Raw genomic sequence first — 230,686 nt, 5'->3', positions numbered from 1 at the left:
GAAGACGACCGTGAGGAAGCCCGCCCCTCCATCGGCCGCGCCCTCCAACAGGCGCGCATCGCGGCCGGGCTGACCGTCGACGATGTCAGTAGTGCCACCCGCGTCCGCCTCCCCATCGTGCACGCCATCGAGGCGGACGATTTCACTCCGTGTGGTGGGGATGTGTACGCGCGGGGGCACATCCGCACGCTGGCCAAGGCTGTCCACCTCGATCCCGCCCCGCTGCTGGCCCAGTACGACGACGCCCACGGCGGCCGTCCGGCTCCCACGCCGGCCGCACCGCTGTTCGAGGCGGAACGCATCCGTCCGGAGCGGCGCGGGCCGAACTGGACCGCCGCCATGGTCGCCGCGATCGTCGCCGTGGTCGGCTTCGTCGGCTTCACCGCGTTCAAGGGTGATGGCGACGACGGCTCGAAGACGCAGGTCGCGGAGGGATCCAAGCCCTCGACCAGCACGTCTCCCTCGCCCACGCCGAAGAACGACAAGCCCGAGGCCCCGAAGCCCGCGCCCTCCGACAGCGCGATCGCCGCCGCGCCCCAGGACAAGGTGACCGTCCAGGTCACCGCCGCCGACGGCAAGAGCTGGATCCACGCCAAGGACCACAACGGCCGACAGATGTTCGACGGTCTGCTCGAGCAGGGCGAGTCCCGGACCTTCCAGGACAGCGAGAAGATCAACCTCGTCCTCGGCGACGCCGGGGCGATCCAGCTGTACGTGAACGGCAAGAAGATCGACGACGACTGGGAGCCGGGTGCCGTGGAACGGCTCACGTACACCAAGGGCGACCCCCAGGCGGGCTGAGGGATCCCTTCGGACGCGTTCGGTACGGGGTTGGCCAAGATCGGCCAACCCCGTCGACGTGGGCTGTCAGTGAGACAAAGTAGTCTTGAGCCCATGCCTGAACGCCGTACCGTCGCACTTGTCACTCTTGGCTGCGCCCGCAACGAGGTGGACTCGGAGGAGCTCGCAGGCCGTTTGGAGGCGGACGGCTGGGATCTCGTGGAGGACGCCGCGGACGCGGACGTCGCCGTCGTGAACACCTGCGGATTCGTCGAGGCCGCCAAGAAGGACTCCGTCGACGCCCTCCTGGAGGCGAACGACCTCAAGGGGCACGGCAGAACCCAGGCCGTCGTGGCGGTGGGCTGCATGGCCGAGCGGTACGGCAAGGACCTCGCCGAGGCCCTCCCGGAGGCCGACGGTGTGCTCGGCTTCGACGACTACACCGACATCTCCGACCGCCTCCAGACCATCCTGAACGGCGGCATCCACGCCTCGCACACCCCGCGCGACCGGCGCAAGCTGCTGCCGATCAGCCCCGCCGAGCGGCAGGGGTCGGCCGCCTCCGTCTCGCTGCCGGGGCACGGGCCGGCCGTGGAAGAGCCCCAGGCGGCCCCTGCCGACCTTCCGGAGGGCCTCGCTCCGGCCTCCGGCCCCCGGGCGCCCCTGCGGCGCCGTCTGGACGGCTCCCCGGTCGCCTCGGTGAAGCTCGCCTCCGGCTGCGACCGGCGCTGCTCCTTCTGCGCCATCCCGTCCTTCCGCGGCTCCTTCATCTCGCGCCGCCCCTCCGACGTCCTGAACGAGACGCGGTGGCTGGCCGAGCAGGGCGTCAAGGAGATCATGCTGGTCTCCGAGAACAACACCTCCTACGGCAAGGACCTCGGCGACATCCGCCTCCTGGAGTCCCTGCTGCCCGAGCTCGCCGAGGTGGACGGCGTCGAACGGGTGCGGGTCAGCTACCTCCAGCCGGCCGAGATGCGGCCCGGGCTGATCGACGTGCTGACCTCCACGCCCAAGGTCATGCCCTACTTCGACCTGTCCTTCCAGCACTCCGCCCCTGGTGTGCTGCGCGCGATGCGCCGCTTCGGCGACACCGACCGCTTCCTGGAACTGCTCGACACCATCCGGAGCAAGGCCCCCCAGGCCGGAGTGCGCTCCAACTTCATCGTCGGCTTCCCCGGCGAGACCGAGGCCGACCTCGCCGAGCTGGAGCGCTTCCTGAACGGCGCGCGGCTGGACGCCATCGGCGTCTTCGGGTACTCCGACGAGGAGGGCACCGAAGCGGCGACGTACGACAACAAGCTCGACGAGGACGTCGTCGCCGAGCGGCTCGCGCGGGTCTCCCGACTCGCCGAGGAACTCGTCTCCCAGCGGGCCGAGGAGCGTGTGGGCGAGACCGTCCAGGTGCTCGTGGAATCGGTGGACGACGAGGGCGTGTACGGCCGGGGCGAGCACCAGGCGCCCGAGACGGACGGCCAGGTGCTGCTCACGAGCGGCGCGGGACTGCGTGTCGGTCGTATGGTCGAGGCGAAGGTGGTCGGTACCGAAGGCGTCGACCTGGTGGCCGAGCCGCTCGAGGGCTCGCTCGGGTGTAGTGAGGAGGCGGGCAGATGACCGGAGTTCCGGCGTCCGCCGCGGGTGGCTCCTCGGCTGCCAAAGGCGCGGCCCCGGGCGCGACGGCCGCGGGGGCCGTTCCCGCCACCGGTGCGGTCTCCGGGGCTTCTGGGGCTGCCGCCGTCTCGGGGGCTTCCGGTGCCGTGGTCTCCGGCGTCTCCGGCGGTGATTCCGGTGCCAGGTCCGCGCGGGGCGGGAAGCTGACGGCCGCGGCCGTCAACCAGGCCAGTGTCTGGAACATCGCCAATCTGCTGACCATGCTCCGGCTGCTCCTCGTGCCGGGCTTCGTCGCGCTGATGCTGGCCGACGGCGGATACGACCCGGCGTGGCGTTCGCTCGCCTGGGCGGCCTTCGCCATCGCCATGATCACCGACCTGTTCGACGGGCATCTGGCCCGGACCTACAACCTCGTCACCGACTTCGGGAAGATCGCCGACCCCATCGCCGACAAGGCGATCATGGGAGCGGCGTTGATCTGCCTGTCCGCGCTCGGCGATCTGCCGTGGTGGGTGACCGCCGTGATCCTCGGCCGGGAACTCGGGATCACGCTGCTGCGTTTCCTCGTCATCCGCTACGGCGTCATTCCGGCGAGCCGCGGCGGGAAGCTGAAGACCCTCACGCAGGGCGTGGCCGTAGGGATGTACGTCCTGGCGCTGACGGGGCCGCTGGCCACCCTGAGGTTCTGGGTGATGGCTGCGGCGGTCGTCCTGACCGTGGCGACCGGGCTCGACTATGTGAGACAAGCCATTGTGCTGCGCCGGCAGGGAATCGCCGAGCGCGAGGCGGCGTTGGAGGAGACGGAAGCGTGAGTTCCCCGGCCACCGAAGTGGTACGACTACTGACGGTGAAGGGCGAGACGCTCGCTGTCGCCGAGTCGCTCACCGGCGGACTGGTTGCGGCGGAAATCACAGCGGCCCCTGGGGCGTCCAAGGCGTTCCGGGGCTCGGTGACGGCCTACGCCACCGAGCTCAAGCATCGACTGCTGGGTGTGGATGCCACTCTGCTGGCCGCACGCGGAGCGGTGGATCCGCAGGTCGCGGCCCAGATGGCGGCCGGAGTGCGCAAAGCGCTCGACGCCGACTGGGGCATCGCGACCACCGGAGTCGCCGGTCCGGAACCGCAGGACGGGAAGCCCGTCGGGACGGTTTTCGTGGCCGTCGACGGACCCTTCGAGGGTGCGTCCGGCACGTCGGGTGGCGGGAAAGTGACCGCATTGCGGTTGAACGGCGACCGCGCGGAAATTCGTATGGAGAGTGTACGGAGCGTACTCGCACTGCTCCTGACGGAGCTTGTGAGCGAATCGACTGGGAATGAGCGGGCACAGGATACGGAACGGAACGGGGGGTTTTGATGTTTGCAGCCCTGAGTGAACACGACATCGCTCCCCGCACGGCCGCGGCGCAAGGCGGTACGGTGGGGCGTAATGGATGCGGCTACGCGGTCCGAGGAGGGAGCCACCGATGATTCTGCTCCGTCGCCTGCTGGGTGACGTGCTGCGTCGGCAGCGCCAGCGCCAGGGCCGTACTCTGCGCGAAGTCTCCTCGTCCGCCCGAGTCTCACTCGGCTATCTCTCCGAGGTGGAGCGGGGGCAGAAGGAGGCTTCCTCCGAGCTGCTCTCCGCCATCTGCGACGCGCTGGACGTACGGATGTCCGAGCTCATGCGGGAAGTGAGCGACGAGCTCGCCCTCGCCGAGCTGGCCCAGTCTGCTGCGGCCACCCCCAGCGAACCTGTGAAGCCGGTTCGCCCGATGCTGGGTTCCGTCTCGGTGACCGGTGTGCCGCCGGAACGGGTGACGATCAAGGCGCCCGCCGAAGCGGTGGATGTCGTGGCCGCGTGATGTTCGCGCGGGTGTGCGCATGAGCTGACGATGCGCCGAAGACGTGTGCGAGGCCCCGGCCGGGGGTTCTCCGGATGACCTGTGACAGGTGAACCGGAGAGGCGCCGGTCGGGGCTTTCGTGCATCGTGGGCCAGGGGTGTCTGGCGTCGGGCTGGAGGTGGGTCCATGGCACGTCCGGCGGTGGGCTGGAGAACCTGGGGGACCCGGGGAGCTGTTTTCGGGTTGGGGGCCTTGTGGTGGTGGGCCGTGCTGCGGCTCGCGCTGTCGCCCGACGCGGGGGTGCTGGAAGGGGCGGTCGCCGCCGGGGGGTGGGGGCTGAGTCTGCTGCCGGTGCACTGTGTGCCGAAGGCACGGGCGGTCGGGGCCGTGGGGGATGGGCGGTGGCGGGCCGCGTGGCGGGGGGCATCCTCGGCGGGCGCGGGCGCGGGCGCGGGCGCGGGTGCGGGTGCCTGGCCGGACCGGGGTGCGCGTGGGGAGTCCGGTGGGGTTACCAGGGCATGGTCACGCCGCCGTTGGGGCGGAGGATCTGGCCCGTCGTGAAGGACGAGGCGTCGGAGGCCAGGTGGAGTACGGCGTGGGCGATGTCCTGCGGGTCTCCGACCCGGCCCAGGGGTGACATCCGGGCCATCAGCGATTCGGTGTGCGCCTGTGCCTCGGTGTCGTGGCGGTCGGTCATGGGGGTGCGGATCCAGCCCGGTGCGACCGCGTTGACCCGGATGCCGTGCCGGCCGACCTCGGTCGCCAGGGTCTTCGTCAGCTGGACGACGGCCGCCTTGGCCGCGCCGTAGCAGAGCAGGCCCGGCCCGCCGGTGTCCACGGCGCCGGAGGCCATGGTGACGATGCTGCCCCTGGTCCCGTGGGCGAGCATCAGGCGGGCGGCCTCCTGGCAGGCGTGGAGCACGCCTTTGAAGTTGACGTCCAGGACCCGGTCGAGGTCTTCGTCGCGGGTCTCCAGGACCGGGCTGCTGTGCATGATCCCGGCGATCGCGGCCAGGACGTCCAGACGCTCGCAGGAGGAGATGGCCCGGCGGAGCCGTTCGCGGTCGGTGACGTCGAGGTGGTGGGTGTGGGCGGTGCCGCCGGCCTCCTTGATGTGCCTGGCCGTCTCTTCGAGGCCCGCCGTGTCGAGGTCCGCGCAGTGCACGGTGGCGCCCGCTTCGGCGAGCAGGACTGCCGAGGCGCGTCCGATGCCGCTGGCGGCGCCTGTGACGAACGCGGTGCGGCCGGTGAGGTCGTACGCCTTGAGAGGCATGAGGGGACGGTACGAGGGTTTCTGACGGGTCGTCAATTGGTCGTACGGGGGCGGGTTCCCGGGGTGCGGTGGGCGCCCGGTGTCGGGGCGGGGCCCGGCTGGCAGGTCGGGCACCAGTAGGTGGGGCGTTCACGGGAGCCGTCGCCCTGGTCGGCCACTCTGATCGGGGTGTGGCAGCGGAGGCAGGGGCGGGGTGCGCGGCCGTAGACGAACAGGTCCTGGCCGCGGCGGCCCGTGGTGGTGCGGATCGGGCGGTCGCGGTTGGCTTCCAGGAGTTTCTTGGCCAGGGCGGGCAGGTGGGTGGCGCGGTCTGAGGGGAGGGCGCCGATGGGCAGCCACGGGGTGACGCCGAGCAGGAAGCAGAGCTCGCTCTTGTAGACGTTGCCGATTCCGGCGAGATTGCGCTGGTCGAGCAGGGCCTCGCCGAGGGGGCGGGCGGGGTCGGCGAGGAGGTTCGTCAGGGCCCGCTCCGGGTCCCAGTCCGGGCCGAGGAGGTCGGGACCCAGGTGGCCGACGGCGCGGTGCTCGTCTTTGGTGCGCAGGAGTTCGAGTACGGGGAGGCGGTAGCCGACGGCCGTGCGGTCGGCGGTGCCGAGGATCGCGCGGATCTGGTGGGCGGGGCCGCCGGTCCAGCGCTGGTGGGGTGCGTAGACCTTCCAGGAGCCGTCCATCCGCAGGTGCGAGTGGAGGGTCAGGCCGCCTTCGACGCGGGTGAGGAGGTGTTTGCCGCGGGGGGTGACGTCCAGGACGGTGCGGCCCGTGAGGTCGGCCGTGGCGTATCTGGGGACCCGCAGGTCGCTGCGGGTCAGGACCTTGCCCGCGAGGGCGTCGTCGAGGCGCTTCGCGGCCTGCCAGACCGTGTCTCCTTCGGGCATGGGTCAAGGGTGGCACGGTGGGGAGGTGGGGGCGGGGGCTGGCGTTGCTCGTTCGGCTTCGCTCGTTCGGCTTCGCTCCCTTGGGTTCGTCCTTCGTGGTGACTTCACGCTCGTAGGCGTAGGCCGCGCGGGGTGGCGATGAAGCCCGCTCCTTCCAGGAGGGTGCCGAGGGGGGAGGTCAGGGCCGAGGCGCCGTTGACGCGCTCCACCGTCACTGTGCCCAGGGATCCGGCCTTGGCGGCCGTGGCGAGGGCCTCGGCCGCTGCCTGGAGGCGGGGGTCGTCGGTGGGGTCGTCGTCGGGGGTGGTGGGCCAGGCCAGGAGGGTCTTGCCGCCGCGCTCCATGTAGAGCGTCAGGTCGCCGTCGACCAGGACGACCAGGGAACCCGCCTTGCGGCCCGGCTTGTGGCCGGCGCCGGTGGGGGGCTCCGGCCAGGGGAGGGCGGCGCCGTAGGCGTTGGCGGGGTCGGCGGCGGCCAGGACGGCGGCTCGGGAGGCGGCCCGGGTGGCGGGGGTGGGACGGCCTTGGGTTCGGCGGTCGGCGGGGAAGCCGTTCCCGGGGGCGCTGTAGGGGGCGTACGGGTTCTCGTACTGGCTGGTCGCGGGGCCGTTGTGGGAGGGGAAGTCGCGGGGGGAGATCCACTCGCTCGGTGTGGTGGGGGAGGGGGGCCAGTCGTCGCCGGAGGCGGGGTCTGGGGTGGGGGTGGGGGCGTACGGGTTCGGGGTGCCGTCGGCCGGGGCCGGGCCGTTGGCGTCGAACGGGTCGGGGAAGCCATCGCTCCGGGCTGGCACCGGCAGGGTTTCGCCGCGGTCGCGGGCGTTCGCCACCGCGCGCAGGCGGTCGACCGCTCCGTCCATCGCGAACTGGGCGGCGCCGAGTCCCTCGACCACATAGCCGCGGCGGGCCTGACCGCTGTCCTCGAAGGCGGACAGGATGCGGTAGACCGCAGAGAAGCCGCCCTCGACTCCCTCGGCGGAGACCGCCCCCCTGGTCACCACGCCGTGCCGGTCGAGGAGGACCCGGGCCAGGGCATGGGCGCGGACCGTGGGGTCTGCCTCGCGCCCGGGGAGCAGGGACCAGCGGCCGGCGACGGTCGGAGGGCCGGTGCGGGAGGTGGGGCGGGCGGCGGCCGTGAGGGAGCCGTAGCGGCCGCGTGGGACGGTGCGCTTGGCGCGGTGGGCGGTGGAGCCCGCGGTGCGGCCCGAGCCGAGCAGGGCGCGCATGGGGGCGAGCGTGTCGTTCGTGAGCCGTCCCGACCAGGCCAGGTCCCAGACGGCGTCGGCCAGTTGGGGATCGGTGGCGTCCGGATGGGTGGTGGCGCGGACCTGGTCGGCGATCTGGCGGAAGAACAGGCCATAGCCGCCGGACAGGGTGTCCAGGACGGACTGGTGAAGCGCCGTCAGCTCCAGGGGGTGGGGCGGGGGGAGGAGCAGAGGGGCCGCGTCCGCCACGTAGAGGGAGACCCAGCCGTCCTTGCCAGGGAGGGCTCCGGCGCCGGCCCACACGAGTTCACCGGCCGCGGTGAGCTCGTCGAGCATTGCCGGGGTGTAGTTCGCCACGCGGGACGGCAGGACCAGCTTCTCCAGGGCGGACGCGGGCACGGACGCGCCCTGCAGCTGCTCCACGGCACGGACCAGTCCGTCGATGCCGCGCAGACTGTGGCCCTTGCCGATGTGCTGCCACTGGGGGAGGAACTGCGCGAGCGCGGGCGCCGGCACCGGCTCCAGTTCATGGCGCAGGGCGGCCAGGGAACGGCGGCGCAGGCGGCGCAGCACCGTCGCGTCGCACCACTCCTGGCCGATGCCGGCCGGGTGGAACTCGCCCTGGACGACCCTGCCCGCCGAGGCGAGCCGCTGGAGGGCGCCCTCGGTGACCGCCACGCCCAGGCCGAAGCGGGCCGCCACGGTGGTGGACGTGAACGGGCCGTGCGTGCGGGCATAGCGCGCGAGGAGGTCGCCCAGCGGGTCCTTGACCGGCTCGGTGAAAGCCTCGGGGACACCGACCGGGAGTGCCGTGCCGAGCGCGTCGCGCAGTCGGCCCGCGTCCTCGATCGCCGCCCAGTGGTCGGCGCCGGCGATCCTGACCTTGATCGCGCGACGGGCCTTGGCGAGGTCCTGCGCCCACTGCGGCTCGGCGCCCCGCTCGGCCAGCTCGGCGTCGGTGATCGGGCCGAGGAGGCGGAGAAGGTCCGCGACGCCCTCGGCGTCCTTGACCCGGCGGTCCTCCGTGAGCCACTGGAGCTCCTGCTCCAGCTCGGTCAGCACCTCGGCGTCGAGCAGCTCGCGCAGTTCCGCCTGGCCCAGCAGTTCGGCCAGCAGGCGGGAGTCGAGGGAGAGGGCGGCGGCGCGGCGCTCGGCGAGGGGTGAGTCTCCCTCGTACAGGAACTGGGCGACGTACCCGAAGAGGAGGGAGCGCGCGAACGGGGAGGCCTCGGGGGTGGTGACCTCGACCAGGCGCACCTTGCGGGACTCCAGGTCGCCCATCAGCTCGACCAGGCCGGGGACGTCGAAGACGTCCTGGAGGCACTCGCGGACCGCCTCCAGGACGATCGGGAACGAGCCGAACTCGCTCGCGACCTGGAGCAGTTGGGCGGCGCGCTGGCGCTGCTGCCAGAGCGGGGTGCGCTTGCCCGGGTTGCGGCGCGGCAGCAGCAGCGCGCGGGCGGCGCACTCCCGGAAACGGGACGCGAACAGGGCCGAGCCGCCGACCTGGTCGGTGACGATCTGGTCGACCTCGCCCTTGTCGAAGACGACGTCCGCGGCGCCTACGGGGGCCTGGTCGGCGTCGTACTCCGTGCCGAGTTTCGTCGGTTCCTGGTCGAGCAGGTCCAGGCCCATCAGGTCGGCGTCGGGCAGGCGGAGCACGATGCCGTCGTCGGCGTGCATGACCTGGGCGTCCATGCCGTAGCGCTCGGATAGCTTGGCGCCGAGGGCGAGGGCCCACGGGGCGTGCACCTGGGCGCCGAAGGGGGAGTGGACGACCACGCGCCAGTCGCCGAGTTCGTCGCGGAAGCGTTCCACGACGATCGTGCGGTCGTCCGGGATGTGGCCGCAGGCCTCTCGCTGTTCGTGCAGGTAGGACAGGACGTTGTCGGCGGCCCAGGTGTCCAGGCCCGCGGCGAGGAGGCGCGAGCGGGCCTTGTCCTGCGGGAGCGAGCCGACCTCGCGGAGGAACGCGCCGAGGGCTCGGCCCAGTTCCAGCGGGCGGCCCAGCTGGTCGCCCTTCCAGAAGGGGAGCCTGCCCGGTACGCCCGGCGCGGGGGAGACCAGGACGCGGTCGCGGGTGATGTCCTCGATGCGCCAGGAGCTGGTGCCGAGCGTGAAGACATCGCCGACGCGGGATTCGTAGACCATCTCCTCGTCGAGTTCGCCGACGCGGCCGCCGCCCTTCTTCGGGTCGGAGCCGGCCAGGAAGACGCCGAAGAGGCCGCGGTCGGGGATGGTGCCGCCGGAGGTGACGGCGAGCCGCTGTGCGCCCGGGCGGCCGGTGATCGTGCCGGCGACCCGGTCCCAGACCACGCGGGGGCGCAGCTCCGCGAACGCGTCGGAGGGGTAGCGGCCGGCGAGCATGTCGAGGACCGCCGTGAAGGCGGACTCGGGGAGCGATGCGAAGGGGGCGGCTCGGCGGACCGTGGCGAGGAGGTCGTCGAACTGCCAGGTGTCGAGCGCCGTCATGGCCACGATCTGCTGGGCCAGGACGTCCAGGGGGTTGGAGGGGATCCTCAGGGACTCGATCGAGCCGGTGCGCATGCGTTCGGTGACGACCGCCGCCTGGACGAGGTCGCCGCGGTACTTGGGGAAGACCACGCCGGTCGAGACCGCCCCGACCTGGTGTCCCGCGCGGCCCACGCGTTGCAGGCCGGAGGCGACCGAAGGGGGTGATTCGACCTGGACGACGAGATCCACCGCGCCCATGTCGATGCCGAGTTCGAGGCTGGAGGTGGCCACGACGGCGGGCAGGCGGCCTGCCTTGAGGTCCTCCTCGACGAGGGCACGCTGTTCCTTGGAGACCGAGCCGTGGTGGGCCCTGGCGATGACCGGAGGTGCGCCCTGCGCGGCGCCCGAGCCGCCCATGAGCTCCGCGGGGGCGTGGTGTTCGTCGAGGGGTTCGCCGGTGGCTCGTTCGTACGCGATCTCGTTGAGGCGGTTGCAGAGCCGCTCCGCGAGACGGCGGGAGTTGGCGAAGACGATCGTGGAGCGGTGGGACTGGACCAGGTCGGCGATGCGCTCCTCCACGTGCGGCCAGATCGAGGGGCGTTCCGCGCCTTCGGTGGCCTCGGAGACCGGGGAGCCGCCCAGTTCGGCCAGGTCCTCCACCGGGACCACCACGGAGAGGTCGAATTCCTTGCCGGACTTCGGCTGGACGATCTCGACCTTGCGGTGGGGGGAGAGGTAGCGGGCGACCTCGTCGACCGGGCGGACGGTCGCGGAGAGGCCGATGCGGCGGGCCGGCTTCTTGAGGATTTCGTCCAGACGTTCGAGAGAGAGTGCGAGGTGGGCGCCTCGCTTGGTGCCGGCCACCGCGTGGACCTCGTCGAGGATGACGGTTTCGATGCCGGTCAGGGCGTCGCGGGTGGCCGACGTCAGCATCAGGAACAGGGACTCGGGGGTGGTGATCAGGATGTCCGGGGGACGAGTGGACAGGGCGCGGCGCTCGGCGGCGGGGGTGTCGCCGGAGCGGATGCCCACCTTGACCTCCGGCTCGGGGAGGCCGAGGCGGACGGATTCCTGGCGGATGCCGGTCAGGGGGCTGCGGAGGTTGCGCTCCACGTCCACGGCCAGGGCCTTGAGGGGGGAGACGTACAGGACGCGGCAGCGTTTCCTGGGGTCGGCGGGTGGGGGTGTGGAGGTGAGCTGGTCCAGGGCGGCGAGGAAGGCGGCGAGGGTCTTGCCGGAGCCGGTGGGGGCGACGACGAGGACGTCCGAGCCCTCTCTGATGGCTTGCCACGCGCCTGCCTGGGCGGTGGTGGGCGCGTCGAAGGCGCCCGCGAACCAGCCGCGGGTGGCGGGGGAGAAGCCGTTCAGGGCTCGGGGTGTGTCGCTGACCATGTGTCCATCGTGCACCTCGGGTCTGACAATGGGGGTGCCATCGGTGGGGGTGTGCGATGCCTGCGGCGCGCTGTGCGGGTTCGGTGGGGGCGGATGTAGCGCCTGCGGTCCGGTGGGTGGGTCGGGGCCGGGTCGGGGGGTCTCCGTCCTCGGTCCGGCGGAACTGTTCTGCCAAGGGGTACGGCGTGTCGGACGCCGGCCGCTGCGGGCGGACACCCCCGCCCCGTCCCCTTGCCGCCGTGGGCGAGTGCGTCTCCGACGCCAACTGGTTCCACCCAGGGGCGCGGGGAACTGCGCGACCAGCCACTACGGGCCTGTAGACGCTCTACGACCTTCCGCGGCGCCCTGTCCGGGCGGCCGCTGTAGGGCGTGATCGCCGATCAGAGGTGTCTCCCGGGGTGTATCGGCGGGAGCGCAAGGGCGTACAAGACGTGCGGGGGCGGATTCGTCTACCTTCCGATGTGTGACGGAGCGGACAGATCTGCCGGATGCGCATGGCGACGGTGGGGGTAGGGGGGACTCCGCTGTCGTGAGGGATGCCCTGGGTGTGGGGGTGGCCGTGGGGCTGTCCGGGGTTGCCTTCGGGGTGACGTCGGCCGGGAGTGGGCTGAGTGTGGTGCAGAGCTGTGCGCTCAGTCTGCTGGTGTTCACGGGAGCGTCGCAGTTCGCGCTCGTGGGGGCGCTCGCGGCGGGTGGGGGGCCGGTCACCGCTGCCGCGGGGGCGTTCTTTCTGGGGGTGCGCAATGCGTTTTACGGGGTGCGTCTGGGGCAGTTGCTCGCTCTTTCGCGCTTGGTGCGGCCGTTCGCCGCTCACTGGGTCATCGACGAGACGACGGCTGTGGCGTTGGCGCAGCCGACGCGGCGTGGTGTGCGGATCGGGTTCGTGGTGACCGGGGCGAGTCTGTTCGTGCTGTGGAACCTCACGACGTTGTTGGGTGCGCTGGGGGCCGAGGCCATGGGGGACACCGAGGTCTGGGGGCTCGATGCCGCGGGGCCCGCTGTATTTCTGGCGTTGCTGGCGCCGATGGTGAAGAGCGCTGTCGAGCGGGCGGTCGCCGGGGTCGCCGTTCTGCTGGGGCTCGGGTTGCTGCCCGTGCTGCCGGCCGGGGTGCCGGTGCTGGTGGCCGCGCTCGCGGCGCCGGTCGTGCTGTGGGTGGCGGGCCGTCGGGGGAGTGGGGAGGGCGGGCGGTGAACGTCTGGATCGCGATCGGTGTGACCGCCCTGGGGTGTTACGCCGTCAAGCTCGCTGGGCTGCTCGTGCCCGCCGGGGTTCTGGAGCGGCCCCTCGTCAGGCGTCTCGCCGCTCTGTTGCCCGTGGCCCTGCTGGCGGCCCTCACGGCCCAGCAGACCTTCGCCGACGGGCGGGTCCTGGTGCTCGACGCGAGGGCCGTGGGGCTTGCCGCGGCCGCCGTGGCGCTGCTGTTGCGGGCGCCGTTCCTGGTTGTTGTGGCGGTCGCGGTGCTGGTGACTGCCGGGGTGCGCGCGATGGGCGGGTGAGTCACCGGTCCGTTCGGTCGATGGGACGGTCGTACGCGTGCAGGGTGCGCAGGGCCGTGATCGTCACCATGGGGCGTGCCTCCAGGGCCGTGCTCGGGGCCCAGTGGCGCCGGCGGACGGGCCAGCCGCCGTCGTCCTCCTGCTCGTCCAGGAGGTGGTTTAGGGAGCGGGACATCTCGTCGTCCGTGAACCACGCGCGCGCGAGGGAGTCCGGCGTGCGAGCGTAGTCGTACGGGAAGTGGTGCTCGCCGGGGGCGTAGCCCGGGGGGACCGGATGCGCGTCGAGGTGGTCCGGGTCCAGGGCCGCGAGGTGCTGGTCGCGCACCAGGCGGCCGAGGCGGTCGGCCACCGCCTCCGCGCGCGGGCGGTCGGGCGCGGAGTCCAGGAAGGCCACGGCGGCCTGGATCTCGTACGGGTGGGACCGCTCCAGGGACTCGACCGCCTGCCAGCAGAAGTCCGTGGCCCGGAACAGCCAGGCGTGCCACACCTCGTTGCGGTGCAGGAGGCCCACCACGGGGCCCGTGGCGAGGAGTTCGCTCGGTGGGTCGTCCAGGACCGGGATGAAGGGCGCGGTGGGGTAGTCGCGCTGGCCGGGACCGATCGCCGGAAGCGCGCCGTCCGGTGTGGTCACGGACGTCAGGTACCGGCAGACCCGCTCCACGCGCTGTCCGCCGCAGCGCCCGATGGCGTCCAGGACCCGCAGGGCGTGGCCGGTGTGCAGCGGCTGGCTGAGCGGGCCCCGCAGATCGGGTTCGAGCCCGTGTCCGTAGCCGCCGTCCGTGTTGCGGTAGGCGTCCAGTGCCGTCTCCACCGGGTCGGCGTCCCCGTCCAGGAAGTGGTACGCGAAGAGGCGCTGTTCCAGTACCCGCGCGGTGAGCCAGACGAAGTGCTCGGCGCGGGCGAGCGGGGAGTGCGCCGGGGGCGTCGGGGGGCGTGGGGAAGCTCCTGTTTCGGCCATGCGTCAGACCGTAGGACGGAAAGCGGTCTCGGCAAGCGGTCCCGGCTCAGGCCCACTCTCAGGGGCGGGATACTGGAGTCATGCGGTTGACGGTCTTCTGGCAGCGGATGGCGGAACACTTCGGTCCGGCCTACGCCGACACCTTCGCGCGCGACCACGTGATGGCGGAGCTCGGCGGGCGCACGGTGCACGAGGCGCTGGACGCCGGCTGGGACGCCAAGGAGGTGTGGCGTGTGGTCTGCGGCGTCATGAGTGTGCCGCGCGAGAAGCACTGAACGCGAGGCCGGTGTGCCGACGGGAGACCGTGAGGGGACACGGCTGAGGCACTGATCGGTCACGAAGATCAGGGGCGGGCAGCCGATTGTCCGTGGTGTGGGCCAGACTTGCCCCGTGGCACCCACTGACGAGGCCGGCCAGGTCGCCCGGCACGCATCTCCACTCGGCACGACGCCGCCCACCCGGCCCCCGGCCGACGGCGCGGCGGGGCCGAATGCCCGCATGCCCCGCTGGCTGCCGCGTGCCATGGTGCTCGCGCTCGCCCTGATCGCCGTCTTCCAGCTGGGAAGTTGGGCCTTTCACCAGCTCACCGGCCTGTTGATCAACGTCCTGATCGCGTTCTTCCTGGCCCTGGCCATCGAACCCGCGGTGAGCTGGATGGCCTTGCGCGGGATGCGCAGGGGACTGGCCGCCTTCCTCGTCTTCTTCGCCGTGCTCATCGTGTCCGCGGGCTTCGTCACGCTGCTCGGCTCGATGCTCGCGGGACAGATCATCAAGATCGTCGAGGACTTCCCGAACTACCTCGACTCCGTCATCAACTGGATCAACGCCCACTTCAAGACCGACCTGAAGCGGGTGGACGTCCAGGAGGGCGTGCTCCGCTCCGACTGGCTGCGCAACTACGTCCAGAACAGCGCCACCGGTGTCCTGGACGTGTCCGCGCAGGTCCTCGGCGGGCTCTTCCAGCTGCTGACGATCGCGCTGTTCTCGTTCTACTTCGCCGCGGACGGCCCGCGACTGCGCCGCGCGCTCTGCTCCGTCCTGCCGCCCGCCAAGCAGGCCGAGGTGCTGCGCGCGTGGGAGATCGCCGTCAACAAGACCGGCGGTTACATCTACTCGCGCGGTCTGATGGCCCTCATCTCCGGCGTCGCGCACTACATCCTGTTGCAGGTCCTGGACGTGCCGTACGCGCCCGTGCTGGCCGTGTGGGTCGGATTGGTCTCGCAGTTCATCCCGACCATCGGCACGTATCTCGCGGGCGCCCTGCCCATGCTGATCGCCTTCACGGTCGATCCCTGGTACGCGCTGTGGGTGCTGGTCTTCGTCGTGGTCTACCAGCAGTTCGAGAACTACGTCCTCCAGCCCAAGCTGACCTCGAAGACCGTCGACATCCACCCCGCGGTGGCCTTCGGCTCGGTCATCGCGGGCACCGCCCTCATGGGGGCGGTCGGCGCGCTGATCGCCATTCCCGCGATCGCCACGCTCCAGGCCTTCCTGGGCGCTTACGTGAAGCGGTACGACGTCACGGACGATCCTCGGGTCCACGGGCACCGGAGACGGGGAGAGGGCCCGGCTCTCTTCACGCGCGCGCGTGCGCTCTGGGAGCGGCGGCCGGGGGAGCAGGAGCCCGGCGGCGGCTCGTCCCGGGACTCCTCCAGCGGTTCCTCCTGAGCCAGGCGGGTGTGCCGTTCCGCCCCGTGCGGCCGGCCGCGTGGGGTGTCTCTTCCGGGGGCTCCGAGGGCTCGCGGCCCGGCGTCCGTGGCGTCGGGGGAACCGGGACGTAGTCTCGGAGGTGCGCGTGGTGCGCTTGACACGAAAATCGAACATCCATTCTCATGAAGGCTCCGGCGAGGCGCTCGACGGGGATTTCAACACGGTTTCGGTGGAGAAGTGCCCGAGTTATCCACAGGCCGGACGGGCGTCGGGGCCCATTGTCAGTGGCAGGCGTTAGCGTCTTTGACGTGAAGCGATCGACTCAAGCAAATCGGGTGGAACCCATGGCAGGAACCGACCGCGAGAAGGCCCTGGATGCCGCTCTCGCACAGATTGAACGGCAGTTCGGCAAGGGCGCGGTCATGCGCATGGGTGACCGCTCGAAGGAGCCCATCGAGGTCATCCCGACCGGGTCGACCGCGCTGGACGTGGCCCTCGGCGTCGGCGGCCTGCCGCGCGGCCGCGTCATCGAGGTCTACGGCCCCGAGTCCTCGGGCAAGACGACCCTGACCCTGCACGCGGTGGCGAACGCGCAGAAGGCCGGTGGCCAGGTCGCGTTCGTGGACGCGGAGCACGCCCTCGACCCCGAGTACGCGCAGAAGCTCGGCGTCGACATCGACAACCTGATCCTGTCCCAGCCGGACAACGGCGAGCAGGCCCTGGAGATCGTGGACATGCTGGTCCGCTCCGGCGCCCTCGACCTCATCGTCATCGACTCCGTCGCCGCGCTCGTCCCGCGCGCGGAGATCGAGGGCGAGATGGGCGACAGTCACGTCGGCCTTCAGGCCCGTCTGATGAGCCAGGCCCTGCGGAAGATCACCAGCGCGCTCAACCAGTCCAAGACCACCGCGATCTTCATCAACCAGCTCCGCGAGAAGATCGGCGTGATGTTCGGCTCCCCGGAGACCACGACCGGTGGCCGGGCGCTGAAGTTCTACGCCTCGGTGCGACTCGACATCCGACGCATCGAGACGCTGAAGGACGGCACCGACGCGGTCGGCAACCGCACCCGCGTCAAGGTCGTCAAGAACAAGGTCGCGCCGCCCTTCAAGCAGGCCGAGTTCGACATCCTCTACGGCCACGGCATCAGCCGCGAGGGCGGCCTGATCGACATGGGCGTGGAGCACGGCTTCGTCCGCAAGGCCGGCGCCTGGTACACGTACGAGGGCGACCAGCTCGGCCAGGGCAAGGAGAACGCGCGCAACTTCCTGAAGGACAACCCCGACCTGGCCAACGAGATCGAGAAGAAGATCAAGGAGAAGCTGGGCGTCGGGGTCCGGCCGGTGGAGCCGACCGCCGAGCCGGGCGCGGACGCCGCGGTCTCCGCCGCACCGGAGGATGCCGCGAAGGTACCGGCTCCGGCAGCGGCGAAGGCGGCCAAGATCAAGGCTCCGGCTGCCAAGAGCTGACACCGTGACACGACGAACCGACTGGGCCGAGTACGCCTACCCCGACCCTCCGCGCGAGCGGAGACGGGGCGGCGGCGAGGGGTCCACCGGGGCGGGGAGCGAGGCGTACGGGGGCGACGACCGCGCGGGCGGCCGGCCCGACCGTGCGGAGCCGTACGGCGACGACAGGCCGTACGGCGGCCAATCGGGCGGCGAGGCATGGCCGGACGGCGGTTCGGCGCACGGCTCCGGGTTCCCCGGTGGGGACTCGTGGCACGGCAGTGGTGAGATTCGTGGTGGCGCGGCCCGGGAGGGCGGCGCGGCCATGAGCGGCGGTGGGTCCCGAGACGCGGACGGTCCCCGTGGGCGGCGACGGCGTCGACGCGGTGAGCCGTTCGGTGAAGACGGAGGCACCCTCTCCTCGTCGAGGGCCGAGAAGAAGGAGCCCCCGGCGGACCCGGTGGAGCGGGCGCGGGCGATCTGTCTGCGCCTGCTCACCGGGACCCCGCGCACGAGGAAGCAACTCGCGGACGCCCTGCGCAAGCGGGAGATCCCGGACGAGGCGGCCGAGGAGGTGCTGTCCCGGTTCGAGGAGGTCGGGCTGATCAACGACAGCGCGTTCGCGGAGGCCTGGGTGGAGTCCCGGCACCACGGCCGAGGACTGGCCCGGCGCGCGCTGGCCCGGGAGCTGCGGACCAAGGGCGTCGAGTCCACGCTGATCGACGAGGCCGTCGCACAGCTCGACTCCGAGCAGGAGGAGGCCACCGCCCGGGAGTTGGTCGCCCGCAAACTGCGGTCCACCCGCGGCCTCGACCGCGACAAGCGACTGCGCCGTCTCGCGGGCATGTTGGCACGCAAGGGCTACCCCGAGGGCATGGCCCTGCGCGTGGTCCGGCAGGCGCTCGAAGAAGAGGGCGAGGACACGGAGTTCCTAGAGGACGGTGGGTTCTAGGGACGGTGGGTTCTGGGGTCGGAGGGTTCTGGGGACGGTGGGTTCTGGGGACGGTGGGTTCTGGGGACGGTGGGTTCTGGGGACGGAGGGTTCTGAGGACGTTTCGGGGTGTCCATCCGGGGCGAGCCGGGGCCGGGTGTATGTGACCCTCTCCGACCGCTCAGACCACCCAGAGTCCCGCCGCCCGCCACGCCTGGAAGCCGCCGACGAGGTCGGTGGCGCGGCGCAGACCCAGGCTGTGCAGGGAGGCGGCGGCCAGGCTGGAGGCGTATCCCTCGTCGCAGATCACGACGACACGCAGGTCGTGGCTGGTGGCCTCGGGGAGGCGGTGGCTGCCCAGGGGGACGAGCCGCCACTCCAGTTCGTTGCGCTCGACGACGAGGGCGCCGGGGATCAGCCCGTCCCGCTCACGCAGCGCCGCGTACCGGATGTCCACCAGCGGGCCTCGATCCGCTCGTAGCCCCCGCGTACCCGTTCCAGCAAGCCGTCGATGCCGAGGGGCCGTTCACCCGGGGAGGCTGCCGCGTGGTCGGCCTGCCAGGTGTCCGACCGGCTCACTGCCAGTCCTCCGGGCGCTCCACCTGCTCCAGGCGCAGGAGCGGGCCCGTGCGGCTGTAGCGGCGGATCCGGGGCAGGGGCGGGTAATAGGCGTGGACGGAGATGGCGTGCCGCTCGGTGGACTCGTTGAGCACCTCGTGGACATGGTGGCGGCCGAAGGCACGGCCCTTGCCGGCCGGCAGCCGGCGTTCCCGGTCCACGTCCTCGGTCAGTTCCAGGGTCTTCCAGCCGTCGGTGGGCAGCCGGGCGGCGAGCGAGTACTCCTTCAGCTCACCGGCGGCCGTGATGAAGGCACCGACCGACTCGGCGTGGTCGTGCCAGCCGGTGCCCGTGCCGGGCGGCCAGCCGATCAGCCAGGCCTCGCTGCCGCCGGGCCCTTCCAGGCGTACCCAGGTGCGGCCCTCGGGATCGAGCGGCAACGAGTCGATCAACTCGGCGTCGGCGGCCGTACGTCGTACGAAGGCGAGGAGGTCGGCCTCGGTCGGGGCGGAGAGGGCAGGCGTGGCGGAGACAGAGGGAGAGGGGGAGGGGGAGACAGACACGGGCACCGTCCTGAGAAGCGTTCGCGTGAGAGCGCGCGGCGGCAGGGAGGCGGCGCGCGCACGAAGGAGGGGGAGAGAGCTGCGAAGTCAGCAGGACGGACGACACACGCAGCCCGCATAGCGGACGAGGTCCATATGGACCCTCCGCCACAGGCGCACACAGGTGTCGGTCACGATCGGGAGTACACCACGAGGGTGGCGAGCGGTCAACTCACTGTCACTATGTGGACGCTCTGTGGTGGACACAGAGTGACGGCGGGCGCCCGCATGCCGATGCGAGACCGCCCGCACGTATCAACCCACGTCAGCGCGCCCCGGCTTCCGCATCGGCCTTGGCCGCGCCGCCGAGGGTAGCCTCCGCCGCCGCGTACAGGTCGGCAGGCCGCACCCCGCTGAACGCCGTGACCAGATGACCGTCCGGCCGCACCAGAAGGACGGTGTGCGGGGCCGCGCCCGGGTACTCCTCGGCGACCAGCAGCTCGGCGGGATGCGGCAGCGCGGTCACCGCCGCGGCGAGCCGGGGCATGACGCCTGCGCTCACCCAGTGCTTGCGCTCCCACACGCCCGTGCCCGGCGCGACCAGGACGACCAGGAGCGCGCCGCGACCGAGGCGGTCCCGCAGCTGTACGAAGGAGCCGTCCTCGGCGGTGACCCGCACATCGGCGACGGGCGCGCCGGGAGGCGTGTCGACCGGGGTCTCGCCTTCGAGGTGCCGGGGTGCGAGCGGCGAGTCGGCGTACGCCCCCGGCGCACCGAGAACACCGCGCCCCAAGTGACCGTCCGTGAGCAGCCCGTCGTGGCCGCGCGCCGAGCCGGGAACGTACGCCCGCAGGCCCCCGCCGCCACGCAGCAGCGGCAGCGCCTGGTCGGCGGCGCGCAGCCGGGCGGCGACCACTCCGCGCCGCTCCGCCTGGTAGCTGTCGAGCAGCGCCTCGTGCGGCCCGTGATGCCAGGTCGACGCCAGCTTCCAGGCGAGGTTGTCGGCGTCCCGGAGACCCTCGTCGAGCCCCTGCGTACCGAGCGCGCCCAGCAGATGCGCGGCGTCCCCGGCGAGAAAGACCCGGCCGACCCGCCACCGCCGCGCCAGCCGGTGGTGCACCGTGTGGACACCGGTGTCGAGAAGTTCGTACGGCGGTGTCGTGCCATCGGTCCAGCCCGCCAGAGTCTCCCGGATGCGGGCCACCAGCAGCTCGGGCGTGACCAGGTCCTTGCCCGGCGGCAGCAGCCAGTCCAGGCGCCACACGCCGTCCGGCAGGGGGCGCGCGGTGATCTCGCCGGCCGACGGGCCGGAGGTGCGCCACGGGGGCGTGCGGTGCAGCAACGCTTCGCCGGTCCAGGGGAGTTCGGTGCGCAGGGCCGCGACGGCGTGCCGTTCGACGGCCGTACGGCCCGGGAAGCGGATGTCCTGGAGCTTGCGCACGGTGGAGCGCGGGCCGTCGCAGCCGACCAGGTAACTGCCGCGCCACCAGGTCCCCTTGGGGCCGCGAGTGTGGGCGGTGACGCCCGAGGGCTCCTGCTCGATGCCGTCGAGCCGGCTCTCCACGGCCAGTTTGACGAGCCGTTCACCGGCGAGGGCGGCACGCAGGGCGCCCGTCAGCACGTGCTGGGCGATGTGCAGCGGGGCGGGGACGGCCTCGGCGGTGTCGTCGAGTGCGGCTTCCTCGAACGTGACCTCGCGCATCACCTGCTTGCGCCGCATCGACCGCCATCCGGCCCAACGCGCACCGGCCTCGGCCAGCGGCACCCCGGTCAGCCGCTCCATGAGCGCGGCGGTGTCCTCACGCAGTACGACGGTCCGCGCGGGACGCGGTTCGTCCTTGCCCGGTCCCTCGTCGAGGACCACGGAGGGCACTTCCTGACGCGCCAGCGCAAGGGCGAGCGTGAGCCCCACGGGCCCCGCTCCGACGATGATCACCGGGTCCACGGCGCGGCGCCCCCTGCCCGCAGCTGTGTCCCGAGAGACGTGGGTGAACAGGAAGGTGGGGCAGGGTGCACGATCACAGAACGTATGCAACAGATTGCCGGTGCTTGCGTCAAGTGACGGAGGGCAGTGGCGATCATGCCACTGCCCTCCGTGCGGAATACGGTGCTTGACTGAGCGTCAGACTCCGCTGCCCGCTCCCGTCGCAGCCGAGCCCGCGATGGCCGCGTCGTCCGCCTTGAGTACCGCGCCGGTGCTCTTCTTGCCGCGCCTGAGCCGCCGTTCCAACCAGCTCGCGAAGCTCGTCAGCGCGAAGTTGATCGCGATGAAGATCAGGGCGACGACCGTGAAGCTGGCGATGACGTTGGCGCCGTAGTACGAGCTCATCGGGCTCACCGCCGCGATCAGATCGGGGAAGGTGAGCACGCCGCCGCCGAGGGCGGTGTCCTTCACGATCACGACGATCTGGCTGACGATCGCCGGCAGCATCGCGGTGACCGCCTGCGGCAGCAGGATGGTCCGCATGGTCTGGCCCTTGGTCAGGCCGATCGCCAGTGCGGCCTCGGACTGGCCCTTGGGCAGGGCCAGGATGCCGGCTCGGACGATCTCCGCGAGGACCGCCGCGTTGTAGAGCACCAGGCCCGTGACGACCGCGTACAGCGGACGGTCGTCGGAGCTGACGTTCGTGTACTCGGAGTAGAGCGCCAGTCCGAAGATCATCAGAACCAGGACCGGGATGGCGCGGAAGAACTCCACGATGACCGCTGCCGGTACTCGGACCCAGACATGGTCGGAGAGTCGGGAGATGCCGAGGACGGCTCCCAGCGGCAGGGCGATGATCATGGAGAGCGCCGCGGCCTTCAGCGTGTTCTCAAGACCAGGCCAGATGTATGTGGACCAGGCCTCAGTGCCGCTCAGAAAGGGCTTCCACTTCTCCCAGTCCAGCTGCTGCTTGTCCTGAAGAGTGCCGATCACCCACCACATCAACGCCGCGACTGCGACCACGAAGGCGATTGTCAGGATGACGTTGCGCCGCTTGGCGCGGGGCCCCTGGGCGTCGTAGAGAACGGAGCTCATCGCTTCACCGCCACCTTCTTGCCCACCCAGCCCAGGATCAGGCCGGTCGGCAGCGTCAGACACACGAAGCCGAACGCGAAGACCGCGGAGATCAGGATCAGCTGGGCCTCGTTCTCGATCATCTCCTTCATCAGCAGGGCCGCCTCGGCCACGCCGATCGCCGCGGCCACCGTGGTGTTCTTGGTGAGCGCGATGAGGACGTTGGCCATGGGGCCGACCACCGAGCGGAACGCCTGCGGCAGCACCACCAGGGTCAGCACCTGGGAGAACTTCAGGCCGATCGCGCGCGCCGCCTCGGCCTGGCCGACCGGCACCGTGTTGATGCCGGAGCGCAGTGCCTCGCAGACGAAGGCCGAGGTGTAGGCCACGAGTCCCAGCACCGCGAGCCGGAAGTTCAGTGTCTCGAAGTTGTTCGCCGCGCCCATGGTGGCACCGAGCGTCTGGTTCAGGCCCAGCGAGGTGAACAGGATGATCACGGTCAGCGGGATGTTCCGCACGATGTTCACGTAGGCGGTACCGAAGCCGCGCATCAGCGGCACCGGGCCGACGCGCATGGCGGCCAGCAGGGTTCCCCAGATCAGGGAGCCGACGGCCGAGAGCAGAGTGAGCTGCACGGTCACCCAGAAGGCACCCAGCAGGTCGTAACCTTCAAGAAAGTCGAACACGATCTCCCGCGCTTCCGCGTGTCGAAGCCCCGGTGCGCCGGTCCGGGATCGGTCCGGCGCACCCGTCAGGCGTTACTTCAGCTCTTGATGTCGCCGATCTTCGGCGCGGGCTCGTTCTTGTAGCCGGCCGGACCCAGGTTCTTGTCCACGGCCTTCTGCCAGGAACCGTCGGAGACCATCTTCTCCAGGGCGGTGTTGATCTTCGCCTTCAGATCGCTGCCCTTCTTGACGCCGATGCCGTAGTTCTCGTTGGTCATCTTGAAGCCGCCGAGCTTGAACTTGCCCTTGAAGTTCGCCTGCGAGGCATAGCCGGCGAGGATCGAGTCGTCCGTGGTCAGCGCGTCGATGGCCTTGTTCTGGAGACCGGAGAGGCACGCCGAGTAGGTCGGGTACTCCTGGAGCTGGGCCTTGGGCGCCAGCTTCTCCTTGACGTTCTGCGCCGAGGTCGAGCCGACGACGGAACACAGCCTCTTGCTGTTGAGGTCCGAGGGCGACTTGATGGAGTCGTCGTCGGCGCGGACCAGGACGTCCTGGTGGGCCAGCAGGTACGGGCCGGCGAAGTCGACCTTCTTCTGGCGCTCCTCGTTGATCGAGTACGAGGCGGCGATGAAGTCGACGTCACCGCGCTGGAGCATGGTCTCGCGGTCGGCGCTCTTCGACTCCTTCCACTCGATCTGGTCCGCGTTGTAGCCGAGTTCCTTGGCGATGTACGTGGCCACGTCGACGTCGAGGCCCGCGTAGCCCTGCGGGGTCTTCTGACCGATGCCGGGCTGGTCGAACTTGATGCCGATGGAGATCTTCTTGTCGCCACCGGAGGAACCGGAGCCGTTGCTGTCGCCGTCGTCGGAGCCGCACGCCGTGGCGGTCAGGCCGAGCGCGAGGACGGCGGCCGTGGCGGCGGTGACCTTGCGGAGCTTCATGGTGAACATCCTTTGCGTGGTGAAGAGATGCGAGCCGTCGAGGCGGGTGACTCAGGTCGTCGGGCGCGCGGGGCGGGCCGTGGGTGGTGCGGGATCACGGTCCAGGATCAGTGGTGCAGGATCTTGGACAGGAAGTCCTTGGCGCGGTCGCTCCGCGGGTTGCTGAAGAACTGGTCCGGCACAGCCTCTTCGACGATGCGGCCGTCGGCCATGAACACCACCCGGTTGGCGGCCGAACGGGCGAAGCCCATTTCGTGGGTGACGACGATCATCGTCATACCGTCCCGGGCGAGCTGCTGCATGACCTCCAGGACCTCGTTGATCATCTCGGGGTCGAGCGCCGACGTGGGCTCGTCGAAGAGCATGACCTTGGGGTCCATCGCCAGGGCACGCGCGATGGCGACACGCTGCTGCTGGCCGCCGGACAGCTGTGCGGGGTACTTGTCCGCCTGTGTGGCCACGCCCACGCGGTCGAGCAGGGCGCGGGCCTTCTCCTCGGCCGCCTTCTTGTCGGCCTTGCGGACCTTGATCTGGCCCAGCATCACGTTCTCGAGCACGGTCTTGTGCGCGAAGAGGTTGAAGGACTGGAACACCATGCCGACGTCGGCGCGCAGCCGGGCCAGCGCCTTGCCCTCCTCGGGCAGTGGCTTTCCGTCGATGGCGATATCGCCGGAGTCGATCGTCTCCAGGCGGTTGATGGTGCGGCAAAGGGTGGACTTACCGGACCCGGAGGGCCCGATGACCACGACAACCTCGCCGCGGGCGATCGTCAGGTCGATGTCCTGGAGTACGTGCAACGCGCCGAAGTGCTTGTTGACGCTCTTCAGGACGACCAGTTCTCCGGTCGCGGCCACATCTTCCTTGGCCACCGATACTTCGGTCATCGCTCTCTGGCTCCGTCCTCCTCGGTTTCGGAGGACCTTAGTAACCCATGCCACCTGCGTCATTACATCTGAGGGGAATCTGAGGATCACGATCCGATAGCAATCGGACACATGTCGTAGCACTTGTGAGCTGGGCGCGTATCGGCCGGGTAACGGAAGCCGTGCGCAACCGGAACCCTCTTGACGCCGTCCTCGTCCATCAGCGTGACTGCCATGTGCACCCGCGCGCGTGTTCGCGTTTTTGCACCATCCTGAGTACGCGTTCCGCGTACTCATCCTGATCGTACGTCCGATGAACGAAGGGGGCCTGGGTGAGACTGCTCCTTGTCGAGGACGACAACCATGTCGCCGCAGCCCTGTCCGCTGTACTGGCGCGGCACGGCTTCGACGTCACTCACGCCCGCAGCGGCGAGGAGGCCCTTCAGGCCCTCGTCCCGGAAGGCGCGGGCTTCGGAGTCGTTCTCCTCGACCTGGGACTGCCCGACCAGGACGGTTACGAGGTGTGCGGCAAGATCCGCAAGCGCACCAGCACGCCGGTGATCATGGTCACCGCGCGTTCCGACGTGCGCTCGCGCATCCACGGCCTCAACCTCGGCGCCGACGACTACGTGGTCAAGCCGTACGACACCGGGGAGCTGCTGGCCAGGATCCACGCCGTCAGCCGGCGCACCCCCCAGGAGGACGCCCACGGGGCCGGAGACGGCGCGCTGAGGCTCGGGCCGGTGCGGATCGAGCTGCCCACCCGGCAGGTCAGCGTGGACGGCTCGGTGGTCCAGCTGACCCGCAAGGAGTTCGATCTGCTCGCCCTGCTCGCCCAGCGGCCGGGCGTGGTCTTCCGGCGGGAGCAGATCATCAGCGAGGTGTGGCGCACCAGCTGGGAGGGGACCGGACGCACCCTGGAGGTGCATGTCGCGTCCCTGCGCGCCAAGCTGCGCATGCCGGCGCTGATCGAGACCGTACGCGGCGTGGGCTACCGGCTCGTCGCCCCGGGCTCGTAGCGGGGTCGGGTGCGCACTCGTCTGCTCCCGCTGCTCATCGTCCTGATGGCGGCCGTCCTGCTCGCGCTCGGCATCCCGCTGGCCGCGAGCGTGGCGGCCGCCCAGCAGCAGCGGGTGGTCGTCGACCGGATCGACGACACGGCACGCTTCGCGGCCCTCGCCCAGTACGTCACCGCCCCGCCCGAGGAGCAGAGTGAGCGCCGGGAGACGCTGAGCAGCGAACTCGCCAGCTACCACGACGTCTACGGCATCAGCGCGGGCGTCTTCTACCGCAACGGCACCGACATGGCCAAGGCTCCGGCGAGTCTCGTCCTCCCGGGCGAGAACGAAGTGAGCGAGGTACGCGCCGCGTTCGACGAAGCGCTGACCGGCCGGCGCAGTCACGACCCCAAGCAGGTGTGGCCCTGGCAGCGGCACAGCCTGGTGGTCGCCTCGCCGGTCATCCGGGACGGCGACGTCGTCGCGGTCGTGCTCACCGACTCGCCCACCGGGCCGATGCGTTCGCGGATCCTGCACGGCTGGCTGGTCATCGGGGCCGGTGAGATCGCCGCGATGCTGCTGGCCGTGGGCGCGGCCCTGCGGCTGACGGGCTGGGTGCTGCGGCCCGTGCGGGTCCTGGACGCCACCACCCACGCGATCGCCAGCGGTGCTCTGAAGTCCCGGGTGGCGGCCGCCGGCGGGCCGCCGGAACTTCGGCGCCTGGCTCTCGCGTTCAACGAGATGGCGGACAACGTCGAGGACGTGCTGGAGCAGCAGCGCGCCTTCGTCGCCGACGCCTCGCACCAGCTGCGCAACCCGCTCGCGGCGCTGCTGCTGCGCATCGAACTGCTCGCTTTCGAACTTCCGGAGGGCAACCAGGAGATCGCTTCCGTACAGGCCGAGGGCAAACGGCTGGCGCAGGTCCTGGACGACCTGCTCGACCTGGCCCTGGCCGAGCACACCGAGGCGACGCTGAGCATCACCGACATCGGCGAGCTGGCCGCGGAACGCGTCGCGGCCTGGACGCCGACGGCCGAGGCCAAAGGGGTACGCCTGGTGGCGGACTGCCCGGCCACGACCGCCTGGGCCGACCCGGTCACCCTGTCCAGCGCACTGGACGCGGTCATCGACAACGCGGTCAAGTTCACACCGAAGGACGAGACCGTCGAGGTCATCGTCGCCTCCAACGGTGAGGCCTCGACCGTCGTGGTCACCGACCGCGGCCCCGGTCTGACCGACGAGGAACTCACCCGCGTCGGCGACCGCTTCTGGCGCAGCGGCCGCCACCAGAACATCAAGGGTTCGGGCCTCGGCCTGTCCATCTCCCGGGCCCTGCTGGCCGCGGGCGGCGGCTCGATCGCCTACGACCACCATGAGCCGCACGGCCTGAAAGTGACGGTGACGGTCCCGCGATCACGGCCGCTGAGGTGAGACGCGGCACGACACGATGACCGGGTTCCGTACGCCGTACGCGTGAGGGATGGGGCCCGTCGGTCGCCGTCGTGCGTACGTCCTGTGCGTGAGCCCTTCTCCGCCGTCCCCCGGGGCGTCGTACGCCAAGTGCGGGGTGTGGTCTACGGCTTGACGGAGCGGTAGTAGCGGCGGGCGCCGTCGTGGAGGGGGAGCGGGTCGGTGTAGATCGCGGTGCGCAGGTCGACGAGCTGGGCGGAGTGGACGACACCGCCGATGCCGTCGCGGCTGCGGATCACCGTCCGGGTCACCCATTCGGTGAGCCGGGGGTCCATGCTCTTGCGGGTGATCAGCAGGTTGGAGACCGCCAGCGTCGGCACGGTCGCCCCCTTCTGGATCGAGGGGTAGGCCGACTCCGGCATGTTGGTGGCGCGGTAGTAGTGGGTGGCGCCGCCCTGGGCGTGCAGCTTGGACACGAGAGCCGGACGGATCGGTACGAACCGGAAGCTCCGCGAGTCGGCGAGATCCTCCAGCCCCCTCGTCGGCAGGCCGCCCGACCAGAAGAACGCGTCGATGCCGTTGCCCAACAGCTCGGGGCCGGTGTCGATGCCCTCGGACGAGGCCGTGATGTCCTTGCCGGGGTTGATGTCCGAGGCCTCCAGGACCCGGTCGGCGATCAGCCGTACGCCCGACTTGGGGCGCCCTATGGCGACGCGCTTGCCCTTCAGATCGGCGACGGAACGGATGCTCGAGTCGGTCGGCACGACGAGCTGGACGTAGTCGTCGTACAGACGGGCGACCCCGCGCAGCCGGTCCGCGAGCTCCGGGTGCTCGAACTCGAAGGTCTCCACGGCGTCGGCCGCGACGATGGCGAAATCGGCGTCCCCGTTCGCCACGCGCGCGACGTTCTCCTGCGACCCGTCACTGGTGAGCAGCTTCACCTTCAGATCCGGCATGTCCTTGGCGAGCTGGGGGCGCAGCTCGGTGCCGTACTGCTGGTAGACCCCGGCCTCCGATCCGGTACTGATCGTGATCGTCCCGCTCGGGGGGGCCTCGCCCAGGGGCAGCAGCCACCACAGCAGCAACCCGAGAACGACGAACCCGGCGGCGGCACCTTGCAGGGCCCGGCGCCTGCCGATACGGGGGAACACCTTGGACATGCGCGTGATCCTGCCAGCCGGTGCGCGGTGCTGACCAGGGGCGGCGGGGGAGGGGCGGGCGTGCGTGGGTGTCCGGGGGCGGTGGGGGCGTCCTGCGTCGGCCGGTTGTCAGTGGTGGTCGTTAATGTCGGTGCATGAGTTCTTCGCCCGTCGACCTGGTCCGTGAATTCCATCTCGCCTTCGGGCTGGACGCCCGCACGTCGCCCACCGAGGTCCCGCCCGAGCTGGCCGCCCACCGCGGCGAACTCCTCGCGGAGGAGGCCGCGGAGGTCGCCGAGGTCTCCATCACCGGCCCCCTTGACAGGCTCGCGCACGAGCTGGCCGACGTCGTCTACGTCGCGTACGGCACCGCCCTCGTCCACGGCATCGACCTCGACGCGGTCATAGCCGAGATCCACCGCTCCAACATGACCAAGCTCGGCCCCGACGGCCGCGTCGCCCGCCGGGCCGACGGCAAGGTCCTCAAGGGCGAGCACTACGAGGCTCCGGACGTGTCGGGGGTGCTGCGGCGGCAGGGGTGGGCGCCGGGCGGGGCGTGAGGGGTCGCGGCGGCTTGGGCTTCCCAGGGACACGGGGGCACGAGGACGGGGGACGAGGACTCCGGGCGTGTGGGCCGTCGCCGGAGCGTGGCCGTGAGCGGCGGCGGCCGGGGGTTTGTACGGCGGGGCCGTCAGACCGTCGGTTGCCGCGTCCCGGCCCCTTCGCCTGCCCCGCAGGCCCTGCCTCCGTCTCCGCCCCCGCTGCTCCGAGTGCCCCGCCGGTCTGTCGGACCGTCGGTCATCGCACCCCGGTCCCTCCGTCACCCCCCACCGACGCCTGCGTCCCGGGGTCTGCGGCCGGTGCCGAGGTTCCGGAGGGGCGGGGGGCCTTGCCGCTGCGGCGGGCGGTCCAGCGGGAGGCCAGGGGTTCGGTGTAGCGGGCGGTGAGGGGGCCCAGGACGACGAGGATGAGGACGTAGGCGGTGGCGAGGGGGCCGAGGGAGGGCTCGATGCCGGCGCTGACCGCGAGTCCGGCGATGACGATGGAGAACTCGCCGCGGGCGACGAGCGCGCCGCCCGCCCGCCAGCGGCCCTTGACGGAGACACCGGCCCGCCGTGCCGCCCAGTAGCCGGTGGCGATCTTCGTGGCCGCGGTGACGAGCGCGAGGGCGAGGGCGGGCAACAGGACGGGCGGGATGCTGGCCGGGTCGGTGTGCAGGCCGAAGAAGACGAAGAAGACGGCGGCGAAGAGGTCGCGCAGAGGGCTCAGCAGGGTGTGCGCGCCCTCGGCGACCTCCCCGGACAGCGCGATGCCGACCAGGAAGGCGCCCACCGCCGCCGACACCTGGAGCTGCTGCGCGATGCCCGCGACCAGGATCGTCAGTCCCAGTACGACCAGCAGCAGCTTCTCGGGGTCGTCGCTGGAGACGAACCGTGAGATGAGCCGGCCGTAGCGGACCGCCACGAACAGCACCAGACCGGCCGCGCCCAGCGCGATCGCCAGAGTCACACTGCCCGCCATCAGCCCGGCGCCGGCGACCAGCGCGGTGACGATGGGCAGATAGACCGCCATCGCCAGGTCCTCCAGGACGAGGACGCTGAGGATCACCGGCGTCTCCCGGTTGCCGACCCGGCCCAGGTCGCCGAGGACCTTGGCGATGACACCGGACGAGGAGATCCAGGTGACGCCCGCGAGGACCACGGCCGCCACCGGGCCCCAGCCCAGCAGCAGCGCCACCGCCGCGCCCGGCAGGGCGTTGAGGGCGCCGTCCACGAGACCGGCCGGGTAGTGGGACTTGAGGTTGGTGACCAGGTCACCGGCCGAGTACTCCAGGCCGAGCATCAGCAGCAGGAGGATGACGCCGATCTCGGCGCCCGTCGCGACGAACTCCTCGCTCGCCCCGAGCGGCAGCAGACCGCCCTCGCCGAAGGCCAGCCCGGCCAGCAGATACAGCGGGATGGGCGAGAGCCGGAAACGGGCGGCGAACCGTCCGAGCAGGCCGAGGCCGAGGATGATGGAACCGAACTCGATCAACAGGACCGCGGAATGCACCGGTTCACTCCCGCCCGAGTATGGCCGCGGCGGCGTCGACGCCCTCACGGGTGCCGATCACGATGAGGGTGTCCCCGCCCGCCAGCCGGAAGTCCGGCGCCGGCGACGGGATCGCCTCGGCCCGCCGCAGCACCGCCACCACCGAGGCGCCGGTGTCGGTCCGCATCCTGGTCTCGCCCAGGACCAGCCCGTTCCACCGTGAGGTCGCGGCGACCTCGATCCGCTCGGCGACCAGCCCGAGGTCCGTGGTGTAGAGCAGGCTCGCGCTGTGGTGCGACGGCTTCAGCGCGTCGATCAGGGCGCCCGCCTCGGCACCGGTCAGCCGTGTGGACTGCGCGCAGGAGTCCGGGTCGTCGGCCCGGTACACGCTCACCGTGCGGGCCCCGTCGCGGTGCGCCACCACGGACAGATGGCGGTCTTCGCGGGTGACGAGGTCGTACTGGACCCCGATACCCGGCAGCGGCGTCGCCCTCAGGCGTGGAGCAGACACGTTTCTCCCCTAGCTTCTCGGTGCGGTCGGACAGCACGCGGGTTCCTGATGATCACGAGTGCCCGGTCTGCATGCTGCCACCCACACGTACGGTGGCGACATGGGTGTCGTCACGGATATGCAGGGCCGGCCGGGGGCTGCGAGGCTGGCCACGGAGGGGTCGGGTGCGCAGGCCGGGAGGAGCGGAAAGAGAACCGTGTCGCTGTTCTGGCGGATCTTCTCGCTCAACGCCGTCGGCTTGTTCGTCGCCGCGGCACTGCTGCTGGGACCGGTCACCGTGTCGACCCCCGTCCTGCCGGGCGAGGCGCTGGCCGTGGTCGGCGGCCTCGCGGCGCTGCTGGCCGCCAACGCGCTCGTGCTGCGGGTCGGGCTCGCCCCGCTCAAGCGGCTGGGCGGGGCCATGTCCACCGCCGACCTGCTCCGGCCGGGAGCCCGCGCGCCCGTCGCCGGGCCCGCGGAGACGGCCGAGCTGATCACGACGTACAACACCATGCTCGACCGGCTGGAGGCCGAACGCGCCGCGGGTGCCGCCCGCGCGCTCTCCGCCCAGGAGCGCGAACGGCACCGCATCGCACAGGAACTGCACGACGAGGTCGGCCAGACGCTGACCGCGGTCCTCCTCCAGCTCAAGCGGGTGGCCGACCGGGCGCCCGGGGAGCTGCGCGAGGAGGTGGGCCAGGCGCAGGAGGCCACCCGTGCGGGGCTGGACGAGATCCGCCGGATCGCCCGCCGGCTGCGGCCGGGTGTCCTGGACGAACTGGGACTGTCCAGCGCCCTGCGGTCCCTGGCGGCCGAGTTCACCACCCACGGGCTGACGGTCCGCCACCAGATCGCCGGCGACCTGCCCCATCTGACCGAGGAGTCCGAACTCGTGCTCTACCGGGTGGCCCAGGAGGGCCTCACCAACACCGCCCGGCATGCCGCCGCCGACCGCGCGGAGATCCGGCTGCGGCCGGTCGCCGACGGTGTCGAACTCCTCGTACGCGACAACGGCAGGGGTGTCGGCGGGGCGCCGGAGGGCGCCGGGATCAGCGGTATGCGCGAGCGGGCGCTCCTGATAGGAGCGGTCCTCTCGGTCGGGGCCGCGCCCGGCGGAGGCACGGACGTCCGGCTGAGCGTCCCGCTCACCGCCGTGGGCGGCCTGTGATGCCCGGGCCGGGGCCGATCCGGGTCCTGCTCGCCGACGACCACACGCTCGTCCGGCGGGGAGTGCGGCTGATCCTGGAGGGCGAGCCGGACATCACGGTCGTCGCCGAGGCGGGTGACGGGGCGGAGGCGGTCGAGCTGGCCCGGGCACAGGAGGTCGATCTGGCGGTCCTGGACATCGCGATGCCGCGCATGACCGGCCTCCAGGCGGCCCGCGAGCTGTCCCGGCGGCTGCCGGGCCTGCATCTGCTCGTGCTGACCATGTACGACAACGAGCAGTACTTCTTCGAGGCCCTCAAGGCCGGGGCCAGCGGTTACGTCCTCAAGTCCGTCGCCGACCGGGACCTCGTCGAGGCCTGCCGCGCCGCGGTCCGCGACCAGCCCTTCATCTACCCCGGCGCCGAACGCGCCCTCGTCCGCTCCTACCTGGAGCGCCTGCACCGCGGCGACGGGCTGCCCGAGCGCGCCATCACCGAGCGCGAGGAGGAGATCCTCAAGCTCGTCGCCGAGGGCCACACCTCCAAGGAGATCGGCGAACTCCTCTTCATCAGCGCCAAGACCGTCGAACGCCACCGCGCGAATCTCCTCCAGAAACTCGGCATGCGCGACCGCCTGGAGCTGACCCGCTACGCCATCCGGGCGGGCCTCATCGATCCGTGAGGCGGGGAATCACCCCTTGCGCGAACCGACGGCATCGCGCCGTCGCCGCACGACATACGCCCCCGCGAGACCGACTGCCCCGGCCGCCAGAGCGATCCCCACGGTCCGCTGGAACTCGGCCGGTCCCACACTGCCGCCGACGCCGCCCTGGACACCTCGGGTCGGGAGAGGCGTCGCGGGTGTCACGGCGGCCGTCCCTCTGCGGGGCAGGACCTCGCACGCCATGCCGTCGTCCACGCCCTGGTCCTCGTCCAGCCGGTTCGGGTCACTCGGGTCGCGGTCGAACTCCGCCTGCGCGTCTTCCTGGTAGACGAAGTCGGCGCAGTCCAGGTCGGTTTGAGCGTGTGCGACGCCGGTCAGTGGTCCGGTGGCCAGGATGACCGCCACCGCGCCGGCGAACGGGGTGCGTATCCCGATGGTCCGTTTCCGCATGGTCCTGCCTTTCGGGCTGAGGAGGCCTTCACGGCCGTCCCTGCGACCCTAGAAAGGCTTCTCACGCCCCGGCCCGCACTGCTGGGCCGAACGGGCGACAACAGCCCCGGCAGGCGCCTACAGCAACGCCTCCCAGTCCCCGTCGAAGTCCGCCGGATTCACGAACAGCAGCTCGGGGTCGACGGGTGCGGGGCGGTCGGGGGTGTCCGGGTCCGGGAGGGACTGTTCCGTCCAGATGCACTTGCCGGTGGGGGTGTAGCGGGCGCCCCAGCGCTGGGAGAGGGCGGTGATGAGCTGGAGGCCGCGGCCGCCCTCGTCGGTCTCGGTGGCGCGGCGGATGCGGGGCATGGTCTGGCTGCCGTCGTAGACCTCGCAGATGAGGTCGGTGGAGTGCAGGAGGCGCAGCCGGACCGGTCCGCGGGCGTGGCGTACGACATTGCCCACGAGCTCGCTGACGAGGAGCTCGGTGGTGGGGGCGAGGTCGTCGAGGTCCCAGGCGGTGAGCTGGTCGCGGACGTGGCGGCGGGCCTGGCCGGCCGCCCGCGGATCCTGGGGCAGTGACCAGGAGGCCATCCGCTCCGCCGGCAGGGCGTGCAGCCGGGCGACGAGGAACGCGGCGTCGTCGGCGGCCTGGTCGGAGGGGAGCAGACCGGCCGTCAGCTTGTCGCACAGGTGTTCAAGATCCGTCGCCGTGCCGTCCGCGTGCGCGGCGCTCAGCAGCCGCGCCAGATCCGCCATGCCCTCGTCGATCTCCCGCTTGGCCGACTCGACCAGCCCGTCGGTGTAGAGCACCAGCAGACTGCCCTCGGGCACCTCCAGCTCGACCGTCTCGAACGGCGGATGCGCGGCGCCCAGCGGCGGATCGGCGTCCGGCAGGGGGAAGTGCACGGTGCCGTCGGGACGGACCAGGGCGGGCGGCGGATGTCCGGCCCGGGCCAGGGAGCAGACCCGGGTCGTGGAGTCGTAGAGCGCGTACAGGCAGGTGGCGTACGAGTCCTCGCCCATGCCGGCGACGATGTCGTTGAGGTGGCCCAGGATCTCGTCGGGCGGCAGTTCGAGGTCGGCCAGGGTGTGGACGGCGGTACGCAGCCGACCCATGGTGGCGGCCTCCGGCAGCCCGTGCCCCATCACGTCACCGACGACGAGCGCGACCTGCCCGCCGGACAGCGGAATGATGTCGTACCAGTCACCGCCGACGTCCGCGCCCTGCCCGGCCGGCAGATAACGGGCGGCGGCTGTGCACGCGGGCAGGTCGGGCAGGGCCTGGGGGAGCAGGCTGCGCTGGAGTTCGCGGGAGCGGCTGCGCTCGGCGTCGTAGAGCCGGGCCCGCTCCAGGGACTGGGCGACGAGGGCGCTGATCGTGGTCAGCAGCGCGCGCTCCTCGTCGGTGAGCAGCCGCGGCCGGTCGAAGGACAGCACGCACACGCCGAAGGTGTGCCCGGAGGCCGTCAGCGGCAGGAACGCCCAGGAGTGCCTGCCCGAGTGCTCCGGCAGGTCGGCCGCCGCGGGGAAGCGCGCGGCCAGCTCCTCCCGGGAGGACAGGAACAACGGCGTCCCGGTCTCGGTCGCGCCCCAGGCCGGGGCGGCCAGCGTGCGGGGACGCCGGTCGACGAGGTCGAGGAAGTCGTCCCGGTAGCCGACGGCTCCCACGTGATGGAGCCGGTCGTCCTCGGCGACCTGGACCAGGAGCCCCGTGGCGGCGAAGGGCGGCAGCACCCGCCGGGCGACCGCGTCCACCACGTCCTGCGAGGTCGTCGCCTTGGCGAGCTCCGCGGTCAACTCGGCTATCCGGGCGGCTCGTTCCGTCGCGGACCGTTCGGCGGCCTGGCGTTCCTCCGCCAGCCGACGCTTCTCGGTGACGTCCTGGAAGTACAGGGTGCGCCCGTCCGGCCCCGGCACCAGCCGCAGATGGAAGCGCTGCTCGGAGTCCGGCAGATGCACGTCGAAGCCGGCGGGCTTCTCCTCGGCCGCGGCCGCGAGGCAGCGCTCCTTCAGACCGGGGACCTGCCGGGCGGTGGGCAGCGCCCACAGCAGCCGCCCGAGCAGTTCCTCCTCCGAGAAGCCCAGCAGCCGCTGCGCCTCCAGGTTGGAGAAGGTGATCCGCCACTCGTCGTCCACGGCCAGGAAGCCGTCACTCATGTGCTTCAGGGCCCGGCCGAGCGCGTCGCGGGCGGTACGCGCCTCGTTGGTCTCCCAGCCCACGCCGATCATCCGGTGGGGCTCGCCGTGCTCGTCGTAGGTGGCCCGGCCCCGCGCCCGCGTCCAGCCGTAGGTGCCGTCCAGGCGCCGTACCCGGTACTCGGCCTCGTAGACGCTGTGGTCGAGGATGGCCCGCTGCGCCGCAGCCAGGGTCGGTGCCAGGTCGTCGGGGTGGACGATCCTCATCCAGTTCTCGATCTTGCCGGTGAAGTCGGCGGGGCGGGTGCCGTAGAGCGCCAGGGCCGCCTCGTCCCAGATCAGGTCACCGGTGCGGATGTTCCAGTCCCACGATCCGACCTCGACCTCCTTCAGGGCCTGGCGCAGGCGCTCCCCGCTCGGCTCGGTGTGCGCGGGCCCGGACGGCGGCGGCGCCTGGGCCATGCGGTCCTCGGTCCAGGCCACGACGGCCCGCAGGAAGTCCCAGTGCTCCGGCGCGGGTTCGCCCCGCTCGCCCGCCACGACCGTCAGCGCACCGATGCTGCGCTTCCGGCCGAACACGGGGAAGGCGGCGAAGCCGGTACCGGGCCACGGCGTGCCGTGCGCGTCGGAGGGCATGGCCTGCCCGTGGGTCGGCGTGCCGTGCCCGTCGGAGGCCGTGGCAGGCCTGCGGGTGGGCGTGCCGTGCTCGTCGGTGGACGTGCCGTGCTCCCCGGAGGGCAGCGGCACCCACACCCCGCTGCCGCGGTGCAACGCGCGGGCCGGGGCCAGGGGCCCCTCCTGGTCGAGGATCTCCCAGGAGCGGGTGAGGGCGGGAGGCAGCCCGGCGGCCGACACCAGCCGCAGCGCGGACATCGGACCGCGCAGATGGATCGTGCCGCCCAGTGCGCCCAGCTCGCCCACCGCGTGGTGCAGCGCCAGCCGGAAGATCTCGCTCTCCGTGATGCCCGGGGCCACCGTGTCGAGCAGAGCGAGCCGTGCGTTCATGCGGGGAACCTATCGTCGCGCGGGGCGGCCGAAACCTGTTTCACAGATTCCGACGTGCGGCTCTCCTTCACTGTCACGCCTCAACAGCCTTGCAGATATAGAGAGTTGTTGACATTTCGCCGGTGTAGCGTGCCGTCGCACGGGCAGGTTCCGGATCATGAGGAGCGGCATGGACATCGGTGTCTTCATCCCCATCGGCAACAACGGCTGGCTCATATCGAAGAGTTCCCCGCAGTACCTGCCGAGCTTCGAGCTGAACAAGGCCGTCGTGCAGAAGGCCGAGGAGCACGGACTCGACTTCGCCCTGTCGATGATCAAACTCAAGGGGTTCGGCGGCGACACGGAGTTCTGGGACCACTGCCTGGAGTCCTTCACGCTGATGGCGGGCCTGGCCGCCGTCACGGAGCGGATCAAGCTGTACGCCTCCACCCCCATCCTCGCCCTGCCCCCGGCGATCGCCGCCCGCATGGCCGTCACGGTCGACTCCATCGCCCCCGGCCGCTTCGGCGTCAACATCGTCACCGGCTGGGCGCCCGGCGAGTACACGCAGATGGGCGTCTGGCCCGGCGACGACCACTTCGCCAACCGCTACGCCCGGGCCGTCGAGTACGTCACCGTGATGAAGGAGCTGTGGAGCGAGGGCGTCAGCAACTTCAAGGGCGAGTTCTACGAGATGGAGGACTGCGTGCTCTCCCCGCGCCCGGCGGACGGGCACATCGACATCGTCGCCGCCGGGCAGAGCCGTACCGGGATGCAGTTCGCCGCCGACCACGCCGACTACAACTTCATCCTCGGCAGCGGCGTCAACACCCCGCTCGCCTTCGCGGACACCACGGCCACCCTGGTGGAGGCGGCGCGCGAGAGCGGCCGTGACGTCGGCGCGCTCTCCCTCTTCATGGTCATCGCCGACGAGACCGACGAGGCCGCCCGCGCGAAGTGGCAGGACTACCACGACAACGCCGACCTCGCGGCCCTCGCCTACATGGCGGGGGAGTCCGCCACCGACACCAGCGCCGACGACTCCTCCACCGCCCGGACCATCGTGCTCCCCGAGGGCGCCGTGAACTTCAACATGGGCACCCTCGTCGGCTCCTACGAGACCATCGCGAGGATGCTCGACGAGATCGCCGAAGTCCCCGGCACCAAGGGGATCATGCTCGTCTTCGACGACTTCCTCGAAGGCATCGAGAACTTCGGCACCCGTATCCAGCCCCTGATGAGCTCCCGCTCGGACCGCGTGAGCGCGGCCTGAGCATCCCTGAGTGCCGGCTATCGGGCCAGTGACTCCTCCCGTGCTCCCGGCAGGGGGAGTTCCAGCCGCGGCCAGGCCCGGATGTCGCGCTGCATCTGGCGGTCGTGCGTCGCCAGGACGACGGCCGCGCCGGTGGCCCTGAGCGCGTCCGTGAGCTCGTCCACCAGGGCGATGGACAGATGGTTGGTGGGCTCGTCGAGCAGCAGCAGGTGCGGCCGGGTGGCGAGGGCCAGGGCGAGGTCGAGGCGGCGCTGCTGTCCCATGGACAGCTCCGCCACCGGCTTGTTCGCGTCGCGCGAGCCGAGCAGGCCCAGGGCCGACAACGGCGTGACCTCGCTGTCGCGCAGGACGCCGGCGGTGACCAGACGCGCGGTGTGCGCCTGGTAGACGTCGTGCGCCCGGCGGCGCGTGGTGTGCGGCGACTCCTGGCCGAGCAGATGCAGCCGCACCTTGCGCGCGTGCCGTGCGCGGCCCGTGGTCGGAGCGAGCCGTCCGGCCAGGACGGACAGCAGCGTGGACTTGCCCGCCCCGTTCGGCCCGGTGACGGCCAGCCGGTCGCCGGACGCCAGCGACAGACTGGTCGGCCGGTGCAGCCGCCCGTCCACGGTGACCTCCTCCGCGTGCAGCAGGACCACACCGGGTCGCGCGGGCAGCTCCGGCGGGGTGAAGCGCCGGGGCGGCACGGGCGCGGTGATCCGGTGCTGTTCCAGGTCCTCCTGGCGCCGGTGCACGGAACGGACCAGCGCCGGGGCGCGGGTGGCGCGCTGGTGCTTGCCGGCGCCCTTGGGCGGCCGCCAGCCGGTGCTCAGCCGGTTCTGCGCCTCCGACAGGGACTGCTGCAGACGGGCGTGTTCGGTCTGCTGCTGCTCGTACTCGGCCTCCCAGCGCAGCAGTTCCGCCTCGCGCCCCTCCCGGTAACCGGCGTATCCGCCGCCGTACACCTGGGGGCGGCCGTCGCGGGTGGGGTCGAGGTCGAGGACCGTGGTCGCCAGGTCCGACAGCAGGGCCCGGTCGTGGCTGACCACGACGACGCCGCCGGGGTGGGCGCGCAGGCGCGCGGTGAGATGGTCGAGCCCCTCCAGGTCGAGATGGTTGGTCGGCTCGTCCAGCAGCAGGAAGTCGTACTCGGCGCCCAGCAGACAGGCCAGCCGGATCCGGTAGCGCTGCCCGACCGAGAGCGTGGCCAGCCGGCGCGTGCGGTCGCCGACCGCCCCGAGTCCGGCGAGCGCCACGTCGACCCGGCGGTCCGCGTCCCAGGCGTCCAGCGCCTGCGCCGCCTCCAGGGCGTCGGTGTACTCGCGTTCCGCGCCGGGCAGTCCCTCGGCGAGGGCCGCCGCGGCGCTGTCCAGCCAGTGGAGCGCGGCTCGGGCGTCGGCCAGGTGTTCGTCGATGACGTCACCGACCGTCCGGTCGTCCTCGGCGGGCATCTCCTGCTCCGCCAGGGCGAGCGTGCCCACCCGCTGCACGCTCCCCTCGTCCGGGGCCAGGACCCCGGCCAGGACGTGCAGCAGGGTCGACTTCCCGCGACCGTTCTCGCCCACGACGCCCCAGCGCGACCTGGGGGAGACCTTCATCTCGACATGGCGCAGCACGGTACGGCCACCGCGCTCCACGCGGACATCGTCGCAGGTCAGCTGGGCCCGATCGCGTGCGGGCAGGGAAAAGGCGTTCACGTCTTACGTCCTCCGGTTTTCCGGATTCTCCGGAAGGAGGCACACCGCACCCACGCGCGAGACGCGGGAAAGGGGCGGATCAATGCCTCGGATCTGACGATCGGCCGGACCCGGAACAGGTCGGCCGCGGGCGGCGGTGAAGGCTCGGAACGCGCCTCGCCGTGATGCGAGGGGCGGAGCCTGCGGCCCGGTCAGATGTAGAAGACGTAAATCATGCGGCCATTCTAGCGATGCCCGCGTTGGCGCGCCGAGATTTTCCGGGCGCGTGCGGTCGGCCGTGCGGTCGGCGGGGCCTCACCCGGGCACCCTGACAGGGGCCCGCCCGGGACGACCTACCCTTGACGCATGACCAGCAGCAGCGACCGGAGCCCGGCAGTGGATGTTCACTCGTCCAAGACGTATGAAGTGCGCACCTACGGGTGCCAGATGAACGTCCACGATTCCGAGCGATTGTCCGGGCTGCTCGAATCGGCCGGTTATGTGAAGGCCCCCGAGGGGGCGGACGGTGACGCGGACGTCGTCGTCTTCAACACCTGCGCCGTGCGGGAGAACGCCGACAACCGGCTCTACGGCAATCTCGGCCGCCTCGCCCCGATGAAGACGAAGCGGCCGGGCATGCAGATCGCGGTCGGCGGCTGTCTCGCCCAGAAGGACCGCGACACCATCGTGAAGAGGGCGCCCTGGGTGGACGTCGTCTTCGGCACGCACAACATCGGCAAGCTGCCGGTCCTGCTGGAGCGCGCCCGCGTCCAGGAGGAGGCGCAGGTCGAGATCGCCGAGTCCCTGGAGGCGTTCCCGTCGACGCTGCCGACGCGCCGCGAGAGCGCCTACGCGGCCTGGGTGTCGATCTCCGTCGGTTGCAACAACACCTGCACCTTCTGCATCGTCCCTGCGCTGCGGGGCAAGGAGAAGGACCGCCGCACCGGCGACATCCTCGCCGAGATCGAGGCCTTGGTCGGCGAGGGTGTCAGCGAGATCACCCTGCTCGGCCAGAACGTCAACGCGTACGGCTCCGACATCGGCGACCGTGAGGCGTTCAGCAAGCTGCTGCGGGCCTGCGGGACGATCGACGGCCTGGAGCGGGTCCGCTTCACCTCGCCGCACCCGCGCGACTTCACCGACGACGTCATCGCCGCCATGGCCGAGACCCCGAACGTGATGCCCCAGCTCCACATGCCCCTCCAGTCCGGCTCGGACACGGTCCTGAAGGCGATGCGCCGCTCCTACCGGCAGGAGCGCTACCTGGGGATCATCGAGAAGGTGCGGGCGGCCATCCCGCACGCCGCGATCACCACCGACATCATCGTCGGCTTCCCGGGCGAGACGGAGGAGGACTTCGAGCAGACCCTGCACGTGGTCCGCGAGGCCCGCTTCGCCCAGGCGTTCACCTTCCAGTACTCCAAGCGGCCCGGCACCCCCGCCGCCACCATGGAGGGCCAGATTCCCAAGGAGGTCGTCCAGGCGCGCTACGAGCGTCTCGTCGCCCTCCAGGAGGAGATCTCCTGGGAGGAGAACAAGAAGCAGGTCGGCCGCACCCTGGATCTGATGGTCGCCGAGGGCGAGGGCCGCAAGGACGGCGCCACCCACCGCCTCTCCGGCCGCGCCCCCGACAACCGCCTGGTCCACTTCACCAAGCCGGACCAGGAGGTCCGCCCCGGTGACGTCGTCACCGTCGAGGTGACCTACGCCGCCCCGCACCACCTCCTCGCGGAGGGCGCCGTCCTCGACGTGCGGCGCACACGCGCGGGTGACGCGTGGGAGAAGCGGAACGCCACCGAGGCCGCCAAGCCGGCCGGAGTCCTGCTCGGCCTGCCGAAGATCGGGGTCCCGGAGCCGCTGCCGGCGGCGACGGGCGGCTGCGAGCTGGACTGAGCGCACGCGCGCACCCGCGGCGAGCAGGGAACTAGGCTCCCGATCATGCTTGTCGCCGCCGCTGTCTGCCCCTGCCCGCCCCTCCTCGTGCCCGAGCTCGCCGCGGGCGCCGCGTCCGAACTGGATCGCGCGCGTGCCGCCTGCTCGGACGCCCTCGGCGTCCTCGCCGCCTCCCGGCCCGACCGGCTGGTCGTCGTGGGGCCGGCGGACCGGGACGGGCGTGGCCCGCACCCGGAGGGGGCGCCGGGTTCCTTCCGGGGCTTCGGCGTGGACCTCGACGTACGGCTCGGCCGGGACACCGGTACGGCGGTGGAGCGCCCGCTGCCGGACTCACTGGCGGTCGCCGCGTGGCTGCTGGAACGCGGCGGATGGTCCGGCGCCCCGATCGAGGGACTCGGCGTGGGGGAACCTCTCGGGGCCGAGCGGTGTATCCAGACGGGGAGGGAGATCGCCGGCGCGGACGAGCGGGTGGCACTGCTGGTGATGGGCGACGCCAGTGCCTGCCGCACGCTCAAGGCGCCGGGCTACCTGGACGAGCGGGCGGCACCCTTCGACGCGGAGGTCGCACGTGCGCTGGGCGCGGCGGACGTGGCCGCCCTCAAGACGCTGGACACCGAGCTGGCGTACGAACTGAAGGCCTCCGGCCGGGCCCCCTGGCAGGTCCTGGCGGGCGCCGCCGAGGACGCGGACCTCGCCGGCGCGCTGCTGTACGAGGACGCGCCGTACGGGGTCGGGTACCTGGTCGCCACCTGGTCGTAGGGCGGCCGTCCGCGCCGGCTGGGGCGAAACGGCGGACGGCCGGGAGCATCGCGCTCCACGGCCGTCCGTCGATGTGCCGTGCCGGTCAGGAAGCCGGCGGGGGAGAGGAAGGTGGCGAAGAGGCCGGTGGCGTGTCGGTGGCGCCGCCCGCGTCCGTGCCGTCCTTGTGCGCCAGTCGGTCCATGGCACCCTTGGCCTTGCCCGTGCCCGTCTGGATCTTGTCGCTGTACTTGCCCTTGGTCTTCTCGTCGACGACCTTCGCGGCCTTGTCCAGGCCGTGCTGGATCTTGTCGCCGTGCTGCTGCGCGAGACCGGAGACCTTGTCCTTGGCCGGGTTGAGCTTGGCCTTCAAATTGTCCAGGAGACCCATGGTCCACCTTCCCTGACGGGCTGGTTACGTGCGGGCGCCTTCGCCGGCCTCGCTGTCGGCGACCTCCTCGGCGGACTGCTGCTTGGGGATCTCGACGCTTTCGCCGGACGTGTCCTTGTCGGCTGCCGCGGTCTTCTCCTCCGCCGTGTCCCCGGTCCCAGCCTTGGCCTTGGCTCCGACTTCGGCGCCGGCCTCGGCCGACTCCTTCGTCTCTGCCGCCTCCTCGGCCTGCTCGCCCTTCTCGTCGGTCGACGCGTCGGCGGCCTGCACCTCGGCGGCCGTCGCCTCCTCGGTGGTCTTCGACCTCCGGAGAAGTCGTGCGAAAACGCCCATATCCACTCCATACGTTACTCGTGCGGGCGAAATCCCGCGTCGTCCGGTGCGCCCGTTTGCGTCGCCCGGGCCGCCGCCCCTGCGATCCGGCGGCGGAAAACCTCGCAACTGGGAACGACCCCGGCCCGGAGCCGTCACGTAACTCGTTCGAGGTCACCCGTGGAGGTTTGGGAGGATGGTCCGGTGAGCAGCGCACCCCCCGCCCCCCGCGTCATCGCCGTCGTCGGACCGACCGCGGCCGGAAAGTCCGATCTGGGCGTCTTCCTGGCCCGGCGTCTCGGCGGCGAGGTCGTCAACGCCGACTCCATGCAGCTCTACCGAGGGATGGACATCGGCACCGCCAAGCTGACGCCCGAGGAGCGCGCCGACGTCCCGCACCACCTCCTGGACATCTGGGACGTGACCGTCACGGCGTCCGTCGCCGAGTACCAGAGGCTGGCCCGCGCCCGGATCGACGCCCTGCTCGCCGAGGGCCGCTGGCCGGTCCTGGTCGGCGGCTCCGGCCTGTACGTCCGGGGTGCCGTCGACAACCTGGAGTTCCCCGGCACCGACCCCGAGGTCAGAGGCCGTCTGGAGGAGGAACTCACGCTGCGCGGCTCCGGCGCGCTGCACGCCCGTCTGGCCGCCGCCGACCCCGAGGCCGCGCACGCGATCCTGCCCAGCAACGGCCGCCGTATCGTCCGGGCCCTCGAAGTGATCGAGATCACCGGCAAGCCCTTCACCGCCAACCTCCCCGGCCACGACTCCGTCTACGACACGGTCCAGATCGGCGTCGACGTGGCGCGGCCCGAACTCGACGAACGCATCGCGCGCCGGGTGGACCGGATGTGGGAGGCCGGTCTGGTCGACGAGGTGCGCGCACTGGAAGCACGGGGGTTGCGCGAGGGGCGTACGGCCTCACGCGCGCTCGGCTACCAGCAGGTCCTCGCCGCGCTCTCCGGCGAGTGCACGGAGGCGGAGGCGCGCGCGGAGACCGTACGGGCCACCAAGCGCTTCGCGCGCCGTCAGGATTCATGGTTCAGGCGCGACCCGCGGGTGCACTGGTTGAGTGGGGCCGCGGCGGATCTCACGGAACTTCCGCAGCTCGCGCTGTCGTTGGTCGAACGACCGGTTACAGCCTGATCACGTCATGGCATCGGGACGCTCCGGCCGTCATCGCGGCCTCCGGGGGCGTGCCATCATCGAGCTTCGATCGACCAAGTGGAGTCCAAGTTGGGAGGGCGCGTGGCGATGGAGGCCGGCCCTCGTGACACCGCACAGGACACCGAGCACCTCACCGTGGACAACGGCGAACCGGAGCAGGACGACGACCGTCTGAGCTCCGACGGACCCGATGACACGCAGGGCGGTGTGACGGACGACGGTCCCGAGCCCGAGGAGATGTTCGCGGGCGGCCCGGAGGTCGAGGTCGAGCTGCGTCCGCAGCGGCGGCTGCGCATCTGGCAGCTCGCCCCCATCGTCTCGCTGGCCGCGGTCGGTTCCCTGATGTTCGCCTTCCCGCTCGCCTTCGACTTCGGCGACAGCGGCGCCGTCATCGCCATGCTCGGCCTGCTGATCTGCTCCTGCGCGGCGGGCTGGGGCATGATGGCCGCCCGCCGCGTTGGTTACACGTGGCCTGGTCTGCCCCAGCGGGGTTCGGGCCGCCGCCCGGACTGGCGGGTGGTGCTGGCGTACGCGCTGATGGTGGCCGTGGTCGTCGTCCTCGCCGTGTGGCGCGTGGCGCGGTTGCGCTGAGGCGCCTCTTCAAGGGTGCGGGGCTGTCCCAGTGAGCGGCCCCGCCGCGCGGGCGCGATCAGCCCCCACCGGGCCGCGCCGTACGATCGAGGCATGAGCACCCGGATCGCCTTCCTCAAGGGTCACGGCACGGAGAACGACTTCGTGATCGTCCCGGATCCCGAGAACACCCTCGACCTGCCCCCGGCCGCCGTCGCAGCCCTCTGTGACCGCCGCGCGGGCATCGGCGGTGACGGCCTCCTGCACGTCGTACGGTCCGCGTCCCACCCCGAGGCCCGGCACATGGCGCCCGAGGCGGAGTGGTTCATGGACTACCGCAACGGCGACGGCTCGATCGCGGAGATGTGCGGCAACGGCGTCCGGGTGTTCGCGCGCTACCTCCAGCACGCCGGGTACGTGACCGAGGGCGACCTGTCCGTCGCCACGCGCGGCGGCGTCAAGAGCGTGCACATCGACAAGGCCGGCGACATCACCGTCGGCATGGGCCGGGCGCTGCTCCCCGAGGGGGACGTCACGGTGAGCGTCGGCGAGCGCAGCTGGCCCGCGCGGAACGTGAACATGGGCAACCCGCACGCCGTGGCCTTCGTGGACGACCTCGCCCACGCCGGCGACCTGTACTCCCCGCCGCCCTTCAGCCCGGCCTCCGCCTACCCGGACGGGGTCAACGTCGAGTTCGTCGTCGACCGCGGTCCTCGCCATGTCGCCCTGCGCGTGCACGAGCGCGGCGCCGGGGAGACCCGTTCGTGCGGCACGGGCGCGTGCGCGGTCGCCGTCGCCACCGCCCGCCGGGACGGCGCCGACCCGGCCGTGACCGGCGCCCCGGCGACGTACACCGTCGACGTGCCCGGCGGCACCCTGGTGATCACCGAGCGGCCCGACGGCGAGATCGAGATGGCCGGGCCCGCGGTGATCGTCGCCGAGGGGGAACTCGACACGGAGTGGCTGGAAAGGTCCGTACGCTGACCGATCTGTTGTCACTTGGTGCGCAATCGTAAACCTACAAACCTTCGCTCGAATGGGTGATCAGTTTCACGCTCGACGAGAGACGGTCAGTCGGGCGTGATGGGCTCGGTAGCATCAAGCACCGGCCCGGACGGGGGACCGATGCCATCCCCTGAGCCGTGTCAGCCCTGGGGCACCCGTCCGCCGGTCCACAGCCGGAGGTGCCCATGAGCGCGGATGCCGCGAATCCTGCGAACTCGGGCCCGGTGGTCACATCGGGTCCGACGGCCTCGGGTGCTGTCCTGCCGACAGCGCCCCGCAGGAAGGCCCGCTCCCGGCTGGACCTGCGACGCCTCGGCCGTGCCGCGCTGCTCGGACCCGCCGCCCGTGACCGGCTGCCCGACGCCATCGGCCATGTGGCCGAGGCCCATCGCGCCCACCACCCCGACGCCGACCTCGAACCGCTGCGCCGCGCCTACGTCCTGGCCGAGTCCTCGCACCGCGGCCAGATGCGCAAGAGCGGTGAGCCGTACATCACACATCCCCTCGCGGTGACCCTGATCCTCGCCGAACTCGGCGCCGAGACCACGACCCTGACGGCCTCTCTGCTCCATGACACCGTCGAGGACACCGATGTGACGCTCGATCAGGTCCGCGAGGAGTTCGGCGAGGAGGTCCGCTTCCTCGTCGACGGCGTCACCAAGCTGGAGAAGGTCGACTACGGCGCCGCCGCCGAGCCGGAGACCTTCCGCAAGATGCTCGTCGCCACCGGCAACGACGTCCGCGTGATGTCGATCAAACTCGCCGACCGGCTGCACAACATGCGCACCCTGGGCGTGATGCGCCCCGAGAAACAGGCCCGCATCGCCAAGGTCACCCGCGACGTCCTCATCCCGCTCGCCGAACGGCTCGGCGTCCAGGCCCTCAAGTCCGAACTGGAGGACCTGGTCTTCGCGATCCTGCACCCCGAGGAGTACGAGCACACCAGGGAGCTGATCGTCGACAACGCCTCCCGCGCCGACGACCCCCTGGCCGAGATGGCCGACGAGATGCGCGTCGTCCTGCGCGACTCCGGCATCCAGGCCGAAGTCCTCATCCGGCCGCGGCACTTCGTCTCCGTGCACCGTGTGGCCCGCAAACGCGGTCGCCTGCGGGGCTCCGACTTCGGCCGCCTGCTGGTGCTGGTCAACGAGGACGCCGACTGCTACGGCGTCCTCGGGGAGCTCCACACCTGTATGACGCCCGTCGTCTCGGAGTTCAAGGACTTCATCGCCGTACCGAAGTTCAATCTGTACCAGTCGCTGCACACCGCCGTGGCCCGCGAGGACGGCCAGGTCACCGAAGTCCTCATCCGTACGCACCAGATGCACAAGGTCGCCGAGGCCGGGGTGGTCGCGCTCGGCAACCCCTACGCGCCGCCCTCCGACGAGCCGGTCGACGGCGAGGGCGTGGGCGGTGGGGGCGTGGACGGTGAGCGGGCCGACGGTGAGCGGGTGGATCCGACCCGCCCCGGCTGGCTCTCCCGTCTCCTGGAGTGGCAGCAGGGCGCGTCCGACCCCGACACCTTCTGGTCGACCCTGCGCGAGGACCTCGCCCAGGACCGCGAGATCACCGTCTTCCGGCCCGACGGCGGCACGCTGGGACTGCCCGAGGGCGCGACCTGTGTGGACGCCGCCTACGCGCAGTACGGCGAGGACGCGCACGCGTGCATCGGCGCCCGCGTCAACGGCCGCCTGGCGACGCTGAGCACCGTCCTGCGGGACGGCGACACGGTCCAGCTCCTCATGGGCCAGGACCCCGCCTCCGAGCCCTCCAGGGAGTGGCTGGAGCACGCCCACACCCCGGCCGCCCGGATCGCCATCCAGCGCTGGCTCTCCACGCATCCGGCACCGGCCGCGGCGGCTCCCGAGAGCGCGCGGGACACCGGTGTACGTGCGGGTGCGGGTGCGGGTGCGGGTGCGGGTGCGGGGGACGGTGGCGTGGCCCCGGCCGTCGCGCCCGGCTCCCGTCCTGCCGAGCGCACCGCCGACGCGGACGTCGTCGTGGACGAGCCCGGCGCGAGCTCCGTCCGGCTCGCCGGCTGCTGTACGCCCGTACCGCCCGACGAGGTGACCGGATTCGCCGTACGCGGCGGAGCGGTGACCGTCCACCGCGTGGAGTGCGCGGCGGTGGCGCGCATGAAGGACGCGGGGCGCGCGGAGATCGGTGTGCGCTGGGGGAACACCACCGGGTGCCGGGTCACGCTGTTCGCCGAATCGTTCGGCCGCCCTCATCTCCTCGCCGACCTCACCGAGGCGATGGCCCTGGAGGGCGCGGAGATCGTCTCGGCCACCGTCGAGCCGCCGAGCCGCCAGCGCGTACGCCACACCTACACGGTCCAACTCCCCGACGCGGCCCGCCTCCCCGCCCTGATGCGGGCCATGCGGAACGTGCCGGGCGTGTACGACGTCAGCCGGGCGCAGCCGCAGGCGCTGGAGGACTGAGGCGCTGGGGGACTGAGCGGCCCCTCCCCGGCGGCCCGGTCCCCCGATCGCCGGGACCGAGCCACTCGCCCGCTCCCGCGCACCCCTTCGAGTGGGCCGGTCGCGCGCCGCCGCCGCACGGCACGCGCGCGCTGGTAGCGGTGGTGCATGCTGCTCAACCCCCGCACACCGGTGTCCTTTCCCAACCAGGCCTCGCCCCGGGTCCGTCTGAGTGCCTCCGGACGCCGGAAGGCCGCCGCGCTGCTCGTCTCCGCCGTCTCCGTCTGCCTCCTCGCCGCGAGCGCCCCGGCCGCCCCGCTGGGTGTCGGCGACCGGCTCTTCCCGTACCTCGGCAACCCCGGGTACGACGTGGCGTCGTACGACCTGTCCTTCACCTATTCCGGCACCAACAGCAAGCCGCTCCGGGCGGTCACCACGATCGACGCGTGGACGACCGCACCGCTGGAGCGTGTGAATCTCGACTTCGCGCACGGCGAGGTCGACTCGGTGGAGGTCGACGGCGCGCCCGCCGCCTTCACGAGCGCCGGTGAGGACCTGGTGGTCACCCCGGAGCAGCCACTGCCCCGAGGCAGCTGGATGCGGATCACCGTCCGGCACACCAGCGACCCCGTGTCCGCCGCGGGCCGGGACGGCGGCTGGGTGCGCACCGACGACGGGCTCGCCATGGCCAACCAGGCCGACGTGGCCCACCTGGTCTTCCCGTGCAATGACCACCCCTCCGACAAGGCCATGTTCACCATCCGGGTCACCGCGCCCAACGGCTACACGGCCGTCGCAAACGGACTGCCGACCCATGTCGACCGGGCGGGCAAGGCCACCACCTGGACCTACCGCACCCAGCACCCCATGGCCACCGAGCTCGCCCAGGTCTCCGTCGGCCGCTCCACCGTGCTGCGCCGCACCGGCCCCCACGGACTGCCCGTCCGGGACGTCGTGCCCACCAAGGACCGCACCAGGCTGGAACCCTGGCTGAAGAAGACCCCCGGCCAGATCTCCTGGATGGAGGAGAAGGTCGGGCCGTATCCCTTCGAGACGTACGGCCTGCTCGTCGCCGCCGCCGACACCGGGTTCGAGCTGGAGACGCAGACCCTCTCCCTGTTCGAGCGGGACCTGTTCACCGAGCCCGGCTTCCCGGAGTGGTACGTCGACTCGATCATGGTGCACGAGCTGGCCCACCAGTGGTTCGGCGACAGCGTCAGCCCGCGTACCTGGTCCGACCTGTGGCTGAACGAGGGGCATGCCACCTGGTACGAGGCCCTGTACGCGGAGGAGAAGGCCGGCCGCACCCTCCAGGCCCGTATGAAGGCGGCGTACGGCGCCTCCGACCGCTGGCGGGCGGCCGGCGGACCGCCCGCCGCCCCCAAGGCGCCCGACCCCGGCCAGAAGATCGGCATCTTCCGCCCGAACGTCTACGACGGCGCCGCCCTCGTCCTCTACGCCCTGCGCCAGGAGATCGGCCGCCCGGCCTTCGAACGCCTGGAACGTGCCTGGGTGACCCGCCACAAGGACGGCGTCGCCACCACCGCCGACTTCGTCGCCCTGGCGGGGGAGATCTCCGGACGGGACCTGGGCGGGTTCTTCGAGGGCTGGCTCTACGCCGAGAAGACCCCGCCGATGCCCGGACACCCCGAGTGGAAGTCGGTCGCGCCCCGGGCGACCCCAGCGAAATAACACAGTGACGAGACGCCCCGTGCCGTGCGACCATCTTCAGGTCGGCGCGGCACGGGACACGGGAATCTCCCGGGGTACTCGTGCGTTGTGCACTGTGACGGCTGATTGCCGTGGTGATCGATTGCTGTGGTGACCGATTGCTTCGGCGGTCGTGAAAGCAGTGAGCCGTGGCGATCGTGATCGCAGTGCGACCGCCGCATCGGAATCCCCAACGACGTAAGGACCCAATGACCTCCTCTTCATCCCCTTCCCAGGACACTGAGCGCGTCGCGCATGCCTACCCCGAAGGTCTTCGGGCCGATGCCCTGATGGAAGAGGACGTCGCCTGGAGCCACGAGATCGACGGAGAGCGGGACGGCGACCAGTTCGACCGCTCCGAGCGCGCGGCCCTGCGCCGCGTGGCGGGCCTCTCCACCGAACTCGAGGACGTCACCGAGGTCGAGTACCGCCAGCTCCGTCTGGAGCGGGTCGTGCTCGTCGGCGTCTGGACCTCGGGGACCGCGCAGGACGCGGACAACTCCCTCGCCGAGCTCGCCGCCCTCGCGGAGACCGCGGGCGCACTCGTGCTCGACGGTGTGATCCAGCGCCGCGACAAGCCCGACGCGGCCACCTACATCGGTTCCGGCAAGGCCGACGAGCTGCGCGACATCGTGCTGGAAACCGGCGCGGACACCGTCATCTGCGACGGTGAACTCAGCCCGGGCCAGCTCATCCACCTCGAAGACGTCGTCAAGGTCAAGGTCATCGACCGTACGGCCCTGATCCTCGACATCTTCGCCCAGCACGCCAAGTCCCGAGAGGGCAAGGCGCAGGTCGCGCTCGCGCAGATGCAGTACATGCTGCCGAGGCTGCGAGGCTGGGGTCAGTCGCTGTCCCGTCAGATGGGCGGTGGCAAGGGCGGCGGCCTCGCCACCCGTGGTCCCGGTGAGACCAAGATCGAGACGGACCGGCGTCGGATCCGCGAGAAGATGGCGAAGATGCGCCGGGAGATCGCGGACATGAAGACCGGCCGCGAGATCAAGCGGCAGGAGCGCAAGCGCCACAAGGTGCCGTCCGTGGCCATCGCGGGCTACACCAACGCCGGCAAGTCCTCGCTGCTCAACCGCCTCACGGGCGCGGGCGTGCTCGTCGAGAACGCCCTGTTCGCGACCCTCGACCCGACCGTGCGCCGGGCCGAGACCCCGAGCGGCCGCCTGTACACGCTGGCCGACACGGTCGGTTTCGTCCGGCACCTGCCGCACCACCTGGTCGAGGCGTTCCGCTCCACCATGGAGGAGGTCGGCGAGTCCGACCTGATCCTGCACGTGGTGGACGGCTCGCATCCGAACCCGGAGGAGCAGCTGGCCGCCGTGCGCGAGGTGATCAGGGACGTCGGCGCCACCGGCGTGCCCGAGATCGTCGTGATCAACAAGGCCGACGCGGCCGACCCGCTGACGCTCCAGCGGCTGATGCGGATCGAGAAGCGCTCCATCGCCGTCTCGGCCCGCACCGGCCAGGGCATCGAGGAACTGCTCGCTCTGATCGACAACGAGCTGCCGCGCCCCTCGGTCGAGATCGAGGCGCTCGTGCCGTACACCCACGGCAAGCTGGTCGCCCGTGCGCACGACGAGGGCGAGGTGATCTCCGCGGAGCACACCCCGGAGGGCACCCTGCTCAAGGCCCGGGTGCACGAGGAACTGGCGGCGGATCTCACGCCGTACGTGCCGGTGCCGGTCGCCTGACCTACGGGGTACCGCGGCGGTCGGCCGGCCGAGGTGGTGCCCCGTCTCGGTCGCTGGACCGGGGCGGGCCCGGGACCGGCACAGCGCTCCGGAAAGCGTGCCGAAGGCCATGAAGGCCCGCCCCTGTCTGTCGCGGGGGCGGGCCTTCGGCGTGTGTGCGGTCACCGACCGCCGTATGTCGTGCTCATGTTCTCGTAGAGCGCCTCGGCCTCCTGGCCGAGCTGCGGGCCCGCCAGCCAGGTGTTGTCGAGGGGGCCGATCGACGTGTTCGAGACCAGCTTGGTCGTGCCGCCCACCACCCGGAACCAGCCACCACCGGACGAACCGCCGGTCATGGTGCAGCCGATGCGGTACATCGTCGGCAGGGTCGTGCCGAGCGAGAGGCGGCCCGGCCGGTCGAGGCACTTGAACATCTTCAGGCCGTTGTAGGGCTCCGCCGCCGGGTAGCCCCAGGCGCCCATCGTGGAAACGTCGGTCGCGGACGGGGCGGAGAAGTCGACGTCCAGGGCGCCCGTCGTCTCCTCCAGCGACCTGGAACCGGACTCCGGCTTCACATGCAGTACGGCGTAGTCGTACGTCGCCCCCGCGCCGCCCGTGTCCGAGCCGCCCTGGATCCACTCGTTCGAGGTCGAGGCCCAGTCGGCCCACCAGTTGCCGTAGGGCGTGACCTCGGAGGCGGTGGCGTTGGCCAGCTGGGCCTCGGACTTGCCCAGGTCGTTGTAGGCCGGGACGAAGACGATGTTGCGGTACCAGCCGCCGCTGCCACCCGCGTGCACACAGTGCCCCGCGGTCCACACCAGGTTGGACTTGCCAGGGTGGTTCACGTCCTTGACGACCGTGCCGGAGCACACCTTCGGGCCGTCGGGGGAGTCGAAGAAGATCTTTCCGACCGGAGCCGCGTTCACGTGGTACGGCGTCTTCTCGGCGGTCGCCTCGACGGGCGCCGGATCCGGGTCGCTGACACCCTGGTCGGCGGCCGCGTCCTTGGTCGAGTAGGTCTTGTTGGCCTCCGTCGCGGACTGCATCCGCTCGGGCTTCCACAACCCCTCGATCACCGGGTTGACGAAGTCCTTGGCCTCACTGAGCCACTTGTCCTTGTCCCAGTTCTGCCAGCCGCCGGCCGCCCACTTGTCGACATCGACGCCGCGCTCCTTGAGCTTGTCGGCGAGGGCGGCCGGAATCTTGACCTTGCCCTCGGCCGCAGGGGAGGCGCTGGAGTCGGCGCCGGCCTTGTCGGCGGTGCCCTCGTCCGAGCCGTTGCAGGCGGTCGCGGTCAGTGCCAGGGCGGCGACGAGCCCGGTGGCGGCGAGGAGCGTGCGGTTGCGCCGCCCGCGCCGTGGCGCTGCGGGCGTACGTGTGGAACGCATGGTGCGGTAACCCCCGTGGGAACGTGCGAATGTCGTGTGCGTGTCACATGTGGGGATCCACAGGACTGCGGGCCTGTGGGTCTGCGAGCCTGTAGGTCTGCGGGTCTGTGGATCTCCCCTGAGGACGACACCCCACTATGCCCGGGCGGTTGAGGGCGAACGGCGGCGAGGTGGTGAAGGTTTCTTCGAGACACCTCACCGCCGTGCCGGGAGATCACTGAACGGTCACTGGCCTGCGAACTTCTGGCTGACCGAGTCGTACACACCCTTGGCCGCATCCCCCAGCCGCGGACCGGCCAGCCAGCCCGCGGTCGCCGGGCCGATCGAGGTGTTGGAGACCAGCGCCGGCTGACCGTCCGAACCCGTCGCGACCCAGCCGCCCCCGGACGAACCGGCCGTCATCGTGCAGCCGATGCGGTACATGGTTGGGTCCGGCGCACTGATCGACAGCCGACCCGGCTTGTCCTGGCACTGGTACATCAACTGCCCGTCGAACGGCGCCGCCGCCGGATAACCGGTCGCCGTGATGCTCTGCACCTGCGGTACGGCCGGAGCCTTGAAGTCCACCGGCAACGCCGAACCGACCGTCTCCTCCAGGGACTTGCCGTCGCCGCCCTCCTCCGGGGTCACATGGATGACCGCGAAGTCGTAGGAGGCGCCGTCACCGCCCGTCGCACCGCCCTGTTCGATCCACTGGTCCGAGGTCTGCGCCCAGTCACCCCACCAGACACCGTACGGAGCGGCCTCCTCCCGCGTGGCGTTCTGCAACTCCGCGGCCGTCCGCCCCTCGTTGTTGTACGACGGCACGAACGCGATGTTGCGGTACCAGCCGCCGTTCTTGCCCGCGTGCACGCAATGCCCCGCCGTCCACACCAGGTTGGACTTGCCCGGGTTGGCCGGGTCCTGCACGACCGTCGCCGAGCAGACCATCGAGCCCTCGGGGGAGTCGAAGAACACCTTCCCCGCCTCGGGAACGCTGTCGTGATACGTAGGCGACACGGCCTTGGCGTCCACGGGCTCGGGCGTCGGGTCGGTCACCCCCTGGTCACCGGAGAGGTCGCTGTCGTCGACGGCGTTGTCCGGGTCCTCGGCCTTCCGCATCCGGTCCGGGTTCCACAGCCCCTCGATGATCGGGTTGATGTACTCGTCGGCCTCACGCAGCCAGTCGTCCTTGTCCCAGTTCTTCCACTCACCGTTCTTCCACTTGTCGATGTCGATCCCGTGCTCTTTGAGCCTGTCCCTCAGGTTGTCGGGGATCGTGATCTTGCCGTCGCCCTCGGACGGGGCGGAGGAACTGGCCTCGCCACCTGCCTCGGCGTTCCCCGAGTCGCAGGCGGTGGCGGTGAGCGCGAGCGCCGAGGCGAGCGCGACGGCGGCCAGGACGGGGGAGGTTCGGCGACGCGCGTTCCCCCCTCGACGAGCGGTGAACGACGGCCGGATGGATCGCATGTCTGACTCCCCCAGAGTGGATGAACGTGGTGCTCCGGCCGTGAACCGCGGGCTGGACTCCGCGGATCTCACGTCGATCTCACGCCGAGTTCATACCGGTCTCACGGACTTCGGGAACGGCATCACACGATATGCGCTCCCCGTGGGGGACTTCCCGCGGAACCGCAACGGTTTCGCTACGAGCTGTCTGACCTGGCAACCCTCTTCCTCTCCAATGACTCAGCGGCCTCTCGCGTCCGTCCCCGCTGGGCAGTTGGCCTCCTTCCGCGATGCGTCTGGCATCAACAAGTGACGTCAGTCACGTGCGTTGACAGCTCTCTCCGAGCGGCTGGGACGGAGAGCGGCCGGGAGCGCACCGTCGCCGTGGCGTCTCCCGCGGTGATGCGCCGCCTGCGGGCGCCCCGGCCGGACCTCCACCTGCGGTTCTCCACTCCAAGGATCTTGAAGCGACCCGTAACCCGGTGAGAGGCCCGGGGTTGGTAGCAGTGGGGGCGTGATGCGGGTCGTCGGCCGGCCCGAGCCCGAATCCCCGGCGCATTCGAGTGAAGACTCGCGGGGTTTCGTATGTCGAGTCGGGCGAGGAAACGAGGCACTGCTCGCCCTGGACAGCGGGAGGACGGGGAGCACCGTGGCCATGACCGGGAGCGGGACCGGGGAGAACACCGCGACTTTGTCCGGTGAGGACGCGTTGTCAGGGGGGTCTGCTGTGGTGGGTGGGGACGCTTGGGTCGAGGAGGCCGCGTCGGTGAGCGGTCCAGCGTCGGTGAGTGGTCCTGCTTCGCTTCGGGGGGCGGCTTCGGCGAGTGATGATTCTTCGGGGGGTGCAGTCGCCCGTGCCGTTGCTGGGCCTACTGCTCGATCCATTGCCAGATCCAACGCTGAGCCGAGTGATGGGCCCCGTGATGGGCTCGTCTCGACTGGATCCGACGGTGCGGTTGTGGGGCGCGCTGTTGCCGAGGGGTCGGCAGGAACGCGCTCGTCCCACGATGCGACCCTGCGGCGCCAGGCGGCGCGCGAGTCGGCGGCACGTACCTATGCGCGCGCCCTGCCCATCGTCCCGGTACGGGCCCGCGGGCTGACCATCGAGGGTGCGGACGGCCGTCGCTACCTGGACTGCGCCTCGGGCGCCGGGACCCTGGCCCTCGGCCACAACCATCCCGTGGTCCTGGAGGCGATCCGCACAGTCCTCGATTCGGGTGCCCCGCTGCACGCCATCGACCTCCCGACCCCCGTCCAGGACGCCTTCCTCGCCGAGCTGTTGCCCACCCTGCCGCCCGGCCTCGCCGGCCGGGCACGGGCGCAGTTCTGCGGACCGGGCGTCACGGATGCGATGGAAGCCGCCTTCGGTCTGGTCCAGGCCGCGACCGGGCGCAGGGGACTGCTCGCATTCTCGGGTGCCCGCCACGGCCTGCGGGTGGGGGCGCTCGATCAGACGGGGGTGCTTCAGCCGCCTGGGCGAGCTGGGGTGCCGGCGGTGCCTGGGGGAGCCGGGGGATTCGATGCCTGCGGGGCGGCTCGGATGGTGGAGATGTCCGGGAAGGCCGGGGTACTGCAAGGAACTCGGGACGCAGGCAAGGGAGTCGAGAACACGCGCGAGTTGCAGGGGCCCGACCAAGCTGCCGGGATTCAGGTGCCCGCCCGCGCCGGTGAGTTTCCGGGGGCTGGGCGAGCCTTGGACGCACGGCTCGCACACCTGCCCTACCCCCAGGACTACCGCTGCCCGTTCGGCGTCGGCGGTGCGCGGGGCGCCGACCTCGCGGCCCGCTGGACCGAGTCCGTTCTCGACGACCCCAGGACGGGGACCCCGCCGCCTGCTGGGATGATCTTCGAAGCGGTACAGGACGAGGGTGGGGTGCTTCCCGCCCCCGACGACTGGATGCGGCGCATGCGCGAGATCACGACCGCCCGGTCCGTCCCGCTGATCGTCGACGAGATCCAGACCGGGGTCGGCCGTACAGGCGCCTTCTGGGCCGTGGACCACAGCGGCATCGCTCCCGACGTGATGATCCTCTCCAAGGCCATCGGCGGCAGCCTGCCCCTGTCCGTGGTCGTCTACAGCGACACCCTCGACGTCGGCCAGCCCGACCTCCACCCGAGCCCCTACCGCGGCAACCAACTCGCCATGGCCGCGGGAACGGCGACCATGGCCTACGTCCGCGAAAACCACCTCACGGAACGCGCGGCCGCACTCGGCTCCCGCATGCTCACCCAACTCCAGCGTCTGGCCCAGCAGTTCGCGATCGTCGGTGAGGTGCGAGGGCGGGGGCTGATGATCGGCATCGAGATGGTGGAACCGGTGGAGGGTGAGGAAGACGGGGAGACCGGCGGGGGAGCGTTGGGTGCGGGTGCGGGTGCGGGTGCGGGTGCGGGTGCCGGTGGGGCGCGTGGTGTGGTCTCCGGAGCCGATATCCGGCTCGCGGACGGCAACGTCCGTTCCGGCGGAGGTGTGGAGCTGATCGTGGAACGCGAGCCCACCCATCAACCACGCCCCGCCGCGCCCGCCCTCGCGGCCGCCGTCCAGCGGGAATGTCTGCGCCGCGGCCTGATCGTCGAACTGGGCGGCCGCCACGGGAACGTCGTACGGCTGCTCCCGCCGCTGACGATCAGCGACGACCAGGCGGCGGCGGTGCTGGACCGACTGGCCGACGCGATGGAGGCGGTGGCCCGCAACCGCACCTACGGCGACCAGCAGCGTCATCGGCAGGCGGGCTAGGCGGGCTAGTGCGACGGCCGCGCCCCCGCACGTCCGCGAGGCTTGGCACGTCCTCGGGGCGTCGCCATCCCCCACTCGTCCTCGCTCCCGCCAACGCGAAGGGCCGTACGCACGCGACCACTTCGGACTTCCGCGACTGACACTCCCGAACACCGGTCACCTCCAACGGAATTCATCGACTCCAACATCACTCAAGCCCGGTCCGAGGAACACGTCTTGAACAGCACCCCCACACCAGACGGTCGCATCTCCACCCCTGGGGAGGTTCCGCCGTCAGGCACGGCCTCACCGACCTCTGTCGCCAGATCGATCTCCCGACAGACTCCGCCTGAGCCTGCCGTGCCGAATGCACGTCGTGCACCAGCCGTATCCGCCGCCCTGGCCGTCCCGCAGTCCAAGTCGCTGCCCGGCGCTTCCGGTGACCTCCTGGACCACCCCGACCCGCACATCGCAGCCGAGGCCTCGGCCGTGGAGAACCTGCTGCGCTGCTGGGTACGCGAAACCGATCTCCCCGCCCCCGACGATGGCGTCCTCCGTATCCCCCTCCCGTCGAGCGGCACCGCCCTGCTCGCCCCCGTTCTCTACTGGTCCCCGACCGGGTGGCACCGCTTCGGCCTCCCGCACCTCGCCGATGCTCCGCAGCAGACCCCGCCTGCCGACGCCGTCACGGTTGCCGCTCTGCTGAGCAGGGAGAAGCTCGGCGAAACCGAGACCGTCCACGGGCAAGTGCAGGTCTCTCAGGGGCAAGGACCAGCCGCCCGCGAGCAGGACCCGGCCTCTGCCCTGTCGCCGCCTCCCACCTCCGCCGCTTACGGTGCCGCCGACCTCGTTGCACGCGTGGCAGACTCCGTCCGCCGAACCGCGACCTTCATCAGCGACCGCCGGAAGCACCCCGCCGACGTGCCCGACCTCTTCCTCGCCGCCGAACAGGCACTGGTGCTCGGGCACCCGCTGCACCCGACCCCGAAGAGTCGCGAGGGCCTCTCCGAGGCTGAAGCTCCCCTATACTCACCCGAGTTGCGCGGCTCCTTCCGCTTGCATTGGTTGGCGGTCGCGCCCTCCGTCCTCGCCACCGACTCGGCCTGGACCGAACGCGGTCGTCCCGTCGGCGCGGCCCAGCTCACCGCTCGGCTCGCCGGTGCCGGACTGCCGTTGCCCGACGGCCACGCGGCCCTGCCTCTGCACCCATGGCAGCTCCGCGAGGTCCGACACCGCCCCGAGACAGCGGCGCTCTTCGAGGCAGGACTGCTCCGAGACCTCGGCGCCCATGGCTCCCCGTGGCACCCCACCTCCTCCGTACGCACTGTCCATGCTTCCGGCGCCCCAGCCATGCTCAAGTTGTCTCTGGGCGTACGCGTCACCAACTCCCGTCGTGAGAACCTCCGCAAAGAACTCCACCGTGGCGTCGAGGCCCACCGCCTCCTGCGTAGCGGCCTGTTCAACCAGTGGCAGGCGACCCATCCCGGATTCGACATCGTCCGCGACCCTGCCTGGCTCGCCGTCGACGGGCCCGGCGGCGAACCTGTGTCCGGGCTGGACGTGATGATTCGGCACAACCCCTTCCGCCCTGCGGACGACGTCACCTGTGTCGCCGGCCTCGTCTCGCCCCGACCTCGCGTGCCCCTGGGCTCCGCGGTCGGCAGTCGGGACGCTGATCGGCCCGTCATGCGCTCCCGGTTGGCCGTAATCGTCGGGCGCCTCGCCGCTCGGACAGGCCGTCCCCGAGAAGCCGTTGCCGCCGAGTGGTTCCTCCGCTACCTCGAACAGGTCGTCCGGCCGCTGTTGTGGCTGGACGCGGAGGCGGGGATCGCTCTGGAGGCGCATCAGCAGAACACGCTGCTCCTCCTGGACGACCAGGGCTGGCCGTCCGGCGGCCGCTACCGCGACAACCAGGGCTACTACTTCCGCGAGTCCCGCCGCGAGGAGCTCGACGCCCGGCTGCCCGGTATCGGCCACCGCAGTGACACCTTCGTCTCCGACGAAGTCACCGACGAACGCTTCACGTACTACCTCGCCATCAACAATGTCCTGGGACTCATCGGAGCGTTCGGTTCCCAGCGCCTGGCCGACGAGCGGCTGCTCCTGGCCGCCTTCCGCCGCTTCCTCGACGACGTGGCGACCGGCCCCGACCGACTGCGCAGCACCCTGCCCACCCGCCTGCTCGACGCACCCGTCCTGCGCTGCAAGGCCAATCTGCTGACCCGCCTGCATGGTCTCGACGAGTTGGTCGGTCCGGTGGACACCCAGTCCGTCTACGTCACCATCGCCAACCCCCTGCGCACCTGACCGACATCCCGGCCCATCGCCAACCTCCTCGTACCGCACCGAGCCTTCGGTGACCGGCACTCGCCGTCACGCCTGCTCCGGACCACCGACAGACCGCAACCCCCTTCACTTCCGAGGAACATGACCCACCCTGTCTCCTGAGAGGAGCCCCTTCGTGTCCGCCCCCGAGCCGAGTGCCGACGCCGGTACCGCCTCCATCACCGGCATCGGTCCCGACACTGCCGGCACGCCTGGGTGCGGCACCGACAGCACCGACACGGGTCCGCGGACGGGCCGTCTGGCCGACGACGGGCTCGGAGTCCGCGTCCCGGACCAACGCCGAGCGCTCTTCCAGAAGGAGGGGAGCAGCACAGCGGGGGCACGGTCTCGACCGGAAGGCACCACACCCCCGACTCCCCTCAAGCCGCCGGCTGACGACATGATCGGTGGAGTCGCCGCGTGGGGGCCGATCGCCACCCCCGTGGGCATGTTCCGCCTGGTCCCTGTCGGAATTGAACGGGACCTACGGCTCGTCAACCGTTGGATGAACGACCCCGCCGTCGCGGAGTTCTGGGAACTGGCCGGTCCCCAGAACATCACCGAGGAACACCTGCGGGCCCAACTCGCCGGCGACGGCAGCAGCGTGCCGTGCCTCGGCGTGCTCGACGGCACCCCCATGAGCTATTGGGAGATCTACCGCGCCGACCTCGATCCGCTGGCCCGCGACTATGCCGCTCGGCCGGACGACATCGGTATCCATATCCTCATCGGCGGTGCCGCCGACCGTGGGCGAGGGCTTGGCAGCGCTCTGCTGAGAGCCGTAGCCGATCTCGTACTCGTCAAGCGCTCCTCCTGCGCCCGTGTCGTCGCGGAACCCGACCTGCGCAACATCCCCTCCATCGCCGCCTTCCTCAGCGCAGGCTTCCGCTTCTCCGCGGAGGCCCACTTGCCTGCCAAGCGAGCCGCTCTCATGGTCCGAGACCGGTGCCTGAGTCATCTGCTGTAACGCCACGTCGCGACGTCATCACTTTTGGTACACCGCTCGCGGCGGTCCGGTTCCCACTCCCTCCGAAGAAATTTCCAGCCGCCCCGACTCCTGCCGAGATCGGTTCGACCGAGGCCTCGCCGAAACCGGCGGGCGAGCCGAATCACCCGACCTTCCGCACCGATCCGCACGCCGCCCGAACCACAGCCACGTCAGACCGAACTTCACCCGAGCCAGACCGAAGCGATCCCACCCGGTGCAATCCCGAGCAATCTCGACCCCGCAAACGACTCACGCCACGACCCAACGGGCGGAATCCGGATCTGCCCGAACCAACCCGATCTCGACCGAGGAATCATCAGTCTTGTTCCAAGCCTTCGCCCTCGCCTTGATCACCCGTTTGTCAGTGCCGAGCCGTAGGGTGGTCGCGCTATGACGAAGCCCTCACTCCCCGAACTCCTGCATGCTGCCGTCACTGCCGTCGGCGGTACGGAGCGTCCAGGCCAGGTGACCATGGCCGAAGCCGTCGCAGACGCGATCGACGACGGTTCCCATCTGCTGGTGCAGGCCGGCACCGGCACCGGAAAGTCGCTGGGCTATCTGGTGCCCGCGCTGGCGCACGGGGAGCGCGTGGTCGTGGCGACCGCGACGCTCGCCCTTCAGCGCCAGCTGGTGGAACGGGACCTTCCGCGCACGGTCGACGCGCTGCACCCGCTGCTGCGCCGCCGCCCGGAGTTCGCGATGCTCAAGGGCCGGTCGAACTACCTGTGTCTGCACCGCCTCCACGAAGGAGTCCCGCAGGACGAGGAGGAGGGGCTCTTCGACCAGTTCGAGGCGGCGGCACCCACCAGCAAGCTGGGTCAGGACCTGCTGCGGTTGCGCGAGTGGTCGGACGAGACCGAGACGGGTGATCGTGACAACCTCACGCCCGGTGTCTCCGACCGCGCCTGGGCCCAGGTGTCGGTCTCGTCGCGGGAGTGTCTGGGCGCCTCGAAATGCGCGTACGGCGCCGAGTGCTTCGCCGAGATGGCGCGTGAGCGCGCCAAGCTGTCCGAGGTCGTCGTCACCAATCACGCCCTGCTGGCGATCGACGCCATCGAGGGTGCTCCCGTCCTCCCGCAGCACGAGGTGCTGATCGTCGACGAGGCGCACGAGTTGGTTTCCCGGGTCACGGGGGTGGCCACCGGCGAGCTGACCCCTGGCCAGGTGAACCGAGCGGTGCGCCGCGCCGCGAAGCTGGTCAACGAGAAGGCGGCCGACCAGCTCCAGACTGCCGCCGAGGGCTTCGAGCGGCTGATGGAGCTGGCCCTGCCGGGCCGCCTGGAGGAGATCCCCGAGGACCTCGGCTATGCCCTGATGGCTCTGCGCGACGCCTGTCGCACCGTGATCTCCGGGATCGGCGCGACCCGCGACAAGTCCGTCCAGGACGAGGACGCGGTCCGTAAACAGGCGCTGGCATCCGTGGAGACCGTGCACGACGTGGCGGAGCGGATCACGAACGGCTCCGAGTGGGACGTCGTCTGGTACGAGCGTCACGACCGCTTCGGTGCCTCACTGCGCGTCGCTCCCATGTCCGTCTCCGGCCTGCTCAGGGAGAAGCTCTTCACGGACCGGTCGGTGGTCCTCACGTCCGCGACCCTGAAACTGGGCGGCGACTTCAACGGAGTCGGCGCCTCGCTGGGCCTCGCGCCCCAGGGCACGGAGGGCGAGGACATCCCCCAGTGGAAGGGCGTCGACGTCGGCTCGCCCTTCGACTATCCGAAGCAGGGCATTCTGTACGTCGCGAAGCACCTGTCGCGCCCCGCGCGGGACGGCGACCGCGCGGACATGCTCGACGAACTCACCGAGCTGATCCAGGCGGCAGGCGGGCGGACGCTCGGCCTGTTCTCCTCGATGCGCGCAGCCCAGCTGGCAGCCGAGGAACTGCGCTCCCGCATCCCCGAGTTCCCGATCCTGCTCCAGGGTGAGGAGACGCTCGGCGAGTTGATCAAGAACTTCGCGGCCGATCCGAAGACCTGCCTCTTCGGCACGCTGTCACTCTGGCAGGGCGTAGACGTGCCCGGTCCCAGCTGCCAGCTGGTCGTCATGGACAAGATCCCGTTCCCGAGGCCGGACGACCCGCTGATGAGCGCCCGCCAGAAGGCGGTCGAGGACGCCGGCGGCAACGGCTTCATGGCGGTCGCCGCCACGCATGCGGCACTGCTCATGGCCCAGGGCGCCGGGCGCCTCGTCAGGGCTTCGGGGGACCGTGGGGTGGTCGCCGTACTGGACCAGCGGCTGGCCACGGCACGCTACGGGAGCTATCTGAAGGCGTCACTGCCCGACTTCTGGTACACCACGGACCGTAATCAGGTCCGCAAGTCGCTGGCTGCGATCGACGCGATGGCCCAGCAGGCTGAAGCGGCGGGGGCCGAGGGGGCAGAGGCGGAGCAGCCCGAGGTGTGAGACGCATGGGTTGGTCCGACCGGCAGCGGTCGGACCAACCCACGTTGCTGCGCAAGATGCCGGACCTTCCCCGGACATCACAGGGCCCCGGAACCGGCGCAGGGGTTCCGGGGCCCGGTCAGGGGGCGAGCCTCCCAGGGTGTTCGGGAGTCTGCCCGCCGCAGCCGTCAGACGCGGCGCAGCACCGCCACCACCTTGCCGAGGATGGTCGCGTCGTCGCCGGGAATCGGCTCGTAGGCCGAGTTGTGCGGGAGGAGCCAGACGTGGCCGTCCTCGCGCTTGAAGCGCTTGACGGTGGCTTCGCCGTCCAGCATCGCGGCCACGATGTCGCCGTTCTCGGCGACCGGCTGGCGGCGGACGGTGACCCAGTCGCCGTCACAGATGGCGGCCTCGATCATGGAGTCGCCGACGACCTTGAGGACGAACAGTTCGCCGTCGCCGACCAGCTGGCGGGGCAGGGGGAAGACGTCCTCGACGGATTCCTCCGCGAGGATCGGACCACCGGCGGCGATACGACCGACCAGTGGGACGTACGACGCGGCGGGCTTGCCCGCGGTGTCCGTGGGCTGGGCCGACGATGCCTGGTCGGAGCCGCGCACTTCGTACGCGCGCGGGCGGTGAGGATCACGGCGCAGGAAGCCCTTGCGCTCCAGTGCCATCAGCTGGTGGGCCACGGACGAGGTGCTGGAGAGGCCGACGGCCTGGCCGATCTCCCGCATCGACGGCGGGTAGCCGCGCCGCTGCACGGAGTCCCTGATGACCTCGATCACTCGGCGTTGCCGGTCGGTGAGTCCGGAACTGTCGGCCCGGATGCCTGGAGGTCGGCCAGGCAGGGAGCGCTTGTGCCCCTCGGGATTCGTGGCTTCGTTCATCGCATGCACCGGCTCAAGTCGGCCCTGGGAGCGGTCCTGGGCAGTGATGGTGGCACTGTCTGCGGTGGTGGTCACGTCGGCCCCTCTCGATGGTCTCCCTGCTGGACAACGGTAGTTGCTTTCGAAAGGTTGCGCCAAACACACGTTCGAGTGAAAAAACGCGAATCGCCTGACTTGATCATGTGTCCGGGTGTATGGCTAACGCGGCGCCTGGCAGACAAAAGGGCTCATTGCTGTACTCTTCACCGCCGAGGTGGCGACCTCGCGGGCGCTGACCCAGTCTGCCATCCGCCTGCCCGTCGACCGGGGATCGGTCCCCATCTCTGCGGGAACGCCACGCGGCCTCCCTGCGGTGCCCACGGTATCTCCGCATGTGTCGAGGCGATACGGGTGCGCACCCCGTGTGTCGCTGCTGCGTACGGGGCGGTGGCACATGCCAATGTCGGCGCGACACGCGTGTACGGCGTGTATGTATGAGCCAATCCCCACATGTAGTGGTTGGATTGCAGTAGTGGCCCAGAAGTTGTGGTCCCCCGGGTCTTCAGGCCCCCGGCGATCGCCTATGCTTGGGGCTGCTTCGTGGGGCCCGAGTGGCCTCCTGAGGCTATTGAGTCTGCTGTGAGGAGGGTTGGAAATCATGCACTGCCCCTTCTGCAGGCACCCCGACAGCCGTGTCGTCGACAGTCGTACGACCGATGACGGCACGTCGATCCGCAGGCGCCGCCAGTGTCCGGACTGCTCCCGTCGTTTCACGACCGTGGAGACGTGCTCGCTGATGGTGGTGAAGCGGTCCGGAGTCACCGAGCCTTTCAGCCGTACCAAGGTCATCAACGGTGTGCGCAAGGCATGCCAGGGACGACCTGTCACCGAGGACGCGCTCGCCCAGCTCGGCCAACGGGTCGAGGAGGCGGTGCGGGCCACCGGGAGTGCCGAGCTGACCACCCACGACGTGGGGCTGGCCATACTCGGCCCGTTGCAGGAACTCGATCTCGTCGCCTATCTGCGATTCGCCTCCGTCTATCGGGCGTTCGATTCGCTCGAGGACTTCGAGGCCGCGATCGCGGAACTGAGGGAAGAGACGGGACCCCCCGACGCGGACGACGACGTCCGCGAGGGCGCTGCCGACGGCCAAGGCGCTGTCGCGGGAAGCCAGGAAGACGACGGCGGGCCCGGAGGGACCGCGCAGGTCCCCGAGCCCGCGCGCGCCGCCGACTGACCGGCGCGCCGGACCGGGGTTTCAGGCCCCGGGCCCGGCCGGACGGCGGCGAACCAAGACCTGTTGCGGGCGGGAGCACGTGGGATGCCCGCAACACCAGACAGAACACCGTGCCACGGGAACATCGGGGCACTTCAGGGCGTTTTAGCCCGTACAGGGAGGCGGCATGACAGAGACGGCGAGTGGTCCGGCACGGAGTTCCCGCGCCAAGGGCACCAAGACGGCCAAGGGGCTGCGCATCGAGCGCATCCACACCACCCCCGGAGTGCACCCGTACGACGAGGTGGCCTGGGAGCGCCGTGACGTCGTCATGACCAACTGGCGCGACGGCTCGGTCAACTTCGAGCAGCGCGGCGTCGAGTTCCCCGACTTCTGGTCGGTGAACGCGGTCAACATCGTCACCAGCAAGTACTTCCGCGGTGCCGTCGGCACCCCGCAGCGCGAGGTGAGCCTCAAGCAGCTCATCGACCGCATCGTGAAGACGTATCGGAAGGCCGGCGAGGACTACAAGTACTTCGCCTCGCCCGCCGATGCCGAGATCTTCGAGCACGAGCTGGCGTACGCCCTCCTGCACCAGATCTTCAGCTTCAACAGCCCTGTGTGGTTCAACGTCGGCACGCCCCAGCCGCAGCAGGTCTCGGCCTGCTTCATCCTGTCCGTCGACGACTCCATGGAGTCGATCCTCGACTGGTACAAGGAAGAGGGCATGATCTTCAAGGGCGGCTCCGGAGCCGGCCTGAACCTCTCCCGCATCCGCTCCTCCAAGGAACTGCTGTCCTCGGGCGGCAACGCCTCCGGTCCGGTCTCCTTCATGCGCGGTGCCGACGCCTCGGCAGGAACGATCAAGTCGGGCGGCGCCACCCGCCGTGCCGCCAAGATGGTCATCCTCGACGTCGACCACCCCGACATCGAGGACTTCATCGAGACCAAGGTGAAGGAAGAGGAGAAGATCCGCGCCCTGCGCGACGCGGGCTTCGACATGGACCTGGGCGGCGACGACATCACGTCCGTCCAGTACCAGAACGCCAACAACTCGGTCCGCGTGAACGACACGTTCATGAAGGCCGTCGAGAACGGCGGCAAGTTCGGCCTGACGTCCCGCATGACCGGTGAGGTCATCGAAGAGGTCGACGCCAAGACCCTGTTCCGCAAGATGGCGGAGGCCGCCTGGGCCTGCGCCGACCCGGGCATTCAGTACGACGACACCATCAACCACTGGCACACCTGCCCGGAGTCCGGCCGTATCAACGGCTCGAACCCCTGCAGCGAGTACATGCACCTGGACAACACGTCCTGCAACCTCGCCTCGCTGAACCTGATGAAGTTCCTGAAGGACGACGGCAAGGGCAACCAGTCCTTCGAGGTCGAGCGCTTCGCGAAGGTCGTCGAACTCGTCATCACCGCGATGGACATCTCCATCTGCTTCGCGGACTTCCCGACCCAGAAGATCGGCGAGAACACGCGCGCGTTCCGCCAGCTCGGCATCGGCTACGCCAACCTCGGCGCCCTGCTGATGGCGACCGGTCACGCCTACGACTCCGACGGCGGCCGCGCCCTTGCCGGCGCCATCACCTCCCTGATGACCGGCACGTCCTACAAGCGGTCCGCCGAACTCGCCGCGGTCGTCGGCGCGTACGACGGCTACGCTCGCAACGCCCAGCCGCACCTGCGTGTCATGAAGCAGCACTCCGACGCCAACAGCGTGGCTGTCCGCGTGGACGACCTGGACACGCCGGTCTGGGCCGCCGCCACGGAGGCCTGGCAGGACGTGCTGCGCCTCGGTGAGAAGAACGGTTTCCGTAACTCCCAGGCGTCCGTCATCGCCCCGACCGGCACCATCGGTCTGGCGATGTCCTGCGACACCACCGGTCTTGAGCCCGACCTCGCGCTGGTCAAGTTCAAGAAGCTGGTCGGCGGCGGTTCGATGCAGATCGTCAACGGCACCGTCCCGCAGGCCCTGCGCCGCCTGGGCTACCAGGAGGAGCAGATCGAGGCGATCGTCGCCCACATCGCCGAGAACGGCAATGTGATCGACGCCCCCGGCCTCAAGCACGAGCACTACGAGGTGTTCGACTGCGCCATGGGCGAGCGCTCGATCTCCGCCATGGGCCACGTCCGCATGATGGCCGCGATCCAGCCGTGGATCTCCGGCGCGCTCTCCAAGACGGTCAACCTGCCGGAGTCGGCGACCGTGGAGGACGTCGAAGAGGTCTACTTCGAGGCCTGGAAGATGGGCGTCAAGGCGCTCGCCATCTACCGCGACAACTGCAAGGTCGGCCAGCCTCTCTCCGCCAAGACCAAGGAGAAGGAGAAGGCCGAGGTCACGGAGAAGGCCGAGGCGACCATCCGCGAGACGGTCGAGAAGGTCATCGAGTACCGCCCGGTCCGCAAGCGTCTCCCGAAGGGCCGTCCCGGGATCACCACGTCCTTCACCGTCGGTGGCGCCGAGGGCTACATGACCGCCAACTCCTACCCGGACGACGGTCTCGGCGAGGTCTTCCTGAAGATGTCCAAGCAGGGATCCACCCTCGCGGGCATGATGGACGCCTTCTCCATCGCCGTCTCGGTGGGTCTCCAGTACGGCGTCCCGCTGGAGACGTACGTCTCGAAGTTCACCAACATGCGCTTCGAGCCGGCCGGTATGACGGACGACCCGGACGTGCGGATGGCCCAGTCGATCGTCGACTACATCTTCCGCCGCCTGGCGCTGGACTTCCTGCCCTTCGAGACGCGTTCCGCGCTCGGCATCCACTCCGCCGAGGAGCGTCAGCGTCATCTGGAGACCGGCTCCTACGAGCCGACCGAGGACGAGGTCGACGTCGAGGGCCTGGCTCAGTCGGCGCCGCGTGCCCAGGAACTGAAGGCCGTCGCCACGCCGAAGGCCGAGGTCGAGGCGGCCAAGCCCGCCCCGCAGCAGGCTCACACCAGCGCCGAGCTGGTGGAGATGCAGCTGGGCATCCAGGCCGACGCCCCGCTGTGCTTCTCCTGCGGTACGAAGATGCAGCGGGCCGGTTCCTGCTACATCTGCGAGGGCTGCGGCTCGACCAGCGGTTGCAGCTGAGACAGGACGGGGCCCTGTCCCCGACTGACGGGTAGTGCCTGAAGAGGGGCGCCGACCATGTGTCGGCGTCCCTCTTCCTCGTGGAGGTGGGTGATGTTGCCGTATGCGATGGGGTGCGGGTTTCCAAGCCGTCGCCGGCAGCCTGGGCCTCAGGCCCGGCGTGTCCGGCCCATTGTCGCCGTGAAGGTCGCCGGATCGTCCTCGAAGCCCTGGACGCCGGGGTGGAACTCCCAGGTGCTGCCGTCGCGTACGAACTCGGCTACGGTCGCCGCCGTGGCCCCGAGCACGCCACCGAAGTCGTCCTCGGCGAGGTCGGTGTAGCCCTCGCGGATGCGGAGCGAGGGGTTGCCCACGCTGACGAAGGTGCGCTCGCCGGGGCGCTGCTGGATGACGACGCCGACCACCACGCGCGCGTAGCGGGGATCGAGCCGCTCGAGCTCGACCGTGAGAACCTCGTCCCAGCCGAAGCCCTTGCCGTCTTTGCTGTCCCGATTGAGGTAGATGGTGCCGTCGGGGGAGCGGCTGTCGAAGTGCACCACATAGGCCGGATCCCCGTGGGGATCGCTCGCCAGGTAGGTCGCGGCCACCACGTCCAGATCGGTCGCCGGCTGCCCCGCGGGACTCGGGTCCCACTTCAGGGCCACCTCGACCTTGCGGATCCCCTTGCTGAGGCCGTTCACCAGAAGACTTCCCTTTCCCCTGAGTAGCCGGCCCGAACTGCCGGGCAGGCGGAGCCGGTTGCCCATCCTGCCACGCGCGCGCGGGAGTTCGTGGAAGAGCTCTCGGTGCGAGCGTGACCGACGCCACGCTCCGTGGCCTTACCATGGCGCGGTGCTGGTCAAGTGGATTCGCTGCACCGTGGTGGACCGCCGCGGTTTCGAGCGGGGGCAGCGAAAATGGGCGGGGCTTCTGGGAGAGCCGGGGTTTCGGGGACAGGGCGGTGGCTGGAGCAGGGGGCGCCAGGGGGTGGCGCACATTTTCGCGTTCTGGGAGAGCCGTGCCTTCTACGACTCCTTCATGGCGCGGTCCCACGACCGGCTGGCTGCTGCCCAGTCGGGCACCTTCAAGGACATCGAGGCCAAGCTGTTCGACTACCGCTTCGACGTGAAGACCGGCTTCGAGCCGCGCTTCACGGACGCCGACCTGGTACGTGTCGCCCACTGCCGCGTCCACGAGGAGCGTGCCGAGCACTTCATGCTGATGCAGGAGAAGGTCTGGAACCCGGCGATGGCCGGTTCGCCGGGCATGGTCCGCGGCTTGTTCGGCGAGGCGCCGGGCAACGAATTCCTGGTGCTGTCGATGTGGCTGTCGGCCGCCGAACACGGAAAATACCGCACCGAACGCGTGGAGCGCCTCGCTCTGCGCGCCCAGCTCGAGGCGGACGTCGCCTCCCTCACCGGTGACATCGTCCAGCTCGAACCAAGCTGGACGGTTTGACTTCCGGACTCGCTACGAGCGCCTCCTATGGTGGCCTCTGGGCCGAAAAGTATGTGACCTACGCCGTATGGGGCCCCTACGAGTGCTCGATCAGGCCTCACCCGATCTAGGGTTTTGGCATGGCACGACCACGGCGCATCGTCCTTGTCCGACACGGGGAATCAACGGGCAATGTTGATGACACCGTCTACGAGCGTGAACCCGACCATGCCCTGGCTTTGACGGACCGGGGTTGGCAGCAGGCGGAGGAGAGCGGAAAACGGCTGCGCGAGGTGTTCGGCCGGGAGCGCGTCAGCGTGTACGTCTCTCCCTACCGGCGTACGCACGAGACCCTGCGGGCCTTCCACCTGGATCCCGAGCTCATACGGGTGCGAGAGGAACCCCGGCTGCGCGAGCAGGACTGGGGAAACTGGCAGGACCGTGACGACGTCCGCCTCCAGAAGGCTTACCGGGACGCCTACGGGCACTTCTTCTATCGCTTCGCCCAGGGTGAGTCCGGTGCCGACGTCTACGACCGCGTCGGCGGCTTCCTGGAAAGCCTCTTCCGCAGTTTCGAGGCCCCTGACCACCCGCCGAACGTTCTCCTGGTCACCCACGGACTGGCGATGCGGCTGTTCTGCATGCGCTGGTTCCACTGGACCGTCGCGGAGTTCGAGTCGCTCGCGAATCCGGGGAACGCGGAGATGCGCATGCTCGTTCTGGGGGACGACGGCAGGTACGCGCTGGACCGGCCCTTCGAGCGCTGGCGGGATCCGGAGCCGTACGGGATCACCGGATAGAGTGGCAGGGCGATGACCAGTGACTTCTCTCCCGGCGGACGGCTGGACCGCGCCCTGGCCAGCCTGCGCGGGCTGGCGCTGGGGGATGCGCTGGGATCCCAGTACTTCGTGCCGGTGAACTACCCGCTGCTCAAGCGGCGCGAGCTGCCGTCCGGCCCCTGGCAGTGGACCGACGACACGGAAATGGCCTGCTCCGTGGTCGCCGTGCTGGCCGCCCACCACCGGATCGACCAGGACGCCCTGGCTCGCTCGTTCGCCGATCACCATGACTTCGACCGTGGCTACGGTCCCGCGGTCAACCGCCTGCTCCGGCTCGTCCGGGAGGGCGGGGACTGGCGCGAGCTCGCCGCCGGGCTCTTCAACGGGCAGGGGTCGTGGGGCAACGGCGCCGCGATGCGGATCGCACCCCTGGGCGCTTGGTACGCGGACGATCCGGAGCAGGCGACCCACCAGGCGGAGATCTCGGCGTACCCCACGCATCAGCACCGCGAGGCCGTGGTCGGCGCCATGGCCGTCGCCGCGGCCGCCGCGATGGTCGGCGCACCCGACGGCCCACCGAGCGCCGAGGAGCTCCTCGACGGCGTCATCGCGCTGATCCCGAAGAGTGCCGTCGGCGCGGGGCTTCGACGGGCCCGGGACATGCTCGACTACGCCGACGCGGCCACGGTCGCCGCGGTACTGGGGTGCGGACGCCGCACGACGGCCCATGACACCGTGCCCTTCGCGCTCTGGTCGGCGGCGCGCTCCCTGAACGATTACGAGCAGGCGTTCTGGACGACCGCGCAGGTCGGCGGCGACGTGGACACGACGTGCGCCATCGTGGGCGGAGTGCTCGCCGCCGGGAAGGTGGGGACACCACCGGCCGGATGGATCGCGCAGGTGGAGGCCTTGCCGGAGTGGGTTCCCGCTTTTGCCTGATTGGGCCTGGGAAAGCCGCGGCGACTTTTGAGAACTCTCCGTATGTGGTGGGAACTCTGTGTGACCGCCCGGGCGTTCCTCTGACAACTGATGTGTGATGCGTGGGCTCGCACGGGCCAGTGACACGAGAGAGCGGCTGGAGGCGGGCATGCGGGTGGTGAGGGATCTGCTGATCCTGTCGGCTGTATCGGCTGTCCCTGCCGTGCCGTTCGCGGTGTGCGCAGGGTCGATGGCCGGACCGGCGCCCTCATCGGGGTTCGCCCGGGCGCGGTCCGGCCATCCACGGCTGTGTTCTCTGTACGGGGGCGGATCAGCCCAGGCCCGGTCCCGCCGTGCCGGCGAGAGCCTCCAGGTCGCTCTTGCGGACCCTGATCACCAACCAGGCCGTCACCAGGGCGAGTACGGCCATCGCCGCGGCCGCGACGAACCCCGTCGAGATGCCTTGGGCGAGGACCTCGTGCCCCCACGGAGCGGGCAACTGCTGTGTCTTGGCGAACTCCGCCTTCTGCTCCGCCGATCCGTCGGCGAGGAACTGCGGCACCTGTTTCTCCGCCTCGTCCCTGCTGGCCGTGCCGAACACCGTCGTCAGGATGGAAAGGCCGAGCGAACCGCCCACCTGCTGTGTGGTGTTGAGCAGACCGGACGCCGCACCGGCCTCGTGCTGGGCCACCCCGGAGACGGCGGTGAGCGTCAGCGTCACGAAGTTCAGACCCATGCCGAAGCCGAACACCAGCATCGGACCGAGGACTCCGCCCGCGTAGGAGCTGTCGGAGCTGATCAGGCTCTGCCAGGCGAGGCCGATCATCGCGAGCGCCGAGCCCACGAGCATGAACGGCTTGGGCCCGAGCACGGGCAGGAACCGCTGGGACAGACCGGCCCCCAGCGCGATCACCACCGTCACCGGCAGGAACGCGAGACCGGCCTCGATCGGGGTGTACCCCAGCACGTTCTGCACGAAGAGCACGATGTAGAAGAACATGCCGAACATCGCCGCGGCGAGGCTCAGCATGATCACGTACGTGCCGGAGCGGTTGCGGTCGGCGAACATCCGGAGAGGCGTGATCGGTTCCTTGGCGCGGGACTCGATGAGCGCGAAGGCCGCCAGCAGGACCACGGCGGCACCGAAGGAGCCGATGGTCAGGCTGTCACGCCATCCTTCGTCCGCGGCACGGATGAAGCCGTAGACGAGGGAGGCCATACCCGCCGTCGACGTCAGTGCTCCGGCGATGTCGAAGCGGGCCGAGTGCCGTTCGGACTCGTTGATGTACAGCGGTGTGAGCACGGCGATCAGGACACCGATCGGCACGTTGACGAAGAGCACCCATCGCCAGTCGAGCCACTCGGTGAGCATGCCGCCCGCGAGCAGTCCGATGGCACCGCCACCTGCGGAGACCGCGGCGAAGACACCGAAGGCCCGGTTCCGTTCGGGCCCCTCGGGGAACGTGGTGGTGATGAGGGCCAGCGATGTCGGCGACGCGATGGCACCTCCCACGCCCTGGAGGACCCGGGCGGCCAGCAACTGCCAGGGTTCCTGGGCCACTCCGCCGAGCAGCGAGGCGAAGGTGAACAGCAGGATGCCGGCCATGAAGACCCGGCGTCGGCCGAGGATGTCGCCGGCCCTGCCGCCGAGCAGGAGCAGCCCTCCGAAGGTGAGTGTGTAGGAGCTGACGACCCAGGTGAGGTCGGTGGTGCTGAACTTGAGCGCGTCTTGAATGTGCGGGAGTGCGATGTTCACAATCGTCGCGTCGAGTACCACCATGAGTTGGCAGGCCGCGATGACGGTGAGCGCGATGCCGGGATGTCCCTGCCGGCGGGCCGCACCTGGTTTCTGGTCCGGGATCAACTGAGAGGTTGTCACTATGGGTCCCCCACAACAGCTTTAGTGAACGGTCGCGTTCACTGGCGCGTCAACGGTAGTGAGTATCTGCTAGTGAACGCAAGCGTTCACTTGTGTTGTCGTCGCGTGACACGTCCCCCCTTGCTGTCGCGCAGCGCCCCCCATCCCCGGAATCCCCGCTTCCCTGCTTGCTGGAGACGCTCAGATGGTTACCTCGCGCTGGACGGCCGCCCCCGCCCAGGCGGCCGCCTCACGCCGGCGTGGCGCCGTACTCGAACGCGCGATCCTCGAGGCCGCGCTGGACCAACTCGGGACGGTCGGCTGGAAAGGTCTCACGATGGAGGGTGTCGCGGCAGGCGCCCAGACCGGCAAGGCCGCGGTGTATCGGCGCTGGCCGTCCAAGGAGGACCTGGTCGCGGACGCGCTCCAGGCCGGACTGCCGCGGCTGGAGGAGGCGCCCGATCTGGGCAGCGTGCGCGAAGACCTGCTGGAACTGTGCCGGAGGGCCCGGGAGGCGATGTTCTCGCGACCGGGATTCGCGCTTCGGGCGGTCATTCACGAATGTGACCCAGTCCAGGCGGAGCGCTTCCATGGTGTGATCTTCGAAGGGGTCGTGGAGCCGGCCATCGGACTGATCCGCGAGATCGTCACCCGCGGAATAGAGCGAGCGGAGGTGCGATCCGACGCGGCGAACAGCTACGTCTTCGACGCCATTCCGGCGATGATGATGTACCGCTCCAAGGTGTACGCAAGCGAATGGAGCGATCGGGACATCGAAGAGATGATCGACCGGTTGATGGTTCCGCTGCTGCGGTCGACCGTCGGCTGAACCGAGGCGTGCGGTGCCGGTGAAGCCGTTCGGGAAACCAGGGTGTCGGACGATGATCCGGGCGGCGTAGGCTAAGGGCGCCATGCCGTACGAACCGCCTACTCACACCGTCGAGCGCTCCCTCCGCGCCACGACCGGAGCGAAGATCATTGCCGGTGTCGACGAGGTCGGGCGCGGCGCTTGGGCCGGTCCCGTCACCGTCTGCGCGGCGATCACCGGACTGCGTCGGCCTCCCGACGGTCTCACCGACTCCAAACTGCTCACCGTGAAGCGACGCACGGAACTCGCCGCGATACTCCAAGGTTGGGTGACGTCGTTCGCCCTCGGGCACGCCTCGCCCGAGGAGATCGACACGATGGGCATGACGGCCGCTCTGCGCACGGCGGCCGTGCGAGCCCTGGAAGCCCTGCCGGTCCGCCCCGACGCGGTGATCCTCGACGGGAAGCACGACTACCTCGGGACGCCCTGGAAGGTCCGCACCGTGATCAAGGGCGACCGGTCGTGCGTCGCCGTGGCGGCGGCCTCCGTGATCGCCAAGGTTCAGCGCGACAAAATGATGGCCGAACTGGGTATCGACCATGCAGACTTCGACTTCGCGGCCAACGCCGGGTATCCGTCGCCCTCGCACAAGGCCGCACTGGAGGAGCGGGGCCCCACCCCGTTCCACCGCTTGTCGTGGGCGTACCTTGATGCGCTGCCCCAGTGGCGGCACCTCAAGAAGGCCCGCAGCTGGGCGGACGGAAACGTTCCGGAGATCGAGGGGCAGCTCGGCTTCGACTTCTGACGATTCCGCTCGCACTCATGTGCCACCCGCTCACGCGAGCCGCACCAACGTTTGATAAATATCAACTCATGCCTCTCATTCCCGAGGAGCCTCAGATTCACGAGAGTGCCCAGGGTCCCCGCGCCACTCCGGCCACCGGCCGTACCGCGCCGACCCCCCGCCCTGTACCCGGCCCCCGCCCCGCGGCTCACCCGCGCCCCGGTCGTCCCGGCCCGCTGCGGCCCGCGCCGCCGGTGCAACGTACGCCGCACGACGTGGCGGTGGCCACGCCCGGTCCGTCGGTTCCTGCCGCCCCTGTCGCGGCCGCTCCGGCTACCGCGATCCCGCAGATCCAGCTGATCCCGGCCTCGGCCGAGGGCGCGCTCGATGCTGCCGAAGAAGCCGTCGACCTGCTGTTGGACTCGGGGCGTGCTCCCGGTGACGTGCTGGTGATCACCACCGGCGAGCAGCATCCGTGGGCGGCCCACGAACTGTCCTTCGGAGAAGCCTCCTACTGGGCGCAGCACGACTCGGGCGACGACGTCTTCTACGCGGATGTCGCTGTGGCCTCCCGTGCCGCGTCCCGCCCGGTGGTCGTGGTCGCCGTCAACGGCGGCCCCGCCACGGCTGCCGCCGACGCCCTGCCGTTGGCTCACGCCCGGGCCGGCGCGCTGCTGATCGTCTGCGGTGATCCGCAGCAGATCAACGCAGTCCTGGGCGCGGGCGTCTGACCCGTATCCGGTCCGTCCGGGGGACGCCTGGGGGCGACGAGGGTGCCGTCACGGCGGCACCTGTACGGCGGGCACTTCGGCCTGCGTGGGTTCGCCCGACCTGGCTGTCCTCTCCGTACGGGCGGGGCCTTTCGTCCGTGACCTGGAAGAGCTGACTGGCGTCCCCGTGGCTCCGAGCGGCCTCAGGGCGTAACGCCGCTTCGAGTCAGCGGGCCGCGGCGCGGCGCAGAACCTCCGAGGCGGCGCCCCCGGTGCGTGGCAGTGGCGGTGGCGCCTCGGACAGGCCGAAGGGTTCCGGCGTGGAGTCCGTGTTGGGCCGACGGCCGCCGCGGCCCTCGCCGAGGACCTGCCAGCCGTCGCGGGTCAGGGTGATGTAGGCCCCGCAGCGCAGTCCATGCAGAGTGCAGGCGTCACGCAGCCCCCACATCCACGCACCGTCCTCCTCGGTCCAACGCGCGTCCCCGTCACGGCAGTAGAGCAGCACGGCGGTGCGCACCGGTGTCCGGCGCCGCAGATCGTGCGGGATCACCCGGCGCAGTTGGGCGAGCAGCACATTGCGGAACATCCAGCCATCGGCCGGAGCCGGGCGGCGGGTGAACGACGCACTCGCCCGCAGCCGCTCGTCCGGGTCGAGGACCGCGACGATGGCGGTCGCGGGCTTGGGGCGATGGCGGGTGTGCAGCCCGCTGACGACCTCGCGAGGGTTGCGCAGCAGAGGAATTCCGGCGGCGGCCCACTCCGCGGGTTCGAGCATACGGGTCAGAGGGTTGGCGGATGCGGCGGAGAGGTCGGTGGATGACGACGTCGACGCCGCGGAGGACGGAGCGAATCCGAAGGTCACGGTCCTCCCTTCGGCTACGCGCCCACACTGCGGGCGGGGTCTGGTTCGGGGGAGCGCGCACCGCAGCAAAGCCCTACCGGACCACAGGCGAGCCGTGCGGGGAGCGGACCCCAATTCTTCCTGTCGAACTTGGTTGCGGCAACGAGCAATTGGGCCCAGCGGGCCTTATTGGCCGGTTTGCTGCTTATATCCCTACCCGGCGGGTCGACATGTGACGCATGGGACGTTCGAGCGCGGCACGTTCGTGCGCAGACCGGGGTTGTTCTCGCGTGTTGCCGGCTCATCCCCGAACCGCGAGGACCAGCGGCAACACCCCCTGTGCGCCGGAGCGCAGAAGGAGCCGGGCGGCCACGGCGAGGGTCCAGCCGGTCTCGGTCATGTCGTCGACGAGCAGCACCGGGCCGTTCGCGGCCTCGAGAGCGGCCTGTAGCGCGGGTGGGACGGTGATGGCTCCGTTCAGGGCGCGGAGGCGTTGGGCGCTGTTGGAACGGGGCAGGGGCAGATCCGCCAGGTCGTCCGTGTACGCCAGGGAGCCCAGCAGCGGGAGACGGCCGATCGTGGAGATCCTGGACGCGAGCGACTGGATCAGCTGCGGCCTGGTCCGTGAGGCCATGGTCACGACTCCGGCGGGACGCGGCGGTGCGTCCGGCGCGCCCGAGGCCCAGCCGTCCGGCCCCTTGGCCCAGTCCGCCAGCACGGTGACGACCGCGTTGACCACGTCGTCCGGCGCCGGGCCGTCCGGTGTCCGGGGCGCGAGCAGCGGGCGGAGCCGGTTGCCCCAGCCGATGTCGGAGAGCCTGCCGAGTGCCCGGCCCTGCGTGGCCTGTTCGCCGGGCGGGATACGGCCCTTGAGGTTGACGCCGACGGCCGGGAGGCCGGTCGGCCACATCTTGCGGGGTTCCACGACGACGCCGGCGCGGGCCAGCGAGCCGCCGGCCGTGTCCAGGGCCGCAGGGGAGACGTCGGCCGTGAAACGAGGACCGGCGCAGTTGTCGCAGCGGCCGCAGGGAGCCGCCTCCTCGTCGTCCAGCTGGCGTCGCAGGAACTCCATGCGGCAGCCGGTCGTGGTGGCGTAGTCGCGCATGGCCTGCTGCTCGGTGGCGCGCTGTTTGGCGACCCACGCGTAGCGCTCGGTGTCGTACGACCACGGGTTGCCGGTGGCGATCCAGCCGCCCTTGACGCGATGGACGGCGCCGTCCACGTCCAGGACCTTGAGCATGATCTCCAGCCGCGTGCGGTTCAGCTCCACGAGCGGTTCCAGGGCGGGGAGCGACAGCGGGCGGTCCGCGCGCGCGAGGACGTCCAGGGTGCGGCGGACGGCCTCCTCGGGCGGGAAGGCCACGGAGGCGAAGTAGGACCAGATCGCCTCGTCCTCGCGACCCGGCAGGAGCAGTACCTCCGCGTGCTCCACACCGCGTCCCGCGCGCCCGACCTGCTGGTAGTAGGCGATGGGCGAGGAGGGTGAGCCGAGGTGGACGACGAAGCCCAGGTCCGGCTTGTCGAACCCCATGCCGAGCGCGGACGTGGCGACGAGCGCCTTGACCTTGTTGGCGAGCAGCGCTTCCTCGGCCTGCTGACGCTCGGCGTTCTCCGTCTTTCCCGTGTACGAGGAGACGGTGTGCCCGCACTGCCGCAGGAAAGCGGTGATCTCCTCGGCGGCGGCCACGGTGAGGGTGTAGATGATCCCGGATCCCGGCAGATCTCCCAGGTGATCGGCGAGCCACGCCAACCGGTGGGCCGCGTCGGGCAGTTGAAGTACGCCCAGGCTCAGGCTCTCGCGGTCCAGCGGCCCGCGCAGGACCAGCGCGTCCGAGTCGGTCCCCGTGCCCAGTTGCTCGGCCACATCCGCGGTGACCCGCGCGTTGGCGGTCGCGGTGGTGGCGAGCACCGGGACGCCCGACGGGAGGTCGATGAGCATGGTGCGCAGCCTCCGGTAGTCGGGACGGAAGTCATGGCCCCAGTCGGAGATGCAGTGCGCCTCGTCGACGACCAGGAGACCGGTGGCGGCGGACAGTTCCGGCAGGACGTTGTCGCGGAAGTCCGGGTTGTTGAGCCGCTCGGGGCTGACCAGCAGGACGTCGACCGTACTCGCGGCGACCTCGGCCCGGACGGTGTCCCACTCCTCCGTGTTCGAGGAGTTGATCGTCCTGGCGTGGATACCGGCGCGGGCGGCCGCCTCGACCTGGTTGCGCATGAGCGCGAGCAGGGGAGAGACGATCACGGTCGGTCCCGCGCCGCGCTCGCGCAGCAGGGCGGTCGCCACGAAGTACACCGCGGACTTGCCCCAGCCCGTGCGCTGCACGACCAGGGCCCGGCGCTTGTCGGCGACCAGCGCCTCGATCGCCCGCCACTGGTCCTCGCGCAGCCGGGCGGCGCCGGTGTCGTCCCCGACGAGCCGGGCGAGGACCTCATCGGCCGCCGCTCGCAGTTCCGCGTTGCTCGTGTGCGTCATGCGTCCCATACAACAGGACGCCACTGACAGACGGACGGGGCGGTCGCCCGAAAAGGTCGGAGCAACGGGCTGTCGGCTCCTCCGCCGCCTTGTACTGATGTGTTCCTGATGAGAGTTATCCACAGGGTCGAGCGGACTTTCACGATTCGCGAGATCGTCTGCGCATGACGAACCACAGCGAAATGACTGGATCCGCCGGGAACGACGACATCAGCGGACGAGACGGATATAGGACACGCGGACATCGCGACGCCGACAGCGGGCGCTCCCAGGACGGCGAGCACGTCGAGTGCGTCACGTACGACTCACACGGAAGCGACCATCAGGTCACCCTGCGCACCCCGGCCGAACTGGCCGACGCCCTGCCGTATCTGCTCGGGTACCGCCCGGAGGACAGCATCGTCCTGGTCGCCCTGCACGACCGGGGCGGGCGGGGACGGTTCGGAGGGCGGGCTCGACTCGGCATTCCGACGAACGAGGACGACTGGGAGTCGGCCGCCCGACAACTGGCGCACGGCCTGATCACGGGCAGCGAGCGAAGGGGCGTCAAGCCCGAGCAGATGGTCGCCTATCTCTGCCAGGAGCCGGCGAAGGGAGAGTCGGGACAGCAGGTCACGCAGCGGCTGGCCCGCTTGGCCGGGCTGCTGCGTACGGAGTGCGGCCGGCTCGACGTGCCGGTGATCGAGGCGCTGTGCATTTCCGGCGGACGCTTCTGGTCGTACTGCTGCCCGAGCGAGGGATGCTGTCCCGCCGAGGGGCTTCCGATGGGGCTGCCCGGCACGTCGGTACTGGCTGCCGCGGCGACATACGCCGGACTTCAGGTGCGCGGCACGCTGCGCGAGTTGCGGGCCCGGCTGTTGCCCTGGGAGACCGCCGCGGCGCTGGAGCAGGAGATCGCCCTGGACACGACCAGCATGGCGCAGGTCCCCAGGATGTTCGACGAGGCCGGCCGCGTGGCCGTGGCAGAGGAGACGGTCGCACTCGCCGAGCGGATCATGAAGCGGTTCGCCGAGGCGCCACCCGTTTCCGGAGCCCTTCAGGCGGACCTGCGCGACGACGTGCTGCTCGGACATGAAGAAGCGGCCACGCTGATCCTCGGTCTGCAGGACCGCACGACCCGTGACCGGGCGGCCGAGTGGATGGAGGGCGAGGAGGCCGGCCCGGCCCTGCGGCTGTGGCGTGGCCTGGCCCGCCGCTGCGTCGGTCCGTACGGCGAGCACGCGGCGGCGCCGCTCACCCTCGTCGGCTGGGTCGCCTGGTCCACCGGTGACGACATTGAGGCCAGGGAAGCCCTGGCCATGGCTTTGGGTGCCGACCACGGCTATCTCTTCGCCCGCCTTCTGCACCAGGCATGCAACGAGGGACTGGACCCGGAATCGATCCGCCGCTGCCTGCGCGCGGAACGCGAGGCGCGGACGGCCCGTGCCCGCTCCGAAGCCGGGGAATCGACGGTCCCGGCAGCCGAAGAACCGGCACAGCCGGAGATGCCGTCCGGGCGGCCACAGACGCGTACTCGCCGTAGGCGACGGGACGGGGCGAGCAGCACCACGCGCCCGGGTGCTGCGAAGCCGGGGTCGGTGCGTCCCGGGGCGTCGGGAAACCAGGGCGCGCAGCCACGGCCGTCGGGGAAGACCGACATGCGTCTGCGCGGCGCCTGTTCCAAGGAAGTGCGGTCGAGTGGTGAGGCCCGCGGAGAAGTGCGGTCGGGGGATGAGGCCCGCGAGGGACAGACGTGAGCGAGCTACCGAGGGCCGACTTCATGGCATCGGAGGCCGACAGCAGGCGATGCCTGCGGACGAGGACGCCTCCCCCGGCCACCGGACAGCAGACCCGCCGCCATTCGGTCGGCTTCCGCTGCCGTGGGCGTGACCCCGAAGTGGTCCGTCCCGTTCACCTGAGTGGCGGAACGCCTGGACGGGCCGTACCGCCCTACCGCCCTTGTCCCTCAGGAGCCCCGCACCCGGCGTCGCACACGCCCGAGGCGCACAGAGCGCAGAGGAAGCCTCCCCTTGCATCAGCCGACTCCGCCCTCCGCCGCCGACGACGACCGTCCGGTTCTCGGCATGGACGCTTCGCCCCGGAGAGGAGGCGCCAGCCCGCCGCAGGACGGACCCCGCCGTTTGCCTCCGGCTCAGGCCGAGCCGCTCAGGAGCCCGGACAAACCGACTCCGGAGGCGGGGGTGCCGCTCGCCGACCGGCCCCAGCCGCCTACCGGGCAGGGCCGAGGCTCGCCCCCATGGACGGGGACCGGCCGACGCCTGCCCACCCTTGCCGGGAAGAGCCAGTCCTCGTCTCCCACGGGACAGAGCCGGTCATCGCCTCCCTCTGGACAGAGTCTGCCCTTGCCGCCAACGGGGCAGAGCCGGCCCTCTCCTTCGGACCAGTCCGACCCGGACGTGACACCGATGGCCCGGGGTCGCGCCCCGTCACCGCCGACGGGGCACCGCCCCGCACCGACCGCTCGGCAAGGCCGTCCGGCCGCCCCGTTCCCGGTTCCTCGGGGATTGGCCGACCTGCCTCCCACCCACACCGCGCTCATCTGCGTCGCCCTGCCAGGTCTCGCCATCTCCACGGACCAGGGGCAGTTGACCGGACGCGGTCTGGAGGGCTTCTACCGCGCGGGCCGACGTGTGCTCTCCCGCTGCCAGGTCCGGGTCGCCGGGCGGGAACCTCTCGCAGTCCAGGCTCGCAGGACCGCGGCGGACCGGGCACGGTTCGTGGGAACGGTGCGTGCCTCTCCTGGCAACGGTCCGGACCCGGACGTCATGGTCGAGCGCACTCGCCACGCGGACGGCACGGAACGCATTACGCTGCGCAGTGCGGCCCTCCGCCCGTTGCGCCTGCCGGTGGAGGTCGCCCTCGGCACCGACCTGGCCGACCTGGGCGCCATCGCGTCCGGCCGCGCGGGTCCCGAACTGCCCGCCAGCGTCCACGATTCGGGTCTGCGCTGGTCCTCGGCCGTAGGGAGCACGTCGGTCACAGCCGACCCGCCGCCCTCGGACGCACTGGCCTCCGCGGGGCTGCTGCGCTGGGAGTTCGATCTGCTCCCGGGCGGCACGGCCAGTGTGGAACTGCGGGTACAGGTGGACGGTGCGGGGCCGGTCAGGGCGGCGGGGCGCGCGGCCACGAGTCCGCTGGCCCCGGCGCAGGCGACGGGTGACCACCCCGGTATCCGGACCTTCCTGCACACGAGCGTCGAGGACCTGCAGGCTCTGTTGCTGCGCGATCCGGCGCATCCGACCGACACCCATCTGGCGGCGGGAGTCCCCTGGCGCTGTGGCATGGCGCCGGCCGACGCCCTCGCCGCAGCCCGGATGACACTGCCCTTGGGCACGCGTCTCGCGGCGGGCACGTTGCGCACCCTGGCCCGGACGCAACTGCAGGGCGCCGGGTCGCAGTCGGGCATGATCCCCGGTCCGCTTCGGGACGCCGGACCGCATCTGCCGCCCAGTTGTACGGGTACGGAGGCGACCCTGCTCTTCCCCACGCTGCTGGCCGAGGCTCGCCGATGGGGCCTTTCGCGGCAGGAGACGGAGGAGCTGCTGCCCACCGCCGAGCGCTGTCTGTCCTGGCTGCGAACGACGGTGGGCGAGGGGACGTATCTGTGTGATCCGCACCCCGGCGGCCCGGTCCGCTGCGAGACACAGGCCCATGCCCACCGCGCGGCACTGCTGGGCGCCGACCTGCTCGACGTGTACGGCAGGAAGGGGGCCGCGGAGCTGCGGCAGTGGGCCCAGCGGCTGCGGTCCGCGTTCCGCGAGGACTTCTGGGTCGAGGACCGCGGCGGTGGCCGGCCGGCGGCTGCCCGGACTCCGGACGGACGCCAGGTGCCGCAGCTCGGCGCCGCGGCCGCCCACCTGCTCGACACCGGCCTGCTCGGCGGTGGCGACCTCGCCCCGGGGCTGCTCGACAGGGTGCAGACCGAACAACTCGCCCGGCTGCTGGGCAGCCCTGCTCTGGACTCCGGATGGGGCGTGCGCGGGCTGGGGGTGAAGGAAGCGGGCTACAACCCGTTCGGTCACCGCGCCGGAGCCGTCCGGGTCCAGGAGACGGCGGTCGCCGTGGCGGGTCTGGCGGCGGCCGGCTACGAGAAGGAGGCCGGATCCCTGCTGCGGGGTGTCCTGGCGGGCGCCGAGGCCTTCGGCCACCGGCTGCCGGAGATGTACGCGGGGGAGCAGCGCACAGACGGGAGCGCTCCCTCACCCCACCCGGCGGCCTGTCACCCCTCGGCGACGGCTGCCGCCGCCGGCGTACTGCTGCTGACCACCCTCGCGGGCCTGCGCCCCGACGCCCCCGCCGGCACGGTCACGCTGCGCCCGGTGCGCAGCGCACCGCTCGGTGAGATCGTCCTGACCGGGCTGCGGGTCGGGGGCGCCCCCTTCTCGGTGCGGGTCAGCCGGCTCGGCCTGGCCATGGTCGAGGAGGCGGCGGACGGGCTCCAGCTGGGGGCGTGACCTGGAACGACGCGGTGCCGGATCATGAACGAACACGTCACGAACGCGTTCACTGTCCGCAGTGGACCACCCTCCGATGCGGTTGGCGAAGGGCGTGTTTATCGTCAAGCAGACGACTATGATCGCCGCATGCCCTACGACCCGTCAGCCTTTCCGCCATTCGCCGTCACCGTGGACCTGGTCGTGCTGACCGTGCGTCGCCATTCCTTGTGCGCGCTGGCGGTACGCAGGGGTGAACCGCCGTTCCAGGGTCGATGGGCGCTTCCCGGCGGATTCGTACGGGCCGACGAGGACCTGGCGCAGGCGGCGGCGCGCGAGCTGGCCGAGGAGACCGGGCTGCGCGCGCACGACCCGGCCGTCCCCGTCCAGGACAACGGCGCGCACCTGGAACAGCTCGCGACCTACGGCGACCCCAAGCGCGACCCGCGGATGCGTGTCGTCAGTGTCGCCCACCTCGCCCTGGCTCCCGACCTGCCCGCCCCCCGGGCGGGCGGGGACGCCAGCAATGTGCGCTGGGCACCCGTGGAGGAGTTGCTGCAGCGGGGCGGTTACGGGCGGGACGGCGAACCGGTCGCCCCGCTCGCCTTCGACCACGCCCAGATCCTGTCGGACGGCGTGGAACGCGCCCGCTCCAAGATCGAGTACTCGTCGCTGGCCACCGCGTTCTGCCCGCCGGAGTTCACCGTCGGCGAGCTGCGCCGTGTCTACGAGGCGGTCTGGGGCGTCGCTCTCGACCCGCGCAACTTCCATCGCAAGGTGACGGGCACACCCGGCTTTCTGGTTCCCACCGGCGGGACGACCACCCGCCAGGGCGGCCGCCCGGCCCAGCTGTTCCGCGCGGGCGGCGCCACCCTGCTCAACCCCCCGATGCTGCGCCCCGAGGTGTGACGCGCGACTGAAGGACCGCAGGAACCGACAGCGAAACGGTCCCTGTTCCCAAGGGCGAAGATCCGAAGGGCGAACAGAGGTCCGAGGACGCTCTCAGCCTCTGCGGGCGGGCCTTGCGATGACCGAAAAAACGGACATAGCGCGCTATCTTGCTACGGGTGATCCAGGCCTTCGGACTGACCAGCAACTCCCGCAAGGGCGTTCCGCCCGCTGTCGACGACCTCTCCTTCGAAGCGCGCGCAGGCCGTGTCACCGCACTCCTGGGAGCGCAGGGCGCGGGAAAGACAACGGCGCTCAGACTGATGCTCGAACTGCAACAGGGCCGTGGCGTCACCTACTTCAGAGGCCGGCCCCTGCACCGCATCGCCCACCCCTCCCGTGAAGTCGGCGTGCTCCTGGGGGATGTGCCGGGCCATCCCGCCCGTACGGTCCGCGGTCATCTGCGCATGCTCTGTGCCGCAGCCGGAGTTCCGGTCCGGCGGGCCGACGAAGTCCTCGAGGTGGTCGGGCTCGTCAGCCTGCGCGACGAGCGGCTCGGCACCCTCTCACGCGGCATGGACCGCCGCCTGGGACTGGCCTGCGCGCTGCTGCCCGACCCGCACACGCTCGTGCTCGACGATCCCGCCGACGAGTTGTCCACCCGCGAGTGCCACTGGCTGCACGGCATGCTGCGGGCCCACGCGAGCCAGGGCGGGACGGTCCTGTTCACCACGTCCGATCCCAAGGAGGCCGCGCGCGCATCCGACCGTGTCGTCACCCTGGAGAAGGGCACGTTGGTCGCGGACCAGGAGGCCGCGGACTTCGCCCGGACCAGACTGCGGCCGCGTGTGGCCGTCCGCACCCCTCACGCGGCCCGTCTCGCGGCTCTGCTGGCCAAGGAGGCCCGCGCCTCGCAGCGCTCCGTCGAGGTCGTTCGGGAGGGTGGCAACCGGCTGTCCGTGTACGGCAGTACATGTGCCGACGTCGGCGAGACCGCCTTCCGGTACGGCGTCCTGGTCCACCAACTCGCCGACGAGATCGGAGACATGGGGCCGGGAGCGGGGGAGTCTCCCGCCGAGACCCCAGGTGCGTCCGAGGGGGCGCACCCGGACGTCGGCCCGACGGAACAGGAGCACACCGGGCCCCCCGCGAGCGGCACCTCCGGTCGGCCCGTCGGCACGGTCGAAGGGAAGGACCGGCTCCCAGCGGCTGCGCGCTCCGCCGGCACCCTCAAGGCCGTGGAGCCGCTGTCCCCTCTGCCACCCCCCATCTCCGTCCGCTCGGCACCCAGCCCGTTGCGTCCGCTGCGCTACGAACTGCGTCGCGCGGCCGGCGTCGGCACCGGATTTCTCATCGGGGCCGCCGTCCTCGTCACCTCCGCTCTCGCCGCCGTTCTCCTGGCCCGAATCGGGCACACGCCACAGCATCGTCTGCTGGCCGCATGGCCACGGGAGATGCCGCTGCCGCCGGCCGCCCTCGGCGCGGGGCTGCTCGGGGCGCTCGCTTTCGGCGACGAGTTCCGCCACCCCGCCCTGGCGACGGATCGCGGCACGGTGCCCCGCCGACTGGGCCTGCTCGCCGCCAAGCTCGTCGTCACCGGTGCCGCCGCCCTGCTGCTGGCCTTTCTGACCGTGGGGTGCGACGCCGAAGCGCTCTATCTCGTCTACGGTCGGGAGCTCGCCGAGGTTCCCGACGACTGGATGTCGCTGAGTGCGAGTTGGCTCGGGCTCATGGTCGGGTGCGCCTGGGCCGGTGTCCTGGCCGCGGGCGTCTTCCGCTCCACCACGGCCGGACTCGCGGTGGTGGTCGCCGTACCGGTCCTCGTCGTGCCCCTCGCACAAAAGGTCCTGGAGGGAGCTGCTGTGCGGACGGCGGCCGCCGGACTTCCCGCGCGCCTGCGCGAGGTGTTCCTGCTTCAGTGGCCCTTCGGTGGAGAGCGCTATCTGTCGGCCGTGGCACGGGTCGTGGCTCAACCTGTGGGCGGAGCGCTGACGTTGTCACTCATGGCGCTGCTCTGCGCGTATGTGCTCACGACCCTGCGCAGCAGGGTCCGGTGACGACCGTCCGCGGTCTCCGGGTGAACCTTTGCGCACAACTCCGCACGGAAAGCCCATTTCTTTCCGATAAGGCGTCAATTGCGACGGGGTGAGCGATCACCCTTTCGTGTGCTTTTCACCAAAGACCTCAAGGGAGTTGGAGACGGCGCCGACAAAGGATCCGTGAGTACCCTTGCGCACACCATGATGACCGCCGCCCGCTCCGCAGACTCCGGTCTCGCCGGCCCGGGCGAACTCGACCGCTACCCCTACGCGGAGGCCCCCACCGTGGACCGCGTCGGAGCACCTGCCTGGGACGTCGCGGACCCGGAGCTGGGCCGCGTGGGCCGACGCGCCGCCGGCAGTCGCGGACGCGGACTGCACGGCCAACTCGTCCAGCAGCTGGGTCAGATGATCGTCTCCGGTGACCTGGGTGCCGACCGCCCGCTGGTCCCCGAGGAGATCGGCCAGCGCTTCGAGGTCTCCCGCACCGTCGTCCGCGAGTCGCTCCGCGTGCTGGAGGCCAAGGGCCTGGTCAGTGCCCGCCCGAACGTCGGCACGCGCGTGCGCCCCGTGAGCGACTGGAACCTGCTGGACCCGGACATCATCGAGTGGCGGGCCTTCGGGCCGCAGCGCGACGACCAGCGTCGTGAGCTGAGCGAGCTGCGCTGGACGATCGAGCCGCTCGCCGCGCGTCTCGCCGCCGGGCACGGACGCGAGGACGTGCAGCAGCGGCTCGGCGACATGGTCGAGATCATGGGTCACGCCATGGCGCAGGGTGACGCGCTCACCTTCTCCCGGGCCGATGCCGAGTTCCACTCCCTGCTCATCCAGGTCGCGGGCAACCGGATGCTGGAGCACCTTTCCGGGATCGTTTCGGCCGCCCTTCAGGTCTCCGGCAACCCGGTCACCGGCTGTGACCGGCCGACCGAGACGTCGTTGGCGCACCACGGCCGGATCGCCGACGCCCTCGCCGCCGGAGACGGCGCGGGGGCCGAGATGGCCATGCGCCAGCTGCTCACCGTCCATCCCGAGGTGGAGCGCGTGGTGCCCGCGCCGCGCGAGCACTGACCGCGCACCATGGGCGGCGCGGCCGGGCATGCCTCTTCCCTCCTGTGGCATCGCCCGGTCGGCGAACCGCCTCCCGTCGGACCCCGCGGAATCCTCAGGGATGCTGCGGGGTCCGACGGCGCGACGGGGCCGCAAGACTCGTCGAGATGTCCAGGTCGAGGCTGTTGCCGACGCCCTATGCCCGTGTCTGACCGTTTTTGAGTACGTACGAGGTGTGACTCGGGCCACGCAGATTGGGCGTAACGCTCGCGGGAACAGCGCGATGACCTAAGAGGTGACAGCCGCGGAGGGAATACGGACGCCGTTCAAGGCGCTGTGCATCTTCCCGGCCCCCGCCCGCACCGTCGGCCCATCCCCACGGCCGGTGGTCGGTTCCTGTCCATCCCGGACGGGGCCGGAAGCCGTTTTCCAACGTTCCGAGAGGTTGTTCGTGTCGGCCAGCACATCCCGTACGCTCCCGCCGGAGATCGCCGAGTCCGTCTCTGTCATGGCGCTCATTGAGCGGGGAAAGGCTGAGGGGCAGATCGCCGGCGATGACGTGCGTCGGGCCTTCGAAGCTGACCAGATTCCGGCCACTCAGTGGAAGAACGTACTGCGCAGCCTCAACCAGATCCTCGAGGAAGAGGGTGTGACGCTGATGGTCAGTGCCGCGGAGCCCAAGCGCACCCGAAAGAGCGTCGCAGCGAAGAGTCCGGCCAAGCGCACCGCCACCAAGACGGTCGCGGCGAAGACGGTGACCACCAAGAAGGCCACCGCCACCGCCACGCCCGCGGCGCCCCCCGCCGAGCCCGCCGTCGAGGACGAGACGCCCGCCAAGAAGGCCGCGGCGAAGAAGGCGGCGCCCGCCAAGAAGGCGACCGCGAAGAAGACCGTCGCCACCAAGAAGACCGCGGCGAAGAAGACGACCGCCAAGAAGGACGACGCCGAGGTCGGCGAGGAAGAGGTCCTCGAGGACGCCAAGCCCGGCGACGAGCCCGAGGGCACCGAGAGCGCCGGTTTCGTACTCTCCGACGAGGACGAGGACGACGCGCCCGCGCAGCAGGTCGCGGCCGCCGGTGCCACCGCCGACCCGGTCAAGGACTACCTCAAGCAGATCGGCAAGGTCCCGCTGCTCAACGCCGAGCAGGAGGTCGAGCTCGCCAAGCGTATCGAGGCCGGTCTGTTCGCCGAGGACAAACTGGCCAACGCCGACAAGCTCGCCCCCAAGCTCAAGCGCGAGCTGGAGATCATCGCCGAGGACGGCCGCCGCGCCAAGAACCACCTCCTGGAGGCCAACCTCCGTCTGGTGGTCTCCCTGGCCAAGCGCTACACCGGCCGCGGCATGCTCTTCCTGGACCTCATCCAGGAGGGCAACCTCGGTCTGATCCGCGCGGTCGAGAAGTTCGACTACACCAAGGGCTACAAGTTCTCCACGTACGCCACCTGGTGGATCCGTCAGGCGATCACCCGCGCCATGGCCGACCAGGCTCGCACCATCCGTATCCCGGTGCACATGGTCGAGGTCATCAACAAGCTCGCGCGCGTGCAGCGCCAGATGCTCCAGGACCTGGGCCGCGAGCCCACCCCGGAGGAGCTGGCCAAGGAACTCGACATGACCCCGGAGAAGGTCATCGAGGTCCAGAAGTACGGTCGCGAGCCGATCTCCCTGCACACCCCCCTGGGTGAGGACGGCGACAGCGAGTTCGGTGACCTCATCGAGGACTCCGAGGCCGTCGTCCCGGCGGACGCGGTCAGTTTCACGCTCCTCCAGGAGCAGCTGCACTCCGTCCTCGACACCCTCTCCGAGCGTGAGGCGGGCGTCGTGTCCATGCGCTTCGGTCTCACCGACGGTCAGCCGAAGACCCTCGACGAGATCGGCAAGGTGTACGGCGTCACGCGCGAACGCATCCGCCAGATCGAATCCAAGACCATGTCGAAGCTGCGCCACCCGTCGCGTTCCCAGGTGCTGCGCGACTACCTCGACTAGGTCGTAGCCGTACGAGGTCGAAGGCCCGGCTCCCGAGGGGGAGCCGGGCCTTCGTGCTGCGGGGCAGCGCGCTCTGGATGACTCTGGGTGTCCGATCAACACCCTGGAGTGAGGAGCGAGCATGCGTTGTCGCATCGCTCGGGCGCTGGCCCGGCCGCTGGTTCTGGTGGCCGCCGCGACCGCCATACCGCTGGTGTCCGCCGTTCCCGCGGACGCCGACGGCATCATCGTCGGAGGTTTTCCGGTCGACGTGTCCGAGAGTCCGTGGACAGTGGCACTGTCCAGCCGTGACCGGTTCGGGGGTACGCGCGCGGGGCAGTTCTGCGGGGGCGTGGCCGTGGGCCGCGAGACGGTGCTCACCGCGGCGCACTGTCTGAGCGAGGAGGCGCTGGGCGCGCCTCCGGACCGCGTCCGCGACCTCAAGGTCATCGCGGGCCGCACGGATCTCCTCTCCGGCGAGGGCCAGGAGATCGCCGTACGCGCGACCTGGGTGAACCCCGACTACGACAGCGCCAGCAACTCCGGGGACTTCGCCGTGCTCACCCTCGCCGAGCCCTTGTCCCAGGGTTCGACCGTCGCCATGGCAGGCGGAGGCGATCCGGCGTACGAGCCGGGGAAGGCGGCCGTGGTGTACGGGTGGGGGGACGTCACGGGTGGCGGTGACTATGCGCGCAGCCTGCGGGCCGCCCGCGTGCACGTGCTGGCCGACGCTCTGTGTGAACGGGCGTATCCGGGGAGCTCCGACGGCACGTACCTCGCCGACACCATGCTGTGCGCCGGTGAGGAGGAAGGGGGCCGGGATGCCTGCCAGGGGGACAGCGGAGGGCCGTTGGTCACCGGGGGCAAGCTGATCGGGCTGGTGTCCTGGGGCAGTGGCTGCGGCCGCCCGGGCAGCCCTGGCGTCTATACGCGCGTGTCCGACGTCGTACGGGCGCTGGGCTGGGGCGGCGGCTCCAGGGGGTATGCGAGGCCGTCAGACGCCGACTGAGGGCCTTCCTGGGCGGTCGTTCACGGTTGCCCAGGGTGGAGCCGTCCGGCGCCTCCTGGAGATATGAGCGCGGGCGGGGCCCCTGAGAGCAGGGGCCCCGCCCGTCAACCGGCCTGTGCCGGAGCTGGCTCGTCGTGGATGCGAGGTATCAGCGCTCTTCTTCGACGGCGGCGGGAACGGCCGTCAGCCGCTCCGTCTCGTCCTGTATCTCAGCGGCGATCTTCTTGAGTTCCGGCTCGAACTTGCGCCCGTGGTGGGCGCAGAAGAGCAGTTCTCCGCCGCTCACCAGGACGACGCGCAGGTATGCCTGGGCGCCGCAACGGTCGCAGCGATCGCCGGCCGTCAGCGGGCTCGCGGGGGTCAGAACAGTAGTCACGTCGCCTCTTCTCTAGCTCGACGAGCTGTCGTACCAGGGTCAACATCCAACCAGCCCTAAAACGTTCCCGCTCGGGGCTCTTCCTCAAAAAAATCTTTCGAGGCCGGCTGTCTGCTGCCGGTTGGCGGCGAATGTGCCGTATTGCGTGTCTGTGTGTCTTACGGTTTCGCGCTGTCGGTCAGGGGTTCGTCCCGCCGGCTGGGTTGCCGGTTGTTCATGAGGACGTGCCCGGAGCCTAAATGGTTCATGCCTGGAAGGGAACGTGATATGTACTTCACTCCATCGAGGGATCGAACATGTATGCGACTCTGGACTACTGTGAGTTCAGACGAGGGTGGCGTTACAACGGCTCTACCAGGCCTCGGTACCCTCTGAGCGGCGACCGAAGCCGCGCCCTTACCCATCAGGGCGCCACCTGAAATTCAGCGAGGAGCGAACCGCGTGACCGCCGAGACGTCCGTGCCGTCCACAGCGCTGCTGGCAGGAGCAGACCGGGACGGTTCCAACTACACCGCGCGGCACCTCCTCGTCCTCGAGGGGCTCGAAGCCGTGCGCAAGCGCCCGGGCATGTACATCGGGTCGACCGACAGCCGCGGTCTGATGCACTGCCTGTGGGAGATCATCGACAACTCCGTCGACGAGGCCCTGGGGGGCTATGGCGACCACATCGAGGTGATCCTGCACGACGACGCCTCGGTCGAGGTCCGTGACAACGGCCGCGGCATCCCGGTCGACGTCGAGCCCAAGACCGGTCTCTCCGGCGTCGAGGTCGTCATGACCAAGCTGCACGCCGGCGGCAAGTTCGGCGGCGGCTCGTACGCGGCCTCCGGCGGTCTGCACGGCGTGGGCGCCTCCGTGGTCAATGCCCTGTCCGCGCGGCTGGACGTCGAGGTGGACCGCAACGGCCACACGCACGCGATCAGCTTCCGGCGCGGTGTGCCGGGCGCCTTCGCGGCGAACGGGCCCGACGCCAAGTTCGAGGCCGGCAGTGGTCTGCGCAAGGCCAAGAAGATCCCCAAGAACCGCACCGGCACGCGCGTGCGGTACTGGGCCGATCGTCAGATCTTCCTCAAGGACGCCAAGCTCTCCCTGGAGAACCTCCACCAGCGTGCCCGCCAGACCGCGTTCCTGGTGCCCGGCCTGACCATCGTCGTCCGTGACGAGTACGGGCTCGGCGAGGGCGGGAGCAAGGGCGAGGAGTCCTTCCGTTTCGACGGCGGCATCAGCGAGTTCTGCGAGTACCTGGCCACCGACAAGCCGGTCAACGACGTCCTCCGCTTCTCCGGTCAGGGCAGCTTCAAGGAGACCGTTCCGGTCCTGGACGAGCACGGTCAGATGACCCCCACGCAGGTCACCCGCGAGCTCGACGTCGACGTCGCGATGCGGTGGGGCACGGGCTACGACACCACCCTGAAGTCGTTCGTGAACATCATCGCCACCCCCAAGGGCGGCACGCACGTAGCGGGCTTCGAGACGGCCGTGACCAGCACGCTCAACGAGGTCCTGCGCGCCAAGAAGCTGCTGCGCGTGGCCGAGGACGACATCGTCAAGGACGACGCCCTGGAAGGCCTCACCGCGGTCGTCACCGTGCGACTCGCCGAGCCGCAGTTCGAGGGGCAGACGAAGGAGGTCCTCGGTACGTCGGCGGCCCGCCGCATCGTGAACACCGTGATCGCCAAGGAGCTCAAGGCGTATCTCACGTCCACGAAGCGGGACGCGGCGGCCCAGGCCCGGGTGATCCTGGAGAAGGCCGTCGCCGCCGCCCGGACCCGGATCGCCGCCCGCCAGCACAAGGACGCGCAGCGCCGGAAGACGGCCCTGGAGTCCTCGTCGCTGCCGGCCAAGCTCGCCGACTGCCGCAGCGACGACGTCGATCGCAGTGAGCTGTTCATCGTCGAGGGGGACTCCGCGCTCGGCACGGCGAAGCTCGCCCGGAACTCCGAGTTCCAGGCGCTGCTGCCGATCCGCGGAAAGATCCTCAACGTCCAGAAGTCGTCCGTCACGGACATGCTGAAGAACGTCGAGTGCGGCGCGATCATCCAGGTCATAGGGGCGGGGTCCGGCCGCACCTTCGACATCGACGCGGCCCGTTACGGCAAGATCATCATGATGACCGACGCCGATGTCGACGGCTCGCACATCCGATGCCTTCTGCTGACGCTGTTCCAGCGCTACATGCGGCCCATGGTCGAGGCCGGCCGGGTGTTCGCCGCGGTGCCTCCGCTGCACCGCATCGAGCTGGTCCAGCCGAAGAAGGGCCAGGACAAGTACGTGTACACGTACTCGGACCGCGAGCTGCGCGAGAAGCTGATGGAGTTCCAGACCAAGGGGGTCCGGTACAAGGACTCGATCCAGCGGTACAAGGGCCTCGGCGAGATGGACGCCGACCAGCTGGCCGAGACGACGATGGACCCGCGGCACCGGACCCTGCGTCGGATCAATCTCGCCGACCTGGAGTCCGCGGAGCAGGTCTTCGACTTGCTGATGGGCAACGACGTGGCGCCGCGCAAGGAGTTCATCTCCGGGTCGGCGGCGACGCTGGACCGGTCGCGCATCGACGCCTGACGCCTGACTCCGACGGGGCTGGGGAGGGCGTCCCCGCCCCGGCCCCACTGCCGACGGGCGGGGTCTCCACCCACGGGTGGAGACCCCGCCCGTTCGAGGATCCACCCATGATCCACCCCCGCTCCGATCTGCTGACCTGCACATTTCCGTAGCGTCGAAGGGGTCGGCGGCATCCGCTGCCGGCAGACCCTTCTTCGCCCACGGAGGCTGTGATGTCGGGGCTCGTCGATGCGTTGCTGATCGTGGCCGTGGCCGTTGTGGTGATCGCCCGCCAGTTCCGCGCAAGCCGGATCGACACCGGGCGGCGCTGGTGGTTGCTGCCCGTCGTCCTGGCGGTGGTGGCACTCCGCGAGCCGGGGCTGGTGGACGCCCGGCACCACGCCGCGTCGGTCACCCTGCTCGCCGCCGAACTGCTGACCGGCCTCGCCGTCGGAGTCGGCTGGGGCTGGACGACCCGGACATGGGTGGAACCCGACGGCGCGGTGTGGAGCAAGGGCACCAGAGCGACCGGGATCGTCTGGGCCGTCGGCATCGGACTGCGGGTCGGTCTCTTCGCGCTCGGGGCCGCGCTCGGCGTCCACCAGGGCTCCTCCGCCCTGTTGCTCGCCCTGGCGGCCACGCTGATGGTCCGCTCAGGGATCCTCGTCCGGCGCGCACAGTCCACGCGCCCCACCGCCGCACATTCCCCGGCGTACGGTGACCCCACGTTCGGGTCGGCGGGGAAGGAGCGTGCGTGACGGAGAACGCCTGGACACGGTGGCCCTCCCGGGAGGCGCTCGGGCGTACGGAGACCTCGGGCCCGCGACGCCTGCTCGGCCGGGTGGTGCGGGCAGTGGTGCTCGCCATGCTTCTCTACAGTGCGCTCACCAGCAGTCATGTGCGTGGCTGGGGCGCGCTCGGAGCGGCGGCCGGCGTCCTCCTCGCCGCGCTCGTCGCGTGGGCCCTCTACCGCACCACCCTCGCGCACCGGCTCGGGCCCTCCCTCGCCCTCTTCGGCGTGCTCCTGGTGATCGCGGCCACCGCGCAGACCACCGAATTCCGGGTCGGAGCCCTCGTCCTCTGGTGCGGATGCGCGATCACCGCGCTGGAGCGGCTGCCGCTCGCGTCCGCCCTGCCGGTGACCGCGCTCGCCCTCGCGTCGTACGCCGCGGTCAACGACGACGTCTGGCTGACCACCGCGGCCACGACCGCCGGGCTCGCCCTGGCCGGGTACGTCCTGCGGCTGGACGCCGAGGCCCGCGGCAGTGCCCAGCGGCTGCTCGCCCAGGAGCGGGCCGCGCGGGCGGCGGAGGCGGAGTCGGCGGCCCTCGCGGAACGGGCCCGCATTGCGCGGGAGATCCACGACGTGCTGGCGCACAGCCTCTCCGCGCAGCTCGTGCACCTGGAGGCCGCGCGGCTGCTGATCGAGCGGGGCGCCGACCGGGACCGGATCCTCGAACGGGTGGTGGCGGCCCGGGGCATGGCCCGTGACGGTCTCGCCGAGACCCGGCAGGCGCTGTCGGCGCTGCGCGGGGAACTGACCCCGCTGGAGGACTTCCTGACCCGGCTGGTGGGCGCGACCGATGGTGCCGAGACCACCATTACGGGTGAGCGCAGACCCCTGTCGGCGGAGGCGTCGCAGACCGTGCGGAGAGTCGCCCAGGAAGCCCTGACCAACGTCCGCAAGCACGCGGCCGGGGCCAAGGTGCGGGTGCTGCTGGAATACGGCGAGGACCAGGTGAGCCTGGTCGTGCGGGACTCGGGAGGCTCAGCGGGCGAACTCGGCGCGTCGGGAGCCGGGTACGGTCTGCTGGGCATGCGGGAGCGTGCGGAGCTGCTGGGCGGCTCGCTGGAGGCCGGGCCGGACGAGGAGGGGTTCGTGGTGGCGTTGAGGGTCCCCGCATGACGGAAGGGGCGGAGGAGAAGCCCGCGCGGGTGGTGGTGGCGGACGACCAGACCGTGGTGCGCGAGGGCATCGTCATGTTGCTGGGGCTGCTGCCGGGAATCGAGGTCGTGGGATCCGCGGGGGACGGGGACGAGGCGGTGAAGCTCGTCGCCGAACTCGCCCCGGACGTGGTGCTGATGGACCTGCGCATGCCGCGGTGCGACGGCGTGGAGGCCACCCGGCGCATCCGGGCGGACCATCCCGGGACGCAGGTCGTGGTCCTCACGACCTTCGCGGACGACGAGTCGCTGTTCCCGGCGCTGAGAGCCGGGGCCCGCGGCTATCTCACCAAGGACGCGGACGGCGAGGAGATCGTGCGGGCCGTGCGGAGCGTGCTGTCCGGGGACGCGGGGCTGTCGCCGAGCATCCAACGCCGGTTGCTGGAGCGCCTGTCGGACGCCGAGCCCCGGGTCACGGCATCCGAGGAGGCTTCGGACGGCCTCACAGCGCGGGAGACCGAGGTGCTGGTGCTGATCGCCGAGGGGCTCAGCAACCAGGAGATCGCCCGCGAGCTGCATGTCTCCACCGCGACTGTGAAGACCCACATCAACAATCTCTTCGCCAAGACGGGACTCAAGGACCGGGCTCAGGCAGTGCGTTACGCATACGCGAAGGGCCTGGTGCGGCCGCCCGCGGGCTGAGTCACCTGATGGGGTGAAGAGCGCGGGGAAGAAGAGTCGGGGATCTTCCCGTTCTGTCCATCCTTGGGCATGCAGTCAAGCAACGGTCGCCCGCGCGGTGGCGGGGGTGGTGTCGAGCGTTCGTTCGGCAACCACGACGGTCAGGATCCGGCTTGCACCGATGCGGTCGCAAGCTCCGGGAGCGTGCGCTACGACGATCCCTGGTACGACGCACTCGCCTCCGGCTGGGGCGAGTCGGACGGCGTGGCCGCGGGCGGGCCCGAGGGTGCGTCGGCGCGCCAGGAGCGGGAGACCCCGGCCGTGGCCGCGGCCGACGTGTACCTGGAGGTGCAGCGCAGCGCCGCGTTCCAGGAGGTACGCAGGCGCTACCGAAGGTTCGTGATCCCCGCGGGCGCCGCGTTCTTCGCCTGGTACGTGGCCTATGTGGTGACCGCCACGACCGCACCCGGTCTGATGGCGCGGCCCGTGGCGGGCGCCGTGAACGTGGCGATGGTGGCGGGTCTCGGTCAGTTCCTGACGACCTTCCTGCTCACCTGGGCCTATGCCCGGCACGCGAGGCTGCGCCGGGACCGGGCCGCACTCGAACTGCGGTGGGACACCCAGGAACTGACGCGTGGCGTCCGGGGCGGCGCGTCGTGACGGGAAACCATCAGACCCTGGCATTGCTGCTGTTCAGCGCCTTCGTGGCCGTCACGCTGGCGATCACGACCTGGGTGGGTCGGCACCGGCGCGGTTCGGCCGAGGAGTTCTACGCCGGCGGTCGGCTCTTCTCCCCGATGGAGAATGGTTTTGCCATCGCGGGCGACTACATGTCGGCCGCCTCCTTCCTCGGCATCTCCGGGCTCATCGCGCTCTTCGGCTACGACGGGCTGCTGTACTCGGTGGGCTTCCTCGTGGCCTGGCTGGTGGTGCTGTTCCTGGTCGCCGAACTCGTGCGCAACTGCGGGAGGTTCACGCTCGCCGACGTCGTCGCGGCCCGGATGCGGGAGCGCCCGGTACGGATCGCGGCGGGAACTTCCTCGGTCACCGTGTCCGTTCTGTATCTGGTGGCGCAGATGGTGGGGGCGGGCAGCCTGGTCGCGCTGCTGCTGGGAGGTACCGGCGAGGCGGCCCAGTCCTGGACCGTCATCGGCGTCGGTGCGCTCATGGTGATCTATGTGTCGTTGGGAGGGATGCGGGCCACCACCTGGATCCAGATCGTCAAGGCGGTCCTGCTGCTGGGCGGCACCGTCACGCTCACCGTGCTCGTCCTGGTGCGCTTCCACGGCGACTTCGACCATCTGCTGCTCACGGCGGCCGAGCGCAGCGGCCACGGCGAGTCGTTCCTGGCGCCGGGGCTGAAGTACGGCGGGGACTGGACCGCGCGGTTCGACTTCATCAGCCTCGGACTCGCGCTGGTGCTGGGCACGGCCGGGCTGCCGCACATCCTGTCCCGCTTCTACACGGTGCCCACCGCACGGGCGGCACGGCGTTCGGTCGTCTGGGCGATCGGGCTCATCGGTGGCTTCTACCTGATGACGATCGTCCTCGGGTTCGGCGCGGCGGCCATCGTGGGACCGGATGCCGTACGCGGGTCGAACGCGGCGGGGAACACGGCGGTTCCGCTGCTGGCGCTCGATCTCGGCGGGGGCGCGGGCTCCACCGGAGGAACGGTTCTGTTCGCGATCGTCGCCGCCGTGGCCTTCGCGACGATCCTCGCGGTGGTCGCCGGGATCACGCTCGCCTCCTCGGCGTCCGTGGCCCATGACCTCTACGCCTCCTTGCGCCGTCGGCGCGCCAAGCCGCGCAGCGAGGTCGCGGTGGCCCGTACCGCGGCGGTCGGCATCGGGGTGGTGGCGATCGCCCTCGGCCTGCTGGCACGGGATCTCAACGTCGCGTTCCTCGTGGGCCTGGCCTTCGCCGTCGCCGCGTCCGCCAATCTGCCGGTGCTGCTCTACTCGCTGTTCTGGCGCGGGTTCACGACACGCGGTGCCGTGTGGTCGGTGTACGGCGGACTGGTTCCGGCGGTGCTGCTCGTGGTGCTGTCTCCGGTGGTGTCGGGCAGCCCCGAATCACTGTTCCCCGGGGTCGACTTCCAGTACTTCCCGCTGCAGAACCCCGGGCTCGTCTCGATCCCGCTCGGCTTCGTCGCCGGCTGGCTGGGCACCGTCACCTCGGCGGAACTGCCCGACGAGGCCAAGCACGCGGAGACCGAGGTGCGGTCGCTGACGGGAGCGGGAGCGGTGTGACAGGCGAGGCCTCCGTCGTCGTACGAGACACGGCGGTGCGGGACGCATACGACGGGCGGGACTGACATCTGCGGGGTTCGCGTCCGTATGTAAGGCGGGCACGGTTCCTTCCCCCGCCCCCACGGGCCGTGCCCTCAGGCGCGGGTCGCCCACACGTAACGGTGTTCCGGGCGACCCGCGTCGCCGTACTTGAGGGTCAGCCTGGCCCGTCCCGTGCGTTCCAGGAGCTTCAGATAGCGCTGGGCGGTCTGGCGGCTCACGCCGGTCCGTTCGGCGATCTCCTGGGCCGAGAGGGGGCCGTCGGCGTTCATCAGGGACCGGCGGACGAGCTCCGCGGTGGTGGGGGAGTGCCCTTTGGGCAGTTCGGGCTCCGACGATGCGGACAGCGCGCCGAAGATGCGGTCCACCTCGGCCTGTTCCGCCTCCCCGCCGCCGTCGATCGTGCGGCGCAGCTGGGCGTACGCCTCCAGCTTGGCGCGCAGGCCCGCGAAGGCGAAGGGCTTGACCAGGTACTGAACGGCGCCGTGCCGCATCGCCGCCTGAACGGTCGTCACGTCCCGGGCGGCCGTCACCATGATCACGTCCGTCTGGTGGCCGCGGCGGCGCATCTCCTGGACGACCGAGAGGCCCGTCTCGTCGGGCAGGTAGTGGTCCATGAGGACCAGGTCCACGTGCGGCAGCGTCGCCAACCGGTCCAGGGCCTGCGCCGCGCTGTGCGCCTCGCCGGCCACGTGGAAGCCCGGCACTTTCTCGACGTAGGCGGCATTGACCCGGGCGACCCGGGTGTCGTCGTCCACGACCAGGACCTCGATCATCGCGACTCCTCCTCGGTGACGGCCCCTGCGGCCTGCGGTGCGGTGAGCGCGGGCTCCGGGCCCGGCTCCGCCAGGGCGTCGGGCAGGACAACGGTGAACTCCGCGCCTCCGCCGCCCGCCTCGCCGACCGTCGCGCTGCCACCTTGCCGCTCGGCGAGCCTGCGCACCAGGGAGAGCCCGATGCCGCGTTCCCGGTGCGCCGGGGGCTTCTTCGTGGACCACCCTTCGGTGAAGATCAACTCCCGGTGCTCGACCGGGATTCCCGGCCCGGTGTCGCGCACCCTGAGCACGGCGGTGCTGCCCTCCGTGCGCAGTTCGACCTCCACGCGCGCGTGCGGCGTGCCCGCGGCGGCGTCCAGCGCGTTGTCGACCAGGTTGCCGAGGATCGTGACGAGCCCGCCGGGATCGACCAGCCGGTCCGGCAGCCGGGTCCGGTCGGAGACCCACAGCGCCACCCCGCGCTCGGCCGCGACGGTCGCCTTGCCGACCAGCAGCGCGGCGATCAGCGGGTCCTCGATCTTCTCGGTGACCTGTTCCGCGGTGGCGCGATGGTCGCCGACGACCTCTCCGACGAACTCCACGGCGTCGTCGTACATGTCCAGTTCGAGCAGCCCGAGGAGCGTGTGCATGCGGTTGGCGTGCTCGTGGTCCTGGGCCCGCAGGGCGTCGATCAGGCCGCGCGTGGAGTCGAGTTCCCGGCCCAGCTGTTCCAGCTCGGTGCGGTCGCGCAGGGTGGCGACGGCGCCGCCGTCGTCGGTGGGCATGCGGTTGGCGACCAGCACCCGCTGGCCGCGCACGGTGAGCAGATCGGTGCCCGTCACCCGACCCGCCAGGACGTCGGCGGTACGGCCCTCGCCGAGCGCCTCCTCCGGGGAACGGCCCACGACCTCGTCGCCGATGCCCAGCAGCCGCTGCGCCTCGTCGTTGAGCAGGCGGACGCGACCGGCGCGATCCAGGGCCACGACGCCCTCCCGGATGCCGTGCAGCATCGCCTCGCGCTCGGCGAGCAGCCCTGAGATGTCCGAGAAGGCCAGGTCGCGGGTCTGCCGCTGGACCCGGCGGGAGATGAGCCAGGCGGCCAGCGCGCCCACGGCGAGGGCGCCGCCGGCGTAGGCGAACAGTCCGGGGATCGCGTGGATCAGCCGGGCCCGCACGCTGTCGTACGCGATACCGACCGAGACCGCGCCGACGATCTCGCCGTCGCTGTCGCGCAGGGGCACCTTGCCCCGGGCGGTGCGGCCCAGGGTGCCACTGTCGATCTGCATGACCTCCCCGCCGGCCAGGGCCTGGCCGGGGTCGGTCGAGACGGTCCTGCCGACCTCGCTGGGGGTGGGGTGCGACCAGCGCACGCCTCGCCAGTCCATGACCACGATGTACTCGGCGTGGGTGGCCCTGCGGATCTGCTCGGCCTGCCGCTGGACGGGGCCGTCGGTCAGCGGAGGCGTGTTCTTGACCTCCTCGGCCAGCCGTGGCTGGGCCGCGGTGGTCTGCGCGATCGCCAGGGCACGGCGCATCGCCTGGTCGTCCAGCTGGTCGCTGAGCGGTGCCAGGAACAGCCCGGTCGCGAGCACCGCGACCCCCGCGGCGATCGCCAGCTGCATCAGCAGCACCTGGGAGAACGCCCGCCGCGGCAGCCCGACACGCAGGCGGCGGACGAGGGGAGTGGGGCGGCTCATACCCATGACGGTACGTGGGTGTGCCGGAGCTGCCGCAGGGGGTGTGGTGTGGATCTCTTGATCAATGTCTTGATCGCGATACAGGGTCCCGACCGGTGGACCGCGGGAGCCGCGCCCGTGAAGGCGGTTCCGTCAGCCCGCGGGCGCGGCCGTCGTCGGCAGCTCGTGCACCGCCACCACCTCCATCCGGGCGGGCGAGCCGAGCACCGACGTCCCGCAGGTCTCCGGGCGGGGCGGCAGGGCGGCGTCCTGGGACACCGAGACGCGCCAGCGGCGCCCGTCGACATGGGCGACGGTCACCTCCCAGCGCGGTGCGGCGCCCTCCGTGCGGACGACGGTCAGCGCCTCCGCCGTGTACTCACGCGCCGCCGTGCGCACGGCCAGCTCGGCCGCCTGGCCGGGCCGCTCCCAGGCGGAGTTCCCGCGGCACCCCTCGACCACGACGCGCCCCTCCTGGACGCTGTGCAGGACCTGCTTGACGGCATGCGCCTCGGCCCGGCCGTAGGCGTATCCGTACGGCAGTACGAGCAAGGTCGGCGAGAAGCGGTGACCACCCAGATGGGTGACCTCCCAGACGCCGTCGACGCCGGAGGAGGCCAGTTCGGTGGCGAGCGGACGACCGAGGAGCGCGCAGCAGCGGTCGCGCTTGCCGTTGGTGCACACGAGGGCGAGCGGTTCGCCGGTGTGCGGGCGCCCGTCGAGCGCCGCGTCGAAGGTGCGGTGGTCGCCCCGGCCGAGCGCGGCGAGGTCGACGTCGAGGAGGCGGTGCGGGTCGCGGGTGGTGGCGGTCCGCAGCCACACGTTCCCCGGCACCGTGTGGGCCGCGTACACCTTCCGGGCCTCCGGAGTACCGCTGTCGGCGTGACGCCCGGGGCGGCGGATGAGGGCCACGCGTACGCCCGTGCCCTTCGCGGCCGTCTCCAGGGCGCGGCCCAGTACGGGGTCCAGGTGGCTCGAAGTGAGCGCCTGGGCACCCCAGGGACCGGGCTGTTCCAGGAGCAGCCAGGTGGTCGCCGTGACCGCGGTCCCTGAAATGGGCTCGTCGAGCTCCCGGGAGACGGTTGAGCACATACTCACAGAGGTGAGCCTAACCTGACTTGCGCCAGGGCGACTTCCGGAGGGCCGGGTGTCCTACTCGGGCAGGGGCTGCGGCGGGCGCGGCCCCACGTAGTGACCGCTCGGGCGCATCCGCAGCGGGCGCTCGCCGTACTCCTCCAGGGCGTGGGCGATCCAGCCCGCCGTACGGGCCACGGCGAAGACGGTCTCACCCGCCGTGGCGGGCATGCCGGAGGAGGCCGTGAGCACGGCGAGCGCCAGGTCGACGTTGGCGTGCAGGGGAGCGTGGCGCGCGGTGGTGGCGACGATGTCGCGGGCCGCCAGAAGTGCGGGCTCGGCGCGCGGAATCTCCTCCAGGAGGGCGAACAGGGCACGCGCGCGTGGGTCCTCGCCGGGGTACAGCCGGTGTCCGAGCCCGGGAATGCGTCGCCCGGCCCGTAGTTCGTCCGCGATCACAGGGGCAGCGTCACCCCGGTCCAGTACGTCGAGCAGGAGCCTGTGGGCCAGGCCGCTGGCCGCGCCGTGCAGCGGACCCTCCAGCACGCCGAGCCCGGTGGAGACGGCCGCGTAGGCGTGGGCGCGGGCCGAGGCGGCGACACGCACCGCGAGAGTGGAGGCCGCCAGGTCGTGGTCGACGAGCAGTGCGAGCGCCCGGTCCAGGGCGCGCAGGGACGCCTCGTCGGCGGGCCGGCCGCTGAGCCTGGTCCACAAGCGGTGAGCCAAAGGACCGCCCTCCTGGTCGTCGTACCCCATCGGAGGGAGGGCGGCGACCAGGGTGGGGATGAGGACGCGCGCCGTGCCGAGCACGGCCTCCTCCGAAAGATCGAAGCGCAGCGGGTCCGCGACCGCGGCGGCGATCGCCGCGACCCGCAGCCGGTCGGTGGGCGCGGTGTGTTCGGGCAGTGCGTCGACGGCCCGGCGGGCGACGGCGACGGCGGCCTCCGGTGCCGTGAACGTGGCGCCGGGGCGCAGTCTGCCCGTCCACAGCCACTCGGCGACCTCCTCGTAGGAGTGCCGTGCGGCCAGCTCGGTCGCGTCCACGCCCCGGAAGTAGTACCGGTCGGTGTCGATGAGTGTGAGGCGGGTCCGTACGGCCGGCTCGCCACCGGATCCCGGACTCCCGCCGCTCTCACGCCTGTTGCGCCGGGCGAGCGCCTCCACCTCCTTGGCGTCGAAGGTGCTGCCCCGGCCGCCCGGTACGCGACGGCTGGAGAGCTGGCCGCGGCTCACATAGGCGTACACGGTCTCGGGTTTCACGCCCAGCAGTTCGGCGGCCTCCTTGGTGGTCAGCCGCTGTTCGGCGAGGTCGGGGCGGGGCTCGTGATCGCGCATAAGAGGTCACCGTATCCGCAGCTCGGCATGTTGATTCGTGAAGGTTGATTCAATCAATATTGACAGAGATTAAGTCAATCATGGACAGTCAAATCAATCTGAAGGGGAAGGATTCAAGGAGGAATCATGTCCGTCAAGAGTTCGGCCAACAGCTCCATCAACGGGTCCGGAGGCGTGCTCGTCGACGTGCCGCGAGGGCTCGCGGGGGTCGTCGTCGCCGACACCGAGATCGGTGACGTGCGGGGAGCCGAGGGGTTCTACCACTACCGCCAGTACTCGGCCGTCGAACTCGCGCGGACCCGAGGGTTCGAGGACGTCTGGCATCTGCTCGTCCACGGTGAGCTGCCGGACGCCGCCCGCTCCGCCGCCTTCGCCGCCGAGACCGCCGCGCTGCGTCGGCTGCCCGCGGAGGTGTCGGCCGCCCTGCCCGCCATCGCCGCGGCCGGTGCGGGGTCGGGGCCGCTCGCGGGGATGCGTACGGCGTTGTCGTTGCTGGGTGCGGCGAAGGGCTTCCGTCCTGTCTACGACCTCGATGCGGACCGGCGGCGTCGGGACGCGCTGGTCGCCGCCGCGGCTGTGCCGACGCTGCTGACGGCGTTGCACCGGTTGGGGAGGGGGCTGGATCCCGTCGAGCCGCGGGAGGATCTGTCGTACGCCGCGAACTACTTGTACATGCTCACGGGGGCCGAACCCGATGCCGAGCGGGCCCGTGCCATCGAGCGGTACTTGATCTCAACCATTGATCACGGCTTCAACGCATCAACCTTCACGGCGCGGGTCATCGCGTCGACGGGTGCGGATGTGGCGGCCTGTCTCGTGGGGGCGGTGGGGGCGTTGTCCGGGCCGTTGCACGGTGGTGCTCCCAGTCGGGCGCTGGACACCCTGGACGCGATCGGCACGCCCGACCGCATCGACTCCTGGATTCGTGAGCGTGTGCTGGCCGGCGAGCGGATCATGGGCTTCGGTCACGCCGTGTACCGCACGGAGGATCCGCGGTCCCGGATGCTGCGGGAGATCGCCGAGCGGTTCGGGGGTCCGCGTGTCGCCTTCGCGGTCGAGGTCGAGCGCCGCGTGGAGCGCATCCTGGCCGAACTGAAGCCGGGGCGGGAGTTGCACACCAACGTCGAGTTCTACGCGGGTGTGGTCATGGAGCTGTGCGGTCTGCCTCGCGAGATGTTCACCCCGACGTTCGCCGCGGGGCGGGTCGTGGGCTGGAGCGCCAACATCCTGGAACAGGCGGCCGACCCGAAGATCATCAGGCCGGCGGCTCGGTATGTGGGGCCGGGGGCGCCGGTGGCGGTGCCGGGGGTTGCCTGAGGGCTTGGGCGCTCCCCTGTCCGCGTCCGCTTCCGATGTATAAGGGCTCGGCACCGCCTGGTGCCGAGCCCGGGATGGTACGTGTCAGCGAGCCGCGTGATCAGGCATCGGGGATGTCCCTCTTCGCCTCGATCAGAGTCTCCCGGCTGATGACGACGATGCGCTCGTAGTCGGCGCGGGAAGCGTCGGCGGGCAGTTGCCGGTCGAGTGCTTCCGTGGCTTCCGTGCCGATGATGGCGAAGTTGCCATCGCTGAGTTCGAAGATGTCCGGGCAGGTTCCTGCGTTCAAGCTCGGGGATGACCGGCGTTGCCGGGGCGCCTTGCCGAGCCGTCGTACGACTTTCACTTCCGCGTCCACCTGGTGTTGGCCTCCCCTGTTTGCGGGCTTGAGCGCTGCCCTGGAACCGTCGACGTGTGAGTCCCCTGCGCGGAGCAGGGCCACGGGTGTGCGAGAGCTTCCGGCGCCAAGAGGAATGTCGGTCTTGGCGTGAATCAGGGTTTCACGTGTGACCACGACGATGCGGTCGTCCTTGGTCAGGGGTGTACCGGTCGGAAGGTGTGCATCCAACCCGTTCGTGGCGTCGGTTCCGATAACGGCGAAGTTACCATCAGCCAACTCGAAGATATCTGGGCAATTCTGTCCGGACACACTTCCGCGAGCTCTGGGAGAAGTGCCGAGCCGACGGACGATCTGAATCACTGTTCAAGTTCCCCTTGGTCTCAAGGTCTGGGCGCCTGCGCGCTGCGCGGTGCGATGCGACCCTGTGGGGCTGCTACCTCGACGACCGAGCGGCATGGAGCGACGGTTCAACGGGGGTCGACCCTTAACGCGATCGCGGAGCAGTCAACCCTGTTGGCATCAGGGGAAACGCGTGAATTTGCCAGTTCGTTATCGCCCGACGGTGTGATGCACCCGGAACGGCACATCGGTGGACGAAACTTCACGTCGGGGGCGATGCGGAGTCGGTGCTAGTCGGCCGGGGGCTCGCCCACGACCCACCACTCATCGCTGTCTGCTTCCTCGAGTTGGCGCAGCAGGTCGTCAACCAACCGTCCGAGTTCCGCCTCTTCGGATGCATCGATCAACGTGGCCCGATGAGGGCGAGTGGCCCGCCAATACTCCCTGAAGATGGGATTCTGCAGGATTCCTCGGGCAAATCCGAAGAATTCCTCGCGGCTGATGTTGCCAATGCGGTAGTAGCAGAGGGCATTGGTGTAGAGGGCGTTGGCGAACAGGTACTGGCGCTGCTTCTTGGCGGAGACGGCTTCCTCGTAGGTGTCGAGCACCTCGGCGAGTTCGGGATCGTCCATGGCCTTGCTCAGTAGCTCCCAGTGCAGGCGCTGCTGCTGGGCGATATTGGTGTCGCGCTGAGCCTGCGCGGCCTGTTCCAGGTGCTCCACGCGCACGCGCAGCGAGTCGATGGCCTGGCGCTGTGCGGTCAGGAGCGCAAGGGCTCCCGTCGCCAGGCCCAAGCCTGCCGCCGTGACTGCCCCCCATCCCCGTATTGCACGCTTCTGTGTGGCCATGTCAACCCCCGAATCAGGCGGCCGTCCGCCGGTCGTCGGGGTGCGGGTCGACTGTAGGGGACCGGCGAGCGGTGGGCGGCGCTTGCCGTCTCCCAGGGTGCCGAGCGGCTCTGATCGGCGGGGGAGGCGGAGACGAGGCGCACGGAGGGATGTGAGGGTCGCACGAACCGGCGCCTTGACGAACGTCTGCCCCGCAAGTGCTGCTAACAATCGTTCACTTCGCGGTGATTCTTCCGGCTCGTATCCTGGGTGCGCATTCAATCCTCGTACGTGCGCAAGGGGACGGACCGGCGCACGCGGTGGCGTGAGAGAGGGAGCGCGTTGAGTCGGAGTCGGCAGCAGATCCCGGTGGTCGTCCTGGCCGGATTCCTGGGTTCCGGTAAGACCACGCTTCTCAACCACCTCCTCCATCGCAGCGGCGGCAGCCGTATCGGGGCCATCGTCAACGACTTCGGTGCCATCGAGATCGACGCGATGGCGGTCGCCGGCGCGCTCGGCGACTCCACCGTCTCCCTCGGCAACGGCTGCCTGTGCTGCGCGGTGGACGCGAGTGAGCTCGACGTCTATCTGGAGCGGCTGGCCCGGCCCGAGACCGGGATCGACGTCATCGTCATCGAGGCCAGCGGTCTCGCCGAGCCCCAGGAGCTGGTGCGGATGCTGCTCGCCAGTGACCATACGGGCGTTGTGTACGGCGGACTGGTCGAAGTGGTCGACGCCGCGGAGTTCGACGCGACGCGCGCGAAGCACCCCGAGATCGACCGGCACCTCGCGCTCGCCGACCTCGTGGTGGTCAACAAGCTCGACCGGGCCGACAGCGGCGAGCGGGTGCTCCGTCAGGTCGGTGAGCTCGTCGACCGGGCCGCTGTCGTCCCCGCCACCTACGGCCGCGTCGATCCCGAGTTCCTCTTCGACTGCCGGCCGAGCGAGGAGCGCATCGGGCAGTTGTCCTTCGATGACCTGCACGATCATCACCGCGGCGAGCACCGGCACGACGACGATGACCACTCAGGCCATCTCCACGCCTCCTACGACACCCTCTCCTTCGCCTCCGAAGTCCCCCTCGACCCGCGTCGGTTGATGGGGTTCCTCGACAGCAGGCCCGAGGGGCTGTACCGGATCAAGGGGTACGTCGACTTCGGGGCGTACGACCCGCGGAACCGGTACTCCGTCCACGCCGTCGGCCGGTTCCTGCGGTTCTACCCGGAGCCCTGGGCTGCCGCCGACCCCCGCCTCACTCAGCTCGTGCTCATCGGCTCCGGGATCGACGCGCCCGCGCTCGGCAAGGAGCTGGAGGCGTGCAGGAGCGACGCCCCGCACACCGCCGACGAGCACGGTATGTGGGGCGTCCTGAGGTACGTACCGGATCCCGACGAGGGGGATCCTGAGGAACGGCGTCCGGAGGATCCGCCCGCCTAGACCGGTCCCGCCACCACCGACACCGTCTTCGCCAGGGACACGCCCGAGCCGTCACGGCGGGGGTCCATCTCCGGGAGGTCGGCCGGGGTGCCGTTCTTCTGGGCCGCGCGGGCCGGGACGGGGCCCGCCCAGGCCAGGGAGAGACAGTCCTCGCCCTTCAGGAAGCGCTGGCACCGTACGCCACCTGTGGCGCGGCCCTTGCGCGGGTACTGGTCGAACGGCGTGAGCTTGGCCGTCGTCTGGACGGAGTCGTCCAGGGTGCCGCGCGAGCCCGCGACCGTGAAGACGACCGCGTCCGCCGCCGGGTCCACCGCGGTGAAGGAGATGACCTTCGCGCCGTCGGTGAGCTTGATACCGGCGACGCCGCCGGCCGGACGGCCCTGGGGCCGGACCTGGGACGCCTGGAAGCGCAGCAGTTGGGCGTCGTCCGTGATGAAGACCAGGTCCTCCTCGCCGGTGCGCAACTCGACGGCGCCGACGATGCGGTCACCCTCCTTGAGGGTGATGACCTCCAGCTCCTCCTTGTTGGACGGGTAGTCGGGGACGACCCGCTTGACGACGCCCTGCTCGGTGCCGAGCGCGAGGCCCGGGGAGGACTCGTCGAGCGTGATCAGACAGGCGACCGTCTCGTCGCCCTCCAGGGAGACGAACTCCGAGACCGGGGCCCCGCCCGAGAGGTTCGGCGCGGCCGTCGTCTCCGGGAGCTGGGGAAGGTCCACGACGTTCACCCGGAGCAGGCGCCCCAGGGACGTCACCACGCCGATCTCGCCGCGCGCCGTGGCCGGTACCGCCGAGACGATCACGTCGTGCTTGGCGCGCTTGCCGTCGCCGTCCTCCGGGAACGGCTCGCCGTTCGCCGTACGGGCCAGCAGGCCCGTCGAGGAGAGCAGGACGCGGCACGGGTCGTCCGCCACCTGGAGGGGGACGGCCGCGGTCGCGAGGCCCGCCGCGTCCAGCAGAACCGTACGCCGCGGGGTGCCGAACTTCTTGGCCACCGCGGCCAGTTCGGCGGAGACCAGCTTGCGCAGCTCGGCGTCCGAGTCGAGGATCCGGGTCAGCTCGGCGATCTCCGCGTTGAGCCTGTCCTTCTCCGACTCCAGCTCGATGCGGTCGTACTTGGTGAGCCGCCGCAGGGGCGTGTCCAGGATGTACTGCGTCTGGATGTCGCTCAGCGAGAAGCGCTCGATCAGGCGCTCCTTGGCCTGCGCGGAGTTGTCGCTGGAGCGGATCAGACGGATGACCTCGTCGATGTCGACCAGGGCGGTGAGCAGGCCCTCGACCAGGTGCAGCCGGTCGCGCCTCTTGCCGCGGCGGAACTCGCTGCGGCGCCGCACGACCTCGAAGCGGTGGTCGAGATAGACCTCCAGGAGCTCCTTGAGGCCGAGGGTGAGGGGCTGGCCGTCCACCAGCGCGACGTTGTTGACGCCGAAGGACTCCTCCATCGGGGTCAGCTTGTAGAGCTGCTCCAGGACGGCCTCCGGGACGAAGCCGTTCTTGATCTCGATGACCAGACGCAGGCCGTGCGCCCGGTCGGTGAGGTCCTTGACGTCCGCGATGCCCTGGAGCTTCTTCGAGCCGACCAGGTCCTTGATCTTGGCGATCACCTTCTCCGGGCCGACCGTGAAGGGCAGCTCGGTGACGACGAGGCCCTTGCGGCGCGCGGTGACGTTCTCCACCGAGACCGTGGCGCGGATCTTGAAGGTGCCGCGGCCCGTCTCGTAGGCGTCCCGGATGCCGGTGAGGCCGACGATCCGGCCGCCGGTGGGCAGGTCGGGGCCCGGGATGTGCTTCATCAGGGCGTCCAGATCCGCGTTCGGGTAGCGGATCAGGTGGCGGGCGGCGGAGATGACCTCGGAGAGGTTGTGCGGCGGCATGTTGGTGGCCATGCCGACCGCGATGCCGGAGGCGCCGTTCACCAGGAGGTTCGGGAAGGCGGCGGGCAGCGCGCCCGGCTCCTGCTCCTGGCCGTCGTAGTTGGGGGCGAAGTCGACGGTGTCCTCGTCGATGGACTCCGTCATCAGGCTCGCGGCCTCGGCGGCGCGGCACTCGGTGTACCGCATGGCGGCCGGCGGGTCGTCGTTGCCCAGGGAACCGAAGTTGCCGTGGCCGTCGACCAGCGGGACGCTCATCGAGAACGGCTGGGCCATGCGCACCAGGGCGTCGTAGATCGACGCGTCGCCGTGCGGGTGCAGCTTGCCCATGACCTCGCCGACGACACGGGCGCACTTCACGTAGCCGCGGTCGGGGCGCAGGCCCATCTCGTTCATCTGGTAGACGATGCGGCGGTGCACCGGCTTGAGACCGTCGCGGGCGTCCGGCAGGGCGCGGGAGTAGATGACCGAGTACGCGTACTCGAGGTACGAACCCTTCATCTCGTCCACGACGTCGATGTCGAGGATCCGCTCCTCGTACGAGTCGTCGGGCGGCGGGGTCTTCGTGCTGCGGCGGGCCATCGCTGCCGGCTCCTCTTTTCTGGTCGCTCGCCTACGGGTCGCTCACGTCGGCCCTTTGGCTCACTCTTGCTGAAGCGTGAACGGGATCTGACGCGGACCATTGTGGACCGCGGCACTGACAGTCCGGGCCAGGACCCGGCTGAGCCGCCCGGCCCGGCGCGACACAGTGCCTCCCTCACGGTTGCCCGCAGGCTACGCGATCCGCTGTGGGCGTACGTGCTCCGGGAACTTCGCCGAGCCTCCGCACGCTTGCATACAGTGGCAGGACCGGCAGGAAAACCGCGGTTTCGACGACCGCGTCAGCCATTGAAGGGACGTACATGCCCATGGGTCACACGGCCACAGACCAGGCAGGCACCGGGGGCCTGACAGCGACCGAGCACCGCCTGGCCAACGGGCTGCGGGTGGTGCTCTCCGAGGACCACCTGACCCCGGTCGCGGCGGTGTGCCTCTGGTACGACGTCGGCTCGCGCCACGAGGTCAAGGGACGTACCGGCCTGGCTCACCTTTTCGAGCACCTCATGTTCCAGGGCTCCGGACAGGTCAAGGGCAACGGCCACTTCGAGCTCGTCCAGGGCGCCGGCGGCTCGCTCAACGGCACCACCAGCTTCGAGCGCACCAACTACTTCGAGACCATGCCCACCCACCAGCTGGAGCTCGCCCTCTGGCTGGAGGCCGACCGCATGGGCTCCCTGCTCGCCGCCCTGGACGACGAGTCGATGGAGAACCAGCGGGACGTCGTCAAGAACGAGCGCCGCCAGCGCTACGACAACGTCCCCTACGGCACCGCCTTCGAGAGGCTGACCGCCCTCGCCTACCCGGAGGGCCACCCCTACCACCACACCCCGATCGGCTCGATGGCCGACCTGGACGCGGCCACCCTGGAGGACGCGCGCGCGTTCTTCCGCACGTACTACGCGCCGAACAACGCCGTTCTGTCGGTCGTCGGCGACATCGACCCCGAGCAGACGCTCGCCTGGGTGGAGAAGTACTTCGGCTCCATCGCCTCGCACGACGGCAAGCCCACGCCGCGTGACGGCTCGCTGCCCGACATCATCGGGGAGCAGCTGCGCGAGGTCGTCGAGGAAGAGGTCCCCGCGCGCGCGTTGATGGCCGCCTACCGGCTGCCGCACGACGGCACGCGCGCGTGCGACGCGGCCGACCTGGCTCTCACGATCCTCGGCGGCGGCGAGTCCTCCCGCCTCTACAACCGGCTCGTGCGCCGCGACCGTACGGCGGTCGCGGCCGGATTCGGTCTGCTGCGGCTGGCCGGGGCGCCCTCCCTGGGCTGGCTGGACGTGAAGACCTCCGGCGACGTCGAGGTGCCGGTCATCGAGACCGCCATCGACGAGGAGCTCGCCCGGTTCGCCGCCGAGGGCCCCACGGCCGAGGAAATGGAGCGCGCCCAGGCCCAGTTGGAGCGCGAGTGGCTGGACCGGCTCGGCACCGTCGCCGGCCGTGCCGACGAACTGTGCCGGTACGCCGTGCTGTTCGGCGACCCGCAGCTCGCCCTCACCGCCGTCGGGCGCGTCCTCGACGTGACGGCCGCGGAGGTCCAGGAGGTCGCCAAGGCCCGCCTGCGCCCCGACAACCGCGGGGTCCTGGTCTACGAACCGACCGCCCCGACCGAGATCGCCCAGAGCGCCGAGGACGCCGAGGGTGCCGACGACCCGGAGTCCGCGGCGACCGTGGAAGCCACCGACCAGAACGAGGAGGCGGCCAAGTGACCGAGCTCGCCACGATGGAGTTCCACCCCCAGCCGCAGGCGGGCGAGCCCAAGGTCTGGGCCTTCCCCGCTCCCGAGCGCGGGACGCTCGGCAACGGCCTGACGGTCCTGCGCTGCCACCGCCCCGGCCAGCAGGTCGTCGCCGTCGAGGTGCTCCTGGACGCCCCCCTGGAAGCCGAACCGGCCGGCCTGGACGGCGTCGCCACGATCATGGCGCGCGCCTTCTCCGAGGGCACCGACAAGCACGACGCCGAGGAGTTCGCCGCCGAACTGGAGCGCTCCGGTGCCACCCTCGACGCGCACGCCGACCACCCCGGTGTCCGGCTGAGCCTCGAAGTGCCCGCCTCGCGCCTGCCCAAGGGCCTCGGTCTGCTCGCCGACGCCCTCAGGGCGCCCGCGTTCGCCGACAGCGAGGTCGAGCGGCTGGTCCGCAACCGCCTGGACGAGATCCCGCACGAGCTGGCCAACCCGGGCCGTCGCGCGGCCAAGGAGCTCTCCAAGGAGCTGTTCCCGGCGACCTCGCGCATGTCCCGGCCCCGCCAGGGCACCGAGGAGACGGTCGGGGCCATCGACGCCTCGGCCGTCCGCGGCTTCTACGAGAAGCACGTCCGCCCGGCCACCGCCACCGTCGTCGTGGTCGGCGACCTCACCGGCATCGACCTCGACGCGCTGCTCGGCGAGACCCTCGGCACCTGGACCGGCTCCACGGCCCAGCCGCGGCCCGTGCCGCCGGTGACCGCCGACGACACCGGCCGGGTCGTCATCGTGGACCGCCCCGGCGCCGTCCAGACGCAGCTGCTGATCGGCCGGATCGGTCCGGACCGGCACGCGCGCGTGTGGCCCGCGCAGGTGCTCGGCACGTACTGCCTGGGCGGCACCCTGACCTCCCGCCTGGACCGCGTGCTGCGCGAGGAGAAGGGCTACACCTACGGCGTGCGGGCGTTCGGGCAGGTCCTGCGCTCGGCCCCGGACGGCTCGGGTGCCGCGATGCTCGCCATCAGCGGCTCCGTCGACACCCCGAACACCGGCCCGGCCCTCGACGACCTGTGGACCGTGCTGCGCACGCTCGCGGCGGAGGGACTGACCGACGCCGAGCGCGACGTCGCCGTGCAGAACCTGGTCGGCGTGGCCCCGCTGAAGTACGAGACGGCGGCCGCCGTCGCCGGCACCCTGGCCGACCAGGTCGAGCAGCACCTGCCGGACGACTTCCAGGCGACGCTGTACCAGCAGCTCGCCGCCACCGGCACCGTCGAGGCCACCGCGGCCGTCGTGAGCGCCTTCCCGGTGGACCGTCTGGTGACGGTCCTCGTCGGGGACGCGGCAGCGATCAAGGAGCCCGTCGAGGCCCTCGGTATCGGCGCCGTCACGGTCGTGACGGCAGAGTGACGACAGAGTAGGGACACACACGCCGGGCCCTGGTGACTGATGAGTCACCAGGGCCCCCGTATGTCCGAATTAGGGGAGAGGTTGCCTGTCTGCCCTGTGGCATGCGCTACAAAACCCGCGATCTGTTTGGGGATTGAAAGTCGCCCCGCTTAGCGTCTTCCGGGCTGTCCGTCAGGCACCGCGCCGCATCCGCGGCACCGGACAGTCATCGCCGAGTCCCCGTACGGCGCGAGCCAGGGGAGCCGGGGACCCACACCAAGTCCCTGGGGTGAATCGGACGCCCGCGCACCGCGAGGGGGTCCGTAGGAGACCTTCCTGCTCCGAACCCGTCAGCTAACCCGGTAGGCGAGAGGGAAGGAAAGGACCAGCCACTCCATGGCGTTCATCTGCGCCACCGGGAAGCACCGTCGTCCCAGTCGGACGAAGCGCACCACCGCCCGGGCCGCGAGCGTCGCAGCGCTCACCACCACCGGCGTCATCGGCACCCTGGCCGCCCCGGCGCTCGCCGCCGAGCCCGCCCCCGAGCAGACCGGTCTCATCCCCGTCGTCACCCTCGGCGACTCCGTCGCCGCCCAGATCGACGCCCAGGCCGACGCGCAGAAGCAGGCCGCCGAGGAGGCCGCCCGCAAGAAGGCCGCGGAACTCGCCCGCAAGAAGGCGGCCGAGAAGGCCAAGAAGGAGCGCGAGGCCGAGGAGCGCGCCGCCCGCGCCGCCGCCGAGCGCGAGCGCCTCAACCGCTACGTCACCCCGATCTCCGGCTCGTACATCTCGACCGGCTACAAGGCCGGTGGCGCCGTCTGGTCCTCCGGCAGCCACACCGGCGTCGACTTCCACGCCGCGAGCGGCACCGCCGTCCACGCGGTCGGCTCCGGCACCGTCGTCGAGGCCGGTTGGGGCGGGTCGTACGGCAACAACATCGTGATCAGGATGAACGACGGCACCTACACCCAGTACGGCCACCTGTCGTCCATCGCCGTCTCGGTGGGCCAGACGGTCACCCCGGGCCAGCAGATAGGCCTCTCCGGCGCCACCGGCAACGTCACCGGCCCGCACCTGCACTTCGAGGCCCGCACGAGCGCCGAGTACGGCTCGGACATCGACCCCGTCTCCTACCTCCGCTCGCACGGCGTGAACGTCTGACGACGGACGGCGTGAACGTCTGACGACAGGCGGCAGGACCCCGAGGCCCCGGCTCCCGAGCCGGGGCTTTCGCCGTTTCCGGGGGCCGTCTGTCCAAAAAATATCCATGGATTCCGGTCCGCCGTCGGAAATTCCCGCTGATTGCAATAGAGTCACGGAACACGCGTCCATCGTCGACGTTTCACGGGGATTAAAGCGGAGGTCGGTCATGCGTATTCCGGCGCACTCGGTATGCACGGCGATCCGGGACGACATCGTCGCGGGTGTCTACGAGCGCGGCAGCCGGCTCACCGAGGAACTGCTCGCGCGCCGCTACGGCGTCTCGCGCGTCCCCGTCCGGGAGGCTCTGCGCACGCTGGAGGCGGAGGGCTTCGTGGTGACCCGGCGGCACGCGGGCGCGTGCGTCGCGGAACCCACCGAGCAGGAGGGCGCCGACCTGCTGGAGATGCGCCTGCTGCTGGAGCCGCTCGCCGCCTCCCGGGCCGCCCAGCGGCGCACCGAGGCCCACCTGAAGGTGCTGCGCGGGCTGGTCCGGCTGGGCCAGGAGCGGGCCAGGCGGGGCAACAGCGACGACCTGCGCTCGCTGGGCGGCTGGTTCCACGAGACGCTCGCCCAGGCCTCCGGCAGCCCCGCGATGTCCTCGATGCTCACCCAGCTGCGGCACAAGATCGCCTGGATGTACACGGTGGAGGCGCCGGCCGACCCGGTGGAGTCCTGGGCGGAGCACGGCGCGATCGTGGACGCCGTGGCGCGCGGCGACGGGGACCGCGCGCGGGCGATCACGGCACTGCACACCGAGCGCTCCACGGCCGCGCACCGCCCGCGGTTCGGCTCCGGCCCGGAGCGCGGGGAGCGTGTGAGGAACTCGCAACATCCCGTAAACATGTCCGGCCTGCGGCATTAACACGGGCGCCGTATACAAAGAGCAGGTAATTCGCGGGGGATTATTTCCGCTGCCTGTTTGCGGAAAATCAGGGTGTCCGTGAACGGGAAAGCGTGTGTCCGCGAACGGGAAATGTGAAGGGCCCGCCCGATAATTCGGACGAGCCCTTCGGTGCTGCGTTACGGCGTCTTTCGCCAGGTGGCTCAGACGGTCTCCGGAAGCTCCTCCAGCCCCTCGGAGACCAGCTTCGCCAGACGGTCGAGGGCCACGTCCGCGCCCTCGGCGTCGGAGGCGAGGACGATCTCCTCGCCGCCCTGTGCGCCCAGGCCGAGGACGGCCAGCATGGAGGCCGCGTTGACGGGGTTGCCGTCGGCCTTGGCGATCGTCACCGGGATACCTGCGGCCGTGGCGGCCCGGACGAAGATGGAAGCGGGGCGGGCGTGAAGGCCCTCGGCCCAGCCGACGTTGACGCGGCGCTCAGCCATGTGATGCTGCCCTTCGGTGTTCAGGGTTGTCTAGACCAGTGTTCCACAACGTGAAGCATGCCCGGAGAGGTGTTCGAACCTCCGGGTGTGACTGTCGGACCGCGGCCTCGGCCCGACAACCGTCCTCCACAGACTGCCTCGCGCCGTTGTCGGACGCGAGCCGTACTCTGGGGCCCATGCAGACCTCGCCGGACCGGCACGAGTACCCCGCCCATTGGGAGGCCGACGTGGTGCTGCGCGACGGGGGTACCGCGCGCATCAGGCCCATCACCGTCGATGACGCCGATCGCCTCGTCAGCTTCTACGAGCAGGTGTCGGACGAGTCGAAGTACTACCGCTTCTTCGCGCCCTACCCTCGTCTGTCCGCCAAGGACGTCCACCGCTTCACGCACCACGACTTCGTGGACAGGGTGGGACTCGCGGCCACCATCGGCGGCGAGTTCATCGCCACCGTACGCTACGACCGCATCGGCGCCGACGGAATGCCCGCGTCCGCCCCCGCCGACGAGGCCGAGGTCGCCTTCCTGGTCCAGGACGCCCACCAGGGGCGTGGGGTCGCCTCCGCCCTCCTCGAACACATCGGGGCGGTCGCCCGCGAGCGCGGCATCCGCCGCTTCGCCGCCGAGGTGCTGCCCGCCAACAACAAGATGATCAAGGTGTTCACGGACGCCGGGTACACCCAGAAGCGCAGCTTCGAGGACGGCGTCGTCCGCCTGGAGTTCGACCTGGAGCCGACGGACCGCTCCCTCGCCGTGCAGTACGCGCGCGAACAGCGCGCCGAGGCGCGGTCCGTGCAGCGCCTGCTCAGCCCCGGCTCCGTCGCCGTGATCGGCGTCGGCCGCTCGCCCGGCGGCGTGGGCCGCAGCGTCCTCGGCAACATCCGGGACGCCGGGTTCACCGGCCGGCTGTACGCCGTGAACCAGGCCCTGCCCGAGGAACAGAAGGAACTCGACGGGGTCCCCGCGTACCGCTCGGTGCGGGACATCGAGTCGCCCGTGGACCTCGCCGTCGTCGCCGTCCCGGCGGAGCACGTCCCCGACGTCGTCGCCGAATGCGGCCGGCACGGCGTGCAGGGACTCGTGGTGCTCTCCGCCGGGTACGCCGAGAGCGGTCCCGAGGGGCGCGAGCGTCAGCGGGAACTCGTCCGGCACGCGCGCGCGTACGGCATGCGCATCATCGGTCCCAACGCCTTCGGCGTCATCAACACCTCCGCGGACGTACGGCTGAACGCCTCCCTGGCCCCGGAGATGCCCCGGCCCGGCCGGACCGGTCTGTTCTCCCAGTCCGGCGCCATCGGCATCGCCCTGCTGTCCCGGCTGCACCGGCGCGGCGGCGGCGTCACCGGCGTGACCGGCGTGTCCACCTTCGTCTCCGCCGGCAACCGCGCCGACGTCTCCGGCAACGACGTCCTCCAGTACTGGTACGACGACCCCGACACCGACGTCGTCCTCATGTACCTGGAGTCCATCGGCAACCCGCGCAAGTTCACGCGCCTCGCCCGGCGTACGGCGGCGGCGAAGCCGCTGGTCGTGGTGCAGGGCGCCGGTTCCGCCCCGCAGGGACACGCCGTCCGGGCGACCCGGCTGCCGCACGCCACGGTGTCCGCGCTGCTGCGGCAGGCCGGGGTGATCCGGGTGGAGACGATCACGGAACTGGTGGACACCGGCCTGCTGCTCGCCCGGCAGCCGCTGCCCGGCGGCGCGCGGGTGGCGATCCTCGGGAACTCCGAGTCGCTGGGGCTGCTGACCTACGACGCGTGCCTGTCCGAAGGCCTCAGGCCGCTGCGGCCGTTGGACCTGACCACCGGTGCCTCGCCGGAGGACTTCCACGAGGCGCTGTCACGGGCGCTCGCCGACGACGCCTGCGACGCCGTGGTGGTGACCGCGATACCGGCGGTGGGCTCGGGCACGGCCGGGGACGCGGCGCTGGCCGAGGCCCTGAGGTCGGCGTCCGAGCCGGTCCCGGGCAAGCCGGTGCTCGTCGTGCACGTCGAGTTCGGAGGACTCGCGGAGGCCCTGTCGGCCGCGACCAGCACCGCACCGCAGCCCCGCGCGAGCGAACCGGGCGCCGGAAGCCCGGCCGACTCCTCCGGCACAGCGACCGAAGCCGGCCCGCCCGGCTCCCGCCCCTCCGGGTCCCACTCCTCCGCATCCCGCCCCTCCGCCGGCCCGTCCGGCCCTCGTCCCCCCGGCTCCGGAGCCGCCGCCCGCCCCTTCTTCCGCCTCGACGCACCGGCACCCCAGCGCGCCGCCGACGCCCCGGACGACTCCGCCGTCGAGAACCGCTCCCGGCTCATCCCCGCCTACCCCGCCGCCGAGCGCGCCGTACGAGCCCTGTCCGAAGTGGTCCGGTACGCGCAGTGGCGGCACGACGCCGCCGAGCCCGGAAGGGTGCCCGAGTACGAGGACATCGACGAGAAGGGCGCCGCCGAGCTGATCGACGGACTGCTGGCGCGCGGCCAGGGCCTCACCCTCGGCACCGACGAGACCTGCGAACTCCTCGGCAAGTACGGCGTCCAGGTGCACCGCGCCCTGCCCGCCCCCACCCCCGACACCGCCGCGGAGGCCGCCCGCACCCTCGGCTACCCGGTCGCCCTCAAGGCCACCGCCCCGCACCTCAGGCACCGCGCCGACCTGGGCGGCGTACGCCTCGACCTCGCGGACGAGGAACAACTGCGGCGCGCGTACGGCGAGTTGACCGATCTGTTCGGCACGCCGGAGGAACTGCGGCCGGTCGTGCAGCGGATGGCACCGCGAGGAGTCGACACCGTCGTCAGGGCCGTCATCGACCCGGCGGCCGGAGCCGTGCTGTCGTTCGGACTCGCCGGAGCCGCCTCCCAGTTGCTCGGCGACATGGCGCACCGCCTCGTCCCGGTCACCGACCGGGAGGCGAGCTCCCTGATCCGGTCGATCCGGACGGCGCCGCTGCTGTTCGGCTGGCGCGGCTCCACCCCGGTCGACACGCCTGCCCTGGAGGAGCTGCTGCTGCGGCTCTCACGCCTGGTCGACGACCACCCGGAGGTCGTCGCGGCCACCCTGGAGCCGGTGGTCGTCGCCCCGCGCGGCCTGAGCGTCCTCGGCGCCTCCGTCCGCCTGGCGCCTCCGCCCGCCCGAGACGACCTGGGCCCGCGCACGCTTCCCGCCTACTAGCCCGCGCCGGGCGGCACCGGAAGCGGGGCCGCGCGCCGACCTGAGCGCGCCGGGGGAACCCGGTCGTGGCACGGCACCGGATCGCGGGAACCCGGTGCTGTTCGAACGTTCCGGGTTGCCCCTGACTGGCCCGGAGCGGCCTTACCCGGGGCTTAGGATGGACGTCATGGCCAAGACCAGTACGACGACCCAGGGGCTGCGAGCGGCGATCGAGCGCAGCGGCTACTACCCGGCCCTCGTGGCCGAGGCGGTGGAGGCCGCCGTGGGCGGCGAGCCCATCCGGTCGTACCTGGTCCACCAGGAGACGACGTTCGACCAGAACGAGGTGCGGCGGCACGTGACCGTCCTCGTCCTCACCGGCAACCGCTTCATCGTCAGCCACACCGACGAGCAGGCCGCGGACACCACCTCCCCGACGCCGTACGCCACCACCTCCACCGAGTCGGTCAAGATCGGCCGGATCTCCTCGGTCGTGGTCAGCCGGGTCGTCGCCAACCCGGAGCAGTACCAGCCGGGCACCCCGCCGCGCGAGGTCGTACTGACCATCGGCTGGGGCGCGGTCTCCCGCATCGACCTGGAGCCCGCCGCCTGCGGCGACCCCAACTGCGAGGCCGACCACGGCTACACCGGCAGCTCCACGGCGGACGACCTGAGCCTGCGCGTGAGCGAGGCCGGGGACGGCCCGGAGACGGTGCGCCAGGCGCTCGCCTTCGCGCAGGCCATCTCCGAGGCGACCGCGGACGTCACCCGCTGATGGCGCAGCCCGCCTCCGCCTGGGACCACCATCCGGAACCCCTCGCTCTCGACTCCGCGCCCGTCCCCGCGTACGGCACCGGTTCCCTCGCCGACCTGCTGCCCACGCTGGCCGCCGGCATGGCCGTACCGGACATGAGCGCGACGATCCCGGAGCTCACGCCCGCCGACCGGAACTGCGTGTTCCTGATCGACGGGCTCGGCTGGGAGCAGCTGCGGGCGCATCCGGACGAGGCGCCCTTCATGACCTCCCTGCTGAGCACCTCACGCGGCGGTACCGGGCAGCCGCTCACCACCGGCTTCCCGGCGACCACCGCGACCTCCCTCGCCTCCGTCGGCACCGGACTGCCGCCGGGCGCCCACGGCCTGCCCGGCTACACCGTCCGCAATCCAGACACCGGCGAGCTGATGAACCAGCTGCGCTGGCAGCCCTGGACCTCGCCGGCCGCCTGGCAGCCGTACCCCACGGTCTTCCAGCTCGCCGACCGGGCGGGCGTGCACGCCGCCCAGGTCTCGGCGCCCACCTTCGAGAACACCCCGCTGACCAAGGTCGCGCTCAGCGGCGGCACCTTCCACGGCCGGCTGACCGGCGAGGACCGCATGGATCTGGCGGCCGAGCAACTGGCCGCCGGTGACCGGTCCCTCGTCTACACGTACTACGCCGAGGTCGACGGCGCGGGCCACCGCTTCGGCGTCGACTCCGACACCTGGCGCGGCCGGCTCGTGTACGTCGACCGGCTGGTCCAGCGGCTGGCCGAGCAACTCCCGCCGCGCACCGCCCTCTACGTCACCGCCGACCACGGCATGATCGACGTCCCCTTCGACGAGCAGCACCGCATCGACTTCGACGAGGACTGGGAACTGCGCGCCGGAGTCGCCCTGCTGGGCGGCGAGGGCCGCGCCCGCCACGTCTACGCCGTCCCGGGCGCCGCGAACGACGTCCTCACCTGCTGGCGCGAGGTCATCGGCGAGCAGTTCTGGGTGGCCTCGCGCGACGAGGCGATCGCGGCGGGCTGGTTCGGGCCGCCCGACCGGGTCGAACGCCGGGTGTACGACCGCATCGGCGACGTGGTCGCCGCCGCCCGCGACGACGTGCTGATCATCGCCTCCGAGCGGGAGCCCAAGGAGTCGGCGATGGTCGGCAACCACGGTTCGATGACCCCCGCCGAGCAACTGGTCCCCCTGCTCGAAGTACGCTCCTGACGCCTGCGGGCCGCCCCTCCACCCGACCGAAAGGTGCTCGACCCACCATGCCCGAGCTGGTGTTCTTCTCCGGAACGATGGACTGCGGGAAGTCGACCCTGGCTCTCCAGATCGAGCACAACCGCTCGGCACGCGGCCTCACGGGCATGATCTTCACGCGTGACGATCGGGCCGGCGAAGGCAAGCTGTCCTCGCGGCTCGGCCTGGTCACGGACGCGGTCGAGGTCGAGGACGGCCAGGACCTGTACGCCTATCTGGTCGACCACCTCTCCCAGGGCCGGCGCGCGGACTACGTGATCGCGGACGAGGCGCAGTTCCTCGCCCCGGAGCAGATCGACCAGCTCGCCCGCGTGGTCGACGACCTGGCCCTGGACGTCTTCGCCTTCGGCATCACCACCGACTTCCGCTCCAAGCTGTTCCCCGGCTCCCAGCGCCTCGTGGAACTGGCCGACCGCGTCGAGGTCCTCCAGGTCGAGGCCCTGTGCTGGTGCGGTGCCCGCGCCACGCACAACGCCCGCACGATAGGGGGCGCGATGGTGGTCGAGGGCGCCCAGGTCGTCGTCGGGGACGTCGACCAGGGCGACGACATCGGCTACGAGGTCCTGTGCCGCCGGCACCACCGCCGCCGCATGACCGCGGCGACCGCCCACGCGGCGGCCCTGTCCCCGGACGTCCTGCCCGTCTCGTCGTCCTGAGCCGGACCGCGGCCCACCTCGGAGGCCGGTCCCTTCGGACTCAGTGCGCGGACCGGAGCGGCTCCAGCAGGCAGAAGCGCGCGCCCTCGGGGTCGGCGACCGTGGTGACGCGGCCGTGGGGAGTGTCGTGGGGTGACGCGAGGACGTGGCCGCCGAGGTCGGTGAGGCGGGTGAGCGTCTCGTCCGTGTCGGAGACCTGGAAGTACGTGACCCAGTGAGGGCCCCGGTCACGGGGGAGGGCGGTGCCGACGCCGTGGATGGCGGCGATGGCACGGTCGCCGAGGCGGAGGGTGACATGGTCGCCGTCGGAGGAGTCGGCCGGCTGCTCCTCGTGGCCGAACACCGTCTCGTAGAACTTGGCGACGTTCGCGGACTCGTAGGTCAGCAGCTCGTGCCAGGCCGGTGTGCCCGGCACCCCGAAGACGGCCGTGCCCCGGTGGGCCGCCGCCTGCCACACGCCGAACACCGCGCCCGAGGGATCCGAACCGATCATCAGCCGCCCGGCCTCGTCGGCGTCCAGCGGCCCCACCCCGACCGTGCCACCGCACAGCCGTACCGTCTCGGCCGTCAGATCCACGTCGTCCGAGGCGAGATACGGCGTCCAGGCCACGGGGAGATGGCGGTCGGGCGGCAGCTGGCCGATGCCCGCCACCTCGTGCCCGTCGAGCAGCGCCCGCACATAGGGGCCCAGTTGCCGCGGCCCCGGCGCGAACTCCCAGCCGAACAGCGCTCCGTAGAACTCCTGGGTGGCGGCCATTCCGTGCACCATCAGGCTCACCCAGCAGGGCGAGCCGGGCTCATACCGGACGGGCGTCTCGCCGTTCGGGCCTGCCGACCCCCTTGCCTCGGTCATCGTCCCTCTCTCCTCGGCCTCTCGCGGCGGCCGTCTCGCTTCGCTTCCGACTGACGCACCCCCGTACTCACGGACTTCGTGCCGATGCTCGCACCACCCGCGGCGCCGAGCCCTCCGGGCGCGCCGCCGGAGCGGCGCCCACCACGCCCAGGAAGAATGCCCGCCGTGTGCGTTCCCGTCCGTTTCCGCCCGGTGGCCGACGGGTGTCGATCGGTTGTACAGCATGTGCCCGGTCCCGTACGCCTCGTGATCGGGCCTGCCCGGCCGAGCAGAGTAGCCGGACATGGACGGTGCGGCCACCCCGTGCGCAAGGATGGTGGCCATGAACGCCATCATCACCGCATCCGAACTCGTGAGCGACCTGGCGGGCGACACCCCGCCGCTCCTGCTCGACGTCCGCTGGCAGCTGACCGTGGCCAAGGCGGCCGGGGAGCCGTCGTTCGACGGCCGGGCCGAGTACGCGGCCGGGCACATTCCGGGCGCCGTCTTCGTCGACCTGGACCGGGAGCTCGCCTCCGCGCCGGGCGAGCACGGCCGGCACCCGCTGCCCGACCTCGCGGCCTTCGGCGCGGCCATGCGCCGCGCGGGTGTCTCCTCCGGGACGCCGGTGGTCGTGTACGACGGCGGACAGGGCTGGGCGGCCGCGCGCGCCTGGTGGTTGCTGCGCTGGACGGGTCACCCGGACGTGCGGGTCCTCGACGGCGGGTTGCCGTCCTGGCCGGGTGACCTCTCGACCGACGTACCCGAACCCGCCGAAGGTGATTTCGAGCCGGTTCCGGGCCCGACGGGACTGCTCGACGCGGACGCCGCCGCGGCTCTGGCCCACTCCGGTGTCCTGCTGGACGCGCGCGCGGGGGAGCGGTACCGGGGCGAGGTCGAGCCGATCGACCGCGTCGGCGGCCACATCCCGGGCGCGCTCTCCGCGCCCACCAACGACAACGTGGGCCCGGACGGCCGCTTCCTGCCCGCCGAGGAACTGGCCGCGCGCTTCAAGGCACTCGGCGCGTCCGACGGCACGGAGGTCGGCGTCTACTGCGGCTCCGGCGTGTCCGGCGCCCACGAGGTCCTCGCCCTGGCGGTCGCGGGCATCCCGGCCGCGCTGTACGTCGGTTCCTGGTCGGAGTGGTCCTCGGATCCCGCGCGCCCGGTCGCCGTGGGCCCCGATCCCCAGTAGCGGTACGGCGGGAGGGCCCGCTCCGGCGGGCCCTCCCATGTTCGTGCCGTACGCCGTACGAGGGAACCGGCGATGAACACCGCGGGCCGGAAACCCGTACTCAAGGATGTACGTCCGCACGGTGTACGGCCGACCCGACGGACGTACGGCGTCCTACTCCCGCTCCTGCTACTCCTGCTTCTTGCGCCGCGTCCCGAACACGATCTCGTCCCAGCTCGGCACGGCCGCCCGGCGGCCCGGGCGGACGCCGTCCGCCTCGGCCTGACGGTCGGTCGAGCCGATGAGACGGTCGCGGTGACCGCCGACGGAGCGGGGCATGAGGACGTCCGCGTACGCGGAACCGGCCGAGGCCGCGGGAGCCGGGGGCTCCTCCTCGTCGGGCTCCGGGACGGGTTCCTCCGCCTCGGGGACCACCTCGGCGGGGCGCTCCGGCACCACCAGGTCGCCCCGGAAGCTCGGCACCGCCTCCAGCAGGCTGGTCAGTGAGTCCCGTTCGCTGCTGCTCTCCTCGACGGCTTCGGGTGAGGCCGCCGGCAGACTCGGCCGCTCGCGGTCGAGGGCACGGTCCAGCGGGCGGTCGCGCGGCAGCCGGGCGATCCGCGGTACGAACGGAAAGCTGGGCTCCGGCGAGGCGGCGAGGTCGTCGGACTCGCCGATCAGCGAGCGTGCCTCCTCGTCGACGGCCTGGACGAGCCGCCGGGGCGGGTCGTACGTCCAGCTCGCCGAGTGCGGTTCGCTCGCCACCCGGTAGACCAGCAGGACCTCCCAGGTGCCGTCGTCGCGGCGCCACGAGTCCCACTGGACGCTGTCCTTCTCGGCACCGCGCAGCGTGAGCCGTTCCTGGACGGCCTCGCCGAGCTGCGGCCCGGCGTTCTCGCCGGGCCGACGGACCGGGGTCTTGCGGGCGCGCTCGGCCATGAAGGCACGCTCGGCCAGCACGGGACCCTCGAAGCGCCGTACGCGGTCGACGGGGATGCCCGCCATCTGCGCGACTTCTTCCGCCGTGGCGCCGGCGCGTATGCGCGCCTGGATGTCGCGGGGGCGGAGATGGCTCTCCACCTCGATCTCGATCTGGCCGAGGCGCGGACGGTCGCCGCGCACGGCGGCGCGCAGGCGTTCGTCGATCGGAAGCGTGTACTCCGTAGAGTCGGCAGCCTTCAGCACCAGCCGTGTGCCGTCATTGGAGACGGCCACGACACGCAGTTCGGGCATGGGGACCTCCCGGGTGGTGCCTGCCGACGTCACGTGCGTCGCTGCTTCCGCTAGTCGAGTGTGGCCTGCCCGGGTGCAGCCTGCCACAACCTTGCCGAGTTGCCCGGCGTGTCGGGCACGGGCCCTGGACCGCCGTTATGGCACGGTTACCTATTCGCAACGCTAAGTGACCAACTCCGTCACCCTGTGCAACTAGCCCCCTCCCGGCGGTCCTTGAAGGTCGCGGACGCCCTGGCGGGAGACCGAACCCAGGGCTCGCAACAGTACTCCATTTGGGCCACGTGCGTGGATTGGCACGCCACCCAACTTCGGTCATGAGGCGGGAGATCGCCGCCGTCGCACGGTTTCCCGGATCTTGAACGTGGCGTACTTCACGCAAACGTCAGAAACGGAACTATTGGCTTCGCGTGTACGTCCGTCCGCGGCACGGGTGTCGGAGCCGCCGGCGCGCCCGTCGGAGCCGCCGGTGCGCCGCTACGCCCCCAACACCCGCCGCAGATAGTCGTTCTGGAAGAGCCGGTCGGGATCGAGCCGGTCCCGCAGGGCCGTGAACTCCCCGAAGCGGGGATAGACGCCGGCGAAGTACTCGGCGTCCCGCGTGTGGATCTTGCCCCAGTGCGGACGGCCCTCGTGCGCGGTGAAGATGTGCTCGGCGGCGGTGAAGTACCGCTGGTAGGGCGTCCCCTTGACCATGTGGACGGCGATGTAGGCGCTGTCCCGGCCCGAGGCGGTGGAGAGCGTGATGTCGTCGGCCGGGGCGGTGCGCACCTCGACGGGGAAGCTGACCCGCAGGCCCGACCGGTCGATCGTCGCCTTCAGCTCGCGCAGCGTCTCGGTCACGGCCGCGCGCGGGACGGCGTACTCCATCTCCACGAAACGCACCCGGCGCGGCGAGGTGAAGACCTTGTAGGGGATGTCGGTGTAGGTCCGCGAGGACAGGGCCTTGCTGGAGATCTGCGCGATGGCCGGGATCGTGCCGGGCACCGCGCGGCCGACCCACTGGGCCACCTGGAACACGCCGTTGGAGAGGAACTCGTCCTCGAACCAGCCCTGGAGCTGCGGCACCGGCTTCTCCGGACCGGCGCTGCGGTTGTTGCGCTTGGTGTTGGTGCTGCCCGTGTGCGGGAACCAGTAGAACTCGAAGTGCTCGTTCTCGGCCCACAGTTCGTCGAACTCGGCGAGGACCCGGTCGAAGGGCATCGGTTCCTCGCGGGCCGTGAGCAGGAAGACCGGCTCCACGGCGAAGGTGATCGCGGTGACGATCCCGAGCGCGCCCAGGCCGATGCGGGCGGCGGCGAAGACGTCCGGATTCTCCTTCTCGGAGCAGGTGAGCACCGCGCCCTCTGCCGTGACCAGCTCAAGACCCCTGATCTGGGCGGCTATCGACCCCGACTCGCGGCCCGTGCCGTGCGTTCCGGTGCTGGTGGCGCCGGAGACCGTCTGCTCCATGATGTCGCCCATGTTCGTGAGCGACAGACCCTCCCGGGCCAGGGCCACATTGACTCTCTTGAGCGGGGTGCCGGCCTCGACCGTGACGGTCATGGCGTCACGGTCAATGTTGCGGATACCGGTCAACAGTTGAGGACGGATCAACACACCGTCGGTGGCGGCGATCGAGGTGAAGGAGTGCCCGCTGCCGACGGCCTTCACCTTCAGACCGTCCTCGGCTGCCCTGCGCACGGCGTCGGCCAACTCGTCGACCGAGGCGGGCGTGACCTCCCGCGCGGGACGGGCGGCGACCGTGCCGCCCCAGTTACGCCACGTGCCGTTCTTCCCGCTCGCTGTGCTGCTCAACGGTGCCTCCCCGACGTGGAGCCGGCCTGCTGAGCCGGCGGTACCCCAGGAAACCGACCGCGACCGCGACGGCCCCGGACACCGCCGGAACCCCGTACCCGGCCTGCGCACCGGCGGCGTCGATCACCCAGCCGGCCACGGAGGAGCCGAGCGCGACCCCGACCGCGAGCCCGGTGCTGATCCAGGTCATGCCCTCGGTCAGTTGCGCGCGTGGTACGTGCTGTTCGATGAGGGACATCGTCGTGATCATCGTCGGAGCGATGGACAGGCCCGCAACGAACAGCGCCACGGCCAGAAACGGCAAGTTTCCGACCAGTAGGAGGGGGATCATACTCACGGCCATCGCGCATATTCCCAGCAGCCAGCGAGGTTCGGGCGCCCCCTTGAAGCGCAGCAGTCCGAACACCAGGCCCGCGGCGCAGGAACCCGCCGCGTACAGCGCCAGTACGACGCTCGCGGCGCCCTTGTGCCCCTGCTCGTCGGCGAAGGCCACCGTGACCACGTCGACCGCCCCGAAGATCGCGCCGGTCGCCACGAAGGTCGCCACCAGGACCTGCAGGCCGGGGGAGCGCAGCGCCGTGCCCTTGGTGCCGTGTTCGCGTGGATGCGGGGCGGGCTCGGTTCCGCGCTGGGCGGTCAGCCAGAAGACGCCGGCCGCCAGGAAGCACGCCGCCAGCAGCGGGCCCGCCTCCGGGAACCAGATCGTGGACAGTCCGATGGAGATGATCGGCCCGAAGATGAAACAGACCTCGTCGATCACGGACTCGAAGGAGTACGCGGTGTGCAGTTGCGGGGTGCCCCGGTACAGGGCCGCCCACCGCGCGCGGATCATCGCGCCGATGCTCGGCACGCACCCGATGCCCGCACTGAAGACGTACAGCGTCCAGTCCGGCCAGCCGTAGTGCGCGGCGAACAACAGCCCCGCCGCCGCGACGAGCGAGATCAGCGTCGCCGGACGCAGTACCCGCCGCTGCCCGTGCACGTCCACCAGGCGCGAGACCTGCGGGCCCGCCACCGCCGCGGCGAGCGCGATGGTGGCCGACAGGGCGCCCGCCAGCCCGTACCGCCCGGTGAGCTGGGAGACCATCGTCACCACGCCGATCCCCATCATCGACAGCGGCATCCGGCCGAGGAACCCGGCGGCGGAGAAGGCCTTGGAGCCGGGGGCGGCGAACAGGGCGCGGTAGGGGCTGGGCACGGACGGCTCCGGTCGGGGGAAGAGCGGTGGGGCTCGCGGGGGCGAGGAGCGCGCAGGAGTGCGCGCGTAAGGCGTGAAGACAGCTGATACAGCTTACAAGTGGGGTGACCCTAACGCACCGGGGTGGACGTCCTGGCGCCCCAGGGCGGACGAAACGGGAACCCCGTCGGTCACCCCGCCGTTTCCCGGCTGTCAGTACCGGATGACAGGATCGATCCATGCCAGACGCGCGCGATGCCACCCCCTACGACGCCCTGCTCCTGCTCTCGTTCGGCGGCCCCGAGGGCCCGGACGACGTGATTCCGTTCCTGGAGAACGTCACGCGGGGGCGCGGAATCCCCAAGGAACGCCTCAAGGAAGTCGGCGAGCACTACTTCCTCTTCGGTGGCGTCAGCCCCATCAACGACCAGAACCGCGCCCTTCTGGACGCCCTCCGCAAGGACTTCGCGGACCACGGCCTGGATCTGCCGATCTACTGGGGCAACCGCAACTGGGCGCCCTACCTGACGGACACCCTGCGCGAGATGGTCGCCGACGGCCGCCGCCGCGTCCTGGTCCTCGCCACGAGCGCCTACGCCTCCTACTCCGGCTGCCGCCAGTACCGCGAGAACCTCGCCGAGTCGCTGGCCGCCCTGGAGGCCGAGGGCCTCGAAGTACCCCGCGTCGACAAGCTGCGGCACTACTTCAACCACCCCGGCTTCCTGGAGCCGATGATCGAGGGCGTGCTCGCCTCCCTCGCCGACCTCCCCGAGGACGTCCGCGACGGCGCCCACCTCGCCTTCTCCACCCACTCCATCCCGAACGCCTCGGCGGACACCTCCGGCCCGGTCGAGGAGCACGGCGAGGGCGGGGCGTACGTCAGGCAGCACCTGGAGGTCTCGCGGCTGATCGCCGAGGCGGTCCGCGAGCGCACCGGCGTCGACCACCCCTGGCAGCTCGTCTACCAGTCCCGCTCCGGCGCCCCGCACATCCCGTGGCTGGAGCCCGACATCTGCGACCACCTGGAGGAGCGGCAGGAGGCTGGCGTCCCGGCCGTCGTGATCGCCCCCATCGGCTTCGTCTCCGACCACATGGAGGTCCTCTACGACCTCGACACGGAGGCCAAGGCCAAGGCGGAGGAACTGGGCCTGCCGATGCGCCGCTCGGCCACCGTGGGCGCCGACCCGAGGTTCGCCGCCGGGATCCGCGACCTCGTCCTGGAGCGGGCCGCCGTCGAACGCGGGCAGGAGGTCAGCCCCTGCGCGCTGGGCGCCCTCGGGGCCGACCACAACCTCTGCCCGATCGGCTGCTGCCCGGCCCGCGCGCCCAAGCCCGCCGCCGCGGGCGTCGACAGCCCCTACGCGTGAGGAGCCCCGTGACCGACCCCCTGCACTCGGACCTGCTCGACCTGGCCCAGGAGGCCGCCCGTCGCGCGGGTGCCCTCCTGAAGGACGGCCGCCCGGCCGACCTCGCGGTCGCCAGGACCAAGTCCAGCCCGATCGACGTGGTCACCGAGATGGACATCGCGGCGGAGAAGCTGATCACCGACCTGATCTCCGAACACCGCCCGGACGACGGCTTCCTCGGCGAGGAGGGCGCCTCCACCGAGGGCACCAGCGGGATCCGCTGGGTGATCGACCCGCTCGACGGCACGGTCAACTACCTCTACGGTCTGCCCACATGGGCCGTCTCCGTCGCCGCCGAGCAGGACGGCGAGACCGTCGTCGGAGTGGTCGCGGCCCCGATGCGCGGCGAGACCTTCCACGCGGTCCGCGGCGGCGGCGCCTGGGCCACCGGCGCCTGGGACGGCGAGCGCAGGCTGGCCTGCCGCCCCGCGCCGCCCCTGGAGCAGGCCCTGGTCTCAACCGGCTTCAACTACGTCGCCGAGGTCCGCACCCACCAGGCCGACGTCGCCCGCAAGCTCATCCCGCTCCTGCGGGACATCCGGCGCGGTGGCTCGGCGGCGGTCGACCTGTGCGACGTCGCCGCCGGCCGCCTCGACGGCTACTACGAACGCGGCCTGCACCCCTGGGACCTCGCCGCGGGCGACCTCATCGCCCGCGAGGCGGGCGCCCTGACCGGCGGACGCCCCGGAGAACGCCCCGCACACGGTCTGACGGTCGCGGGCACCCCGGGCGTCTTCGAGCCCCTCCAGCGGCTCCTGGAGGACTTCGGCGCCTGGCACGACTAGGCGGTTGCCCGGACCAGCACCCGGACAAGACAAGCACCCGGACATGCAGCAGGGCCCGGCGCTGGATTCGCCGGGCCCTGCTGTCATGCGTGCGCGCTGATCAGACGCTGGTACGCGCGACCTCCACACCGTGCTCGGCCGCGAGGCGGCGCAGGTCGTCGAGTTCGCCCTGCTCCACCTCGACGAGGAAGTCGTCGCCCTCGTCGCGAGCCCGCGTCAGGTCGGACTCGGTCGCCCTTATACGCTGCAGAAGCCCTGCGGTGAATGCGTCCATGCTGCGCCCCCTCGTCCTGGGTCGTGGGTCGATGGCACGGGGGTGTGCCGTTCGGAAGGGGCGATCACGTCTCCTGCGGGTGCCCAGCGCTGCCCCTGCTGGGCGGCGACGGTGCCGGACACCCACGCCCACTCTGCGGAAGCGGGTCGCGGAGTGCCGCATGGTGGTACGGCACATGCAGAGCGTGATCGCGGGGTGTAAAGCCGTCCTCCCCCCGCTCCCTTCCACGGAAACCTCAACCCGCCGAGAAAATCTCGCATTCCCGGGCCTCACACCCGTCCTTCAGGCGGCGCTCACTCGTCTTACAGCCGACTTATGGCCGAAAAGGGCAGGATGGAGGTCAACACACTCACCGAAACCTGCCCGCACGGGCGCCAGAGCGCTACGCGGGTGGACACAGGAAGGACAAGCGACGTGCGCGTACTCGTCGTCGAGGACGAGCAACTGCTCGCCGATGCGGTGGCCACCGGACTCCGCCGGGAGGCCATGGCCGTCGACGTCGTGTACGACGGTGCGGCCGCCCTGGAACGCATCGGCGTCAACGACTACGACGTGGTCGTCCTCGACCGCGACCTCCCGCTCGTGCACGGCGACGACGTCTGCCGCAAGATCGTCGAACTCGGCATGCCCACCCGCGTGCTGATGCTCACGGCCTCCGGTGACGTCAGCGACCGTGTCGAGGGACTGGAGATCGGCGCCGACGACTATCTGCCCAAGCCTTTCGCGTTCAGCGAGCTGACGGCACGCGTGCGTGCGCTGGGACGGCGCACCAGTGTGCCGCTGCCGCCAGTCCTGGAGCGCGCCGGGATCAAGCTCGACCCCAACCGCCGCGAGGTCTTCCGCGACGGCAAGGAGGTCCAGCTCGCGCCCAAGGAGTTCGCCGTCCTGGAGGTGCTGATGCGCTCCGAGGGCGCCGTCGTCTCCGCGGAACAGCTCCTGGAGAAGGCCTGGGACGAGAACACCGACCCGTTCACCAACGTCGTGCGGGTCACCGTCATGACGCTGCGCCGCAAGCTGGGCGAGCCCCCCGTGATCGTGACCGTGCCCGGCTCCGGCTACCGGATCTGATCCCCCCATGGCAGCGACCCCGGCGCCTCCCCAGGCCCCCCCGAAGCCCACCTGGGACCCCCGCAGGCCGGAACCCCCCTTCCCGTGGCTGCGCCCGACCATTCGCATAAGGCTCACGCTGCTCTACGGCGGCATGTTCCTGATCGCCGGCATCCTGCTGCTGTCGATCATCTACCTGCTGGCCGCGCAGGCGCTGACCTCAGGCAATCAGCCGCCTTTCAAGATCGCCGGCGGCGAGAACATCAGGGTCATCAGCGACAAATGTCCAGCGGTCAACGGCGCGACGGATCTGCCGCTCGACACGTTCAACACCATCATCAGCAAGTGCATCGACCAGCAGCGGCACGTGTCCCTGGACAACCTCCTCAGCCGCTCCCTGCTCGCCCTGCTGGGCCTCGCGATCATCGCCTTCGCCTTCGGCTACGCGATGGCCGGGCGCGTGCTGTCGCCGCTGGGCCGGATCACCCGCACCGCGCGCGCGGTGGCGGGCTCGGACCTGTCCCGCCGGATCGAGCTGGACGGCCCGGACGACGAGCTGAAGGAACTCGCCGACACCTTCGACGAGATGCTGGAGCGGCTCCAGCGGGCCTTCACCGCCCAGCAGCGCTTCGTCGGCAACGCCTCGCACGAGCTGCGTACACCGCTGGCGATCAACCGCACCCTGCTGGAGGTGCATCTGTCCGACCCGGGCGCGCCGGTGGAGCTCCAGCAGCTCGGCAAGACGCTGCTGGCCACCAACGAGCGCAGCGAGCAGCTCGTCGAGGGCCTGCTGCTGCTCGCCCGCAGCGACAACCAGGTCGTCGAGCGCAAGCCGGTGGACCTCGCGGAGGTGGCCGAGCAGGCCGTCGACCAGGTGCACGGGGAGGCCGCGGCCAAGGGTGTGGTGATCCGCGGCGAGCAGAAGCCCGCGGTCGTCCAGGGCAACGGCGTGCTGCTGGAGCGGATCGCGCTGAACCTGGTGCAGAACGCGGTGCGCTACAACGTGCCGGAGGGCGGCTGGGTCGAGGTGACCACGGACGTCCAGCACGGGCAGGCGGTCCTCGTGGTGTCCAACACGGGCCCGGTGGTGCCGGCGTACGAGATCGACAACCTCTTCGAGCCCTTCAGGCGGCTGCGTACGGAGCGCACGGGCAGCGACAAGGGGGTGGGCCTCGGCCTGTCCATCGTGCGGTCCGTGGCCCGGGCGCACGGCGGACACATCTCGGCTCAGCCGCGTGAAGGGGGTGGGCTCGTGATGCGGGTGGCCCTTCCCATCTGAGATCATGGCCCCCGCACACGGATCGATATATGAGGATGTTCGCTTTGCGCGGAATTTTCGGGGCACCCGTCGGGTACCTCCGTGTGTGATCGATCACATGGGCGATTTTCCGGCCATCTACTCTCCGTGATCATGCGGGCGGTCGGAAAGCCGGGAAAATCCGGGTTTTCCGGGGTCCTGATCACGGGAAGTACACGGTGAGACGCCTTTGAAGTGCGGGATTCGGACCGTGTACGGTCCCGATCGCCATCCAACCCGATCACTCAAGAGGAGTCCGGTTGGGTGTCGATTGAGTAACAGACCTTGATGTGAGGCAAAATCTCCGCCTCAGGTCGGGCACAAGTCCGGCCTCTCACGCGTTACGTGCGCTGGAGACACCGCAGACACCCAGAGGGGGAGAGCGACATGGCAACCGACTACGACACCCCACGCAAGACCGATGACGACGTCGACTCGGACAGCCTTGAAGAACTGAAGGCCCGGAGGAACGACAAGTCGACCTCGGCCGTCGACGTCGACGAATTCGAGGCCGCCGAAGGTCTCGAACTGCCCGGCGCCGACCTCTCGAACGAGGAGCTGGCCGTCCGTGTACTGCCGAAGCAGCAGGACGAGTTCACCTGCATGAGCTGCTTCCTGGTGCACCACCGCAGCCAGCTGGCCAGGGAGAAGAACGGTCAGCCGATCTGTCGCGACTGCGACTGAGGAGGGGTCGGCCGTGACTGGCTCGACCCCTCCCCGGAAGCGCCGCTTCCTCGCGCGGGGAGCGGACAAAGGACCGTCCGAGGGACGGTTCAGCGCGCGTGACGACGAGCGGGGCTCATCCGACACCGGGTCGGCCTCGCTCGAACCGGCGGTCGACCGGGCTGACCTCCCGGTGTCGACGGACCATCCGGCCCCCGTCGCCAAACGGCGGGCGGCCGCGATCCGGGACAAGGCCCGGGAAGGCGTCCGCAAGGGCGGCAGCCGCGCCAGGGCCGGTCTGGCGTACCTCGCCGACCGGATCATCGACAACGCCCCGCGGATCCCCGTACGCGACCTCGCGACGCTCCGCAGGCAGTTCCCCGGCCTCGGACCCGAGGAACTCGCCGACAAGCTCGTGGCGGGCGCCTGCCGGGCGACCGCGACCGTCGGAGCGGGCGTCGGCGCCGCGGCGATGATGCCGGTCCCGCCGGCGATGCCCACGGAACTGGCCGCCGAGATCACCGGTGTGGCGGCGATCGAGCTGAAGCTGATCGCGGAACTCCACGAGGTCTACGGCGTACGACCGCCCGGCGGTCTCAAGGAGCGCTCCACCGCGTATCTCAACTCCTGGTCGGGAGAGCGCGGCATCGACGTGACCAAGCCGTCGACATACAACTCGGCGCTCAACAGCCGGATGAAACAGCAACTGCGGCAGCAGATCATGAAGCGGATGGTGCGGAACCTGCCGAACCTGATGCCGTTCATGGTGGGCGCGGCCGTGGGAGCGGTCATGAACCGCAGGGACACCAGAAACCTCGCCGAGCGCATCCGGGCCGACCTGCGCAGGACGCAGGTGCCGTGGGACGCGCTGCCCGAGCTTCCGGCCCTGGAGACACCCTCGGACCCACTGGAACTGGGGGACGGCCGCAAGGAACTCGGGAACTGACCCGCCAGGACCGAGGGGCCCGGACCCCGGTAAGACTTCCGTGAGACTTCGGCGGACCCCACCGCTCGGGTGAGACTCCGCGCAAACGTCCTAGGCGGCGGCCGATCGCGCCGTCTTCAAGGCGTCCGCCAGCCGCTCGGGCTCACGCGTCGACAGGTACAGGTACGGCGTGGGGTCCTCGGGGTCCGTGACCTCCACCCGCAGGGCGGTGGGGATGTACGCGCGCAGCAGCAGGAAGGCACGGGTGTCGGCCTTGTAGGTGCGCCAGGCGCGGGCCTCCTCCGGGTCCAGGACCTCGGCCTCGCCCAGCGCCGACACCGGGATCTTCGCCTCGCCGGCGATCAGGAAGCCGCCCACGACACGGATGCGCTGAGCCCCGTACGCGCTGGCCACCACCGCTGCCGCCGCCGTGCCGCCGACCAGGCCGCCGAGCAGCGGCAGGGTGCCGAACGGGAGCAGGATCAGAGCGAACGAGACGCCGACGAGGAAGGAGATCAGCCACCACGAGCGGGGGGTGGTGAGGCGTTCTTCGTACGGGGCGGCGGAGGACTGCATGGAGCCAAGCTTGGCATGGTGTCCGGAACGGGCCGCTGTCAGGGGGAGCCTGCGCGTAGCGCTGTCGGGCAGGATGGCCGGTGGGTGACGGGCGGGCGGGTAAGGTCTGCGGCTGTGAGTGGTACTTCCGCAGCTCTTCAGCCTCCGGCCGACGCCGTGAAACCGGTGCGCCATCCCGATGCTCCCGCGCCCGGTGAGCTGCTCGGTGCGCACTACGGCCAGTGCTTCGGCTGCGGCGGGGAGCAGCCCCACGGGCTGCATCTGGCGGCGCGGGCCGGCGAGGGTGTGAGCATCACCGCCGAGTTCACCGTGCAGGCCGCCCACCAGGGCGCCCCCGGGCTCGCGCACGGCGGGGTGCTCGCCAGTGCCCTCGACGAGACCCTCGGCTCGCTGAACTGGCTGCTGCGGACCATCGCGGTGACCGGGCGGCTGGAGACGGACTTCGTGCGGCCGGTTCCGGTCGGCACGGTGCTGTACCTGGCGGCCGAGGTGACGGCGGTGGCGGGACGGAAGATCTACTCCTCCGCCACGGGCCGGGTCGGTGCCCCCGACGGGCCCGTCGCGGTCCGTGCCGACGCCCTGTTCATCGAGGTCAAGGTGGACCACTTCGTGGAGAACGGCCGCCCGGAGGAGATCCGGGCCGCCATGGACGATCCCGACCAGGTCCGCCGTGCCCGTGCCTTCGAGGTGAACCCGTGAGCCGTACCCCTCGTCAGGAGCTCGGTGTGCTGATCCGGCGCGTCGATCCGGACGTACCGCTTCCGGCGTATGCCCACCCGGGCGACGCCGGTGCCGATCTGCGCACCACCGAGAGCCGTGAACTGAAGCCGGGGGAGCGGGCCGTGCTGCCCACGGGGGTGGCGATCGCCCTCCCGGAGGGGTACGCGGCCTTCGTGCATCCCCGCTCCGGTCTGGCCGCCCGCTGCGGTGTCGCTCTCGTGAATGCCCCGGGGACGGTTGATGGCGGGTACCGTGGGGAGATCAAGGTGATCGTGGTGAATCTCGACCCGCGCGAGTCGGTGCGGTTCGAGCGCTTCGACCGGATTGCCCAACTGGTCGTCCAGCAGGTCGAGAGGGTCCGCTTCCAGGAGGTCGCGGAGCTTCCCGACTCGGCACGGGCCGAGGGGGGCTTCGGGTCCACCGGTGGCCATGCCGCGGTGGGCGACGGGGGCGGCACAAACGGTCATGCCGCCGTGGGCGGCGCGACGGGTGGGAATCGATACGCTTCGGTCGTATCCGACCGGGAAGGACAGTGACGTGTTCGGACGTCGCAAGAAGAAGGGTGCCGCCGAGGACGCGGCCGGCGAGGCCGAGCAGGTCGTCGACAGTGTCGACACTGAGGCGGACGAAGAGGACGCGGCCGAGCGCGAGCGCGTGAGGCTGGAGCCGGAGCCGCGGCCCGACGGGCCCTGGGACAGCACCGAGGTCCGTGACCCGGCCGAGGGCCGGGTGGACCTGGGCGGTCTGTTCGTACCGGGTGTCGACGGCATGGAACTGCGGGTCGAGGTCGCGGGCGACGCGATCGTCGCGGCCACCGTGGTGCTGCGCGACAGCGCCGTCCAGCTGCAGGCCTTCGCCGCACCCAAGCGCGAGGGCATCTGGGGCGAGGTCCGCGAGGAGATCGCCACCGGCATCACCCAGCAGGGCGGCATCATCGACGAGGTCGAGGGCCCGCTCGGCTGGGAGCTGCGCGCGCAGGTGCCGGTGCAGCTGCCGGACGGCACGGGCGGTTTCCAGGTGGTGCGGTTCGTCGGGGTGGACGGCCCGCGCTGGTTCCTGCGCGGTGTCATCTCCGGCCAGGGCGCGGTGCAGCCGCAGGCGGCCGGCCTGCTGGAGCAGATCTTCCGCGACACCGTCGTGGTCCGTGGTGAGGGACCGATGGCGCCCCGCGACCCGATCGTCCTGAAGCTGCCGAACGACGCGCAGATGGTGCCCGAGGGCATCCAGCAGCAGGAGGAGGGCTCCCGCTTCTCCGGCGGCATGGGCCAGCTCCAGCGCGGACCGGAGATCACCGAGGTCCGTTAGCAGGTCCCGGCGACAGCGAAGGGCCGCACCCCGTCAGGGGATGCGGCCCTTTGTCGCGCGGGGCCCCTCCCGTGGGTGCCCGGGAAACCCTCACCCGCGGGGACGACCCGAGCCGAAAGCGTTGATCTCCGGGCGCCGGCTGGTGATACTGGCGCCCGGTTCACGGGGGAGGGCGCATGACTCAGGTGGTCACCGAGACCATGGTGCGGGTGGAGAACGTACACAAGTCCTACGGCGACGGAGCGGGCGCCGTGCACGCGCTGCGCGGGGTCTCCTTCGAGGTGCCGCGCGGTGAACTCGTCGCCCTCAAGGGGCGGTCCGGCTCCGGCAAGACCACGCTCCTGAACATCGTCGGCGGTCTGGACACGCCGGGCCGGGGGCGGGTGGAGGTCGACGGACTCGACCTCGCGGACCTCGGTGAGGACGGCTTGCTCGCCCTGCGCCGGGACCGGGTCGGCTTCGTCTTCCAGTCCTTCGGCCTCATCCCGATCCTGACCGCCGCCGAGAACGTCGGCGTGCCGATGCGTCTGCGCCGCGCCGACGTGCGTGAGCGCGAGGAGCGCGTCGATCTCCTGCTCTCCCTGGTCGGCCTGTCCGGGCACGCCCGGCAGCGGCCCGGCGAGCTCTCCGGCGGCCAGCAGCAGCGGGTGGCCATCGCCCGTGCCCTCGCCAACAGCCCCTCGCTGCTCATCGCCGACGAGCCCACCGGCCAGCTCGACGCCGAGACGGGCCACTCCGTGATGGAGCTGCTGCGTGCCGTCGTCCGCAGCGAACAGGTCACCGCCCTCGTCGCCACCCACGACACGAACCTGCTGGACCTGGCCGACCGGGTGCTGGAACTGGGCGACGGGGAGATCGTCGAGTCCTAGCGTCCGTCCGCCGGACCGACAGTGGGCGTCAGGGTTGCGTCAAAGAGGGCCCGTGGGCCGCCCCTGACCCCATATGTCGGGATTGCTGGTCGTAGGGTCGACGCTGCGCAGGCAGGATCGACCGGAAGACAATAGGGCCATGGGACGCGGCAGGCTTCGGATCTACCTCGGTGCGGCACCGGGCGTCGGCAAGACGTACGCGATGCTCTCCGAGGCGCACCGGCGTGTCGAGCGCGGCACGGACTGTGCGGTGGCCGTCGTGGAGCACCACGGCCGGCCCCGCACCGAGGTGATGCTGCACGGCCTGGAGCAGATCCCGCGCCGGGAGCTGGAGTACCGCGGTGCCGCCTTCACCGAGATGGACGTCGACGCCGTGCTGCGCCGGGCCCCCGCCGTCGCCCTGGTGGACGAACTCGCCCACACCAACATCCCCGGCTCCCGCAACACCAAGCGCTGGCAGGACGTGGAGGAGCTGCTGGCGGCCGGGATCGACGTGATATCGACCGTGAACATCCAGCATCTGGAGTCGCTGGGGGACGTGGTCGAGTCGATCACCGGGGTGCGGCAGCGGGAGACCGTGCCCGACGAGGTCGTGCGGCGGGCGGACCAGATCGAACTGGTCGACATGTCGCCCGAGGCACTGCGGCGGCGCATGGCCCACGGGAACGTCTACAAGCCGGACAAGCTCGACGCCGCTCTCTCGAACTACTTCCGGCCGGGCAACCTCACCGCCCTGCGCGAGCTGGCGCTGCTGTGGGTGGCCGACCGGGTCGACGAGTACCTGAACGCCTACCGCAGCGAGCACCGCGTGTCGCGGATCTGGGGCTCGCGGGAGCGGATCGTGGTCGGGCTGACCGGCGGGCCGGAGGGCCGCACCCTGATCCGCCGCGCCGCCCGGCTGGCGGAGAAGGGCGCCGGGGGCGAGGTGCTGGCGGTCTACATAGCGCGCAGCGACGGGCTGACCGCCGCCTCGCCCGAGGAACTCGCCGTACAGCGCACCCTGGTCGAGGACCTCGGCGGAACCTTTCACCATGTGGTGGGCGACGACATACCGGCCGCGCTGCTGGACTTCGCGCGCGGGGTCAACGCCACCCAGATCGTCCTGGGTTCCTCGCGCCGCAAGACCTGGCAGTACGTCTTCGGACCCGGCGTCGGCACGACCGTGGCCCGGGACTCGGGGCCCGACCTCGACGTGCACATCGTCACGCACGAGGAGGTCGCCAAGGGGCGCGGACTGCCGGTGGCCCGGGGGGCTCGGCTCGGGCGGGCCCGGATCGTCTGGGGCTGGCTGGTCGGCGTGGCCGGGCCGGTGATCGCCGCGCTGCTGCTGAGCACCGTGCGGCTCGGCCTCGCCAACGACATGTTGCTGTTCCTGACGATCGTGGTGGCGGCGGCCCTGCTCGGCGGGCTGTTCCCGGCGCTGGCCTCGGCGGCGATGGGCTCGCTGCTGCTGAACTACTTCTACACACCGCCCCTGCACCACTGGACCATCGCCGACCCGAAGAACATCGTCGCCATCGTGATCTTCGTGGGCGTCGGCGTCTCGGTGGCCTCGGTCGTCGACCTCGCGGCCCGGCGCACCCATCAGGCGGCCCGGTTGCGGGCCGAGGCGGAGATCCTGTCCTTCCTCGCGGGCAACGTGCTGCGCGGTGAAACCGGACTGGAAGAGCTGCTGGAGCGGGTCCGCGAGACCTTCGGCATGGAGTCGGCGGCCCTCCTGGAGCGCGCCGGTGACGTCGATCCCTGGACCTGCGCGGGCCGGGCGGGCCTCGGGCCGGCGCTGGAGCGGCCGGAGGACGCGGACGTGGACATGCCGGTCGGCGACCACATGGCGCTCGCGCTGAGCGGCCGGGTGCTGCCCGCCGAGGACCGGCGGGTGCTCGCCGCCTTCGCCGCCCAGGCCGCCGACGTCCTGGACCGCAGGCGCCTGCAGGAGGAGGCCGACCGGGCCCGGACCATGGCCGAGGGCAACCGCATCCGCACCGCGCTGCTGGCCGCCGTCAGCCATGATCTGCGTACGCCACTGGCCGGGATCAAGGCGGCGGTCACCTCGCTCCGGTCCGACGACGTGGCCTGGTCCGAGGAGGACCGGGCCGAGCTGCTGGAGGGCATCGAGGACGGCGCCGACCGGCTCGACCACCTGGTGGGGAACCTGCTCGACATCTCCCGCCTCCAGACCGGCACCGTCACGCCGCTGATCCGCGAGATCGACCTCGACGAGGTGGTGCCGATGGCGCTCGGCGGGGTGAGCGAGGGCAGTGTGGAGCTGGACGTCCCGGAGACCCTGCCCATGGTCGCCGTGGACCCCGGGCTGCTGGAACGGTCGGTGGCCAACCTGGTCGAGAACGCCGTCAAGTACAGCCCCGACGGCAGGACCGTCCTGGTGTCCGCCAGCGCCATCGCCGACCGCGTCGAGGTCCGGGTCGTCGACCGCGGGCCCGGCGTCCCCGACGCGGCCAAGGAACGCATCTTCGAGCCCTTCCAGCGCTACGGCGACGCCCCGCGCGGGGCCGGCGTCGGCCTCGGACTCGCCGTGGCACGCGGCTTCGCCGAGGCCATGTCCGGCACGCTCACCGCCGAGGACACCCCCGGCGGAGGCCTCACCATGGTGCTGACGCTCCGGGCGGCGGGACTGCCGCCCGAGGAGCCCGTTCAGCCCGTACGACCGGAAAGGCAGGCCACATGGTGAGTCCGGCCGGGGGGACCCCCCAGACCGCGACGAGGGTCCTGGTGATCGACGACGAGCCGCAGATCGTGCGCGCCCTCGTGATCAACCTCAAGGCGCGCAGGTACGAGGTCGACTCGGCGCACGACGGCGCCACCGCCCTCCGGCTCGCCGCCGCCCGCCACCCCGACGTGGTGGTGCTCGACCTGGGTCTGCCCGACATGGACGGCGTCGAGGTGATCAGGGGGCTGCGGGGCTGGACCCGCGTGCCGATCCTGGTGCTGTCCGCGCGGCACTCCTCCGACGAGAAGGTCGAGGCCCTCGACGCCGGCGCCGACGACTACGTCACCAAGCCCTTCGGCATGGACGAGCTGCTGGCCCGGCTGCGCGCCGCCGTCCGCCGCGCCGAGCCCACCGGGGGCGGTGAGGACGAGGTGCTGGTCGAGACCGACGAGTTCACCGTCGACCTGGCCGCGAAGAAGGTCCGGCGGCACGGCAAGGACGTACGGCTGACCCCCACCGAATGGCATCTGCTGGAGGTGCTGGTGCGCAACACCGGCCGTCTCGTCGGGCAGAAACAGCTGCTCCAGGAGGTGTGGGGGCCGTCCTACGGGACGGAGACGAACTACCTGCGGGTCTACATGGCCCAGCTGAGACGGAAGCTGGAGGCGGACCCCTCGCATCCCAAGCACTTCATCACGGAGCCGGGGATGGGGTACCGGTTCGAGAGGTGAGCTGTCGGACGGCCGGGGGTCCGGGGGTTGTCCCCCGGGGGATGCAGCATCACGGAGCCGGGGATGGAGTACCGGTTCGAGCGGTAGCAGCGCGGGTACGTAGCTGTCGGTGGGCCCCGGTACGCTTCAGGCATGAGTGCTGTTCCTCGTTCCGAGAAGCCGGTGGGCCGGTTCCGGCGCATGCTCGACCGGCTTTCCTCGTCGCAGGAGGACCTGGAGTCCGAGGAGCTGCGGGAGGATGCCGCGACCGCCGGCTGTGTCCGGATCGGCGACTGCCAGGACCGTCAGGTCGTCACGGTTACTGGTACCTTGCGCACGGTCACCCTGAGGCCGCGCGCGGGAGTCCCGGCCCTGGAGGCCGAGCTGTTCGACGGCTCCGCGGCTCTGGACGTGGTGTGGCTCGGCAGACGCTCCATCGTGGGCATAGAGCCGGGGCGCAAGCTGATCGCATCGGGCCGGATCTCGATGAGCCGGGGCCGCCGGGTGCTGTTCAACCCGAAGTACGAACTGAGACCCCTCGGACGGGAGTAGCCGGTGACGTCGCTCGACAAGCCGACCGAAGACACCCAGCAACACGATGCCCGGGCGGTGACCGAGGCCGCGCTCTTCGAGGCCTTCGGCGGGGTCCGGGGCATGGTCGAGACGGTGCTGCCCGGCCTGCTGTTCGTCACCATCTACACCATCAACAAGGACCTGCACCTGTCGGCGATCGCCGCCCTCGCGGTGTCGCTGATCCTGGTCGTGGTCCGGCTGGTGATGCGGGACACCGTCAAGCACGCCTTCAGCGGGGTCTTCGGCGTCGCGTTCGGTGTCGTCTTCGCGATGATGACCGGCAACGCCAAGGACTTCTACCTGCCCGGCATGCTCTACACGCTGGGCCTGGGCCTCGCCTACATCATCACCACGCTGTGCGGAGTCCCGCTGATCGGCCTCATCCTCGGCCCGGTCTTCAAGGAGAACCTCTCCTGGCGCACCCGCAACCCCGGCCGCAAGAAGGCCTACGCCAAGGCCAGCTACGCCTGGGGCGCGATCCTGCTCGCCAAGTGCGCGATCCTCTTCCCGCTGTACTGGTGGGCGGACACGACCCAGCTCGGCTGGGTGCTGGTCTCCCTGAAGATCCCGCCGTTCCTGCTGGCCGTCTGGCTCACCTGGGTCTTCCTGGCGAAGGCGCCCGCGCCGATCGACGTTTTCGCCGAGATGGAGGCGGAGGAGAAGGAGCGGGAGGCTGCTGCTCGGTCGGTCGAGTAGGCACCCGGCGTGGGGGCGGGCTCGCCGGGGGCTGCGCCCCCAGACCCCCGCTTCGGCCCTGAAGGGGCGTCGTCCTAGATCGCCGTCCTCAATCGCCGGACAGGCTGGTGGACCAAGGGCGCCCCGCTTTCGCAAGGGCGCCCTCCGTCGTCGTAGCGCTTGAAGGCGCTCAGCTCGTCGCGTCCTCCCGGCGCACCGAGAGCAGGTCCTCCAACTGCTCCTCGCGGGCCTGCGCGGCCACGAAGAGGAGCTCGTCGCCCGCCTCCAGGGAGTCCTCGCGGGTCGGGGTGAGGACGCGGGTGCCGCGGATGATGGTGACCAGGGAGGTGTCCTCGGGCCATTCCACGTCGCCGACCTGGGTGCCGGCCAGGGCCGACTCCTCGGGGAGGGTCAGTTCGACCAGGTTGGCGTCGCCGTGGCTGAAGCGCAGCAGCCGGACCAGGTCGCCGACGCTCACCGCCTCCTCGACCAGCGCCGACATCAGACGCGGGGTGGAGACCGCCACGTCCACGCCCCAGGACTCGTTGAAGAGCCACTCGTTCTTGGGGTTGTTGACGCGGGCGACGACCCGCGGAACCCCGTACTCGGTCTTCGCCAGCAGGGAGACGACCAGGTTGACCTTGTCGTCGCCCGTCGCGGCGATCACGACGTTGCAGCGCTGGAGCGCGGCCTCGTCCAGGGAGGTGATCTCGCAGGCGTCGGCGAGCAGCCACTCCGCCTGCGGGACGCGCTCGACCGAGATGGCGGTCGGCGCCTTGTCGATCAGCAGGACCTCGTGGCCGTTCTCCAGCAGCTCGCCCGCGATCGAGCGGCCCACCGCACCGGCACCGGCAATGGCGACCCTCATCAGTGACCGCTCTCCTCTTCGGGACCCTTGGCGAACGCCGCCTCGACCTTGTCGACCTCGTCGGTGCGCATCATCACGTGGACCAGGTCGCCCTCCTGGAGCACCGTCTGCGAGGTGGGCAGGATCGCCTCCCCGAGCCGCGTCAGGAACGCCACGCGGACGCCCGTCTCCTCCTGGAGCGTGCTGATCTTGTGCCCGACCCAGGCGGTCGAGGCGTGCACCTCGGCCAGCTGCACCCCGCCGGTGGGATCGCGCCACAGCGGCTCCGCGCCCGAGGGCAGCAGCCGGCGCAGCATCTGGTCGGCCGTCCAGCGGACGGTCGCCACGGTCGGGATGCCCAGGCGCTGGTAGACCTCGGCGCGCCGGGGATCGTAGATCCGGGCCGCCACGTTCTCGATGCCGAACATCTCGCGCGCCACCCGGGCGGCGATGATGTTCGAGTTGTCACCGCTGGAGACGGCGGCGAACGCGCCGGCCTCCTCGATGCCCGCCTCGCGCAGGGTGTCCTGGTCGAAGCCGACTCCGGTGACACGCCGGCCGCCGAAACCGGAGCCCAGTCGTCGGAAGGCGGTGGGGTCCTGGTCGATCACGGCGACCGTGTGCCCCTGTTGCTCCAGGGTCTGGGCGAGAGCGGAACCCACTCTCCCGCAGCCCATGATGACGATGTGCACGACCGTCCTTCCGGTGTCAAGAGTTACTGCTCAGCCACATCAGGGTCTCAGACCGACGCCCAAGCTACACACGCGCGGTAGGACGGCGGCACCCCCTTGCATGGTTGCTTCCCAGCTGGGAGCGGTTCAGCGGCGGCCGATGCTCCGCACACTGGCGAGAAACAGGATTCCGAGACCGACAAGGGTGGCCGCGGCCCCGATCAGCTCTGCGGTCGCGTGCATGGAACCTCCGAGGCGTCGACGGGCGGGGTTTGTCATATAGACATGGCGACCGGTCCGGCTACGGAATCCGCAGCGCTGGGCGTCCGTTATTTCACCCGTGAGGCAGATGAGAGGCGGTTGAGGGGTGGCGGGTGGGCGGGCGCCAGTTCGACGCCTTACGATCCTCTGTTGTGTCCAAACTGACCGACGTGCCCAAACGGATCCTGATCGGGCGCGCACTGCGCAGTGACCGGCTCGGGGAAACGCTCCTGCCGAAGCGCATCGCACTCCCTGTCTTCGCCTCCGACCCGCTCTCCTCCGTGGCGTACGCGCCCGGCGAGGTGCTGCTGGTCCTGTCCATCGCGGGCGTGTCGGCGTACCACTTCAGTCCCTGGATCGCCGTCGCGGTCGTCGTACTGATGTTCACGGTCGTCGCCTCCTACCGTCAGAACGTGCACGCGTACCCGAGCGGCGGCGGCGACTACGAGGTGGCCAACACCAACCTCGGCCCCAAGGCGGGCCTCACGGTCGCCAGCGCGCTGCTCGTCGACTACGTCCTGACCGTCGCCGTCTCCATCTCCTCGGGCATCGAGAACCTGGGCTCCGCGGTCCCGTTCGTGGTCGAGCACAAGGTGCTGTGCGCGATCGCCGTCATCGTCCTGCTGACGCTGATGAACCTGCGCGGGGTCAGGGAGTCCGGCTCGCTGTTCGCGATCCCCACGTACGTCTTCGTCGCGGGCGTCTTCATCATGATCGCGTGGGGTGCCTTCCGCGGGCTCGTCCTGGGCGACACCATGCGGGCGCCGACGGCGGACTACGAGATCAAGCCGGAGCACCAGGGGCTGGCCGGGTTCGCCCTGGTCTTCCTCCTGCTGCGCGCCTTCTCCTCCGGCTGTGCCGCGCTCACGGGCGTCGAGGCGATCTCCAACGGCGTCCCGGCCTTCCGCAAGCCCAAGTCGAAGAACGCGGCGACCACGCTCGCGATGATGGGCCTGCTCGCCGTCACGATGTTCTGCGGCATCATCGCGCTGGCCGCCGTGACCAAGGTCCGCATGGCCGAGAACCCGGCCGTCGACCTGGTCCACAACGGCGTGGCCCTCGGCGCCGACTACGTCCAGAACCCGGTGATCTCCCAGGTCGCCGCGGCCGTCTTCGGCAAGGGCAGCTTCCTGTTCATCGTGCTCGCCGCGGCCACGGCGCTGGTGCTGTTCCTCGCCGCGAACACCGCCTACAACGGCTTCCCGCTGCTCGGCTCGATCCTCGCCCAGGACCGCTACCTGCCCCGCCAGCTCCACACCCGCGGCGACCGCCTCGCCTTCTCGAACGGCATCGTGCTCCTCGCGGGCGCCGCCGCGCTGCTGGTGTGGATCTACGGCGCCGACTCCACGCGGCTGATCCAGCTCTACATCGTCGGCGTGTTCGTGTCCTTCACGCTCAGCCAGACCGGCATGGTCCGCCACTGGAACCGCCACCTGGTCACCGAGAAGGACCAGGCCAAGCGCCGCCACATGCTCCGCTCCCGCGCCATCAACGCCTTCGGCGCCTTCTTCACCGGCATGGTGCTGGTCGTCGTCCTGGTCACCAAGTTCACCCACGGCGCCTGGGTCGCGCTGCTCGGCATGGTCATCTTCTACGCGACGATGACCGCCATCCGTAAGCACTACGACCGGGTCGCCGAGGAGATCGCGGCCCCCGAGGGCCCGAGCGACGACATCGTACGGCCGTCCCGCGTGCACTCCGTCGTGCTGATCTCCAAGATCCACCGCCCCACCCTGCGGGCGCTGTCCTACGCCAAGCTGATGCGCTCGGACACCCTGGAGGCGCTCAGCGTCAACGTCGACCCGGCGGAGACCAAGGCGCTGCGCGCCGAGTGGGAGCGACGGGGCATCACCGTGCCGCTGAAGGTCCTCGACTCGCCGTACCGCGAGGTCACGCGGCCGGTCATCGAGTACGTGAAGAGCCTGCGCAAGGAGTCGCCGCGGGACGTGGTCTCCGTGATCATCCCCGAGTACGTGGTCGGCCACTGGTACGAGCATCTGCTGCACAACCAGAGCGCGCTCCGGCTGAAGGGCCGGCTGCTGTTCACTCCGGGTGTCATGGTGACGTCGGTGCCCTACCAGCTCCAGTCCTCCGAGGCGGCCCGGAAGCGGGCCCGCAAGCGGCAGGAGTGGAACGCGCCGGGCGCGGTGCGGCGGGGGCCCGCCGAGCAGCGGGCCAAGGAGACGTCGGCGCCGAAGTAGACTGGTGGGCTGTTGTTCGGCCCTTCCCCCTCACGCATCTGGAGTCACCCCCGCCATGCAGGCAGAACCGAAGAAAACGCAGGCGGGGTCGACGGTCGAGTCGCCGGAATCCCCGGAGGGCTCCCCGGTGAACTCCGCGGACGGCTCCCTGGTGGGGGAGGAGTACGAGGTCGAGGTCGGCCCCGTCGCCCACGGCGGGCACTGCGTCGCCCGCACGGCCGACGGCCAGGTGCTGTTCGTCCGGCACGCGCTGCCCGGTGAGCGGGTCGTGGCCCGGGTGACCGAGGGCGAGGAGGGGGCCCGGTTCCTGCGCGCGGACGCGGTGTCCGTCCTGTCGGCCTCCAAGGACCGCGTCGAGGCGCCCTGCCCGTACGCCGGTCCCGGCCGGTGCGGCGGCTGCGACTGGCAGCACGCCAAGCCGGGCGCCCAGCGCCGCATGAAGGGCGAGGTCGTCGCCGAGCAGCTGCAGCGCCTCGCGGGCCTCACCCCCGAGGAGGCCGGCTGGGACGGCACGGTGATGCCGGCCGAGGGCGACAAGCTTCCCGCCGGCCAGGTGCCGCAGTGGCGGACGCGTGTGCAGTACGCGGTGGACGCCTCCTCGGGCCGGGCCGGTCTGCGCCGCCACCGCTCGCACGAGGTGGAGCCGATCGACCACTGCATGATCGCGGCACCCGGAGTGAGTGAACTCGGCATCGAGCAGCGGGACTGGACGGGCATGGAGTCCGTCGAGGCCATCGCGGCGACGGGTTCGCAGGACCGCCAGGTGATCCTGACGCCCCGTCCGGGCGCCCGGCTGCCCCTGGTGGAGCTGGACAGGCCGGTGTCGGTGATGCGGGTGGAGGAGAAGGACGGCGGCGTCCACCGCGTCCACGGCCGCGCCTTCGTCCGCGAACGCGCCGACGGCCGTACCCATCGCGTCGGCAGCGGCGGCTTCTGGCAGGTCCACCCCAAGGCCGCGGACACCCTCGTCACGGCCGTCATGCAGGGCCTGCTGCCCCGCAAGGGCGAGATGGCCCTCGACCTCTACTGCGGCGTCGGCCTCTTCGCGGGCGCCCTCGCCGACCGGCTCGGCGAGCAGGGCGCGGTCCTCGGCATCGAGTCCGGCAAGCGTGCCGTCGAGGACGCCCGCCACAACCTCGCCGCCTTCGACCGCGTCCGTATCGAGCAGGGCAAGGTCGAGAGCGTCCTCCCGCGCACCGGCATCACCGAGGTCGACCTCATCGTCCTCGACCCGCCCCGCGCGGGCGCCGGCCGCAAGACCGTCGCCCACCTCGCCTCCCTCGGCGCCCGCCGCATCGCTTACGTCGCCTGCGACCCGGCCGCGCTGGCGCGGGATCTGGGGTACTTCCGGGACGGGGGGTATCGGGTGCGGACGTTGCGGGTCTTCGATCTGTTTCCGATGACGCACCACGTGGAGTGCGTCGCGATCCTGGAACCCACTGGAAAGGGATCTTGACCTGCGGTTCTCTGACTTCTTTCGTCGGCTCGACCTGTTTGGCAGGTGGGAACGGGTGAAGGCGGACGCTGTCGCGTGACCTGCGCATTCGTCTGAGAGGGAGAGGCGCGTGGCGGTGGCGGAGCCCGTTGATTGTTGCGGTGTGACGCACGAATGACGCACGGGCTGAAAGGCCGTCAGGTCGTTGGAGAGCCTGGAACAGGTGCGGAGACGAGCTGGCCGGCTCCCTCGTATGCGCGCATTTGTCTTGCTGCTGGGCCGCAGCAGGGCAGCGCACGTGCGACGGGTCTCTTGGCCCGGCTTGTCGCGCGCGGGAGGCGAAGTCGACCGTGATCCGGCGGGCGGCGGCACCCCAGGCCGTCCACTGGGCCATGAGGCGTTCCAGGTCGCTGCCCGCGCCGCTGATCACGGTGGACGTGGGGGCGGACAGGACGGCGATGTCCGAGTCCGTCCGGCAGCGGTGGCGGGCCGCGAACCGTGAACGCCCATCACCTCCCTCATAGAGCCCGATCCGGGCTCGTGGCCTCCAGGGCCGGTGTGACTCCTTGCCCCTGTCCTCGATGATCCGGGGTGCCGGTCTTGGCGGCACCGGACGGTCGCTGGTGGAAGTGATCGCCGACAGGCAGGGCTGCGTGATGTGACTGCCGATCTCCGGTGCCGCAGCGGGCCACTGCTTGACCCGGGGAGGGAAAGCATGGTGACCAGCAGATTCCGGGATGGATTCAGCTCACATGCGTTATCGCTCGGGCTTGTTCGGCGTGGGTAGCCGCTTCCCGAAAAGACTGCCGTGGTCGGAACCCGCCCTGTCCAGCGGCACGTCGGGACCGGCGGCCAGGTTCAGTCCGTACCACAGGACCGCTTGGTTGGCGGTGATCACAGGGAGCCCCAGCTCCCGCTCCAGGGGTACGACCGCGCCCTGGGCGCGGAAACCGCTGCCGGGGACGAGGATGCCGTCGATGGGGTCGGGGCCGGAGTCCACGTCGGCCTCGACCGTGTGCACGGCGGTGAGTGTCTGGCGGTGTACCTCGTCCGAGTCGACGACCCAGCGGGCGCCCTCGTCGAAGGCGTTGTACTTGGGGGAGCCGGCCCACTCCGGGCCGAGGTCGAACTGGGCGATGCGGACGCGATTGACGCCAACGGTGGCGAGGTATTTCTCAGTGGCCGCGAAGGTCGGGGGAGTGAACCAGGGCGGCATCATCACCAGGGGACGACGTACGCCGGAGGCCCGCAGTGCGGCCGTGATCGCCACGGCGGCGGTGTGGACAGGCGTGCCGTGGGAGTACGTCTCTGCCTCCGCGATGAACTCCGTGTCGAAGGACGGCCCACCGAAGAAGCTGCTGGATCCGAAGCACAGCGCGATGCTGTCCGCGCCGAGCCGCCCGAGGTGATCAAGGCCCCGGGCCACCTCGGGGTCCGAGGCGAAAGCCCGCGCAGGGCTGCCGACGTACTCGGTGTCGACGTGCCGGGGGCACTCGAAGCGGGCGGTGTGGACGGAGGCACCGGGCGGGGCCATCGCCCATATCTCGGTCTCGGGAACAGGGTCGTTGTGGATGACGAGGATGCCGATGCGTGGGCCGTCCACTCGCCTGGTGGACACCGGAATTGACGCTACGTCAGGTACTGCGCGCCTCGTCATGACGTCCTCCCCTTCTCGCGCGCTGTGACCGGGTCTCCGGCCGGCTTCTGCTCCGCTCCTCCTGCCTGCGCAGCCGGGACACCGAAGCCCAGCCACGACCACACCGCGCCAGCCAACGCGACCACGCCCGCCAGCAGGAACGCGGGCAGGAAGGCGCCGTCGTCCGGGTTCGCGCCGAGGATGATGACCAGGATTGCCACCCCGAAGGCGCCGCCCGCGTACTGGGTGGTGGTCATCAGGGCGCCGGCGACGCCTTGGTTCTCGTCGGCCACGTCTCGCGTGCCGCCGACGAACATAGAGGTGTAGATCATGCCGTGGCCGAGCCCACTCACGATCAGACCGGGCAGTATGCCCAGCCAGTACGAGTGGTTGTGCACGGAGACCGCGAGCAGCAGTAGGCCCACCGCGCCGACCGTGAACGCAGACGGCAACGTGCGCCCCACGCCCAGGGTGGTGACCAGCCGGCCCGCGATGATGTTGCCAAGGGTGATGCACACGGCCAGTGGCAGGAAGGCGATGCCCGCGGCGAGCGGTTCGAAGCCGCGCCCCTCCTGGAGGATGAGCGTGACGAGGTAGAACTCCGAGCCCGCCACGCTCGCCATGTAGAGGGCGGAGCAGCCGCAGCCGACGAGGAGCGTGCGGGTCCCGCGCAGCGCCGGTGCCACCAGCGGCTGAGCGCTGCCTCGTTCGCGGACGACGAAGAGGAAGAGGAGGACAATGGCCGCGCCGAAACTGCCCAGTGTGAGCGGGGCGGTCCAGCCGAGGTCTGCGGCCAGAGTGAGCCCCAGCACGGAGACGAGGACGGTCGCGGCGCAGAGCACCGCGCTGAGGACGTTGAGCGGGGACGACGTACGCGGGCCGTTTCCGCCCGGCAGCAGGCGCGGGGCCGCCAGTACGCAGACGATCGCGAAGGGCAGGTTCACGAGGAAGGTCCAGCGCCATGAGAGCGTGGTGAGCAGCCCGCCGAGGACGACGCCGGCGGCGAGGCCACTGGCGCCGACCGTGCCCCAGACGGCGAGGGCGCGGGTACGTTCACGGCCCGGTGCGAAGGAGGTGTTGACCAGGGCGAGGATCGACGGTTGGAGCGCGGCGGCTGCAACGCCCTGTGCGCCCCGGGCGATCAGCAGCAGCGCGGGGTCCCCGGCGATGCCGCCGATCAGCGAGGCGACGCTGAACAGCAGAAGCGCGGCGACGAACATGTTGCGCGCGCCGATCCGGTCGGCGGCCCGTCCGCCGACCACGAGGAACCCGGCGAAGAAGACGGAGTAGGCGCTGACCACCCACTGGGTGGCGCTGGGGGACAGGTCGAGATCCGTACCCATGCTGGGCAGGGCCACGAAGATGACCGAGAAGTCGAGCGCGATGAGGAACTGGGCCGCGGAAAGCGTCACCAGCCCCCCGATCGGACTGCCCGGCGCCGCGTGGTCCGGTGTCGTGGGTGGCGTCATTTCTTCGTAACCGCCTTATCGTATCGTTCCGTTATGTGTAGATATTGGTGCCGGTGTGGATGTCGCCATGCCGGTGCGCCGATACGTGTCATGGCTTTACGTATCTGCCCGGATGCGATCAGTGATCACGGTGGAAGATCGAAGACCATCCAGAGCTTCGCTGAGTGCCCGCACCGATTCGGCCACCGATTCCGCCCCCGCGGAGGTCAACTGCTCCGCCGTGGCAACCCCGTACGTCACTCCGAGCGCACGCATCCCGGCCGCACCGGCCATCCGTACGTCGTCCACCGCGTCGCCCACGACCACGCACGCGCCGGGTTCGCGGCCCAGCTCTCGCGCGGCGAACAGGGCCGGATCGGGGTGGGGCTTGCCCTGAGGGGCCATCCCGTGACAGACGACGGCGTCGAAGTGGTGCGTCAGCCCGGCCGGTTCGAGGAGTTCCAGGGCGCTGACCCGGATCTTGCTCGTCACAATGGCCAGAGCGAGCCCTTCTGCCCGCAGTCGCACCAGCAGCTCCGGTACGCCCGGGAAGATCAGAGACCTCGCCCTCGGGACCACGTCCTCGCGGAACAACTTTCGGAAGCGGTCGACCGCCCGAGCCACCTCGCAGTGCTCCTGCTCCAGCTCCAGCAGCTCGGCGAAGGCCGCCGCCAGCGGCCTGCCCACGGTGGCCCGCACCCGCTCCCGGGGCGGCACGGGCCGGACCGACTCAGCGAGGACCTTGTTCACTACGGACACGATGGCGCCCGGGGTGTCCAGCAGCGTGCCGTCGAGATCGAACAGTACGGCCGTTGTCCGATTGCCGCTCATACGGGCGCCTCCCGCCTGGTGATCTCCTCCGCGAGCCGGACGGCGAACTCGCCCGCCAGCGCAGTCGTCGACAGCAGCACCGAACGGTTGGCGGCGGCCGTCCGGCCCTCCGTCGCCCGCGCGATTGCCTTCAGGAGGTACGGCGTGATGGCCGGGCCCGTGATGCCGTCGCGCTCGGCGAGTGAGGTGGCGTCGGCGACAGCCGCCTCGACGTCCTGGGACGGGATGCCGTCGGCCTCCGTGATCGGGTGCGTGACCAGCACCGAGGTCTCCGTGCCGGTGTCCCAGTGGGCGAGGGCGGCCGACGCGACCAGCCCGAGGTCGTCCAGCCGGTGGGGATTGCGGACCCCGCTGCTCACGCTGAAGTACGCCGGGAAGTCGTCGCATCGGTAGCCGATCACGGGGACCCCGGCTGTCTCCAGCCACTCGACCGTCCACCGCGGATGCAGCATCGACTTGGCCCCGGCGCACACCACGGCCGTACGGCTGCGTGTGAACTGGACCAGGTCCGCCGAGATGTCGAAGGTGAGCGGGGCGTCCCGGTGGACCCCGCCGATGCCGGCGACCGAGAACACCCGGATGCCCGCGAGGTCGGCGGCCACCAGCGACGAGGACACGGTGGTCGCGCCGGGCCCGCCGCCCGCCACGGCGATGCCCAGGTCACGGGTGCTGACCTTGGGGATGCCCGGGGCGGCGGCGAAGCGCTCCAGATGCTCCGTGGTCATACCAACGAGAATCCGGCCGTCGAGGATACCGACCCGGGCCGGGACGGCGCCCGAGCCGCGTACGGCGTCGTCGATGTCATGGGCCAGGGCCAGGTTCGCCGGGTACGGCAGACCGTGCGGAATCGCCGACGATTCGAGGGCGACAACCGGCCGCCCCTCGTGCAGGGCCTCGGCGACCTCTTCGTCAAGAGCGAGGGGTGCGGTGCGGTGCGTACTCATATGACTCTCCTCGGGTAGATGTGCGACTCGGGCCTCAGGCATGGGAGTTGGCCTCAGTAGCCAGTGATCCGCCAGCGACCGTGCTCAAGCCGTCGAGGAAGCGAGGGTGCAGGAGGCGCATGCTGGACATCACGAACTCGTACGGCAGGTCGTCGAATTCGCCATGCTCCTTGAGGAACTCCATCTGGGCAGAGGTTTCTTGTGAGCTGTCGTACGGGTGGTACTGGCTGTCCGTGACCCCGTCGAAGTCCAGCGCGGGCATCCCGTACAGCCGGCACAGCAGCTCGTTGAAGACCGGGGTCGCTCTGAGCCAGCGCCCGCCCAGGTACACGGACGTCAGCGAGTGGAAGAAGACGTCGCCGCCGATCAGTTCCTTGAGGCGGTCCGAGGCGAGATGGTTGCGGACGTCGGCGTACACCAGCCTGCTCGGCACGCCCACCGCACGCACCGCTGCGGCGAACAGCACCGACTTGTGCAGGCAGAAGCCCTGTCCGGCGGCGAGGACCGAGCTTGCGCTCAGGCCCGTTCGAGACAGGTCGGCGCCGTACACCTCGTAGAACAGGCCGTCGCGTACGGCGTAATAGAGGTCTACGACCTGGCGTACGGGGTCGCCCGCCGAGGAGTCCTGGACGGACCGGGCGACGAACTCCCGTATCCGGGGCGACTCGTGGTCCAGGAACTCGGTGGCGCGGAGGCATGGGGTCATTTCGTCGTCGGACATGGGTAATTCCCTTCTCTCACAGGCCGAGCATCGCGGCGATGCGGGTGCGCTGGATCTCGGACGTGCCCGAGTAGATGGTTCCGGCGAGGGCGTTGCGGACGTCCTTCTCGATGCCGTACTCGGTCATGTAGCCGTAGCCGCCGAAGATTTGGAGGGCGGACAGGGCGCTCGCGGTGTTGCCCTCGCTGGTGAGGATCTTTGCGATGGCCAGGTCCACGGTGACGTCCTCGTGGCGCAGCAGCTTGGCGGCCGTGTCGTACAGCCACTTGGCGGCCGTCTCGGTGGCGATCTTCATCTCGACGATGCGGTGGGACACCGACTGGAACCTGCCGATGCTCTGCCCGAACTGCCTTCGCTCGCCGGCGTATTGGACGCACCGGTCGAGCCGGTGCCGCATCTCGCCCAGGTTGACGGCGAAGGAGCAGAGGATCTCCCACTTCATCACATGGTCGAGGACCAGGAACCCCGCGCCGGGCGCGCCGACCAGATTGCGGGCGGGGACCCGGCAGTCGTCGAGGAACACCTCGGCGAGCGGGGAGGTCTTGAGGCCCATCTTCTCAATGGGCTCCCCGACGGTCAGTCCGGGCGTCCCGCGTTCGACGAGGAAGGCACTGAGTGCGGCCGGGCCGGGAGCGGTTCCCGTGCGGACGTAGACCGTGAACAGGTCGGCGACCGGCCCGTTGCTGATGAAGATCTTGCTTCCGTTGAGGATGTAGTCGTCGCCGTCGCGCACGGCAGTGGTCCGCATGCTCATCGCGTCGGAGCCGTGGTCGGGCTCGGTAATGGCATGCGCGCCGATCGACGTGCCGTCGCAGATGCCGGGCAGATAGCGGTACTTGAGGTCCCGGGAGCCGAAACGCTGCACCGGGACGCCGACGCTGACCATGTGTGTCGTCACCGAGAAGCTCAGGCCTCCGTCGCGGTTGGCCTCGCCCAACCCTTCGAGGACGTACATGGTGGTGAGGAGGTCCTGGGCGAGTCCGCCGTACTCCTCGGCGAAGGGCAGCCGCAGCAGGTCGGACTTCATCACGGTCCGCCACTTCTCCCGGGGAAACTCCCCTCGCCTGTCCCACGCGAGGTGGTCCTCGCCCAGCGCGTCGAACACTGGCCGCATGGTGCCGCGGAGTTCTCGCTGCTCGTCGTTCCAGATGGTCATGGTGTGCTCCCTGGCTCAGTAGCAGGAGAAGCCGTCGGCCGACAGGTCGTGGGCCTCGTCACCGCGCAACGCCGGGGTGAAGACGCACACCAGCCTCAAGTCCTCGTCGGCAGCGGCGAGTTCGTGGGCGTCGTTTTGGTCGAGGGCGTACAGGGTGCCGGGCGTTATCGGGTGCTTGACGCCATCGGTGGTCATGACCCAGCCACGGCCCGAGATGCAGTAGCAGGCTTCCAGATGGCGCTGGTACTGGAGGTTGGAGGAGGTGCCGGCGCGGACGACGGTGTCGGTCACCGAGTAGCCCATGCCGTCCGCCTCCAGCAGGAAACGGCGGCTGATGCCGTTGCCCCAGTCGACGGTTTTGACTTCGTCCAGGCTGCGAACGATCATTTTGTGTCCCTTTTACTACTGTTGTGGGGTGCGGCGGCGCTTTCCACGAACGCCTGGATCGCGTTGACGCTGCGAAAGTTGTCAGGGGTGAGCTGGACCTCGCCCGGTGGGATGCCGTTGGCATCGCAGACCCAGGCGATCAGCCGTAGTAGACGCAGACTGTCCACCAGCCCGCTGTCGATCAGGTCGTAGTCGTCGTCGAGTTCGGCGGGTGTGATGTCGGGTACGAACTGCTGGACGATCCAGGCTTTGAGTGGCGCGGAGTTCATGCTCATCCCTTCGCGAGCCAGCGCTCTTTGATGGATTGGCGGTCGGGCTTCCCCGTTGACGTGCGCGGCAGCGGCTCATCGGTGATGTTCAGGGAGCCCGGGATGGCGGTCCGGGGCAGATGCCGGGCGCAATGGCTTCGCAGAGCAAGGCTGTTGAGGCGTTCGCCGACGCGGGTGAGCCGTATCACCGCGTGCAGCAGCACCCCGGCCTCCGGGTCGGGCAGTGCCACGACCACGGCCTCTTCGACGTCTGGGTGCAGGAGCAGGGCCTGTTCGACGTCCTGCAGATTGGTCCGTACGCCACGCACCTTGACCTGGAAGTCGGCCCGGCCCCGCAGGGTGAGTGCGCCGTCGGCAGTCCGGTGGGCGAGGTCGCCGGTGCGGTAGTGCACGGCGCCGCCGCCCGGCGGACGCAGGAAACGGTCCACGTTCAGCGCCGAGTCGAGGTAGCCGTCGGTCTGGAAGGGAGTGCGCACGACGAGTTCGCCAGTGCCCTCGCCTGTCAACTCCCTTCCCTCGCCGGTGAGAAGGGTCCAGGTGACGCCGGGCAGAGGTACCCCCAGGGGCAGTTCCGCCCGCTCTTCGGCGCGGTCGACCTCGTACACGAAGCTGTCGTTGGTCTCCGTGCAGCCGTACACGTTGTGGATCCGGGCCGCCGGGAAGAGCCGCGCGGTCCGCGCCAGTAGCTCCGGCGGCGTGGCCTCGCCGGTCAGCAGGACGTGCCGGACGTCGGGCAGGGTCCGGCCGGCGCCCTCCGCCGCGTCGGCCAGCAGTCGGAACAACATCGGTACGGACTGCACCAGTTGGACCCGCGTCGCGGCCAGTGTCTCCAGCAGGTGCGGCCCGTCGGTGGCCCGCTCCGGCGGTACGAGGACGACGGTGCCGCCCGCGCCGAGCGTCGCCCAAACGTCGAGGAGCGAGAGGTCGAAGTTGAGGGGTGCGTACGACAGCACCCTGGTCCCCCGCGCCGTCCCGAAGTGCGCGGCGGCCCACGTCATGAAGCGGTCCATGCCGTCCTCGGGCAGCGGCACGATCTTGGGCAGTCCGGTCGATCCGGACGTGGTGAGGAGGAGCGGAGAGGTGCGGGGTGCGAGACCGCTCCGCGGCGGCAGGACGGACGCCAGGCGTACGACGGACAACGCGCCGGCTGCCTCGCCGGCCCCGTCCGCCGCGTCCTTCCCGGCCGCCCCGTCGGACCCAGTCGACACTATGTGTGTGCAATGCGCCTGGCTCGCCAGTCGGCGCAGTGCGTCGGCACCCAACTCTGCTGATGGGAGCAGGACTTGGCGGTGCTGCTGGAAGCAGGCCAGCAGGAGTGCGACTGCTTCGGGTGACTTGCGGGCCGACACGCACAGCAGGCCGGTGTCCGGCGGCAGTTGCCGACCCAGTTCGTGGGCTCGGTCGGCCAGTTGACGGTAGGTGAGTCGGGTGCTGCCGGACACCAGGGCGTCGAGGTTGGGCGACTCCCCGGCGTGGCGGTTCAAGGATGCGACGAGACTGCTCGTGGGCACGGCCGTCTCCCTTCTGGACCGAATGTCGGACGGTGGCCGGCTGGCACCTTCGCGGGCCGCGATGGTGTGTCTCCGACGATCTGGGTAAGAGCATGCGCCGCCATCCATGCCCGTCACGTCCGCCTCTGCCCCGATCTGTCGCGTCGTCCTCAGGGTGTACGCGGGCCGCCGGCGTCATCGGCTCCCTTGACCCGCCGGATACGCCACAGGGCTGTCGCGCGGCGCGGGCGAGCGCGAGGACAATCGGTGAAGGAGAAAGGGTTCGGCTGCTCCCGGAACCCGATGCCGGACCGTCGTCACCCTCTTGGTGGATGGACATCGGGGTTTTCCTGCCGGTGTGATGTTGAGGTTAGTTACACAGCGTGTTCACACGAATACGTCGGCATTTGCCAACCCTTCCGCTCTCCTCTCCCCTGGAGTCCCTCATGACCACTCCCCAGTCGTCCGTCGACGGACCGCTCGTGACCATCCAGACAGCCGACATCCCGGCCGTGCACGGTGTTCTTGTCGCGGACGAGACCGTGTTCGTTCCGCATCCACCGCCGGCCCTGGTCACCGCGTCGAAGCTGAACGCCCTGATCAAGCCCGGCACGGACGACGGAACGCGGGCCGAGTCCATCGACGTCACGGACGTTCGTGTGATGGGCCTGGACGACGGCGAGACCAGGGCCTCGCTGGCGGTACTCACTCTCGCCGAGCCGTCCGCCCTTCGCCGGAAGGTGCCGCAGTACTCTGCGGCGCAGCTCGGCGATGCCATCGCGAACCACGCTGGTGATCTGTGGGCCGCGCTGGCCTCGCTCGGCTACGAGGTGCCGACCGGCGCGAGCCGGGACAGCGCCCCGGAATCCTCGGCGGACCTCCGGACCTTCGCGGGCCCCGGGGCGTCAGCCGTCGAAACGCACGACAGCATCGAGGCGTTTGCCGACAGAGGGTGTCTGTACTGCGGATGCTGCTTGCCGCCGAAGCCCCCGGCTGACGGCCGTTGACCATGACGCGCGCGACTCGCGTGGGACGTATACCGGCCCAGGACTCCTGGCGGGCACTGGCCGTGGTCGTGCCGGACATGCTGGCGTTCGGTCGCCTGGCGGCGCCGGACACCACCGGCCAGCAGGCCCTGATCACGGTGCTCGCGGCCGTCCCGGCCTGCGCGGCCCTGCGCCTGCTCCGGACCGAGCCCGTAGCCGGGTTCTGCGCGTTGTGGCTCCACGCCGTGGCCTGCGGCCTGATCAGCCTGGTCACAATGCTCGACTACATGCCCGTCTTCACCGTGCTGGCAGGGCTCTTCAGCGTGGTGGTCGCCCATCCCCTGAGGACCGCACTGGCGGCACTGGCCGTGTCGGCCGTCCCGATGGGGCTGACGATCTGGGGCGACCTCGTACATGTGGCCACCGAACGGCGGCTGTCCGCTCTGGTCGGGCTGGTGACGTTCTTTCTGTCCCTGTACCTCGAAGTGTTCTTGCTCGGCCGCTGGATCCGGGCGAGCGAGACCGAGGCGGAGCGCACCCGGAACCGGCTCGCCGAGGCCCAGCGGGCCATCACCGACGAGCGTGTCCGCGTCGCCCGTGAACTGCACGACATCGTGGCCCACTCGGTGACGGTGATGGTCCTTCAGGCGGCCGGTGCGCGGCGCGTGCTGCACACCGACCCCGATCGGGCTGCCCTGGCTCTCGGCGACATCGAGAACCAGGGCAGGAACGCGATGGGCGAACTACGCCGCATGTTGACGCTGCTGCGCACGGCGGAGCACCCCGCTGCCTCCTCCGCCGACTGCGGACTCGCCGGACTGGACCGTCTCTTCGAGGGCGTGCGGCGCACCGGTGTCTCCGTCACGTCCGAAGAGCGCGGGAACCGCCCCTGGCTGCCGGAGAGCCTGGACCTCACCGTCTACCGAGTGGCCCAGGAGGGGCTGACCAATGTCACCAAGCACGCCGGGCCGGGCACCCATGCCGTCGTGCGGTTGATCTGGGACTGCTCCCTGCTCCGCGTCGAGATCGACGACGACGGGGCAGGAACACCCTCCACCCAGCCGGGTGAACTGTCCACGGGGCATGGCATCGCCGGTCTGCGGGAGCGCGTCGAGGTGTTCGGCGGCAGTCTGTCGACGGCCCCGAGCGGCGGTGGCCACCGGCTCTCGGTGACGCTGCCGATCCCCGGAACGGCACCGTACAGCCCGACTCTGGAAGGAACTGATCCGTGATCCGCGTGATCCTGGCCGACGACCAGCCCCTCGTACGCTCCGGCATCGGCATGCTGCTCTCGGCGGAACCTGACATCGAGGTCGTCGGTGAGGCTCACGACGGGGCCATGGCGATCGACCTCGCCGAGCAACTGCAGCCCACCGTCGTCCTGATGGATGTCAGGATGCCCGGCATAGACGGCGTGGAGGCCACACGCCGTATCACTGCGGATCGGTTCCTGAGTGAGCGGGGCGCACCGGTACGCGTGCTCGTGCTGACGACGTACAACGTGCACGAGTCGGTGATCCAGGCACTGCGCGCCGGAGCCTCCGGGTTTCTGCTGAAGGACGCCGCACCGGAAGAGCTGGTCCGCGCCGTGCGGGCGGTCGCCGACGGCGACGCGTGGCTGGACCCGTCGGTCACCCCGGAACTGCTGCGCGAGTTCGCCGCACGTCCCGACCGGCTACTGCCGACGCCGGCCGAGATGGAGAACCTCACGGCACGCGAGCGCGAGGTGCTGGTGCTGATCGCCCACGGGATGTCGAACGCCGAGGTCGCCCAGCACCTGGTGATCAGCCAGACGACCGTGAAGACGCACTACAGCAGGATCGTGATGAAACTGGGGGTGCGGGACCGTGCCCAGGCGGTCGCGGCGGCCTATCAATGCGGCCTCGTCCAACTGGGCAGCACACCTCCCCCACGAAGCTGAGACGGCTCCTCGGTCCTCGCCACCAGCTCGTCCGCGTACGTCCGGCCCTCGGCGAGGAACAGGTCGGTCAGCTCGAAGGTCGGGGAGGCATGCAGACCCAGGGCCGCCTTTGCCGCGTTCGGGTGAGGGTTGCGGTACAGGCGTTGCGAGGCGTCGCGCAGTTCCACCATCAGCGGGACCACGTGGTGCATCAGGTCGCTCCGGCCGTGGAAGGTCTTCTCCAGTACGGCGATGAGCTTGGCGTACGTCTTGTTGAACAGGACCGCCTGCGTCTTGAGTTCGGGACTGTCGCGGTAGTCCTCGATCTTTGCCATCGGGTCGATCGGATAGGCATCCGCCCAGGTGATGTCCAGGAGTGGGCCACTCGGCGAGGTCCGGGGCAGATCGTGCCTGCCGTATCTGCGGCCCTTGTGGATCTCGTTGAAGCGGAAGTAGTGGGCGACCTGCCGCTCCTCACCGAAGATCTTGTCGTCGCTGTCCCAGATGGTGTCGTGGGCGCCCTCGCCCTGGTCGCTGATCACCTCGATGGCCAGCAGCGCGGTCTTGAGGCCGGTGACGGCGAACACCTCGCCGCCCGAGTTGTAGAAGTCACGGGGGCCGATCTGGTCTCCCGCCACGCCCGTGAAGATGGTCGACGGCGGCTCCTGCTCGCGTGCGGCCTGCTCCAGATCGGTCACACCGCGCCGGATGGCGTCGTAGAACTGACCGATGGACGTCCAGCCGGTTGGCTTCTGTCCGTTCGGCGGTACGAACGACTGCGGCCGTTCGATGTCCAGGAAGGTCACTAGTGCCTCGGGTGAGTAGTGCCGCAGCCGGACCTCGGGCACACGCTTGTCGGCGAACGGGAGCCTCGCCGGGTACTTCCTGACGAACTTCGACACGTCCGCCTTCCCACCCACCGCGGTGAGCAGGTTCGCGGCCAGCGTCATGTGGAGCATCTCCTCCAGCAGCACGCTGCGGATGACGCCGTACGCGTACGCGTTGGTCCCGGGCTTGATGGAGTACATGCCCGTCAAATAGACGGGAATGGTCAGGTGCTCGACCTCCAGGGCCGCCTGGAGGTACCTGCGCAGCTCCGGAACGTCCTTCGGCTGCCGATAGTCCTGCTGCGCCAGCTCGTACATCGTTGTCATTCGGCTGCCCTCTTTCCGGCCAGGTGGGAGGTGGCCACCGTCACCGGTTGGTGCAGTTCCGCGAGGTCGCGGTGGATGCGCTCGGCGCTGCGCAGCGCGAGTGCCGCCATGGTGAGCGTCGGGTTGCTGGTGCCGATCGAGGGCATGCTGCCGCAGCCCACCGCGTAGAGGTTCGGATGGTCGTGGGTGCGCTGGTCGGCGTCGACCACGGACGTGGACTTCCGGGTGCCCATGATGTGCGTGCCGGCGGCGTGCCCCGGACCGCGATAGCCGAGGTCCTGCGGGGGCAGGTCACCGCCCGGAGTGTGAGTGAAGTATCCGAGCGGATGGCTGCCGTCGTCCTGAACACCCAGGTTCGTGTGGTCGGTGGCGTTCAGCAGCTTGAAGATCGCCTTGGACACTTCGCGCGCCGCGTACAGACCGTCCTTGACCCGGTGGTCGAGGTCATAGTGGATGATCGGCCGCGGGTTGCCCATGCCGTCGCGGTACCGGGCCGGGTCGATGGTCACCCGGTTGTTCCGCTCGGCGTGCTGCTCCATCGCGATCTGCAGCTGGATCTGGCGGTTGACCTGCTGCCCGAGGTCGCGGCGCAGCTTCGGGCCGAAGTAGCCGCCGTGCCGGACCTCGCCGTTGGCGTCACCGCCGAGACCCAGCATCCGGGCGACGCTGCTGAGCGGGGCGCCGGTGGACCAGCCCCAGCCCCAGTTGCTGATCTCGATGCGGAACGGGGCGCGCTTTCGCCGCCCCTGACCCGTTCTGAAGCACTCCAGGCCCGAGGTGTGGCCCGGGCCGCGGAACGCCCCGACCGGATCGTTGGCCGGCATCTCCGCCCAGGCCAGCAGAGTGGGGTGGTCCATAAGGTGCCGGCCGACGTTCCCGCTGCTGTTCGCCATCCCGGAGGCGAGCAGCAGCACCGCGTTCTCGATGGAGTGGGCGGCCAGGACGACGATGTCGGCCTCCACGGTGTATGGCCGGCTGCTGGGGGTGGCCGGGTCCCCGTACTCGCGGAACTCCACACCACGGACGGTGCCGCCCCGTCCGGGCAGCACCCTGCTGACGACGCAGCGCGTCGCCAGGCGCACCGAGTCGGTGAAGTCCTGCTGGAGGCGCAGGGGATGGGACTTGGCCTGGACCGGGCAGATCGGCGTACAACTGGCGTTGCCGACGCAGCGCTCACCGAAGTTGGGCATGCCGACGGCGCCGCGCGGTCGGTACGGGTTGCCGCTGCCGTCGTCCCAGGCCGGGTTCGGCGTGCTGTTCCGGGCCTGCGGAAGCCCGTAGACCTGGAGTGTGTACGCGCTCTCGGCGATCTTGTCCGTGACGGACCTGCCGTCGAGCAGTCGGTGGAAGCGGGCGTCCAGGTAGCTCGGCGGGATTTCCTCCATCGGGTACTGGTATTCGGGGTCCGCGACGACGCCGAGCCGGTGCTGCTCGGCGCCGTCGCCGGCCGTGCCGATCAGCAGCTCCGCCTCGCGCACGTGCCGCTCCAGGTCCATGGCCGTGACCGGCCAGTCGGCGCCGTAGCCGAAGTTGGTCCTGGTCGCGAAGTCCTCGGGGAACATCCGGGGCACGGCGCCAAACCAGTGCATCCCGGTGCCGCCCAGGGCCCGGAGGTAGTCCCCGGCGTACGGGAAGGGCCCGGTTTGTTCGAAGTGGCCCGAAGTCGTATAGCTGGAAGGGCCCGTCGAGCGCAGGTCGAGGACGTCGGGGAACGGGGCGGCGGCGCTGGTGCGGTAGGCCGCGTTCGATGCCTTGACGACCGCGGCCGAGAACGTACGGACGGTGTCCTGGAACCCTTCCCACGTGTCGGTGCCGCCGTTGCCGGCTTCGAGAACCAGCACGCGCCAGTTCTGCCGGCCCAGGTGCCGGGCGAGGAGACTTCCGGCCCAGCCGCTGCCGACGATGATGACGTCGAAGTGGCGTCCGTCGACAGCGGATCCGGTGGTGTTGACGGTCATCGTTCACTCACGTCCTTCGCGGGGGATCCGCTGCCGGTTTCCGGGGGCGGCGCCGCGCACGGTACGGCGGATGGCGGCACCGAGCGGGTGACGCACGCGCCGGGCAGCAGGTGAGGGGGCACCGACTCCTCGTCCAGCAAGTTCGCGAGGGCCCCGTAGGCAGTCGGGTCGTACGGGCGGGTCGCGGTCGCTGCCGACTGCGTGATCGACTCGGCGATCTCCGCCTCCGTCGGCAGTGTGGGCGGGGGATACGACCAGGTACCGAAGCCAGGGGGTTTCGCCCCGCCTGGGTGACCGCCGAAGGCTCGCCAGACCAGCCCCTCCGGATAGCTGGTGGCCGAGGCCATGGACTCCCCATTGGGACGGTCGCGGCGCAGCTCCGCATGGACGGCGGGTGCGATGCGGGGCCAGGCGCCCGTGTACCAGAGGTAGACGAGTGCGCGGGCGATCTCCCGTTCCGTCGGGGGGAGTTCGGCGGGTCCCTTGCCCTCGGCCTGGGCCTGCTCCCAGCGGGAGAGGAAGTTTTCGAGGTGGCCCTCGCCTAGTTCGCGCCGGGTTGTGTCGAGGTAGAGCGGCGCCATGCCGGTGCCGTGCAGATCGAAGGCGCTGAACCCGGTGAGCGGCACGCACAGCCGGACGAATCGCTCCAGCGGGGCCGATGGCGCTTCAAGGTGCGTGTCAGCGTTCGGGGCAGCCGCTCCAGCGTTCGTTCCGTCAGTCATGGACTGCTCCCGCGACCGCGGCCAGCAGGTGGTCCGCCAGGCGCTGGACCGGGGCAACAGCGGTCGGCGTCGGCTTCCAGGACGTGGACGTGGGGAAGGTGCCGGCTCCTCCGACATACACCTTGCTCACCGTGTGGAGTTGGCCGTGCAGGTTTGTCATGCACTCCGCGGGGTTGGAGCCCAGACACAGTGTTCCGGAATTGTGCACAAGCGCGTCCTTGAGCCGGGTGTCCGTGATGCCGGGCTGCCAGCCGCCGGGCCGCCCGTCGGTCGAGGGACGCCACTGATCGATCGCGGTCGAGCGGTCCTTGGCGAGTCCGTCAGTGACCAGCTTTTGCGTCGCCTCGTCCATCTTGGCGCGCACGCTCAGGTCCTTCGTCGAGGGCGCGAAGCGGAGCACGGTGGTCTCGTGGTCGACGTGGACGCGGCTGCCGTTCAGGTCCTCGGGACTGCTGCGCCACTCGCCGAGGGCGTGCACCGTGAATCCGATGTGCTGCTTGCTCGCGAGTTGGTTCAGGTGCTCCTGGTCGAATGAGTCCGGGATCAGCCGGTGCCGATCCGCCTCGGACGGGCCGGGCCGGGGGGTGGACACGACCGTCAGATGGATGTGGGAATTCTGCTTTCCGATCTTCATGGCCACGTGGCCCCGCAGGCAGGGGTAGCCGGTCTGGAGCCTGTCGGGATTCGTCGGCTTGGGCCAGGCCGCGCGTGGTACCCAGGCCGAGAACCAGGAGGTGACGTGCCCGCCGAGGTTGGTGCCGGTGAAGTCGGGGAGCACGTCGGTGAAAGGGCGCTGCAGTGGACCCGCGGGCTTCACGATGCCGTTGGCGAGGACGACCTTGGCGCGCGGACCGAGCCGGGGGACACCATGGCTGGTGCTCCAGAACTGTGCCCGGCCGCCGGGACAGAGGATCTGCGGGACAAGGTCGAAGGACCGCCCCCTCTCCAGCACCAGGCACTTGACCTTCTTGTTCGGCCCCATGCCTTGGAGCGGCCGGCCGAGAACGGCCGCGCCGACTGCGCCACCGCCCACGAGCACCATGCCGTACTTCTTGGCGGCGATGTTCTTGAGGGTCTTGCAGCAGGACGTCGCCCCCGGGTCCTGGTAGGCGACATCGAGCAGAGTCGTCCCGTCAGCGACGACGGCATCGGAGCCGTGTGGGGGGTTCGGTTCGGGCACGTGGCGCCTCCTCGTGGCCGGCGATGATTCGCCAACGGGAACTTTCTGCCATACACGCGATGGGTCGTAAAGACGTCGATCGCAAATCTCGGCAGGGGAATCGGGTGCTGATTCCGTGCGGGAGTCCGGTAAACCGGCGGATGCAACGATTCTCCAGCCGGTCCGGGCGTTAGCCAGATGGTCCGGAGTTCCACTCCCAAGGGTAGCGAATCGGATGTTTGTTCGTCTTGTTGTGATTCCTTTGAGGTTAATTTAAAAAGCTCGTTCGGAGTTGACGTGCATCAATTTTCGAGTTGATTACTCAGTTATTCTGATTGCGTGTGAGGGGAAAGGGTTGGGCGTGCTCGGGTCAGCCCGCCTGCGACGGCAGCCATTCCTCACCGTGAAGTTGTCTGCCTGGTGGTGTATCGCGCGCTCCGCGCACCCGTCCGCCTCGATTTCACCGGGCAGGCGGAGTGCGGCTCCGGCATCTCCGTCACGCGGCTGCCCGGGTGTGAGAGGCGAGCTGAGGCGGAGGGAAGGCGTCAGCTGTTGCGATAGCGAAATGACCATCGGGCAGGCACCGTCGGAGAGGCCGAGGCGTACTCGGACATAGGTGGGCGACGCGCGCTCGGGCGAGGCGGAGTGGCCTCTCGGCATCTCCCCTTCGAGGGGTGGGTCGTCTGCTTGCATCGCTCTGTGTCTGTGCCACAGCCCCTTCCATCTGCCCCCTGATCTGGCCCCTGGCCAGGGCGGTTTGGGTTGCCGCCAGGTACGCCGTGGCCACAGCCATGGCCGTGGTATCGGCGTCCGCGACGCAGGTTTACGGCTGTGACGCACGTATGACGCACGGAGCTTTCCCTGGGGCCTGGCTGGAACTCAAGAACGCATCTGGCCTGCACGTTCTCTGGAGTGGGCCAGACTGCACATCTTTCCGATGACTCATCATGTGGAGTGCGTTGCCATCCTTGAACCGGCCGCGAAGGGCTCCTGACCTCCGAATTTCGTGTGTGCGCATACCCCGACGCCGTCGATCGGTCCTCCCGCGACGGCGCCGGCCGCCGCGTGTCACGTCGCCGGGAGGCCCTCGCGGTCTTCGAGGGCGCTGATGGCGGTGGCGGTGAGGCTGTGGGTGATGTGGCCTCGCATCAGTTGGGCGGCTTCGGTGGCGCGGCCGTCCACGATGAGGGTGACGAGCTGGTGGTGTTCCTGTAGGTCCCGGGTGCGGGGTTCGTCGCCGGGCGGGAGTTCGAGGCCGAGGCGCCGGTAGCGGTCGGACTTGTCCCAGAGGTCGTCCAGCAGGCGGATGAGGACGTCGTTGTGGGAGGCCCGGTACACCGCCTGGTGGAAGGCGCGGTGGGCCGTGAGGGCCTCTTCCCCCCATTGGCGGGTGACGGGGAGGAGTTGGTCGACGGCGGCCCGCATCGTGGCGATGTCGTCGTCGGTCCGTCGCCGGGCGGCGAGTTCGGCGGCGGTCGGGTCCAGGGACAGGCGGACCTCGAAGAGCTGGCGGGCCTCGACCGAGTTCATGGCGGAGACCCGGACGTCGCGGTGGGTGTCGACGGTGACGAGTCCCTCGCTGCTGAGGCGGCGGATGGCCTCGCGCAGGGGCGTGATGCTCATGTTGAGGGACTCGGCGAGGTCGTACTGGGCCAGCCGTGACCCGGCGGGGAGGGTGCCGAAGAGGATCCGGTCGCGGAGCTCCGCGTAGGCGAGATCGCTCTTGCTGAAGAACAGGTTCTGTCCTGCCATGGCCCCCTGACCGTTCCCTTCCGGGGATTCCCCACCCCTTGACATCCCGCGTCGGGCCAGCCCAGTCTAACAGCCGTCGCATCTTATAAGATATGAGAAAGGCTCCGCAGTGAAGATCACCCACGTCCACGAGGGCGTCGTTCCGATCAGCTCCTCGATCCGCAACGCCTGGATCGACTTCAGCTCCATGGACTGCTCGATCGTGGCGATCGAGAGCGACGTCATCCGGGACGGCAGGCCCGTGGTGGGCTACGGCTTCAACTCCAACGGCCGCTACAGCGCCGGCGAGATCCTGCGCCGCCGGATCCTGCCCCGCCTCCTCGACGCCGAGCCCGGCAGCCTGCTCGACGAGCGGGGCGGCCTGGACCACGCCAAGGCGTGGGACGTGATGATGCGCAACGAGAAGCCCGGCGGGCACGGCGAGCGCTCGGTCGCGGTCGGTGTGGTGGACATGGCCCTGTTCGACCTGGCCTCCAAGATCGAGGGCAAGCCGCTGTACCGCTATCTGTCCGAGCGCTACGGCGACGGGCAGCCCGACGACTCCGTCTTCGTCTACGCCGCCGGCGGCTACTACGCCCCCGGCAAGACCCTCACCGACCTGCAGGACGAGATGCGCGGCTTCCTCGACCTGGGCTACGACGTCGTCAAGATGAAGATCGGCGGCGCCGACCTGGCGGAGGACCTGCGCCGTATCGAGGCCGTCGTCGACGTCCTGGACGGCGACGGCTCCCGGCTGGCCGTCGACGTCAACGGCCGCTTCGACCTCCCCACGGCCCTGGAGTACGGGCGGGCCATCGAGCCCTACGGGCTGTTCTGGTACGAGGAGATCGGCGACCCGCTCGACTACCACCTCAACGCCACCGTCGCCGAGCACTACGCCGGCCCCATCGCCACGGGCGAGAACCTCTTCTCCCTCCAGGACGCCCGCAACCTGATCCGCTACGGCGGCCTGCGCCCCGACCGCGACACCATCCAGGTCGACCCCGCGCTCTCCTACGGCCTGGTGGAGTACCTGCGCATCCAGGACATGCTCCGGCAGCACGGCTGGTCGTCCCGGCGCTGCATCCCGCACGGCGGGCACCAGTTCTCCCTGCACATCGCCGCCGCCCTCAAGCTCGGCGGCAACGAGTCCTACCCGGGCGAGTTCCAGCCCACCGGCGGCTTCGCCGACGACGCCGTCGTGGAGAAGAGCCGCGTCGGCCTGACCGACACCCCCGGCATCGGCTTCGAGAGCAAGGCCGCCTTCTACGAGGTGCTGCGCGCCCTGCACAGCTGACCGCCACCCCGCCCACTGCGGACGTGCCCGCCACCAGGGCGGGCGCAACCTGCGCAAGGCGGGCCGGATCGGTGTGAAGGCGATCGGCTACCGAACTCTTGCCCAGTGCTCCACCCTTCGGGGTGGAGGTGTTGGGCATTCTGTCGCTGGCGGTCCGGAGGGCCGCAGATTCATGGCAGGATCACCTTGTCCGACAACGTAGTTGTCGGACCTACCGCCGGACGGGCGGGAAGTCAGGCCTGTGGAGGCCGTGTAAGACCGACCCTCACCGGTCGGCAGTGGCCTGTGAAACAGGAACCCGAGGTGGTACCGCGTAGCGGTACGGACCGGAATCTCCTGCCCTCGGGCAGGGGAGGACGTCAATTCCTGGTGCTGTCCCTGGCATCCATGCTGACCGGGCTGGTCGTCGCCAACATCTTCCAGCCCGGCTCCGGGCTGCACGTCGACCCCTCGTCACTGAACGCCGACGAGGTGCCCAGGACTGCCACCGAGCACGCCACCTTCACCGGCTTCGTCTCCTCCCTCATCTCCGCCTCCCTGCTGGGCGCGATCACCGGGGACGCGATCCTGTCCGCGCTGATGGTCTCGATCGTCTTCGGGGTGGCCCTGAACATGGCCGGCGAGGAAGGGGCACCGCTGACCCGCGGCATCAAGGCGCTGTCGGACGTCGTGTTCCGCATCGTGGGCTGGGTGATGCGGCCCGCGCCCCTGGGCACCTTCGGCGCCCTGGCCACCGTGGTCGCCACCTACGGCGCCGAGAGCCTCAAGCAACTCGGCTACCTCATCGTCCTGTTCACCGCGACCTGCGTCGTCTACGTCCTGGTCGTCCTCGGCGCCATCATGCGGGCCTGCCGCCTGAGCCTGTTCGGCCTCATGCGCTTCCTCAAGGCCGAACTGCTCGTCGCCCTCAGCACCTGTTCCAGCGAGGCCGTCCTGCCCCAGCTGGTACGCAAACTGGAGATCCTCGGCATCGGCCGGCCCGTGGTCGGCATCGTCATCCCCTCCGGGTTCTCCTTCAACCTGGACGGCTCCGCGGTCTACCTCACGATGGCCTCCCTCTTCCTGGCCCAGGCCATGGGCATCGACCTGTCCTGGCAGCAGCAGCTGATCATGGTCGGCGTCATGATGCTCACCAGCAAGGGCACCGCCGGGATCGCGGGCGGCGCGTTCATCGTCCTCGCCAGCACCGTCACCGCGGTCGGCCACATCCCGCTCGCCGCCCTCTCGCTGATCGTCGGCATCGACCGCATCCCCAACGAGGGCCGCGTCTTCATCAACGTCCTCGGCAACGCCGTCGCCACCATCGTGATCGGCGAGTGGGAGAAGGACCTCGACACCGAACAGGCCCGCAAGGTCCTGCACTCCCGCACCGCCACGCCGCCGCGGGGCGAGGTGGAGACCGCCGAGGTCGGCGCGGGTAAGTAGCGGTACCCGTCGAGTGCGGTCACCCCAGCGATGCTCTCCACCAGGCAGGGACCGCCGATCCATGGACAAACCTTCCTCTCCCGCCCCGGCGCGGGCGCTCCTACGGTCGAGGGCGCGGGTGCTCAACGGCCCGCCGTAACGAAGGAGCGAGACCCCCATGAAGATGACCGGTAACACGATCCTGATCACCGGCGGAACCTCGGGCATCGGCCTCGGCCTGGCCCTGCGCCTGCACGAGGCCGGCAACAAGGTGATCGTCGCCGGCCGGCGCAAGGAACTCCTCGACGAGATCACGGCCGAGCACCCGGGCATCGACGCGCTCGTCCTCGACGTCGCGGACCCCGACTCGATCGCCCGGGCCCGTGAGACCGTGGCGGTGAGCCACCCGGGGCTGAACGTCCTGGTCAACAACGCCGGCATCATGCTGCGGGAGAACCTCCTCGACCCGGCCGGGCTCACGGTCGCCGAGGATCACGTCACGGTCAACCTGCTCGGCACGATCCGGATGACGTACGCCTTCCTGCCGCTGCTGATGGGCAAGGACGACGCGGTCGTCATGAACGTCACCTCGTCGCTGGCGTTCGTACCGTTCCCGAGCACCCCGACCTACGCTGCGACCAAGGCCGCGCTGCACTCCTTCTCCGAGAGCCTGCGCATCCAGCTCACCGGCGCTGACGCCGGTGTCCAGGTGATCGAGGTGGTCCCGCCGGGCGTGCGCACGACCCTGTTGGACCAGCTGGACGACGACCGCGCCATGCCGTTGGACGACTTCCTCACCGAGACCCTCGACCTGCTGCGGGAGAAGCCCGAAGCGAAGGAGATTGTCGTCGAGCGCGCGAGGTTCATCCGCGACGCGGTGGCAGACGGCTCCTACGACGACGTCCTCGTCATGATGAGCGGCGGCTGACCGACCTGTCATGCCCGATGCGGAAGGAGACCGCTCATCCATGGATCGGCGGTCTCTGGATAGCCGCGCGCGATGCGGCGAGGATGAGGGCATGGACAAGAAGGAACTGGCGGCATTCCTGCGCCACCGGCGTGAGACGCTGCGCCCTCGCGACGTCGGGCTGGCCGAGGGCTCGCGCAGGCGTACCCAGGGGTTGCGTCGCGAGGAGGTCGCGCAGCTCGCCGGCATGTCCACCGACTACTACGCCCGGCTGGAGCAGCAGCGTGCTCCGCAGCCCTCCGTCCAGATCACCGCGGCTCTCGCCCGGGTGCTGCGGCTGTCCCTGGACGAGCGCGACCATCTCTTCGTGCTCATCGGCCACAACGCCCCGGCCCGCTTCCACCGCTCCGAACATGTCAGCCCGCCGCTGATGCGGGTCCTGGACCGTCTCGACGACACCCCGGCCATGGTGCAGACCGACCTGCTCGACACCCTCGCGATGAACCCCGTGGCCGTCGCGCTGCTCGGCGACCAGACCCGCCACACCGGTCTGGCGCGCAGCGGCTACTACCGCTGGTTCATGGACCCGGCCGAGCGTCTGATGGTTCCCGAGGAGGCCCGCGAACGCCACGGCCGTGCCCAGGCGGCGCGCCTGCGGGCCGCGCTGACAGCCGGCAGCGACATGCCCCGGGCCGCCCGGATCCTCGCCGAACTCCAGGAGCACAGCCCCGAGTTCGTCCGCATGTGGGAACTCCAGGAGGTCGCTCAGAGCTACGAGGACTGCAAGATCATCCTCCATCCCGAACTCGGCCACATCGAGGTCGACGCCCAGATCCTTTACACCGAGAACCGCGCCCAGACCCTGGTCGTGCTGACCACGCGCCCCGGCACGGAGAGCCACAGCAAACTCGAACTGCTCTCCGTCATCGGCCACCAGCAGCTCACCCCCTGACGTCCCGGGCCGGGGACGGCCGGGAGTTCGGCGCCGCTCCGGCCCAGGCGATCCATCCCGTGGCCCGGCCTTCGATTTGACCGGACGCAGCCTCCGTTTTACTCTCGAATGCATACGGAGGCAGCATCCGTTTTGATGCGGCCGCAGGATCAGGCGGGCAGGAGGGCGCATGAGCGCCGGTGAACTGCGGGGACGCAAGCCCCGCGCGGACGTCCAGCGCAATCGCGCCGCCCTCCTGGAGACCGCGCAGCGTCACTTCCTGCAGCACGGGGTCGGCACCTCCCTGGAGGCGGTGGCCAAGGAGGCGGGCGTCGGGCCGGGCACCCTGTACCGGCACTTCCCGACCCGGGAGGCGCTGCTGGCGGCCGTGCTGCAGACGCGCTCCGAGGAGCTGGTGGCCCGGCAGACGGACATCGAGCGGCTCGACGACCCCGCCGAGGCGCTGGAGCAGTGGCTACGGGCGATGGAGGAGTACTTCAGCGCCTTCAGCGGGCTGCCGGACCCGCTCATGGCCGCGGCCCGGGCGCAGGAGCCGGACAACCCGCTCACGATTCCCTGCGACATCCTCATCGCCGCCACCGATCAGTACGTGCGGGCCGCGCAGCTCGCGGGGCGCGTGCGCGCGTCGGTGCGCGGGCAGGACCTGTTCCTCGCGGCCTGTTCCGTCGCCTGGATCAAGGGCACCGGCACCGAGGAGGAGCCGCTCGACCGGCTCCGCACGCTCATCGCGAGCGGCTACCGCGAGCCGGACACCCAGGCGTAGACGCCAGGCGCCCAGGCCCGATCCCCACACCACCGGGTGGCACCCACCCCCGCCCGGCCGTCACCTCGCGCTGCCCTCAGGGGCAGTGCGACCGTCCGAAGGACAATTCATGAAAATTACTGTCATAGGCGCCGGTGCCATCGGCGGGAACCTCGCCGTCAAGCTCAGCGCGGCCGGTCACGACGTCCAGGTGGCCGACGCCCGCGGCCCCGAGGCCGTCCGGGCGGAGGTGCTGGAGTCCGGGGCCCGCGCGGCGGAGCTCGCCGACGCCGTCCAGGACCGGGACGTCATCGTCCTGGCCATCCCCTTCGGGGTGGTGGGGAAGCTGGCGGACCTGTTCGCGTCGGTCCCCGCCGAGACGGTGGTCATCGACACCTCGAACTACTACCCCGGCATGCTCAGCGAGCCGATCGAGGCGGTGGACAACGGCCAGGTCGAGAGCGTGTGGAACGCCGAGCAGCTGGGGCGCCCCGTGGTCAAGGCGTGGAACGCCGCCCTGGCCGAAACCCAGCGGACCCGGGGCCTGCCGGCCGGGACCCCGGGCCGTATCGCCATCCCGGTCGCCGGCGACTTCGAGGAGGCGCGGCGGGTGGCCATGCGGCTCGTGGACGACACCGGCTTCGACGCCTACGACGCCGGCCCCCTGGCCGACTCCTGGCGCCAGCAGCCGAACAGCCCCGCCTACTGCACCGAGCTGACCCTCGACGAGCTGCCGGCGGCCCTGGCCGCGGCCGACCGCGCCAAGGACGCCCGCATCCGCGACAGCGTGCCGGACCGCTTCGCCACCCTCCCGGCCGACGCCACCCTGGCGGACGTCGTGGAGATGAACCGCGCCGCCCACCGCTGAGCCCCCGACGCGCCCCTCGTTCACGCGACGGCACGAGGGAGGCAGCGCCGGCCCGCCACGAACACACCATGGAGAGGAACAGCCTTGCCCGGCACCGCATCACCCTTCACCGACATCGCCCGCTCCCGGCGCTCTCCCCGTCGGTTCCTGCCCGCCGCCCTGTCCCCCTCGGACATCCGCGGCGTGCTGGAAGACGCCCAGACCGCCCCCTCGAACAGCAACACCCAGCCGTGGACGGTGCACGTCGTCTCGGGTGCGGCGCGGGACGCCCTGGGCAAGGAGCTGCTCCGGGCCGAGGAGGAGGGACGGACCTCCCCGGACTTCACCGATGGCTACGGCGACGGCATCTACCTGGAGCGGTCGCGGGCCCTGGGCGCGCGTGTCTACCGGTCCCTGGGCGTCGAGCGCTCGGACCGGGACGGCAGGAGGGCGGCGGTCCGCGAGAACCTGGAGTTCTACGGCGCTCCCCACGCCGCCTTCCTGTTCATGCCGGCGCTCGGCGACGGGGTGCGGACGGCCGGCGACATCGGCATGTACGCGCAGAACTTCCTGCTCTCGCTGGCGGCCCGGGGGCTGGCCGGCATCCCGCAGACCATCCTCGGCGTCTACGCCGACACCGTCCGCGAGTTCCTGGACGTCCCCGCGGAGCTCAAGCTGCTGTTCGGCATCTCCTTCGGCATGGCCGACCCGGCGGCACCGGTGAACTCGCTCCGCACGGAGCGGGTTCCGCTGCAGCGGAGCGTGGTCCTGCACGACACCCCGGGAGTCCTGAAGCAACCGTGACATGACCACCACTCGAGAGGTCCGGCTCAGGCCAGGGACTCGTAGTACGCCTTCTGCGCCGGGTAGTAGTCGTCGAAGTCGGGTCGGGGCGTTCCCGTGCGGGCGGCGGTGAGCATGTCCAGGTAGTACTCCCAGCCGGGGCCGGTCGCGCCGAGGGGGTCCGTGGAGGTGAGGTGGTGGATCAGCCGGAGCTCGGTGGTGCCCGCTGTCTCGGCCAGCAGCAGCTCCAGTGACCAGGAGCCGGCTTCGTCCTCCATCGAGACGGCGAGACGGCGCGGCGGCTCACAGGCTTCGATCCGCATCGGGCACCAGGGCGCCGACTCCTCGAACGCCATCTGCACCTCGATGGTGCGGTCCGGTCCCGCCTCGCCGCGCCAGGCGCCGAACCAGCGGGCGGTGCGTTCGGGTTCGGTGACGCTCGCCCAGACGTCGTCGGCGGAGGCGCGGTAGGTACGGGTGAGGATGAGGTCGTATCCGGACGGCGTGGTGACGAGTCGCCCGGTCGGTTCAAGGGTCATGCCGTGTCCTCCCTGGGGTGGGGCGCGGTGTGCGACGTGCTGTCGGGCGCGGCCCGTTCGCGGTCCCTGCGGGTGCGGTGGACCTCGGTCTCCAGCGCCGCGAGACGCTGCGTCCAACCGGGCTGCCGGGTGTCGAACAGGGCGAGCCACGCGGTGAGCCGGCCCAGCCGGTCCTGCGTGAGCGAGTACCGGCGGTGGCGTCCGATCTGCTCGTCCCGGGCCAGACCGGCTTCGCGCAGCACCCGCAGATGGCGGCTCACCGCGGGCCGGCTGATGGGGAACCGGGCCGCGATCTCCCCCGCGGTCAGCGGGGCGTGGCGCAGCATGAGCAGGATCTCCCGGCGCACCGGATCGGCGATCGCCTCGGCCACCTCGCTGAGCTCGTCCACGCCAGAAGCGTAACCCATCGGTTACGCGTTGACCCGGGCTTCAGGGGAAGCGCCCGCGTGAGCGATGCGAGTCGGGGCATCCGTATCCGCACAGCCGGTGGGGAAGCGCGAGGAGGAGCGGAGAGCGCATGGCCTATGCCCTGGATCCCGAACTGGCCCCCTGGGCCGAGCTGCTTCCCGCGATGCCCTTTCATGACGTGGCCGAGGCCCGGGCGCTGGAGTCACGGATTCTCGACGCGATGCCCGAGCGGGAGACGCCGGTGCCCGTGGAGGTGAGGCGGTCGACGGTGGCCGGTCCGGAGGGAGCGGGTCGGGTGCCGGTGTGGATCTACACCCCGCGGGGCGGCGACGGGCCCCGGGCGGCGTTGGTGTATCTGCACGGAGGCGGGTTCTGTCTGGGCGGTGTGGAGCTGTCCCACGGTGGGTGTGCCGTGTTCGCCGCGGAGACGGGGGCCGTCGTCGTGTCCGTGGAGTACCGGCTGGCGCCCGAGCATCCGTTTCCGGCCGGGCTGGAGGACGGCCACGCCGCCTTCGTGTGGACCGTGGAACACGCCGCCGAGCTGGGGGTCGACGCGGCGCGGGTCGGGGTGGGCGGGGACAGTGCCGGGGGTGGGCTCGCGGCGGCGTTGTCGCTGGTGGCGCGCGACCGGGGTGGTCCGGCGCCCTGTTTCCAGTACCTGGGGATTCCGGCACTGGACGACCGGCTCGGGACGCCGTCGATGCGTGCGTTCACCGATACGCCGGGGCTGCGGCGGGGCGATGTCGAGGTTATCTGGGACCACTACCTCGGCGGGCCCGGGGTGCGGGGCGGTGAGGACGTCTCCCGCTATGCCGCGCCCGCGCGGGCCGAGGATCTCGCCGGGCTGCCGCCCGCCTACGTGGCCGTCTGCGAGTTCGACCCGCTGCGCGACGAGGGGCTGGACTACGCCCACCGCCTCGTCCGGGCCGGCGTACCGACCGAACTCCACCTGTTTCCCGGCACGTTCCACGCCTCCACGCTCGTCCAGGACGCGGAGATCAGCCGACGCATGACCACTGAGGCGATCGGTGCGATGCGACGCGGACTGCGTACCGGGAGCGGGCGGTGAGGTGCCGAGGGTGATTCGGGCTGGGGACGGGCGCCGGCCTGCGGTCCTCTCTCGCCGCGCACGACAGCGCCCGGGCCGGCCCCTGCGGGCCGACCCGGGCGTGGTGTCGCTCAGGCCGTGACCGGGTCTCAGACCAGGTCGTACCGGTCGAGGTCCATGACCTTCGCCCAGGCGGCGACGAAGTCCGTCACGAACTTCTCCTTGGCGTCGTCGCTCGCGTAGACCTCGGCGAGCGCGCGCAGCTCGGAGTTCGAGCCGAAGACCAGGTCGGCACGGGTGCCGGCCCACTTCAGCTCGCCCGTGGCGGCGTCGCGGCCCTCGAACGTGGTCTGGTCCTCCGACGTCGACTTCCACGTCGTACCCAGGTCGAGCAGGTTGACGAAGAAGTCGTTGGTCAGGACACCGGGCGTCGAGGTGAAGACGCCGAGCTGCGACTGCTGGTGGTTCGCGCCCAGGACCCGCAGACCGCCGACCAGGGCCGTCATCTCGGGAGCGCTCAGGCTCAGCAGGTTGGCCTTGTCGAGCAGCAGGTACTCGGCCGGCAGGCGGTTGCCCTTGCCCTGGTAGTTGCGGAACCCGTCGGCGGTCGGCTCCAGCGCGGCGAACGACTCGACGTCCGTGTGCTCCTCGGTCGCGTCGACGCGGCCCGGGGTGAAGGGCACCTGGACCTCGAAGCCGGCCTCCTTGGCGGCCTGCTCCACCGCGGCGGTACCGCCGAGGACGATCAGGTCGGCGAGGGAGACCTTCTTGGCGCCGGAGTTGAACTCCCGCTGGACGCCTTCCAGGGTGCGCAGCACCGTGGCGAGCTGGTCGGGGTCGTTGGCCTCCCAGCCGCGCTGCGGCTCCAGGCGGATACGGGCGCCGTTGGCGCCGCCGCGCTTGTCGCTGGCGCGGAAGGTGGACGCCGACGCCCACGCGGTGGAGACCAGCTGCGAGACGGTCAGACCCGACTCCAGGAGCTTGGCCTTGAGGGCCGCGATGTCACCGGCGTCGATGACCTCGCCCTCGGCCCGCGGCAGCGGGTCCTGCCACAGCAGGGTCTCCTCCGGGACCTCCGGGCCGAGGTACAGCGACTTCGGGCCCATGTCACGGTGGGTCAGCTTGAACCAGGCGCGGGCGAAGGCGTCCGCGAACTGGTCCGGGTTCTCGTAGAAGCGGCGCGAGATCTCGCCGTAGATCGGGTCGAAGCGCAGCGACAGGTCGGTCGTGAGCATCGTGGGGAGCTGCTTCTTCGACGCGTCGTGCGCGTCCGGGATGATCGCCTCGGCGTTCTTCGCCACCCACTGCTTGGCGCCGGCCGGGGACTCGGTCAGCTCCCACTCGTACTCGAACAGGTTCTTGAAGAACCCGTTGCTCCACTGGGTCGGCGTGCTGGTCCAGGTGACCTCCAGGCCGGAGGTGATGGTGTCGCCGCCCTTGCCGGTGCCGTAGGTGGACTTCCAGCCCAGGCCCTGCTCCTCCAGCGAGGCGGCCTCGGGGTCGTTGCCCACGTGGTCGGCCGGGCCGGCGCCGTGGGTCTTGCCGAAGGTGTGGCCACCGGCGATGAGGGCGACGGTCTCCTCGTCGTTCATCGCCATGCGCCGGAACGTCTCACGGATGTCGCGGGCCGCGGCCAGCGGGTCCGGGTTGCCGTTCGGGCCCTCGGGGTTGACGTAGATCAGACCCATCTGGACCGCGCCGAGCGGGCTCTCCAGCTCACGGTCGCCGGTGTAGCGCTGGTCGTCCAGCCAGGTGGTCTCGGGGCCCCAGTAGACGTCCTCCTCGGCCTCCCAGACGTCGGCGCGGCCGCCGCCGAAGCCGAAGGTCTCGAAGCCCATCTGCTCCAGGGCGACGTTACCGGTGAGGATCATGAGGTCGGCCCAGGAGATGGACTGGCCGTACTTCTTCTTGACCGGCCACAGCAGACGGCGGGCCTTGTCCAGGTTGGCGTTGTCGGGCCAGCTGTTCAGCGGCGCGAAGCGCTGCTGGCCGGCACCGGCGCCGCCGCGGCCGTCGCTGATGCGGTAGGTGCCGGCGCTGTGCCAGGCCATCCGGATCATCAGCGGGCCGTAGTTGCCGAAGTCGGCCGGCCACCAGTCCTGCGAGGTGGTCAGCACCTCGGCGATGTCGCGTTTGACGGCGGCGAGGTCGAGGGACTTGAACGCCTCGGCGTAGTCGAACTCCTCACCGAGCGGGTTCGCCACGGCGGGGTTCTTGGCGAGGATCTTCAGGTTGAGCCGCTCCGGCCACCACTGGCGGTTGCCGCCACCCTGGGTCGGGTGTGCGGCGCGCCCGTGCGCGACGGGGCAGCCACCGGCCTCCTCCGGCTTCTGGTCTGTGACGACGGCGTCGTGGTTGTCAGACATGGGAGTCCTTCCGTACCAGGTGGATCACGTGCTCAAAAACTGCGGGCGGGGGAACAGTCGGGGCACAGGCCCCAGTAGATGACCTCGGCCTCGTCGACGGCGAAGCCGCGGTCGTCGGCGGCGGTGAGACAGGGGGCGTGACCGACCGCGCAGTCGACGTCCACGACGACACCGCACGACCGGCACACCAGGTGGTGGTGGTTGTCACCGACGCGTCCCTCGAACCGGGCCGGGCTGCCGGGCGGTTCGAGACGGCGTACGAGTCCCACGTCGGTCAGTGCGTGGAGGGCCTCGTACACGGCTTGGAGCGATATGTGGCCCACCCGGTCGCGCACACCGGCGGCGATCGCCTCGACACCGAGGTGGTCACCGGCCCGGACGGTCTCGAGCAGAGCGACGCGGGCGGCCGTCACCCGCAGGCCGGCACCGCGCAGCTCATCAGCGCTGGTCGGGGGCTGGGGTGAAGTCATGGCGCCCAACCTACCCTCATAAACACGAATGATTCAAGAAAACGAACGCTCCAAGTCTGCTGTGTCGCGGAGAGGCCCTCGCCGATCGTCCGCGGGGCCGGTGAAGCCGGGGTGAAAGGGCGGTGACCTGGCGGTGTTCGGTACGGGGGAGGGGGCCGGTGCCCGCGCGGGCACCGGCCCCCTCCCGTCCGTCCGTCAGTTCTTGCCGAGGAGCTTGTTCATCTCGGTGATCTCGGCGGTCTGCGCGGCGACGATGTCGTCGGCCATGGCCGTGGCGGGGCCGTAGCGGCCCGACTTCTTCTCGGTCTCGGCCATGTCCACGGCGCCCTCGTGGTGCTCGATCATCATCGTCAGGAACATGGCGTCGAAGTCCTTGCCGGACGCCTTCTTCAGGTCGGCCATGTCCTCGTCGGTCATCATTCCGGGCATCCCGGAGTGGCCGCCGGAGTGGTCCATGCCGGGCATGGAGCCGGCCGGGACCTCCTCGCCCCAGGACGTCAGCCAGCCGCTCATGGTCCTGATCTCCGGGTCCTGGGCCTTCTCGATCCGTGCGGCGAGGTCCTTGACCTGCGCGGACCCGGCCCGGTCGGCGGCGAGCCCCGCCATCTCCAGGGCCTGGCGGTGGTGCGGGATCATGCCCTGCGCGAAGGACACGTCCTGGGCGTTGTGGGCGCCTTCGGAGGCCGCGGTGCTCGCCGACGGCGACGAGGAGGACGAGGGGGACGAGGAGGAGTCGTGCCCTGCCCCGTGGGAGTTGCCGCCGTCGTCGTTGCCGCAGGCGGCGAGGAGGAGGGCGGCGGTGACGGACACGGCGGCCAGGGTGACGCGGCGGGGTGCGGTCCCGGGGAGGGTGTTGCGGGTCTTGCGCATGGGGGAACTCCTGCTGTGCGAGATCGGTGAAAGACGGTGACCGGATGGATCCGGGCGTGCCGAGGGGCACCGCGTCGCCGGTGTGCGGGGCGCGGTGCGGCGTGGTCTCTAGATCCGCAGGAGTTGGAGTTCCGCCAGGGACGGTGGGGCGCGGGCGCCGTCCGGGGCTGTGCCCGGGCGCGTGCGTACGGCGTCGGCGTCCACGAGGGTGGTCACCGCGTCGGCGACGAGGACGGGCAGTGCGGGGCCGCCGCTCACCGTGCTCGCCTTGCAGGTCGGATCGGCGTGGTGGAGACCGCCGCCGCCCTCCCCGTGACAGCCGGCCTGGACGGTGCTGACACCGACCGTCCGGTGCTCCGGCCCGTGCTCGTGTCCGGTTCCGGCGCCCGTCGGAGCCAGGCCGTGCATACCCAGCAGCCCGGCCAGCAGTCCGAGCACGAGCAGCGCCCGCCACCGCCCGAGGGGCGGGGGCGCGCCGGGTCGCTGTGCGCGGGCTGTCACGCGGCACAGCTTACGGAAACGGAGCCGCCGCCACCGGCAGGGGGTCGAAGAGCCAGGTGGGGGCGGGGTGTTGGGCCGGTACGTCGTACGGTGTCTTCCGTGCTCCTCGGTACGGTCGGCCAGCCGTACCGCGCCACCCTCGAACAAGGAGGCCGTGTCCCATGCGGCACTTCGGCCCGGACGTCCTCACTGTCGCCGACGAGCTCACCGACGCCTACGTCGAGATCTTCACCGCGCCGCCCTGGGAGCCTCGGGACGCGGAGGAGACCCGGAAGGAGTTCCGTGAGCGGCTGGAGAGAGATGTCCGCCGCCCCGGGTTCCGGGCCCTGGTGGCCCGGTCCGCCGACGGTGGGGTGGACGGGTTCGTCACCGGCTGGATCACCCAGGCCCCGTTCCGTACCGACCGTGCCTACCCGAAGGTCACCGCGGCGCTCGGGGCGGACCGGGTCGACCGGTTGCTGGTCGGGGCCTTCGAGATCGATGAACTGGGCGTACGGGAGCGGGTCCGCGGCACCGGTCTCGGCCGCCGGCTGCTGTCCGGCCTCACCGCCGCGGCTCCCGGCGGCCGGGCCTGGCTGATGACCTGGGACCAGGCGCACGACACCCTCGCGTTCTACCGCCACCAAGGCTGGCGGGAACCGGAGCTCCTGCCGGGCGCGGACACGGACGTCGTGGTGTTTCTCTCCCCGGCCTGAAAGCGTTCCGCGCTTCGCCCTCCACGGACCGGACCACCCGTTGCGTCGAGCGGCCGCTCGGGCGGTTGGCGTGGCCGTCGGCTGGTGTGCGGCCGGGCGTGACCGCGGCCTGTCGTCGAGGGGCGCCGTCGTGGTCACCGCTCGGACGGCCCTCCACTCGGCGCTCTCCCTCGTGCGGCGGACGACGCCGGACCCGGAGTCCGGCGGGCCCGCGCGAGAAGTCCACGTTCCGGCTGCCGCGTGCCCGCGCAGGCCGGCCGGGCCGCGGCGGCGGCCGGTGCTCGCCCGCCCGCCACCTTGCAGCGCCCGCACACCGGGCCCCCGGCGGGTGGGGAGCGGCCCCCTCCGTGCGCCGAGGGCGCCCAGGGCGTCGGGAGTGTCGAATCAGCCCTCGGATCAGCCGCGCAGCCGTCGCAGCACCCCCGCCGCCGCCCTCACCGTCGCCAGCCCCGCGAGGCCGGTTCCGGTCAGGGTGAGGGCCTTGGTCGGGCCGGTGGGCGGGGTGGGGCGGGCGCCGGGGGCGACGCCGTAGGCGCTGCGGGGGACGGTGTGGGGACGTGGCCCGCCGGGCCCGTCGGCATCCGGCAGGGCCGATGCCAGCAGTTCCGCGACGTGCACGCCCTCGTGGCCGCCGCTGTCCAGCTCGTGGATCTGGGTGCGGCAGCTGAAGCCGTCGGCGAGGACCACGGTCTCGGGGGGTTCGGCGCGCAGGCGGGGCAGGAGGACGCGTTCCGCGCACGCCGTGCTGACGTCGAGGTGGCCGGGTTCGAAGCCGAAGTCGCCGGCGAGGCCGCAGCAGCCGGAGTCCAGCCGCTCGACGTCGACGCCGGCGCGACGGAGCAGTCGTTCGTCGGCCGTCCAGTCCAGGACCGCGTGCTGATGGCAGTGCACCTGGGCCACCGCCCGCGCGGAGCGGTCCGGTACGTGCGGGGGTTCGTAGCCGGGGGAGTGCTCGGTCAGGAGCTCGGCCAGGGTCACCGTCTGGTCGCGCAGCCGCCGCACGTCCCGGTCGCCGGGGAACAGCTCGGGGGCGTCGGCCCGGAAGACGGCCGTACAGCTGGGCTCCAGGCCGACCACCAGGCCGCCCGCCCGGACGTGTGCGGCGAGATGCCGCACCGTCCGCGTCAACACCCGCTCGGCGACGCCGAGTTGCCCCGTGGAGATCCAGGTCAACCCGCAGCACAGCGGCTCCTCGGGGAGGACGACCCGCCAGCCCGCGTGCTCCATGAGCGTCACGGCCGCCTGTCCGACGTGCGGATGGAAGTGGTTGGTGAAGGTGTCCGGCCACAGCAGGACGGTCCCGCGCGCCCCGTCGCCGTACGGCTCGTGCCGCGCGAACCACCGCTGGAGCGTCTCCCCGGCGAACAGCGGCACCTCACGGTCCTCGACGCCCGCCACCGCCACGGCCGCCCTCGACAGCGGAGGCGTGTGCGTGAGCGCGTTGACGACCGGTCCGAGCCGGGCACGCCCGACGGCCTGGGCGAGGACGGGCAGCCACCCCATCGAGAGGTGGGCGCGGGGCCGGCGCCACCACCGGCCCTCGTAGTGGTGGGACAGGAACTCCGCCTTGTAGGTCGCCATGTCGACATCGGCCGGGCAGTCCTTCTTGCACCCCTTGCAGGCCAGACACAGGTCGAGCGCGTCCCGTACCGCCTCCGACCGCCAGCCGTCGCGGATGGCGCTGTCCCCGTGCCCGTCGAGCATCTCGAACAGCAGCCGGGCCCGCCCGCGCGTGGAGTGTTCCTCCTCCCGGGTCACCTGGTAGGAGGGACACATCACCGCGCCGCCCTCGGTGGTGTGCTGTCGGCACTTGCCCACGCCGACACACCGGTTGGCGGCCTCGGCGAACGACCCGCCGTCGTGCGGGAAGCGGAAGTGCAAGTCGCGCGGATCGTACGGGGCCCAGTCACCGCCGAGGCGGAGGTTCTCGTCGAGGCCGTACGGCGCCACGACCTTGCCCGGATTCATCCGGTTCAGCGGGTCGAAGACGGCCTTGAGCCGCCCGAAGGCCTCCACCAGCCGCTCCCCGAACATGCGCGGCAGCAGCTCGCCCCGGCTCTGACCGTCCCCGTGCTCGCCGGAGAAGGAGCCGCCGAACTCGGCGACCAGGTCGGCCGCCCGCTCCATGAACCGCCGGTAGGCGGCGACCCCGTCGGCGGAGTACAGGTCGAAGGGGATCCGGGTGTGCACACAGCCCTGCCCGAAGTGGCCGTAGAGGCTCGGCCCGGTGTCGCTCTGGTGGCCGAACTCCTCGTACAGGCCCCGCAGTCGGCGCAGGTACTCGCCGAGCCGGTCGGGCGGCACCGCCGAGTCCTCCCAGCCCTCGAAGGTGTCGGGACGGCCCGGGATGTGCGCGGTGGCGCCGAGGCCGGCCTCACGGACCTGCCACAACTCCTGTTCGTGGACCGGGTCATCGAGGAAGGCCACCTCCGGGTTGTGCTCGGACTCGTGCAGGGCGTCGAGCATCCGGTGCGCCCGCTCGTCGGCCTCCTCGATCGTGGCCGCGCCGAACTGGACCATCAAGTAGGCCTGTCCTTCGGGGAGTTCGGCGAGCGCCTTGGGGTTGAGGTGCTTGATCCGCTCGTCGCGGACCAGCAGGGAGTCGACACCCTCCAGTGCGATCGGCTCGTACGGCAGGACGGCCGGGACCGCGTCGGCGGCCGTCGCGATGTCCGGGAAGCCCAGCACCACCAGGGTGCGTTCGGGCAGTACCGGCACCAGTTCCAGCTCGGCCCGCACCACGGTGACCAGCGTGGACTCGCTGCCGACCAGCAGGCCGGCCAGGTCGAAGCCGTGCTCGGGCAGCAGCGAGTCGAGGTTGTAGCCGGAGACCCGGCGCGGGATGTCCGGGAAGCGGCGGCGGACCTCGTCGGCGTAGCTGTCGCGCAGGGCGCGCAGTTGCCGGTACACCGACGCCCTGAGGTCGCCCTGCCGTTCGATCTCGGCGTACTCCTCGTCGTCGGTCTCGCCGCACCAGAAGCGGGTGCCGTCGTAGAGCATCACCTCCAGGCGGGCGATGTTGTCGACGACCTTGCCGTGTGCCTGGGCGGTGGCCCCGCAGGAGTTGTTGCCGATCATGCCGCCGATCGTGCAGTTGGCGTGGGTGGCGGGCTCGGGGCCGTAGCGCAGCCCGGTCGGCGCCAGCTGCCGGTTGAGGTCGTCCAGCACGATGCCGGGCTGGACGACACAGGTGCGGGCCTCGACGTCGACGGACTCCAGCCGGTCGCAGTACTTGGAGAAGTCGATCACCACGGCCGTGTTGGTGCACTGCCCGGCCAGGCTGGTCCCGCCGCCCCGCGACAGTACGGGTACGTCGTGCTCGCGGGCCACGGCGACCGCCTCCGCGGCGGCCTCGGGGCTGCGGGGCACGACCACCCCGATCGGTGTCTGCCGGAAGTTCGAGGCGTCCGTCGAGTACGCGGCCCGGCTGCCGGCGTCGAAGCGGACCTCGCCGTCCACGCGCTCGCGCAGCGCGCTCTCCAGGGAGGCGGTGTCCGGCGGCGGCGCGCTGTCCGGGTGGAGGACGACGGGAGCGGGCAGATCCGAGATGCCCATGAACCCCTCCTACGGTGGTCGGCGCGGACCCGGCCCGAGTACCCGGAGCCGCGCCGGCAACCACCGGGGGCTACTCGGCCACGGACCTCGCGGGCTCCCCGGCCCCCGCCGGCTCCCCGGACTCCTCGACGACCGTGGACATCAGCGCGCGCATCGCCGCGCACTGGGCCGGGCCCATGAACCGCACGAGCTCCTGTTTCACCGTCGAGGCGAAGAACTCGGAGTGCTCCTTCAGCAGCTGCCGGGCCTTGTCCGTCAGGGTGACCTCCACGCCCCGCTTGTCTCCGCACACCGACTGGCGGCTGATGAGACCGGCGTGCTGGAGGCAGGCGATCTGGTAGGTCAGCCGGGTCTTGGGGCGGCCGAGCAGCTCCGCGATCCGTGTCATGCGCAGACCGGTGTCGGGCTGCCCGGCCAGCAGGCACAGGATCAGGAACTCGTCGTGGGAGACGCCCAGCCGCTCCTTGACGACCGAGTGCAGCTCCTGCTCCACGGCGTGCGTCGAGGCCAGCATCAGCATCCAGGCGTGCAGCTCGGCCGGCAGGAGTCCGTCAGCGGACGTGGCGGGACATGCGGGGTGGTCGGCCATGGATTCAAGTCTACCTGTTGTCCAAATTTGAAGAATCGGCTAGCTTGAGGGGCGCACGGGGTCATCCAAATTTGTACTACAGGAGTGAAGATCATGACCGTCGCCGTTGAGACCGGAACCTGGCAGCTCGACCGCACCGCCTCCACCGTCGCCCTGCGCCACAAGACGATGTGGGGCCTGGTCACCGTGAAGGGCGCCTTCTCCACCTTCGACGGACAGGGCGAGGTGCGGTCCGACGGGTCCGCCGTCGGCACCCTGACCCTCGACGTCGCCTCCCTGGACACCAAGAACGCCAAGCGCGACACCCACCTGCGCGGCGCCGACTTCTTCGACGCCGACCACCACCCGCAGATCACCTTCGCGGTCCGCAGCGCCGAGCCCCGCGACGGCGACGACGTGTACGTCATAGGCCAGCTGACCGTGCGCGGCATCAGCCGGCCCCAGACCTTCACCGCCCACGTACGTGAATCGGACGCCGACTCCGTCACCCTCGACGCCGAGTTCTCGGTGGACCGGGATCACTTCGGCATGGGCTGGAACCAGCTCGGCATGATCCGCGGCCTGACCACGGTCTCCACCACCCTCCGCTTCACGCGGTCGGCAGCGTGATCCAGGCGCTCGACAGGGTCTGCGGCGAGGGCGTGAACACGCGCAGCCGGATCCGCTGACCCGGACGCGGCAGCGCGTACGTCCCCTGCGGGGGCCTGAGTTCGTACGTCGCCGTGCTGTGTCCGGGCAGCGTGGCCGGGCCCCGCAGCACCTCGAAGTAGGGGTACATGCCCTGGCCCCGGGTGAGCGTGAAGTGCGGGGTGAGGGCGTCGTCGCCGGTGTTGGTGACCCAGAGGGTCAGCCGGGACAGGGTGTGCTCCCCGGCCCGCACCGAGGTGAGCCGGGTGTGCAGGGGAGGCGAACCGGTGGCCGCCAGCACGGCGCACACCAGCGCCGGGGCCAGCAGCAGAGCCGCCGCGGCGATCCGCGCCGGACGCCGGTGCGGACCCGAGAGCGCGCGGGGACGCGGCTGCCAGGCGCCGGTGAACTCCGACGCGGGCGTGGTGACCGCCGCCGCCAGCCACAGCGGCGTCATCATCAGGTAGTAGCCGTCCTGGGAACGCGTCGCCAGATAGAAGGCCAGCCACGGCAGCACGGTCGCCGCGGGACCCAGCCGCCGTACGAAGAGCACGAACACCGCCAGCAGCCCGGCCAGCAGCAGCACGCTCGCGTGGGAGTACCAGTCCAGCCGGTCACTGCCGTTCGTCAGGTACAGCGAGACGTCCACCAGGCCCTGCCCGTGCAGCACCGCCCCCTGTGTCAGTGGCAGCGCGATCCCCTTCAGCCAGGATTCCGGCTCGCTCACGATGAAGTACGTGTTGATCAGCAGCCATACCGTGACGGCGGTCCCGGTGATCCGCAGCACCACCAGGGCCGCCGCCCGCGCGCCCAGTTCCCCGCGCCGCACGGCGTAGACGCCGGCCAGCAGGAACGGCGCCAGGAACCACGGCAGTTGCTGCGCCGCGCAGGCCGCGCCCAGACACGCCGCCTGCGCGATCCCCGCCCCGCCGAGCCGTCCGCCCCGCCCGATCCGCGGCCAGCGCACCACCACCGGCACCATCAGGGCCAGCGCCAGGATCGCCGGGTAGCCGAGTCGGCCGTACGTGGGCAGGAAGCCGAAGCCCAGGCAGACCATGGTCGCCGCCGACCGCCACGGCGTGGGCAGCAGCCGCCACAGCAGCACCGCCCCGACGACCAGCGCGCCGGTGGCCACCACCGTCGCCGGGGCGCCGCCGTGGCCCAGCCACAACAGGGGCGCGGTCAGCAGCGGGGCCAGCGGGGGATAGCCGTAGGTGTAGTCGTAGCCGCCCGTCACGGTCGGGGTGAGGGCGACGCTCCGCCCGAACAGCCAGGGCCACGGATGGTTGTAGACGGGGTGCCCGGCGACCAGTTCCCGGGCGGCCTGGGTGGTGAGGGCCGCCTCGTCGGAACCGCCGTGGTTCAGGGCCCAGGTGCACAGCACCAGCGTCACCGCGGTCACCAGGACGCACAGGTCCACGCGCGCGAGCGACCTCTCCCGGCGCACCACCAGCGCCAGCACCCCGCACGTCAGGACGGAGACGTAGCACAGGGAGATCAGCCCGGCCAGGAGCGGCCGGTGGCTCGCCGCCTGGGTCCACACCGTCCGGGTGCCGATGAAGAGGCTGATGTCGGCCAGCAGGGTCAGGACGCGGTGCCACTGCGCGGGAGGTTCCGGGGCGGCGGGCACCGCCGGCAGGGTGCGTCGGCCGGGTGCCGACAGCTGTGTATCTGTCACGAGCACGGCACCGGACGCTATGCGGGCCCGGTGAGCGGCGCGGCGGCGGAGGTGAAGATTCCGGTGTGAGGCCGGTAAGAACCGGTCGTAACGTAACAAAAACCCCGCGGAATCGTCTCCAGCAGACGTCCCTCACGTATCGCTAGTAGACGTCCCTGACGTAGCGCTTCGCCGCCGCCAGCTGCTTCAGCCAGGCCGACGCCTCGGTCTCGTCCAGCCCGCCGTGGGTGACCGCGATGTCCCTCAGGGCCCGGTCCACGTCCTTCGCCATACGGGAGGCGTCGCCGCAGACGTAGAAGTGGGCGCCGTCCTGGAGCCGGCGCCACAACTCCGGCCCGTGCTCGCGCATCCGGTCCTGCACATACACCTTGTTGCGCTGGTCGCGGGAGAACGCGGTGTCGAGCCGGTCCAGGGTGCCCTCGTCGAGCAGCGCGCTCAGCTCGTCCTCGTAGTAGAAGTCGGTGGCCCGGTGCTGCTCCCCGAAGAACAGCCAGTTCGGCGCCGGGTGGCCGAGCGCGCGCCGCTCCTGGAGGAAGCCGACGAAGGGCGCGACCCCGGTACCGGGACCGACCATCACCATCGGCGTCGAGGCGTCCGCGGGCGGCCGGAAGTGCGGCGAGCGCTGCACGAAGACCGGGACCTCGGTGCCCGGTACGGCGTCGGCGAGGAACGGCGAGCAGACACCGCCGCGGGGACGGCCGTGGAGGTTCTCGTAGCGCACCACGGACACCGTGAGCGAGATCAGGTGCGGGTCGACCAGCGGGCTGGACGATATGGAGTACAGGCGCGGCTGGAGCTTCCTGAGGACGGCCGTCCAGTCCTCGGCGCCCGCCCGCACCGGATGCTCGGCGAGCACGTCCACCGCCTGCCGTCCCCAGCTCCACTTCGCGAGCCCGTCCTTGTTGTCGGGCCGCAGCAGCCTGCGCAACTCCCGGTCGTCCGGGACCCGTTCGGCGACGAAGCGCAGCAGGTCCGGCGTGATCCGCGTGATGTCGAGATGCCGGTGCAGCGCCTCGTGGAAGGAGACCTCGCCAACTCCCTCCACCGATACGGCCGTAGACCCCTCCACCCCGGTCACCGCGAGCCATTCCTCCACCAGGGAGGGCGAGTTGACCGGCCGCACACCGAGCGCGTCCCCCGTCTCGTACGTCAGGCCGGTGCCGCTGGTGTCGAAGGTGAACCGCCTGACCTCCTTGTCCGCGCCGGGCCCGCTGAGCAGCCGGTTGCCGACCAGACGGGCGGTGGCGGGGGCGGGCCTGGCGGACCGGGCGGGTTTCGGGGCGGTCCCGGTCCCGGTGCGGGGGGCGGTGTTCGGGGCGGTCTCCGTCCCGGTGCCGGGAGCGGTCTCCGGCCGCGTGCCCGGGGCGGCCGGCGGCTGTGTGTCCAGTGCCGTGAGCACCTGGTCCAGCCAGGCCCCGGCCTCGGTCTCGTAGTCGGGTTCGCAGTCCGTGCGCGGCGCGAGCCGCACCGCGCCCAGCTCGTCAAGGCGTGCGTCGAGCCGGCGCCCGTGCCCGCAGAAGTCGTCGTAGGAGGAGTCGCCGAAGGCCAGGACGGCGTACCGGACGCCGTCCAGACGGGGTGCCCGGTGGGTGGCGAGCGCGTCCCAGAACCCGCTGCCGTTGTCCGGGGCGTCCCCGTCGCCGAACGTGCTGGTGATCAGCAGCAGATCGGCGCCGGCGGGCAGCGTGCCCGGGTCGGTGTCGTCCATGCCGGCCAGCGTGGTCCGGTGCCCGCCCGAGGACAGCCGGTCGGCGACCGCACCGGCGAACTCCTCGGCGTTCCCGGTCTGCGAGGCCCACAGGACGACGACCTCACGGCCCTGCTGTCCCCGGGGTTCGGCCGCCGTCCGCGAGTACATGCCGGCGAGGACGCCGTTCACCCACATCGCGTGCTCGGGGCTGAAGGGCGCGTCCGGCGGCAGCACGGGGACACCGGGAGTGCCGGAGTCGAGGCCGGCGAGGAAGCCGGTGAGGTAGAGACGCTCCTGAGCCGTCAGGACGGGCGGCGGGGCCGGGTCGAGCCCGAAGGGGTTCGGCCCCGGTGTGACCGAGGTCGGGACGATGACCTCCGTCGCCGGGGAGACAGGCTCCGCGACCCTCGTCAGCGACACCGCGCACACCTTGAACTCCGGCTGGAACGAGATCGGGTCGACCGCGTCGTTCGTCACCGCGTTGACGCTCAGATACTCACCGAACAGGTCGTTCCAGTGGAACGGCGCGAAACAGGCCCCCGGCCGCACCCGGTCGGTCACCACAGCCGGCAGCACCGCCCGCCCGCGCCGCGAGGCGACCTCGACCCGGTCGCCGTCCGCGACGCCCAGCTCCCGCGCGTCCTCGGGATGCACCTCCACGAACGGTCCGGGGTTCAGCTTGTTGAGCTTGGCCACCTTCCCGGTCTTCGTCAGCGTGTGCCACTGGTGCTGCACCCGCCCGGTGTTCAGGACGAACGGGTAGTCGTCGTCCGGCATCTCCGCGGCCGGCAGATGCGGCCGCGCGTGGAACACGGCCCGCCCGCTCGCCGTCGGAAAGCGCAGTCCGCCCTCCTGGGCCAGATACCGGATCGGATTGCGCTCCGGCCCGTCCTCCGCGGCGGACGGCCACTGCACGGGCGTCGACCGCAGCCGCTCGTAGCTCACCCCGCGCAGGTCCCAGCCGGTGACGGGGTTGTGGAAGCGGCGGATCTCCTCGAAGACGTCCTCGGCACTGTCGTAGGAGAACCCCTTCTCGTAGCCCATCTCCCGGGCCACGGCCGCGATCAGCCGCCAGTCCGCCATCGCCTCGCCGGGCGGGTCCGACACGGCGGCGGTCAGGGTGAGGTCGCGCTCGCTGTTGACGAAGACGCCCTCGGCCTCGGTCCACATCGCGCCGGGCAGGACGACATCGGCGTACGCGTTGGTCTCGGTGTCCCCGTACACGTCCTGGGTGACGACGAACTCGGCGGCCTCCAGGCCCTCGATGACGGTACGGCGGCCCGCGACCGAGGCGACCGGGTTGGTGCAGATGATCCAGCAGGCCCTGATCTCCCCGTCGGCCATCTTCCGGAACATCTCGACCGTGCCCTTGCCGACGCCGTCCGCGCGCAGCGTGCCCGGCGGCAGCTCCCAGACCTCCTCGGCGAAGGCCCGTTCCTCGTCCACCAGCACCGAGCGCTGGCCGGGGAGGCCCGGTCCCATGTAGCCCATCTCCCGGCCGCCCATCGCGTTCGGCTGGCCGGTGAGGGAGAAGGGGCCGCTGCCCGGACGGCAGATCGCGCCGGTGGCGAGGTGCAGGTTGACCAGGGCGTTGGTGTTCCAGGTGCCGTGCGTGGACTGGTTGAGCCCCATGGTCCAGCAGCTCATCCACTCACCGGCCGCGCCGATCAGCCGCGCCGCCTCCCTGAGGTCCTCCTCGGCGATCCCGGTGATCTCCGCGACCGTGGCCGGCGGGTAGTCGGCGAGGAAATCCTCCATCGCCTCCCAGCCCTCGGTGTACGCGGCGACGAACTCGGGGTCGGTGTGCCCGTTCTCCACGAGCAGGTGCAGCAGCCCGTTGAGGAGAGCGAGGTCGGTACCCGGCCTGACCTGGAGGAACAGATCCGCCTTGGCGGCCGTGGCGGTGCGCCGCGGGTCGACGACGATCAGCTTGGCCCCTGCCTTGACCCGCTCCATCATCCGCAGATAGAGGATCGGATGGCAGTCGGCCATGTTCGAGCCGATGACGAGGAAGACATCCGCGTGGTCGAAGTCCTCGTACGATCCCGGCGGCCCGTCGGCCCCCAGCGACAGCTTGTAGCCCGCGCCCGCGCTCGCCATGCACAGCCGGGAGTTCGACTCGATCTGGTTCGTCCGCACGAAGCCCTTGGCCAGCTTGTTGGCCAGGTACTGCGCCTCCAGGCTCATCTGCCCGGACACGTAGAAGGCGACCGCGTCGGGACCGTGCTCGTCGATGATCGTCCGCAGCCGTCGCGCGGTCTCGGCGATCGCGTCGGACACGGGCGTGGGCACCGGCTCCTCGGCCCGGTCCTCCCGCACCAGCGCGGTGCTCAGCCGACCGGGCGCGGCGAGCATCTCGGCCGTCGTCGCCCCCTTGGTGCACAGCCGTCCCGCGTTCGCCGGATGCGCCTTGTCCCCGGACGCCTTCAGCACCGTGCGCCGGCCGTCCGGCCCCATGCCGACGTCCAGGACGATGCCGCAGCCCACCCCGCAGTACGAGCAGACCGTCCGTATCTGCTGGGTCCGCTGCGCGTGGGGGGTCGTCGTCATGCCCTCGACGGTACGAATTGCCCGTTACGCCGATGTGACATGGCTCGATCTTGAGGAGTTACGCGCACCACACACCCGTCCCGTGGCCGGTGTGAGGCGTGGCGCGGTCGCGGAGCGTGTCGCGTTCGGCCGAACGGGTGACCATGCGTAAGAATTGCCCGATGCAGACAGCAGTGCGAGCAGGGGACGGAGCATGCCGGTGAACAGCCACGATGTCACCGACGAACAGTGGGAGGGGCTCGCCCAGGTCGTGCCGCTGAGGGGCCGGGACGCCTGGCCGTCCGCGGTGGACCACCGGTCCCTGCCGGAGGCCGTGACCGAGGCGCGGCGCCGGTTCGTCGTCCTTCGGATCAGTGTCTTCGCCGACGCCCGCGACGTCGCCGAGACGCTGATGGCGGGCATACCCGTCCTGCTCGACCTGACCGGCGCGGAGACCGAGGTCGCCAAGCGCGTCCTGGACTTCAGCACGGGCGTCGTCTTCGGCCTCGCGAGCGGAATGCACCGCGTCGACCGGAACGTGTTCCTTCTCACGCCGGCCGGCACGGAGGTGACGGGGCTGATGGAGGGGGCGGGGATGCCGGGGGTGTGAGGGTGCTGTCCACGGGCCCGGTCCCTCGATCGTAGGAAGATCGTCGGGGTAAAACGGTTCGCCCCGGCGGCGGAGTCCTACCGTCCGCATATGACCGCGTCCCCCGTGCCGTCCGCGTCCCCCATCCCGTCCGCGTCCCCCGTGTCGTCCCTGTCCTCCGTGCCGTCCTCGCCCGTGTCTCCCGTACGGCCCTCACCGGGCCCGGTGGCGTCCGGTGGGGATGGGGACCGCGCCGAGCGGCCCCGGCTCACCGAGTTGCGGCTGACCTCCTTCGCCGCGCACCGCCGTGCCGCCTTTCCGCTCGGTCGGCTCACCCTGTTCGCCGGTGCCAGCGGCTGTGGCAAGACGACCGCGTTACGGGCGTTCGGGGCGCTGGCCGGGCTCGGTGGCGGTGGCGCGCTGGACGAGGTGTTCCCCGACCCGGTCGCCTGCGTCCCCGAACGGGCCCGCCCCGACGCCCAGCGCCGCCGCGGATTCCGCATCGGCTGCACGGCCGACGGCCCCGAGGGCCCGGTCCGGCTCGACGTCGCCGTCCAGGTCGAACCCACGCTGCGGGTGATGGGGGAGCGGTTGAGCGCGGGCGGACTGGTCCTGCTGGAGACCGCCCTGCGCGATCCGGACCGGCGCCGGGTCCAGGCCGCCTGGCACACCGCCGGACAGTCACCGGTCACCCGCGCCCCGCTGCCCGACGACCGCCTCGGCACGGCCCTGCTCCCGCTGCACGTCGCCGGCCGGACGGACGGACAGCGCAGGGTGCTCGCCGCCGCCGAGCAGATGGTGGTCGCCCTGCGCTCCGTCTTCGCCTGCGATCCGCGCCCCGGCCGGATGCGCGCCCCCGTCCCCACCGGCTCCGGACGGCTGCTCGGCGGCTGCGACAACCTCGCCGACGTCCTGTGGCGCACCCGCGCGGAGTGCGGACGGCGGCACGCGCACCTGATCGCCGCCCTGGACGCCGGATGCGCGGGCCCCGTCACGGACGTCCTCGCCGTCCCGGGCGGTACGGGAACGGTCCGGGCGCTGCTCGACCGGGGCGACGGGAACCGGTCGGATTTCGGGCGGCTCGGCGACGGCGAACTGCGGTACGCGGCCCTCGCCCTGGTGCTGCTCACCGGCCCCGGCGTCCTGGAGGTCGACACCGCCAAGGAGGTACCGGCGGCCATGCAGACCCTCACGGTGCTCGCCGACAACCTCGACCGGGGCATGGACCCAAGGCAGCGGCTCGAACTGCTGCGGCTCGCCTCCCGCATGTGTGAACGCGGGCACATCCGGCTCGTCGGCGCGGTCGGCGACGCGTCCTGGGCAGCCGGGCTGGAGGGGGTCACGGTGGTACACCTGAAGCCGTGACCGAACCTCTCGACGTGGCGAAACTCCAGCGCAGGCTGGCCGAGTTCGCCGCCGCGCGCCACTGGCAGCCGTACCACACCCCCAAGAACCTCGTCGCCGCGCTCAGCGTGGAGGCCTCCGAACTGGTCGAGATCTTCCAGTGGTTGACGCCCGAGGAGTCCACCCGCGTCATGGCCGACCCGGACACGGCGCACCGCGTCACGGACGAGGTCGCCGACGTGCTGGCGTATCTGCTGCAACTGTGCGAGGTGCTCGGCATCGACCCGCTGGCCGCCCTGGAAGCGAAGATCGACCGGAACGAGCGGAGGTTCCCGGCGCCGTAGAATCCTCAACTCCGTTATCACTCTCCGGAGTTGTTCGCCTGTCCGAAACCGATTCGTTGTCCGAAGATTTCCGCCTTCCTCTGGCTTTTCGTCTCAGGCGCCCTCACTCTGGGTAGTGGACAAGGGAGTTCGGGCGGACGTGCCGAGGCGCGTCGGGAGCAGACGGGGACAGCGCATGGACGCGGTGCGGCTCATCGTGACGAGCAGACGTGCCCTGGCGGGGAGTGGCGGGGCGCCGCAGATCATGGCGGAGATATGGCAGGCGCAGGCCCTGGCCCAGGCGATAGGCAGCCGCCTCGCGGTCTCCGGCCCGCCCGAACTCAGAGGCGAGGCCCTGGGACTGACCGAACTGGCGGGCCGGGGCTGCGGGGTGCTCGATCCCCCCGAGATCGACACCGAGACCCTGCGGGCGGCCCAGCTCACCGAACTGGGAGACGCCCGGCAGGCCCTCCTCTGCCTCGGTGGTCTCCTCGGCGAGGTCGGCATCGCCCTCGTCGGCCTCGCCTCCGCGGCGGACGACGAGCGGACGTACTGGCAGTGCATGGAGGCGATCGACGCGGCGGACGAGGCGCGGGACCGGGTCGTGGAGATGCTGCGGAAGCTTACGGACCGGGATGAGGCGTTACCGGCGTAGCGGTGCGGTGTGCGCCTACGGTGCGGGGGCTGTGGGTGCGTGTGCGACTGCGGTCCGGTGGGGGCTGGTCGCGCCCACGCGGCGGAGCCGCACATCGATACAGCCCCGCGCCCCTTAGGTGGGTGCAGTTGCCGTCCGCTTCAGCTGCGGGCAATCGTGCCGCTGGGGCGGCACCCGCAAAGCGCCGGCGAGCGCCCCCACCCCCGCCGGCAACAGCCCCGGGCACAGTGCAACCCCAGAGGATCAGTCCCGCTCCTCCGCACCAACCCCCCGCTCGCTCCCCCCGGCCGATTGAAGATCCGCGTCCAGGGCCGACAGGTCCGCGTTCAGCGCCGCCATCAGCTCCTCCATCTGCTGCAACAGCCCCTTCGGCTGTCCGGCCCCCGCAGCGAGCGGCACGGTTTCTTCGGACATGACGGCCTCCTAGGCCCAAGGCCCCCGAGGGAGGCCGACGCGGGTGAGGGATGACGCCCCGGCGGCGACCGTCCGGTGGCGGGGCGCCGGACGGTCCGGCTCCGCCCGAGCCAACGATCACCACCGGGGCGGGTCACTGGCGAGGTCGCCCCCCGCGTACGGCGTTGACGGATTTTCACCCGACCGGGGACAGGGGCGCCGCCGCCGGAGCATCTTCCGCCCGTGCCTTACGCTTTCTGCTCCGTGTGGCCAGGGGGGCCACTGAGTCTGGGGGGAAGCGCCATGCGCGCCTACATTCGCCGTGCCCGCGTGCCGGCCGTGCTGTTGTCCGCCGTTCTGCTGACGGGATGTTCGTCGGACGCGCTGACGGCGAGACCGAAGCCGGACGCCTCGGCACCGCCCGCCGCCGAGAAGGACGCGTCGGCGGGGAAGGTGTCCTCCGCCGGTCCCGTCCTGAAGGTCGGGGAGAAGGGCGAGTTCGAGACCGGTGAACTGGGCGCGGACGGCGAGACCTACCAGGTCACGTCGAGGATGTCCGTCGAGGTCGTCGGCGCCGAGTACGTGACACCGGACGAGGTGGACGTGGGCGGCGGGCCGGAGAACGGGCAGTTCGTCAAGCTGTCGCTGACGCTGAAGAACATCGGCGACGCACCCGCGAGGGTCATGACGTACGGCGTCATGGAGTGGCAGGACACCGACACGGCCGCCCAGGACGCCTCCACGCCGGCCGGCTCCGGCGACGGGCGGGCCCTCGACGCGACCTACCGGCCGGGACAGTCGGCCACCGGGTATCTCGTCCTCGACGTGGGCCGCAAGGGCGGCACGGTGAGCTACAACGGGTCCGAGGACCCGAACGCGCAGGGTCCGCTGTTCTCCGTGGCCCTGCCGGAGTCCTGAGGCGTGAGAGGCGACATGCATGATGGGTGCATGGATCTCCGCATCTTCACCGAGCCCCAGCAGGGCGCCACGTACGACACCCTCCTCGCCGTCGCCAAGGCCACGGAAGACCTGGGGTTCGACGCATTCTTCCGCTCGGACCACTATCTGAAGATGGGCGACGGGGACGGTCTCCCCGGCCCCACCGACGCCTGGATCACCCTCGCGGGCCTCGCCCGTGAGACCCGTCGCATCCGGCTCGGCACGCTGATGACCGCAGGAACCTTCCGCCTCCCCGGTGTGCTCGCCATCCAGGTCGCGCAGGTCGACCAGATGTCCGGCGGCCGCGTCGAACTCGGCCTGGGCGCGGGCTGGTTCGAGGAGGAGCACACGGCGTACGGCATCCCCTTCCCGAAGGAGAAGATCGCCCGCCTGGAGGAGCAGTTGGCGATCGTCACCGGGCTGTGGGCGACGGAGGTCGGCGAGACCTTCGACTTCCACGGCGAGTACTACGACCTCAAGGACTCGCCCGCGCTGCCCAAGCCCGCGCAGCCGAGGATCCCCGTGCTCATCGGCGGCCACGGGGCGACCCGCACCCCGCGGCTGGCCGCGCGGTACGCCGACGAGTTCAACATGCCGTTCGGCTCGATCGAGGACAGCGAGCGCCAGTTCGGCCGGGTCCGGGCCGCCGCCGAGGAGGCCGGCCGCGGGGCGGACGAGATCACCTATTCCAACGCCCTCGTCGTCTGCGTCGGCAAGGACGACCAGGAGGTGGCCCGCCGCGCCGCCGCCATCGGCCGCGAGGTGCCCGAGCTGAAGGCCAACGGCCTGGCGGGCACCCCGGACGAGGTCGTCGACAAGATCGGCCGGTACGCGAAGATCGGCTCCCGGCGCCTCTACCTCCAGATCCTCGACCTCTCGGACCTGGACCACCTGGAACTGATCTCGTCCCAGGTGCAGTCGCAGCTGTCGTAGGGCGTGGGCGCGGAGCGGGGCGTCAGAGGTAGCGGACGCCCCGCTCCGCGCTGCCGGCCAGGAAGCCGGAGAGGCGGGCGCCGTAGCGGATCCAGCGGCGGCGCAGGGTGGGGGAGCGGGCCAGGTCCGGGGTGTGGATCAGGAGCCAGGACCAGTTCATCAGGACGGTCCGGGCGTCCCGGCGCTCGAAGCCGGCGTGGCGGTAGGCGGCGTACAGGCGGGCGCCGGACCTGCCGTAGTTCCACTTCTGCCGGGCCAGCGAGGTGAGCTCGGCGCGCAGCCGGTAGTGCATCCGGGCGTCGGGCGCGTAGCCGACGCGGTAGCCGCACAGATGGGCCCGCCAGGACAGGTCCATGTCCTCGCCGCCGCCCCGGTACCGCTCGTCCCAGCCGCCGATCGTGGTCAACACGTCCTTCCAGGCGGCGCAGTTGGCGCCGCGCGCGAAGGGCAGGAAGTCCGTCTGCCCGGTCATCGGCATCGGCTGTTCGTCGGCGTAGGCGGGGCTGAGGACGCTGCTGTCCAGGCTGCCGCCCACCAGGTCCGCGTCCCGCGCGGCGGTGGCGAGCGCGGCGAGCCAGCCGGGGTCGGCGACGTCGTCCGCGTCGCAGAACGCGATGAGGTCGCCGCGGGCGGCGGCGATGCCGCGGTTGCGCGCGTAGCCCTCGCCGGCGCGTTCGCCCGCGTCGACGATCCGCAGCCCGGGCAGGTCGGGGCGGGCCTTCTCCGCCACCTCGCGGGTCGCGTCGGTCGAGCCGTTGTCGACGACGAGGACCTCCCAGTCGCCCGGGTACTCCTGGGCGGCGAGCGCGCGCAACTGCGCCGGCAGGGTGAGCGCGCCGTCGCGGACGGGGATCACCACGGACACCAGGTCCGGGGCGCGCCCGCGGCGGGGGTCGGCCGGAGCGGGCTCGGCCACGGCGGCGGTCAGGTGGACGCCCTCCACCAGCGCCGCTCCGGCGGCACGGGCCGCGGACACGGTGGCGGCCCCGTCGCCGCCGCGGCGCCGCACCAGCAGCCGCGGCACCATGACGTGTGCCGCCGTCCGGCCCGTCGTACCCAGCAGATCGCGGCGTACGGCGTAGGCGGCGCCGTCGAGTCCGGGCGTCAGGGCGATGCCGTCGACGAGGTCGTCGGGGCGCAGCCGGAGTGTGCCGCAGGTGACGAGGCCCGCGCCGTCGCGGGCGGCTCCGGCCAGGTGGCGCAGCAAGTGGGGCAGGGGTTCGTCGCGGCCGTGGAGGAAGGCGACGTAGGCGGTGGACAGGGCGCGTGCGGCCTCGACGCAGGTCTCGGCGGCCGTGTCGGGAGTGCAGGGCACGAAGCGCAGCCGGGGGTCGGGGGAGGGGGCCGCCGGGGTCACCACGGTGACGGCCGCGGGCGGCGCGGACTGGCCGAGCAGGCCGCGCACCGCCGGCTCCCAGGTGCCGTCCGGAGCCGCGACGACGACCCCGATCGCGGGGGGTTCGGTGGGCGTCACCGTCAGCCGCCCACCGCGACGGGTTCCAGGCGGAAGTCGACGTCGTTGGGCGGCGCGACCAGCAGCGGGAGCAGTTCCTCGCGGGTGCGGGCCTCGCGGCGGCGGCGTTCCTGGGCGTTCATGGCCTCGGTGTAGGACCGGCGCTGCGCCGACCCGAACCCGGTCTCGGGCGCCTGGGTCAGGGACTGCGGCCAGATCCGGTACCGGTACAGGACGCTGCGGACGCTGCGCAGCCGGTACAGCCGGGCCGCCCGCAGATGGAAGTCGGTGTCGGCGCCCAGCCGGACGGTGCCGTCGAAGCCGCCGAGCCGCTCCAGCACCTCGCGGCGCACGACCGACGAGGGATGCAGCAGCACCGTCGAACGGCCCAGCCGCATCCACAGGTTGCCGTTGCGGGGCATCCGGCGCCTGCCGGTGCCTTGGCCCGACGCGTCGATGTACTCGTAGGCGCAGCCCACCAGATCCGCCTTGCCCCGTTCCAGCAGGGCGAGTTGACGGCGCAGCCGGCCGGGCATGCTGATGTCGTCGGCGTCCTGGAAGGCGATGTAGGGGGTGTCCGCGGTCTCCAGCACCTTGTTCTTGATGCGCAGATGGCCGACGTTCTCGGAGGTCCGCAGCACGGTCAGCCGCGGGTCCCCGGCGTACGGGCGCAGGGCCGCGGTCCACGCCTCGTCGGGCGAGCAGTCGTCGACCACGACGAGGCGGAGGTCGGGCCGGTCCTGGGCGAGGACCGAGCCGACCGCCTGGCCCACGTAGTCCGCGCAGTCGTAGTGGGGCAGGACGACGGTGACCGCCGCCCGGGTCTGTGCCGGTGTCCGCACGGTGTCTCCCTTCCGGGCCGCCGCTGCCGGCGACCGCCTGTGTGGGCGTGCGGACGGCCGCCGAGCGAGGCGGCCGTCCCGTGTCAGCGTCCGGTGTGCGCCGCCGCGGGCCGCGCCTCGGCGGCCGGGCTGCGGAAGTCGCCCTCCTCGCCCCAGGCCACCTGCCGCAGCGGGCGGCCCGCCGCACCGCGCGCGGCGAGCTGCGCGGCGACCGCGCAGAACCAGGTCAGGTGCACGGCCTTGACGGTCCAGCGCTTCAGGCCGCGTACCGTGCCGCCGCTGCCGTCCCAGGCGGCGAGCGGCCACAGGCCGTGGAACAGGGTGCCGGTGAGGTAGGTGCGGGCGGTCGGCCACGGGTAGTCGGCCGTGCAGGTGACATGGCTGTACAGGGAGCGGCGCAGCCGGCGCAGGGTGTCCGAGGTGCGGGCGACGCGGTAGAAGCTGCCGTGGGCGTCGGGCACCACTTCGAGGGCGTGCAGGGGGTCGGCCGCGTCGGGGTCGAGGAGTTCGAAGAGCACATGGCCGTCGTCGGCGAGCCGCCGGGCCGGGATGCCCCCGGCGAGCACGTCGGAGGCGACGAGCATGCAGGCCGCCGCCGGCAGGGCACCGGGCGGCACCGTGACCCCGGAGACCCGGTCCATCGTGCGGGAGGTGGCCGAGGCGCGGGGCAGGGCGACGAGGCGGGCGCCGACGGCACCGGTGCGGCCGCGTTCGTGGAAGCGGTCGACGAGCCGGGCCAGGCAGCCGGGGCCGAACTCGACGTCGTCGTCGGTCCACAGCCAGCCCTCGTGACCGAGCGGGCGGGACAGTTCGAGGGCCGTGTTGATGGTGCGGATCTTGCCCGGTCCGGGCAGGGCGAAGCCGACGACGGGCAGAGCGGTGGACCGGGTCAGCCCGCGCAGCCGGTCCAGGGCCTCCGCCTGTTCGCCGGGGCCGTACTGCATGCCCAGCCAGACCGTCAGCGGCAGTTCGGGACGGGTCCGTCGGACGTCGTCGAGGGCGTCGAGGAGATGGCCGAGCGCGGTCTCCTGCGCGGCCCGGTCGCAGCGCGCCACATAGGTCGGCAGCAGCACGCCGAGTCCGCCGGAGGGCAGCGGCCCCGGATCCTCCCGGATCTGGCCCGAGCGGACCAGGGTGACCGGGGTCCGCGGCGCGGGCGGCGGATCGAAGCCGCGGGCCACCGCGCGCTGCCACGCCAAACGTCCGCCTCCGGTGCCCCCGCGCATCCGTGTCCCTTCGTCGGCCGAACCCGTGCACCGCCCGTTCCGGCCCTCCGCCGGATTACCGCGGACGAAGGGGAATTCAGCGTCGAGGCGCCCGCCGCACAATGCGTGGAATGCGCTGATTTCGACGGGGCGTACTCTAACCGGCGTTCCGAAGTGATCACAAGACCGGTCACCCTGTTTCTGATCTGTGGCCGAAATGCTGGCGTTCCGCTTGTATCTGTTCGGTGAATCCGCCGGGCAGGCGCACCCCATTAAGGCGGCGGCCTGGCCGAATTGCGTTGCTGCCGCACATGGTTCGCCCCCACCATGATCCGGGAAACGACCGAAAAGAGTCGGCCGGATTTTTCCGCGCCGTCCGGTGGGCCGGTGCCAGGTGCGGTCGGCCGCCACGGCTGTGGCAGGCTAACGGGACGCCATTCCGCGCCATTCGTCGCGGCGACGGAAGGAAGGCGGAAGGAAGGTGGCACGCATGAGGTATTCCGCACCCGCGGAACAGCAGTGGGGAGGGGCGTCCGGGCCGTCGGCCGGGCGTGACGTCCGGCTGCACGCACAGGGGATCGTCAAGAGCTACGGCCGCCGCCGTGTCCTGAACGGCGTCGACCTCGTCGTCCGCGCCGGCGAGGTCGCCGCGATCGTCGGCAGCAACGGGGCCGGCAAGTCCAGCATGCTCAAGATCTGCGCGGGCCTGCTCGCCCCGGACAAGGGCCGGGTGACCATCACCGGACGCCTCGGCTACTGCCCCCAGAACGCCGGTGTCATGGGATTCCTCACCCCCCGCGAGCACTTCACGCTGTTCGGCACGGGCCGGGGCATGGGCGGCCGCGACGCCGACCGCCGCGGGCGCGAACTCGCCTCCAAGCTCGACTGGTCCGTCGCCCGGGGCACCCTCGCCAAGGACCTCTCCGGCGGCACCCGGCAGAAGCTGAACGTCGTCCTGTCCGCCCTCGGCGACCCCGACGTCCTGCTGCTCGACGAGCCCTACCAGGGCTTCGACCGGGGCTCCTACGTGGACTTCTGGCAGAACGTCTGGAACTGGCGCGACCAGGGCAAGGCGATCGTCGTGGTGACCCACATGCTCAACCAGCTCGACCAGGTGGACCAGGTGCTGGACCTCAGCCCGCGCGCCCAGGAGGCCGGCCGATGACCCGCACCCTGCGCATGGCCGAGATGACCCTGCGGGAACTGCTGCGCCGGCGCGGGGTGCTGGGACTGCTCCTGCTCGTGCCGCTGGTGTTCTATCTGGGCCGGCACGACCAGCCGGGCCAGGCCATCCGCTTCGCCAGCCTCGGAGTCGGCTTCGCGGTCAGCACCGCGGCCCTCTTCTCGGCCGTCGGCGGCCGGGAGATCGAGTCCCGGCTGACCCTGTCCGGCTTCCGGCCCCGGCACCTGTACCTGGGCCGCACCCTCGCCCTGCTCACCGCCGGACTGCTGATCTCCGCGCTGTACGCCGTGGTCGTCGTCGTGGACCAGGACGTGGCCGACCCGCAGGCCGTCGCCCTGGAGCTGGTCCTGACCACGCTGGTGGCGGTGCCGCTCGGGCTGCTGCTGGGCCTCGCCGTGCCCCGGGACCTGGAGGGCAGCCTGCTGCTGATCTCCGTCATCGGCGCGCAGATGGTGATCGACCCGGCCAAGGACGCCGCCAAGGCCCTGCCCTTCTGGTCGACCCGGGAGATCATCACCTACGCCGTCGACGGCGCCGGCAGCGGTTCCCTCGTGTCCGGCGTCACGCATGCCGTGGTGGTGACCGCGTTGCTGGTCCTGACGAGCGGCGCCGTCCTGTCGGTGCGATTGCGCCGACGCACGCACATGCAATTCGTGTGAATCCACCGAGCGTCTGTCCGCCCATCGGGGGCCGGGCCCGTCCCGGCCCCCGATGCTTTGCGGAACCCGCCGAAGGAAAAGTGACTCTGTCTCGCCGATACGAACACGTGTAGGGTTGGGTAATCGTCCTGCCGACACGGCGTCAGCCGCTCGGTTCGGTGGCCCGGCTCGTCGCCTCTCCCCAGAAAGGAGAGTTCGTGAACGGTGCACAGCGATTACCCCTCGGCGATTCCACGGAACAAGCCCTGTCGAGGGCGACGGAATTCCTCCGCTCCGCACGTGACGCGGACGGCTGGTGGAACGACTACGAAGTCCGCGGCCCCGGCCAGTTCTGGGCCACCGCCTTTGTCGGGGCCTCACTCGCGGAATTGCCCGAGGGACCCGGACGCGCGGCGGCGGTCTCCGCCTGGGAACTGCTGAAACAGGCCCGCGGCCCGTCCGACGGCTGGGGCTACTGTCCCCAGGTCCCCGGCGACGCCGACATCACCTCCTGGGTGCTGCGCCTGGCCGAGGCGCTGGACGCCTCGCGGGACGCCCGCGCCGAGGAGGGCTACCGCTTCGTGGCCGCGCACCTCCAGGACGACGGCGGCATCTCCAGCTACCTGCCGGAGTTCGCCGCACCCTTCCTGGACCGGGTGGCCCCCCGCTGGGACGCCTGGTACGCGAGCCACGCCTGCGTCACCGCGGCCGCCGCCGGACTGCTCGAACTGCCCGTCCACGAACGGCTGTTGGCCCGGCTCAGGGAGATCCAGCGCCCCGACGGGGCATGGCCCGCCTACTGGTGGCCCGACCGGGAGTACCCGACCGCGCTCGCCGTGGAGGCGCTCACCGCCGGTCCGCAGGCCGACGTGCCGGCCGAGGTGCGCCCGGCCGCCCGCTGGGCCGCGGCCAGGATCGGCGCCGACGGTGCCGTACGCACCGAGTGGGAGCCGGAGGGCTCCGCCTTCGCCACCGCCTTCGCCCTGCGCGCCGTCCTGGCGGGGGCACCCGAGGACCGTGACACCGTCCGCCGGGCGGTGTCGTATCTGCTCGACTCCCAGGAGAAGGACGGCGGTTGGCGGCCCTCGGCCTGGTGCCGGGTGCCCGGCCCCATGGAGTTCGACCCCGACGCACGCGAGCACTGGGAGCGCGGACGGCGCGGAAAGGCCGCGCTGGGCTCCGTCGTCCTGGACACCAGGGCGCTCTACACCACGGCGTCCGTAGTCGCCGCCCTCGCCAGGGCGAACGCCGCGGCGGCGGCCCCGGCGGCCGGGCCGAGCCGCGCGACCGGCCGGGCATGACGGCGCGCGCCGCGCCCGACCGGACAACAAGCCGCGCCACGACCGGACAACAAGCCGGACAACAAGGGGGAATGCCGGTGAACACCTCACCGCAGCTCGTCCAGCGCACGCAAGTCCCGGCCGGACCATCGCTGTTGGGCCAGGGCGACGTCCTCGCGCGGCTGCGGGACCACGAACGGGGGCCCATCCACATCATCGACCCGTTCAAGGTGCCGCAGGCCGAGGCCGTGGAGAAGGCCAAGCTCCTCGACACGCTCGGCTATCCCGCCGTGATCCTCGCCAGCACCGACTACGAGTCCTTCGAGGACCGGATGGACCCGTACGTGGCGGCGATCAAGGAGGTCACCTCGCTGCCGGTGCTGCTGCACTTCCCACCGCGCAAGGGGCTCGGCTTCCCCCTGGCCCGCGGCGCCGACGCGCTGCTGCTGCCGGCGCTGCTCGGCTCGCGCGACGACTACTACGTGTGGAAGAGCTATCTGGAGACCCTGGTCAACCTGCCCGTCCGGGTCGACCGAGAGGACTGGCCCGAGCTCCTGCTCGCCGTCGCCCTCACCTTCGGCGAGGACCACAAGACCGGTGACCTGCTGGGCACCGTGCCGGTCGCCACCGTCGGCACCGAGCAGATCGACCGGTACATCGCGGTCACCCGCAGCTTCGGCTTCCACATGGTGTACCTGTACTCCCGCTACACCCAGGTCCCCGTCGAGGTCGTCCGGCACTTCCGCCGCCGGCTGGACCCCGACCAGATCGTGTTCGTCAGCGGCAACGTCCGCCGGCGGGAGCACGTCACCGCCTATCTGGAGGCGGGCGCCGACTACGTGGGCTTCGCCGGGGCGCTGGAGCACGCCGACTGGCGGACGACGCTCACCGAGATCAGCGCGGACCGGACGTGACCGCCGCACTGCCCGCGGACTACACCGCGGCCATGCTGGTCACCGAGTCCGACAACCGCGACCACGTCACGGAGTTCGTCGCCCGCAACGGCGGCTCGCCCGACCTCGTCGCCCACACCGCCGCGTTGCGCCTGTACCTGCGGGTGCCGCACTTCCTCACCGAGTGGATCACCGACCCGCACACGCGGGCGGCGGTGGCCCGCGCGCTGGCCCTGGACATCGTGGCGATGAAGCTGCTCGACGACCTCATGGACGACGACACCGGGCTCAACCGCATCGAACTCGCCTGTCTGTGCCTGCATCTGCATCTGACGGCCCTGAAGGAGATGTGCGAACTCGCCGCGGACGCCCGGTCGGTGACCGACCTGCTGGAGAGGGACTTCACGGCGGTCTGCACCGGCCAGATCCGCACCAAGAGCCACCGGGCCCGCGACCTCGACGAGTGGTGCGCCAACGCCAGCACCTACGGCGCCACCTTCCTCGGCTGCTACGGCTCGCTCGCCGCGCTCTGCGGCCGCCAGGAGAAGTCCGTGGACCCCGCCCGGCGCTTCGCCGAGGCGTTCGGCACGATCATCACCATCGCCGACGACCTCACCGACTACGACCGCCACGGCGAGCGCGAGGGCAACCTCGGCCACCTGATGCGCACCGGGGCCGTCCCCGCCGCGGAGGTCGAGGCGCTCCTGGAGCGGCTGCGGACGCAGGCGCTCGACGCGGTGCGGGAGCAGCCGGCCTCCTCGGGACTGGTCCCCGTCGTCGGCCTCTACACCGACGACGTGCTGGACCGGCTGCTGCCGCGGCACCTGGTGCGCTGAGAGCAGGTGAACCGCCGGCCGACGGCCTATCGGGGCTCGCCCCGGTAGGCCATCACGTCGTCGAAGACGAACAGGTCGACGTCGCCGTCCGCGAAGTCGTCCAGGACGTGCCGGGCGGTGTGCGCGATGGCCTGGCCGGGACCGTTGAGCGAGGTGTTGATCAGCGCCGGGACCCCGGTCAGCGTCTCGAACGACCCGAGCAGCCCGTGCAGCCGCCGCTGGTCCGCGCCCAGCGTCTGGATCCGGCAGGTGCCGTTCACGTGCCGGGCCTCCGGAGCGGTCCCCTCCGGCAGGTCGTACTCGAAGAGCATGTACGGCGAGGGCCGCCCGCCCGGGTACAGCTCGGCGAACCGCTCGTCACGCATCACCGCGCCCAGCGGGCGGTACCACTCGCGCTGCTTGAGCTTCTCGCTCATCCGCTTGCGCATGCCGGACACGGCCGGGCTGCCCAGCAGCGAGCGGTGTCCGAGCGCCCGCGGCCCGAGTTCGGCCGCCCCCTCCGTCAGGGCCACCACACCACCGTCCGCGAGCAGCCGGGCGACCGCGGAGGCGTCGTAGGGAACGGCCTTGAGGCCCGCGGTGTCCAGGGTGGCCAGGACGTCCGCGGGGGCCTCGCCGGTGCCGTTGCCGTAGACGCTGAGGGGCTCGGGCCGCTGGCCCAGCACGTAGGTGAGGGCGTAGATGCCCGCGCCCGCGAGGTGGCCGGCGTCGCCGCAGGCCGGGGGGATGGCGATGTCGCGGCCGAAGCTCTCGCGCAGCGCCGAGTTGGCGACGATGTTCAGCGCGCAGCCGCCGCCGAGGGCGATCGGGCCGACGCCCGTCGCGGTGCGGGTGACATGCCGGTCCAGGACGGCGTGCACGGTCTCGGTGAACAGCTCCTGGAAGGTGGCCACGACATGGGCCGCCGACTCGAACTCCGGGTTGAACTCCGGGCGTCCGGCGAGCTCGGCCCGCACCCGCTCGGCCAGCTCCAGATCGTGCATCACCCGCGGGTCCACCGCGAGCAGCTGTTCGCGGACGCGCGCGTCCGGCTGCCCGTAGCCGCCGAGGGCCATCACCTTGCCGGCGACGCTGGGGCTCTTGCCGAAGCCCAGCAGATGACCGATCGCGGTCCAGCCGAAGCCGTTGCCGTACCAGGGCAGCGGGTCCTTGGCCACCCACTCCAGACGGCCGTCGTCGACCCGGAACAGGGAGCTGCGGGTGAGCTGTCCGCGGCCCTCGTTGACCAGGACGAGCGTGCCGTCCTCGTGCCCGGCGTAGTGGGCCGCCAGGGCGGCGTGGGAGACCTCGTGCGTGACGACCACGCAGTCCACGCTGCGGCCCAGCAGCTCGCAGGTGGTCCGGTGGTGCGGCGCGCCGCCGTCGATCCGCTCCATGGCCCGGTCCAGGTCCGGGATCCGCAGCAGCGCGCTGCGGACCGGGGTGCTGACCGCCACCAGGTCGATGCCGTCGACGTCCACGCACTCCTGGGACAGCACGTGTTCCAGGGCGAGGTCGGAGCGGTGGTCGTGCTTGACGCGGGTGAGCCGCTCGGTCTCGACGGCGAAGACCAGCCGTCCGTCCTCGAAGTAGCCGACGCCGGTGTCGTGACCGGCGGAGTGGAGAGACAGTACCTTCATCGGCGCTCCTGGTCAGCAGGGGTGAAGGGGGTGAGGGCCGAGTACGCGGCCCACTCGACGCGGTACAGCGGCCGGCCGGTCAGCCCGCGCAGGAACAGCTCCGTGCCGATCCCCGCGAACCAGGCGAAGTAGAGCCACTTGATGGCCGCCTTCTGGATCCCGCGCCGGCGCCCGTCCTCGGCGTCGAAACCGGTCAGCGGCCACATGCCGGAGAACAGCAGATGCCGGAAGTAGTGGCGGACCACCGGCAGCGGCCAGTCGGCGAGGTCGACGAGATGGTTGAGCAGGATCCGGCGGATACGGCGGCGGGTCTCTCCCGCGGGCCCGGCGACGTGGTAGTGGCACAGCGCGTCCGGGACCAGGCGCAGCCGGCCCAGCGGATCGGGTGCCTCGGGGTCCAGCAGCCGGAAGCAGACGTAGCCGTCGTCGGAGATGTACCGGCCGGGCATCCCGCCGGACAGCACGTCGGTGGCCACCAGGATGCAGCAGCCGTGCGGATAGGCGGTCGCGGGCGCCGCGATCTCCTTGGCCCGGGCCAGCAGCCGCGAGGTGGCGAACGCCTTGGTGTGCGGGACCTTCGTCGCGCCCACCGCGCCCCGGCAGCCGCCCGCCAGGAAGTCCCGGGCCAGCGCCGCCAGGCAGCCCGGTTCCAGGACCACGTCGTCGTCGACCCAGCCGACCCCGACACAGCCAAGGAGTTCGGCCACCTCGACGGCCGCGTTGAGCGTGCGGGGCTTGCCCGGCCCCGGCAGGGACAGCCCGCAGACGGCCAGCCGGGGCAGCCGGGCGCGGGCCCGGGCCAGCAGCGCCCGCAGCCGTCGTACGGACTCGTCCTCCTCCTCGGGCGAGGACCACTGCATGCCGACGAACAGCACGACGGGCGCGCCCGGTTGGGCCTCGGTCAGCCCGGCCACCTGATCCAGCAGGGCGTCGAGCCGCTTCTCCTGGTCGCCCAGCGGGCCGCGGGAGACGTAGGTCGGGGCGATCAGGGCGAGGGCGGGAGGCACGTCGGCGCGCAGGGCGTCGGCGGCGGCCCGGGCGTGGCCCAGCAGGGGCGCCTCGCCGGACGGGCCGTCGGGCAGGACGTGGCGCACCGGCACCGACCAGGACGCCGGCGGGCGGAAGCCGCGGGCCATGGCCGTGCGGATCAGATGGGTCGGGAGCGGCTCGCCCGACCGCTTGCGGCCGAAGGGCGGGAGCGGTTCGTTGAGCCGGACGGGAGGGCCCGGCCGCACCGGGGCGGCCGGGCGCGTGATCTCAGAAGTCACGGTCGGTGTTGGAGGTCGACTTCGCCAGACTGCGCAGACCGTCCAGGGTGTTGCGCCACTGGCCGGTCGTGGCCATGTGGGTCACCAGCGGCTTCGCCATCTCGCGGCGCAGGAAGAACGCGCGGTAGGCGGCCTGGGCGCGGCGCTGGGCGTCGGGCACCAGATAGCCGATCCGGGCGTCGAACTCGCCCTGCACGAACCGGTCCCAGTAGTCGGCGGGTATCTGTCCCGCGGCCACCGACTCGGTGTGCAGCGGGGTGGCCGGCAGCGGGGTCGCGGTGTAGAAGCTCGCGTAGTCCAGCGGGATGCGGCAGGCGAGGTCGACGGTGGCGCGGAACTGCTCGCGGGTCTCGCCGAGCCAGCCGACGATGAAGTAGCCGAACCCCTTGATGCCCGCCTCGTGCGCGGAGGTGACGGCCCGTTCGATCTTCGCGATGTCGCTCTCCTTGCGCATCCGTTTGAGGATCTCCGGATCGCCGTGCTCGATGCCGAACCGCAGCCGTACGCAGCCGGCGCCGGCCATCGCCTTCAGCAGCGGCTCCGGTACCAGGTCCACCCGGGTGGGCGCCTCCCAGCGCACCTTCAGGCCCTGTTCGCCGATGAGCGCGCAGATTTCCCGGACCCGGCCGCGGTGCAGGGTGAAGACATCGTCGTAGAACATGATCTCCTTCACCCCGAAGCGTTTCTTCAGCTCCGTCATCTCGCCGACGACGTCCTCGGGGCTGCGGTACATCGACTTCTTGTCGACGGCCTGCTTGAAGCAGAAGCTGCATTTGAAGGGGCAGCCGCGGCTGGAGATCATCGTGGCGAACGGTCGCGGGGCCATGATCGAGTAGTAGCTGTTCATCGGCAGGCCGTCGCGGGAGGGCCAGCCGACCTCCTCCAGGTTCACCATCGGAGCGGCCCCGCCGTCGTGCTCGCGGGTCACCAGCCCCCGGATGCCCTCGGGTTTCTCGCCCTGCTCCAGCGCCTCGGCCAGCTCCGGCATGATCGTGATGCCCTCGCCGACCCCGACGTAGTCGATGCACTCGTGGAAGAGGTTCTCGTGGGCGTAGACCTCGGTGTGCGGTCCGCCGAGGATGACCTTGGCGCCGGTGCTCTTGGCCGCCTGGCAGGCCTCCACCGCGCCGGGCAGACCGGGTGTGGTGGTGCTGACGCCGACCAGGTCGGGGCCGAAGTCGGCGAGGAGCTTGCGCAGGCCCTCGCTGTCCAGGCCGAGGGCGGGGGTGTCGACCTGGATGACGTTGTGGAAGCCGGCCGACTTCAGCGCGGTGTGGATGTAGCCGAGCCCGAGGTGCGGCAGTACGCCGGCCCGCTTCTGGATCTGGGTGATCTGACGGGTGTTGAGGCACAGGTCGTGGTGGCGGACCAGGGCGATGCGCAGGTTCCGCTTGCGCCAGCGCGGCAGCCGCGTGCGGTCCGGTGCCGGGGCGACGGCCGTCGAGCAGCCACCCGACGCGGCCCCCGCCGCACCGGTACTGATGACGGGCAGTGTCTTCCGCATGATGTCCCCTCCTTCTGTCCTTCTGGGGTCGTGCGGGTGGTGGTGGTCGTACGCGTGGTGGCGCTGTACGGGCGGGTCTCAGGCGGCTCTGCCGGCCGCGAGGGACTGGAGTTGGAGCAGGTAGAGGGCGAGCGGCTGGAGCCGGCTGACCCGCTGCGGGGCCCCCGGGCCGCGGCCGGCGGCCAGCAGCCGCGGCAGGATCCGGTCGGGGTCGCGCCACCAGCCGCGTTCGGCGAACGACGCCTCGGCCAGCAGCCGCAGCAGATACGCCAGCCGGTGCCCGACGAGCACCGGCCCGTGGCGCTGCGGTACGGCCGAGGCGAAGCCCAGCGCGGCGTGCTCGGGGAAGGCCCGGTGCAGCGCCTGGTCGTGGAAGGTGCCGTCGATCAGGAACCGCCGCGGCACCGAGGCGAGATGGTCGACGAGGGCGTGGTCGAGGTAGGGGGTGTGGATCACCGCGCGGCCGTCGCCGAGCGCGAAGGGGGCCAGCGCGATGGACCGCCGGGTGCGGTTGTGGAAGAAGAACGAGCCGAGCGGGAGGGCGGCCTCGGCGTGCCGGGCCAGCTCCCGCACCAGCCGGTCACGGGCGCGCTCCCGGCTCCACAGGACGCGGGTCCGCGGGCCGAGGAGGTGCTCGACGTGCGCTCCGGTGCGGCCGGCGGCCAGCAGCCGGTCGGCGAGAGCGGGCAGCGCGGCCGCGTCGTAGGGGGTCTCGCGGATCAGCTGGATGCTCGGGTTCTGGGCCAGCTCGCCGCCCCCGAGCCCGTCGTACCACAGGCCGCCGCGGCGGCGCAGGAAGGCCAGCAGCGGCAGGATCCAGGCGCCGTCCAGCGTGCCCATGCCCTGGGCCGGGTTGGCGAAGCGCTCCGCCCGCAGCTGTGAGCGCGGCGGGGCCACGGTGCGGTGCGGCAGGCCGAGGCGGCCGGCGAGCTCGGCGGCCACCCGGGCGTCGGCCCCCGGGTCCGGCGGGAACTTCGCGCCGCTGACGCACAGCCGCGGCGGTGCCCCCTGGCGGCACAGCTCCAGCAGGATGTGCCGGGAGTCCCGGCCGCCGCTCAGCGGAAGGTCGTACGGCCCCTGGGGCAGCCGGCGGGCCACGGCGGCGCGGAAGAGGTCGACGAAGCCGTCGACGGCCTGCTCCCGGGTGAGGTCGGCCGGGGGCGGCACGGGGGGTGCCGCGGAGGTGAGGTCCAGCGCGCCGCGGGTCCAGGTCAGGGTGGCGGCGGGAGGCAGCGCGCGGATCTCCGCGAAGGCGGTGTCCTCGCCCAGGAAGAAGCCCAGCCGCAGGAAGACGGCGAGCGCGTCGTGGTCGAGGTCGGCGTGCTCGCCGGGCGCCAGCAGGGCGAGCGGGTCGGGGGAGAGGGCCACCGAGCCGGCGCCGGCGCGGTAGTACAGCGGGTGCGTGCCGTACCGGTCGGTGCGGGCCAGCAGGCGGTCGCCGTCCCACTCCCAGGCGGCGAAGACCCCCTCGGGCGGCGGGCCTTCGGCCAGCGGGTCGCCCCCGAGGACATGGCCGAGCCGCGCCTCCTTGTCGCCCTCGGCGCGGACCCCGTCGGGCGTGGCGACGAGCCGGACGCGGGGCTTCACCGGGGATCCAGCAGGGGGCGCACGGCGTCCCCGATCCGGCGGGCCACGGCCTCCTGGTCGAGCACGGACTCGGCGAAGCCGATCGCGGCCTTCTTGTGCACCTCGATCGCCGAGGGCCGGGCCAGCCAGTCGTCGACCGTGCGGAAGAGGTCCTCGGGCGCGGCGCAGGCCCGGCCCAGGTTGTGCTCGTGGATCAGCCCCGGCACCCAACTCTCCATCGGCAGGCCCGACTCCAGCATCAGCACGGGGATCCCGAAGTAGGCCGCCTCCAGCGTGGTGTTGGGCCCGGCCTTGGAGACGAGCAGCCCGTACGGCGAGCGGGAGGCGCGGTCGATGTAGTCGAAGTACTGGGCCTGGGTGAGCCGGCTGTGGAACCGCCAGTGCGCGAGCCGCTCGGCGCCGGCGGCGGCCCGCCGGGCCAGGTCGGGGTCGTCGTAGCCGACGAACACCAGGTCGGTGTCCGGGTGGTGGGCGGCGATGTGGTGGACCAGCTCCAGATAGACGTCGCCGCCCCGGTTGCAGAACACGATCAGGCGGGGGCGCCCGGAGTCGGTGTCCCCGCCCCAGGGCCCGGCCGCCGGGGCGGCGGACTCGTCGGTCATGAAGTCGCGCAGGTCGTGCTGGGCGACCAGCGGGCCCACCACGCGCACCCGGTCCGGGTCGGCGCCGGCGGCCTCCACCAGCCGCTCCTTGGCGTGGGCGAACCCCACCAGCGTCAGGTCGGGATGCGGGCTGCGGTGCAGCGGCAGCTGGAGCAGCCCCGGGTTGGTGACATGGCTGACCACCCGGGTGGGCAGTCCCGCGAGACGTACGGCGGCCACGCACAGCCGGGCCACGAAGCCCTTGGTGCCGACCACCACGTCCGGCGCGGTCTCGCGCAAGTGGGCGACGAGCGGGGCGAGTTCGGCACTCTGGGCGGGTGCGGGGTCGGTCTCGAAGTCGGTGGGGAAACGTTCCTGGAGGCGGGCCATCAGGCCCATGTACCGCTCGGTGCGGACGGCCGCGGTCGGGCTCTCCAAGGAGATCGTGCGGATCTCGGCCCCCGCCTCGCCGAGCCAGGGCAGGATCGGCTCGGCCTCCAGCAGGGCCACGTCCGCGTCGACGGCGCCGCGCAGCACCCGGGAGAACCGGGTGGCGGCCAGATAGTTGCCGAACTCCCCCCAGGTCCGCGGGGAGAGCACCTGGATGCGGGGCAGGTCAGGGCGCACGGTGGGGCTCCTCGGTCAGGTCGAGGCAGTCGGGGGACGGGGAGTGCACGGTCAGCGCCTGCGACCACAGCTGGTAGGTCAGCAGCGCCCACAGCTTGCGTGAGGTGTCGCGCCGGCCGCTGAGATGGTCGTCGGCCAGCACTCGTACGGCACCGGCGTCGAACAGCCCGCCCCGGTCCAGCGCGGACGCCGAGAGCGTGTCCAGCAGCAGCGGCCGCAGCTCGCCGCGGAGCAGGGCCGCCAGCGGGGCGCGGAAGCCGAGCTTGGTGCGCCGCACGATGTCCTCGGGCAGCCAGTCGGCGGCCACCCGGCGCAGCAGGTACTTGCCGGTGAAGCGGCGCAGCTTCAGCGAGACGGGCAGCGCGTTGCCGTACTCGACCAGGTCCAGGTCGAGGAAGGGCGAGCGCAGTTCGAGGGCGCTGCGCATACCGCCGCGGTCGGTCTTGGTGAGGATCACGTCCCGCAGGAAGTGCGCCACCACGGCGAGCTGGCTGCGCTGGACGCCGGTCAGCTGCGGCTGGCCCTCCAGGAGCCGGGCAACCTCGGTGAAGGGGTCGTGCCCAACCAGGGCCGCGCGGGCCTCCGGCCGCAGCAGACCCGGCAGTTCGGCCGGGCCGAAGGGAGCCGTCGACAGATAGAAGCGGTGCTCGGGCGCGGCCCGCAGCCCCCGGGCCAGCAGCCCCAGGGCAGCGGCGGCGGGCAGGTTCCCGGACCGCGCGGGCAGCCGGCGCACCACGGTCCGCACCAGCGCCTCCAGCCGGGGCGCCGGCATCAGCCGCAGCAGGATCTCGATCGCCCGCTCGGCCTGGAAGTACCGGTAGCCCAGCAGGAGTTCGTCGGCGCCGTCCCCCGTGAGCACCCCGCGCACATGCGCGCGTGCCGCCCGGCAGACGATCCGGGTGGGCAGCAGGGAGGGGTCGGCGAGCGGCTCGTCGGCGCGGGCGTATTCGGACTCCACCACCTCGGCGAGATCACGGCCGCCGATGCGGACCACGTGGTGCTCGGTGCCCAGATGCCGGGCGACCGCGCGGGCGTGCGCGCTCTCGTCGAAGTCGTGCGCCTCGAAGCCCGCGCTGAACGTCGGCACCGGCCGGTGCGGGGAGAGCTGCTGGGCGACGGCGGCCACCGCGCTGGAGTCGAGCCCGCCGCTCAGCAGCACGCCGAGCCGGCGGTCGGTGCTGGTGACCCGGCGGGCGACCGCGGCCCGGAACAGCTCCTCGAAGCGCGCGGCGGCCTCCCGCCGGCCCGGCGGCCGCCCCTCGGCGGTCAGTCTCGGCCGCCAGTACTCCACTTCGCGCAGCCGCCCCTCGGAGTACTCCAGACAGCTGCCCGGGCGGACCTTGCGCACATCGGCCACGGCCGAGTCGGGCGCGCAGAACGCCTGGAGCGTCAGATAGCCGGCCAGTGCGCGCACGTCCGGGGTGGCGCGGACGTCGGGATGGCGCAGCAGCGCGGTGAGTTCGGAGGCGAAGGCGATCCCGCCGGGGACGCGTGCGTAGTAGAGCGGCTTCTTGCCCATCGGGTCGCGCACCAGCGAGGTCGTCGCGGTGCGCGCGTCGTGCAGCACGAAGGCGTACATGCCGCGCACCCGCTCCAGCACCTTCATGCCGTGCCGCTCGTACAGCTCGACCAGCACCTCGGTGTCGCTGCCCGTGCGCAACCGGGCGCCCGTGGCGCGCAGTTCGCGGCGCAGCTCCTCGTGGTTGTAGATCTCGCCGTTGAGGACGAGCGCCGTGGCACCGCTCGCGGAGACGAACGGCTGCCGCCCGCCGTCCGGGTCGACGAAGGTCAGGGCGCAGTGCGCGAAGGTCATGCCCCGGTGGTGGCACCAGCTGCTGCCGTCGGGACCGCGGTGCGCCACCGCGGCCAGCATCCGCTCGGCCGTGGCACGGGAGTCGTCCGAGCCCGCGCCGGTGTCACTGAATCCCACGAAGCCGCACATACGGCTACGACCGGTGGGTGGGGGCCATCCCGGCCGACGAGGCGGTCCCCTGTGGCGGGGCCTGGGCGAGCACCTGGCGGGCCCACTCGATCTGGGTGGCCAGCCCGGCGCGCAGGTCCGTGCGCGCGGTGAAGCCGAGCCGCTGTCGCGCCCGGCCGGTGTCGGCCGTGGTGGCCCGTACGTCGCCGATCCGGGCGGGCCCGTAGCGGGCGTTCGGCGTCAGGCCGGTCAACTCCCCGGTCAGCGCGAGGATCTCGTTGGCCGACACGGCGTGCCCGGTGCCGATGTTCAGCACGCTGCTGCCCTCGTCGAACCGCGTGGCGGCGAGCCGCAGGGCGCGCACGATGTCCGAGACATGGACGAAGTCACGGATCTGGGTGCCGTCCCCGTACACCTCGATCGGGGTGTTCTCCAGGGTGGCGCGGATGACCCGGCCGATGAACATGTCCGGGCGCTGCCCGGGACCGTAGACCGTGAAGAAGCGCAGGGCGCTCACCGACAGGGTGGCGTCCCGCCGGGCGGCGAAGGCCAGGGCGAGCCGTTCCGCGGCGAGTTTGGTGACGCCGTACGGGGACAGCGGGCGGGGCACGTCGTCCTCGGACATCGTGCCCTCGGCGCCGCCGTACACGCTCGACGAGGAGGCCATCACCACCTTGGGCACGCCGGAACGGACGCAGGCGTCCATAAGTCGCTGGGTGGCCAGCACGTTGCAGTGCAGATACTCCGGGAATTGCGTCCAGGACGGACGGACACCGGGCAGTGCGGCCAAGTGGAAGACCGTGGAGGCATTTTCCAGACAGGCCGAAAGGTCCGCGGAGACGAGGTCGGCGTGGAGGGCGTGCAGGGATCCGCGTTCGGCGGTCGGCGGGATTTCGCGGTTGGCCCAGGAGGCTTTTCGGTCGACACCGACGACGTTTGTCCCGGAGCGCCGCAACGCCTCGACGAGATGGGAGCCGATGAAACCCGCGGCACCGGTGACCACCGCTTTTCCTGTGCTGTCGGCCCCGTCGTGCGCGTCACCCGACATTGCTCATCCCCCTTGGTCCGTGGATATCCGGTCGTTCAAGGCGGTGCTCCGTACTGGTGCAGTCCTCGGGCTTCGGTCGGCTGCGGGGCACGAGAAACCGGCCGGTCCGGAGGTACACGGAAGCCAGAGAATGTGGCCGAGAATGACTGGTGCGCAGCGACGGCGTGCAGGGCGAATTGCCCGGAAGACCCGTGGAGTCTAACAGCGCGATGAATCGGCAGCAACGGCGTCCTGTCGCCCGCGCTTCGAGAAAAAAGCGGTGGCGTGTATTCCGCATCCGTATGCGTCATTCCCAACGGCGGCCCGCCGACTTTATGCTGTGGCCTTCCGCCGCGGGGGAGGGACGTGTTGGCAGGCAGCCCGTTACGGCAGCTCTCCGTTCTGATCCGCTATCTGCGCGGGGAACGGCCGTCCGTTCTCCTTCTCGCCCTGCTCGTCCCCCTCGGAGTGGGGCTGCAACTCGTCGCGCCCCAGATGCTGCGCCGGTTCATCGACCACACGCTGACCGGGAGCCCCGCCGATCTCCTGCTGGCCGTCGCCGCCTGGTACCTGACGGCCGCGCTCGGGCTGCTCGTGGTGACCGTCGCCAGTGACGCCGTGGCCGCCCGGCTCGCCTGGCGCGGCACCAACCGGCTGCGCGCCGACCTGGTGGCCCACTGTCTGCGCCGGCCCTCCCGCTTCTACCAGCGCCATCCGCCCGGCGAACTCCTCGACCGCGTCGACGGCGACGTCACCCGCCTCGCCGCGGTGATGTCCGCGCTGGTGCTGGAGGTGCTGGCCCAGCTGCTGCTGGTGGCCGGCATCCTCGGCGCCCTCTTCCTGCTCGACTGGCGACTGGCCCTGGTCTTCGCCCCGTTCGCGGCCGGCACCCTGCTGCTGCTGCGCGGGCTCGTGGGCCGCGCCATGCCCTTCGTCGCCGCCCGCCAGGCCTCCTCCGCCGACCTCCTGGGCTTCCTGGAGGAACGTCTCGCCGGCGCCCAGGACCTGCGCACCAACGGGGCCGCCGCCCACACCCTGGCCGACCTGGAGGCCCGGCAGGACGAGCTGTACCGGCGGGCGCACCGCGCGGCCCGGGTCTCGGTCCGCTGGCCCGCCACCGTCCAGAGCCTGTCCACGGTCAGCGTCGTCCTCGCCCTCGGTGTCAGCGTCTGGCTGCACGACCGCGGCCAGCTCTCCACCGGCACGGCCTTCGCCTGCCTCTCCTACGCCATGCTGCTGCGCCGTCCGCTGCTGGCCGTCACCACCCGCTTCCACGACCTGGAGGAGGCCGCGGTCAGCGTGCGGCGCCTGACCGAACTGCTGCGCACGGACGGGGAAGAGGAGGTGGACCCGGCGCCCTCCCGGACCGGACGGCTGCCCGACGGGCCGCTGGGCGCCCGCCTCGACGGGGTCTTCTTCGGCTACGACCCGGGCGAACCGGTGCTGCGGGACGTCTCCTTCCGGCTGCGTCCCGGGGAGCGGCTCGGCATCGTCGGCCGCACCGGAAGCGGCAAGTCCACCGTCGTACGGCTGCTGTTCGGACTCCAGCACCCGGCCCGCGGCACTGTCAGCGTCGGCGGGGCGGACGTGGCCGGGCTCGACCCGCGCGCGCTGCGCCGCCGGGTCGCCCTGGTCACCCAGGAGGTCCAGATCCTGCACGCCACCCTCCGCGACAACCTCACCTTCTACGACCCCTCGGTGGACGACGGCCGGGTGCGCGCCGCGCTGGAGGAGGCCGGGCTCACCGAGTGGTGCCGGGAGCTGCCCGACGGACTGGACACCGTGCTGGGCACCGGAGCCCGCGGGATGTCCGCCGGCCAGGAACAACTCCTCGCCCTCGCCCGGGTGTTCCTGCGCGACCCGGCCGTCGTCCTGATGGACGAGCCGACCGCCCGCCTCGACCCCCACACCGAACGGCTCCTCATGCCCGCGATGGAACGGCTCCTGGAAGGGCGCACGGCCGTCGTCGTCCAGCACCGGCCGCACGCCCTGGGCAGCATGCACCGCGTCCTCGTCCTCGACGGGGGCACCGTGGTCGAGCACGGCGAACAGACCACCCTCGCCGCCGACCCGACCTCCCGCTTCCACGAACTGCTGCGCACCGGCTGACGGGCAGGACGGGTGACGGACACGGGGACGCGGGCGCGGGGGGACATCGGGTCGCGGGGCACGTTCGGGCGGCTCGGGGCGGTGCTGCGCGGGTCGGCCGGGGCCTACTGGACCCTGACCGGGCTGTGGGTGCTGCTGCGGGCCGGGACCCTGGCGGTGGGGCTGCTGTTCCAGCGGCTGTTCGACGAGATCGGCGCGGGCGGCGGGGTCTGGCCGCTCATCGCCTGGGTGGCCGCGATCGAGGGGGCCCGGATGTGCCTCCAGTTCGGCGTGATGATCAACCGGCTGGAACCCCACGTCCAGTACGCCACGACGGCACGGCTGCGCCGGCGCCTGCTCGGCTCCGCCCTGCGCGGCCGGGGCGCCGCGGCCCGGACGGCTCCGGGGGAGTCGCTGCGCGTGGTGGGCGAGGACGTCGACGAGACCGGCTTCTTCGTGGCCTGGGCCCCCACCAACCTCGCGCACTGGCTGTTCGTGGTCGCGGCGGTCACCGTCATGATGCGCATCGACGCGCTCGTCACGACCGCGCTGCTCGTGCTGCTGGTCCTGATCACCCTGGTCACCGCCGGGGTCCACGGCCGCTTCCTGCGCCACCGGCGGGCCACCCGCGCCGCCTCGGCCGAGGTCGCGGGCGCCCTGCGCGAGGCGTTCGGCGCCGTGAAGGCGGTGCAGGCGGCGGGCGCCGAGGACCATGTGGCCGCGCACATCGCCCGGTTGAACACCGCGCGGGCCGGGGCGGCGGTACGCGAGGAGCTCTTCGCGGGCGTCCAGCGGACGGTGATCGGCAACGCGGCGCCCCTGGGGATCGGCGTGGTGCTGCTGCTGACGGCGGGACGGGCGCACGAGGGCACGTTCAGCGTGGGCGACCTCGCGCTGTTCACCTTCTACCTCCAGATCCTCGCCGAGGCGCTGGCCTCGATCGGGATCCTGTCGGTACGGCTCCAGCGGGTCTCGGTGGCGCTGGACCGGATCGGGGCGTTCCTGGGGAGGCCCTCGGGTACGGCGTCTTCGGTCAGTGCCGAGAAACCGGAGCGGAAGCCGGAGCCAGAGCCGCCTTCCGCGCCCGCGACTGTGCCCGCGCCCCGACAGGACTCCGGTCTGCGGGAGTTGACCGTCCGGGGCCTGACCGCGCGGCACCCCGGCACCGAGCACGGCGTCGAGGACGTGGACCTCACCTTCGTACGCGGCTCGGTCACCGTGGTCACCGGAGGCGTCGGCGCGGGCAAGTCGACGCTGATCCAGGCCGTCCTGGGGCTGCTGCCGCACGAGCGGGGCGCGGTGCTGTGGAACGGCGAGCCGATCGCCGACCCGGCGTCCTTCCTGGTGCCCCCGCGCTGCGGCTACACCCCCCAGGACCCGCGCCTGTTCAGCGGAACGCTGCGGGAGAACATCCTGCTGGGCCTGCCCGACGAGGACGGCACGGTGCTGGAGGAGGCCGTGCACACCGCGGTCCTGGCACCCGACGTGGCGGCCATGCGGGACGGCGTCGACACCGTCGTGGGCCCCCGGGGCCTCAGGCTGTCCGGCGGTCAGCTCCAGCGGACGGCGATCGCCCGGATGCTGGCCCGCCGCCCCGAACTCCTGGTCCTGGACGACGTCTCCAGCGCCCTGGACCCCACGACCGAGCACCTCCTGTGGAGCAGACTCCTCGACAGCCCCGTCACCGTCCTCGCCGTCTCCCACCGACCCGCCCTGCTGCGCGCCGCGGCCCAGGTGATCGTCCTCGGGGACGGACGCGTGGAGGCGACGGGAACCTGGGACGAGATCCTGGCCGCATCCCCCGAGACCCGCCGCCTCGCGACGGGCCCCGACCACCGGGACGACACCGGTCCGGCGTAGATCGGGCGTAGGTCCGGCGTAGGCCCGGCGTCCGGCGTAGGCCCGGCATAGGCCCGCCGTTCGGCAGGCCGGCGACACGACCCGCCCGCCTCACCCCCGAGCCGCCCCCAACTCCCCCCAGATCCCGTCCAGCGCGTCGACGAACCGGCGGACGTCGGCGGCGTCGTGCACGGCGGACGGGGCGACGCGGAGGATCTCCTCGCCCTTGGGCACGCTGGGCGCGTTGATGGCCTGGACGTAGGCGCCGTGCCGTTCCAGGAGCAGGGCGGACATCCGCTTGCACAGGCGGTCCTCCCCGACGAGGACGGAGACGATGTGGGTCTCGTCGGACAGGAAGGGGATGCCCCGCTCGCGCAACAGGGCGTGCGTCAGCGCGGCGTTGGCCGCAAGGCGGTCCCGCTCGCTCCGGGAGGCGCGCAGATGCCGTACGGCGGCCAGCGCGCCGGCCGCGACGGCGGGCGGCAACGCAGTGGTGAAGATGAACGAGCGGGCGAAGGCCCGCACCGCGTCCATCAGCACGGCGGGCCCGGTGACATAGCCGCCCGTCATGCCGAAGCCCTTGGCCAGGGTCCCCATGATCATGGTGAACTCGGAGTCGATGCCCTCCCGCGCCGCGATCCCGGCACCCTCCGGCCCGTACATGCCGACCGCGTGCACCTCGTCCAGGAACGTCACCGCCCCGTACCGCTTGGCGAGGTCGGCGATCTCCGCGAGTGGCGCGATGTCACCGCGCATCGAGTGCACGGATTCCGTCACGACGAGTTTCGGCCGCTGCGGATCGACCCCGGAGAGCAGTTCCTCCAGATGCGCGCAGTCGTTGTGCCGGTAGATGAACTTCTCGGCCCCGCTGTGCCGCAAACCGTCGATGATCGACGCGTGGTTCAACTGGTCCGAGAACACGGCACAGTCGTCGATCCGTCCGGCGAGCACCGAGAGCGCGCCCTCGTTGGCGGAATAACCGGAGGTGAACAGCACCGCGTCGGCCTTTCCGTGCAGCGCGGCGAGTTCCGCCTCCAGGGCGACGTGATAGCGGTTCGTCCCGCCGATGTTGCGTGAACCCCCGGAACCGGCACCGCATTCGTCGATCGCGTGCTTCATCGCGGCGAGGACGTCCGGGTGCTGCCCCATACCCAAGTAGTCGTTGCTGCACCAGATCGAGATCTCGCCATGGTGTGCGGTATCGGCTGCCGGGAAGCGCCCCGCGATGCGGCCGAGTTCCAGGAACTCCCTTTTCCGCTCGGCTGTTTCCTGCGCAAGGCGTGCGAAGAAATCCATGTACCCGGACATGACTCATGCTCGCTCTCTGTCGCTTTCCCTTCGGCGCGCCTCATCGTAGGATGCGCCGCGAGCCCTGCACAGTGCGCGTTTTCCCTTTCGATGTGATCGCACGAAGCGGAGTGTCGATGACCGAATGTGAAATATCCGTCGCCGCGATTCACGGCCCCTTTTCCGGCCGTACCGGAACCCGCGGAGCCCCCGGACGCGACCGATGAGGGGCGGCGCCACCCTCTCGCTGGTCTCCGTCCTCGCCGACACCGCGATCCGCAGCCCCGACCGCACGGCCCTGGTGTCCGGACCCGAGCGCATCTCCTACGGCGCCCTGTGGCTGGCCGCACGCCGCCGCGCGACGGTGCTGCGCGAGCGGGGCGTGGGCCCCGGCGACCGGGTCGCGCTGCTGCTGCCCAACACCCCGTCCTTCCCCATGGCGTACTTCGGCGTCCTCGCGCTCGGCGCGACCGTCGTCCCGGTGAACGCGCTGCTGAAGGCCGAGGAGATCACGTACATCCTCCGGCACTCGGGCGCCCGCCTCCTGCTGTGCGCGGGCTCGCTGCTGGGGGAGGGGGAGCCCGCGGCACGCCGCGCCGACGTGCCGCTGATGACGGTCGACGCGGAGGCCGGGGACACCGGGCGGCCGGGGCCCGACGCGCTCGACGCGCTCGCGGCCGACGCCGAGCCCCTCGGCACCCCGGTGTCCCGCGCCCCGGACGACATCGCGCTGATCCTCTACACCTCCGGTACCACCGGGCGCCCCAAGGGCGTCCTGCTCAGCCACCTCAACCTGGTCATGAACATCGACACGACGGCCCTGTCGCCCTTCGCGATGGAGGCCGACGACGTCCTGCTGGGCTGCCTGCCCCTGTTCCACACCTTCGGCCAGATCTGCGGCATGGGCACCTGCTTCCGCGTCGGCGCCACCCTCGTGCTGACCCCCCGCTTCACCCCGGACGAGGCTCTCGACCTGATGGTCCGTGAGTGCTGCACGGTCCTCATGGGCGTCCCGACCCTGTACCTCGGGCTGCTGGAGGCCGCGGCCCGGGACCCCCGCCGCCCGCCCCTGACCCGGGCCTACTCCGGCGGCTCGGCCCTGCCGGTGCCGGTGCTCCAGGACATCGAGGCCACCTTCGGCTGTCCGGTCTACGAGGGCTACGGCCTGACCGAGGCCTCCCCCTGCGTCGCCTACAACCAGCCCGCGTGGCCCCGGCGCCCTGGCACCGTGGGCCGTCCCGTCCGGGGCGTGGAGGCGGAGATCGCCAGGGCCGGCTCCGAGGACCGGATCGTCCTGCTCCCGCCGGGCGAGGTCGGGGAGATCGTGGTCCGCGGACACAACGTCATGACCGGCTACCTCGACGACCCCGAGGCCACCGCGGCCGTCCTGGTCGACGGCTGGCTGCGCACCGGCGACCTCGGTGTGAAGGACGCCGAGGGCTGTCTGACGATCGTCGACCGCAAGAAGGACATGATCGTGCGGGGCGGGTACAACGTGTACCCGCGCGAGGTGGAGGAGGTCCTCGCCCGCCACCGGTCCGTGGCCCGGGTCGCGGTCGTCGGCGTCCCGGACGCCCGTTACGGCCAGGAGGTGTGCGCGGTGGTCGTGCCCCGGCCGGGCGCCGCGCCGGACGCGGCCCTGGCCGAGGAGATCGTCGACTGGTCGCGCCGGAACATGGCCGCCTACAAGTACCCGCGCCGCGTGGAGTTCGCCGCCACGCTGCCCCTCGGCCCCAGCGGGAAGGTCCTCAAACGGGAACTCGCGGCCCTGCTGGGGCCGGGAACGGGCGGAAAATCCTGAGTGCGCGCTGTGGCCCTGCCTGTACGTTGAACGGACGCACACCCTGGATCACCAGGCGCGTTCCCTTCGGACGACCCTTCGAGGCCCCACCGTGTTCCTGACCATCACCACCACCGGCACCGCCGACCGACCCGCCACCGACCTCGGCTTCCTGCTGCACAAGCATCCCGAGAAGGCGCAGGCGTTCTCCACGTCCTACGGGACGGCGCACGTCCTCTACCCCGAGGCGGACGATCATCGGTGCACGGCGGCGCTGCTGCTGGAGGTCGACGCGGTGGCACTGGTCAGGCGCGGCAAGGGCAAGGGCCGCGGCGGCGCTCCCGACGCGGCGCTCGCGCAGTACGTCAACGACCGCCCGTACGCGGCCTCCTCGCTGCTCGCCGTGGCGCTGAGCGCCGTGTTCTCCAGCGCGATGCGGGGCGTGTGCGCCGCCCGGCCGGAACTGCCCGAGCAGGCACGGCCGCTGCGCGTGGAGGTACCCGCGCTGCCCGCCCGCGGCGGCCCGGAGCTCGTACGGCGTCTCTTCGAGCCGCTGGGCTGGGCGGTGACCGCCCAGCCCGTCGCCCTGGACGCGCGGTTCCCCGAATGGGGCGACTCGCGCTACGTCCGGCTCGAACTGGAGTCCGCACGGCTCACCGTCGCCGAGGCGCTGCGCCATCTGTACGTCCTGCTCCCGGTCCTCGACGACGCCAAGCACTACTGGGTGTCCTCCGACGAGGTCGACAAGCTGCTCAGGGCCGGTGAGGGCTGGCTGCCCGAGCACCCCGAGCAGAAGCTGATCACCAGCCGGTACCTCTCGCGCCGCTGGTCGCTGACCCGGCAGGCGATGGAGGCCCTGGAGCTGGTGCGGCTGGCCGAGGCCGACGACCGCGAGGTCGAGGAGATCGACAACGCGGTCGGGGCGGAGGCCGAGACCGAGGAGAAGCCGACGCCGCTCGCCGTGCAGCGCCGGGACGCGATCGTCGCCGCGCTCAAGGAGTCCGGCGCCGCCCGCGTCCTCGACCTTGGCTGCGGACAGGGCCAGTTGGTGCAGGCACTGCTCAAGGACCCGCGGTTCACCGAGATCGTCGGCACCGACGTGTCGATGCGCGCCCTCACCATCGCCTCCCGGCGGCTGAAGCTGGACCGCATGGGGGAGCGGCAGGCCTCGCGCGTGAAGCTCTTCCAGAGCTCGCTCGCCTACACCGACAACCGGCTCAAGGGGTACGACGCCGCCGTGCTCAGCGAGGTCGTCGAACACGTCGACCTGCCCCGGCTGCCCGCCCTGGAGTACGCGGTGTTCGGCGCCGCCCACCCCCGCACCGTGCTCGTGACCACCCCGAACGTCGAGTACAACGTCCGCTGGGAGACCCTCCCGGCCGGCCACGTCCGGCACGGCGACCACCGCTTCGAGTGGACCCGCGAGGAGTTCCGCGCCTGGGCGACCGCGGTGGCCGAACGGCACGGCTACACCGTGGAGTTCGTCCCCGTGGGCCCCGACGACCCGGAGGTGGGACCGCCCACCCAGATGGCCGTCTTCGAGTTGAGCACAGCCACCACCGAGAAGACCGAGAAGGCCGAGAAGGAGGCGAAGGCGGCATGACCGAGACTCAGCACAAGGGGCGCGTCCTGCCCGTCACCGACCTCTCCCTCGTCGTCCTCGTCGGCGCCTCCGGCTCCGGCAAGTCCACCTTCGCGCGACGGCACTTCAAGCCCACCGAGATCATCTCCTCCGACTTCTGCCGCGGCCTCGTCTCCGACGACGAGAACGACCAGAGCGCGACGAAGGACGCCTTCGACGTGCTCCACTACATCGCCGGCAAGCGCCTGGCCGCCGGCCGCCGTACCGTCGTGGACGCCACCAGCGTGCAGTCGGACTCCCGCCGGCAGCTGATCGACCTGGCCCGGCAGCACGACGTGCTGCCCATCGCCGTCGTGCTCGACGTGCCCGAGGAGGTGTGCGCCGAGCGCAACGCCACCCGCACCGACCGGGCCGACATGCCGCGCCGGGTCATCCAGCGCCACATCCGCGAACTCCGCCGCTCCGTCCGCCACCTGGAGCGCGAGGGCTTCCGCAAGGTGCACGTCCTGCGCGGAGTGGAGGACATCGACAACGCCACGATCGTCACCGAGAAGCGCTTCAACGACCTCGCCCACCTCACCGGCCCGTTCGACATCGTCGGCGACATCCACGGCTGCGCGAGCGAACTGGAAGCACTGCTGGGCAAGTTGGGCTACGTCGACGGCGTCCACCCGGAGGGCCGCACCGCCGTCTTCATCGGCGACCTCGTCGACCGCGGCCCCGACAGCCCGGGCGTACTGCGCCGCGTGATGTCGATGGTGAAGTCGGGCAACGCCCTGTGCGTGCCCGGCAACCACGAGAACAAGTACGGCCGTTACCTCAAGGGCCGCAAGGTCCAGCACACGCACGGTCTGGCCGAGACGATCGAGCAGATGGAAGGGGCCTCGGACGAATTCCTGGCCGAGGTCCGGGAGTTCATCGACGGACTCGTCAGCCACTACGTCCTTGACGGCGGCCGCCTGGTCGTCTGCCACGCAGGTCTGCCGGAGAAGTACCACGGCCGCACCTCCGGCCGGGTCCGCTCGCACGCCCTGTACGGCGACACCACCGGCGAGACCGACGAGTTCGGGCTGCCGGTGCGCTACCCGTGGGCCGAGGACTACCGCGGCCGGGCCGCCGTGGTCTACGGCCACACCCCGGTCCCGGAGGCCACCTGGCTCAACAACACCATCTGCCTGGACACCGGCGCCGTCTTCGGCGGCAAGCTGACCGCGCTGCGCTACCCGGAGCGGGAACTGGTCGACGTACCGGCGGAGCGGGTCTGGTACGAGCCGGTGAAGCCGCTGCGGTCCGAGGCCCCCGGCGGTCACGACGGACGGCCGCTCGACCTCGCCGACGTGCACGGCCGCCGGGTCGTGGAGACCCGCCACCAGGGCCGGATCGCGGTCCGCGAGGAGAACGCGGCGGCGGCCCTGGAGGTCATGAGCCGCTTCGCGGTCGACCCCCGGCTGCTGCCGTACCTGCCGCCGACCATGGCACCGACGGCGACCAGCCATGTGGAGGGCTACCTGGAGCACCCGGAGGAGGCCTTCAGGCAGTACCAGGAGGACGGCGTCGCCCGGGTCGTGTGCGAGGAGAAGCACATGGGCTCGCGGGCGGTCGCGCTGGTCTGCCGGGACGCGGAGACGGCCCGCGAGCGTTTCGGCGTGGACGGCCCGACCGGCTCGCTGTACACCCGCACCGGCCGCCCGTTCTTCGACGACGGCGCGGTGACGGAGGAGATCCTGGGCCGCCTCAGGACGGCGATCGACGAGGCCGGCCTGTGGTCCGAACTGGCCACGGACTGGCTCCTGCTGGACGCCGAGCTGATGCCGTGGTCGCTCAAGGCCGCCGGTCTGCTGCGCAGCCAGTACGCGGCCGTCGGCGCCGCCTCGGGCGCCGTCTTCCCCGGGACCCTGGCCGCCCTGGAGGGCGCGGCGGCGCGCGGCGTCGACGTCACGGACCTGCTGTCCCGCCAGCGCGAACGGGCCGACGCGGCCTCGGCGTTCACCGACGCCTACCGCCGCTACTGCTGGACCACGGACGGCCTGGACGGCGTCCGCCTGGCCCCCTTCCAGATCCTCGCCGTCCAGGGCCGCAACCTCGCCGGACTGCCCCACGACGAGCAACTGGCCCTGCTGGACCGGCTCGTGGAAAACGACTCCACCGGCCTGCTCCAGACCACCCGGCGCCTGTACGTCGACACCGCCGACCCGGACTCCGTGCGGGCCGGCGTCGACTGGTGGCTGGAGATGACCGGCCGCGGCGGCGAGGGCATGGTCGTCAAGCCGCTCGGTGCGGTCGTACGCAGCGACGCGGGGCGCCTGGTGCAGCCCGGCATCAAGTGCCGCGGCCGCGAGTACCTGCGGATCATCTACGGCCCGGAGTACACCCGCCCGGAGAACCTCACCCGCCTGCGCGGACGCTTCCTGAACCACAAGCGCTCGCTCGCGATCCGCGAGTACGCGCTCGGCCTGGAGGCGCTGGACCGGCTCGCCGAGGGCGAGCCGCTGTGGCGGGTGCACGAGGCGGTCTTCGGCGTCCTGGCGCTGGAGTCGGAGCCGGTCGACCCACGGCTCTGAAGCCGACCGCCCTCCGGCCGCCCGGAGGGCGCCCGAACGCTCTGGCGAACGCTTCCGGCCAGGGTTGTCCCGCAAGGGGCGATCCTGGCCGGACCTCGTGCTTCCGATCCCATTCGTCCCTGGTTAACCGCTGGTCGCCGTGCTAACTTCGCTGGTCGGTCAGGCAGATGTACCGGCTCAGGGGGAAAGTCGGTGTCGGTGGAGTCAGGTGCGGGGTTCGGCGAACCCGAGAAGGAACCCGGGCAGGGGCGCGGCCCGTCGCTTCTGTTGGAGCTGACCAATGCCCTGTGCGCGCTGGGCTGCATGGAGGACGGACAGGGACGGCTCCGCTTCGGCCTCGTCCTCGGTGATCTGCTGGGCCGTCAGATAGACCTCAGAGGTGTCCGCTTACGTGAGGACGTCAGCGTCCTGGTGCGCGCCGCGCTGAACAAGGCGGAGGGCGAACGCGTACTGGCCGACGTGGTCCGCATCCTCGAAGGAGAGCCGGCCGGCGACGAACTCGACCAGCTCCTCGACCGGTTACTGGCCCCGGCCCCGCCGGCGGCCCTGATCGGCCCGCTCTCCTACGACGACGAGACCAGCGCCCGTGCCGTACTGGCCAAGGGCGACCTCCCCGCGGCCACCCTGCGGGACGAACTCGTCGAGGAACTCAACGGCCTTGACCTGCCCACCGGCCTGTCCGCGGAACGGCTCTTCACCCACCTCCTCGACCGGAACGTGCAGGCGGACGGCCTGCCACCCGCCGTGCTCCTCCTCGACCGCGCCGCCCGGCTCGCCGCCGTGCCCGGACACCGCGCCGCGCTGGCCGGCTGGGTCGACGACTGGGCGCGGCGCGCGGACCTCGCCGAACCGCTGGAGACCCGCCGCACCGCACGCGCCGAGGCGGCCTACGACCCGGACATCCCGCGCTGTGTCATCGTCGCCGTCGAACCGGCCCGGGACGGCACCGACGACGTCGTCGTCCGCCCCTGGCTCAACACCGTGCCCGGCCACTGGCACCCGCTGCCCGGGGAACCGGCCATGACCACCCTGGAGGACCTCGGTCCGGCCGTGGAAGCGGCGCTGCGTCAGGGCGCCCGCCTCTGGACGGCCCCCGGCGCGCCCCAGCCGAGTGGACGCCGACAGCCGCCGATGTACATCGAGTTCGTCCTTCCGTACGAGCTCCTCAACCACGATGTGGCCGGTCTGACGTACCGGATCGGCGACGGGCAGCCGTTGCCGCTCAGCCTCAAGTACGGGGTGCACCTGCGCAGTCTGGAGCGGATGCGTGCGGACGACCCCCTCTGGCGGGAGCAGTGGCAGGAGCGCTGGCGCACCCTGCGGCAGCACGGCGTGTCCGTCCAGGAGTGGCCCGATCCGGACATCGACAGCGTCCTGATGTGGCATCGCAGGCTCGCCGGGGAAGCCATGCATACGGCGGTCGTGCTCGACGCGCCGACCGATGCCGTCGCGCAGGCGGCGCTCAAGGCCGCCATCGCGGAAGGGATAGGGCTCGCGGTCTGGGACCGCGCGGGCGTCTTCGTCGAGGCGGGCCGGCAGAAGATGAGCGCCGTGTTCGCCTCCGTACCGCTACCGACCCAGATCCCGACGGCCATCCACCGGCTGCGCAAGAAGGCCGAGAGCCAGAGCCAGGGGCCGGCCGAACTCGTCCTGCGGGACATCGGCTTCCTCTGGGACGACCCCACCCGGCCCGTCGACTTCCAGCCCACCGACCCCGGCGATCTCGCCACCGAGGAGGCACCGGCATGACCGCCCAGGAGCAGACGGCACCCGACGGCTGGCGTGTCTTCCACGGCACGGGCAGCGCCCCGGCCACCCCGCCGGACCTGCCCCAGCCGCCGCCCTGGCGCCGGTTCCGGGGCGGCCCCGCCCGGCCCGTGCCGTCCGCCGACGCCGAAGCCGCCGACCGCCGACTGGGCCCCGGGCACATCACCCCGCAGCTCGGCTCCGAGGAGATCGACGTCGTCAACGCGGCCCTGCTGCTGCGCCGCCCGCTGCTGATCACCGGCCCGCCCGGCGTCGGCAAGTCCACTCTGGCCTACCTGATCTCCCGGGAACTGGACCTGGGCCGGGTCCTGGAGTGGAACATCGTCAGCCGTACCGCGCTCCGGGACGGCCTGTACGCCCACGACGCCATGGGACGCGCCCAGGCCATCGCCGCCTGGCGGGCCGGCCTCGGACAGGCGTCCGCCCTGGAGCCCGCCGAGGCGGTCCCGGCCGAGGGCGTCAACACCGATCTTTCCCCAAGAGATCGTCAACTTCCGCCGGTGCTGGGCGACTTCATCACTCTGGGACCCTTGGGGACGGCTCTGCTGCCCTACGATCGACCCCGGGTGCTGCTCGTCGACGAGCTCGACAAGAGCGACATCGACCTGCCGAACGACCTGTTGCACGTCCTGGAGAACGGAAGCTATGAAGTCCCGGAACTGGTACGCGACGCCGCGGGCACCGCGCGCGTCCACACCAGCGACCCCGGCGAGCACGCCGAGGTCAGGGACGGGCGGGTCGAGTGCCGGGAGTTCCCGGTCGTGGTGATCACCAGCAACGGAGAACGCGAGTTCCCCGCGGCCTTCCGCCGGCGCTGCCTGCCCCTGGAGATGCGCACACCCACCAGGGAGCAACTTCTGGCCATGGTGGAAGGGCACCTGGGAGTCCGCCCGGAGGGCACCGAAGACCTGGTGGACGTGTTCGTCCAGCGCGTCCAGTCCGGCGGCACCCACTCCCTCGACCAGTTGCTCAATGCTGTCCAGATGACTACGGCGGGTGGTTTCCAGGCGGACGGTGACGGGCGTAAGCTCGTGGAAATGCTCCTGCGCGACCTCGCGAAGGGCCGCTGAATGAAGGGCTATCCCAGGGAGCACGCATCCGGGCCAGGCGACGGCTTCCCCGTTTCGGGGTCGTCGCCCCCTTCGGTGTTCCCCGAGTCCGTCGACCCGACGAACGAGCACGGAGCAGCGCTCCCCGGTGCCCAGGAGCAGTCCCCGCTCCGCTGGCAGGAGGTCGCCGACGCGGTCTGGCTCGCCGCCCACTGGGACCGCCACGGTGGTCCGGCCGGTGCGGCCCGGCCGCCGAGTCCGGGTCAGGATCCGCCGCCCGGGCCCCGGTCGGCCACGGCCCCGCGGGACTCCGAGGACGCCCACCGGCCGGACGCGTCCTCGTCCGACGACACCCCGCCCGCCGAAATCCCGAACACCCCCGACGCCGTAAGCCCCCGGTGGCCGGGCGTCACCGACGGACCCGGCCTCCGGCCGCCGACGGTCCCGGACCCCGCGGACCGGCCCTCCTCCCGGGGCACCACACCGGCGGACGGGTCCGACCTGTTACCCGACGCCCGAGGGACCGTCAGCCTGCGCCTGGGGCAGCCGCTGCTGCCCGCGGCCGAACCAGCGCAGCCCGGCCCCGCCCGCACCACCGCCCTCTTCGCGCGCGCCCTGCACCGGCTGGCCCGACGGGTCCCCTCCCGCGACATCCTGGAGCTGGACGAGGAGACCACCGCCGAGCAGGGGGTCGTGGACGGCATGTGGATGCCCTTCCTGCGGCCCGCCCGCTCCGCCGCCTTCGACCTCGTCCTGCTCATCGACGCCGCCCCCACCATGCGGATCTGGGAGGACACCGCCGCCCGGCTCGCCCGGGCCGCCGAACACAGCGGCGCCTTCCGGGGCGTACGGACCGTGAAGGTCGACGTGCCGCGCACCGGGGCCGCCACCCTGCGCCGGCCCACCGGACCGGCCGCCGCCGACCCCGCCGAACTCCTCGACGGCCGCGGTGACCGTGTCTTCCTCGTGGTCACCGACGGGCTCGCCCACGGCTGGGCCGCATCCGCCGCCGACGACCTGCTCGGTCGGCTCGCCCACGCCGGCCCCACCGCCCTCGTGCACTTGCTGCCGCCGCACCTGCGCCACCGCTCCTCCCTCTACCCGTACCAGGCGATCCTGGAGGCCGGCGGCTTCGGCGCCACCAACGACGCCCTCGGCCACTGGACCCCGGACCCGCTGCGGCCGCTGCCCGAGGGCGGCGACGGCGCGGTGCCCGTCCCCGTGCTGTCCCTGAAGCCCGGCTCCCTCGCCGCCTGGGCCGACCTCGTCACCGGCGAGCGCGGAGTGCGCCGCCCGCTGCCCGTCCTGCTGGCCGGCACCCTCACCAAGGGCGCCCCCGCGCCCGGACTGCGCGCCCCGCGCTTCCCGCACGCCGCCAAGGCCGCCGTACGCCGCTTCTTCACCCTCGCCACCCCCGCCGCCCGCCGCCTTGCCACCCAACTCGCCGCCGTGCCCTTCGAGTTCGAGCTGGTGGATCAGTTGCGCCGGCGCACCATGCCGGAGACCGGCCCCGACCACCTCGCCGAGATCCTGATGGGCGGGCTGATCGACTGGAACGGCGCCGGACAGGACCGCCCCGAGTTCGCCGACGGAGTCCGCGAGGAACTGCTCGCCACCACCACCCGCAGCCAACTCGCCCACACCATCCGGGTGGTGGGCGAGCTGCCGGCTGCCGGAGCACGCGGCGTCGCCCTGCGCGCCGCCCTCGGCGACCCGCTGGGCACCCGGCTGCCCGACCCGGAGGAGCGCGGCTGGGCGCGCACCGAACTGGCCGTGATGCACGCCCTGTCGGGGCCCTACTCCGAACGCGCGAAGCGCATGAAACGAACCGCCCCCGCGCGTGCGCCCGCTGCGGCCGAACGGGTGCCTGCCGGTTTGCCCCCGGGCGCAGCAGGCAGTGATCCAGCGTCGAACGTACCCGACGACTCTGGAGACCCCGTGCCCCTGGTAACCGACGCGACCGAACAACAGGCCCTGGAGGCTGAGCCGCTCATGCCGAGCACCACGACTGCAACGCCCGCCCTTCTGGTGAACGTTCCGCTGCGGAACACCTCGTTCGTCGGCCGGCGGGCGCTGCTGAGGGCCGTGGAGGAGCAACTGGGTGCCCAGGACACCGCGGCGGTGCTGCCGCACGCGCTGCACGGCCTGGGCGGCGTCGGAAAGTCCCAGCTGGCGCTGGAGTACATCTACACCCACCAGTACGACTACAAGGTGATCTGCTGGATCCCCGCCGAGCGGGAGAGCCTCATCCTGGCCGCCCTCGCCAGCCTCGCGGCCCAGCTGGGCGTCGCCCCCACCAGCCAGGACAGCATCGGCGCCCCCGCCGCCAACACGGCCGTGCCCGCCGTCCTGGACGCACTGCGCAGCGGAGCGCCGTACGACAACTGGCTGCTCGTCTTCGACAACGCCGAGGACGTCGAGGCGGTACGCAACTACTTCCCGACCAACGGCCCCGGCAAGGTCATCGTCACCTCTCGGAACCGGGCCTGGGAACGGGTCGCCACGCCGCTGCCGGTGAACGTCTTCGAGCGCGCGGAGTCCATCGAACTGCTCAAGAAGCGCTCTCCCGACCTGTCGCACGAGGACGCCGACCGGCTCGCCGAGGCGCTGGGCGACCTGCCGCTCGCGGTCGAGCAGGCCGGCGCCTGGCTCGGCGTCACCGGCATGCTCGTGGGGGAGTACCTCGACCTGCTCGCCGAGCGCAGCCCGGACATCCTGGAGATCGAGCGGTCCCCCGACTACCCGGTCTCCGTCGCGGCGGCCTGGGACATCTCGCTGGAGCGGATCCAGGAGAACAACCCGGGCGCCCGCCAGCTGCTGGACATCTGCGCCAGCATGGCCCCCGAGCCGATCCCGCGGTCCATGCTGCGCGGCAGCCGGGGCGTCAGCATCACGCCCGAGGTCGACCCGCTGCTGCGCGAGTCCATCAAGCTGAACCGTGCCGTCCGTGACCTCAGCCAGTTCTCCCTGGTCAAGGTGGACCCGAGGTCCGACACGCTCCAGATGCACCGCCTGCTGCAGACCGTGCTCCTGGCGAAGCTGAGCGCCGAGGAGCGGGAGAAGATGCGGGACGCGGCGCACCAGCTGCTGTCGGCCGCCAAGCCCGGCCCCTACGGCTCGTCGCTGGAATGGCGCGCCTACCAGGCCCTGCTGCCCCACATCCTCACCTCGCAGGCCGTCACCAGTACCGACACCTACGTACGCGAACTCGTCTACGACACCGCCTGGTTCCTCTACTACTGGGGCGACCACGAGGGCGCCGCGAACTTCGCCCGGCAGGCCTGGAACGCCTGGCTCGCCTCCTCCGGCGAGGAGAACATCCACGTCATCCGGATGGCGAAGATGTTCTCCTTCCTGCTGCGTCAGGTCGGTCAGATCTCCGAGTCGATCCCGCTCGTGGAGAACGCGCTGGAGGTCTCCCGGCGGATCGACGTCGACCCCGAGGACCTCGTCGACGCCCTGTGCGAGCTGGCCGACGGCCGCCGCTACCAGGGCCGGTTCGAAGAGGCCCGGGACCTCGGCCGGGAGGCCACCGAGCTGGCCCGCTCCCTGTTCGGCCCCGACGACCCCGCCACCCTGCGCGGCACCCACAGCTGGGGCGTCGACCTGCGACTGTGCGGACAGTTCCGGGAGGCACTGCCGCTGGACCAGGAGAACGCCCGCCAGCGCGAACTGCTGTTCGGTCCCGCCAGCTTCTTCACCCTCAACACCCTCAACGGCCTCGCCATCGACATGCGGGAGTCCGGCGACTACCCGGGCGCCCGCGACTACCAGGAGGACGCCTACCGCCGGGCCCGCAACGCGCTCGGCGAGGAGCACCCCCTCGCCCTGCGCATGGCCCGCAACCTCGGCGTGTGCCGGCGCCGGGACGGAGCGCTCGAAGAGGCCGCCAAGCTCGCCGAGGAGACCCTGCGGCGCTTCGTCTCCCGCTACGGCCCCGACCACTTCGACGCGCTGTCCACGGCCACCAACGTCTCCGTCGACCGGCGGCTGGCCGGGGACCTGGAAGGCTCCCGTGAGCTGGCCGAGGTGACCCTGCGCCGCTACGAGCAGCGGCTCGGCGAGGACCACGCGTACACCCTGCTGACCAAGGCCAACCTGGCCGCCACCCTGCGGGCGCTCAACGCCCTGGACGAGGCGCAGGAGCTGGAGGACGACGCGGCCGAGCGGCTGGGCCGCACG

At 71.2% G+C, this 230,686-nt stretch carries 189 protein-coding genes, 2 pseudogenes and 1 riboswitch (2 of these 192 only partly in view); of the genes and pseudogenes, 110 read left to right on the top strand and 81 right to left on the bottom strand.

The window, feature by feature from the left end; all coding sequences use genetic code 11:
* The 6 genes from K4B79_RS34035 to K4B79_RS34010 form a co-directional block, all read left to right on the top strand.
* Window positions 1-801, top strand: partial view of a helix-turn-helix domain-containing protein gene (locus K4B79_RS34035; RefSeq protein ID WP_232031176.1) — the 3' portion only. It extends 39 nt beyond the left edge of the window; 801 of the gene's 840 nt are visible here — the last part of the coding sequence; its start codon lies off the left edge, out of view; its stop codon occupies window positions 799-801.
* A gap of 93 nt (window positions 802-894) precedes the next feature.
* Window positions 895-2,391 (top strand): 30S ribosomal protein S12 methylthiotransferase RimO, encoded by a 1,497-nt coding sequence (gene rimO / locus K4B79_RS34030; RefSeq protein ID WP_232031175.1) that lies wholly within the window; start codon window positions 895-897, stop codon window positions 2,389-2,391.
* On the top strand, window positions 2,388-3,200 hold the full coding sequence (gene pgsA / locus K4B79_RS34025; RefSeq protein ID WP_232031174.1) for a CDP-diacylglycerol--glycerol-3-phosphate 3-phosphatidyltransferase: 813 nt from the start codon (window positions 2,388-2,390) through the stop codon (window positions 3,198-3,200). Before rimO ends, pgsA begins: the two co-directional genes overlap by 4 nt.
* Window positions 3,197-3,742: a CinA family protein gene (locus K4B79_RS34020; RefSeq protein WP_232031173.1), complete on the top strand. Its 546-nt coding sequence runs from the start codon at window positions 3,197-3,199 to the stop codon at window positions 3,740-3,742. The genes pgsA and K4B79_RS34020 overlap by 4 nt, the downstream gene beginning before the upstream one ends.
* A 109-nt stretch (window positions 3,743-3,851) precedes the next feature.
* The gene (locus tag K4B79_RS34015; protein WP_067440800.1) at window positions 3,852-4,229 is read left to right on the top strand and encodes a helix-turn-helix domain-containing protein; all 378 of its coding nucleotides are present in this window, start codon (window positions 3,852-3,854) and stop codon (window positions 4,227-4,229) included.
* Window positions 4,230-4,395: 166 nt separating this feature from the next.
* Complete coding sequence (locus tag K4B79_RS34010; RefSeq protein ID WP_232031172.1) at window positions 4,396-4,770, top strand: hypothetical protein; 375 nt, start codon at window positions 4,396-4,398, stop codon at window positions 4,768-4,770.
* On the opposite strand, the gene K4B79_RS34005 is transcribed toward K4B79_RS34010, so the two are convergent.
* The 3 genes from K4B79_RS34005 to K4B79_RS33995 all read right to left on the bottom strand — a co-directional run bounded on the left by K4B79_RS34005 (window position 4,718) and on the right by K4B79_RS33995 (window position 11,405).
* Window positions 4,718-5,482, bottom strand: coding sequence for an SDR family NAD(P)-dependent oxidoreductase (locus tag K4B79_RS34005; RefSeq protein WP_232031171.1), 765 nt, complete (start codon window positions 5,480-5,482; stop codon window positions 4,718-4,720). The two genes, K4B79_RS34010 and K4B79_RS34005, sit on opposite strands and share 53 nt — an antisense overlap.
* A gap of 32 nt (window positions 5,483-5,514) precedes the next feature.
* On the bottom strand, window positions 5,515-6,357 hold the full coding sequence (locus tag K4B79_RS34000; RefSeq protein ID WP_232031170.1) for an Fpg/Nei family DNA glycosylase: 843 nt from the start codon (window positions 6,355-6,357) through the stop codon (window positions 5,515-5,517).
* 104 nt (window positions 6,358-6,461) lie between these two features.
* Window positions 6,462-11,405, bottom strand: coding sequence for an ATP-dependent helicase (locus tag K4B79_RS33995; RefSeq protein ID WP_232031169.1), 4,944 nt, complete (start codon window positions 11,403-11,405; stop codon window positions 6,462-6,464).
* A 463-nt stretch (window positions 11,406-11,868) separates the two neighbouring features.
* Between K4B79_RS33995 and K4B79_RS33990 the strand changes: the two genes are divergently transcribed.
* Entirely contained in the window at window positions 11,869-12,597 is a 729-nt protein-coding gene (locus K4B79_RS33990; RefSeq protein WP_232031167.1) for an AzlC family ABC transporter permease, read from the top strand.
* Complete coding sequence (locus tag K4B79_RS33985) at window positions 12,594-12,902, top strand: AzlD domain-containing protein (protein WP_232031166.1); 309 nt, start codon at window positions 12,594-12,596, stop codon at window positions 12,900-12,902. Before K4B79_RS33990 ends, K4B79_RS33985 begins: the two co-directional genes overlap by 4 nt.
* A 1-nt stretch (window position 12,903) precedes the next feature.
* Here K4B79_RS33985 and K4B79_RS33980 read toward each other — a convergent pair whose 3' ends face one another.
* A complete protein-coding gene (locus K4B79_RS33980) occupies window positions 12,904-13,860 on the bottom strand; it encodes a hypothetical protein (RefSeq protein ID WP_232031165.1) in 957 nt (318 codons plus the stop codon).
* A gap of 80 nt (window positions 13,861-13,940) precedes the next feature.
* Between K4B79_RS33980 and K4B79_RS33975 the strand changes: the two genes are divergently transcribed.
* The 4 genes from K4B79_RS33975 (at window position 13,941) to recX (ending at window position 17,910) form a co-directional block, all read left to right on the top strand.
* Window positions 13,941-14,135: a DUF3046 domain-containing protein gene (locus tag K4B79_RS33975; protein ID WP_232031164.1), complete on the top strand. Its 195-nt coding sequence runs from the start codon at window positions 13,941-13,943 to the stop codon at window positions 14,133-14,135.
* 115 nt (window positions 14,136-14,250) lie between these two features.
* Window positions 14,251-15,528 carry an AI-2E family transporter gene (locus K4B79_RS33970; protein WP_232031163.1) on the top strand — a complete coding sequence of 426 codons (1,278 nt, stop codon included), beginning with the start codon at window positions 14,251-14,253 and terminating at the stop codon, window positions 15,526-15,528.
* 326 nt (window positions 15,529-15,854) lie between these two features.
* Entirely contained in the window at window positions 15,855-16,979 is a 1,125-nt protein-coding gene (gene recA / locus K4B79_RS33965) for a recombinase RecA (RefSeq protein WP_232031162.1), read from the top strand.
* Between the two features lie 4 nt (window positions 16,980-16,983).
* Entirely contained in the window at window positions 16,984-17,910 is a 927-nt protein-coding gene (gene recX, locus K4B79_RS33960) for a recombination regulator RecX (RefSeq protein WP_232031161.1), read from the top strand.
* 160 nt (window positions 17,911-18,070) lie between these two features.
* On the opposite strand, the pseudogene K4B79_RS33955 reads toward recX, so the two are convergent.
* The 8 genes and pseudogenes from K4B79_RS33955 to K4B79_RS33925 all read right to left on the bottom strand — a co-directional run bounded on the left by K4B79_RS33955 (window position 18,071) and on the right by K4B79_RS33925 (window position 24,477).
* Window positions 18,071-18,468 (bottom strand): annotated as a pseudogene (locus K4B79_RS33955) (rhodanese-like domain-containing protein).
* Window positions 18,465-19,010, bottom strand: coding sequence for a cysteine dioxygenase (locus tag K4B79_RS33950; RefSeq protein ID WP_232031160.1), 546 nt, complete (start codon window positions 19,008-19,010; stop codon window positions 18,465-18,467). The pseudogene K4B79_RS33955 and the gene K4B79_RS33950 overlap by 4 nt, the downstream one beginning before the upstream one ends.
* Before the next feature lie 87 nt (window positions 19,011-19,097).
* The gene (locus K4B79_RS48700; protein WP_309544753.1) at window positions 19,098-19,169 is read right to left on the bottom strand and encodes a putative leader peptide; all 72 of its coding nucleotides are present in this window, start codon (window positions 19,167-19,169) and stop codon (window positions 19,098-19,100) included.
* 145 nt (window positions 19,170-19,314) lie between these two features.
* Window positions 19,315-20,934, bottom strand: a complete 1,620-nt coding sequence (locus K4B79_RS33945) for an FAD-dependent monooxygenase (protein ID WP_232031159.1) — start codon at window positions 20,932-20,934, stop codon at window positions 19,315-19,317.
* Between the two features lie 177 nt (window positions 20,935-21,111).
* Entirely contained in the window at window positions 21,112-22,008 is an 897-nt protein-coding gene (locus K4B79_RS33940) for an amino acid ABC transporter permease (protein WP_232031158.1), read from the bottom strand.
* A complete protein-coding gene (locus K4B79_RS33935; protein WP_232031157.1) occupies window positions 22,005-22,673 on the bottom strand; it encodes an amino acid ABC transporter permease in 669 nt (222 codons plus the stop codon). Before K4B79_RS33935 ends, K4B79_RS33940 begins: the two co-directional genes overlap by 4 nt.
* Before the next feature lie 77 nt (window positions 22,674-22,750).
* Entirely contained in the window at window positions 22,751-23,593 is an 843-nt protein-coding gene (locus tag K4B79_RS33930; protein ID WP_232031156.1) for a glutamate ABC transporter substrate-binding protein, read from the bottom strand.
* 107 nt (window positions 23,594-23,700) lie between these two features.
* Window positions 23,701-24,477, bottom strand: coding sequence for an amino acid ABC transporter ATP-binding protein (locus tag K4B79_RS33925; protein WP_232031154.1), 777 nt, complete (start codon window positions 24,475-24,477; stop codon window positions 23,701-23,703).
* A gap of 311 nt (window positions 24,478-24,788) precedes the next feature.
* On the opposite strand from K4B79_RS33925, the gene K4B79_RS33920 reads away from it, so the two are divergent.
* Together K4B79_RS33920 and K4B79_RS33915 are read left to right on the top strand one after the other, a co-directional pair.
* Window positions 24,789-25,475 (top strand): response regulator transcription factor, encoded by a 687-nt coding sequence (locus tag K4B79_RS33920; RefSeq protein WP_232031153.1) that lies wholly within the window; start codon window positions 24,789-24,791, stop codon window positions 25,473-25,475.
* A 9-nt stretch (window positions 25,476-25,484) separates the two neighbouring features.
* Window positions 25,485-26,885 (top strand): sensor histidine kinase, encoded by a 1,401-nt coding sequence (locus tag K4B79_RS33915; protein WP_232031152.1) that lies wholly within the window; start codon window positions 25,485-25,487, stop codon window positions 26,883-26,885.
* Between the two features lie 143 nt (window positions 26,886-27,028).
* Here the strand turns inward: K4B79_RS33915 and K4B79_RS33910 are convergent, their stop codons facing one another.
* Complete coding sequence (locus K4B79_RS33910; RefSeq protein WP_232031151.1) at window positions 27,029-28,024, bottom strand: TAXI family TRAP transporter solute-binding subunit; 996 nt, start codon at window positions 28,022-28,024, stop codon at window positions 27,029-27,031.
* Between the two features lie 134 nt (window positions 28,025-28,158).
* Between K4B79_RS33910 and K4B79_RS33905 the strand changes: the two genes are divergently transcribed.
* On the top strand, window positions 28,159-28,563 hold the full coding sequence (locus K4B79_RS33905; RefSeq protein ID WP_232031150.1) for a MazG nucleotide pyrophosphohydrolase domain-containing protein: 405 nt from the start codon (window positions 28,159-28,161) through the stop codon (window positions 28,561-28,563).
* Between the two features lie 238 nt (window positions 28,564-28,801).
* Here K4B79_RS33905 and K4B79_RS33900 read toward each other — a convergent pair whose 3' ends face one another.
* Complete coding sequence (locus tag K4B79_RS33900) at window positions 28,802-30,055, bottom strand: cation:proton antiporter (protein ID WP_232031149.1); 1,254 nt, start codon at window positions 30,053-30,055, stop codon at window positions 28,802-28,804.
* A 4-nt stretch (window positions 30,056-30,059) separates the two neighbouring features.
* Window positions 30,060-30,545: a cation:proton antiporter regulatory subunit gene (locus K4B79_RS33895; RefSeq protein WP_232031148.1), complete on the bottom strand. Its 486-nt coding sequence runs from the start codon at window positions 30,543-30,545 to the stop codon at window positions 30,060-30,062.
* A 196-nt stretch (window positions 30,546-30,741) separates the two neighbouring features.
* On the opposite strand from K4B79_RS33895, the gene K4B79_RS33890 reads away from it, so the two are divergent.
* The gene (locus K4B79_RS33890; protein WP_232031147.1) at window positions 30,742-31,692 is read left to right on the top strand and encodes a sensor histidine kinase; all 951 of its coding nucleotides are present in this window, start codon (window positions 30,742-30,744) and stop codon (window positions 31,690-31,692) included.
* Window positions 31,692-32,351: a response regulator gene (locus K4B79_RS33885; RefSeq protein ID WP_232031146.1), complete on the top strand. Its 660-nt coding sequence runs from the start codon at window positions 31,692-31,694 to the stop codon at window positions 32,349-32,351. Before K4B79_RS33890 ends, K4B79_RS33885 begins: the two co-directional genes overlap by 1 nt.
* A 9-nt stretch (window positions 32,352-32,360) precedes the next feature.
* On the opposite strand, the gene K4B79_RS33880 is transcribed toward K4B79_RS33885, so the two are convergent.
* Both K4B79_RS33880 and K4B79_RS33875 read right to left on the bottom strand, forming a co-directional pair.
* Window positions 32,361-32,783: a hypothetical protein gene (locus K4B79_RS33880; RefSeq protein WP_232031145.1), complete on the bottom strand. Its 423-nt coding sequence runs from the start codon at window positions 32,781-32,783 to the stop codon at window positions 32,361-32,363.
* 117 nt (window positions 32,784-32,900) lie between these two features.
* Window positions 32,901-35,906, bottom strand: coding sequence for a SpoIIE family protein phosphatase (locus K4B79_RS33875; protein WP_232031144.1), 3,006 nt, complete (start codon window positions 35,904-35,906; stop codon window positions 32,901-32,903).
* 169 nt (window positions 35,907-36,075) lie between these two features.
* Here K4B79_RS33875 and rutA point away from each other — a divergent pair, with 169 nt between their 5' ends.
* The gene (gene rutA, locus K4B79_RS33870) at window positions 36,076-37,158 is read left to right on the top strand and encodes a pyrimidine utilization protein A (RefSeq protein WP_232031143.1); all 1,083 of its coding nucleotides are present in this window, start codon (window positions 36,076-36,078) and stop codon (window positions 37,156-37,158) included.
* 17 nt (window positions 37,159-37,175) lie between these two features.
* On the opposite strand, the gene K4B79_RS33865 is transcribed toward rutA, so the two are convergent.
* Window positions 37,176-38,831 carry an ABC-F family ATP-binding cassette domain-containing protein gene (locus K4B79_RS33865; RefSeq protein WP_232031142.1) on the bottom strand — a complete coding sequence of 552 codons (1,656 nt, stop codon included), beginning with the start codon at window positions 38,829-38,831 and terminating at the stop codon, window positions 37,176-37,178.
* A gap of 345 nt (window positions 38,832-39,176) precedes the next feature.
* Between K4B79_RS33865 and miaB the strand changes: the two genes are divergently transcribed.
* Both miaB and K4B79_RS33855 read left to right on the top strand, forming a co-directional pair.
* Window positions 39,177-40,703: a tRNA (N6-isopentenyl adenosine(37)-C2)-methylthiotransferase MiaB gene (miaB, locus tag K4B79_RS33860; protein ID WP_232031141.1), complete on the top strand. Its 1,527-nt coding sequence runs from the start codon at window positions 39,177-39,179 to the stop codon at window positions 40,701-40,703.
* A 45-nt stretch (window positions 40,704-40,748) separates the two neighbouring features.
* Window positions 40,749-41,462, top strand: a complete 714-nt coding sequence (locus K4B79_RS33855) for a class III extradiol dioxygenase subunit B-like domain-containing protein (RefSeq protein WP_232031140.1) — start codon at window positions 40,749-40,751, stop codon at window positions 41,460-41,462.
* Between the two features lie 85 nt (window positions 41,463-41,547).
* On the opposite strand, the gene K4B79_RS33850 is transcribed toward K4B79_RS33855, so the two are convergent.
* Window positions 41,548-41,832, bottom strand: coding sequence for an antitoxin (locus K4B79_RS33850; protein WP_232031139.1), 285 nt, complete (start codon window positions 41,830-41,832; stop codon window positions 41,548-41,550).
* A 24-nt stretch (window positions 41,833-41,856) separates the two neighbouring features.
* Window positions 41,857-42,165: a hypothetical protein gene (locus K4B79_RS33845; protein ID WP_232031138.1), complete on the bottom strand. Its 309-nt coding sequence runs from the start codon at window positions 42,163-42,165 to the stop codon at window positions 41,857-41,859.
* A gap of 183 nt (window positions 42,166-42,348) precedes the next feature.
* Here K4B79_RS33845 and miaA point away from each other — a divergent pair, with 183 nt between their 5' ends.
* The 6 genes from miaA to hflX all read left to right on the top strand — a co-directional run bounded on the left by miaA (window position 42,349) and on the right by hflX (window position 50,716).
* Window positions 42,349-43,287: a tRNA (adenosine(37)-N6)-dimethylallyltransferase MiaA gene (gene miaA, locus K4B79_RS33840; RefSeq protein WP_232031137.1), complete on the top strand. Its 939-nt coding sequence runs from the start codon at window positions 42,349-42,351 to the stop codon at window positions 43,285-43,287.
* Window positions 43,288-43,395: 108 nt separating this feature from the next.
* A complete protein-coding gene (locus K4B79_RS33835) occupies window positions 43,396-43,899 on the top strand; it encodes a hypothetical protein (protein ID WP_232031192.1) in 504 nt (167 codons plus the stop codon).
* A gap of 93 nt (window positions 43,900-43,992) precedes the next feature.
* A complete protein-coding gene (gene dapF / locus K4B79_RS33830; protein WP_232031136.1) occupies window positions 43,993-44,862 on the top strand; it encodes a diaminopimelate epimerase in 870 nt (289 codons plus the stop codon).
* 206 nt (window positions 44,863-45,068) lie between these two features.
* Window positions 45,069-47,324, top strand: coding sequence for a RelA/SpoT family protein (locus K4B79_RS33825; RefSeq protein WP_232031135.1), 2,256 nt, complete (start codon window positions 45,069-45,071; stop codon window positions 47,322-47,324).
* 147 nt (window positions 47,325-47,471) lie between these two features.
* A complete protein-coding gene (locus tag K4B79_RS33820; protein ID WP_232031134.1) occupies window positions 47,472-48,995 on the top strand; it encodes a M1 family metallopeptidase in 1,524 nt (507 codons plus the stop codon).
* 227 nt (window positions 48,996-49,222) lie between these two features.
* Complete coding sequence (gene hflX, locus K4B79_RS33815) at window positions 49,223-50,716, top strand: GTPase HflX (protein WP_232031133.1); 1,494 nt, start codon at window positions 49,223-49,225, stop codon at window positions 50,714-50,716.
* Window positions 50,717-50,877: 161 nt separating this feature from the next.
* On the opposite strand, the gene K4B79_RS33810 is transcribed toward hflX, so the two are convergent.
* Entirely contained in the window at window positions 50,878-52,083 is a 1,206-nt protein-coding gene (locus K4B79_RS33810; protein WP_232031132.1) for a trypsin-like serine peptidase, read from the bottom strand.
* Between the two features lie 225 nt (window positions 52,084-52,308).
* On the bottom strand, window positions 52,309-53,532 hold the full coding sequence (locus K4B79_RS33805) for a trypsin-like serine peptidase (RefSeq protein WP_232031131.1): 1,224 nt from the start codon (window positions 53,530-53,532) through the stop codon (window positions 52,309-52,311).
* 937 nt (window positions 53,533-54,469) lie between these two features.
* Between K4B79_RS33805 and K4B79_RS33800 the strand changes: the two genes are divergently transcribed.
* The 4 genes from K4B79_RS33800 to K4B79_RS33785 all read left to right on the top strand — a co-directional run bounded on the left by K4B79_RS33800 (window position 54,470) and on the right by K4B79_RS33785 (window position 61,940).
* The gene (locus K4B79_RS33800; protein ID WP_232031130.1) at window positions 54,470-56,245 is read left to right on the top strand and encodes an aminotransferase class III-fold pyridoxal phosphate-dependent enzyme; all 1,776 of its coding nucleotides are present in this window, start codon (window positions 54,470-54,472) and stop codon (window positions 56,243-56,245) included.
* A 216-nt stretch (window positions 56,246-56,461) separates the two neighbouring features.
* Window positions 56,462-58,531 (top strand): IucA/IucC family protein, encoded by a 2,070-nt coding sequence (locus tag K4B79_RS33795; protein WP_374208537.1) that lies wholly within the window; start codon window positions 56,462-56,464, stop codon window positions 58,529-58,531.
* A gap of 154 nt (window positions 58,532-58,685) precedes the next feature.
* Window positions 58,686-59,516, top strand: a complete 831-nt coding sequence (locus K4B79_RS33790; protein ID WP_232031129.1) for a GNAT family N-acetyltransferase — start codon at window positions 58,686-58,688, stop codon at window positions 59,514-59,516.
* A 411-nt stretch (window positions 59,517-59,927) separates the two neighbouring features.
* Entirely contained in the window at window positions 59,928-61,940 is a 2,013-nt protein-coding gene (locus tag K4B79_RS33785) for an ATP-dependent DNA helicase (protein ID WP_232031128.1), read from the top strand.
* Between the two features lie 167 nt (window positions 61,941-62,107).
* On the opposite strand, the gene lexA is transcribed toward K4B79_RS33785, so the two are convergent.
* A complete protein-coding gene (gene lexA, locus K4B79_RS33780) occupies window positions 62,108-62,887 on the bottom strand; it encodes a transcriptional repressor LexA (protein ID WP_232031127.1) in 780 nt (259 codons plus the stop codon).
* Window positions 62,888-63,449: 562 nt separating this feature from the next.
* On the opposite strand from lexA, the gene nrdR reads away from it, so the two are divergent.
* Both nrdR and K4B79_RS33770 read left to right on the top strand, forming a co-directional pair.
* On the top strand, window positions 63,450-64,028 hold the full coding sequence (gene nrdR, locus K4B79_RS33775) for a transcriptional regulator NrdR (RefSeq protein ID WP_232031126.1): 579 nt from the start codon (window positions 63,450-63,452) through the stop codon (window positions 64,026-64,028).
* Between the two features lie 166 nt (window positions 64,029-64,194).
* Window positions 64,195-67,089 carry a vitamin B12-dependent ribonucleotide reductase gene (locus K4B79_RS33770; RefSeq protein ID WP_232031125.1) on the top strand — a complete coding sequence of 965 codons (2,895 nt, stop codon included), beginning with the start codon at window positions 64,195-64,197 and terminating at the stop codon, window positions 67,087-67,089.
* A gap of 149 nt (window positions 67,090-67,238) precedes the next feature.
* Here the strand turns inward: K4B79_RS33770 and K4B79_RS33765 are convergent, their stop codons facing one another.
* Window positions 67,239-67,769 carry a TerD family protein gene (locus K4B79_RS33765; RefSeq protein ID WP_232031124.1) on the bottom strand — a complete coding sequence of 177 codons (531 nt, stop codon included), beginning with the start codon at window positions 67,767-67,769 and terminating at the stop codon, window positions 67,239-67,241.
* A gap of 151 nt (window positions 67,770-67,920) precedes the next feature.
* Between K4B79_RS33765 and K4B79_RS33760 the strand changes: the two genes are divergently transcribed.
* The 3 genes from K4B79_RS33760 (at window position 67,921) to K4B79_RS33750 (ending at window position 70,223) form a co-directional block, all read left to right on the top strand.
* Window positions 67,921-68,526, top strand: a complete 606-nt coding sequence (locus K4B79_RS33760; protein WP_232031123.1) for a YdbC family protein — start codon at window positions 67,921-67,923, stop codon at window positions 68,524-68,526.
* 119 nt (window positions 68,527-68,645) lie between these two features.
* Complete coding sequence (locus K4B79_RS33755; RefSeq protein ID WP_232031122.1) at window positions 68,646-69,305, top strand: histidine phosphatase family protein; 660 nt, start codon at window positions 68,646-68,648, stop codon at window positions 69,303-69,305.
* Window positions 69,306-69,317: 12 nt separating this feature from the next.
* Entirely contained in the window at window positions 69,318-70,223 is a 906-nt protein-coding gene (locus tag K4B79_RS33750) for an ADP-ribosylglycohydrolase family protein (protein WP_232031121.1), read from the top strand.
* Between the two features lie 310 nt (window positions 70,224-70,533).
* Here the strand turns inward: K4B79_RS33750 and K4B79_RS33745 are convergent, their stop codons facing one another.
* Window positions 70,534-72,081: an MFS transporter gene (locus tag K4B79_RS33745; RefSeq protein ID WP_232031120.1), complete on the bottom strand. Its 1,548-nt coding sequence runs from the start codon at window positions 72,079-72,081 to the stop codon at window positions 70,534-70,536.
* A gap of 184 nt (window positions 72,082-72,265) precedes the next feature.
* Between K4B79_RS33745 and K4B79_RS33740 the strand changes: the two genes are divergently transcribed.
* From K4B79_RS33740 to K4B79_RS33730, 3 genes are all read left to right on the top strand, one after another.
* Complete coding sequence (locus tag K4B79_RS33740; RefSeq protein ID WP_232031119.1) at window positions 72,266-72,889, top strand: TetR/AcrR family transcriptional regulator; 624 nt, start codon at window positions 72,266-72,268, stop codon at window positions 72,887-72,889.
* A gap of 82 nt (window positions 72,890-72,971) precedes the next feature.
* A complete protein-coding gene (locus K4B79_RS33735) occupies window positions 72,972-73,673 on the top strand; it encodes a ribonuclease HII (protein WP_232031118.1) in 702 nt (233 codons plus the stop codon).
* A 68-nt stretch (window positions 73,674-73,741) separates the two neighbouring features.
* Window positions 73,742-74,383 carry a hypothetical protein gene (locus tag K4B79_RS33730; protein WP_232031117.1) on the top strand — a complete coding sequence of 214 codons (642 nt, stop codon included), beginning with the start codon at window positions 73,742-73,744 and terminating at the stop codon, window positions 74,381-74,383.
* 205 nt (window positions 74,384-74,588) lie between these two features.
* On the opposite strand, the gene K4B79_RS33725 is transcribed toward K4B79_RS33730, so the two are convergent.
* Both K4B79_RS33725 and K4B79_RS33720 read right to left on the bottom strand, forming a co-directional pair.
* Window positions 74,589-75,224: a hypothetical protein gene (locus tag K4B79_RS33725; protein WP_232031116.1), complete on the bottom strand. Its 636-nt coding sequence runs from the start codon at window positions 75,222-75,224 to the stop codon at window positions 74,589-74,591.
* Window positions 75,225-75,504: 280 nt separating this feature from the next.
* Window positions 75,505-77,676: a RecQ family ATP-dependent DNA helicase gene (locus K4B79_RS33720; protein WP_232031115.1), complete on the bottom strand. Its 2,172-nt coding sequence runs from the start codon at window positions 77,674-77,676 to the stop codon at window positions 75,505-75,507.
* 164 nt (window positions 77,677-77,840) lie between these two features.
* On the opposite strand from K4B79_RS33720, the gene K4B79_RS33715 reads away from it, so the two are divergent.
* The 7 genes from K4B79_RS33715 to K4B79_RS33685 all read left to right on the top strand — a co-directional run bounded on the left by K4B79_RS33715 (window position 77,841) and on the right by K4B79_RS33685 (window position 89,058).
* A complete protein-coding gene (locus tag K4B79_RS33715; RefSeq protein ID WP_232031114.1) occupies window positions 77,841-79,412 on the top strand; it encodes a DUF4192 domain-containing protein in 1,572 nt (523 codons plus the stop codon).
* A 768-nt stretch (window positions 79,413-80,180) separates the two neighbouring features.
* Window positions 80,181-82,130, top strand: a complete 1,950-nt coding sequence (locus K4B79_RS33710; RefSeq protein WP_232031113.1) for a glycogen debranching N-terminal domain-containing protein — start codon at window positions 80,181-80,183, stop codon at window positions 82,128-82,130.
* A 129-nt stretch (window positions 82,131-82,259) separates the two neighbouring features.
* Window positions 82,260-83,018 carry an NUDIX hydrolase gene (locus K4B79_RS33705; protein ID WP_232031112.1) on the top strand — a complete coding sequence of 253 codons (759 nt, stop codon included), beginning with the start codon at window positions 82,260-82,262 and terminating at the stop codon, window positions 83,016-83,018.
* A 158-nt stretch (window positions 83,019-83,176) separates the two neighbouring features.
* Window positions 83,177-85,054: an ABC transporter ATP-binding protein gene (locus K4B79_RS33700; RefSeq protein ID WP_232031111.1), complete on the top strand. Its 1,878-nt coding sequence runs from the start codon at window positions 83,177-83,179 to the stop codon at window positions 85,052-85,054.
* 162 nt (window positions 85,055-85,216) lie between these two features.
* Entirely contained in the window at window positions 85,217-86,104 is an 888-nt protein-coding gene (locus tag K4B79_RS33695; protein ID WP_232031110.1) for a FadR/GntR family transcriptional regulator, read from the top strand.
* A 430-nt stretch (window positions 86,105-86,534) separates the two neighbouring features.
* Entirely contained in the window at window positions 86,535-88,070 is a 1,536-nt protein-coding gene (locus K4B79_RS33690) for an RNA polymerase sigma factor (RefSeq protein WP_232031109.1), read from the top strand.
* Between the two features lie 121 nt (window positions 88,071-88,191).
* Window positions 88,192-89,058 carry a serine protease gene (locus K4B79_RS33685; RefSeq protein ID WP_232031108.1) on the top strand — a complete coding sequence of 289 codons (867 nt, stop codon included), beginning with the start codon at window positions 88,192-88,194 and terminating at the stop codon, window positions 89,056-89,058.
* A gap of 148 nt (window positions 89,059-89,206) precedes the next feature.
* Here K4B79_RS33685 and K4B79_RS33680 read toward each other — a convergent pair whose 3' ends face one another.
* Window positions 89,207-89,434, bottom strand: coding sequence for a DUF7455 domain-containing protein (locus tag K4B79_RS33680; protein ID WP_067440979.1), 228 nt, complete (start codon window positions 89,432-89,434; stop codon window positions 89,207-89,209).
* Between the two features lie 441 nt (window positions 89,435-89,875).
* Here K4B79_RS33680 and K4B79_RS33675 point away from each other — a divergent pair, with 441 nt between their 5' ends.
* From K4B79_RS33675 to K4B79_RS33650, 6 genes are all read left to right on the top strand, one after another.
* Entirely contained in the window at window positions 89,876-91,999 is a 2,124-nt protein-coding gene (locus K4B79_RS33675) for a DNA gyrase/topoisomerase IV subunit B (RefSeq protein WP_232031107.1), read from the top strand.
* 212 nt (window positions 92,000-92,211) lie between these two features.
* The gene (locus K4B79_RS33670; protein WP_232031106.1) at window positions 92,212-92,736 is read left to right on the top strand and encodes a DUF1453 domain-containing protein; all 525 of its coding nucleotides are present in this window, start codon (window positions 92,212-92,214) and stop codon (window positions 92,734-92,736) included.
* Window positions 92,733-93,884 carry a sensor histidine kinase gene (locus tag K4B79_RS33665; protein ID WP_232031105.1) on the top strand — a complete coding sequence of 384 codons (1,152 nt, stop codon included), beginning with the start codon at window positions 92,733-92,735 and terminating at the stop codon, window positions 93,882-93,884. The genes K4B79_RS33670 and K4B79_RS33665 overlap by 4 nt, the downstream gene beginning before the upstream one ends.
* Window positions 93,881-94,564 carry a response regulator transcription factor gene (locus tag K4B79_RS33660; protein ID WP_232031104.1) on the top strand — a complete coding sequence of 228 codons (684 nt, stop codon included), beginning with the start codon at window positions 93,881-93,883 and terminating at the stop codon, window positions 94,562-94,564. Before K4B79_RS33665 ends, K4B79_RS33660 begins: the two co-directional genes overlap by 4 nt.
* 69 nt (window positions 94,565-94,633) lie before the next feature.
* On the top strand, window positions 94,634-95,203 hold the full coding sequence (locus K4B79_RS33655; RefSeq protein ID WP_232031103.1) for a DUF485 domain-containing protein: 570 nt from the start codon (window positions 94,634-94,636) through the stop codon (window positions 95,201-95,203).
* Window positions 95,200-96,792 carry a solute symporter family protein gene (locus K4B79_RS33650; RefSeq protein WP_232031102.1) on the top strand — a complete coding sequence of 531 codons (1,593 nt, stop codon included), beginning with the start codon at window positions 95,200-95,202 and terminating at the stop codon, window positions 96,790-96,792. The genes K4B79_RS33655 and K4B79_RS33650 overlap by 4 nt, the downstream gene beginning before the upstream one ends.
* Window positions 96,793-96,926: 134 nt before the next feature.
* On the opposite strand, the gene K4B79_RS33645 is transcribed toward K4B79_RS33650, so the two are convergent.
* The 4 genes from K4B79_RS33645 to K4B79_RS33630 all read right to left on the bottom strand — a co-directional run bounded on the left by K4B79_RS33645 (window position 96,927) and on the right by K4B79_RS33630 (window position 101,671).
* Window positions 96,927-97,607: a response regulator gene (locus tag K4B79_RS33645; RefSeq protein ID WP_232031101.1), complete on the bottom strand. Its 681-nt coding sequence runs from the start codon at window positions 97,605-97,607 to the stop codon at window positions 96,927-96,929.
* Entirely contained in the window at window positions 97,604-99,283 is a 1,680-nt protein-coding gene (locus K4B79_RS33640) for an ATP-binding protein (RefSeq protein WP_445276265.1), read from the bottom strand. Before K4B79_RS33640 ends, K4B79_RS33645 begins: the two co-directional genes overlap by 4 nt.
* A 132-nt stretch (window positions 99,284-99,415) precedes the next feature.
* A complete protein-coding gene (locus K4B79_RS33635) occupies window positions 99,416-100,360 on the bottom strand; it encodes a sucrase ferredoxin (RefSeq protein ID WP_232031099.1) in 945 nt (314 codons plus the stop codon).
* 54 nt (window positions 100,361-100,414) lie between these two features.
* The gene (locus K4B79_RS33630; RefSeq protein ID WP_232031098.1) at window positions 100,415-101,671 is read right to left on the bottom strand and encodes a citrate synthase; all 1,257 of its coding nucleotides are present in this window, start codon (window positions 101,669-101,671) and stop codon (window positions 100,415-100,417) included.
* A 126-nt stretch (window positions 101,672-101,797) separates the two neighbouring features.
* On the opposite strand from K4B79_RS33630, the gene K4B79_RS33625 reads away from it, so the two are divergent.
* Window positions 101,798-102,988, top strand: coding sequence for a citrate synthase/methylcitrate synthase (locus K4B79_RS33625; protein WP_232031097.1), 1,191 nt, complete (start codon window positions 101,798-101,800; stop codon window positions 102,986-102,988).
* Between the two features lie 100 nt (window positions 102,989-103,088).
* Here K4B79_RS33625 and K4B79_RS33620 read toward each other — a convergent pair whose 3' ends face one another.
* The 3 genes and pseudogenes from K4B79_RS33620 to K4B79_RS33610 form a co-directional block, all read right to left on the bottom strand.
* Complete coding sequence (locus tag K4B79_RS33620; protein ID WP_232031190.1) at window positions 103,089-103,334, bottom strand: hypothetical protein; 246 nt, start codon at window positions 103,332-103,334, stop codon at window positions 103,089-103,091.
* Window positions 103,335-103,457: 123 nt separating this feature from the next.
* Window positions 103,458-103,685, bottom strand: a pseudogene (locus K4B79_RS33615) (hypothetical protein); the annotation flags it as partial.
* Window positions 103,686-103,957: 272 nt separating this feature from the next.
* Entirely contained in the window at window positions 103,958-104,515 is a 558-nt protein-coding gene (locus tag K4B79_RS33610) for a DUF6082 family protein (protein WP_232031096.1), read from the bottom strand.
* Between the two features lie 321 nt (window positions 104,516-104,836).
* Here K4B79_RS33610 and K4B79_RS33605 point away from each other — a divergent pair, with 321 nt between their 5' ends.
* Window positions 104,837-105,931: a CobW family GTP-binding protein gene (locus K4B79_RS33605; protein WP_232031095.1), complete on the top strand. Its 1,095-nt coding sequence runs from the start codon at window positions 104,837-104,839 to the stop codon at window positions 105,929-105,931.
* Here K4B79_RS33605 and K4B79_RS33600 read toward each other — a convergent pair.
* Window positions 105,928-108,384, bottom strand: a complete 2,457-nt coding sequence (locus K4B79_RS33600; RefSeq protein ID WP_232031094.1) for a DNA gyrase/topoisomerase IV subunit A — start codon at window positions 108,382-108,384, stop codon at window positions 105,928-105,930. The genes K4B79_RS33605 and K4B79_RS33600 overlap by 4 nt on opposite strands.
* A gap of 326 nt (window positions 108,385-108,710) precedes the next feature.
* Between K4B79_RS33600 and K4B79_RS33595 the strand changes: the two genes are divergently transcribed.
* The 4 genes from K4B79_RS33595 (at window position 108,711) to K4B79_RS33580 (ending at window position 113,540) form a co-directional block, all read left to right on the top strand.
* The gene (locus K4B79_RS33595) at window positions 108,711-110,111 is read left to right on the top strand and encodes a M16 family metallopeptidase (protein WP_232031189.1); all 1,401 of its coding nucleotides are present in this window, start codon (window positions 108,711-108,713) and stop codon (window positions 110,109-110,111) included.
* The gene (locus tag K4B79_RS33590; protein WP_232031093.1) at window positions 110,108-111,496 is read left to right on the top strand and encodes a M16 family metallopeptidase; all 1,389 of its coding nucleotides are present in this window, start codon (window positions 110,108-110,110) and stop codon (window positions 111,494-111,496) included. The genes K4B79_RS33595 and K4B79_RS33590 overlap by 4 nt, the downstream gene beginning before the upstream one ends.
* A 199-nt stretch (window positions 111,497-111,695) precedes the next feature.
* Window positions 111,696-111,859: riboswitch (cyclic di-AMP (ydaO/yuaA leader) on the top strand.
* Between the two features lie 12 nt (window positions 111,860-111,871).
* Window positions 111,872-112,636 carry a M23 family metallopeptidase gene (locus K4B79_RS33585; RefSeq protein ID WP_232031092.1) on the top strand — a complete coding sequence of 255 codons (765 nt, stop codon included), beginning with the start codon at window positions 111,872-111,874 and terminating at the stop codon, window positions 112,634-112,636.
* Window positions 112,637-112,844: 208 nt separating this feature from the next.
* On the top strand, window positions 112,845-113,540 hold the full coding sequence (locus K4B79_RS33580; protein WP_232031091.1) for a GntR family transcriptional regulator: 696 nt from the start codon (window positions 112,845-112,847) through the stop codon (window positions 113,538-113,540).
* A 182-nt stretch (window positions 113,541-113,722) separates the two neighbouring features.
* On the opposite strand, the gene K4B79_RS33575 is transcribed toward K4B79_RS33580, so the two are convergent.
* A complete protein-coding gene (locus tag K4B79_RS33575) occupies window positions 113,723-114,004 on the bottom strand; it encodes an HPr family phosphocarrier protein (protein WP_067441040.1) in 282 nt (93 codons plus the stop codon).
* 176 nt (window positions 114,005-114,180) lie between these two features.
* Between K4B79_RS33575 and K4B79_RS33570 the strand changes: the two genes are divergently transcribed.
* The 4 genes from K4B79_RS33570 (at window position 114,181) to K4B79_RS33555 (ending at window position 119,804) form a co-directional block, all read left to right on the top strand.
* Window positions 114,181-117,153 (top strand): bifunctional acetate--CoA ligase family protein/GNAT family N-acetyltransferase, encoded by a 2,973-nt coding sequence (locus tag K4B79_RS33570; RefSeq protein ID WP_232031090.1) that lies wholly within the window; start codon window positions 114,181-114,183, stop codon window positions 117,151-117,153.
* A 157-nt stretch (window positions 117,154-117,310) separates the two neighbouring features.
* Window positions 117,311-117,907 carry a DUF5998 family protein gene (locus K4B79_RS33565; protein ID WP_232031089.1) on the top strand — a complete coding sequence of 199 codons (597 nt, stop codon included), beginning with the start codon at window positions 117,311-117,313 and terminating at the stop codon, window positions 117,905-117,907.
* Window positions 117,907-119,109, top strand: a complete 1,203-nt coding sequence (locus K4B79_RS33560) for an alkaline phosphatase family protein (protein WP_232031088.1) — start codon at window positions 117,907-117,909, stop codon at window positions 119,107-119,109. Before K4B79_RS33565 ends, K4B79_RS33560 begins: the two co-directional genes overlap by 1 nt.
* Window positions 119,110-119,156: 47 nt before the next feature.
* Complete coding sequence (locus tag K4B79_RS33555) at window positions 119,157-119,804, top strand: thymidine kinase (RefSeq protein WP_232031087.1); 648 nt, start codon at window positions 119,157-119,159, stop codon at window positions 119,802-119,804.
* 40 nt (window positions 119,805-119,844) lie between these two features.
* On the opposite strand, the gene K4B79_RS33550 is transcribed toward K4B79_RS33555, so the two are convergent.
* On the bottom strand, window positions 119,845-120,657 hold the full coding sequence (locus K4B79_RS33550) for a VOC family protein (protein WP_232031086.1): 813 nt from the start codon (window positions 120,655-120,657) through the stop codon (window positions 119,845-119,847).
* A gap of 313 nt (window positions 120,658-120,970) precedes the next feature.
* Here K4B79_RS33550 and K4B79_RS33545 point away from each other — a divergent pair, with 313 nt between their 5' ends.
* Window positions 120,971-121,831: a sulfurtransferase gene (locus tag K4B79_RS33545; protein WP_232031188.1), complete on the top strand. Its 861-nt coding sequence runs from the start codon at window positions 120,971-120,973 to the stop codon at window positions 121,829-121,831.
* Window positions 121,832-121,999: 168 nt separating this feature from the next.
* Here the strand turns inward: K4B79_RS33545 and sepH are convergent, their stop codons facing one another.
* From sepH to K4B79_RS33530, 3 genes are all read right to left on the bottom strand, one after another.
* Window positions 122,000-123,043, bottom strand: a complete 1,044-nt coding sequence (sepH, locus tag K4B79_RS33540) for a septation protein SepH (protein WP_232031085.1) — start codon at window positions 123,041-123,043, stop codon at window positions 122,000-122,002.
* A gap of 474 nt (window positions 123,044-123,517) precedes the next feature.
* On the bottom strand, window positions 123,518-124,837 hold the full coding sequence (locus K4B79_RS33535; RefSeq protein WP_232031084.1) for a D-arabinono-1,4-lactone oxidase: 1,320 nt from the start codon (window positions 124,835-124,837) through the stop codon (window positions 123,518-123,520).
* Window positions 124,797-126,035 carry an MFS transporter gene (locus K4B79_RS33530; protein ID WP_232031083.1) on the bottom strand — a complete coding sequence of 413 codons (1,239 nt, stop codon included), beginning with the start codon at window positions 126,033-126,035 and terminating at the stop codon, window positions 124,797-124,799. The genes K4B79_RS33535 and K4B79_RS33530 overlap by 41 nt, the downstream gene beginning before the upstream one ends.
* Window positions 126,036-126,253: 218 nt before the next feature.
* Between K4B79_RS33530 and K4B79_RS33525 the strand changes: the two genes are divergently transcribed.
* Window positions 126,254-127,381 carry a ferrochelatase gene (locus K4B79_RS33525; RefSeq protein WP_232031082.1) on the top strand — a complete coding sequence of 376 codons (1,128 nt, stop codon included), beginning with the start codon at window positions 126,254-126,256 and terminating at the stop codon, window positions 127,379-127,381.
* 8 nt (window positions 127,382-127,389) lie between these two features.
* On the top strand, window positions 127,390-128,205 hold the full coding sequence (locus K4B79_RS33520; protein ID WP_232031081.1) for an inositol monophosphatase family protein: 816 nt from the start codon (window positions 127,390-127,392) through the stop codon (window positions 128,203-128,205).
* Window positions 128,206-128,305: 100 nt separating this feature from the next.
* Here K4B79_RS33520 and K4B79_RS33515 read toward each other — a convergent pair whose 3' ends face one another.
* Window positions 128,306-128,479: a hypothetical protein gene (locus K4B79_RS33515; RefSeq protein ID WP_232031080.1), complete on the bottom strand. Its 174-nt coding sequence runs from the start codon at window positions 128,477-128,479 to the stop codon at window positions 128,306-128,308.
* Window positions 128,480-128,893: 414 nt separating this feature from the next.
* On the opposite strand from K4B79_RS33515, the gene K4B79_RS33510 reads away from it, so the two are divergent.
* From K4B79_RS33510 to K4B79_RS33495, 4 genes are all read left to right on the top strand, one after another.
* Window positions 128,894-129,547, top strand: coding sequence for a response regulator transcription factor (locus tag K4B79_RS33510; protein WP_007385219.1), 654 nt, complete (start codon window positions 128,894-128,896; stop codon window positions 129,545-129,547).
* A gap of 7 nt (window positions 129,548-129,554) precedes the next feature.
* Window positions 129,555-130,805, top strand: a complete 1,251-nt coding sequence (locus tag K4B79_RS33505) for a sensor histidine kinase (RefSeq protein ID WP_232031079.1) — start codon at window positions 129,555-129,557, stop codon at window positions 130,803-130,805.
* 405 nt (window positions 130,806-131,210) lie between these two features.
* A complete protein-coding gene (locus K4B79_RS33500; RefSeq protein WP_005481602.1) occupies window positions 131,211-131,507 on the top strand; it encodes a DUF4193 domain-containing protein in 297 nt (98 codons plus the stop codon).
* 13 nt (window positions 131,508-131,520) lie between these two features.
* Window positions 131,521-132,432, top strand: a complete 912-nt coding sequence (locus tag K4B79_RS33495; RefSeq protein ID WP_232031078.1) for a DUF4603 domain-containing protein — start codon at window positions 131,521-131,523, stop codon at window positions 132,430-132,432.
* A 90-nt stretch (window positions 132,433-132,522) separates the two neighbouring features.
* Here K4B79_RS33495 and K4B79_RS33490 read toward each other — a convergent pair whose 3' ends face one another.
* Complete coding sequence (locus K4B79_RS33490) at window positions 132,523-132,987, bottom strand: DUF3093 domain-containing protein (RefSeq protein WP_232031077.1); 465 nt, start codon at window positions 132,985-132,987, stop codon at window positions 132,523-132,525.
* A 114-nt stretch (window positions 132,988-133,101) separates the two neighbouring features.
* Here K4B79_RS33490 and K4B79_RS33485 point away from each other — a divergent pair, with 114 nt between their 5' ends.
* The 8 genes from K4B79_RS33485 (at window position 133,102) to K4B79_RS33450 (ending at window position 140,528) form a co-directional block, all read left to right on the top strand.
* Window positions 133,102-133,686: a PaaI family thioesterase gene (locus K4B79_RS33485; protein WP_232031076.1), complete on the top strand. Its 585-nt coding sequence runs from the start codon at window positions 133,102-133,104 to the stop codon at window positions 133,684-133,686.
* A complete protein-coding gene (dut, locus tag K4B79_RS33480; RefSeq protein WP_232031075.1) occupies window positions 133,683-134,243 on the top strand; it encodes a dUTP diphosphatase in 561 nt (186 codons plus the stop codon). The genes K4B79_RS33485 and dut overlap by 4 nt, the downstream gene beginning before the upstream one ends.
* A 1-nt stretch (window position 134,244) precedes the next feature.
* Window positions 134,245-135,012 carry a DUF3710 domain-containing protein gene (locus K4B79_RS33475; RefSeq protein ID WP_232031074.1) on the top strand — a complete coding sequence of 256 codons (768 nt, stop codon included), beginning with the start codon at window positions 134,245-134,247 and terminating at the stop codon, window positions 135,010-135,012.
* A 176-nt stretch (window positions 135,013-135,188) separates the two neighbouring features.
* Window positions 135,189-135,881 (top strand): ABC transporter ATP-binding protein, encoded by a 693-nt coding sequence (locus K4B79_RS33470; protein ID WP_232031073.1) that lies wholly within the window; start codon window positions 135,189-135,191, stop codon window positions 135,879-135,881.
* A 139-nt stretch (window positions 135,882-136,020) separates the two neighbouring features.
* Window positions 136,021-138,570, top strand: coding sequence for a sensor histidine kinase (locus K4B79_RS33465; RefSeq protein ID WP_232031072.1), 2,550 nt, complete (start codon window positions 136,021-136,023; stop codon window positions 138,568-138,570).
* Window positions 138,564-139,280: a response regulator gene (locus K4B79_RS33460; RefSeq protein ID WP_232031071.1), complete on the top strand. Its 717-nt coding sequence runs from the start codon at window positions 138,564-138,566 to the stop codon at window positions 139,278-139,280. The genes K4B79_RS33465 and K4B79_RS33460 overlap by 7 nt, the downstream gene beginning before the upstream one ends.
* A 132-nt stretch (window positions 139,281-139,412) precedes the next feature.
* Complete coding sequence (locus K4B79_RS33455) at window positions 139,413-139,811, top strand: OB-fold nucleic acid binding domain-containing protein (protein ID WP_067441106.1); 399 nt, start codon at window positions 139,413-139,415, stop codon at window positions 139,809-139,811.
* Window positions 139,812-139,814: 3 nt separating this feature from the next.
* Entirely contained in the window at window positions 139,815-140,528 is a 714-nt protein-coding gene (locus K4B79_RS33450; protein WP_232031070.1) for a DUF3159 domain-containing protein, read from the top strand.
* A gap of 169 nt (window positions 140,529-140,697) precedes the next feature.
* Here the strand turns inward: K4B79_RS33450 and K4B79_RS33445 are convergent, their stop codons facing one another.
* Both K4B79_RS33445 and K4B79_RS33440 read right to left on the bottom strand, forming a co-directional pair.
* Window positions 140,698-141,375, bottom strand: coding sequence for a potassium channel family protein (locus tag K4B79_RS33445; RefSeq protein ID WP_053760793.1), 678 nt, complete (start codon window positions 141,373-141,375; stop codon window positions 140,698-140,700).
* On the bottom strand, window positions 141,375-142,046 hold the full coding sequence (locus K4B79_RS33440; RefSeq protein ID WP_232031069.1) for a potassium channel family protein: 672 nt from the start codon (window positions 142,044-142,046) through the stop codon (window positions 141,375-141,377). The genes K4B79_RS33445 and K4B79_RS33440 overlap by 1 nt, the downstream gene beginning before the upstream one ends.
* 392 nt (window positions 142,047-142,438) lie before the next feature.
* On the opposite strand from K4B79_RS33440, the gene K4B79_RS33435 reads away from it, so the two are divergent.
* Entirely contained in the window at window positions 142,439-144,487 is a 2,049-nt protein-coding gene (locus tag K4B79_RS33435) for an APC family permease (RefSeq protein ID WP_232031068.1), read from the top strand.
* Window positions 144,488-144,542: 55 nt separating this feature from the next.
* A complete protein-coding gene (locus K4B79_RS33430; protein ID WP_232031067.1) occupies window positions 144,543-145,943 on the top strand; it encodes a class I SAM-dependent RNA methyltransferase in 1,401 nt (466 codons plus the stop codon).
* A 736-nt stretch (window positions 145,944-146,679) separates the two neighbouring features.
* Here the strand turns inward: K4B79_RS33430 and K4B79_RS33425 are convergent.
* The 9 genes from K4B79_RS33425 to K4B79_RS33385 all read right to left on the bottom strand — a co-directional run bounded on the left by K4B79_RS33425 (window position 146,680) and on the right by K4B79_RS33385 (window position 154,825).
* A complete protein-coding gene (locus K4B79_RS33425; protein ID WP_232031066.1) occupies window positions 146,680-147,540 on the bottom strand; it encodes an aspartate racemase/maleate isomerase family protein in 861 nt (286 codons plus the stop codon).
* 35 nt (window positions 147,541-147,575) lie between these two features.
* Window positions 147,576-149,027 carry an MFS transporter gene (locus tag K4B79_RS33420; RefSeq protein ID WP_232031065.1) on the bottom strand — a complete coding sequence of 484 codons (1,452 nt, stop codon included), beginning with the start codon at window positions 149,025-149,027 and terminating at the stop codon, window positions 147,576-147,578.
* A 96-nt stretch (window positions 149,028-149,123) separates the two neighbouring features.
* Window positions 149,124-149,837, bottom strand: coding sequence for an HAD family hydrolase (locus K4B79_RS33415; RefSeq protein ID WP_232031064.1), 714 nt, complete (start codon window positions 149,835-149,837; stop codon window positions 149,124-149,126).
* Window positions 149,834-150,781: a pseudouridine-5'-phosphate glycosidase gene (locus K4B79_RS33410; protein WP_232031063.1), complete on the bottom strand. Its 948-nt coding sequence runs from the start codon at window positions 150,779-150,781 to the stop codon at window positions 149,834-149,836. Before K4B79_RS33410 ends, K4B79_RS33415 begins: the two co-directional genes overlap by 4 nt.
* Before the next feature lie 34 nt (window positions 150,782-150,815).
* Window positions 150,816-151,502: a transglutaminase-like domain-containing protein gene (locus K4B79_RS33405; protein WP_232031062.1), complete on the bottom strand. Its 687-nt coding sequence runs from the start codon at window positions 151,500-151,502 to the stop codon at window positions 150,816-150,818.
* A gap of 16 nt (window positions 151,503-151,518) precedes the next feature.
* Window positions 151,519-152,658: an acyl-CoA dehydrogenase family protein gene (locus tag K4B79_RS33400; protein ID WP_232031061.1), complete on the bottom strand. Its 1,140-nt coding sequence runs from the start codon at window positions 152,656-152,658 to the stop codon at window positions 151,519-151,521.
* A 15-nt stretch (window positions 152,659-152,673) separates the two neighbouring features.
* Entirely contained in the window at window positions 152,674-153,045 is a 372-nt protein-coding gene (locus K4B79_RS33395) for an ectoine synthase (RefSeq protein WP_232031060.1), read from the bottom strand.
* Complete coding sequence (locus K4B79_RS33390) at window positions 153,042-153,314, bottom strand: acyl carrier protein (protein ID WP_232031059.1); 273 nt, start codon at window positions 153,312-153,314, stop codon at window positions 153,042-153,044. The genes K4B79_RS33395 and K4B79_RS33390 overlap by 4 nt, the downstream gene beginning before the upstream one ends.
* A 2-nt stretch (window positions 153,315-153,316) precedes the next feature.
* Complete coding sequence (locus K4B79_RS33385; RefSeq protein ID WP_232031058.1) at window positions 153,317-154,825, bottom strand: AMP-binding protein; 1,509 nt, start codon at window positions 154,823-154,825, stop codon at window positions 153,317-153,319.
* Window positions 154,826-155,250: 425 nt separating this feature from the next.
* Here K4B79_RS33385 and K4B79_RS33380 point away from each other — a divergent pair, with 425 nt between their 5' ends.
* From K4B79_RS33380 to K4B79_RS33370, 3 genes are read left to right on the top strand one after another with little or no spacing between them, the layout of a single operon-like run.
* Window positions 155,251-155,811, top strand: a complete 561-nt coding sequence (locus tag K4B79_RS33380; protein ID WP_232031057.1) for a hypothetical protein — start codon at window positions 155,251-155,253, stop codon at window positions 155,809-155,811.
* Between the two features lie 20 nt (window positions 155,812-155,831).
* On the top strand, window positions 155,832-157,022 hold the full coding sequence (locus tag K4B79_RS33375; protein ID WP_232031056.1) for a sensor histidine kinase: 1,191 nt from the start codon (window positions 155,832-155,834) through the stop codon (window positions 157,020-157,022).
* The gene (locus K4B79_RS33370) at window positions 157,019-157,711 is read left to right on the top strand and encodes a response regulator (protein WP_306498679.1); all 693 of its coding nucleotides are present in this window, start codon (window positions 157,019-157,021) and stop codon (window positions 157,709-157,711) included. Before K4B79_RS33375 ends, K4B79_RS33370 begins: the two co-directional genes overlap by 4 nt.
* On the opposite strand, the gene K4B79_RS33365 is transcribed toward K4B79_RS33370, so the two are convergent.
* From K4B79_RS33365 to K4B79_RS33345, 5 genes are all read right to left on the bottom strand, one after another.
* Window positions 157,663-158,844, bottom strand: coding sequence for a ferritin-like domain-containing protein (locus K4B79_RS33365; RefSeq protein ID WP_232031055.1), 1,182 nt, complete (start codon window positions 158,842-158,844; stop codon window positions 157,663-157,665). The genes K4B79_RS33370 and K4B79_RS33365 overlap by 49 nt on opposite strands.
* Window positions 158,841-160,802: a GMC oxidoreductase gene (locus K4B79_RS33360; RefSeq protein ID WP_232031054.1), complete on the bottom strand. Its 1,962-nt coding sequence runs from the start codon at window positions 160,800-160,802 to the stop codon at window positions 158,841-158,843. The genes K4B79_RS33365 and K4B79_RS33360 overlap by 4 nt, the downstream gene beginning before the upstream one ends.
* Window positions 160,799-161,524: a hypothetical protein gene (locus K4B79_RS33355; RefSeq protein ID WP_232031053.1), complete on the bottom strand. Its 726-nt coding sequence runs from the start codon at window positions 161,522-161,524 to the stop codon at window positions 160,799-160,801. The genes K4B79_RS33360 and K4B79_RS33355 overlap by 4 nt, the downstream gene beginning before the upstream one ends.
* Entirely contained in the window at window positions 161,517-162,704 is a 1,188-nt protein-coding gene (locus K4B79_RS48380) for a GMC oxidoreductase (protein ID WP_232031052.1), read from the bottom strand. Before K4B79_RS48380 ends, K4B79_RS33355 begins: the two co-directional genes overlap by 8 nt.
* A gap of 1,047 nt (window positions 162,705-163,751) precedes the next feature.
* The gene (locus tag K4B79_RS33345) at window positions 163,752-164,435 is read right to left on the bottom strand and encodes a GntR family transcriptional regulator (protein ID WP_232031051.1); all 684 of its coding nucleotides are present in this window, start codon (window positions 164,433-164,435) and stop codon (window positions 163,752-163,754) included.
* A 109-nt stretch (window positions 164,436-164,544) separates the two neighbouring features.
* On the opposite strand from K4B79_RS33345, the gene K4B79_RS48375 reads away from it, so the two are divergent.
* From K4B79_RS48375 to K4B79_RS33310, 7 genes are all read left to right on the top strand, one after another.
* Window positions 164,545-165,711 (top strand): mandelate racemase/muconate lactonizing enzyme family protein, encoded by a 1,167-nt coding sequence (locus K4B79_RS48375; protein WP_308280560.1) that lies wholly within the window; start codon window positions 164,545-164,547, stop codon window positions 165,709-165,711.
* Window positions 165,712-166,080: 369 nt separating this feature from the next.
* A complete protein-coding gene (locus K4B79_RS33335) occupies window positions 166,081-167,136 on the top strand; it encodes a cation:dicarboxylate symporter family transporter (RefSeq protein ID WP_232031050.1) in 1,056 nt (351 codons plus the stop codon).
* A 157-nt stretch (window positions 167,137-167,293) separates the two neighbouring features.
* Window positions 167,294-168,043, top strand: coding sequence for an SDR family oxidoreductase (locus K4B79_RS33330; protein WP_232031049.1), 750 nt, complete (start codon window positions 167,294-167,296; stop codon window positions 168,041-168,043).
* Between the two features lie 91 nt (window positions 168,044-168,134).
* Window positions 168,135-168,974 carry a helix-turn-helix transcriptional regulator gene (locus tag K4B79_RS33325; RefSeq protein ID WP_232031048.1) on the top strand — a complete coding sequence of 280 codons (840 nt, stop codon included), beginning with the start codon at window positions 168,135-168,137 and terminating at the stop codon, window positions 168,972-168,974.
* Window positions 168,975-169,143: 169 nt separating this feature from the next.
* Window positions 169,144-169,737, top strand: coding sequence for a TetR/AcrR family transcriptional regulator (locus K4B79_RS33320; protein ID WP_232031047.1), 594 nt, complete (start codon window positions 169,144-169,146; stop codon window positions 169,735-169,737).
* 109 nt (window positions 169,738-169,846) lie between these two features.
* Entirely contained in the window at window positions 169,847-170,584 is a 738-nt protein-coding gene (locus tag K4B79_RS33315; protein ID WP_232031046.1) for an NADPH-dependent F420 reductase, read from the top strand.
* 84 nt (window positions 170,585-170,668) lie between these two features.
* Window positions 170,669-171,367: a nitroreductase gene (locus K4B79_RS33310; RefSeq protein WP_232031045.1), complete on the top strand. Its 699-nt coding sequence runs from the start codon at window positions 170,669-170,671 to the stop codon at window positions 171,365-171,367.
* Window positions 171,368-171,393: 26 nt separating this feature from the next.
* Here K4B79_RS33310 and K4B79_RS33305 read toward each other — a convergent pair whose 3' ends face one another.
* Window positions 171,394-171,885, bottom strand: coding sequence for an SRPBCC family protein (locus K4B79_RS33305; RefSeq protein ID WP_232031044.1), 492 nt, complete (start codon window positions 171,883-171,885; stop codon window positions 171,394-171,396).
* Window positions 171,882-172,274: an ArsR/SmtB family transcription factor gene (locus K4B79_RS33300; protein ID WP_232031043.1), complete on the bottom strand. Its 393-nt coding sequence runs from the start codon at window positions 172,272-172,274 to the stop codon at window positions 171,882-171,884. The genes K4B79_RS33305 and K4B79_RS33300 overlap by 4 nt, the downstream gene beginning before the upstream one ends.
* Before the next feature lie 128 nt (window positions 172,275-172,402).
* On the opposite strand from K4B79_RS33300, the gene K4B79_RS33295 reads away from it, so the two are divergent.
* Entirely contained in the window at window positions 172,403-173,362 is a 960-nt protein-coding gene (locus tag K4B79_RS33295; RefSeq protein ID WP_232031042.1) for an alpha/beta hydrolase, read from the top strand.
* Between the two features lie 128 nt (window positions 173,363-173,490).
* On the opposite strand, the gene katG is transcribed toward K4B79_RS33295, so the two are convergent.
* From katG to K4B79_RS33275, 4 genes are all read right to left on the bottom strand, one after another.
* Window positions 173,491-175,707, bottom strand: a complete 2,217-nt coding sequence (gene katG, locus K4B79_RS33290; RefSeq protein ID WP_232031041.1) for a catalase/peroxidase HPI — start codon at window positions 175,705-175,707, stop codon at window positions 173,491-173,493.
* 32 nt (window positions 175,708-175,739) lie between these two features.
* Entirely contained in the window at window positions 175,740-176,177 is a 438-nt protein-coding gene (locus tag K4B79_RS33285) for a Fur family transcriptional regulator (RefSeq protein WP_232031040.1), read from the bottom strand.
* Between the two features lie 195 nt (window positions 176,178-176,372).
* Window positions 176,373-177,047, bottom strand: a complete 675-nt coding sequence (locus K4B79_RS33280) for a DUF305 domain-containing protein (protein WP_232031039.1) — start codon at window positions 177,045-177,047, stop codon at window positions 176,373-176,375.
* Window positions 177,048-177,155: 108 nt separating this feature from the next.
* Complete coding sequence (locus K4B79_RS33275) at window positions 177,156-177,548, bottom strand: DUF6153 family protein (protein WP_232031038.1); 393 nt, start codon at window positions 177,546-177,548, stop codon at window positions 177,156-177,158.
* Window positions 177,549-177,709: 161 nt separating this feature from the next.
* Between K4B79_RS33275 and K4B79_RS33270 the strand changes: the two genes are divergently transcribed.
* The gene (locus tag K4B79_RS33270) at window positions 177,710-178,243 is read left to right on the top strand and encodes a GNAT family N-acetyltransferase (RefSeq protein WP_232031037.1); all 534 of its coding nucleotides are present in this window, start codon (window positions 177,710-177,712) and stop codon (window positions 178,241-178,243) included.
* Between the two features lie 396 nt (window positions 178,244-178,639).
* Here K4B79_RS33270 and K4B79_RS33265 read toward each other — a convergent pair whose 3' ends face one another.
* Complete coding sequence (locus K4B79_RS33265; RefSeq protein WP_232031036.1) at window positions 178,640-181,798, bottom strand: FAD-binding and (Fe-S)-binding domain-containing protein; 3,159 nt, start codon at window positions 181,796-181,798, stop codon at window positions 178,640-178,642.
* A gap of 70 nt (window positions 181,799-181,868) precedes the next feature.
* Window positions 181,869-182,387, bottom strand: coding sequence for a MarR family winged helix-turn-helix transcriptional regulator (locus tag K4B79_RS33260; RefSeq protein WP_232031035.1), 519 nt, complete (start codon window positions 182,385-182,387; stop codon window positions 181,869-181,871).
* Window positions 182,388-182,480: 93 nt separating this feature from the next.
* Here K4B79_RS33260 and K4B79_RS33255 point away from each other — a divergent pair, with 93 nt between their 5' ends.
* Window positions 182,481-182,996, top strand: a complete 516-nt coding sequence (locus K4B79_RS33255) for a YceI family protein (RefSeq protein WP_232031034.1) — start codon at window positions 182,481-182,483, stop codon at window positions 182,994-182,996.
* On the opposite strand, the gene K4B79_RS33250 is transcribed toward K4B79_RS33255, so the two are convergent.
* Window positions 182,977-184,698 (bottom strand): hypothetical protein, encoded by a 1,722-nt coding sequence (locus tag K4B79_RS33250; protein WP_374208536.1) that lies wholly within the window; start codon window positions 184,696-184,698, stop codon window positions 182,977-182,979. The genes K4B79_RS33255 and K4B79_RS33250 overlap by 20 nt on opposite strands.
* 136 nt (window positions 184,699-184,834) lie before the next feature.
* Entirely contained in the window at window positions 184,835-188,932 is a 4,098-nt protein-coding gene (locus K4B79_RS33245) for a bifunctional nitrate reductase/sulfite reductase flavoprotein subunit alpha (protein WP_232031033.1), read from the bottom strand.
* A 193-nt stretch (window positions 188,933-189,125) separates the two neighbouring features.
* Here K4B79_RS33245 and K4B79_RS33240 point away from each other — a divergent pair, with 193 nt between their 5' ends.
* From K4B79_RS33240 to K4B79_RS33225, 4 genes are all read left to right on the top strand, one after another.
* Window positions 189,126-189,521, top strand: coding sequence for a cell division protein SepF (locus K4B79_RS33240; RefSeq protein WP_232031032.1), 396 nt, complete (start codon window positions 189,126-189,128; stop codon window positions 189,519-189,521).
* Window positions 189,522-189,611: 90 nt separating this feature from the next.
* Complete coding sequence (locus K4B79_RS33235) at window positions 189,612-190,865, top strand: ATP-binding protein (RefSeq protein WP_232031031.1); 1,254 nt, start codon at window positions 189,612-189,614, stop codon at window positions 190,863-190,865.
* Entirely contained in the window at window positions 190,862-191,188 is a 327-nt protein-coding gene (locus K4B79_RS33230) for a nucleotide pyrophosphohydrolase (RefSeq protein ID WP_232031030.1), read from the top strand. Before K4B79_RS33235 ends, K4B79_RS33230 begins: the two co-directional genes overlap by 4 nt.
* A 175-nt stretch (window positions 191,189-191,363) precedes the next feature.
* Complete coding sequence (locus K4B79_RS33225) at window positions 191,364-191,822, top strand: DUF6099 family protein (RefSeq protein ID WP_232031029.1); 459 nt, start codon at window positions 191,364-191,366, stop codon at window positions 191,820-191,822.
* A gap of 243 nt (window positions 191,823-192,065) precedes the next feature.
* Here the strand turns inward: K4B79_RS33225 and K4B79_RS33220 are convergent, their stop codons facing one another.
* On the bottom strand, window positions 192,066-192,236 hold the full coding sequence (locus K4B79_RS33220) for a hypothetical protein (protein WP_232031028.1): 171 nt from the start codon (window positions 192,234-192,236) through the stop codon (window positions 192,066-192,068).
* Window positions 192,237-192,518: 282 nt separating this feature from the next.
* Here K4B79_RS33220 and K4B79_RS33215 point away from each other — a divergent pair, with 282 nt between their 5' ends.
* Both K4B79_RS33215 and K4B79_RS33210 read left to right on the top strand, forming a co-directional pair.
* The gene (locus tag K4B79_RS33215; protein WP_232031027.1) at window positions 192,519-193,133 is read left to right on the top strand and encodes a DUF4352 domain-containing protein; all 615 of its coding nucleotides are present in this window, start codon (window positions 192,519-192,521) and stop codon (window positions 193,131-193,133) included.
* Window positions 193,134-193,163: 30 nt separating this feature from the next.
* On the top strand, window positions 193,164-194,087 hold the full coding sequence (locus K4B79_RS33210) for an LLM class F420-dependent oxidoreductase (RefSeq protein ID WP_232031026.1): 924 nt from the start codon (window positions 193,164-193,166) through the stop codon (window positions 194,085-194,087).
* Between the two features lie 22 nt (window positions 194,088-194,109).
* Here the strand turns inward: K4B79_RS33210 and K4B79_RS33205 are convergent, their stop codons facing one another.
* The 3 genes from K4B79_RS33205 to K4B79_RS33195 form a co-directional block, all read right to left on the bottom strand.
* Window positions 194,110-195,561: a glycosyltransferase gene (locus K4B79_RS33205; protein ID WP_232031025.1), complete on the bottom strand. Its 1,452-nt coding sequence runs from the start codon at window positions 195,559-195,561 to the stop codon at window positions 194,110-194,112.
* A gap of 2 nt (window positions 195,562-195,563) precedes the next feature.
* Window positions 195,564-196,382 carry a glycosyltransferase family 2 protein gene (locus K4B79_RS33200; RefSeq protein ID WP_232031024.1) on the bottom strand — a complete coding sequence of 273 codons (819 nt, stop codon included), beginning with the start codon at window positions 196,380-196,382 and terminating at the stop codon, window positions 195,564-195,566.
* A gap of 83 nt (window positions 196,383-196,465) precedes the next feature.
* Window positions 196,466-197,581 carry a glycosyltransferase family 2 protein gene (locus K4B79_RS33195; RefSeq protein ID WP_232031023.1) on the bottom strand — a complete coding sequence of 372 codons (1,116 nt, stop codon included), beginning with the start codon at window positions 197,579-197,581 and terminating at the stop codon, window positions 196,466-196,468.
* 496 nt (window positions 197,582-198,077) lie between these two features.
* Between K4B79_RS33195 and K4B79_RS33190 the strand changes: the two genes are divergently transcribed.
* The 5 genes from K4B79_RS33190 to K4B79_RS33170 all read left to right on the top strand — a co-directional run bounded on the left by K4B79_RS33190 (window position 198,078) and on the right by K4B79_RS33170 (window position 202,417).
* On the top strand, window positions 198,078-198,752 hold the full coding sequence (locus K4B79_RS33190) for an ABC transporter ATP-binding protein (RefSeq protein WP_232031022.1): 675 nt from the start codon (window positions 198,078-198,080) through the stop codon (window positions 198,750-198,752).
* Entirely contained in the window at window positions 198,749-199,429 is a 681-nt protein-coding gene (locus tag K4B79_RS33185) for a hypothetical protein (protein ID WP_232031021.1), read from the top strand. Before K4B79_RS33190 ends, K4B79_RS33185 begins: the two co-directional genes overlap by 4 nt.
* Before the next feature lie 197 nt (window positions 199,430-199,626).
* Window positions 199,627-200,709, top strand: coding sequence for a prenyltransferase/squalene oxidase repeat-containing protein (locus K4B79_RS33180; RefSeq protein WP_232031020.1), 1,083 nt, complete (start codon window positions 199,627-199,629; stop codon window positions 200,707-200,709).
* Between the two features lie 77 nt (window positions 200,710-200,786).
* Entirely contained in the window at window positions 200,787-201,602 is an 816-nt protein-coding gene (locus tag K4B79_RS33175; protein WP_232031019.1) for a geranylgeranylglyceryl/heptaprenylglyceryl phosphate synthase, read from the top strand.
* Window positions 201,599-202,417 carry a Moenomycin biosynthesis protein MoeN5 gene (locus K4B79_RS33170; RefSeq protein WP_232031018.1) on the top strand — a complete coding sequence of 273 codons (819 nt, stop codon included), beginning with the start codon at window positions 201,599-201,601 and terminating at the stop codon, window positions 202,415-202,417. Before K4B79_RS33175 ends, K4B79_RS33170 begins: the two co-directional genes overlap by 4 nt.
* A gap of 26 nt (window positions 202,418-202,443) precedes the next feature.
* Here the strand turns inward: K4B79_RS33170 and K4B79_RS33165 are convergent, their stop codons facing one another.
* The 7 genes from K4B79_RS33165 to K4B79_RS33135 all read right to left on the bottom strand — a co-directional run bounded on the left by K4B79_RS33165 (window position 202,444) and on the right by K4B79_RS33135 (window position 212,572).
* Window positions 202,444-204,036, bottom strand: coding sequence for a carbamoyltransferase C-terminal domain-containing protein (locus K4B79_RS33165; protein ID WP_232031017.1), 1,593 nt, complete (start codon window positions 204,034-204,036; stop codon window positions 202,444-202,446).
* Window positions 204,033-205,304, bottom strand: a complete 1,272-nt coding sequence (locus K4B79_RS33160) for a hypothetical protein (protein ID WP_232031016.1) — start codon at window positions 205,302-205,304, stop codon at window positions 204,033-204,035. The genes K4B79_RS33165 and K4B79_RS33160 overlap by 4 nt, the downstream gene beginning before the upstream one ends.
* Window positions 205,294-206,808, bottom strand: coding sequence for a B12-binding domain-containing radical SAM protein (locus tag K4B79_RS33155; RefSeq protein ID WP_232031015.1), 1,515 nt, complete (start codon window positions 206,806-206,808; stop codon window positions 205,294-205,296). Before K4B79_RS33155 ends, K4B79_RS33160 begins: the two co-directional genes overlap by 11 nt.
* Window positions 206,809-206,886: 78 nt before the next feature.
* Window positions 206,887-208,395: an asparagine synthetase B family protein gene (locus K4B79_RS33150; RefSeq protein ID WP_232031014.1), complete on the bottom strand. Its 1,509-nt coding sequence runs from the start codon at window positions 208,393-208,395 to the stop codon at window positions 206,887-206,889.
* Window positions 208,392-209,603: a Moenomycin biosynthesis protein MoeGT1 gene (locus K4B79_RS33145; protein ID WP_232031013.1), complete on the bottom strand. Its 1,212-nt coding sequence runs from the start codon at window positions 209,601-209,603 to the stop codon at window positions 208,392-208,394. Before K4B79_RS33145 ends, K4B79_RS33150 begins: the two co-directional genes overlap by 4 nt.
* Entirely contained in the window at window positions 209,593-211,533 is a 1,941-nt protein-coding gene (gene asnB, locus K4B79_RS33140) for an asparagine synthase (glutamine-hydrolyzing) (protein ID WP_232031012.1), read from the bottom strand. The genes K4B79_RS33145 and asnB overlap by 11 nt, the downstream gene beginning before the upstream one ends.
* Window positions 211,534-211,549: 16 nt before the next feature.
* Complete coding sequence (locus K4B79_RS33135; RefSeq protein WP_232031011.1) at window positions 211,550-212,572, bottom strand: NAD-dependent epimerase/dehydratase family protein; 1,023 nt, start codon at window positions 212,570-212,572, stop codon at window positions 211,550-211,552.
* 345 nt (window positions 212,573-212,917) lie between these two features.
* Here K4B79_RS33135 and K4B79_RS33130 point away from each other — a divergent pair, with 345 nt between their 5' ends.
* Window positions 212,918-214,660 carry an ABC transporter ATP-binding protein gene (locus K4B79_RS33130; RefSeq protein ID WP_232031010.1) on the top strand — a complete coding sequence of 581 codons (1,743 nt, stop codon included), beginning with the start codon at window positions 212,918-212,920 and terminating at the stop codon, window positions 214,658-214,660.
* Between the two features lie 12 nt (window positions 214,661-214,672).
* The gene (locus K4B79_RS33125) at window positions 214,673-216,499 is read left to right on the top strand and encodes an ABC transporter ATP-binding protein (RefSeq protein WP_232031009.1); all 1,827 of its coding nucleotides are present in this window, start codon (window positions 214,673-214,675) and stop codon (window positions 216,497-216,499) included.
* Window positions 216,500-216,589: 90 nt separating this feature from the next.
* Here the strand turns inward: K4B79_RS33125 and hemA are convergent, their stop codons facing one another.
* The gene (gene hemA, locus K4B79_RS33120) at window positions 216,590-217,786 is read right to left on the bottom strand and encodes a 5-aminolevulinate synthase (RefSeq protein WP_232031008.1); all 1,197 of its coding nucleotides are present in this window, start codon (window positions 217,784-217,786) and stop codon (window positions 216,590-216,592) included.
* A 202-nt stretch (window positions 217,787-217,988) separates the two neighbouring features.
* Between hemA and K4B79_RS33115 the strand changes: the two genes are divergently transcribed.
* From K4B79_RS33115 to fxsT, 6 genes are all read left to right on the top strand, one after another.
* The gene (locus K4B79_RS33115) at window positions 217,989-219,566 is read left to right on the top strand and encodes a long-chain-fatty-acid--CoA ligase (RefSeq protein ID WP_232031007.1); all 1,578 of its coding nucleotides are present in this window, start codon (window positions 217,989-217,991) and stop codon (window positions 219,564-219,566) included.
* Between the two features lie 91 nt (window positions 219,567-219,657).
* The gene (locus K4B79_RS33110) at window positions 219,658-221,148 is read left to right on the top strand and encodes a 3' terminal RNA ribose 2'-O-methyltransferase Hen1 (protein ID WP_232031006.1); all 1,491 of its coding nucleotides are present in this window, start codon (window positions 219,658-219,660) and stop codon (window positions 221,146-221,148) included.
* Window positions 221,145-223,688, top strand: a complete 2,544-nt coding sequence (locus K4B79_RS33105) for a polynucleotide kinase-phosphatase (RefSeq protein WP_232031005.1) — start codon at window positions 221,145-221,147, stop codon at window positions 223,686-223,688. Before K4B79_RS33110 ends, K4B79_RS33105 begins: the two co-directional genes overlap by 4 nt.
* 198 nt (window positions 223,689-223,886) lie before the next feature.
* Complete coding sequence (locus tag K4B79_RS33100) at window positions 223,887-225,437, top strand: VMAP-C domain-containing protein (protein WP_232031004.1); 1,551 nt, start codon at window positions 223,887-223,889, stop codon at window positions 225,435-225,437.
* Window positions 225,434-226,525, top strand: coding sequence for an AAA family ATPase (locus tag K4B79_RS33095; protein WP_232031003.1), 1,092 nt, complete (start codon window positions 225,434-225,436; stop codon window positions 226,523-226,525). The genes K4B79_RS33100 and K4B79_RS33095 overlap by 4 nt, the downstream gene beginning before the upstream one ends.
* Window positions 226,526-230,686: the 5' portion of an FxSxx-COOH system tetratricopeptide repeat protein gene (gene fxsT / locus K4B79_RS33090; RefSeq protein ID WP_232031002.1), read on the top strand. Its footprint extends 333 nt past the window's final position; 4,161 of the gene's 4,494 nt are visible here — the first part of the coding sequence; the start codon lies at window positions 226,526-226,528; its stop codon lies beyond the right edge, outside the window. It begins immediately after the preceding gene.

The sequence above is a fragment of the Streptomyces lincolnensis genome, assembly GCF_021173675.1.
Lineage (GTDB): Bacteria > Actinomycetota > Actinomycetes > Streptomycetales > Streptomycetaceae > Streptomyces > Streptomyces lincolnensis_B.
Note: the sequence above shows the minus strand (reverse complement) of the source record. Positions and strands in the feature narration are given on the sequence as shown.

Excerpts from the sequence above, each read along its gene's own strand:
- K4B79_RS33500 (WP_005481602.1), top strand. The coding sequence starts at position 131,211 with ATGGCAACCGACTACGACACCCCACGCAAGACCGATGACGACGTCGAC.
- K4B79_RS33410 (WP_232031063.1), bottom strand. The coding sequence starts at position 150,781 with ATGAGTACGCACCGCACCGCACCCCTCGCTCTTGACGAAGAGGTCGCC.
- K4B79_RS33460 (WP_232031071.1), top strand. The coding sequence starts at position 138,564 with ATGGTGAGTCCGGCCGGGGGGACCCCCCAGACCGCGACGAGGGTCCTG.
- K4B79_RS33265 (WP_232031036.1), bottom strand. The coding sequence starts at position 181,798 with ATGGGCATCTCGGATCTGCCCGCTCCCGTCGTCCTCCACCCGGACAGC.
- K4B79_RS33255 (WP_232031034.1), top strand. The coding sequence starts at position 182,481 with ATGACCGTCGCCGTTGAGACCGGAACCTGGCAGCTCGACCGCACCGCC.
- K4B79_RS33390 (WP_232031059.1), bottom strand. The coding sequence starts at position 153,314 with ATGAACTCCGCGCCACTCAAAGCCTGGATCGTCCAGCAGTTCGTACCC.
- K4B79_RS33640 (WP_445276265.1), bottom strand. The coding sequence starts at position 99,283 with ATGAGCCGCCCCACTCCCCTCGTCCGCCGCCTGCGTGTCGGGCTGCCG.
- K4B79_RS33165 (WP_232031017.1), bottom strand. The coding sequence starts at position 204,036 with ATGAAGGTACTGTCTCTCCACTCCGCCGGTCACGACACCGGCGTCGGC.
- K4B79_RS33940 (WP_232031158.1), bottom strand. The coding sequence starts at position 22,008 with ATGAGCTCCGTTCTCTACGACGCCCAGGGGCCCCGCGCCAAGCGGCGC.
- K4B79_RS33805 (WP_232031131.1), bottom strand. The coding sequence starts at position 53,532 with ATGCGATCCATCCGGCCGTCGTTCACCGCTCGTCGAGGGGGGAACGCG.
- recA (WP_232031162.1), top strand. The coding sequence starts at position 15,855 with ATGGCAGGAACCGACCGCGAGAAGGCCCTGGATGCCGCTCTCGCACAG.
- K4B79_RS33835 (WP_232031192.1), top strand. The coding sequence starts at position 43,396 with ATGGAGGCCGGCCCTCGTGACACCGCACAGGACACCGAGCACCTCACC.
- K4B79_RS33190 (WP_232031022.1), top strand. The coding sequence starts at position 198,078 with ATGAGGTATTCCGCACCCGCGGAACAGCAGTGGGGAGGGGCGTCCGGG.
- K4B79_RS33845 (WP_232031138.1), bottom strand. The coding sequence starts at position 42,165 with ATGGGCGTTTTCGCACGACTTCTCCGGAGGTCGAAGACCACCGAGGAG.
- pgsA (WP_232031174.1), top strand. The coding sequence starts at position 2,388 with ATGACCGGAGTTCCGGCGTCCGCCGCGGGTGGCTCCTCGGCTGCCAAA.
- K4B79_RS33240 (WP_232031032.1), top strand. The coding sequence starts at position 189,126 with ATGCCGGTGAACAGCCACGATGTCACCGACGAACAGTGGGAGGGGCTC.
- sepH (WP_232031085.1), bottom strand. The coding sequence starts at position 123,043 with ATGCCCGAACTGCGTGTCGTGGCCGTCTCCAATGACGGCACACGGCTG.
- K4B79_RS33260 (WP_232031035.1), bottom strand. The coding sequence starts at position 182,387 with ATGGCCGACCACCCCGCATGTCCCGCCACGTCCGCTGACGGACTCCTG.
- K4B79_RS33405 (WP_232031062.1), bottom strand. The coding sequence starts at position 151,502 with ATGTCCGACGACGAAATGACCCCATGCCTCCGCGCCACCGAGTTCCTG.
- K4B79_RS33235 (WP_232031031.1), top strand. The coding sequence starts at position 189,612 with ATGACCGCGTCCCCCGTGCCGTCCGCGTCCCCCATCCCGTCCGCGTCC.
- K4B79_RS33880 (WP_232031145.1), bottom strand. The coding sequence starts at position 32,783 with ATGCGGAAACGGACCATCGGGATACGCACCCCGTTCGCCGGCGCGGTG.
- K4B79_RS33420 (WP_232031065.1), bottom strand. The coding sequence starts at position 149,027 with ATGACGCCACCCACGACACCGGACCACGCGGCGCCGGGCAGTCCGATC.
- K4B79_RS33770 (WP_232031125.1), top strand. The coding sequence starts at position 64,195 with ATGACAGAGACGGCGAGTGGTCCGGCACGGAGTTCCCGCGCCAAGGGC.
- K4B79_RS33215 (WP_232031027.1), top strand. The coding sequence starts at position 192,519 with ATGCGCGCCTACATTCGCCGTGCCCGCGTGCCGGCCGTGCTGTTGTCC.
- K4B79_RS33730 (WP_232031117.1), top strand. The coding sequence starts at position 73,742 with ATGCCTCTCATTCCCGAGGAGCCTCAGATTCACGAGAGTGCCCAGGGT.
- K4B79_RS33220 (WP_232031028.1), bottom strand. The coding sequence starts at position 192,236 with ATGTCCGAAGAAACCGTGCCGCTCGCTGCGGGGGCCGGACAGCCGAAG.
- K4B79_RS33315 (WP_232031046.1), top strand. The coding sequence starts at position 169,847 with ATGAAAATTACTGTCATAGGCGCCGGTGCCATCGGCGGGAACCTCGCC.
- K4B79_RS33660 (WP_232031104.1), top strand. The coding sequence starts at position 93,881 with ATGACGGAAGGGGCGGAGGAGAAGCCCGCGCGGGTGGTGGTGGCGGAC.
- K4B79_RS33135 (WP_232031011.1), bottom strand. The coding sequence starts at position 212,572 with ATGTCGGGTGACGCGCACGACGGGGCCGACAGCACAGGAAAAGCGGTG.
- K4B79_RS33585 (WP_232031092.1), top strand. The coding sequence starts at position 111,872 with ATGGCGTTCATCTGCGCCACCGGGAAGCACCGTCGTCCCAGTCGGACG.
- K4B79_RS33740 (WP_232031119.1), top strand. The coding sequence starts at position 72,266 with ATGGTTACCTCGCGCTGGACGGCCGCCCCCGCCCAGGCGGCCGCCTCA.
- miaB (WP_232031141.1), top strand. The coding sequence starts at position 39,177 with ATGACCAGCAGCAGCGACCGGAGCCCGGCAGTGGATGTTCACTCGTCC.
- K4B79_RS33810 (WP_232031132.1), bottom strand. The coding sequence starts at position 52,083 with ATGCGTTCCACACGTACGCCCGCAGCGCCACGGCGCGGGCGGCGCAAC.
- K4B79_RS33395 (WP_232031060.1), bottom strand. The coding sequence starts at position 153,045 with ATGATCGTTCGCAGCCTGGACGAAGTCAAAACCGTCGACTGGGGCAAC.
- K4B79_RS33400 (WP_232031061.1), bottom strand. The coding sequence starts at position 152,658 with ATGACCATCTGGAACGACGAGCAGCGAGAACTCCGCGGCACCATGCGG.
- K4B79_RS33295 (WP_232031042.1), top strand. The coding sequence starts at position 172,403 with ATGGCCTATGCCCTGGATCCCGAACTGGCCCCCTGGGCCGAGCTGCTT.
- hflX (WP_232031133.1), top strand. The coding sequence starts at position 49,223 with ATGACCTCCTCTTCATCCCCTTCCCAGGACACTGAGCGCGTCGCGCAT.
- K4B79_RS33505 (WP_232031079.1), top strand. The coding sequence starts at position 129,555 with ATGGCAGCGACCCCGGCGCCTCCCCAGGCCCCCCCGAAGCCCACCTGG.
- K4B79_RS33560 (WP_232031088.1), top strand. The coding sequence starts at position 117,907 with ATGGCGCAGCCCGCCTCCGCCTGGGACCACCATCCGGAACCCCTCGCT.
- K4B79_RS33445 (WP_053760793.1), bottom strand. The coding sequence starts at position 141,375 with ATGAGGGTCGCCATTGCCGGTGCCGGTGCGGTGGGCCGCTCGATCGCG.
- K4B79_RS34015 (WP_067440800.1), top strand. The coding sequence starts at position 3,852 with ATGATTCTGCTCCGTCGCCTGCTGGGTGACGTGCTGCGTCGGCAGCGC.
- K4B79_RS33545 (WP_232031188.1), top strand. The coding sequence starts at position 120,971 with ATGGTGGCCATGAACGCCATCATCACCGCATCCGAACTCGTGAGCGAC.
- K4B79_RS33595 (WP_232031189.1), top strand. The coding sequence starts at position 108,711 with ATGGGTCACACGGCCACAGACCAGGCAGGCACCGGGGGCCTGACAGCG.
- K4B79_RS33245 (WP_232031033.1), bottom strand. The coding sequence starts at position 188,932 with ATGACGACGACCCCCCACGCGCAGCGGACCCAGCAGATACGGACGGTC.
- K4B79_RS33930 (WP_232031156.1), bottom strand. The coding sequence starts at position 23,593 with ATGAAGCTCCGCAAGGTCACCGCCGCCACGGCCGCCGTCCTCGCGCTC.
- K4B79_RS34000 (WP_232031170.1), bottom strand. The coding sequence starts at position 6,357 with ATGCCCGAAGGAGACACGGTCTGGCAGGCCGCGAAGCGCCTCGACGAC.
- K4B79_RS33910 (WP_232031151.1), bottom strand. The coding sequence starts at position 28,024 with ATGTCCAAGGTGTTCCCCCGTATCGGCAGGCGCCGGGCCCTGCAAGGT.
- K4B79_RS33975 (WP_232031164.1), top strand. The coding sequence starts at position 13,941 with ATGCGGTTGACGGTCTTCTGGCAGCGGATGGCGGAACACTTCGGTCCG.
- K4B79_RS33285 (WP_232031040.1), bottom strand. The coding sequence starts at position 176,177 with ATGACTTCACCCCAGCCCCCGACCAGCGCTGATGAGCTGCGCGGTGCC.
- K4B79_RS33785 (WP_232031128.1), top strand. The coding sequence starts at position 59,928 with ATGACGAAGCCCTCACTCCCCGAACTCCTGCATGCTGCCGTCACTGCC.
- K4B79_RS33470 (WP_232031073.1), top strand. The coding sequence starts at position 135,189 with ATGACTCAGGTGGTCACCGAGACCATGGTGCGGGTGGAGAACGTACAC.
- K4B79_RS33855 (WP_232031140.1), top strand. The coding sequence starts at position 40,749 with ATGCTTGTCGCCGCCGCTGTCTGCCCCTGCCCGCCCCTCCTCGTGCCC.
- K4B79_RS33225 (WP_232031029.1), top strand. The coding sequence starts at position 191,364 with ATGGACGCGGTGCGGCTCATCGTGACGAGCAGACGTGCCCTGGCGGGG.
- K4B79_RS33905 (WP_232031150.1), top strand. The coding sequence starts at position 28,159 with ATGAGTTCTTCGCCCGTCGACCTGGTCCGTGAATTCCATCTCGCCTTC.
- K4B79_RS33380 (WP_232031057.1), top strand. The coding sequence starts at position 155,251 with ATGACCACTCCCCAGTCGTCCGTCGACGGACCGCTCGTGACCATCCAG.
- K4B79_RS33095 (WP_232031003.1), top strand. The coding sequence starts at position 225,434 with ATGACCGCCCAGGAGCAGACGGCACCCGACGGCTGGCGTGTCTTCCAC.
- K4B79_RS33600 (WP_232031094.1), bottom strand. The coding sequence starts at position 108,384 with ATGGCCCGCCGCAGCACGAAGACCCCGCCGCCCGACGACTCGTACGAG.
- K4B79_RS33705 (WP_232031112.1), top strand. The coding sequence starts at position 82,260 with ATGCCCTACGACCCGTCAGCCTTTCCGCCATTCGCCGTCACCGTGGAC.
- katG (WP_232031041.1), bottom strand. The coding sequence starts at position 175,707 with ATGTCTGACAACCACGACGCCGTCGTCACAGACCAGAAGCCGGAGGAG.
- K4B79_RS33670 (WP_232031106.1), top strand. The coding sequence starts at position 92,212 with ATGTCGGGGCTCGTCGATGCGTTGCTGATCGTGGCCGTGGCCGTTGTG.
- K4B79_RS34005 (WP_232031171.1), bottom strand. The coding sequence starts at position 5,482 with ATGCCTCTCAAGGCGTACGACCTCACCGGCCGCACCGCGTTCGTCACA.
- nrdR (WP_232031126.1), top strand. The coding sequence starts at position 63,450 with ATGCACTGCCCCTTCTGCAGGCACCCCGACAGCCGTGTCGTCGACAGT.
- K4B79_RS33685 (WP_232031108.1), top strand. The coding sequence starts at position 88,192 with ATGCGTTGTCGCATCGCTCGGGCGCTGGCCCGGCCGCTGGTTCTGGTG.
- K4B79_RS33525 (WP_232031082.1), top strand. The coding sequence starts at position 126,254 with ATGCCAGACGCGCGCGATGCCACCCCCTACGACGCCCTGCTCCTGCTC.
- K4B79_RS33995 (WP_232031169.1), bottom strand. The coding sequence starts at position 11,405 with ATGGTCAGCGACACACCCCGAGCCCTGAACGGCTTCTCCCCCGCCACC.
- K4B79_RS33825 (WP_232031135.1), top strand. The coding sequence starts at position 45,069 with ATGAGCGCGGATGCCGCGAATCCTGCGAACTCGGGCCCGGTGGTCACA.
- K4B79_RS33735 (WP_232031118.1), top strand. The coding sequence starts at position 72,972 with ATGCCGTACGAACCGCCTACTCACACCGTCGAGCGCTCCCTCCGCGCC.
- K4B79_RS33105 (WP_232031005.1), top strand. The coding sequence starts at position 221,145 with ATGACCGAGACTCAGCACAAGGGGCGCGTCCTGCCCGTCACCGACCTC.
- K4B79_RS33455 (WP_067441106.1), top strand. The coding sequence starts at position 139,413 with ATGAGTGCTGTTCCTCGTTCCGAGAAGCCGGTGGGCCGGTTCCGGCGC.
- K4B79_RS33580 (WP_232031091.1), top strand. The coding sequence starts at position 112,845 with ATGCGTATTCCGGCGCACTCGGTATGCACGGCGATCCGGGACGACATC.
- K4B79_RS33575 (WP_067441040.1), bottom strand. The coding sequence starts at position 114,004 with ATGGCTGAGCGCCGCGTCAACGTCGGCTGGGCCGAGGGCCTTCACGCC.
- K4B79_RS33365 (WP_232031055.1), bottom strand. The coding sequence starts at position 158,844 with ATGACAACGATGTACGAGCTGGCGCAGCAGGACTATCGGCAGCCGAAG.
- K4B79_RS33645 (WP_232031101.1), bottom strand. The coding sequence starts at position 97,607 with ATGATCGAGGTCCTGGTCGTGGACGACGACACCCGGGTCGCCCGGGTC.
- K4B79_RS33715 (WP_232031114.1), top strand. The coding sequence starts at position 77,841 with ATGACGAACCACAGCGAAATGACTGGATCCGCCGGGAACGACGACATC.
- K4B79_RS33925 (WP_232031154.1), bottom strand. The coding sequence starts at position 24,477 with ATGACCGAAGTATCGGTGGCCAAGGAAGATGTGGCCGCGACCGGAGAA.
- K4B79_RS33885 (WP_232031146.1), top strand. The coding sequence starts at position 31,692 with ATGCCCGGGCCGGGGCCGATCCGGGTCCTGCTCGCCGACGACCACACG.
- K4B79_RS33360 (WP_232031054.1), bottom strand. The coding sequence starts at position 160,802 with ATGACCGTCAACACCACCGGATCCGCTGTCGACGGACGCCACTTCGAC.
- hemA (WP_232031008.1), bottom strand. The coding sequence starts at position 217,786 with ATGTCCGGGTACATGGATTTCTTCGCACGCCTTGCGCAGGAAACAGCC.
- K4B79_RS33630 (WP_232031098.1), bottom strand. The coding sequence starts at position 101,671 with ATGCGCGATCACGAGCCCCGCCCCGACCTCGCCGAACAGCGGCTGACC.
- K4B79_RS33565 (WP_232031089.1), top strand. The coding sequence starts at position 117,311 with ATGGACGTCATGGCCAAGACCAGTACGACGACCCAGGGGCTGCGAGCG.
- K4B79_RS34010 (WP_232031172.1), top strand. The coding sequence starts at position 4,396 with ATGGCACGTCCGGCGGTGGGCTGGAGAACCTGGGGGACCCGGGGAGCT.
- K4B79_RS33750 (WP_232031121.1), top strand. The coding sequence starts at position 69,318 with ATGACCAGTGACTTCTCTCCCGGCGGACGGCTGGACCGCGCCCTGGCC.
- K4B79_RS33875 (WP_232031144.1), bottom strand. The coding sequence starts at position 35,906 with ATGAACGCACGGCTCGCTCTGCTCGACACGGTGGCCCCGGGCATCACG.
- K4B79_RS33280 (WP_232031039.1), bottom strand. The coding sequence starts at position 177,047 with ATGCGCAAGACCCGCAACACCCTCCCCGGGACCGCACCCCGCCGCGTC.
- K4B79_RS33550 (WP_232031086.1), bottom strand. The coding sequence starts at position 120,657 with ATGACCGAGGCAAGGGGGTCGGCAGGCCCGAACGGCGAGACGCCCGTC.
- K4B79_RS33655 (WP_232031103.1), top strand. The coding sequence starts at position 94,634 with ATGCAGTCAAGCAACGGTCGCCCGCGCGGTGGCGGGGGTGGTGTCGAG.
- dapF (WP_232031136.1), top strand. The coding sequence starts at position 43,993 with ATGAGCACCCGGATCGCCTTCCTCAAGGGTCACGGCACGGAGAACGAC.
- K4B79_RS33185 (WP_232031021.1), top strand. The coding sequence starts at position 198,749 with ATGACCCGCACCCTGCGCATGGCCGAGATGACCCTGCGGGAACTGCTG.
- K4B79_RS33415 (WP_232031064.1), bottom strand. The coding sequence starts at position 149,837 with ATGAGCGGCAATCGGACAACGGCCGTACTGTTCGATCTCGACGGCACG.
- K4B79_RS33155 (WP_232031015.1), bottom strand. The coding sequence starts at position 206,808 with ATGCGGAAGACACTGCCCGTCATCAGTACCGGTGCGGCGGGGGCCGCG.
- K4B79_RS33345 (WP_232031051.1), bottom strand. The coding sequence starts at position 164,435 with ATGGCAGGACAGAACCTGTTCTTCAGCAAGAGCGATCTCGCCTACGCG.
- K4B79_RS33625 (WP_232031097.1), top strand. The coding sequence starts at position 101,798 with ATGTCCGTCAAGAGTTCGGCCAACAGCTCCATCAACGGGTCCGGAGGC.
- K4B79_RS33305 (WP_232031044.1), bottom strand. The coding sequence starts at position 171,885 with ATGACCCTTGAACCGACCGGGCGACTCGTCACCACGCCGTCCGGATAC.
- K4B79_RS33850 (WP_232031139.1), bottom strand. The coding sequence starts at position 41,832 with ATGGGTCTCCTGGACAATTTGAAGGCCAAGCTCAACCCGGCCAAGGAC.
- K4B79_RS33355 (WP_232031053.1), bottom strand. The coding sequence starts at position 161,524 with ATGACTGACGGAACGAACGCTGGAGCGGCTGCCCCGAACGCTGACACG.
- rutA (WP_232031143.1), top strand. The coding sequence starts at position 36,076 with ATGGACATCGGTGTCTTCATCCCCATCGGCAACAACGGCTGGCTCATA.
- K4B79_RS33325 (WP_232031048.1), top strand. The coding sequence starts at position 168,135 with ATGGACAAGAAGGAACTGGCGGCATTCCTGCGCCACCGGCGTGAGACG.
- K4B79_RS33755 (WP_232031122.1), top strand. The coding sequence starts at position 68,646 with ATGGCACGACCACGGCGCATCGTCCTTGTCCGACACGGGGAATCAACG.
- K4B79_RS33610 (WP_232031096.1), bottom strand. The coding sequence starts at position 104,515 with ATGGCCACACAGAAGCGTGCAATACGGGGATGGGGGGCAGTCACGGCG.
- K4B79_RS33115 (WP_232031007.1), top strand. The coding sequence starts at position 217,989 with ATGAGGGGCGGCGCCACCCTCTCGCTGGTCTCCGTCCTCGCCGACACC.
- rimO (WP_232031175.1), top strand. The coding sequence starts at position 895 with ATGCCTGAACGCCGTACCGTCGCACTTGTCACTCTTGGCTGCGCCCGC.
- K4B79_RS33330 (WP_232031049.1), top strand. The coding sequence starts at position 167,294 with ATGAAGATGACCGGTAACACGATCCTGATCACCGGCGGAACCTCGGGC.
- K4B79_RS33720 (WP_232031115.1), bottom strand. The coding sequence starts at position 77,676 with ATGACGCACACGAGCAACGCGGAACTGCGAGCGGCGGCCGATGAGGTC.
- K4B79_RS33980 (WP_232031165.1), bottom strand. The coding sequence starts at position 13,860 with ATGGCCGAAACAGGAGCTTCCCCACGCCCCCCGACGCCCCCGGCGCAC.
- K4B79_RS33430 (WP_232031067.1), top strand. The coding sequence starts at position 144,543 with ATGCAGGCAGAACCGAAGAAAACGCAGGCGGGGTCGACGGTCGAGTCG.
- K4B79_RS33270 (WP_232031037.1), top strand. The coding sequence starts at position 177,710 with ATGCGGCACTTCGGCCCGGACGTCCTCACTGTCGCCGACGAGCTCACC.
- K4B79_RS33320 (WP_232031047.1), top strand. The coding sequence starts at position 169,144 with ATGAGCGCCGGTGAACTGCGGGGACGCAAGCCCCGCGCGGACGTCCAG.
- K4B79_RS33210 (WP_232031026.1), top strand. The coding sequence starts at position 193,164 with ATGGATCTCCGCATCTTCACCGAGCCCCAGCAGGGCGCCACGTACGAC.
- K4B79_RS33490 (WP_232031077.1), bottom strand. The coding sequence starts at position 132,987 with ATGCAGTCCTCCGCCGCCCCGTACGAAGAACGCCTCACCACCCCCCGC.
- K4B79_RS33555 (WP_232031087.1), top strand. The coding sequence starts at position 119,157 with ATGCCCGAGCTGGTGTTCTTCTCCGGAACGATGGACTGCGGGAAGTCG.
- K4B79_RS33515 (WP_232031080.1), bottom strand. The coding sequence starts at position 128,479 with ATGGACGCATTCACCGCAGGGCTTCTGCAGCGTATAAGGGCGACCGAG.
- K4B79_RS33570 (WP_232031090.1), top strand. The coding sequence starts at position 114,181 with ATGCAGACCTCGCCGGACCGGCACGAGTACCCCGCCCATTGGGAGGCC.
- K4B79_RS33465 (WP_232031072.1), top strand. The coding sequence starts at position 136,021 with ATGGGACGCGGCAGGCTTCGGATCTACCTCGGTGCGGCACCGGGCGTC.
- K4B79_RS33820 (WP_232031134.1), top strand. The coding sequence starts at position 47,472 with ATGCTGCTCAACCCCCGCACACCGGTGTCCTTTCCCAACCAGGCCTCG.